Source organism: Paenibacillus ilasis (genome assembly GCF_043195395.1).
Classification (GTDB): Bacteria; Bacillota; Bacilli; order Paenibacillales; family Paenibacillaceae; genus Paenibacillus_AQ; species Paenibacillus_AQ lautus.
Genome location: NZ_JBHDJG010000003.1, coordinates 1 through 230,686 on the forward strand (window position 1 = coordinate 1; position 230,686 = coordinate 230,686).

Genomic DNA, 230,686 nt, shown 5'->3' on the forward strand with positions numbered 1-230,686 from the left:
CGTCAGGCTTTCGCCCATTGCGGAAGATTCCCTACTGCTGCCTCCCGTAGGAGTCTGGGCCGTGTCTCAGTCCCAGTGTGGCCGTTCACCCTCTCAGGTCGGCTACGCATCGTCGCCTTGGTGAGCCATTACCCCACCAACTAGCTAATGCGCCGCAGGCCCATCCCCAAGTGACAGATTGCTCCGTCTTTCATTATTCCACAATGCTGTGAAATAAATTATCCGGTATTAGCTACCGTTTCCGGTAGTTATCCCAGTCTTGAGGGCAGGTTGCCTACGTGTTACTCACCCGTCCGCCGCTAACCTTCAGGAGTGCAAGCACTCCATTAAGTCCGCTCGACTTGCATGTATTAGGCACGCCGCCAGCGTTCGTCCTGAGCCAGGATCAAACTCTCCAATAAAGTGTTTGATTTGCTCATTTCTTAACTGACGAGAATTTGTTCAATTCTCTATTTCAACGTCCCACCAAAGTGGTTCGTTTTACTCACTCGTTGTTCAGTTTTCAAAGATCAACTTCTCGTTACCGGCGAATCTCGTTCGCACCAGCAACTCTTATAATATATCATGTTTGTTTCGATAATGCAAGAGGTTTTTTTAGAAAGTTTTTTTAAGTTCTTCTTAAGTTCTCAGTACTTTCGGTTTACCTCTATCCCATCGCATCTTGCTTATCGCGGCTGGATTTATAATGTATCATATTTTTCGATTCGATAGCAATACATAATTTCTTCCAGATGGTATTTCTTTTATTAATGGCGGTTAGCAGTATTACATTACAGTACAGTAGATTCATAGACAGTATGTCAGGCGAGCATACAAAAGGGACCAAGATGAGGTCCCTTTTGTTTAGCTATAACCAGGCTTTTATTGTTGATGTCTTAACCCTTGATCCAGGGATTGTGGCGCTTACCTTTTGGTGAGGCTTGAGGCTTGCGTGATTTCTTGGCTGCGGTTCTTGTTTTATTAGCTTGCTGACGATGGACTTTGGCCCGCTCCTTGGCATTCTCTTCAATGGTGGTATCTCTGGATGCGGATGGTTCCGTATCGTTCTCAACTTCACTGCTGACCGACATATTGGATTGCTTCACTTCGAATGAAGCCGACGGATTGAATGCCGAATCGAACTGCTGGTCATTTTGCCGATCATTCCAGTTTTGTTCATATGGATTTACAAATGGAGGATATGCTCCTTGAGTTCCCATGTGTGCGGACGGATAGCCGTATGCCCCAGCATTGTATTCCATTCCACCCTGCCAAGGTTGATACGGTACCGCCATATCTGGTGCATACTGATAATGCCCGTGCTGCGGCATGTTATAGTGCGGGCTCACTTCTCCCCCGTGGCACCCGCAAGGAGATGGAACATAACCGTATGTCGCCGCTGTATGATGATGCTCAGGATATGGATGGTAATCGGAACCCATATTCCCTGTATAGGATTCCGTAATCGAGAACTGGGAATATTCCAAGCTCATGGGCTGTTCAGAAACACCCGGATATCCTGAAACTACATTTCCCCAGCCTTCATTGTAGGAAACAGGCATCGCTTCCTGCGGTATATGGTGGTACGGATGGACGGCTGTGCCGTAATCGGCACCATGCCAATGTTTAGGTTCATGGCAACCACATGGTCCTTCATGAAACCCGCCGTATGGAGGCATCATAAATGCAGGCGCTTCTTTAAAAGGAAATTCCGGACACGGATGCGGCATCATATGAAGTGGCATCTCCGCAAAAGGCGGACATGGTTCGGCCATGGGATGGATTGGGTGAGGTAACGGCATGGTTTTGACAGGGTACATAAACTCCGGCTCTATTGGTTTATATGGCGGGTTGTACTCTGGTTTGAATTCAGGTTTGAATTCAGGTTTGAATTCAGGTTTAAATTCCGGCTTGAAATCAGGCATGATTACGGGCTTTTTAAAATCCGGCATGACATCCGGTTTCTTTACTTCTGGCAGGATCTCTGGTTTCTTGACTTCCGGCAGAACGATCGGCTTCTTGATTTCAGGTAAAATCTCCGGTTTGTACTCCGGTTCGAATTTCTTAGGCTCCTCGGGAAAAGGCGAAATCTCAGGAAGTTTCGGCAAAATCGGCGGCTCGGGCTCCTTAACTTCGGGAACAACCGGAGGCTGCTCGATCGGCGCTGTGATTTCTTCCTTTACCCCGGTGTAATCCTTGCTGCCCGGCTTCTTCTTGCCCGGGGTAGAACCACTGCCACTACCACTGCTCATTGAAACTCCGTCATCTGCGCCAGACTCCGCATATACGCCTGATGAAGGGATGTTCACGACTTCTCCCACCAGCAGGGCATTCGGATTTTTAAGCTGCGGATTGGCATCGATGATTTCCTTCAATGTGACTCCCCATGCCTTCGACAATTTCCAGAGGGAGTCCCCCTGCTTTACCGCATGCTTATGGATAATGGGTTGGCTGCCGCCTGGTACCGGAACAGGCTCTGTCGGTACTTTGATTTTGGTACCGACATCGAGCTTATTCGGATCCACCAGCTGTGGATTGGCATCGATGATTTTCGCTAAAGGAACGTCGTATTTTTTGGACAGCTCATATAGGGTGTCGCCTTCCTTGACGATGTGTATCTTCACGCCGCTAAAACCTCCTACACTCTTCTAGGCGTCATGTAATTCGCCCGCTTTCGTTACTACATCCTATGCACGGAATAGGCGATTGACATCCCTCTGGGCAAAAAAAATCCTTTCATCGACATGAAAGGATTGTTTAAGTCGTTTATTTAGCTGTCCTAAAACATTAGGATTCCCACACCTTATAACCGTCTTGATCCACTATTCTGCGGAATTCCTCGAGCAATTGAAGCGTAATTGGACCAGCCTGCCCTTTTCCGATCATCCGTCCGTCAATTTCACGAGCGGCGATGACCTCAGCGGCGGTTCCTGTAAAAAAGACTTCGTCGGCAATATATACGTCATGCATGCTGAAAGGCTCTTCCTTCAATTTAATACCGAGTTTATCGCATAGATCAATAATCGCCTGACGGGTAATGCCTTCAAGCGCACCAAGGTAGCACGGTGGCGTGGTGACCACGCCGTTTTTCACGATAAAAATATTATCCCCGGAGCCTTCCGTCACATATCCTTGCGCATTCATCATGATCGCTTCATCCGCTCCCGCAAAGTTGGATTGGATCTTCACAAGAATATTGTTCAAATAGTTCAAAGACTTGATTTTCGGATTGAGCGCATCCGGAATGTTACGGCGCTGGGCTACGGATACGGCCTTCAAACCATTGAGATAAGCTTCTTCAGAGTAGATTGCCAGCTGTTCCACAATGATTAACACCGTTGGTTTAGGGCAGCGACGCGGATCCAGACCCAGATTGCCAACGCCTCGGGATACAACGATACGGATGTACCCGTTCCGCATATCGTTGCGTCGAATCGTTTCAGCCATAGCTTCCAGCAGCTCATCATATGCCAGGGGGATGACTAAATCGATGGACTTGGCGGAATCGTACAGCCGATCCAAGTGTTCCTTGCACTTAAAGATGTTGCCGTTATATATCCGAATGCCTTCGAATATGCCGTCCCCGTACAAAAATCCATGGTCAAAAACGGATACTTTCGCATTCTCTTTTGTGACGAATTCTCCATCCAGATAGATCCATTGCTCTGACATTTACTTAACCTCCATTTTCTCACTCTCGTACGCATAGCCCGGATAAGTACCCAGCACACGAACCAAACATCCCAGCGCCTCTATCTCTCCCATGGCAGCGAGCAATAGAACGGAATCCGCTGCGGCCATGACATCGATATAAAAATAGTAATTACCGAGCTTCTTCTTCGTCGGACGGGATTCGATGCGCGACAGGTTCAGGCGCCGCCATGCAAAAGCCGAAAGCACCTGATGCAGCGCTCCCGGCACATCCTCTGGGAGAGTCACAAGAATGCTGGTCTTGATATGCTCCGGCGAACGGTTGACTGAAATCGGCTCGCGTCCAATCAATACAAACCGGGTGTAATTGTTATCATGGTCGGTAATACGCTCGGCAAGCACGTTTAATCCGTGAGTGGCTGCGCCTAGTGAAGTGCCGATCGCCGCCCATCCCTGGCCGGGATTTTCCTTTACGATCTTAACCCCTTCCGAGGTGCTGCCTACTTGCTCCAACTCAGCCTGTGGCGCAGCCTTCGCGAGGAACTGACGGCACTGGGCCGTTGCTACTTGGTGAGACCAAATTTTTGTGATTTTACTGTAATCCATCGTACCGTCATTTGATTGGAACTCGGCAGCATTTCCGATCAGGTTTTGAATGGATGGATAGACCCACTCCACCTGCATCGGCAGATCCACCTCATTGACCAACCAATCCATATGAAGGCTCACGGAGCCTTCGATGGTATTCTCAATCGGGATCACGCTATAATCGCTTTTTCCTTCTACTGTAGACATAAATACATCAGAGATCAGTTTATGGTGGACAAACTCCACCGGCTCACCGTTAAGGAGATAAAGTATCGCTTCATGAGATACCGATCCTGAGGGCAACAAGGCTATTTTTTTCATGCGGTAACTTCCCCTCTAATCATATCCAAAAAGGATCTATTGTTTATATCATCCAAGAGCTGGACGCCTTCCGCAACTGGATTCAATTGGTAGCACGAAGACGAGATTCCTTCCGCCTTCATCGTCTCCATTAAATACGCGCTCAATTCTTCTACCCGCGAATCGTTCCGATCCACCAACGCAATCATCGTCGGGCCCGCTCCGCTTAGCGCAACGCCGAGCGCTCCGTGGCTTGTCGCTTCGGTCAAAATCTTGGTCATCCCTGGCACAAGCGGCACCCGATAGGGCTGGTGAATCCGGTCTTGCATAGCGGCACGAATCAAGTCCAGTCTGCCTGCAGAAAGAGCCGCGGTCATCAAGGAGGATCGACTAATATTATATACAGCATCCGCTAAACTGACCTGGGCGGGCAGCGCTTCCCTTGCTTTGGATGTAGCCAACTCGAAATCGGGAATAACCACGAGCGTTCCGAGGTCAGCTGGAGGTTCAATGCGGATATAATCCGCATGGGCTCCGTCCCATACAGCCGTAATAATCCCTCCAAATAAAGAAGCCCCTACATTATCCGGGTGCTTCTCAAGATCCGTCGCCATGTCAAAAAGCTTGGAATCGGGCAGCGGCGAACCGATCAGCGCATTAGCAGCCGCCAGCGCCCCTACAATCGCCGATGCACTGCTGCCGAGGCCGCGGGTAAGCGGAATTTCGGAATACATGGAAATCTCAAGATCAGGAACAGCCTGTCCCGCCTCTTCAAAAACCATCTGAGCCACCTTGTAGATCAGGTTGCTCTTATCGGTCGGCAGACCGCCCATCTCATCACCATGAAGATGGAATACGGTCTGCTCCGACGCCTTCATCTCGATCCAGGAATACAGAGACAATGCCATGCCGAGTGTATCGAATCCGGGTCCCAAATTAGCCGTACTGGCCGGAACCCTCACCCGGACACCTTGGGACAAACTCATACCCGTGCAGCTCCTTCAAGCTTAGCAATGGCATCCATTACAGCTGATTCCGTATCTGATACGACGAGCGGTTCGGCGTTCACGGTAGAAATGGCGATATTCGGATCCTTGAGCCCATGCCCTGTCAGCACACAGACAACGGACTCTCCACCTTTAAAGTATCCTTCGCGCTTCATTTTATAAACGCCTGCGATGGAGGCTGCCGATCCTGGCTCGGCAAAAATGCCCTCACGCGATGCGATTTTGCGGTATGCTTCCAAAATCTCTTCATCCGTCACGTAGTTAATCTGTCCACCGGATTCTTCTGCGGCGGCAACCGCGGTTTTCCAGCTGGCCGGGTTCCCGATACGGATGGCAGTCGCTACCGTTTCCGGATTCGCGATAGGCTCGCCCTTCACGATCGCCATAGCACCTTCCGCTTCAAATCCAAGCATTTTCGGAAGTGAAGATGATTTGCCCGCAGCATGGTACTCTTTAAATCCTTTCCAGTAAGCGGAGATGTTCCCCGCATTGCCGACCGGAATCGCCAGCACGTCCGGAGCTTTCCCCAACTGGTCAACGACTTCGAATGCAGCCGTCTTCTGGCCTTCGATTCGATAAGGATTCACGGAGTTCACAAGCGCAATCGGATGCTTCGCCGTAATCTCGCGTACAATTTCCAGCGCGCGGTCAAAATTGCCCTCGATCGCAATGACCTTCGCTCCATAGATCATCGCCTGGGCGAGCTTGCCGAGCGCAATATTATTGTTCGGAATGATAACGATACAATTTAACCCGCCACGAGCGGCATAAGCAGCAGCTGCTGCAGAAGTATTACCCGTGGAGGCGCACATAATGGTACGGCTTCCCTCTTCCATTGCTTTCGCTACGGCCATCACCATCCCGCGGTCTTTAAATGAACCCGTTGGATTAAGTCCTTCAAATTTGAAATGCAGATCAATTCCGAGCTCTTCGGATAGATTCACAGCTTTGATCAGGGGGGTGTTCCCTTCCTTAAGCGTTAGAAGCGGAGTACGCTCATTTACCGGCAAATATTCTCTGTAGGTTTGAAGCAATCCTTCATACGGCATCTCTCATGTTCTCCTTTTCTTATGAAAAAATTAGTTCTGGTCATTAAATGGATTCTAATTCAATTATCCTTCAACACGGTAAACACTTTTTATCCGGCGAATGACTTCCAGGCCTTCGAAATGATTCAACACTTCATCCATATTGGCTTTGCTCGCGTTGTGCGTGACGATGATAATCTCAGCATCCGGATTATGCTCGTTCGGCTGCTGAACAACGGATTCCAGGCTGACGTTGTATTCAGCGAACACCTGCGTAATCTGGGCAAGCACACCTGCTTTATCGTCCACATGCAGCAAAATGAAATTCTTGTACATGATCTGCTCATCGGTTTTGAGTTTCTTCGGTTTGTAAGGAACGATGGCTTTGAGGCCGTTGACGCCGAGCTTCAGATTCTTGATGACGGCAACCAGGTCGGCAACAACGGATGTAGCGGTTGGCATCTCGCCGGCGCCGGCGCCGTAAAACATCGTTTCGCCTACGGCTTCTCCGTATACATAAACCGCGTTAAATACCCCATTCACGGCGGCGATAGGATGTCCATTGCGAACCATCGTAGGCTGAACCGTGATGCTGAACTCATCGTCCTGACGCTCCGCTATACCCAGAAGCTTCATCTCGTAGCCCAAACGCTTCGCATAGGCGATATCTTCTTTGGTCACTTGCGAAATTCCCTTAACGGTTACATCCTGGAGCTCGACGTTCGTTCGGAAGCCGAGTGTGCCGAGAATCGCCATTTTTCGGGCCGCGTCCAATCCTTCCACATCGGAGGTCGGATCGGCTTCTGCATAACCCAGTTCCTGAGCTTCGGCCAGGACATCCTCATACGATGCGCCTTCTTGGCTCATCTTGGTCAGAATGAAGTTGGTTGTACCGTTCACGATCCCCATGATTTTCATGATACGATCCGAGGAGAAGCCTTCAATCAGCGTTCGGATAATGGGAATGCCGCCAGCAACGCTTGCCTCGTAAAACACGTCGCACTGCTTCTCTTGCGCCTTGGCTAATATTTCGGCACCGTGGAGAGCCATCAGATCCTTATTTGCGGTGACGATATGCTTGCCGCGCTCCAGCGCTTCGAGGATATAGGTTTTCGTCTGCTCGATCCCGCCCATCACTTCAACGATGACATCAATCTCCGGATCACGGATGACCGCCCATGGATCTTCCGTCAATTTATTCTGATCCACATTGACACTGCGGTACTTCTCCAAATGTTTGACAGCGATGCGTTCTATTGTAATCGGCGAACCGACCTGACTGCTCAAATCCTCCTGGTGTCCCTCTACGATGCGGACAACCCCTGTTCCTACGGTTCCTAATCCCAAAAGTCCTACTTTGACCGGTTTCATTAATACACTACCTCCTGTATCCCATCACATAGATATCTATTTATTCGTCATAACTTAACCTTGGCCTATCATCTGCACTCTTCTAACTCCAGCTATTCGCCTCAATCCGTCGAGTAGATCATCCAGCTCCTCATTCAACCTGGAAACTTCGACGGAAATCACGACATTGGCGATGCCCTGCAGCGGAATGCTCTGATGAATGGTTAACACATTCCCGCCTTCACCCGCTACCAACCCCAGAACTTCGGATAGCATCCCGGAGCGATGTTCCATATCGATAGAAATCGTTACGATTTCATCACGTTCCAATTGATTGATGGGGTGGATTCCATCCTTGTACTTATAAAAAGCGCTTCGGCTAAGCCCAACCTGCTCAACAGCTTCATGGACCGTCCTAACGTCTCCCGACGCCAGCAATTTTTTCACTTGCATCGTCTTAACCACAGCCTCGGGAAGGATGTCTTCCCGGACCAAATAGTAGCGTTCCTTCACAAACGTCCTCTCCTCAAAGACTACTGTATTCGTATAGTGGACATTATACTGGATATACCAAGTAAGGGCAATACATAAGTGTCCAGTTTTTTAGATATTCCGATATTTCCTATGTCAACGCTATAGCCTATACTATATCGCAATTCGAATCGGAACACATCGGTATAAACATCAAAATTGTAAATGATGCGCAAGAAAAAGCAGTCTCCGATATGTGGAGACTGCCCATGAAACAATCATGCTTTCGATTTGAATTCAAACGCTCCGCGGTAAATCTAAGCAACAATGATCGTGCCGCAGTACTCGCACTCTTTTTCCTCTTGGTGTGAGATCACGGTTCTTGCACCGCAGCCGGAACATTCCACAGACTTCGATCCAATATCCTGTTGAGTCTCAGCAGGTTCCACTGACTCTCTGTGCAATGAAGTGATCATCAGCACACCATTCTCAATCCTCCCAGAAGGAAGCATGCGCTCCTTGATCATAAAGTTCAAATCCCGGATCACGTGGGCCTGGGTTTGATTCGCTACAATCGCAATATGATCGATGTAAACCAGACGCCGCTGCAAAACGGCCTCTGCGTAAATTCTCAACAGCTTTCGGAATTTCTTGTCTGCTAGGTCAGCAGCAACAAGCAACAGCATGGCAGGGACTAATAGGCACAATGCCATCGCTAAATTGCCGTTTAAGAATTCCTCGCTGGTTTCGCTCCCCAGTGATATGATCAGTGAGGTCATAATGTACGTACCGAACAATACCCATCCGACCAGCCTTGCATTTCTTCCCCTGAAACTATGATGTTGTTGCGTAGGTAATATCCGAAACGCAGCAATGATCAAAGCTAATGGAAAAAACACATACGTCAGACCAATAATAAAATAATCGAATTTTGAAAATTTCGGTTTAAAAGGCTTCGCTAAAACGCTCATACCAAGATCTCCTCATTTGTTTCTTAATCGAACGCATGAATAAGGTTAAGCCACAATCACCGAACCGCAATACTCACATTCTTTTTTCTCCAAATGCGTTACGACCGATCTTGCCCCGCAGCCCGGACATTCCACAGATTTCGGACCAGGATCGGGCGCGGCTTCGTTTCGGGTTATTGGCGTTCTAACATCACCTAGTGAATACTGCACTCGCTGGCCACTGCGCGAAACAAATTCCCCTTGCAATGGGGACTGGGACCTCCTCTTCAAGGACGGGATGATGACAACACCGTTGTCCAGCTTTCCGCTTGGCAGCATACGCCGTTCAAACATGAACGTGATATCCCGGACGGCATGTGCCGGCGTTTGTCCTGCTTCTCGAGCGATATGTTCAATCTGGACGAGCCCTCTTTGCAGAATGGCATTCGAATAAAATTGCAGCAAACGGTTGAATTTTTTCTCTTCTTTTTTGGCTATCAACAGCATGATGATGGCTGGAATCAGTATAATAACGCCCCACACGATGGAAGCCGAATAGAGGCCGTCGACATCTTTATCATCCATCGTCGCGAGGATCATAAGCAATTCAAAGATTCCATAGGTTATGACCAGAACCCACCCGAAGAGCCGGTTGTTTCTTCCCTTACACTGATTATGGCGATGGGTGACAAGGACCCGAACAGCCGCCAGCACAATGGCCAGCGGAAAAAACAGAACCGCCAGCGCGATAATGGAATAATCCATGCCTGTGAATTTCTGTTTAAAGCGCTTCAGATCAGACGCTCTCATATTCCATCCCCTCTATCATCTGCATTAGGTTGATCCCGCTTTTGCTCTCAGAAGTTCCGTGTTGCGATCCTGTACCGTTCTAAGGATGTCGCGGATGATGTGAATCGTTTGCTCTGCCAGCTCATCGCGTTGTTCCGCTTGCGTCTCCCCGATCAGCGCCACTTGATCCTCCAACATCGCGATCTTTTGCTGGATCATATGCTCCACTTCGTATAAAGAGGTGTCTGTGATAGGATCACTATAACGAAGCGTTTCCTCAAGCTCGGCCATCTGCCGGTCTAACGAATGAATGTTCTCTCCCGGCATCTCACCTAGTTTTCTCCGGATTCCCTCGATCCAGGCCACCGTCTCTTTCTTAACCGCCAGATGATCACTTTCCTTCCGTTCATGAGCCCCTGCATATTTTCCCGCCAGAGCTACCAATCCCAAAACAACCGAAAACCCCAGAAAGGTTATAAGATGAATCATAAAATACGAAGATTCAGGCAGCTTAAATAAATATCCCAGCAGAATGACCTCCAGCAAAACGGAGACTGCATAGATTACTATAATGACGCCTGAAGCAATATAAAAAGGAGCTCCTGACAAAGCCGCTTTACGCCCGTAAATGATAAAACCGATAAAGACGAGAATGGCCGATTCGGCGCATCCGAGGGCAATGCCGGATATCCAAGAATTCAGCTGAACCATCCCACCGATCAATCCGAACAGAAGAATGGTTACGACCGGAAGCACAACGGCAGCCAGCCATAATCCGTTTCGACTTGTGGTTCTTGTATTCACTCTATTCCCTCACTTTCACTTCACATCAATTTATGTCCGCACTCCATGCAAAACTTCTGGCCCGGTTTGATCTCATGATGACATCCAGGACATGTAAGCGCATGGCTTGACCCGCAGTGCGGGCAAAACTTGGCTTCCGCATCCACCAGTTCACCGCATGCCCTGCAAGGCATAGGAAGCGCTGCACCGCAATCCGGACATTCGACGGCACCGGCCGGGTGGTCATGGCCACATTTAGGGCAGGCATGGTACGGGTCACCGCAGTGAAGGCAAAACTTGGCATTCGGAGGCAGTGGCTGCCCGCAATCGTTGCAATGAACGGTTCTCGCGAGTTCCTCCTCAGCCTGCACCTGAAGCGATTGTCCGCATCCCGAACAGAATCGGGCTTCTTCCCCGTTCCGTGTTCCGCACTTAGTACATGCCTTCTGTTTGATTTGCATATCGTTCTTCTCTTGAGCCTCCGAATTTTCAAACATATGCCGGGCGGTCTCATACATCGGACCTACCATACCAAGTCCCATGCCCAGACCGGTTCCCATGACCGCTGCCGGGCTGCCGGGATTCTTTGCCGCTCCCTCAAGCGTATTAAAGGTTCTTTCCTGATGATAGGTATATCCGATGATGTCCATCTCCGCTTTCTTTGCCAACGCTTCCTTGATTCGAACAGCTGCGGGGTCATTCTCCGGTATGTTGATGGAATCCACATAGAAATTCAGCAGGGTGATCCCCATCTCATCAAATGAAGGCGCAATCGCTTCCATGATATGCTTCGATATTTCCGCTATGTAAGCATTGATCTCCACAACGCTGATTTTTTTGCGAACGATATAGGAGGATATGATTTCCGTAATATTGGACATCAGTACGCCGCGATAATATTTAATCAGTGTGCTCTGGTCAAAAGTCGGCAGCGTACCGACCATGGTTGCCAGAAATTTTCGCGGATCGCTGATCTGTACGCCAAATTGGCCAAAAGCCCGGACCGATACGATGATATTGTATTTCGGATCTTGCAGCTGGATCGGCGAGCTCGTCCCCCATTTCACGTCCAGTGAACGAAGCTTGTTCACAAACCAGACTTCTGCCGTAAAGGGAGACTTCCCGCCGAAGGGAAGATTGATCACATTGGATAAAATCGGTATATTCGCCGTACTCAGTGTATGTCGCCCAGCCGAGAAGGAGTCCAGGCCCTGACCGCCCTTATACAGGATTGCCTCCTGTGTCTCATGAACAATAAGCTGAGTCCAAGTGCCTAACTCCTGATTCGGATAACGCCAAGCAAACACATCCGGCGGCCCTTCATATTTTACTACTTCAATAATAGCCATAGTTCTACACTCCTTTTTACGCCGTTCCTTCCATCCTGATGGTCTAGGGAAAAGGACTATTGTACTACTATTGTATACGATTTACCCGATATGTGGATGCAAAATTTGGAAACCTAAATGGAAAAAGGGTATAGGAACAATTTTACAACAGCTTCCATAAACCACTGCGCATATTTACGTGATATCGATTCACGGGGATGCAGCTGCATTCACGAAAAAAAATACCGCCAAGCCTGCTGTTATACAGACCTTGCGGTATTTTTCTTCAAAATGTATTTCTTTTGCGCATCAATAGTAGCTGCTGCCTTCAACAAATTCAAATTCGAAATCGCCAATCCGTACAATGGTGCCTTCTGTCGCGCCCCGTTTCCGAAGCTCTTCATCGATGCCCATATGACGCATCGTTCTTGCAAGCTTCAGAATGGCATCATGCGAATTCATCTGCATCCGTTTCAGCATCCGCTCAATTCGCTCGCTATGCACCACATACATCTCATTATCCCTAGTGACGGTGAAGGAGTTGTCGTTTTGTGCTTTGAATTTATAAACCTTACGCTCGGAAACCTCGGATACTTCTTCAATGGCCGGCTCATCCGGAATGCTTTCGAGCACATCGATCGTGCGGTAAAGAAGTTCCTGGATACCCTGTCGGGTCAGCGAGGAAATCGGCATCACCTCGATGTCCGGACGAATCTCTTTCACCTTCTCTTTGAAGGCCGCTAAATACTCTTCGGCCTCCGGCATGTCCATTTTATTGGCGGCTACGATTTGCGGCCGTTCGACTAGAACCGGGTTGTAAAGCCTGATTTCATCATTGATTTTTTCCCAGTCCTCAAACGGATCCCTTCCTTCCGTGCCTGCCATATCCACAACATGGACAATGACGCGTGTTCTTTCCACGTGCCGGAGGAATTCGTGACCAAGTCCCACGCCTTCATGAGCACCCTCAATCAGACCAGGCAAGTCAGCCATGACGAAACTGCGCCCGTCTCCAACCTCAACCACTCCCAAATTCGGCGTTATGGTCGTAAAGTGGTACGCGCCGATCTTCGGTTGAGCCGCAGATACAACGGACAACAAGGTTGATTTGCCTACGCTTGGGAACCCGACGAGACCTACATCCGCCATCACTTTAAGTTCCATGGTTACGTAACGCTCTTCGCCTTCCTCGCCGTTCTCGGCAAGTTCAGGCGCCGGATTGTTCGGCGTAGCAAAGCGGATATTTCCGCGTCCTCCACGGCCTCCTCTGGCAACAACAACCTGTTGACCGTGCCGGGTCAAATCACCAATCACCTCACCGGTATCATCATCCGTTAAGACGGTACCCGGCGGGATACGGACAATCATGCTATCCGCATTGGCGCCATGCTGACTTTTATTGCGGCCTTTTTCCCCGCGCTTGGCCTTAAAATGCTTCTGGTAACGGAAATCCATCAACGTGCGCAGTCCTTCGTCCACCCGGAAAATCACGTCGCCGCCCTTACCGCCGTCACCGCCGGCAGGTCCGCCTTCAGGAACGTATTTCTCTCGACGGAACGCAATGAGACCATCGCCGCCGTCTCCGCCTTTTACATATACTTTTGCCTTATCTACAAACATGAAATCACCTTCCTCAAGTCACAAACGGCAAATACAAACGATACGAGGTCTCCCCCGGCTCCGTCTGCTCCACCCGAATGCCTTCGCCTTTTACGGATTGTTCAATCTGAAGCTTCAAGCTGTCCGGGTCTCCAAAGGATCCTTCTCCTTGTGCCCATACCATCAGCTCTTGTTCTTGCTGCATAAATGTTAATGTTAATTGCCGGGTATCCCCCCAGGACGCTTTTCCGCTCAATTGAAAGGCTCTCACCATTTGAATGATGGCTTCGGTAAAAGACTCCGCCGTTTGTGGCGATACTTTGTCTTCCAGTTGCACCTGGTCCACAACTTCAACGTCGAGCTGCAGATTGTTGCTGTACGTGCGGTATGAATGTAAATAAAAAACCAGCGAAGGAATGCCCAGCTTCGAGATTCTGCTCTCCGTCGCCATCCTGTCCTTTATTCTTTCCACAGAACCCACTGTTTTATCAAGCTTTCCAAGTTGAATGTAGCCGTACAAAATTTGAAGCTCATTCATCCAATCATGACGATGGTGATTCAGCATCTGAATCGCCCTCTGCTCCACATTCCGAATGATGGCTTGCTGCCTGCGCTCCTCCGATTTTCGGACAAGCCATGCACCGCAGGCAGACGCAGCGACAGCCCAAACCGTTAACACTGCTCCTGCAGCCAAAGTCGGTTTCCATACCATCCATGCTACGGGTATTACGGAGGTTAACCCCGCCCCAGCTGCTATCCATTTCCAGGATTTCATCGCTTCTCCTCGTCTTTCAACAGCAATTGGTTACATTCACCAAATCCCAGTATATCATAGACTTTCAGGACGGTTCATCCCCTGGATGATGATCTTTGCGCATTTTACAAAAAAAGAAGCCCCGGCAACGATGCCGAAAGGCTTCTTCTGTATGCAGCATAAGAAACGATTAAGCTTCTACTGCAGCCGCTACTGGAGCGACATCAACCGGGTAGACGCTCACTTTCTTGCGATCACGACCCCAACGTTCAAATTTCACAACGCCGTCAACTTTCGCAAACAAAGTATCGTCTTTACCGATACCTACGTTCGTGCCTGGATGAATTTTCGTTCCGCGTTGGCGAACCAAGATGCTGCCGCCAGTCACTGCTTGACCGTCTGCACGTTTCACACCAAGACGTTTCGATTGGCTATCGCGACCGTTCTTTGTGGAACCTACACCTTTTTTCGATGCGAATAACTGAAGATCCAATTTCAACATGTTGTCTACCTCCTTCTTCAAGTAGTCAATTCTTGTATTCTTATATACTTGCCGTATGAATCGGCAATTCCCTGTAACATAACAACCATGGATTCGAGAAGCAGTTGAACTTGTCCCGAGACGGAATCGTCTGCCGTAGGCGGAAGATTCGCGCTAAGAAAGCCGCCCTTCATCCGGGTCTCCATAACGGTTCCGGTTAACGCTTCAATGGAATTGACCGTTCCCACTGTAATGCTGGAAACTCCAGCACATACAATATCTTCTCCAGGATTGGCATATCCCGCGTGTCCCGTTACCTTGAAGCTATGGATTCGTCCATCTCTCCCGCGCAGAACTTGTACAGTAATCAATTACCGCACCTTCTTACGCTTGGATTTTCTCGATGGTTACTTTAGTGTAAGGTTGACGATGACCTTGCTTCTTGTGGTAGTTCTTCTTCGGCTTGTATTTGTATACAACGACCTTACGGCCTTTACCGTGCTTCTCTACCTTTGCAGTTACAGTTGCACCGGAAACAACCGGCGTACCTGCTACCAACCCGTCCTCTTTGGATACGGCCAGTACACGGTCGAAAGTCACGCTCTCGCCGTCACCTGCAGTCAGCTTCTCGATGAACAATACGTCGCCCTCTTGAACTTTGTATTGTTTACCACCTGTTTCGATAATAGCGTACATTTGCTTGCACCTCCCTATGTCTCAGACTCGCCTAGTTCAAGGTGTCCGTCCCGAACAGGAACGTCCTTGCTAACCCAACCGGAGCGGTTACAGCATGTGCAGCAAACCATCACTAGACACATACCCAATGATAATATCATATTGCATGTTCATCGTCAACATTATTGTTCGATAACAACGCCTCTGCCCCCGCAAGCTCCGCAAGGCTTGGCAAATGGGAGCGAAGAGCTCTCTCTGGCTTTTTTGCGGGTCATTTCCAGCAGTCCCAGCTTGGTCCAACCCACCACAAAGCTCTTGGTGCGGTCCTTGCGCATCACAGTCTCCATGGCAGAAACAACCTGCTCCCGGTGCTCTTCACGATCCATATCGATGAAATCCACGATGATAATGCCTCCGATATCCCAGAGCCGCAGGATTCTCGCAATCTGCTGCGCCGCCAGAAGGTTTGTCCTCAGTACCGTTTCCTCGAAATTATCCCCACCGATATATTTGGCTGTGTTCACATCCATGACGGTCATGGCTTCCGTCTGATCTACAACGATGGTTACACCCTCGGGAAGCGTGATTTTCCTTGCAAAGCCGGCTCTCATCTGCTCGTCCAACCCGTAAGCTTGAAAAATCGGACTTCCTTCCGAGTAATATGTAACCTTTGGCTCCATGCCAGGAACGGTTTCCTTCAGATAGCTCTTGGTTTCCTCGCCTTTAAGCTTGCTGTCGATCACAAGTTCGTCATGAAGCGGATCAAAGGCATCGCGGAGAAATCGCTGCAGCAGACCTAAATCGCGATGAAGAAGCGTCGGAGCAGGAGAAGATTCGGCTTTGTCGAGAATTCGTGCCCACTCTTTTCGCAGATACTCAAGATCTCCCTTAAGGAATTCTAGAGGCTCGTCCTCCGACACGGTTCGGATAATAATTCCCTCTTCGTCTGTGCGGAGCTGCTCGCCGATACTCTTCAGCCTTGCTCTTTCCGCATCACGTCCGATTTTCTTGGAGACGGCAACATAATCCGCAGTCGGCATGTACACCATGCATCTGCCAGGAAGCGAAAAATGGGTAGTGACCCGTGCCCCCTTGCCACCTCTCGGTTCCTTCATTACTTGCACGATCAGTTCCTGGCCTACCGTTAGCAGCATCGAGATGGACGGCTTCTGCTTAGGCTGCTTCTCTAAATGAGGATGGAGCACATCATCAATATATAAAAATGCATTCTTTTTCAGCCCGATATCTACAAAAGCCGCCTGCATCCCCGGCAGCACATTAACGACCCTGCCCTTATAAAAACTACCGACTACACTTTGCTCACGACTACGCTCGACGGCGAATTCTGCTAACCTCCCATCTTCGATGAGGGCCATCTGAATGGTCTCATGCTCACAATGAACTATCATTTGCCTCATGGCTTCACCCCTCAAATGGAAGACGATATTCTATTTTTTTATCCTAACACAATCTCAGATGATATGAATGGATAAAGAATCATGGCCCGCCCTGCGTCTTCCTCATGGTGTCTACGATTTACGCATACCAGGGCGGACCATTTGATGCAAAATAAGAAGAAATCACATGCTGCTCCGGAACGACGGCAAGCAGGCTGCCTCGTCCGCTCATGACATAAATCAGATGATACTTCTCTCGTTTAAATAGACGCATGATATCATCCAAAGGTTTCGAAGAATCTGCAACGATTGGCTGGGCAGGACCAAGTCCATCCAAATTCCGTTCATATATCTCGCTCCGATTGACCAGAAATCTTAAGAACCGGTAATGCACATTCCGGTAGTCTTCAAAATTGGAATACGCTAAAAAGAGGCCGATCATCAGCACATTTAAACGAATACCGCCGCCGGAGAATAACGGCTGCAAGCCATACCCGATCATGATCAAACTGCACAAAATGCCTGCACGGGAAGCCCACAGCAAGGTCGCATGATAAGGGGCGAGCAGGCTGATGACGGCCTGCAGCACTTTGCCGCCGTCCAGCGGCAGAATCGGAAGCAGGTTAAACAGTGCAATGACGAGATTCCCCTGAATGATATAGGATAGCAGCTGCTCGTCTCCCCACCCCGCCCATCTGCACGCCAGAGTAATGCCTATCATGATGACATTTTGCAGCGGACCCGCAAGCGCAATGATGATTTCCTTCATTGCGGTCATCCTGCCGTCATCTTCAATGACAGCAACGCCGCCGAACGGCAGCATCTGAATGGCTCGTACCTTGAACCCCATCGCTGCCGCTGCGGCGGCGTGTCCCAATTCATGAATAAACACGATAATAAACAGGGTCAGCAATTCTAAAAAGCGACCGGTGAATACAGAGGCCAGCATGACAATAACAAAGAGAGGATGCAGCGACAATACCGTTCCCTTAAACTTAATCAAACGGAATCACTTCCGCCGGATCGACACCTCGATCCCCCTCTTTCAGTTCGAAATAAAGAGAAGGCGGGCTGCCTGTGCCTGAAGATGCCAATGTGCCGATAATATCTCCGCCTTGAACCCAATCGTTTACCTTAAGTCCCGTTTCTGCCAGCCTGCTGTATATCCCCGTTCTCTCTCCTGTATGCTGTATGAGAATGGTGATCCCATTCTCAGGATGCTCTTTAACCTCGAGCACGCGTCCGGTCTCTATACTCTTAACCGCTCGGTCTGCTAAAGAACCCCCTCCGGCTTCCAAAACGATGCCTTTAAGATCCACGGCAAAGGATTGGACCACCTTTCCGGAAAGCGGAGGCACTAAAGAAGTCCCGGCATTCACCTTCGTTGAGTGCTCGTCAGTTTGTCCAAAAATCGGAATAAAGGAAGGCGCGCTTCCAAAATGCTCCTCGTACCATACCTGGGCTGCCTGGAAATCCATCTCGTGGCTCAACCCTTCAACAATAAAAGCTTGCGTACGAAGAGCCCACGGCTGCTGAAACGAAAATACTCCCCATGCCAATCCAAACACCAGCGCGCTGACGATGATGCGGCGCACTAAGCCCGACAGGAACGAGGCTTTTCTTGGTGGCGGTTCTCCTGGATCACCTGGATCACCTGGATCCAGCGTGCCATACCAACCGCGGTGGCCTTGCTTCCAAAGCCGCTCGGGATCCGGTTCACTCTCTGCAAGACGCGGGGATGGGTTCGTTCTGTGATCCTGTATGAAGCCTGTCTGTTGAAGATTAAGATGGGCAGCCTTTCTCTCGGGAACGGGGGCCCATGACGACTTATCATGCGGCGTCGGTGACTGTTCCCCTTCCAGCAGCTCGCGAATACGGGCTTCTCTTCGGTTCTTGACTGAAGTTTTGATGTCCATTGTTCTTTCCCCCTTGGGGCTTGTTTTCTTACTCTATCCTATGAAGAGATGAGAGATATTTAGAACAAGCCCTATTGAAGAGGTGAACAGAATGTATGCAGATCAGAACCGCGTTGAGTAAGTGTACAAAAAAACCGCTGCCTACCGGCACCGGTTCTTTGTTAAAAGCCTTTAACCCATTCCAAAAAACTTTTTGAATTTGGTGAACATTCCTTTTTTCTGATGGATTTGCATCAGAGGAACGGTATCACCCAGGATACGACGGGCGATGTTTCTATAGGCGATGGCTGCCTGAGAGTCTGGATTCATCACTGTAGGCTCCCCAATGTTGGCCGCTTTAATGACCATTTCATCATCTGGCACGATACCGATCAGATCAATATTCAGCACCTGCAGCACATCTTCAATCTCCAGCATGTCGCCGGATTTCACCATGTTCGGGCGAATCCGGTTTACTACGAGCTTCGGAGACTCTACATGAGAGCTTTCCAGCAAGCCAATAATCCGATCCGCATCCCGCACGGCCGCATTCTCGGGCGTTGTAACCACAATCGCTTTATCTGCACCGGCAATGGCATTCTTAAATCCTTGCTCGATTCCAGCCGGACAATCGATAATGACGTATTCGAATTCCTTTTTCAATTCAAGCACGATATCTTTTACCTGCTCTGGAGAAACGGCATTCTTGTCTTTGGTCTGGGCTGCAGGAAGCATATACAGCTCATCGAAGCGCTTGTCCTTGATCAGCGCCTGGTTAAGTCGGCATCGCCCTTCTGCAACGTCGCACAAATCGTATATAATCCGGTTTTCCAGGCCCATCACGACATCCAAATTACGAAGACCGATGTCCGTATCAACCAGACACACTTTTTTTCCGAGCAGTGCCAAAGCTGTGCCGATGTTCGCCGATGTCGTCGTTTTACCGACTCCGCCTTTACCTGAAGTTACGACGATTGCCTCTCCCATGTTCTACACCCCTTTAAACACATTAAAATCCCGACCCAAACGCGAGATGTTGCTGATCTTATCGATCTCCATGCTTCCGTCCTTCAAATACGCAAACTCCATGACCGTTTCCCGCGTCTCCCATTCATCCGGCGGCCTGCTGATCATCTGGGAGATACGGAGCTGGGTAGGGGCAAAATACGAAGCCGCTATAATCGCTTCCTCGTTGCCCTCTACACCGGCGTGCGCGGTTCCGCGCAGAGCTCCCAATATGTAGATATCGCCGGTGCACGTTATGGTTCCGCCGGGATTCACATCGCCGAGGAACAAGAGATCGCCGTCATGATGCAGCACCTGTCCGGAACGCACCATCCCTGTCTTAAGCGTAAGCTTCTCCTCTGGTATGAGCTCGGACTCAAGCGGCGGCGATTCCACATTACGTATCAGCAGGTTGCCCTTTTGCTTCAATATGTCAAGAATCGTCTGCTTCTCTTCTTCGGAAATTTTCCGGGAACCCAGCTTCACATCCACATGAATGATGGGGCCGGTCAAAATATTCTGATGACTGTGCTCCAGCTTATAGCGCAGCTCGCTGAGCAGCTCCTCCAGCTCACACTGGTCATCAAGCAGGAATACCAGGCCATCTTTGATGCCCTTAATCGTCACATGATTGGATTTTACAGCCATAAGCCTGTCCCTCCCATCCCTATACATTTCGCGCTCAAACCTTCAAGTTCCTGCTAGTCTAGTAAAATGTCATATTGGAGGGTTCAGGATGCCTTCCTTCTCTGATTCTTCGTAACCAACTCAATCTGCTTGCGAAGAGGAACGTAAATCGCCAGAGCAAAGGCAAAATGAACAAGGAGATTGGGTAGCATATGATGAAGCAGTGACCAATTATAAGAAGTCGGATTGAGTCGAAACACCTTATATATGCCAAAAAGCGTACTGTCAAACAACAAGCTCCCCAGAATGACAATGGTCATCATCATGGGCAGCGGCGCCCGCGGGGACTTGAAGACAAGCCCCACCAAATATGCGGATACGCCCATAGCAAACGAATAAGTGCCAATCATCTCGCCGTAATACACGATATCGTGAAGCATGCCGAATAGGAGTCCGAGCACCAGCCCCGTATGGCGATGATAATAAATCGATACAAAAAACAAGCACACCAATACAAAATTAGGGTAAATCTGAAGCTGCAGCGAGCTTGGCGTTAACCAGAAAACAACCGTGCCCTGCAGGATAAACAGCACGAACAGCAATAGGACCAGAATCTGTTTACGTGCCATCATTTCGGCTCCTCAGGGGTAACCACGATAATGACGTATCTCCAGTCCTCGAATTTGGCGGCAGGGATGATCGTAGCCGTTCTGCTCTGACCGTATTGGCTTACCTGAACACTTTTCACCTTACCAATGATCAAGCCCTGTGGTATAACGCCTCCTGCACCGGATGAAATGATTTTGTCGTCTTTCTTGATCGGATCATCTTCCGAAATCCGCGTCATGAGCAGCGTGTTGGTCTTCTCATCGTAGCTCTCGACGACGCCAAACGTTTTATCCTCTTTGCCGATGGCCGTTACCGAAATCGGCTGCGGATTCGGATCCTGAGCGTCCATCGTGGTCAACAGCTTCACCGTTGAGGTGAAATTGCTGACGTTGCTAATGATGCCGACCATGCCGTCCACTGTCGTGACCGACATATTAGGGCGAACCCCATCGCGCTCGCCCAGATCGATAACAAGCGTCCGGTTATTCGGATCCGAGTTGACGCTAAGCACCTGGGCAGTTCGATATTCGTATTTGTCGCGGTTCTTCTGACTCTCTGTAAACTTGAGATCATCCTTGAGTTTTTCGTAATTAGCTTTCATCGTGTTGTAATTCGCACTCTCTCGAGAGTATTGGGCCACGGCTCTTCGCAGCTCCTCATTCTCTTCATAGATTGCCTTCATGTTTCGCACATCTTCAAAGAAACCCGCTATATAGGCAGCGGGCTTATAAAACACACTTTGCACAAAACCGACCGTATCTTTGACAAATTTTTCAGGCCAAGATAAAGAAGCTCTCGGGCCGAGCGTAAACCCCATAATAGCGATAAACGCTACCAGCCCGATGAGCATAATAAACAAACGCTTATTGCCTAGCAGCTTAAACAGTTGCAACACCCTCTAACTTACTGTTTTCTCTCCCAACATTAGGGGTTTACACTTCTATTTTGGTTTCTACCGTTTGGAACGGACGGCAGAGCTGCTCCGGGATTTAAACAAGTGAATGTTCTCGAGCGCCTTACCTGTGCCAATGGCCACGCAATCCAGCGGATTCTCTGCAACGATCACCGGCATGCCGGTCTCTTCGGCAAGCAGCTTGTCCAGGTTGCGAAGCAATGCGCCGCCTCCCGTAAGCACGATGCCCCGGTCCATAATATCCGCAGCAAGCTCCGGAGGACATTTCTCAAGGGTAACCTTAACAGCTTCAACAATAGCGTTAATGGTATCTGCCAACGCTTCGCTAATCTCATCCGAAGTAATGGTAATCGTCTTCGGCAGACCCGTCACCAAATCACGGCCGCGAATTTCCATCGTTTCCACGGTCTCCAGCGGCATGGCGGAACCGACTTCCATCTTGAGCAGCTCGGATGTGCGCTCACCGATCATCAGGTTATACTGGCGTTTGATATAGGAAATGATAGACTCATCCATCTCATCGCCCGCAACGCGTACAGAGCGGCTGGTTACAATACCGCCAAGCGAAATGACAGCTACTTCAGTGGTACCTCCACCGATATCCACTACCATACTGCCTGTAGGTTCCCACACGGGTAAATCGGCACCGATCGCAGCTGCAAAAGGTTCCTCGATCGTATAAGCTTCGCGTGCACCGGCTTGCTTGGTAGCATCCTCAACCGCACGCTGCTCTACCGCCGTAATGCCGGATGGTACACATACCATCACGTTCGGATGGCGCGGGAATATGGAGCGTTGCTTCTGCGCTTGACGAATAAAGTATTTAATCATCGTAGCTGTTGTATCAAAATCAGCGATGACGCCGTCTTTCATCGGACGAATGGCACGAATATTGCCTGGTGTACGTCCAATCATTTTCTTAGCCGATTCTCCGACGGCTTCAATGCTCTTCGTATCTGTACGCAGAGCAACCACGGATGGCTCTCTTACGACAATTCCTTTCCCACGAACATAAACCAGCGTATTTGCCGTCCCCAAATCGATTCCCAAATCTTTCGTAAAACCACCTAACATGATGTATCTCCCTTTCTTCGTCAATCTGAACTATTATATTACATCAAGCCCCGTTCCTTCAAACTTACAAACGATCCGTCCCCGATGATCAGATGATCCAGCACGTCGATCCCGACAATCTGTCCTGCCTCCACTAAACGTGCAGTCAGCGATATGTCTTCCGGGCTGGGCGTCGGATCTCCGCTAGGATGGTTATGCGCGCACACCAGAGATGCACTGCTGCATTTGATGGCCGCTCTGAACACCTCGCGGGGATGAACGATAGAAGCATTAAGGCTTCCCATCGATAACGTTTCCTGGGCAATGACATGATTTTTCGTATTTAAAAATACACAGACAAAATGCTCTTTCTGTAAATAGCGCATCTGTTCACTGAGCAGTTCTGCCGCGTCATGCGGACTGCGAATAATAACCGGCTCTACATGTCTCGATGCGGCTAAGCGCCGTCCAAGCTCGATGCCAGCCTTCAGCTGAACAGCCTTAGCGGTTCCAATTCCTTTGATTTTCGTAATTTCCTCAATGCTAAGATCAACGAGCTGCCGGATGCCGCCTGCTTCCCCCAGCAGACGCTGGGCTATATGTACGGCAGATTCCTGGCGGGTTCCGGTCCGAAGCAATATCGCCAGCAATTCTGCATGGCTTAAAGCGCTCGCCCCATATTGCATCATGCGCTCTCTTGGTCGTTCATCATGGGGGATGTCGCGCAGCAATAGCGTTGGCGACTCCATATATTCCCCTCTTTTCTAAGATTTAAATCAGCAGGTCACCGAAACTTCAGGATACTCCTACATTTCGCATGCCGTTGTTCTATATCTATGAATCGGTGAGTACATCCATCCCCATTTCAGACAGCATGTCCGACAGCAGAGAAAGCGGCAGGCCGACAACGTTAAAATAGTCGCCTTCGATTCCTTCCACGATGGTTGCACCCAAGCCTTGAATCGCATACGAGCCTGCTTTGTCAGCAGGTTCCCCGCTCTTTACATAAGCCGCGATCGCATCATCACTTAACGATTTCATCTTTACGGTTGTCACACGGTGAGCGACCTTGGTACGACCAGATTCCCGGTCGACACAAGCCACGCCCGTGTACACGAGGTGAGCCCGTCCTTGAAGCATGGACAACATCCTTGCCGCGTCAGCATGATCCTCCGGTTTCCCGAGGACATGATCGTCTACAACTACAATCGTGTCGCTTCCCACAATGATACCATCTCCCGGATCATCCGTCAGCTTTCGGAGAACCGCTTCCGCTTTACGTAGTGCCAGTGACTCCACAATTCGCTCTGGCGACCACCCTTGCGGGGTGTCCTCGTCAGCTTCACTAGGCATAATCTCGAATGGGATACGAAGGGAGGCAATCAATTCCTGACGCCGAGGAGAGGTGGAGGCCAATATGATACGGCGGTTTCTCTTCTCATTCAAGGGGGATAATCTCCTTTGTCATGTCTTAGAGCCTGCGGTATAACCAAAGCGCTGCTATAATGCCAAGCAGACTGAGCAGGCAAAAGTTAAGTTCAAGGTTAATGTCATAACGAATAATGTCAAAATCAGCTCGAGGCGACCACTTAATCGGTGTAGTAGACGTTAAAAACGACAAAGCCTTAACAGGTTGAAGCGCCTTGGCCAGCCATGTTCCCGTCAGCCACCCCAGCAGCAAAAACAAGATGAGCATTCCTTTGTTTTTCTTCATGCATCCTCTTCCCTCGCCATATTTTGACACCCTAATTATTATACGGTGAATCGATAAGCAATACAAACAGAAATCCGGCAGGGGGAACTATTTCCAGTTCCGAGCCGGATTTGACGTAAATTTGAATTTATAGGCCATCCAGGAGTTTCTTTTGGCCCATGACATAGTTCATCATGCCCGTTTGAATCTCCCACAAATGCCCCTTGGATTGATTTTTGTTATATTCGGAGAGCGCTGTGATTGAACTGTTCATGGATTGCTCCATCGCCGGCAGTACAGCCCCGGTCTCCGGACCCAAGCCGGCGGACAGCAGCTTCATCGATTGGATCCACTGCTGGTGCAAATTTGTGATCGTAGCCATGTTCTCTGACGCCACCGCGCCCGCCTCCTGCTTCCCCAGCAGCGATGCCGACAGCGTACTCAACTCTGATACGAGCTGCCCGCTTATCGTAAAATAGTCCGTCAGCGTCTGCTCCTCGCCCGCAAAGGCAGCTGACTCTATACCAGGCAGCGCGATTTCTCTCACGTATAATTCGACGCCTTCGGCCTTTAACTGATTGCTGAGCAGCTTGGCCTGCTCGCGATCCGGTGATATGCCCGCATACACCCGGTTCTCCTCATCCAAATCTCCGCCGGCGGCAATACCGGACTGCAACAGCTCCCCTTTGGCCTGATCTGCCCGTTCCGGCGTGCTGAACACACCGTACTGAAGCATATAAAAGACTTGGCCCGGAATGCGTACCGTCGATTCCGTTAAATCGGGTGCGAGTGAAACTCCCTTTCCCCCGGATGAATCAGCCGGTGCTTGATTAACTGCATCATGGCTTTCAAGCTGCCCCGACGCAGGATCCTCACCTGCATTACCGCCGTTAAACATAGACAGCACCATATACCCAAACAGCAACCCCGTAACAACAGCCGCTGTCACGGACACAGCCATTTTCCAAAAGGAGGTAGGTTTGCGAGAGCGATAATAACTGTAATCATCAGCAGATGATTCATATAGATCCGACCCGGGACCGAGATTCCAGTTGGAGTCATTCGCTTCGGGGTCCATTTTTCCGGAATACGCGTCATCATGAAGATCGTAGAGATCCTCACGCTCACGCAAATCGTCATATGTATCGGTATGATCAAGCCCGTCACCGAACGCCCCATCATTGTGGACATGATCCAGACGCCGTCTTTCCTCAGCTAATCGCCCCCTGGACCGGTTTTGACGCGATGTTCCCCACTCATGACCGTTCACATCCCGGGTGTCCCCCTCATCCCGGAGCGGAGGAACGACGCGCAGATGATCATGTTGCATGCTGCTCCTATGCTCGAACGAAGTGCCCGCATCGGTAAACCGATCTGCCGTTGTGTCCAACTCGTCGAATACGAGATTGCGGTCATCGACTAGACCATTGTGCTTTGCTGGAACTTTTTGATACGAATCCCGTTCCTCACGCAGATGATCCTTGCGACTGTCTTTCGGCGGATCATGATCGAAACGAATCGTCATCCTTGCTTTATTCATATCCACACACACCTCACTTGTCCTTCTACACCTAGCTATATGATCAAGCTTGGCAACTTATGAGTGTGCGAACAACAAAACAAACAGGCTGATCAAGAAAGCATCTTGATCAGCCTGTTTTATACTTATCGATTCCGCTTGCTTTTCCTCCGTCCGAAAGACAAAAGCCCATGCGATCCCCTGCTGCAGCGAAGCAGCAAAGCATGCGCGCAATCCGGTTACTTCTTGCCTTTAATAGACTCTGCTAAAGCAGCACCGACTTTCCAAATATCGCCCGCCCCCATCGTGAGGACCAGATCGCCTTCGTTTACACGACCCTTGAGATCGTTCAGGACATCTTCTTTGGTAGGCAAATAGCGGGCACCGGCATTACTGTTCTGGACAATCAGCTCCACCAGCTTACCGGAACTGATACCCTCGATCTGCTTCTCGCCGGCAGGCGAATAAATATCGGTGATGATCACCTCATCGGCTTCCCCGAACGCGCGGCTAAACGCATCCAGAAGGAAAAAGGTTCTCGAATACCGCTGCGGCTGGAATACGGCGATAATCCGTTTGCCTGTAGCTTTAGCGGCACTGATCGTAGCCTCGATCTCCGTCGGATGATGCGCATAGTCGTCAATGACCAGAATACCTTCTGCTTCGCCCAGCACCTGGAAGCGGCGCTTAGCTCCGTTGAACTTGACAATGGCCTCGACAATCGCTTCAAACGAGATTCCGCCTTTCAAGCAGCATATCACCGTAGCCATTGCGTTGTAGACATTGTGTTTCCCCGGTACGGATAGTTCCACGGTACCCAGCTCCATGCCGTTATGAAGCATCTTGAAGCTGACATGACGGTCGCCGAGCACCAGATTCGTTGCCGTATACTCCGCATCCGCATGAATGCCGTATGTGGTCACACTGCATTTTAGGTCAGGCAAAATAGCCTGGATGTTGTTATCGTCCGCGCAAACCACGGCCGTACCGTCTGCCTTGATCTGGCTGAGGAATTGTACGTAGGCCGCCTTAAGACGATTGAAATCCCCATCGTAATTCTCCAAGTGATCGGCTTCGATATTCAGAACAACGCCCAGCCATGGATGGTATTGCAGGAATGAGCCGTCGCTCTCGTCAGCTTCGGCCACCACATGCTCACCTTCACCGGCTTTGGCATTCGTGCCAACGTTCATAATTTCCCCGCCGATGATAAATGTTGGATCGACGCCGCATTCTTCCATCACGAGCGCAATCATGGATGAAGTGGTTGTCTTGCCATGCGCACCCGCTACGGCGACGCCTTTGCGTTCGTTCAAAAGACGTGCCAGCATCTGCGCACGGTGAAGGACAGGAATGTTCAGCTTCTCTGCTTCGACCCGTTCCACGTTGTCTCTGGACAATGCCGTGGAGTAAACCACAAGGTCAGCGCCCTGGACTTGCTCGGCAGTATGTCCGATGTATATTTTGGCGCCCTTGGCCGCCAGCTTTTCTGTCAATTCTTGCGATGCCACGTCAGAACCCGTGACTTTATAACCCATCTCCAGCATAACTCTTGCAATGGCGCTCATCCCGTAGCCGCCAATTCCTATAAAATGAACATGTTCCGATGTATTCAACAGATATCACCAACCTTTTTCAGAATCGGAAAGGCCCAGGAGGTTGGAACGCACGTCGGCAATCAGGTACAACGTGCCCGACACCACCCCAAGATCCTCCGCTTCCGTCCGTGACTTCAACTCTTCAAGTGCGTTTTTCCAATTTGGTTCTATGATGATTTGCAGTGTATGTTTGGCGTATTTCTCCCTTACCTGCTCTACGATGTCACCAAGCGCCTTGGCGTCCAGTTTCTTCCGGAAATCCGGTTCAGTCAGGATAAGCGTATCCACTATTGGCAGTATATGCTGCAAATACGATTCATGATGCTTATTTGCCAGCATTCCCATCATTAAGTTCAGTTTCCGATACTTATAGATCTGCGGCAAGCTTTTGGCCAAGGTTTCAGCCCCTTCGGGGTTGTGCGCACCATCGAGAACAATCCGAGGGGAGGACTGCACTTGTTCCAGTCTTCCCGCCCAGAAAGTATCCTTAAACCCTGTGCGCAATTCTTCTTCATCCACGATAAAAGCCATGTACTGGCGAAGCACTTCCAGCGTCATCATGGCAAGCGCGGCATTGGCACATTGGTGCTCGCCCTGCATTGAGATGTCCAGATCCATGTCCCGGAAAGGACCCTTAAAACGGAAAGTCTGGCTTTCTTCGTCCCCACGCAACCGCTCATAGGAGAATTGTTCATCTACGAGATACAAACTTGTACGGTTTTTTTCTACCGTTTGTTTCAGAATTTCGACAGCCTCAGGCTGAGTTACCGTGCTCACCACAGGGACTCCGGGCTTGATAATGCCGGCCTTCTCCGTCGCGATCTCCTGAATGGTATCACCCAGAACGTCGGTATGGTCCATTCCGATATTCGTGATCACCGAAATGATGGGATGAACGATATTGGTCACGTCAAGGCGACCGCCAAGTCCCGTCTCCCACACCACCACGTCCGGATAAGATACCTCGCCATAATACAGGATCGCTAGGGCGGTGGACACCTCAAACATCGTTGGTGATCCGAGCCCGGAGCTCGCAACTTCGGCAACAAGCGGTTCTAAGCGATTCGCGAGCGCCAGCAGCGTCTCTTCCGGTATGTCTTCGCCGTTATACTGAAACCGATTGGTAAACTTCGTAATATAGGGGGACGTATAGGTGCCAACCGTGAATCCCCCTTGAAGCAGAACCTTTGTTAAAAAAGCGCATGTGGAGCCTTTTCCATTCGTTCCGGCCACGTGAATAAATTTCAACCGCCGTTCCGGATGGCCCAGCAGCTCCATCAATCGCTGAATTCTATCCATGCCGGGGCGGATTCCAAACGGAATCAGCCCGTTGATCCAAGCTACCGCTTCTTCATAGGTATGGAACGGAGCTGCAGCTGCTGCTGCCGAATGATCAACCATCGTTCTCACCTTCTGGTCCAGATTCATCTTGCCCTCAGCCTCTCAATTCTTCGATGCGCGCGATCACTTTACTGCGTTTGTCCGAGTAATCCGCAAGCTTCGCCCGTTCTTCTTCAATCACCTTTTCCGGTGCTTTCGATACGAAACCAGGATTGTTCAGCTTCTTCTCCACACGCTCGACTTCGCTGTTCAAGTGCTGAATTTCCTTCTCCAGACGTGTGATCTCCTGAGCGATATCGATCAACCCGGCAAGCGGCAGATACATTTCAACACCTGTAACCACAGCGGTCATCGCCTTATCCGGCGCCTCAAGGGCAAGGGAGGACTGATATTCCGACGTGTTGCAGAAGCGGCGAATATAATCCGCATTGCGATCGATAATGCTGGCAATTTGCCCGCTTACCGGCTTCAATTGCAGTTCCACTTTTTTGCTCATCGGTACGTTTACTTCCGCCCGGATGTTTCGTACAGCTCGGATGACATCCATCAGCAGGTTCATTTCGGTAACGGCTTCCGTATTCTCAAATGCCTCGTCATAGGTCGGCCATGAAGCCAACATTACCGTCTCGCCTTCATGCGGCAAATGCTGCCAGATCTCTTCGGAGATGAACGGCATGAACGGATGGATCAAACGCATCGTGCGGTCCAGTACATAGGCAAGCACCGACTGCGTCTTTTTCTTGGCCGCTTGATCCTCGCCATACAGGGACAGCTTGGCAAACTCAATATACCAGTCGCACAGATCATCCCAGATGAAATTGTAGAGCAGTCGACCGGTTTCGCCAAATTCGTAGGCATCAATTAGACGCGTAATGTCGCGGGAAGTTTCGTTCAGACGGTGTAAAATCCACCGGTCGGCCGTCCCCAGCTCTCCGGAAATGTCGATATCCGCCGCCGTGAAGCCCTCCAGGTTCATGAGCGCAAAGCGTGATGCATTCCAGATCTTGTTCGCGAAGTTACGCGCTTGCTCCACGCGTTCCCAGCGGAAACGAAGATCCTGGCCCGGCGTACTGCCGGTCGATATCATATAACGCATGGCATCTGCGCCATACTGTTCAATAACCTCGAGCGGGTCGATACCGTTGCCGAGCGACTTGGACATCTTGCGGCCTTCGCTATCCCGGACCAGACCATGGATAAGCGTATCTTTGAACGGCATTTGATCCGTAAATTCAAGCCCTTGGAAAATCATCCGCGATACCCAGAACGGAATAATATCATAACCCGTTACGAGAACGCTGGTCGGATAATAACGTTTGAAATCCTCGCTGTCCAGATTCGGCCAGCCCATGGTCGAGAACGGCCATAATGCGGAGCTGAACCAGGTATCCAGCACATCCTCATCTTGTCTCAGATCGTCCTTGCCCAGCTTCGCGCGCGCTTCCTCTTCATTCATGGCAACAACCACTTCGCCCGTGGATTCTGAATACCAAGCCGGAATCCGGTGGCCCCACCACAATTGACGAGAAATACACCAATCGCGAACATTCTCCATCCAGTGCAGGTAGGTTCTCTCGAACCGGTCAGGCACGAAGTTAACGCCCTTGCCGGATTTCTGCGCATCCACGGCTGCTTCCGCAAGCGGCTGCATCTTAACGAACCATTGCGTGGACAGATAAGGCTCGACCACTGCGCCGGATCTTTCGCTATGGCCAACCTGATGGACATGATCTTCGATGCGGAGCAGTACGCCAGATTCCTTCATATCGTTTACGATCTGCTTGCGGCATTCGCTCCGGTCAAGACCTTGGTACTTGCCGGCAAACTCATTCATCGTCCCGGATTCATCCATTACGGTGATTTGCGGCAGGTCATGTCTCAAACCCATCTCGAAGTCATTCGGATCATGCGCCGGCGTAATTTTAACCGCTCCGCTGCCGAAATCCTTCTCCACATACTCATCGGCAATAACCGGAATCTCGCGGCCTACGATAGGCAGCACCAATGTCTTGCCGATCATGTCTTTATAGCGCTCGTCTTCCGGATGAACGGCGACGGCCGTATCGCCGAGCATGGTCTCCGGACGGGTCGTTGCTACGGTAATGGAGCCGCTGCCGTCCTTCAGCGGATATTGCAGGTGATACAAATGGCCGTTGACCTCTTTGTACTCCACTTCAATATCGGACAAAGCCGTGCGGGCAGCCGGGTCCCAGTTGATGATGCGTTTTCCGCGGTAGATGAGCCCTTTATCGTAGAGCTTGACGAATACTTCCCGAACCGCTTCCGATAACCCCTCGTCGAGCGTGAAACGTTCTCTGGAGTAATCAAGGGACAGGCCGATCTTGGACCATTGGTTACGAATCGTATTCGCATATAGATCTTTCCATTCCCACACTTTCTCTAGGAATTGTTCACGTCCCAGATCGTATCGGGTAACGCCTTCTTCGCGCAGCTTCTGTTCGACCTTGGTTTGCGTGGCGATGCCCGCATGGTCGGAGCCGGGGAGCCACAGCGCATCGTAGCCCTGCATCCGCTTCACGCGAATCAGGATGTCCTGCAGCGTAAAGTCAAGCGCATGGCCGATATGGAGCATGCCCGTAACGTTAGGAGGAGGAATAACAATCGTGTAAGGCTCCGCGTCCCGTCGTTTGCCGGCTTCAAAAAAGCCGCCTTCCTTCCAATACGGATACCATTTTTGTTCGGCTGCCTTCGGATCATACGTCGTCGGCATTTCTAACTGGGATTGGTTTTGTTTTTGATCCATATTTTCGTACCTCCGATACTGTTAATCAGTTTTGCCAACCCGAAATGTTTTAGCCTCCGGGCGTGGCATGGATATCATAGTTGGCGTGAAACAAAAAAAGCCCTTCGTCCTCAAAGGACGAAAGACTGTTCTCTCGCGGTACCACCTTTGTTTCGTGCTTACATGATTCATCCATCGTGTCCTCCCATGAAGAACATGAAAGGCTTACGATCAAGCACGACACTTTACACAGATAACGGCTGCGGCCGGCGAACTCTAACCAGGGTAGCAATCAATCCCTACTCTATCTCAAGTCCGCAACTCCGGGGCGACTTCGGCAAGCTGGTTCCTGCGGAATCTCACAGCGCTTGATAGCAATTCCGCTCTCTGAAGGCCATACCTTCCTACTCTTCCCGTTCAACGTTGTTCTAGCTTATGAAATACCTGTACATATTCTATTCAAATATACCGTGGTTGTTGCATATAGTCAATATTTCGAGTGTTTCCGAACGATCTAGACATCATACCTGTCGATCCTAATAAATCTTATACGTTGTAAAAAGACGCCCCAGCTCGTCCCATCCCTCTCTTCTCCTAACCAAATCCCCGCCAAACAAAAAGCAGGCCAAGGATTTCCTACCTTGACCTGCTGGTTCTTACGCGATGGCTCTCCCCGCCGATTACTGGGGAATGTATAATACCTGGCCTTCTTCCACATTCTGCTCGGACATGCGGTTGTATAACAAAAGCTCTCGTGGCGTCAGTTGATAACGCTCGGCTATCACGTCGAGTGTCTCCTCACGCTGAACAATGCACATCCGTACCTTGCGGAACGGCGTTTCCTCGCGGCGGTTGCCCAGGAACAGACTCTTCCATTCCACATCCTCGGCCGATGCGGAATCCACCGATTCTTCGATTGCCTCTTCCTCGTCTCGAGCAGCTTGCTCCTGATCCTGGACCGTTCTGCTCGATTGAAGCAAAGAAGAGAAGCCTACACCCGATGTGCTGTTTGTGCTGCTGTTCTTCGTGTTGAAGGCCACCTTTAACTCCGGCTTGGTCGGAACCTCTTCGGCTTTAACGGAAACCTCCTCCGTTATATCATCCATATTCTCCGAAGGCACTGCTTCCTCAGCAAAAACAGACTGGATCTCCTCCGTTTCCGATGATTCCAGTACCGGTACGGCTTCAACTTCTTCGCCCTTACGCTCAACGACACCCGGGAAACCGGCTGCTGGATCTTCCGGTTCCGGATCCGGCTGGGCGGCAGCCCGTTCGAATTGCCATACACTTGGAATCGACGGCTCAGCTGCCTGAGCTTCCGTCTCGTTATGTAAGGCATATTCGACCGTATCCCGGGCTTCAGGAGCACTGGAGATGCTTACGCTGCTGTCAGAGTCCTGTGAATCCCGTGTTTGGTTCTCATACTGTGCCCAGGATGCCAGATACTGCTGTGTGCGCGCATCCGTCTCTAACTCTTGGGCTTTGGGCTGAGTCTCGTTGAAGAAAGAAGGTGAACCCGAGTTAGCATCTGCATTAGCACCACCGCCATGAAGCTGGTCATACGGGTTGGCTGCGAACTGCTGCTCTCCGTTCGAATAAAAATCATTCGCTTCAGGAGCATGTACCACTGTGAATTCCTCATTGGCCCATACTTGGTCACGGGCTCCCGGAGCTGCCGCCTGAATTCCTTTGAGCGACAGAACCCCCGTAATGTTCAAGCTGCGCTTGGATAACAAATCCACGTCAAAATTCTCGATCTCGACGGCGATGTCATCCAATGATGATACCCGGTTCAGCGGGACCGTGATTTCGACCGGAATCCAGTGTTCGAGCGGCTCCGTCTCTCCTGCTTCGGTGTCACCTTTATACAGGCCTGCAAGAAGCAGATGACCCCGAAGCGTGGCCTGGTCCTGCTGGCTGATCACCTGAATATGCGGGATCAACTCCGCCTCTTCCAATTCTTCGATTCCCGGCAAATCTTCCGTTAAATTAATACGCTCGTAAATATCGAACCGCAATCCGTAGGACTGGTCAAACACGGGAATGTCCTCCTTTTTGGCATATACTATCCGTGATCTGTTATCACGGCATGAGCCTAAGTTTTGCCACTCAATTTATCTATATGCCGAAAATAGGAGAGCATGACTTTTTTGCGATTTGTGCGTGAAAGTTACAGGTTCATTCAGGATTTTGCAAGTATTTCTTATCGGTCAGATGCCTCTATGATCCGCTCTCTTAACTCCATCATATCCTGAGGCCAAGGCGCATTCACCTCAATCCTCTCACCCGAGAGAGGATGAGTAAACAACAGACGCTCGCCATGCAGCGCTTGGCGCGGAAACACCCCTGGTCCTCCGTACAAGGAATCTCCCAGAAGAGGATGTCCCATATGACTTAAATGCACCCGGATCTGATGCGTACGGCCGGTTTCCAGGCGAATTTGCAGCAGGCTGGCTTTGGGATACACATCAGATGAGAGAATATGCGTGATCGCAGCCTGCCCGGTTAATGACACCCTCCGGCGGCTTGCATGATAGCGGTCTTTGCCTATCGGCAGATCAATTCTCCTCAGATCCTGCGAGACCCTTCCCTGAACGATAGCCGCGTACATCCGGACGATCTTCTTCTCCCGCATGTCCTCGTCAAGCTTGAGCTGCGCATATTCATTCTTGGCGTACAGTACGGGACCGGTTGTATCCTTATCCAGCCGATGAATATGCCGGACTGCCGTATGAATTCCTTCGGCTTCGTAATATGCGGCTACCACATGATTCAGTGTCGTCTCCCGGCTCTCGTTGTCCGGATGGACCGCCATGCCGGCCGGTTTGTTCACGACCAGGCAGAAATCGTCCTCGTACAATACATCAAGCTCCTGCCATCTCGGTTCAATGCCGTAATCCCGATAAGGAAAAAGGACCAGCCGAAGCCGGTCCCCTCTCCATTGTATCCCCTGTTCATGTTGAAGCTTGCGATACAGCTTCTCGGGCATACCGACCGTTTCCATAAGCCACTTGGCAGCGGCCTCGTTCCGATCCGGCTGACTAAGCAGCGCCTTGCCCGGCGTCATCTCCAGCCATTCGCCGCGTTTGCTCCAATTGCCCCCGTAGCTCATAGGCTCTTGAAGGCGTTGTAGTTGGCTTCGATGGTAGCATCGATATCTTCCACCGTATGAGCTCCCGAGATGAACATGCCCTCGAACTGGGAAGGAGGTACGCTGACTCCCTCTTGCACCATCGCTGCAAAATATCGACGGAAACGATCCAGATCACTAGTCTTGGCCGTATCGAAATTGACGACCGGCGTATTCGTGAAGAAAGGACATACCATGGACCCGATCCGATTGATCGTAAGCGGGATACCGAATTCTTGAGCGTTACGCTCAAATCCTGCCTGAAGGCGGGCTCCCCGTTCCTCCAGCTGTTCATAAACAGCAGGCGTCAACAGCTTCAGGGTGGTGTAGCCGGCCGCCATGGCGAGCGGATTTCCGCTTAACGTTCCTGCTTGATAGATCGGCCCTGCCGGAGCAATCTGATCCATCAGCTCACGCTTGCCTCCATAAGCACCGACCGGCAGACCGCCGCCGATTACCTTGCCAAGGCATGTCAAATCCGGCGTAACGCCATAACGTCCTTGCGCGCAGTTCAGATCAACGCGGAATCCGGTCATCACCTCGTCGAAAATAAGCACGCTGCCATAATCGGAAGTGACCTTGCGGAGACCTTCCAGGAATCCTGGCTGCGGAGGGACCACCCCCATATTGCCGGCCACGGGCTCTACAATCACCGCTGCAATTTCTTCGCCGAACCGCTCAAAGGCAAGCTGTACCGACTCCAGGTCGTTATAAGGAACCGCAATGGTGTTGGAAGCCACGCTTTCAGGGACACCCGGACTATCGGGAAGCCCAAGCGTTGCGATCCCCGATCCCGCCTTGATCAGAAGGCTGTCGGCGTGACCGTGATAGGAGCCCTCGAATTTGATGATTTTGCTGCGTCCGGTATAACCGCGCGCGAGGCGGATAGCGCTCATGGTAGCTTCCGTACCGGAATTCACCATCCGCACGACCTCGATCGACGGCACGCGCTCGCAGACGAGTTTCGCCATCTTCGTTTCCAATAGGGTTGGCGCACCGAAGCTGGTTCCCTTGGCAGCCGTCTCCTGAAGCGCTTCAACGACCTCAGGGTGTGCGTGGCCCATAATCAGCGGTCCCCAGGAACCTACGTAATCGATAAAGCTGTTGCCATCGATATCATATACGCGGCTGCCTTCTCCGCGATCGATATAAATCGGCGTTAATCCCACAGACTTAAACGCACGTACCGGACTGTTGACACCGCCGGGAATATATAACTTCGCTTCTTCGAAAGCAGAACGCGATAATTCTTCTTTCCGCAACTCTTGGCTCATACTATGCACTCCTAACTCTTTCGTCGTTAATGGTTACTTGCTGCGCATCCACCCTGCTGCATCCTTCGAGAAATACGTAATGATAATGTCCGCACCGGCACGCTTCATCCCGGTCAGCAGTTCCATCACAATCGCCTGCTCACTGATCCATCCCTGCTGGGCAGCCGCCTTAATCATGGAATACTCACCACTCACGTTGTAAGCGACAATCGGCAGATCAAACTGGTCTCTCAGCAATCTGACAACGTCCAGGTAGGCCATCGCCGGCTTCACCATCAGCATATCGGCGCCTTCCAGCACGTCCGTCTCCGCCTCGCGAAGCGCCTCTCTCACATTGGCTGGATCCATCTGATAGGTTTTACGGTCGCCGAACTGCGGAGCAGAATCGGCGGCTTCACGGAAGGGTCCGTAAAAGGCCGAAGCGTACTTGACCGAGTAAGACATAATCGGCACGTTATAAAATCCGGCTTCATCAAGTCCGGAACGAATGGCTTGGACAAAACCGTCCATCATATTGGAAGGTGCGATGATATCGGCTCCCGCTTTCGCCTGGGATACCGCTGTGCGAACGAGCAGCTCCAGCGACTCGTCGTTCAAGACGTCGCCGCAGGTGTGACCGTCGCGCTCGAAGGTATGCACCATGCCGCAGTGGCCGTGGTCGGTAAATTCGCACAGGCACGTATCAGCAATCACCAGAAGGTCGGGATGCCACGACTTGATGAGACGGGTAGCCTCCTGGACAATCCCGTCATCCGCAAAACCGGATGTGCCCACGCTGTCTTTCGTCTCGGGAATTCCGAACAGGAGCACAGCAGGAATGCCTAGACTTACGATTTCGTCTACTTCCTCTTTCAAGGTGTCGAGCGAAAAATGATAGACGCCCGGCATGGAGGAAATTTCGGATTTCACACCACTGCCATAGGTAACGAAGATCGGCTGAACCAGATCCTCCGTTTGAAGCACGGTCTCGCGGACCATGCTGCGAATGCCGGCATTTTGACGCAGCCGACGATGGCGTACGATTGGAAAACTCATGACGTGTACCTCCAGATGATGTCATTTTTGATCATGTATTTAAAATAAGGATATTATGGCTCAACACGGCGTGGATCGTTCTCATTCCAAATGCACAAGGCCTTCACCAGACTGTCGACCGTCGCTTCCTCGGCGAGGAGGGATACGTGCAGACCGGCTTCCTCAGCCGTCTGCGCGGTCAAAGGTCCGATGCAAGCAATCGTCGATCCCTTCAACAGTTCGGCAGGATCTGCCACGCCCATCCCCTTCAGCACCTTCAGCAGATTCGTAACGGTAGAGGAACTGGTAAACGTAACCGCGTGAATGCCGCCATCTTGAAGCAGCTTCAGCAGCTCATCATCCTCCTCGCCGCACAGCACGTTTTCATAGATCACGGCTTCCGTCACGTGCAGTCCCATTTCCGTCAGCTTCTCCGGCAGCCACCTGCGTGCCAGATCGCCGCGAGGCAGCAGCACGCGCTGGCCCGGCTGGAGCTCTGAACCGTAAGCATCGATAAGGCCTTCCGCCTGGTAACGCTCCTTGATAACCTCGGCGGATATACCGTAATTACCAAGAGCATCGGCTGTTGCGGGGCCGACCGCGACGATGCGGGCCGAGGCCAAGGAGCGAATATCGCGCCCATTCTCCTTCAGGTGGCGGAAAAAGAATTCGACTCCGTTCACGCTGGTGAAGAACACCCAGTCATACGTATTCAGCTTGTCCAGCGCTTGTTGAATTCCGGCAAGCATCTCCTCCTTCGAAGGCATGACGGTTTCGATGACAGGAAACTCATATGGCTCTCCGCCCAGATCCTCGATTTGGGATACCAATGCACTGGCCTGGCTTCGGGCCCTCGTGACCAGAATCCGTTTACCGAACAGAGGTAGCCGTTCTGCCCACTTCAGATGCTCCCGCTGAAGCACCACCTGTCCGACTACGATAACTGCAGGCGGCTGAAAATCAGCTGCCTTGACTCTGTCCTCGATATCCTCCAGCGTTCCCGTCAGCGTATCCTGCTCCGCCCGGGTTCCCCATCGAATAAGAGCCACAGGGGTTTCCGGCGGTCTGCCATGCTTGATCAGCTGACGACTGATATAGCCGATCTTGGCCACACCCATCATAAAAATCAAAGTTCCCGTTGCATTGGTCACCTTATCCCATTGAATCATCCGATCCAGCTTTTCAGGACTTTCATGGCCGGTAATGATAGATAAAGACGAAGCATGGTCACGATGCGTCACCGGAATCCCGGCATAAGCGGGAACACTGATCGCCGAGGTGATCCCCGGCACAATCTCGTACATGATGCCATGACGATACAACAGCTCCGCTTCTTCGCCCACTCTACCGAAGATGGTTGGATCGCCGCCCTTTAAACGGACGACCGTCTTGCCTTCCAAAGCATAATCAACCAGCAGCTGATTGATCTGCTCCTGTTTCATCGTATGCCGATCCGGGAGCTTGCCTACATAGACCTTCTCGGCTCCGGGCTTCATCCACCGCAGCAGCCGAGGGCTGGCTAATCGGTCATACACCACGACATCCGCTTTTTCAATGCATTCCTTGCCTTTCATCGTAATCAGGCGTGCATCGCCCGGTCCTGCTCCCACCAAATAAACCTTGCCTGCCATCCCCTCAACCCCTAACTTGTGCCAGTATCTTCTCCGCTCCTTTAGCTTTCAGCTTTGCAGCCACTTCCACTCCGAGCGATTCAGGGTCGGTTCCTTCGGCGCTTTCCTTCAATACGATTTCGCCATCAGGAGAGCCTACCATTCCTGTTAATTGTATAACGTTTTGTTCTCCGCGGGAATCTCCGGCATCCACATTCTTCAGGACAGCGTAAGCCCCGATCGGCACCTGGCATCCTCCGTTCAGCTCGCTCAAAAACTTGCGTTCAGCCGCAACGGTTCGTGCAGTAACCTCATCATTATAAAGAGAGAGCAAATGCAGCAGCTCTGCATCGTTTTCGCGGCATTCAATACCGAGTGCACCTTGGCCAACGGCAGGAAGGCTAATTTCAATCGGCAAGTACGACGTGATCCGGTCTTCCCAGCCCATGCGCTGAAGACCGGCGGTCGCCAGAATGATGGCCTGAAATTCACCGTCTTCCATTTTGCGAATGCGTGAATCGATGTTCCCCCTAATCCACTCGATCTGCAGATCCGGCCGGTAGGCCTTGAGCTGACTGGACCGGCGCAGACTGCTTGTCCCCACCTTGGCACCTGCAGGAAGGTCATCGAGCGTTGTCCCTTCTTTGGAGATCAGGCAATCCCGAGGATCCTTTCTTGCCGGCACCGCGCCGGAAACCAAACCTTCGGGCAGAACAGAAGGCATGTCCTTCATGCTATGAACCGCCATATCAATCTCCCCGTCCATCATTGACTGCTCGATTTCTTTGACAAACAATCCTTTGCCGCCTACTTTGGAGAGCGTCACATCCAATATACGGTCGCCCTTGGTGACGATTTTTTTGACGGTGAAGTCATAGTCCAGACCGTGCTCCTTGGCTAAACGCTTTAAATCATCGATAACCTGTCCTGTCTGTGTCAGTGCCAGTGCACTTTGTCTACTGCCAACTACGATTGTGCGCATCTTTCATTCCTCCTGATTATTCGCAATCCACTGCTTGATTTTGTCCTCACTCCAGGGCACATAGCCTCCGCGGCGAATCTCTCCTAGCATATCCATGCGGTATGCCTTATGCAAAAGCCGCCTGCGTGCGTCAGCGGACTCCACCTCTTCCCTGATCATCGAACGCATTCTATATAAAAAATCCAAGTAGTCCTCATACTCAGGCCCGAACTGTTCTTCGAGCTCGTCGCGTATATCGCGTGCGGCCATCGGCCCTGCTCCTGATGTGGATACAGCCAGCGTAAGCCTCCCTCGTCGGAGAACCGTCGGGTTGATAAACGTCCCGGCCTCGCCGTTACTGGCCACGTTAACCAACACGCCAAGACGATCGGCATCCTCCGCTATCTTCAGATTCAGCTTGCTGTCATCCGTTGCCGCGTGGACCATAAACGCGCCTGTCAGATCGTCTGATTGATACTTCCGCTTCGTCCAGCGAAGAGCATTCTCATTCGCCAAACGTTGAAGCATTTCGCTTCGTAATACGGGACTAACAATATGTACGCTTGCCCCGGCATTCAGCAGAGTGACGGCTTTACGTTCCGCCACCTTGCCACCGCCGACAATCAAGCATATACGTCCCCTGCAATTCAGCAGGACAGGCACATAATGATCATCATACGCCATCAGCCATCACACTCCTGACCAACTATGGAAAGCGGACCACGTATTGAGAAAGAAATTCAAAATGATGAATCCATACCCGATTAAGGCCCATATGGCTGCTTCCCTGCCTGATCTTCTCCACAAGCGGCGTTTGATAAAATAGACCATATACATCGCAAGCGCCGTCAGGGTGGACAATACTTTGATGTCCAAAAACAGGGTCCACCGTCCAGCCATAGCCACCGACATCACGGCCAATATGAGTGACATGACCAGAATAATCGTTCCGGCCATCAGCGCTTTATAAGAATAAACATCAAGCTTCTCCAGACTTGGCAGCCTGCGGATCGTATCATTCCATTGCTTGTGCTTCAGTTTCCTGTGCAGGAACATATAAATCGCCGCAAATACAGCCCCGACGGTCAATGCGGCGAAACTGACACTCGCCAGGGCAATATGGATGAGCAAGAGACGATGTTCCGTCTCCCAGCTGTACAATGCATTGTCTCCGGCTGTGAACCATAACCGATTGACCAGCATGACGCTAAACCCGACGAGGTTCATCAACAAGACGGCAAATTCCGACCGCTTCATATACGCCAGGGCAATCGAAGTGATCGATATGCAGAACGCCAGCAGGAACAGGAAATCAAACAGCGTAAATACCGGAAAGTGGAAATGTCCGCCCTCCATCGCTCTGATGCCGATTCCGGTAAATTGTAACAGCGCAGTAATAACAAGAAGCCCTGTGCCTATCCGCTTCGCCACCGAATTGCGTGAAATGCAATCCGAGATATAAAACAGAAGGCTCAGGGCATAGATACAAATGCCGGTGATATAAATTAAGTTTAACAGCATGGGTTGTACTCACCCTCCTCAAAGGGTGGCTGGGGCCAGAGACACCTTAAGCGGCTTCTCTTCTGCCTGCTGATCTACAGCATTCTTCGTCCGTTCAGCTTTAACGGGTGCAGTTGCTTTCTTGTTGCGGCTGCGGGCTTCCTGCTCATTCTCATGGATCAAGCTTTCCAGCGCAAAGATTTGTGAAAAATAATCCAGTGCTTCATTGCCCTGCTTGCCGCCCGTCATTTCCTTAATCCGGTTAATGGGATCGTGCATCATCTGGTTAACGATGCTCTTGGTCAAACGACGAATGACTTTTCGCTGGCGTTCATCCAGTTCAGGAAGCTTGTTGAACAAGCTTTCCATCGTTTCTTCATGAATGGCATTCGACTTCTCCTGCAAGGCACGAATCGCCGGTCTGACACCAAGCGTCTTCAGCCATGTGTGGAATGCATCCATCTCTTCTTGAATCATCACTTCAATCTTCGCTGCTTCCACCCGGCGCATTTCCATATTGGTCTCTACAATGCCTTCCAGATCATCAATATCGTACAGGAACACGTTGGAGAGTTCCCCAACCGCCGGATCAATGTCCCGTGGCACAGCAATATCAATCATGAACAACGGGCGGGACTGACGTTTCTTCATGTTCTCTTTAACCCGCTCCGCATTCAGAACATATTCATTCGAGCCTGTGGAGCTAATAATGATATCGACTTCATTCAGCAAGTTCTTGGCTTCGGCAATGGTGCACGGCGTTCCTTTAAACTTGCGCGCAAGTTCCTCCGCACGGCCAAGGGTACGGTTAGCCACTATCACTTCCGCAGCACCGTTGGCATAAAGGTGCTTCACGGTAAGTTCACTCATCTTGCCTGCACCGAGAATCATTACTTTTTTGTCGTTAAACGTACCGAAAATCCGTTTACCCAGTTCCACCGCAGCATAGCTGACGGAAACGGCACTCTCCCCGATCGATGTCTCGGAATGAGCCCGCTTGCCGAGCGTAACGGCTTGCTTAAACAACATATTAAACCAAGTACCGGTCGCATTCTGCTGCTGCGACGTCAAAAAAGCATTGCGCACCTGTCCAAGGATCTGCGTCTCTCCAATGACCATGGAATCCAAACCGCAGGTAACCTTAAACAAATGGGAAATGGCTTGTTCATCTTCATATATATAGAGGTGCTGTGTAAATTCTTCACGATTAATGCCGAACCACTGTTCCATAAAACTGCGGATAAAGTAGCCGCACATATGAAGGCGGTCTACCACAACATAAATCTCAGTTCGGTTGCAGGTAGCGACAATGACGCCCTCCAATACGCTCTTGGTCGAATGAAGCTGCTCTAACGCCTTGGGCATGTCTTCTTCCGAGAAGGTAAAGCGTTCTCTGACTTCCACAGGCGCCGTGCGATAGTTCAACCCAACAACGACGATGTGCATTGCATGTTCACCTGCCTATTTCTCCGAGTAGTTTTGCCGTTCACAACGGACTTCCTTGACCTTGTTCATTATATCACAGTATGCTGAACAGCCTTGTCTATTTTATGAAATGTTTATGAAATCCCCATACTTCTTCATTCCATTCATGAAGATTTCTACCTGTAGATCGCACCTTACTATTGTGGTTATAGAACACTGTAGATATACGTGCAATTTACTACGAAATCTCATTTCAGAGAACGAATGCCTGGAATTTCGCCGATCTTCTCATGTCCTCAAAATAAATAACCATGGAAAAATCCATGGTTATCAGTATAAGCATTTTTTTAGAAGGCTGGATTAAACGAGTTCAGCCTGTTTCATCTCAGGCGTCTCCACGGTCATTTCACCGAGTCCGCGCACGAGTTTCTTGGCATAGCATTTTTCAGGTTTCAAAGCGGATACCAGATAGTCAATAGCCAACTGCGGATCTACTGTCTCCCCGCAGGTATAACAGTCAATCGCAGCAAAACCTCTCTCAGGGTAAGTGTGAATCGAGAGATGGCTTTCCGACAGCAACACCAGCACAGTCGCACCTTGTGGTTCAAACTGCTTGGATTGGACGGACAATACCGTTGCTCCACATGCTTCAGCGGCTTCCACCATCTGAGCTTGTAAAAATTCTGCACTGTTCAATAGTTCAAAATCGACTCCCCAAGTATCAACAGCAACGTGTCTTCCGAAAGTTGAGTATTCCATCTTCCGGTTTCCCCCTTCCTAGGAATAAAATGTTTGAAAATTTCATCCGCTAGGACCTACGTCATTCACTTCCCGAGGGAATAATCTCTCGCAACATTACATGTCCTGAGTGAATCCTGGTTCCTATATTCTTTTCAACGAGATTAAAAATAACATCTATGACGCTTAAATGCAACACCTTTTTCGAAAATAACCCATAAATATTTTACAGCTCAATATATGTTCGTCTGAACTGCTTGGTGTCATGGATCCATGAATAAAAAAAGCCGCCCTTTTACAGGGCAGCCTCCTTAGGCTTCTAGCACGAATAGGCGTTGATTAAACCGTCGCAGCCGCTCATCTATTGTCTTCGTAATAAGTTTATCATTCCCTGCTGCAATCCGCTGGTCCAGAAGCACGTTAATATGATGCTGGATGGATTCGATCTCTTTCTCCGCCTCATTGCTGTTGAAGAGTCGCTGCAGCTCTCCTGCCGTATTCTTGTACTCATAAATGACAATGCTGTCGTTCCCGGCGACTTGCGTAATTCTGTGCACCGTTCCCGCATGGTAGTCGTAGCTCATCGTAAAGCCGCGATATATCCGATTCACTTTACCTGATCCCTTAAAAGCCGCAAACAGTTTACGTACGGCATTTGTCAGATGGGGAGTAACCAATCGGCACGACAGCTCACAGACGTACAAGCCATTCTTGCGTTCAAAGGGCAAATGAACTTCTTCCCCGCTCTCATCTTCGAGCACGAACTCCTGCTCTCCGCTATCCATGACTTTTACCCGGTTAGTAACCCGGAAAGCTTGGGTATATTGCAGAAATTGATCCATTTGAATATCCGTCATTTGCATTGTGGCATTAACATATTCTGTGGCTAACCGCTGAGCCATACAAATCTCCCTCAATTCTTTTAACTTACTACCATTATACAGCAGATCCAAGCGGTCTTTCCTGCCGTTCGAATGAGAATATCCATCATATTTCATAAAAAAACGGAATTAGCCGGAATCAGAGCGATATTTCCCGCAAGATGCTCACTTTCCTATAAAGAATACACCGATTCCCTATATTACCCTTGAAAAAAATATCACCAAATCAACCGGATCAAGCTTGATCATAGCCATCCGTTTCCGAATCCAGATATGTCTCTCCCTCATCATCCTTAGTCCCCATGTGGGACTCCATGATTGCCCATAACTCATCTTTACCCAGACCGAGCTCGGATGAAAACATGACAAAAGAATGATAGGGTTTGAAGCCGAGTGTTTCCTTCACGATCTTTACATGCTTCTGGCGGCGTGTTTTCGGAATTTTGTCCGCCTTGGTCGCGACCACGCATACCGGCCGGTTATAATGCTGCAGCCATTCATACATGCTGATATCGTCTTTTGAAGGCGGGTGACGCATGTCCACAATTAGTAATACAAGCTTCAGTTCTTCCCGGCTGAGCAAATATCTCTCAATCATTTCGCCAAATGCCGCACGCTGGGTCTTGGATACCTTTGCATAACCATAGCCGGGAAAATCGACCAGATACAGGTCGTCGTTCACCCGATAATAGTTGAGCTGCTGGGTTTTTCCCGGTGTTGCACTGGTACGGGCCAGGTTCTTACGGGATATCATACGGTTAATCAGTGATGACTTGCCCACATTGGAACGCCCTGCCAGAGCAATTTCCGGCAAGGCGTCTTCAGGATATTGAGCAGGTACGACAGCACTGATGACAAACTCGGCTTTCGTAACTTTCATAATTTAGACTTTCCTCTCTAGTGCACTCCCGCTTGTTCAACGAGCGCATGCTCCAGAACCTGATCCATATGGGATACCGGAACGAACTCAACGTCGTTCTTCACGCTGTCAGGAATATCACGCAGGTCACGTTCGTTATCCTTAGGGAGTAATATTTTTTTGTAGCCGGCACGGTGGGCTGCCAGGGATTTCTCTTTCAAGCCACCAATCGGAAGAACGCGTCCCCGAAGTGTAATTTCCCCCGTCATGGCCACATCACGGGCTACATGCCGTTTGGTTAAAGATGAAATAAGAGCCGTCGCAATCGTAATGCCGGCTGAAGGGCCGTCCTTCGGAATGGCTCCCTCCGGGATATGGATATGGACATCAAGCTTCTCGTGGAAATCCGGATCAATACCCAGTTCTACCGCTTTCGAGCGGGTAAAACTGAAGGCGGCTTGAGCCGATTCCTTCATCACATCACCCAGTTTACCTGTCAAGGTCAGCTTGCCCGTACCAGGCACCACGGTAACCTCAATGGTCAGCGTCTCGCCGCCCACTTCCGTCCATGCAAGTCCTGTTACCGTGCCCACTTGATCTTCAAGCTCGGCCATGCCATAGCGAAACTTCGGAATCCCGAGATATTCCTTAATATCGTCAGCCTTAATCTCAATGGATTCCGATTGATTGGTGACGATCTGTTTGGCGGCTTTGCGGCACAGCGCAGCCACTTGCTGCTCCAGATTCCGCACCCCGGATTCACGGGTATACTCCCGGATCACCTTCATGAGCGCTTCCTCGTCCAGAATCAACTGCTCCGGCGTAAGCCCATGCTCACTCTTCTGCTTGGGCAGCAAATAACGATTGGCGATCTGCAGTTTCTCCAGCTCCGTATAGCCTGGAATGTACAGCACTTCCATCCGGTCCAGGAGCGGTCTTGGAATGTTGTGAAGCACGTTCGCCGTCGTTACAAACATGACGTTGGACAGATCAAAAGGAATTTCCACGAAATGATCGCTGAACGTATTGTTTTGCTCAGGGTCAAGTACCTCAAGCAGTGCCGAAGACGGGTCGCCGCGGAAGTCGGATGCCATCTTATCGATTTCATCCAGCAGGAACACAGGATTCATCGAACCCGCCGTTTTCATGCCTTGAATGATCCGTCCCGGCATAGCCCCAACATAAGTGCGTCGGTGACCGCGGATTTCCGCCTCGTCTCTTACCCCGCCTAATGAAACACGAACGAACTTGCGTTCCAAAGATCGGGCAATGGACCGGGCCAGTGATGTTTTACCGACCCCTGGAGGACCAACCAAACATAGAATAGGCCCCTTCATCTTCTTCACCAGCTTTTGGACCGCCAGATATTCCAGCACGCGTTCCTTCGGCTTCTCAAGACCGTAATGATCCTCGTCCAGCACTTGCTCCGCTTTGACGATGTCCAGATCATCCTCGGTCTTGTTAGTCCACGGCAGCGCCAACAGCCAATCGACATAGTTTCGAATCACGCCGCCCTCCGCAGAGCTCGCCGGCATTTTCTCCAGTCGGTCGATTTCCTTCTCTACCTTCTCATGTACGCGCTCCGGCAGTTCAAGCTCCTGAAGCTGACTTCGGAGTTCCTCTACTTCCCCGGCACGGCCTTCCTTGTCGCCAAGCTCTTTCTGGATGGCCTTCATCTGTTCGCGCAAATAATATTCCTTCTGGGTCTTCTCCATTTGCTTCTTGACCCGCTGGTTGATCTTGCGCTCCAGCTCCAGCACTTCACGCTCGTTATTCAGTATATCTAGAAGTTTCTCGAGCCGTTTGCGAACATCAATTGTTTCGAGAATTTCTTGCTTATCCTTGATCTTCAGTGACAAGTGACTCGTGATGACGTCTGCCAGTCGGCCCGGCTCATCAATATCGGAAACGGCCGCTAGTGTCTCTGGTGTCACCTTCTTCGACAGATTGATATAATTCTCAAACTGAGACAGTACGGTTCGCATTAATGCGGAAACTTCAGGGTCATGATTCTCTTCTTCGGGAAGTTCCCGAGCGATGACCTCATAGTATTCCTCTTGATCCGTATATTCAATAACCTCCGCCCGTTCCATACCCTCCACTAGCACACGTATGGTACCGTTTGGAAGCTTAAGCATCTGGCGTACATTCGCTACTGTGCCAATCCGAAAAATATCATCCTGCGTCGGTTCTTCAATGTTCACTTCCGATTGAGAACATAGGAGAATCAAATTGTCTTCAACCATCGCCTTTTCTAAAGCCTTTACCGATTTCTCCCGGCCTACATCCAAGTGAAGCACCATGCTTGGATAAACCAAAAGACCTCTCAAAGGCAGTAAAGGAAAACGACGACCTTTAGATTTACTGGGTCCCATCGCTTTCGCACCTCCAATGGCTCTCAATGTTGACACTATTCCTATTTTATCAAATCTGCGTATAAAAAACCAACCAAACGAAGCTTAACATCCTCCGGCGTCCGTTATTTTACCATTTCGCGGTGGCGTCGCCTGCAGCAATGAAGCGGAAGAGGATGGAAATACCTCGTTTGCAGGGAGCTGTACAACCTCCGGAGCGAATGATCCGCCAAAAATATGGCCGAATACTTCATCCACTGATTCTACCGGAATTACTCGCAAACCGCCGCTCAAATCCTGGAACAGCGTCTGCCAGTTGTCTTTAGGGATGATCACGCGGGTAGCACCTGCTTGAAATGCCGCCTCCACTTTAGCGATGACCCCGCCTATCGGTTTTACTTTTCCATGAATGCTCATCTCGCCGGTCATGGCGACCTTGTTATCGACTTCAATCCCTTTCATGGCGGACACGATCGCCGTGGCCATTGCAATACCGGCGGAAGGACCGTCAATCGGTGTTCCTCCGGGGAAATTGATATGCAGTTCATAGTTTTTAGGCGTAAAGCCCATCGACGCCAGCACGGTTAGGACATTCTCGATCGAGCCTTTAGCCATGCTCTTGCGGCGCAGCTTGCGCGAGCCTCCGCCAAATTCCTCTTCATCGACAACCCCGGTGATATTGTAGGTACCCCGGCCCTTCTCGACAGGAACCGCAGATACTTCAATTTCAAGCAGTGCCCCCATATTCGGGCCATATACGGCCAATCCGTTGACTACGCCAATCTGAGGCTTCTCCGGTATTTTCCGGTCGGGCCTTGGCTGAAGCTGGCTGCTGCTGGCTACCCATTCCACATCCGCCGCTCGCAGCGAATCTCGCTTCTCCGTCAATGCAAGACCAGCTGCCAATTGAATCATATTGACCGCTTCCCGTCCGTTAGAGCAGTACTGCTTCACAACTTCAACCGCTTCAGGCGCTGCATTCAAACCAATTTTCTGAATGGCATCCTCTGCAATCCTTCCAATTTCTTCAGGCAAAAGCGGACGGAAAAAAATCTCCATGCAGCGTGAACGAAGCGCAGGAGCAATCTCTTCTGGCGAACGTGTCGTAGCACCCACCAGACGAAAGTCTGCTGGAAGGCCATTTTGAAAAATATCGTGTATATAGGCAGGTGTATTGGCATCCTCCGAATTATAATATGCACTTTCGAGCAGCACCTTGCGGTCCTCCAGCACTTTTAAAAGCTTATTCATCTGAATCGGATGCAATTCCCCAATTTCATCAATAAACAGGATCCCCCCATGGGCCTTGGTCACCGCTCCCGGCTTCGGCTGAGGAATGCCTGCCACCCCCATGGCACCGGCACCTTGATAAATCGGATCATGAACAGACCCGATGAGCGGATCGGCAATCCCGCGCTCGTCGAAGCGGGCCGTCGTGGCGTCAATCTCCGTGAATTTTGCGTCATATTTAAAAGGTGATTGCGGGTTCTTCTTGGCTTCCTCCATCACCACGCGGGCAGCAGCCGTCTTACCGACTCCCGGCGGGCCATATACAATCACGTGCTGGGGATTTGCGCTGCATAACGCTGCCTTTAAGGCGCGTAAGCCGTCCTTTTGCCCCACGATGTCATCCATCGTTTGCGGCCTTGTTTTCTCAGCGAGCGGTTTCGTTAGCGATATCGACCGGAGTTTGCGGAGTTTATCGAGCTCCTTGCGCGATTCCCGATCCACCGCCGTTTTGCTTGTCTTCTGCCCGCGCAATAAATTCCAAAAATAAATGCCGATGATGACCGCAAAAAACAGCTGCACCAGCATAATCACGATACTTAAATTCACAAGTCATTCCTCCTGTACTCCATTATGTCTTCATCCAAACGTTAATACATGGTAGTATTGCCGATTCCTCGGATGGTAAAACGCTGGAGGGGGAACAAATTGTAAAAGAGGGGATGATTGAATCAGGATGCGTTGACGAAGCCGGTAAAAGTATCAAAAAGTAGACGAAAGACGCTATGAGACGCTTCAGTTAGACGCTCCGCGTACGTATCGTTCCTCCGATCGCTGTTGTTTCCGAATTTCATGAATGACGTTACCAATGTAGAAATTCGGAAACAAAGGCGACCGCTTCGCTTCTCCGGAATCAATTCGTCCGCTCCGCTGGTGCGGCCCATGGCATCCTTCTTTATCGTGGGGTGGGAGTGAGGGAAGGGCTGAGCTTCATAAAAAAAGAAGCTCGTTCAAGGGCAAGGTATAGTTACTGCAAAATACATTGAAACGGATTCCTGCAAGTCTTACCGGTGTCTGAACTAAAGGGGTTACTTGTCCTGATTTGCATTGCTACATTATAGAACGTCAAAGAAATTTTAAGGATATACTCCTGCCCCCCTTTAAACCCTTATAAAACAACAAAACGGCAGTCTCTTGTAGCCAGAGACTGCCGTTTTTATATAAGCCGAGATATTCTTACAACTTAGTTATCCAGCTCAGACCGTGGATTTGTGCTTGCGGCCCGGGATTTCGCCGGTTTCCTCGTACACCTTCACGATATGATCGATTTCTTTCTTGAGCTCTTCAACCATGATCTCTTCCGGCACCTTACGGATCATCTCTCCGTATCGGAAGAGCAAACCTTCACCCCGAGCGCCGGCAATACCGATGTCGGCTTCTCTGGCCTCTCCGGGACCGTTTACGGCACAGCCCAGAACGGAAACCTTGATCGGGACTTTAATCTTCGAGATGTACTCCTCTACCTCATTGGCAATGGAGAACAAATCGATATCCAGCCGTCCGCACGTCGGGCAAGATACCAAGGTTGCCGCATCCGAGATCAGACCGAAGGATTTTAGCAGTTCCCGGCCGACCTTGATCTCTTCCACAGGATCGGCACTCAAGGAAATACGCATCGTGCTGCCGATTCCGAGAGACAACAGCGCGCCAAGTCCGGCGGCACTCTTGACGGTACCCGAGAACAGGGTACCTGCTTCGGTAATGCCCAGGTGAAGCGGGTACGGAATCACTTCTGCAGCCTTAGTGTAAGCTGCAATCGCCATCGGTACATCAGAAGCTTTAAGCGAAACGATGATATCATGGAAATCCAGTTCTTCCAGAATTCCGATATGATACAAAGCGCTTTCGACCATGGCTTCCGGAGTCGGGTATCCGTATTTTTCAAGGAGATGATTCTCCAGGGAACCGGCGTTAACCCCGATCCGAATCGGAATCCCCTTCTCTTTGCATGCTTTCACGACAGCTTCGACCTTTTCACGCTTACCGATGTTACCCGGATTGATCCGGACTTTATCGATACCGTTCTCGATCGCCATCAGGGCAAGCTTGTAGTTGAAATGAATGTCCGCCACTAGCGGAATATGAATGCGTTTCTTGATTTCCTTAATGGCCGCAGCTGCTTCCTCATTGTTCACCGTTACCCGAACGATCTGACATCCCGCTTCTTCCAGACGGAGTATCTCGGCAACGGTCGCCTCTACATCTGCTGTTTTGGTGGTGCACATGCTTTGAATAATGACTTCGTTCTTTCCCCCAATGGTAAGATTCCCCACCTTGACGGGCCGTGTGTCTTGTCTCAAAAACATGGTACGATCTCTCCCATATAACGCCAAAGCTCCACTCCAATCAACCCGACTGGGTATAATTGGAAGTGGAGAATCAACGTAGATTTATTCCACGTCTAATGCGCTAGAGCACATTAGGCGCTTTCTTCTTGTTTCTTGTCGTCTTCGTTACTTTTGGCTTGCAGTTCAGGAATCACTTTATCACGAACAACCTGCTCCGTAATGACGCAATCCTTAATGTCATCTCTGGACGGCACTTCGTACATCACGTCCAGCATGATGCTTTCAATGATGGAACGCAGTCCGCGCGCACCGGTATTGCGCTTAATAGCTTCGCGGGCAATCTCTTCTAACGCGCCTGGCTCAAATTTGAGGTTTACGTTGTCAAATTCAAGCAGCTTTTGGTACTGCTTCGTGAGTGCGTTTTTCGGCTCGGACAGAATTCGTACCAATGTTGCCTCATCCAGCGGTTCGAGCGTAGACACAACAGGCAGACGACCGACGAACTCCGGAATCAAGCCGAATTTCAGCAGATCTTCCGGCAGAACCATCGTCAGGTATTCACCTGGCTTAAGATCCTTCTGGTTTTCTCCGGATGCATTAAAGCCGATGACCTTTTTACCGATCCGGCGTTTAATGTACTGCTCCAGTCCGTCAAATGCTCCGCCGCAAATAAACAGAATGTTTGTAGTATCGATTTGGATGAATTCCTGATGCGGATGCTTGCGTCCACCTTGCGGAGGCACGGAAGCAACGGTGCCTTCAAGAATTTTCAGCAGGGCCTGCTGAACCCCTTCACCGGAAACGTCACGAGTAATGGACGGATTCTCCGATTTACGAGCCACTTTATCGATCTCATCAATATAGATAATGCCGCGTTCCGCTTTTTCCACATCATAATCCGCTGCTTGAATCAGCTTCAGCAGAATGTTCTCAACATCCTCACCTACGTAACCAGCTTCGGTCAGTGAAGTTGCATCGGCGATAGCAAACGGCACGTTGAGAATTTTGGCCATGGTTTGCGCGAGCAATGTTTTACCGGAACCTGTAGGTCCGAGCAGCAAAATATTACTCTTTTGCAATTCAACATCCTCAATTTTGCTCTGGGTGTTGATACGTTTATAGTGGTTATAAACGGCAACGGAAAGGGATTTCTTCGCTTGATCCTGACCGATTACATATTGATCCAGAATGTCACGAATATCACGTGGTTTCGGAATATCCTTCAGATCCACTTCTTCCTCATGGCCGAGTTCTTCCTCAACGATCTCTGAACACAAGTCAATACACTCGTCACATATATAAACACCGGGCCCCGCAACCAGCTTGCGGACCTGCTCCTGCGATTTTCCGCAGAAGGAGCACTTCAGCTGCCCTTTGTCATCGTTAAATTTAAACATGCTTTTACCACCCCTTAAGATTTGGTCGGTGAAGACAGAACATCATCAATTATACCGTACGCCTTCGCTTCCTCCGCGCTCATGAAAAAGTCGCGGTCCGTATCGCGTTCGATTTTTTCAAGGGGCTGACCCGTGCGCTCCACATAGATTTGATTCAGCTTATGTCTGGTCTTGATGATCCAATCTGCATGGATTTGGATATCGGATGCCTGGCCTTGAATACCTCCGAGCGGCTGATGAATCATCACTTCACTGTTCTCGAGAGCATAGCGTTTGCCAGGCGCTCCTGCAGTAAGCAACAGTGATCCCATGCTGGCAGCCATACCAACGCAAATCGTGGACACATCAGGCTTGATCAACTGCATCGTATCATATATACCCATCCCGGCTGTAACCGAACCGCCAGGGGAATTGATGTACAAAGAGATGTCTTTTTCCGGATCTTCCGCAGCTAGAAACAGAAGCTGGGCAATGACAAGATTGGCAACATCGTCATCGATCGCACTGCTGAGGAATATTATGCGATCCTTCAGTAATCTTGAGTAGATATCGTAAGATCTTTCGCCTCGACTGGTTTGTTCCACAACCATAGGTACAAGACTCATGCGACCAACCTCTTTTCCTTGAAAAATATACTACAGCGTTACAAAAGTTATTCTAACATGTTCACAGCACGATGTCATTTTTTAACCCTGCTTACATTCTATGAACTTGCCAAGAATTATATCCTGCCAACTTGTCTCATTATGTATGTCGAAATTAATAACCAATTCATGTCACAATTAGTAGTAAATTGGCTATTCTTAGTTAAAAATAAGGCACGCATGAAATGTACGTGCCTTATCTAATGTGAGGGCAGCTTTTCGCAGCTGCCTATTTATTATTCTTCAGTTGCTTCTTTCTTCTCAACAGGAGCGCCTTCTACGCTGTTTTCCAGCAAGAAGTCGATTGTTTTGCGAAGAAGCAGTTCTTCACGAAGGCTGTCAAGGGAACCGTTAGCACCCAGGATGCTGCGGATTTCATCAGCAGGACGTTTGTACGTGTCAGCCATGTTTTCCAGCTCTTTGTTGATTTCCTCTTCAGATACTTCGAGTTTTTCTTCTTTTGCGATTTGCTCAAGCACGAGGTTGTTGCGAACGCGTTTTGCAGCATCGTCTTTCATTTGACCTTCCAGATCGGCATTCGTTTGCCCGGAGAAGCTAAGGAACATTTCCAGGTTCATGCCTTGCTGGCGAAGACGGTTGTCGAAATCGCGCATCATGTTTTGAACTTCGGATTGAATCATAGCGTCAGGAATTTCAACTTCAGCGTTAGCTGCTGCTTTTTCAACGGCTTCGTTCTCACGAACGCCTTGTGCTTCTTGCTCTTTGCGAGTCAGCAATTGTTTCTTCAGATCTTCCTTGTACTCGTCAAGCGTGTCGAATTCACTTACGTCTTTAGCGAATTCATCATCCAGCTCAGGAAGCTGTTTGCGTTTGATTTCGTGAACTTTCACTTTGAAGATCGCTTGTTTGTTAGCCAATTCTTCAGCATGGTAAGTTTCAGGGAATGTCACTTCCACGTCTTTGAAGTCTCCAGTAGCCATTCCGATCACTTGGTCTTCAAAGCCTGGAATGAATGTATTGCTTCCAAGCTCAAGGGAATAACGCTCAGCTTGTCCACCTTCGAAAGGAACGCCGTCAACGGAACCGTCAAAATCAATCACAACGATATCGCCAGACTGGGAAGCACCTTCGTCGATAACAGTAAGCTCAGCATGACGTTGTTGCAGACGCACGAGCTCTTCGCTCAGCTCCTCGTCGGAAACTTCAGCAGCTACTGCTGCAACTTCGACACCTTTGTATTCGCCAAGTTTAACTTCTGGTTTCACAGTTACTCTTGCTTTGAACTTGAAAGTTTCGCCTTTAGCGAATTGCTCGATGTCCACTTCCGGACGATCCACAGGGAAGATATCCGCTTGTTCTACAGCTTCACTGTATACTTCCGGAAGAAGGATGTCGATTGCATCCTGGTACAAACTCTCAACACCAAAGCGAGCTTCGAAGATTGAGCGAGGTACTTTACCTTTACGGAATCCAGGTACATTTGCTTTTTTAGCTACTTTATTAAAAGCTTTGTCGAGGGCGGATGCAACGCGCTCCGCATCAACCTCAACGTCAAGAACGCCAAGGTTCTTCTCTATTTTTTCCCAAGTTGCTTTCATTTATGCTTTCCCCTCCAAAATAATTCACGTGGTCGACGCAATAATGTATCACGTACCGAATAACCACTATAGTATAAACAACATTAAATTCTTTTTCAAGGGCGAACCCTTATGCTGCGATACCGTAAACGTTTTCCAACTCTGGCTAATCTTCCACGCCAGCAGCAACAAATTGCTTGAGAGATCGATAGGCTCCCTCATAACGGAACCGCATGGTGTCCGTTATGCCGTAGAGCGGGCGGATTTCCTCCTCATTGCGAAACCCTTTCAAACTCTCCGACACAATGTCATGCAGCGCAGCTGCCCATATGTCAAGCGTGGATTCTTCTTCATCCAGCATGGAATGGTAATCTTCGGTGCCGTAAATCGCCATGATGAACTGGGACCATAATTCCTGTGCAAAATAAAAAAGTGTCGGCTCATGAACCTCAGTCTGATCGGCAACACGCTCCAAAATTTTCGTAATGGCGTCCGGAAAACCTCCCGGGTCCAGAGGAACCGTATCGATCTCAATCTCGACGGCTTCCTGCCCGCGATGAAGGCTCACTTGCCCTTCCATCCCTCTTCTCCGGAGCGTTTGCAGCACCCGAAATTGCAGGAGCGGATGAAGCGGCGTATCATGCAGCCACTCGACCAAAATAGCGTCGATCTCCGGACGGTCCAAATAAGCAAGCTGTTCCAGCGCCAAAATGGTCTGCTCCGTCAGCGGTCCGTTCATGACCGAAGCCAGCAGCTTGTCGGCATATCCGGCATCCTGGGCAACTTTGTCCCTAACCATCTGCCTCGCCATTTCCGCTTCGTCCGGGTCATCCTCCTCGGGCTCTGCTTCGGAATCAACCGAACGGGGTACAGCCTGTTCCGGAAATGCAGCTTCAAGCCAGTCGAGGAGCGAATTCCACTCCTCATAATGCCGTTCATTCTGTCCGCCGCATTTCAGCAGAAAACGCAGAACCTCCATCGCTTCACCGTAACGTTCATTCTCGAGCATAACCGTAAGCTGAATCTGGTAATAATCCAGCGTCTTCGGAAACAGGATGATGTTCTTGTCCTCTTGTTCTTGGGAGTAAGAGTCCTTGATAAGGACACCTCCTTTCTAGTCCTGTTTTTCGTATTCGTTGATTATAGCATATGTACTGCCAAGTTTAAAAAAGGGCGCACGGCCTGCGTCTTTCATGCACCTGGCAACATAAAGACGACGATTCCCATTCATTTTTTGTCGTATATTTTATCAATATAACCCGATATGATACTCGAATAATCTCGTTAATCCAAAAATCTTTGCATCTTAAAATAATGATTGAATTTCTCCGACGTATGTGATAATATATTCTTTGCTCGAAAAAATTCTATGTCCCAGTAGCTCAGCTGGATAGAGCAACGGCCTTCTAAGCCGTCGGTCAGGGGTTCGAATCCCTTCTGGGACGTAAAAAACGCACCGCCTCTTAGGGGCGGTGTTTTTGCGTCCACGGGGATGAGAATCCCTGGTAGGGGGGCGTCGGAGCCTACGCTTCGTTAGGACTACTTCGCAGTCGGCCTGGAAGGCCGTAATCCGACTGGGACGTAAAAAAGGCACCGCCTTTTAAGGGCGGTGCCTTTGCGTCCACGGGGATGAGAATCCCTGGTAGGGGTTCGTCGGAGCCTATGCTTCGGTAGCATTACTTCGCAGTCGGCCTGTAAGGCCGTATCCCTTCTGGGGTACAGTCGGGCATATGACTCCATAGCAGTGCCCCAACATCCCACCACAAACTCTACCGGACCATAGGATCGTTATTTCAGAAAAAACGGTCCAATTTAGAATTTAACGGACACCAAAGCCGTTATTTAGCTAATTTACAGGCAAATCACCCTTTTTTTCCGTAAATAACGGCCTTCAGGTCCGCTACCATATCTGTAAGAACGTTTTTTCCTCAATTAACGGCTCCTTAGTCCGTTAAGGCAACGCAGCCCTCACCACTTGCTCTACATCTTCTGCAAACAGTCGGTGTACTACCGCCAAGCACTAACCCGATCCGATTTCTTCACGAAAATAGAGGACAACGCTTTCCCTCGCGCGGTCAGAAGTATTTTCCTTCCTTCGGGGGTACGGGTGTATACCAGTTCGGCCGGACCGATATGCTTACGCCACAATTGGGCAAACTGCTCGGCATGCTCTTTTCGACGACCAATTTCCTCCGGCACGGCATGGTAATCCCGTTTGATCACAAACCAGCGGCGCGATTCACGGTATAGAAGGTAACGCGGGTTCTCGATCGGGTCCAGCACCTGCTGCAGCGAATTCAGAAAGAGTGTTTTCTCCTGCGTGGTTCCGTCTTTCAGCCAACACACAACGGTTCCCCCCTCTTCCTCCGCTTTCAACCGGTGAATGCTGGGCTCGGATTCGACCAGCTTCATATCAAACAGAGTCGTATAAACGACAAGAGCAACCTCCCGGATACTCCGCTCCAGCGACTGATGCCGTACCAGCATTTTGATGGCTTTATATATCCAAGGGCTTGATACGAGCAAAGCAACGGCAACTGGGATTAGCACGTTGAACCAGACCGGCGCGTCCGATTGAAGCAAACGCGGTGACGTCATCGCCTCGGTGAAGGTACCAAGCCCCAAACCAACGGCAAAAATGAGGACGGCTTTCACCGTATGAGCAAACACTACAGGCCTAGGGATACTCTCTCGATCCGCCGTCAGTTCTTCCGTCATGGAGCTGTGAAGGGCAATCGCCGAATCCCAACGCTCCTTCAGAAGATGCCGCTGCCTCGCTCGCTCCCATGTGTCGCGGTTATAGTCGTTAATGCTTCCTGCGGTTTGCCCTTTCCGAAGGTCAAGCCCCATGCGCTCCATGCCCGACTCTATGGTCTGGTGCGAGATCGATAAACCGACAAGAGAACGAAATCTTCGCCCAAGCGAGCTCAAATCTTCGCCGCCATCGATCCTGGCTGTATCTACGCATGCCAGATGCCAAATCGCTCCGGTCTTATCCGGGTTCCCGCGCTGGGCGCGAATCGCCCGTCCCCTCATCTGATTAGATAGCATGAACGAGCCTACATACGATGCCATGATCAAGGAATTGATTCCGGGAGCATCCCAACCCTCACCCAGAAGAGCCGCTGTACCGATCAGCACTTGGATTTCTCCCTCGGAAAACACTTCCGTTATGATTGCGACAATGGCCGAGCGATTCGTATCACGAACATCAATCGTTACATAGCGGCTGTCGTGTTCAAGGGGTCGCTCCGATAAGCGATGCCCTCGCCGTTCGGCGCAAGCCCTAGCCAAAGGTATAGCCGCTACCGGCAGCACAACAAAGGAGCCTGTCAGAATGCCTATGGGCAGCTCGTGCTCGCGCTGTGAACCGCTTTTCTGAGCTAGCTGCCTTCGGATCAACTCAAAAATAGGGACAACGCCGAGCCGATTCAGCGGCTTCTCGTCATCTGCATCCTTCGGCAGGTCCTCCTTGCGGATATAATCGGTCAAGATGACCATCCGCAAGCTATCTTCCAGAATGGAACGCTCGAATTCAAGAATACGGCTGATCCCATGCAATTTAGAGACACTTTGGACCAGCATTTTGTCAAAGGCAGGTGTAGAACGCATATATACCCTACGACGTTCAATCATGCCCAACCGACTGAGCCTCTTCTGCAAAGTCTTTAACTCCGGCAGCTCGCCATTTATATGTGTATCTTTATACAGGATGCCGCCAAGGAGCTCCTCCAGCCACTCCTCAGAAAAGTCGGGCGTTTCCTTCTCTTTCATGCCGAGCAGCTTCACTGCGTCCTTCCAGATCGGCTGATTGGCGGCACGCAGATAAAACACCATGCTGGAGTAATATCCCGGCGAGGACAAAATTTCCTCCATGTACGTTTCGGATTGTGCAATCCAGGGATGATTGGCGATTTGGTCTGCCAGAAACTGATCCCGCACCAGCTCGTCTCTGACCTGCGCTGCCTGCAGCCGAAACTCCTTTAGTTTAGCTGCCTCCTCTTGAGTAGGCATCGTCAAGCTTATGTAATCCTGATGCGGGCAAAGCTCCCCATGGCGGACTAGCTCGGGGACGCTGATTTCTTCGTCTATGGGACCGCAAAGGTCGATATATCGCTGCCATTCCCTCGGATTGACGTCGTATGGCGGCGTCGCCGTAAGCGCGATTTTCGTTGGCTGATCCAACATTTCGCATAGCTGCATGGCACTTTGCCACCAAGACATCCGAAGATGATGCGCCTCGTCAAAAATGACGGTATGATATCCCCGTTCCTTCAACAGTTCCAGAGCTGCTTGTGCCTCGGTACCGTCCGTGATATCATCCTCGCGGTCACTGTCACTCCCTACCCGCTCCGCCTCAGAGCCTTCCATGCCCGTATCTGAAAACTCGCGGTTCTCATCTCCGGCTTGAACCACATACTCCATCTCCGCCGTGTTTTTCTTCCTCGCAGACGTCTGCTGGCCTGCCGCACTTAGCAGACTGTGAAGGGCTTGATAGGTCGTAATCGTTACCAAGGCCGGTCGTTTGAGTGAAGTAGAGATCCATTCGGGCTGGTCCTGCTCATCAAGGAACAGTTCCACGAGGCGGCTTGCCCATTGCTGCTTAATGGTGAGCGTGGGAGCTAATATAATGGTGGGCCGATTTATTCGCAGCATGACTTCCAGTCCCAGAACGGTTTTTCCCGAACCTGGGGGCGCTACCAGATGCAGATGGCGATTCTTCAGATGATGCTCAAGCCCGTCCAATACCCTCTTCTGATAGGAGCGCCAAGGATATCGAAACGACAAGTTACTCGGAAAAAACTTTGATTCCTCCAGTTTAGCTGCACCTCCCTTTTTCATCGGATGGATAAGGCAGCTGCATGTGAATAAGCGGAAACGGCTTCCCGGAGCCGTCCAGCTCGGAGCGGCCGATTTGCACAAATCCGTATTTTTTATAAAAGGCATGGGCCTTGGGGTTCTGTTCATTCACATCGACTTGCAGCCTCCGCCCCTTCAGCTGTTCGGCGTGCCTTATCAGTGTCGTTCCCGTACCTTGACCGTGATGGCGGGGATCCACAAACAGCATTTCAATTTTGGAGCCATCCAGCCCCATAAATCCAATCGGTTCCTGTTCCGTATTCAAGCAGACCCAGATCTCCATGGATCTCAGCGCTCCGTTTTGCATCATATCATAGTAAAACCCGATATCTTCCTCCGTCAGGAAATCGTGCGTTTGGGATACGGCATGAAGCCATAATTCCACCAGCCGATCATGAAACTCTTCTGCGTAAGGCGCTATATAATGCGTCATTTTTCATCCAGTCCCTTCCAAATCGTTTATCCCTTGAGAATTCATGATATCGTAAAAATTGCTCTATACTATTATAAAGGAATCCGGTACATTAATCAGAGACTTTATCTTTGTCAGGAAGGAGAGATCAGCATTGCCATTATGGCTTGTATACGCATTGCTGTCTGCGGTCACGGCGGCACTTGTCGCCATTTTCGGAAAAATCGGCCTGCAAAACATCGATGCCAACTCGGCAACGGCCATTCGCTCTGTCATCATGGCACTATTTCTGCTGGGGGTCGTGGGGGTTCAGGGCAAATTCTCGGAACTCGGTGACATTCTGGTTCAGAAGAAAGCATTAAGCTTCATTGTGCTCAGCGGCATCGCGGGGGCATTGTCCTGGCTGTTTTATTTTCTCGCGCTAAAATACGGCAAAGTATCGCAGGTAGGTCCGATCGATAAGTTGAGCGTTGTCATCGCGGTCATTCTTGCCTTTGTGTTTCTTGGAGAAAAGATATCCTGGATTAACGCAGCTGGCGTTGCACTCATTGCCGTTGGCGCTCTTCTGGTTGCCGTCAAATAAGGTTCTACATAAAACCGCTGCTCAGCGGCTTTTTGTCTGTTCGTTTATTGATAAAACCTATCAATATTATCACATCTATATATTTCTAATTATAAGATAAACATGTCACAATGAGGATAATTCATGGGTGAAGGGGTGTTGTTATGTCAGAGCAAGTATGGAAAGCTTACGATTATGATCGGCAGTTATCGTTTGTCTCGGCTTATGGAAAAGGAGTCGTAGAGCTTCTTGCGCCTCAACCCGGAGAACGGATTCTCGACCTGGGCTGCGGGACCGGTGATTTGGCTTATGAAATATCCGTTTCGGGTGCATACGTAACCGGCATGGATTATTCGGCAGAAATGATTGAACGCGCAAAAAGCAAATACCCCGGGCTTTCGTTTCTGACCGGAGACGGAGAGAACTTCGAAACCGAAACGCCGTATGATGCCGTCTTCTCCAATGCTGCCCTGCACTGGATGAAGGATGCTGCAGGCGTGGTACGCTCCGTCCATGGAGCCCTCAAACCCGGCGGCCGATTCGTCGCGGAATTTGGAGGCAAGGGGAATATCGACGGAATCTATCAAGCCTTGAAAACGGTGTTCGCCGATCATTATGGAATCGATGCCGACACCAGGAATCCGTGGTATTTTCCTAGTCTTGGCCAGTATGCCAGCCTGCTTGAATCCCAAGGGTTCCGGGTGCATGTCGCCCATCACTTCGACCGTCCCACGAAGCTGCCTGAGGGCAAGGACGGTATGAAGTATTGGCTGCAACATTTTGGCGATCTCTTCTTCGCTGGATTCTCGGCCGGCGAGAAGGACAAAGCAATTGCCCGCATCAGCCAAGCTGCCCAAACGACGCTCTGGCATGAGGATGCATTTTACGCAGATTACAGGCGCCTGCGAATCTTTGCAGAGAAGGTTTAGTCATTTGGGGGTTGCTTTTCTAAATAGAATGGTTATAATATGAAAAAAACTTGAAGATATTATTTTCGTTGATTGGGAGAGTAACTGCACTTGACTTTAGTCCAAGCGAGCCGGGAGGGTGGAAACCGGTACAAAGTCGGCCGTGAAGCGGACCCAGGAGATGGCCTTCCGAAGTGAAATGCTGTAGGGAGCCCCGGCTTACACCGTTATCGTATAAAGGTGGTTAAACCCTATCGGTTTAACAACAAGAGTGGTACCGCGAGCACAAGTCCTCGTCTCTTTAGGAGATGAGGGCTTTTTTTGATTTTTCCGACGTGTTTTTTTATTTTGAAAGGGGGATTTAACGTGTTAAGTCATTTGATTACTTCGAGCCTTCAACAAGCAGTAAACCAGGTGTGTGAAGCTTCGGGCGCCAAACTGCCGGATTCCACTCCAGTCCGGGTTGAGCAGCCTGCCAGCATGGAGCATGGGGATTACGCCACCAACATTGCGATGCAGCTAGCAAAGCTGCTTCGTAAGCCTCCGCTGCACATTGCCGAGCTGATTCAAGCCGAGCTTGAGCAGGATACGTCCTACAATCAGCTTGTCTATGCTACGGAGATTGTTGCCCCAGGTTTTATGAATCTGCGTATCGATTGGGAATATTGGGCTGGGCATCGCTTTGAATTGCCTCCGGCAACAAACGAGAAGATTGTCATTGAGCATACTTCCATCAATCCGAACAAATCCGCCCATATCGGCCATCTAAGAAACTCCTGTATCGGGGATACGTTGGTCAGGCTGATGAGGAAGCTTGGTTACGAGGTGGAGGTTCATAATTATATCGACGACCTTGGCAATCAACTGGCAGATACGGTGGTCGGGATGCTCCATACGCCGCTGTCCAAGGAACATGCCCGGTTCGGCGATTACTGCTGGGACGTCTATTCAAGCACCAATAAGGCCTATGAAAGAGAACCTGGGCTGGTTCAGCATCGGACCGAGGTTCTGCACGCACTGGAAGAGGGCAACCAGAATCTATCCTGGATCGGACTGCTCGTGGCCGAGCGAATCGTTAAAGAGCATCTTGAAGAAATGAAGCAGTTCGGCATTGACTATGATCTGCTTGTGTGGGAGAGCAGCATTGTCAGAGAGGGATTCTGGGCGTCGGCGTTCGAGCTGTTGAAGAACACGCCCCTCTTCCATCAGGAAACCGAGGGTAAACTTGCTGGCTGTTGGGTGCTCAAGCAAACAGGAGCGGAAGCCGGGGACGATCCCGAGTCAGACCACAGCATGGATAAAGTGCTGGTACGCTCGAATGGCATACTGACCTACACTGCCAAAGACATCGCCTATCATTTGTGGAAATACGGTGTGCTCTCCAACGATTTTGTATATAAAAAATTCACAGACGAGGTTTGGACGACGAGCACCCATGGCGAGCAGCTCACTTTTGGCAAAGCAGACATAGTCATCAACGTCATTGACTACAGACAGCAGTACCCGCAGGCAATGGTAAAGCAGGCGCTGGAAAGCCTAGGATTCCAAAAAGAGGCCGACAAGCTCCGTCATGTCAGCTACGGCGTCGTTTCGTTAAGCCCTTCTGCGGCTGCGGATCTCGGAATCGATACTTCCGATGGGAAAGCGTCCTATGCGATGTCCGGGCGTCAGGGAATCGGAATTAAAATCACCGAGCTTATCCACCAAGTAGCCAAGTTCATCGAAGACACCCGTTCCGATAAAAACGGTTTATCCAGTCATACGATCGCAGCCGCCTCCATCCGTTACTATCTGCTTCGCTTTGCACTGCAAACCGAGGTGGTGTTCGATCTGAAGCAGGCGACTGAAATATCAGGAAATACGGGGGTATACCTGCTCTACTCCTATGCGCGTGCACTCAGCGTGCTCAATAAAGCTCAAGAAGCCGGTGTTACGCCGTCGGTGCCTGCCCGGTTCCCTGCGATGGAAAAAGCGGAGCATGCGCTGCTTCGCCATATCAGCACCTGGCATGATACCCTATACGCCGCCGGACGGGAACTATCTCCAAGCGCCATCTGTAACTTTACTTATGAGCTGTGCTCCTTGTTTAACAATTTTTATTCGGCATGCCCGATTCTGAAATCGGCGGATGAAGTGCTCCAGTTCCGTGTATGGCTCACTTCCTTATTCAAGAACACGCTTGGCGAAGCGTTGGAGGTCCTGGGACTGCCTACACCGAGCCGGATGTAAATTCCCTCTGAAGAATTAGCGGATCATATTTTATAAAAAAAGCCACCATACTATTCCTGCGAATACGTACGGTGGCTATCTTATATTATTGCAACCCTCTGACGGCCAGTCTGACCTGGACGCCATCTGCTGCCGGCTCTTCCTGCAGGGTCCAATTGACAGCCAACGCTTCTTTCAAGCGAGCGACCTGCTCCTCTTGGAGCTTCAGCCCCTCAATAATGCCTTCACCTACACTAAAATCGGATTCCGAGCTGATGCGGAAGGCTTCCTCCAGCCAGATCTTCAACCCGTTGCGGGTATTAAACGTAATTTTGTATCCCTCGCTGACGGCCTTCTCCAAATCTTCCCCATGTTCGTTTGCATAAGAAAACAGTTCCTCGTAGTGAAAATGACCATTGTTCGCAACTTGGAATCTGTCTACCTCACCCAAGCGCACAGCCTCCAGCAGTTCGGAGGAAGTCAGCCCCGATTTTCGGGCATGCTCCAATAAAATGGCGGTATTCTGTGATATTTTAGTAAGCTGCAAGCTCGATGCCTCCTCAATATAGTTCGTAAAATACTTTTTTCTTCTATTATAAGACGAAAACGCTAGGATGTCAGACACTTCTCCAACATCAGCTATATCAGGACGCTCCCGTCCCAGTCGGGGTACGGCCTTTTAGGCCGACTGCGATGTAATCCTTACGAAGCTTAGCGCAGGCGAACCCTAATTGGGATTCTCATCCTCACGGGACGTTTTGTCCCAGTCGGGGGACGGCCTTCCAGGCCGACTGCGAAGTATTCCTCCCGAAGCCTATGCTCCGACGAACCCCAAAGTTGGGGTTCATTACCCTTCTGGAATACGCAAAGAAGCTGCCAGGATTGGCAGCTTCTTTCTTTTACGTCCCAGAAGGGATTCGAACCCCTGACCGACGGCTTAGAAGGCCGTTGCTCTATCCAGCTGAGCTACTGGGACATATATGTATGAAAATCTTTTAAACAGTAACGAAGTATATTATATCGCATCTTTTGTATTTTTCAAAGAACTTTTTTTCGGAATGGTTCAGAACAGAATCAGGAGCGGGCTTACTGGGTAATATGTATATCATGAAAATGACTTCAGGAGCGTGATAACATGAGACAGCTTTTATCCTCTTTATCGTATTTCAGCATCTTCTTTGCACCCTTCATCCTTCCTGTCATCGTATGGATTTTTTCCCCGGACGCCTATGTTGCCAAGCACGCCCGTCGCGCCCTGTTCTCCCACATATTCCCCGTCATAGCAGCGATACCTCTGATTTACATGGCCGTAACCTCAGGGTCCTTCGGTTCCGTCATCGGATACCTTATCCTGTTCGGCATTATCTACTTCGGGGCATTTGTTTATAACGTGATCATGGGTATTCAAGTGCTGAGGGAGTATGCTTATTGAGCATTTTTCATTTTAAAAGGACCATGCGCTTAACCGCATGGTCCTTGTTGTGTTATTTCGTTGTAATCAGTACCATTTTTTCATTGCCGTCCCACTTCACTTCACAGCCGAGCGCGGATGCCACAAAACGAAGCGGTACCATCGCGGTGCCTTTCACCATCCGTGGCGCCGAATCCAGTGCGACATTTTTCCCGTTAACAACCGCTTGCTTGGAGCCCATCTTCAGCTTGATCTGGGTAGATCCTTTGCTGGAAGAAACGCTTTGCGTCTTTTGATCCCATTTGACCGAGGCATCGAGGGATTCGAAGATCGGGCGCATAGGGACAAGAACGCTTCCCCCTACCATGACCGGTGACTGTGCATAGGATTGGAGTTGGCCGTTGATTTTGATGCGGATCGGCGCCTCTCCGATTTCTTTGCCGGACTGGTCATAATATTTAAGCTTCACACTTTTGACACGCGTATCATAATCGATCCGCAGAGTCGTCGTTTCATTGGCTGTCATGAACATGGAATCCGTATCCGTCCCCAAGGAGCGCCCCTTCGCATCATACGCCGTTGATTTCACGGTCATTCGTTGGGACACATCCCCGTTCTCCACACCGATCGTAACGACAAGTTTATTGTTGATGGTCGTTCTGCCCTCGGCTATGATTTTCGGAGTCTGGCTGTTTCCTGTCAGGAACACCTTGAGATCGCTGATGGCTTTGCCTACTTCCAGCTCAGCCTGAAAATTCGCGATTTCGTTAGATGAAAGGTATCCCGAGGTCGTATTGACTTCCAAAACCTTGCCGCTGCCGTTGCTGCCGACAACAATCACGCCGGCTTGTCCGCCTTTATTCCGGTTCTGAATCGAGCCGGTAACGACAAGCTTTCCGTTCTCCAGGCGGCTGCCTGTTTGAAGCAGCTTCACGGCATCTTCAACCGGATCGATAACGGATACCTTTACGCTTTTGATCAGTTTCGCTGCTTTCAGCTGTACGACGAAGGTGCCGACATCACTGCCGCCAAAATAGCTGTCCGCTGATGTCACTTCAACCGCCTTACCGGAAGCATCATAACCTATCGCGAGCATGCCTACATTGTGCCCGACCGTTGAATTCTGCACGACGCCCGATACGTTGATCACGTTGGTATTCGTATAGTAACCTGAAGCCAGCAGCTGTGCTTGATCGCCGGCGGGTCCTGCAGGAACGACTTCCACCCGCTTAACACGGCTGCCGCTGTCCAGATCCACTTCATATGTACCGATTTCGTCACTCATCATATATTCGGAATCACCGACAACCTCAAGCGCTTTGCCGCTTTCATCATAACCCACGACATAGAATCCCGCTTCCGCACCGGTTCCTCCGTTGCGAATATCCGCAGTTACGCGCATCTTGCCGTTCACCAGCTCATGCGTGGACTCCAGAACCGTGACGCTCTGTACGGGTTCCGCGCTTACCGGCATTTGGACGGAGCCCAATGTAAGCGACAACGCCAGGACACCCGCTCCCCACAGCTTGACCATATGTTTATTCAATCTACCCAATTTCAATCTCCCCTTGTCTAGTATGTTAGAAGTTGACGCTAATCCAACATTATAGGGATGATTCTCCAGTAATCATATAGAGGGAAAGCCCTATTTGTATCTCTTTCATAATCAAGAGTTCCGGGTGGTCCATACTCCCTACCGAAGCGAAATCGGAATCGACAAGACTCCTATCTTTTTTCGACATATTTTGCAGAACTACGTAAACACACTATTGTTTATATAGGATTATTATCATTTATTAGATCACAATAATAGGTCCGCTGCTGGCAGATTAGCATTTAGATCCAAAAGAAAAAGCTTGGTGAAAACACCAAGCTTTACTTTTTCATACCTTTTTTTATCGGCTGCGGTTCGTCATACACGATCCGAAAATCCACGATATTCCCGTATGCGTCCGATTCAATATGGCAGCAGCCTGTAAGCAGCTCTTCCATCATCTCTCTCCCACGCTGCACTCTTGATTTGGCACCGGAGTAGGATATCCCCAAATGTTCACTCAATTCCTTTTGCGACATGCCTTTATATTCGGTCAATTCAAGAGCTTCTCGATATTTATCCGGCAGGCACGGCAGCACGGACTGAAAGCAGGCAATCACTTCTTGATCATAATCCATCTCTGTATATTCATCGACAACAGATAACTGTTCCGGCAGTTCTTCTCCAGGCCGAATTTTCCTGTAATGATCCACGATGCTGTTGCGGGCAATCTGAAATATCCAGGGACCCCGTTTCTCCTCATCCTTTAAATCAGAGACATGGGTGTGGACCTTCATAAACACATTCTGCACAATATCATCCACATCAGCCCGCTCCCGAATCCTAGTCATGACAAATCGTTTGACAGGCTCATGGTACTCCGTCCAAATGGCTGCTGCATCCATCAGAAAGCTCACCTCCGGCATATTCAAAAAAATAATTCGCGTGATTTTTGCGTCCATTCCAACAGACCGACGTCTCCCTTAGTGTAAAACAAATGATAGGAGGCTGAAAAGAGATGAAATACAATTTACTTGGTAATACAGGTGTGCTGGTATCAGAGATTGGACTCGGCACGATGACGTTTGGCGGAGGGGCCAAGTGGGGAATGTTCGGCACACTGGACGAGAAGGAAGCAGGATATCTCGTAGATCTGGCGCTGGATGCAGGTGTCAATTTTTTTGATACCGCCAATGCTTACGCTGAGGGCCGCGCTGAAGAGATTTTCGGCAAAACACTAAAATCCAAACGGCATCAAGCATTGATTGCAACGAAAGTTCGTGCGCGAACAGGTCCGGGCCCCAATGATATCGGACTTTCACGGCTGCATATCATTCGTCAGGTAGAAGAAAGCCTTAAGCGCCTAAATACCGATTATATTGACTTATATCAAATTCATAATCCGGATCAATTAACCGATTGGGAGGAAACACTCCGTGCGCTGGATGACCTGGTCCGCAGCGGAAAAATCCGGTACATCGGCAATTCCAACATGACCGGTTGGGAAATCATGAAAACCCGCGGCATCTCTAACTTACACGGTTTGCATCATTTCAAAAGCAGCCAATCGTATTATTCACTCGCCGCAAGGGAGATCGAAAGGGAGATTATCCCTGCCTTAAGGGATCAGCAAATGGGGCTAATCGTCTGGAGCCCGTTAGCGGGCGGGTTTTTGACCGGTAAATATACGCGTGAGCATCAAGGAAGCTCCGAGGACCGCCACACTAAATTGGCTTTTCCACCGATTGATACGGAGCAGGTATACCCGATTCTCGATGTGCTTCAAGATATTGCGCGAGCCCATGAGGCCACTGTCGCCCAAATTTCACTTGCGTGGCTCCTTCATCAACAAGCGGTCACCACCGTTATCGTAGGAGCTAAGCGTACAGACCAGCTGCAAGATAGTTTGGGAGCGAGCGGGTTAATGCTGGATGAAGCCGAGCTTTCTCGACTGGATGAAGTAAGCCGTTTGCCGGTGGAATATCCTGCATGGCCTCTTATGGAACTAGACGAGGATATCATTCGAAAGCACAGACATAACTGAAGTTCTTTTATATATGAAAGGATGGTATTGCGGCATTAACCAGAGCATACAAAATAGAGATCTGCCGACGGGAATCGGACAGATCTCTTCGCTCTTTGTATATCTCTAAAAATATTGGGGGCCTTCGCTGAGCCGCTGGTTCAGCTGCTCATATAGCTGGCCTGTAGAAAGCAGCTGCTGCTTGAATGCATCCCGGTCTTCCTCCGCGGTGGATTGAACAGTGTTCTCGAACGCCTCGTCCGTGGCATCAACAAAGGCATCATGCATGCTGTTGTCGAACCAATCCACCTCCATGCTGGCGTTGCTGCGCACGATTTTCACCAGCTCATAGCCTCCCAGCGGGGAAGATGGCGTCAGATAAGCCAGCAATGCACTTTCTCCTTCCGCTGCTGGATAGACCTCAACCTCAGCGCAAGGGGCGCCATTTACTTCCGTAATCCGGCGGATTTTTGCATCTCTGATTGCATACATCATACATTCTCCTTCATCAAGATGTGCAGGGACTGCACGATCCTTATTGTTTTCATGTCAAATCGGAGAGCAATCGGAGCTCTTCCATTTGCTGGCGAGTGGCCGGTGTTCCTAATTCGTAGATGGTCCGGTACACCTTGTCCATGGAGGATTGAAACAGGGCATTGGAGTTTTGTTGCGGTGTATCCGGCCAAGGAAACAAGTACCCTGTCATTTCTTCGTCCTTCTCCTGCATCATATCCAGCTCAATCCGAACTTGATCCGCCTCTTCGGGCGTTGCTTCGATCTCCCATTCATAAGCGCTCGCTCCCTGTTCGGTCAACACAGAGCGGCTCTGCACGGAAACATAGTAGGTCGACTTATTCATGGACGCATCTCTCCTTCGCTTTGATATTCGTCCTCTTTCTTAGTTTTCGTAAAAGGACAGACATTTTATGCCTTCCTTCGGCATATATCTGTATCACTTTGGCGACGTAGGATTAAAAAGATGGGACAGCGTATGACAAAGACAAAGAGAGGATGAACCGTCATGTGCGGAATAACCGGTTTTATACAATGGAGCGGCGATTTGACGCAGGATTCGCAGCTGCTGGTAAAAATGACAGAAAGTTTGGCTCACCGCGGACCTGACGGATCCGGCACCTGGATTTCCAACCCGTGCGCATTCGGTCACCGAAGACTCAGCGTGATCGACCCCGAAAATGGCGCTCAGCCGATGATCATTCATCAGGAAGAGGAAGTCTATGCCATTGTATATAACGGGGAATTATATAATGCTGCGGAGCTTAAAGACGAATTGGTACGACGCGGTCATCGTTTCAATACCAAATGCGACACGGAAGTTTTGTTAGTCTCCTATATCGAATGGGGCCCCGATTGTCTGGAACGCCTCAATGGAATATTTGCATTCGCGATTTGGGACAGCGTGCGGGAACAGGTATTTTTGGCTCGGGACCGGGTGGGGGTAAAACCCCTGTTCTACAGCTACATTGACGGAACGCTTGTATTCGGATCGGAACCGAAAGCATTGCTTCAGCATCCGAAAGTGGAGCCTGTGGTTGGGGCCGAGGGACTTGCGGAAGTGTTTATTATCGGCCCTGCGCGAACTCCGGGACACGGTGTCTACAAGGATATCGCAGAGCTTCGTCCAGGTATGGCCATGATCTTTAACCGGGAAGGATTGCGCAAGTATACCTACTGGAAGCTGGAAAGCAAGCCCCATGAGGATGATGCGGATCAGACGGCAAGCTTCTTGGGCGATCTTCTGCGCGACACCGTTGAACGTCAGCTGGTATCCGATGTACCCGTCTGCTCCCTGTTATCCGGCGGGCTTGATTCCAGCGCGCTATCCTCGCTTGCCGTCGATTACTACAAGCGGACGGGCCAAGGACAAGTGCACACCTACTCCGTCGATTATGTGGACAACAACAAACATTTTAAATCCCATTCCTTCCAGCCGGGTGCGGATGCGCCATGGATCAAACGGATGCACGAGGAGCTGGGCACGAACCACCATTGGATCGAATTCGACACGCCCGAACTGGTCGAAGCGCTGGATGTCTCTACGCAGAAGCGGGACCTCCCGGGAATGGCTGACGTTGATGCTTCCTTGCTCCTCTTCTGCCGTGAGATTAAAAAAGGCGCGACCGTCGCCATATCCGGTGAAGCCGCTGATGAAATATTCGGCGGTTACCCTTGGTTCCACCGGGAAGAAATGCTGAATTCCGGTACTTTCCCATGGTCTGTCGCCCCGGATATGAGAGCCGGACTGCTGTCTGCCGAGATTCGGGACTGGATCAAGCCGCTGGAATACCTCGGAGACCGCTATGCCGATGCAGTGGCCGAAGTGCCGAAGCTGGACGGGGAGACCGGGCAGCAGGCCAAAATGCGGGTCATGTCCTACCTCAATATCACCCGCTTCATGCCAACGCTCCTCGACCGCAAGGACCGGATGAGCATGGGCGTTGGGCTGGAGGTCCGCGTACCTTATACCGATCATCGCCTGATCGACTATGTGTGGAATATTCCTTGGAGCATCAAAACGACAGGCGACCGTGAAAAAGGCATTCTCCGCAAAGCTCTTGAAGGTGTGCTTCCGGAAGATGTCCTGTACCGCAAAAAAAGCCCGTATCCAAAAACTCACAATCCGAACTATCTGGCAGCCGTTAAAGCGCAGGTGCTGTCCATTCTGGACGATCCTTCTTCGCCGCTGCTTCCGCTCATCGATACGGCACGGATCCGGGAGCTGGCTTCTTCGCCGGATGCTTCCTCCAATCTTCCTTGGTTCGGTCAATTGATGTCCGGTCCGCAGCTGTTTGCCTACCTGGCCCAGGTTCATTTCTGGCTCAAAGAGTATAACGTATCCATACGTTAAGTCCTTATGGTTTACGAAAAATCAAAGAAACCATACCAGCAGTAGGCCGGTATGGTTTCTTTTTATAGCATCCCTATTCGGTTATCGCTCCTGCAAGTCCGCTACAAGCTTGCGCAGGGCATTTCCCCGATGGCTGATCTCCTGCTTCTCCTCCATGGAAAGCTCGGCCATCGTCTTCTCATGGCTTGGCAGGTAGAACAGTGGGTCATAGCCAAAACCGCCCTTTCCGGACGGATCCGACGTAATCCAGCCTTCAACGCTCCCCTCGGCCTCAAGCTTTTCTCCGGAGACCGGATCATACAGCACCAGCACACAGACAAATCGGGCCGGACTTAACAAAGGCTGCTCCGTATCCTCACCGAGCCTTAATTGTTCCAGTTCACCGAGCAGCTTCTCGTTATTGTCCTCGTCCGCGCCGTGCTCGCCGGCATATCGTGCGGAATAAACGCCGGGCGCGCCATTCAGCGCATCCACGCATAATCCGGAATCATCAGCCAGGACAGGCAATCCCAGTGCGTCGCCAACCGCCTTGGCTTTTTTAAATGCATTGGCTGCAAACGTTGCTCCATCCTCAACGACATCCGGCAGATCAGGGTAATCGTACATGCTCTTGACCTCCGTACCGAAAGCAGCAAAGGCATGCGCAAATTCCTTGACTTTCCCTTGATTGCGGGTAGCTACAATTAGCGTGTCTCCAAGTGTCAATGTCATGGGACTATACTCCAGTACCCGCATTCACGGAACCGATTTTAGCTGCGATTGGGCCAAGTGCTTCCTGCTGACGCTCGATGAGCTCGCGGATTCCCTGTTCACCAAGCTCCAGGATCTGATCCAGCTCTTCGCGAGAAAACGGGCTCTCTTCGCCAGTTCCCTGGACCTCAACGAAGTTGCCGCTTCCGGTCATGACCAGATTCATGTCCACCTTCGCTTTGGAATCCTCTTCATAGTTCAGATCCAGCAGCGCCTGTCCGCCTGCAATGCCCACGCTAATGGAGGCCAGGTAGTCCGTAATCGGAAATACCGCCAGTTTATGTTGTTCTGCAATTTTATTTACCGCTATGGCTAAAGCTACAAATGCTCCTGTAATGGAGGTGGTCCGCGTTCCGCCATCCGCCTGGATTACATCGCAGTCCAGCGTAATTGTCCGCTCGCCAAGAGCATGCAGATTCACAACAGACCTAAGCGCTCTGCCGATCAGCCGCTGAATTTCCATCGTCCGGCCACTGAGTTTACCGCGATTGGCTTCCCGTTGGTTGCGGGATTGTGTTGCGCGCGGCAGCATGGAGTACTCAGCCGTCACCCAGCCCTTTCCTTGTCCTTTCAGAAACGGGGGAACCTTCTCATCCACGGTCGCCGTAATCAGCACCTTGGTGTCTCCCATCTCGATGTACACGGAGCCTTCCGCATATTTATTCACATGGGTCGATAAATTCATCGGTCGAAGCTCATCGCTCTTACGTCCGTTAGATCTCATGTTTTCTGCCTCCTACTTCTTATCGCAATCCTGATTAGCATTCCCTATTCTACCAAAGTGCAGGCACAAAAGCACCTTTTCCGACGCATATTTCAAAGATAGTCGTGAAGCATCAAATCGAAATTTCGTTAATGAACTCCGGACGGCTGACAGCCTCGCTATAATTGCGGCTATCCGTTCCAACCACCTCAGAGAGATCGTTCATCCGAATTTTGACCTTCGCATCGTCCGAATTCTCGGCTACGGTTAACACGACGGCCTGCAGCAGTTCGGTTGGAACCTGCTCTCCCTGCTCAAACATGCTGTCCTGAAGCGATACGGTGACAGCGCCGTCCTCTCCTTTTTCGACCGATGCAACGGTGGTATCATCCGGGATGACCTCGACAAGTCCATCCCCGTACTGCGGTCCCCGGATCAGCTCGTTCAAGGCAGCCTTAACCGCATCCTGTCCGGTTGGAACAAGTCTCGTAACAGGTACATAATACTGAATGCCCTCAGGCGTCACTGCAGAGAAATAGACGGTGACCGGCGAAGAGGAAGTGTACAATGCGTCATCCGCCTTTTGAAGGTTGATCCCCATCGCACGTGAAAGCGGACGGTCCAGCGGCGTGTGATTGACCGGCATTTCGGTCAGTTTGACTCCGTCCACCCATACCTGCATCGACTCAATGCCTTCGTGTCCCGTCAGCGTCCACGTCAACGCCTCCAAGATTCTTCGTTCATCTGCCGCTTGATACTCCGTAAAGGATTTATTGAATTCAACGACGGCCAATTTGCTCTCCGGATCGACCGTCACATTATGGATCTGCGTACCGGCAGGCAATACCGCCTGGAATCCCTGTGGAACATAGCCCGCATAGCGTCCTCCGTTCACCAGCACTTCAAGAGATTCTTTCACGGCGCTTGCGCCTTCTACCTTCGGAATACCTAAGGTTACAGGTGCCAGCATTCCCCGCGCATCCGAAAGATAAACCGTTGTCTGCGTGCCAATGTCTCCTTGTGCCGCTGTGGATCCGGCCGTGTTCAGCATCTGCTTCTCCACTTGCGCAGGCGGCGGGTCAATCGCCTCCGATTGCTTCCCGGAAAACACGCCGCAGCCGGACAACACGATCGGAACAGCAAGCAGCCCGGCGGCGGAAAGCCTGCGAAGATTACGTTTACTACGTTTCATGTATTGTTCCTCCCTAACATTTTTTTGTACAGGTTGTACTCCTATGTATACGAGCCCTTTCCAAAAAAATAACTCTCAGTTTTGCCCTTTCTGGACAAAGGGGGGGTGAAAAAAGTACAATCGTCGTAAGCATCTTCATCAACCACGAAAATGAGGTGAGTTCCATCATGGCAGAAAACGATTTAAACATTCCATACAGTCTGAACAGCAAAAAGGTAGCGGAAGCGACACGGAACCTGCTGCATCAGCGTGGAATCAAGCTGGAGGAAATCGCAGAACTGGTGATGATCCTTCAAAATAAATACTACCCGAACTTGACCATGGAAGAGTGCATGGAGAACGTGGATGCCGTACTCAGCAAACGCGAAGTCCAAAACGCGGTGTTAACCGGAATTCAATTAGATATTTTGGCGGAGGAAGGCAATCTCATATCCCCGCTTCAAGAAATGCTGGCCAATGACGAAGGGTTATACGGCGTGGATGAAGTCCTGGCATTTTCCATCGTTAACGTCTATGGAAGCATCGGCTTCACCAACTACGGGTATATCGATAAGCTCAAGCCCGGCATTCTTGAGCAGTTGAATGATAAATCAAGCGGTCGTGTACATACCTTCCTCGACGATATCGTCGGCGCGGTTGCCGCGGCCGCCAGCAGCCGTATCGCCCATCGCAAGCAAGCGGAGCGGGAGATCGAGCTGTTCGGCACAACCGAAGAGCTTCCAAAAGAATAAACCACTCCAAAAAAGGAGATTCGCGCAGAATGCGAATCTCCTTTTTGCCTGCCTATCAGAAGGAAGGAACTCACCGAAACCTATTCCAAGCCGAACTGGGTGATTTCAAAGAATCATAGACGATTGCAGTTAGAAAGCGTCCATCTTTACGGGCCGGAATGATGAGTTTCTTCTATAATAAGCAGGCTCCTCTCACCTATGAAAAAACGGGCTGTCCATTCACGTAAATCGGTAAATCTATCTAGTCATTTTTGCAAGCATCCATCATATGCTATGATGAAGAACATTCCAATAGAGCACCTATGGAAACCCCGCCAAACCTTTGGCGGGGTTCTTTTTTTAGAGTTTGTAATAGAGATAGATTACCTGTTCACACCAACCTTAACAGGAGTAACATTCCAGATGTCGGATGCATAACGGTGAATCGTGTTATCGCTGGAGAAATGTCCCGCGTGCGCCATATTCATAATCGATTTCTCGGTCCAGGCTCCAGTATTCAAATAAGCACGATCGATCTCCGACTGGGTTGCCACATAACTGGAAAAGTCCGCCAATACAAAAAACTCATCGTTATGATCCAGCAGGGACTGGAGAATTTGGCCAAACTCCAACTCGTGACAGCAGAACGGTCCTGAGGATATTAACTGATTCAGCACGTGGGCGATTCTGGGATCCTGCTCATACCGCTCCCTGGATACATAAGCTCCCGTACTGTAATACTCGAGCACTTCCTCCAGCTTCAAACCGAACAGGAACATATTCTCATTGCCGAGCAGCTCGAACATCTCCACGTTAGCCCCATCCAGCGTGCCGATGGTCAACGCGCCGTTCATCATGAACTTCATGTTTCCCGTACCGGATGCCTCCTTGCCAGCCGTGGAAATCTGCTCGCTCACATCGGCTGCGGGAATAATCTTCTCCGCCAGAGACACCGAGTAATTTTCCAGGAACAGCACCTGGAGTTTGTCATGGACCTGCGGATCCTTATTCACGACTTCGGCAACGACATTAATGAGTTTGATGATGCTTTTTGCCAGATAGTAACCCGGCGCTGCCTTCGCCCCAAAAATGACGGTACGGGGAACGCGATCCGCGCTTGGCTGATCCTTAATCTCGTTATACACGTGCATCACTCGTAAAATATTCAGCAATTGCCGCTTGTAACCGTGCAGCCGCTTCACGTGGACATCGAATATGGAATCGGGATTGATCACGATCCCTTGCTTATTCGCAATGTATTCGGCAAGCCGTTCTTTATTGTTCCGTTTGATCCGCTGAATCCCCTGCTGAAAGGCGAGGTCGGTCTTGAGTGACTGGAGCTGGATCAATTGATGAGGATCCGTGATCCATGAAGTGCCAATACCATCGCTGATGAATTGACTTAAGCCGGGGTTGCTATGCATCAGCCAGCGCCGGTGGGTAATCCCGTTGGTTTTATTGCTGAATCGCTCAGGATACAGCTCATAATGCAGTTTCATGACCTGGGTCTTTAGCAGCTCCGTATGCAGTGCCGCGACGCCATTCACGTGATAACTTCCCACAATCGCCAGATTGGCCATTCGAATCTGGTCACTCTCAATGATGGCGAGCTGAGATATGCGCTCATGGTCGCCTGGATAACGCTCCAGCAGCATCCCGCAAAATCGTTTATTGATCTCTTCGATCATCATATAGATACGCGGCAGCAGCTCCCTGACCATGCCGGCAGGCCATTTTTCCAGTGCTTCGCTAAGCAGGGTATGGTTCGTGTAGGACACGGTCCGGCTTGTGATGTCCCAAGCCTCATCCCAGCCCAGACCCTTCTCGTCAATCAGAATCCGCATGAGCTCCGGAATCACCAGCGTCGGATGCGTATCATTGATATGGATGGCGACATGCTCGGGAAGCTCATGATAGGTCCGGCCATGCTTGTCGAACGTTCTGAGAATGCTCTGAACGCCTGCGGAACAGAGGAAGTACTGCTGCTTCAGTCGAAGAAGCTTGCCTTCGTATGCCGAATCATCCGGGTACAAAAATTCCGATATCGATTCGACCGAACGGTTATATTCCAAAAATTTATAATAACTGTTGTGATGATTGGCCGAACGGATTCTGGATATATCCGAAGCGGACTCGGCGCTCCACAGCCGCAGCGTGTTAACCTGACCCTCACCGTACCCGATCACCGGAACGTCGTAGGGTACGGCCAGAACCCGTTCGTAGTCCGCCGTGTGAAACACGGTCCGCCCCTCCTGCACATCCACCTCCACGCGGCCCCAGAAGTGCACTTCCACCGCCTTGTCAGCCCGTCGTTCTTCCCAGACGTTGCCCCGCTGGAGCCAGTTGTCCGGCAGCTCGACTTGATGGCCGTCGATGATCTTCTGTTCAAACAATCCGTACTTATACCGGATGCCGCATCCATGGCCTGCATAGCTAAGCGATGCCAACGAATCGAGAAAACATGCCGCAAGGCGTCCGAGTCCCCCGTTGCCGAGGCCCGCATCCGGTTCCTGCTCCTCAATCTCTTCCAAATTCCATCCGAGGTCCAGGAGGCCGCTGCGAACCATATCCAGCACACCCAGGTTCAGCAGATTGTTCCCCATCAGCCGGCCAATCAAAAATTCGAGCGAGAAATAATATACCTGCTTCTGCCCGGTATCCCGGTATATCTGGTTGGCTGCCGCCCATTCCCGCCCGACGTATTCCCGGATCATCCCTCCGAGTGTTTTGTATACATCCTCAGCCGTCGCTTCCTCCAGCCCTTTTCCCAACCGACTCACCAACTGCTCCGTAAAGACCTGCTTGAATGTTTCCTTGTTGTTAAACAAAAGAAAGTTCCTCCTGACGGATTCGTATTATTTTGCGATCAAATCGAGATGTCCTTGGCTATGACAAATGGTTTGCGAAAATCCCCTTGAAGTTTATGATCCCGCGAAATGATCACATCTTTATCGAGTATGACGTTCTCCAGCCTCACGTTCTCGCCAATGATGCATTTTTGCATGATGATGGAGTTATGGATGCTTGCGCCTTGTTTTACCTGTACTCCTCGAAACAGAATACTGTTCTTTACTTCCCCGTCAATCTGGCAGCCGTTGGCTACCAGTGCGTTGCTCACATCGGCCGAATTTAAATATTTGGCAGGAACCTCGTACTTGATCTTGGTGTGAACCGCCTGCTTGCGGAACAGGCTGTCGTAAGTCTTCGGGTTCAGCAGATTCATGCTGGTACGGTAATAGCTTTCGAGCGAGTTGATCACCGCATGATACCCAAGGTATTCATATCCCGCAATGTTCAGCTTGTGCCGGTTACGCATGATCGCGTCCCGGAAGAAATGGTTGCCCCCATGGGCGATGCAATGATCGGCCATCTCGAGAAACCGCGCTTTCTCCATCACGAACATTTCCATATATACCGCATCATGCTTGTGTTCATAATGAATATCCGTGACCATACCGTCCTCATCGATATCCAGGCGGGTGCAGGAACGGTGCTCTTCCCGTGGTTCATTCACTCTTGTATAAACAAGCGTCACGTCGGCCCCCTGTTCCAGATGGTACTCGTACACTTCATTCAAATCGACCGTGCTGATATGCTGGCTGCCGGAATGCACGATAAACTTCGCAGCTCCCCGCTCAAAAAAATCGAGATTGTTATAAATATGCCGCAGTTCGCCGGCGGACACATCCGCTTCATCATTCCAATCCGGCGGAAGTATGAACAGGCCGCCCCGCTTGCGGTGCATATCCCATGGCCTGCCTTCGCCCAGATGATCCATCAGGGACCGGTATTTCCTGCGAACGAACAGCGCGATATCCTCAATGCCCGCATGCATCATATTGGACATCACGAAGTCGATCAGGCGGTACCTCCCCGCAAATGGCACAGCGGCCCCGCACCGGTAATACGTCAATTCACTCAGCACATCCCGTTCATGCTCCAAATTAATGATACCCATGAGTTCTCTCATCTGCGAATCCCGTCCTAACCTTGATTATTATGGGACGAAGACGACGACTGAAGCAGCTTCAGGACGTCTTCATCATGACCGCTTACCAGCACAATCCGGGATGGATCTTCCTCAGGGGGACCGATGACGGCATGATCTTGAATGACCATGTCCTCCGTGACGATCGCCCGGTGTATGCGTACATGGCTGCCAATACGGACCTTGGGCATGATGACGGAATCGGTAATGACACTGCCTTCCCCTACCTCCACGCCATAAAAGAGTACCGAATGCTCTACCTCGCCGCACACGGTGCAGCCCTCGTTAATCATGCTGTTCCGAACGACGCCGGTCGGTGAAATATACTCTGCCGGCTGATTGGGGTTCCGGGTGTAAATGCGCCACAGGGGATCGTTTAAATCCAGCTTGGGCTGCTCGCAGAGCAGATCCATGTTAGCTTCCCATAGGCTCTCGATGGTGCCGACGTCCTTCCAGTACCCATCAAAAGGATAAGCGTACAGCGTTTTGCCGTCCGCCAACATGCTTGGCAGTATGTCTTTGCCAAAGTCATGGCTCGTATCCGGAAGCTCCGCATTCCGCAGTAAATAGGATCGCAGTAGCTTCCAGCGAAACAGATAAACGCCCATGGATGCCGTCGTGCTCTTCGGGTGCGCAGGCTTCTCCTCGAACTCGAAAATCCGGTAGTTCTCATCCGTATTCACCATGCCGAACCGCTTCGCTTCATCCAGGCTCACCTCGATGACGGAGATGGTGCAATCGGCATCCTTCTCCTTGTGATAAGTCAGCATGCGGTCGTAATCCATTTTATAAATGTGATCTCCCGACAAAATCAAAACGTGCTCGGGATCGTACTGATCAATAAACTTGAGGTTCCGATAAATCGCATCCGCCGTCCCGCGGTACCAGGTCGTCCCGTCCTCGCGTTCATGGGGCGGGAGCACGAATACGCCCCCATTCAACCGGTCCATATCCCAATCGCTTCCTACGCCAATGTAAGAATGCAGAACCAGAGGTTCATACTGGGTTAGCACCCCGACCGTGTCGATTCCCGAATGGGAGCAGTTGCTCAGCGGAAAATCAATAATCCGGTATGTACCCCCAAAATAAACAGCCGGCTTGGCCAGCGTCTTCGTCAGGCCTTTCAGCCGTTTGCCTTGACCTCCTGCGAGCAGCATGGCGACCACATCTTTTTTCTTCATGACAGATTCTCCTTTAGGGGCTTTATGAGATACGAATCCTATAACATGAAAATTGCGGATTGAACCAAGGGAACGCTTCGATACGAATATGGTGGAGTCGATCATGGTGATGAGTGATTAAGAAAAAAGCACTTGAGGGAATGCCTTACTTAAACAGCAAGGTACATCAACTATATGCGGGGGAGAGAGAAACTCTGACTCGAATGAGGAAAACGCACCCGACTCAGGTATGAACGCGCCTTTTCTCTATTGAGAAAGCGTGCCGTGGAACCACTTGCCAAGCATTCTGATTGCGGCGGTTATGCGGATAATGAGCTGGCCGATATCAGACAACGGATGCTCCACAATGTAACCCTCTGAATCTATTAAACAAAAAACCGCCCTTTCTACGCATGATGGAAGTCAACGTACAAGCAGACGGTTTTATTCATGTCTAGATTATATCAGGAATGCGGCGGTTTCCGTACAGAAAAATAACACATGCCGTCCTCGTTTTCGATCGCCTCGGCTTCCCCGCGGCGGGTCAGCTCGGCGAGATGGGCCAGCGCTTCGCACATGGCGAAGCGCAGCTGGTGGATGCCGAGCTTCTCGCCGAAGAGGGCGGTGCAGACCTCGAAGGCGGTTAGGCGACCGGCAGCGCTCAGCATGCCGGCGATGGAGGCCAGGCGCTCCTCGTGATGGAGGAGGAGCGCATCGATCCGTTCACGGAAATGCGTGAACGGGTGGCGGTGTCCGGGGTACGCCGTCCGGACATGCAGTTCGCGCAGGCGGCGCAGCCCTGCAAGGAAAAGCGCCAGCGGCTCGGCGTCGCTGCCGGGCAGCAGGCTCACGTTGGGCGAAATTTGCGGCAGCACGGCATCGCCGCATAACAGGATGCCGCTCTCCGCATGGAAGAACGACAGATGTCCCGGAGCATGACCGGCCGTTTGCACCGGCACCCATATCCGGTTGCCCATCCGGAACGGCAGGTCCTCGCCGATAAACGATATGTCCGGCTGCGGCGTGACTTGGGGGAAGAAGCCGTTCAGATGCTCCGGCAGCAGGGCAAGCTTGGCTTCCGGCTTGCCATGCTGTCGGAAGAACGCCGGGAGCGCGTGATCCATCGTGGAATCCGTTCCCCACATGAGCATCGCTTCCCGATGCGCCCGCTCTGACATCCACACCTTGGCGCCTGACCGCTCCTGAAACCACCCGGCAAGCCCATAGTGGTCCGGATGATGATGGGTCAGCACGATCGAGGCGATGTCGCTGAACCCGAAGCCGAGCTGCTCCATCACCGCCAGCCATTCCCGCTCCGAGGCAGCCGTACGCGGCCCCGGATCGATGATAGTAATACCGTCATCTCCGCGCAGCACATAGCTGTTCACCCATCTTAAGGGATTGGACAATGGAATCTTCACCTGACTGAGCTGGTGTTCTTCTATATGATGAATGTCCGGGCTTGGTCCCTTCTCTTCCTGATTCATCGTAGATGCAACCTCCATCCGCATTATGACTTCAATTCCGACTCCTTCATCATAAGCCTGTATTCGGGATATGTATACAAGACTGCGCTGCGTATTGGTGAGAGGATTGAAATGAGAGTACTACTATGTTTCATTAGAGGACGCTGCACGTACGTATCGTTCCTCCAATCGCTGTTGCCCTCGGATTTTCATTACTGTATTGATCCATTGTAAAAATCCGAGGGCAAAGGCGACCGCTGCCGCTTTTCCGGAATCGATTCGTCCGCTCCGCTGCTTCGTGCTCGTTCATCATAAAGCATAGATCGGCTGCATGAACAGCCGCTCCAAACTGAATGGCTCCATAGCATTCACTTCAGCTGCCGGGCTACCTCCTCGCGTGAGCGCTGGATGGCTTCCTCAGCAGACAGGTTGAACTTGATTCCGTCCTCGCCCATCCATTCGACCTCTCCGTTAGCCGCTCCGCGGCCAACGATCAGACGCAGCGGAGCGCCGGCAAGGTCGGCATCCTTGAACTTGACGCCGGCCCGTTCGTCCCGATCATCCAACAACGGCTCCAGACCAGCCTTGTTCAGTTCGCTGTAGATATGTTCAGCCAATTTCATCTGGGCCTCATCCTTAACCGCAACCGGGATAATGTGCACCTTGAACGGAGCGACGGACATCGGCCAGATCAGGCGTTCATTTGAGATGCGCTGCTCGGCGATGGCGGCCATAACGCGGGAGACGCCAATCCCGTAACAGCCCATAATCAGCGGTTTCTCCCGCCCGTCGGAATCCAGGTACATGCCGTTCATGGCGTCACTGTATTTCGTACCCAGCTTGAACACATGTCCAAGCTCAATTCCGCGATGAAACTGGAGCGGCGCTCCGCAGCGCGGACAAGGCTCTCCTTCGGTTACATTCCGGAAGTCGCCGGTGTGCTCCAGCGAGAAATCATGTCCTGGGCGAACTCCCTTCAGATGGGTATCTCCCTGGTTGGCACCGGTGATCCCCTCTGCCATAGCTGCTACTTCGTAGTCGACCCATATTTTTAGGGCTAGACCTACCGGTCCCGCAAACCCGACTGGGGCGCCCGTCGCCAGCATCACCTCTTCAGCACTCGCCAATTCCGCGAGTTCCGCTTCTAGGTAAGACTTCACCTTGGCCTCGTTCACTTCGCGGTCTCCGCGGACAAGCACCGCAACCCGTTCTCCGTCTACATGGTAAATCAGCGTCTTGATCAATTCTTGCGGATCAACCTGAAGAAAGTCTGTCAGTTCCTGAATGCTCTTCACATTCGGCGTAAATATCTGCTCTATGGCAGAATGACCGTCAGCCGCCACGAACTTCATATCAGCCTGCTCAGCCGGGACCGCAGACTCCGCACGCTCCAGATTTGCCGCATAACTGCAATCGCTGCACGAAACTACGGTATCCTCGCCGATATCCGCCAGTGCCATAAACTCATGGGTTTCCCCTTGCCCGCCAATGGCACCCGCATCCGCTTCCACCGCCCGGAACGTCAGACCGCAGCGCTTAAAGATTCGTTCATACGTTTCATACATGTTCCGGTAAGACACATCCAGGCCCTCCCAGTCCCGGTCAAAGGAATACGCATCCTTCATCAGGAATTCACGACCCCGCAGCAGACCGAAACGCGGACGCCGCTCATCCCGGTATTTGCTCTGAATTTGGTACAGGTTGACCGGCAGCTTCCGGTACGAAGAAATCTCTTGGCGAACGATGGACGTCATCACTTCTTCATGGGTAGGTCCAAGCACGAACTCCCGGTTATGGCGGTCATGCAGCCTGATGAGTTCCGAACCGTAAACATCGTACCTGCCCGATTCCTTCCACAGCTCGGCGGGCTGGACAGCCGGCATGAGCATCTCCTGCCCGCCTGCGGCATCCATTTCCTGCCGAATAATGGCTTCGATCTTGCGCAGGACCCTCCATCCCAGCGGCAGATACGAATAGATTCCTGCCGCCGTTTGACGGATATAGCCGCCGCGGAGCATCCATTGATGGCTCAGTGCCTCCGCCTCGGAAGGCACATCCCGCATCGTTGTCATCAATAATTGGCTTTGCCGCATCTTCCTCATACTCCTTCTCATATCCATGAATGAACCTGCCTGAGCGCAAAAAGAGCACATTCGCTCCTAGGGACGAATGTGCTCGTGGTACCACCCTGATTCCATCGTGCCGGACGCAAAAGATGCTCCTTGCAAGATGCTTCATAAGGCGGTAACGGGCCGAACCGGCGCCGCTTGTTCACAGCGGGCAACTACAAGGTAGGAAGGACGCAGCCTAGCGGGTGGAAGCCTTTCAGCCAGGGGCTTCTTTTCTGTCTCGCTGAATCTTGCATCCTCATGTCCTTGATGATCGTTATTCACGGGAATTTCATTTTCCAATACATTTCAGCCGGACGATCGGAATGTCAAGCATGAATAGGTCAGGCATTTCTAATGTGCGATATGGTCCAGCACCTGCCGCAAGATCCCGATGACATGCTCATCTTCATACGTGTAAAAATATGTATTTCCGTCCCTGCGGTATTTGACCAGTCTTAAACTGCGCAGATAGCCAAGCTGGTGGGATACCGCCGACTGACTCATGCCAAGCACCTCGGCAATATGGCCGACCGGGCATTCTTCCTGCGAGAGCAAATGAAGAATCCGGATCCGCGTCGGATCTGAAATGGCCTTCAGCAGTCGTGACGCTTCCATGGCCTGGTCTTCGTGCAGCAGCTCATGGTGCTCTTTTTCCATAAACTAATCCCCTCTTCTCCATAATGGCTTGAACGATTTCGCGGGCATCCCGTGAAACTCCTGCCAAGAGTGCGGAGCCCCGATGCGTCTGCCAAGGCAAACCTACATAATAGAGCCCTTTCACCGGACTAATTCCGCGTGTATGAATAACAGCCATCTTATGATCCAGCGCTTGATCCACATGAAGCCAATCATAGCTGGGAACAAAGCCGGTCGCCCAGATTATATTCCGAACCTTAAGCTCCGTTCCATCCTCGAATCCCATGCCGGAAGCGCCGGCATCAACGACTCTCTTTTTCAACACCACTTTACCGCACTTGACCGCTTGTTTCAATTCATATCCAAAAATCGGGTCTCCCCGGCGCTTCAGCTTACGTCCCACCCAGGAGGACCCGCTGGCTGATAAAATGCCGAGTTTGTCCAACCACCAGAACATCCCTTTTCCCCCAACCGTCACGGGTAAATACCGCGGCTGCTGACCAAGAGCCAAATACGTTTCCCGATCACCAGACAGTTCAACCGCAATCTGCGCCCCGCTGTTCCCGCCGCCAACGACTAGAACGCCGCCCTCTTGAAGCTGGGAGGGTCTCCTGTAATCGGATGAGTGCAGCTGGAGAATATCATCTGGAACCGATGCTGCAAACGTCGGAATTCGCGGCTCCCGGAACGGTCCGGTCGCGATAATCAACGCCTTCGCATGAAATTCCCCCTGATGGGTATCGATGTTAAACAGGTCTTCTTCCTTGCGAACGCGCTTCACATCCGTCTCAAACTGAATGGGCAGCTCAAACCGTGCTGCGTAGGATTTCAGATAGGAAGCCACCTCATCTTTATCCGGGAACCCGTCCGGATCCCCCTCTATCCTCATTCCATGCAATGCACTATGAGTCCGCGGCGTAAACAACTTCAGGGAATCATATCTCGTCTTCCATGCATCTCCCGCCTCCGTCCCCCGATCCAACAACAGAAACTTCATTCCTGCCTGCTGCAGCCAATAGCCGGCTGCCAGTCCTGCCTGCCCCGCGCCGATAACGATTACGTCCCATATCATATAGGTATCACTCCAAGTTATATGAATAATTGTTCATATACAGATATAACATGTATCTTGTTCTCTCTTCAAGCATAAAATGGTGATTGATCGTCAAACGCCCGCATGAAAATGGCATAAATATCTAATGAATCCAGTTGACAATACACGCATTCGGTCATACTATAGGCATAAAGTTGCTTCGAGGAAACAATATATGCTCGGCCCAATTTAGTAGGGAGAGGTTAAACTTTATGGATGAGACAAAATATAGGCAGCATTTGCATCAGGCAGCGCTCGGCGAGCGGTTTCTGATTGAACAGGTGGATATCCGCGGAGAGCATAAACGGCGCCTTCTGGACCTTGGATTCGTTCCGGGCTCCGTTATCGAAGTGCTGAAAGCCAGCCCGCTCGGAGACCCCACCTCTTATAGAGTAGCAGGTACCGTCATTGCGTTAAGGAAAGAAGAAAGTCAGTTAATCTGGGGTAAGGTGATGTCATCATGAGAACTTTTACCGTCGCGCTGGCCGGCAACCCGAACACGGGCAAAAGCACGCTTTTTAATGCCCTCACCGGCCTGAAGCAGCACACCGGCAACTGGTCCGGCAAAACGGTCAGTCTCGCAAGCGGCTTTTACGAATACAAAGACGCCCGCTTCCAATTTATTGATCTGCCCGGGACGTACTCTTTGTTCTCCAATTCGGCCGATGAAGAAGTGGCGCGCGATTATATTATTTTTGAGAAACCGGACGTTACCCTTCTGGTTCTGGATTCTACGGCGCTGGAAAGAAGCCTTAACCTTGCGCTTCAAGTGCTGGAAATGACCGACCAGGTCATCGTCTGCCTGAATCTGATGGACGAAGCGAAGAAAAAAGGAATCAAGATTAACGCACGCAAGCTGGCGGATCAGCTCGGTGTTCCCGTTATTCCGATTTCGGCCAGAAACAACGAAGGCCTGGATACCCTGTCCGAGCAGTTGCTTCTGATGTGCACAGGGAAGACTCCGACTACGCCTTACCGGATGAAATATAACGAACAGCTGGAATCACAAATTTTAAGCCTGGAGTCCGAATTAAGAGACATTTTCGGCGACGAATATCCAGCCAGATGGCTGGCCATCCGCTTTCTCGATGGAGACCAAAAGCTGATCGCGACGCTGAAAGACCGGTTAAAGGCTTCGGATAAAGGGGGGATCTCACTTGGAACAGCTAAAGCGCTTGGAAGCTCTAACAGCCGCCATTCCTGCTGAGCAGGTAGAGGATGTTCGGGAAGATATCGTGGGCGAGTTATTCAAAAAATCCCGCGAGCTGTGCAGTGACGCCGTCACCGTGACCAACCGGGAGCTTCTGTACCGTTCCGAGCGTTTGGACCGCATCTTCACCTCTAAGCTGTGGGGATTTCCGATCATGCTGGCCATGCTCGGCGTTATTTTTTACTTAACGATAGCAGGGGCTAACGTGCCTTCTTCCCTGCTGGCGAGTTTCTTTGGCTGGATCGAAGGCTACCTGACGATGGCCTTTCAGGCCCTCCATGCCCCCGATTGGCTTCATGGCGTGCTGATACTCGGATTGTTCCGGGGTACCGCCTGGGTCGTCAGTGTGATGCTGCCTCCCATGGCCATCTTCTTTCCGGCGTTTGCGCTGCTCGAGAACTATGGCTATTTGCCGCGGGTAGCCTTTAACCTGGATCGCCTGTTCAAAAAAACGGGCGCGCACGGCAAGCAGTCCCTCACCATGGCGATGGGATTCGGCTGCAATGCGGCGGCCATTATGTCGACCCGGATCATCGAGTCGCCGCGGGAGCGGATGCTCGCCATTCTGACCAACAACTTCGTGCCCTGCAACGGTCGCTGGCCGACCCTGATCCTGCTGGCCTCCTTGTTCATGGCTGCAGGTTTTTCGGGAGGAACCCAGACGCTCGTGACGGCTTCCGTGGTTATGGGCATGGTGCTGATCGGTGTCGTTGTAACGCTCACAGTATCATGGGGATTATCCAAAACGGCCTTGAAAGGCGTTCCTTCCCACTACACGCTGGAGCTGCCGCCATACCGTAAACCGAAAATTCTGAATACGATTCTCCGGTCGACCCTGGATAAAACCATCTATGTACTTCGCAGAGCCATTATCGTAGCGGCGCCTGCAGGCGTGCTCACCTGGGTACTTGCCAACATCTATATTGGCGATTCCAGCATTCTGATTCATTTCGTTGAATTCCTTGATCCGTTTGCGCGCGCACTCGGACTCGACGGCTTCATTCTAATGGCCTTTATCATCGGCCTTCCCGCAAATGAAATTGTGCTGCCAATCCTGCTGATGGGATATTTGGCTACAGGCTCCCTGACCGAGGTTACCGATATGTTTGCCCTCAAGCAAATCTTCCTGGACCAAGGCTGGACCTGGCTGACTGCGCTGAACATGATGCTGTTCTCGCTGCTCCACTATCCTTGCGGAACCACGCTCGTCAACATCTGGAAGGAGACTAAAAGCGCGAAGTGGACGTTCCTGTCCTTTGCCATCCCAACGGCAATCGCGATCGGCGTTACCTTCCTGGTCGCTCAGGTGGCCCGGGCATTGGGATGGGTTTAACGACAGGGGCTTGGATCTGTCACATGCAGAGCTAAATCTTACATTCTATGAGGCATCCCAAAAGGTTGGTCCAACCTTGGGATGCTTCTTCTTCTGATAGCCGTGCTGCAGATGGAGATGTATAAAGCAAACGAGCCGCTCCAAGAAATCTCCTTGAAGCGGCTCGATATTTTTTTATCCGGAAATGGATGAGTTCTATGAAACTTAACCTTTCACCGAACCTGCAGCGATGCCTTCCACGATACGATCACTGAGGAACAGGAACATCAGCAGAATTGGCAAAATACTGATCATCAAGGTTGCGCCGATTGCACCCCAATCGGTTGTATATTGTCCGATAAAGTTTTGCACGCCGACGGTAAGCGTCTTGAACATATCCGAGCTGATGAACGTATTCACGAAAATAAACTCGTTCCAGTTGTAGATCATGTTAATGATCGCTGTCGTCGCCAGGACTGAGCCCGTCATCGGCAGCACGATCCGGAAGAAGACCCGGTGAACCGAGCAGCCGTCCATCACCGCCGCTTCTTCCACTTCCTTCGGCAGCGTGTAATAGAACCCGAGCAGAATCATAATCGTAATCGGCATATTGAATGCCACATACGACAATATCAAAGATATTGGATGATCGGTCAAGCCCACCTTGTTGAACATGCTGAACAGCGGGATCAAGGTGGAATGAACCGGAATCATCATGGCGACCATGAACAAGCCAAGGACAAAGGAACTGCCCTTCCATTTCATTCTCGTAATCGCAAAGGTAACGAGACTTCCCAATATGACCGTTAGCGCTGTTGCTGCGACGGTGATCCAGACGCTATTCAGAAAATAGACGCTGATGTTGCCGGCACTCCAAACCTTCTCGTAATTCTCCCAACGCGGATTCATCGGAAGGGACAGCGGAGGAAGATCGAATACTTCCTGATTGTTTTTTAATGAGAACAGCAGCAGCCATACGAGCGGGAACAGCTGGAATACGGCCACGCCGATCAGCACGACATACAGCAGTGTGTAACCCAGTTTGCCTCCCACTCCGTTGCCGGACCGGGCGCGCCCGTCTTGGAGCTGTCCTGTGGCTCCGGATATCATGAAGCATCCCTCCTTATGAATATTGGATCGTTTCTTTTGATGCCGTTAATTTCCGTATGATCCACGTTACGATCAGACAGATCACCAGCAGGAAGAACCCGATCGCGCTGCCGTAACCGAAATCATAAGCGCGGAAAGCCGTATGATACATATAGGACGCCATTACTTCGCTCGCGCCGTTAGGCCCCCCGTCCGTCATGACAAAGATGAGGTCGAAATATTTCAAGGAACCTACCACCGCCAGCACGATCGTAACCTTAATTACTTCCATGATGAGCGGAAGCTTGATCCGGAACGCAATTTGCAGAGAGGTTGCCCCGTCGATCTTGGCGGCTTCCACCAGCGATGCCGGGATGTTCTTCAGAGCTGCATAATAGATCAAGATATAAAAACCGGCATACTGCCACAGAATCGGAATGAACAATGCGAATAATACAAGCGACGGCTCAGCGAGCCATGCTGGCGGGTTCGTGATCCCGATGGATTCCAGAAAGCTGTTTACAATCCCGTTCGTCGGGTGATAAATGCGGAGCCACAGCTGCGCGATCGCAACGGAGGACAGCAGCATGGGTATGAGATAAATTTTACGGAACAGGTTGGCGCCTTTAATCTTGGAGGCCAGCACCATCGCCACGGCCAGATAGATAATCAGGCTTGCAGCCGAGAATACGGCTAATAGCAGGGAGTGCCATGCACTATCCCAGAACTTTCCGTCCTTAAGCAATGCCTGGTAGTTATCGAGTCCGATAAAGCTCATTGCACCGATACCGTTCCATTCGTTCAGTCCGTAATAGGCCGTCAATAGGATTGGAATATAGACGACGGCCATAATCACAAGCAGTGCAGGCAGTACATACAGCGCGATGATTTTTTTGTTGGACATCACTTTATCCAAAGTGTCCGACTCCTTTCTCCATATGGTCTAGAGGAAAGATTTATCCGGCATTGCTGCCGGATAAACCAGGATCCCGTTTCTTTGTTGTCCTAAAGAGTCTTAGTTACCTTTGGAGATCGCTGCATCATGCTCTTCGGAGAATTTGTCCGGGGTCACGGCTTTGCCGAAGAGCGCCTGGATCATGTTCAGATGTGTCTCGGCGGCATTCGCCTCCATCTGTACATCCGCGAACAGGGTGATACTGCTTGCTTGGTTCATTTCATCAAACAGATCGATGTACAGCTGCGGAAGCTCAAGCGTCGAGGTATCCACCTTCGTTGCCGGGATGACGCCGGCGCCTGTCACGGACTGCTCGCCCCACTTGGTTACGAAATACTCAACGAACTTCTTGGATTCTTCTTTCACCTTGGAGTTCTCTCCGATGAACAAGCCGACACCCGGCCCGCCTACCCAGCTGTTTATATCGCCTTTGCCGCCTTCAACCGTCGGGAATTTGAAGAACCCGACGCTGTCGCGGAATTCCTGCGGAATCTCTTCATTGGTCGTAAAGTTCGGCAGTTCCCAGGTACCCATCATGTACATGGCCGCTTTGCCGTTCAGGAATTCGGATTTCGCTTCCTCGTTGGACAAGCCGTTGAACCCTTTGACAAACGCATTGCCATCCACCAGCGATTGAACCTCGGCAGCTGCCTTTACAAGCGATTCATCCTTGAAGGAACTCGAACCGCTGATTGCGCTGGCCAGCGTTTCTTGTCCGCCGATTCGGTCTGCCAGGTACATATACCAGAGTGACCCGGTCCAGCGATCCTTGTTACCCAGTGCGATCGGAGCAATCCCTTTATCGGACAGCGTTTTCACGACATTCTTGAATTCTTCGTAGGTTTGCGGCACCTCCAGGTTATGCTGTTCGAATATCGCTTTGTTATAGTATACCGGCGCGATATTAAATTCGAGTGGAAGCGCATACGTTTTGCCGTCAATCGCATAAGCTTCGGTCGTGCCGGCTACGAACTTGCCATTAAGCTGACCGCCCAGCAAATCATCTACTGGTGCAAACAGGCTGCCTTCCACGTATGGTTTCAGGAATCCGGCTGCCCAGGTCACCCCTACGTCCGGAAGCTCGTTCGAGGCGGAAAGCACTTTCAATTTATTTTTGTATTGCTCATTATCCAGAACTTCCTGTTTGATCGTCACGTTCGGATTCTCTTTTTGATATTCTTCGATGATCTGATTCACGATTTTGTTCTGTCCTGCAGAAACACCTGCCGGCCATAAGTGCATGAAGTTCACCGTAACTTTATCGCCTTCGCTGCCGCTGTTGCCTGCATCTCCCGTGCTACTGTTGCTCGATCCACAACCAGCCGCAACCAGAGCGAGACACAATGTTAGAAGCAGAACCGTCCATTTTTTGTTGAACACGTTTACAACCCCTTTTCTAGTATGTTGTTCGCGTATTGAAACCGCTTTAATCAAATTTTATCAGTGAGGGGATGATAGTATAAGGTCATAATGATTGGGACTAATTCCACTTTTATTAGATTTCTTCTCCGCTATCGGATACGCTATGGCGATATTGACTCGGGCTTACTTCCTCAAGGTCACGGAACACTTTCACGAAATATTTTGCCGTTTGGTATCCTACCTTCTCCGCAATATCCGCGACAGGCAGCGATGTGCCCGCCAGCAGCTCCTTGGCCCGCTGCACCCTGCGGCGCGTCAGATATTCGCTGAAGGTGAGCCCGGTCTGCTCTTTGAACAGCACGCTGAAATAACTGGAGTTCAAATGAAGCACTTCGGCCACTTCCTTAAGCGATACCGGCTCCTGAAGATGCTGATCCACGTACTTCAGCGCTTCCTGCACCTGGATGCTGTAGCCTTTATCCTGCTGTGCCGCCTCCAGCAGCTTGGGATCCACCAGTTTCTCCATCCGCTCAATCCGATCTATTTTTTCCCGGCGTTCCAGGGCCGATTCGACCGCGGTTACCAGCTTCCGCTTATCCAGCGGCTTCAGAAGGTAATCCACGACGCCGTATTGCAGCGCTTTGCGGGCATAATCGAATTCCGAATAGCCGGATATGACGATAATGACAGGCGGGTGCTCCAGTTCATGCAATCGTTCAATCAGCTCCAGCCCCCCAATTTCCGGCATGCGGATATCTGTCACCACCAGATGCGCCACCTGCTGCCGCAGCCACTCCAGCGCCTCTACGCCGCTTGAAGCCGTCACGATTCTACAGCGACCCGACGACCACGCCTCCAGGGTCTTTCTTACCCCTTCCCTCGTTCTCGGTTCATCGTCCACGATCAGTATCGTTTTCATGTTTTTCTCCCTCCCCATCGTTCGCCGGAAAATCATTCGGAATTTGAAATGAGATCGTCGTTCCCTGACCCACCACGCTGTGAATACGCAGGCCGGCTTGCCCGGAAGCGTAATACAGCCGGATTCTTTGCTCTACATTGGCAATGCCGACACCGCTTTTTTTAGAAGATTCCGCGTATCCTTTTTCCATGGAGGAATATAGGGCTGCCACCGTCTGCTCGTCCATTCCGGGACCGTCGTCGGTAATCGAAATGACCGTATATCCCGGGTGATCGGAGGCGGTTGCCCTTACAATGACGGTGCCTGGCCCCAAACGCTGCTCAACCCCGTGCAGGATCGCATTTTCCACGATCGGCTGAATCAGCAGCTTCGGAATCGGCACGCTTTTGCTGGCTTCATCCGCCTCGATTTTCCAGGATAATCGGTCTAGCATCCGCATTTTCATAATCATCAAATAACGTTCGGCATGATCCAGCTCGTCCCTGACCGATACCCACTCATCCTCGTCTTTGCGGTTAATGACATAACGGAATAAGCCGGACATCGCGACCACGATTTGGGCCAGCTCTTCTTCGCCTTGATCATCCAGCGCCCAGTAAAACGCTTCCAATGTGTTAAAAAGAAAGTGCGGATTGATCTGCGCCTGCAGCGCTTTAAGTTCTGTACGGCTCTGAATGATCTCCTTCTGATACACGACCTCGATTAATTCGTTCAACGAATCCACCATCTGGTTGTACGAATTGTTAAGCTCGTTGATCTCCATCGTCTTCGAGGTGACGGCAATGGGCTTCAGCGTCCCCAGCCTTACGCCGCGCATGGCTTTAATCAGATTCAAAATCGGTCGGATGATCATCGTGGTCAGAATAAAGCTTAAGATCAGAAACAGCAGCGCGCCAACGCCCCCGGATACGATAATCGCGGTTCGCAGCACCGATATTCCCTCAGTCGTATAATCGACAGGCGTCAAGATGACCAAGTTCCAGCCCGTTGCCTCGGACTGTTTCTGTACGGCAATGTAGTCTTCATGGCCGACCGTAACCGTCTCCCCTTCGCGGTGCAAAACCTCTTTCGAATCCACCGGGGTAGCAAAATCCGACGAGATTTCATTCCCCGCCTGATCAAACAGTCCCATCGTTTCACGCGAATCGCTGCCCATGCCGCCAGTTGAATCCGCCAGCGCAAAATAGTCCTTCTCCAGCTTCACAAGCAAGTACCCGCCGTGGGCAAAGGAATGATCAATCAGCCGGATTCTCCGCACCGCTACCACCACATCCGGATCCCGGGGATCCTGACCGAACCATACCAGCTTCCCCATGCCTTGGTCTGCCGAAGCGATCCAATCGCCCCTAACCCGGCTGGTCAGACTTCCTTCATCCAGCGGAAACAGCCGCCGATAATCCTTCGTATATAACTCCAGCGACCGGATGCCCGTAGCGTAGGCTTCATATTTACGAACCTCCTGCTGCAAGGACTGCCGTTCGCCGAATGTAATCGGCTTACCTGCGGTCTCCTGCGCCAGAAAGCGCTGAACCGTTGCGTTCGTGGAGACTTGGGCCGTCAGCGTATCCACCTGCTTGAGCAGCGCATCCAGCTTACCGGTGGCCTGAACGGCCGTCTGCTGAATATGCTTCTCCGCACTGTTGCGCAGCAAAGCCGACACCTGATCATATACAAAAACCCCGACCAATGCCAATACGATAACCATCACCAGCATAAATCCAAGGAAGATTTGATTCCGCAGTGTATTCAGCCTGCCAAACCTGTTCAAGTTCTGCACTCCCTTTCGATTTGGAACTGTTATTCACTATACACAATCTTGTTGAAGTTAGGGAGTCCTCGCCGTTTTCGGAGAGCTTCAAAGCATATGTACTTTATGACTCAAAAAAAGAGGAGATGCGCAGATTAGTTTCCCCTCGCACTTCCTCTTGTATACCGCCGTGCATCTCACTATACGGGATATAATTCCTGGTGCCGTTCAAGCTCTTTTTTACAATCGGTGCACAGCCCTCTTACCGCACCGGAATCATCCGCATAAAAGATTAATTGGCGCTTGCGGTGGCATTTACTGCACGCTTGTCCATGCTGACCGCTGCGGGTTCGCGTTTTTGTTTTCAGATGGATAACATTACGATCACTTCCGCTTTTCTTGCGCCTGAACCGTACCAATACAAGAAGGACAACAACGGCTCCGCCCACCATCCCGATCATCCACTCCACGTTTATTTCACCTCCGACATGTGCAGGCTATTTGTACAAAATAGCTACAGAACGAACAGCAGATTTGTACTCCATGATCACGTATAAACGACGTGGCTACATTCAATTCCAACTACAAACATTTTAACATATCTCTATTTTTAATGGCGGCGCCTGCCCTTTCCCGATCTCAAATATAACCGGATTCCCGGAAGGAAAACACAAAAAAGCCTTCTCACTCCCGTTGCTACGGGAAGGAAGGCTTTCGCTGTGCTTTCGTTCATGCAACCGGCATGGTGTCAGATCTTCAACTCACCGAGTTTTATCAACTCAACGACAGCTTGCGAACGGCCCTTGACGTTTAATTTTTGCATGACATTGGAGATGTGGTTACGCACCGTCTTTTCGCTAATAAACAACTGCCCGGCGATATCGCGAGTCGTTTTGTCCTGCACTAGCAATTCAAAAACTTCGCGTTCACGGTGGGTTAACAAGAACTTACTGTTGTGGTCGGTCCCCTTCAATGGTGTCACCCCTCCTTGCCCGGGTATGTGTGGTCTAACAAGGGTAAGGGATACAGTCAACTCATCTTATGTAAGATCAAGGGGGAAGGTGCGAAAGAGTCGAACAATTTGGGCGATTGGCCTGTATTGGCGATTTTTGTCCTTGCTTCCTCTCGAAGGTTGGTCTATGATGAGGGTGTAAAAATTATTTTCTTTATTTTTTCATAATTTTAAAAATAATTTTCAGACTTGGAATCCCATTCGTTATGCCCAGGCAATAAGCTCACCGGGAACCTTGAAGGAGGCTTGTGATGACACCAATCTTGCATATTATTTCTGTCGAAAAGGAAAGTCTGCCCCGTCAGGAACGACGGCTTGCAGAGTTTATTTTGACAGCTCCATCCGAGATTGTGCATATGGGCATTAAAGATCTGGCAGAGCAGTGTGAGGTTAGCGCTGCCACCGTAACCCGTTTTTGTAAGAACTTTCAGTGTAAGGGGTATCCTGATTTTAAGCTCAAGCTCGCTGCCGAGATTGCTCATGCCGAAATGGCTTCACGCACGGGAAATACGCGCTATCAGGATATCGTTGCCGGCAACCCGCTTGCCGGCATCGTCGAGGCGATTGAATCCAATCATCTGACTTCGATACGGGATACGACAGAGCTGCTCGATCTGGGTCAGCTGGAGCGTGCCGTAGATGCCCTATGCCGCGCGAAGCGGATTGATCTGTACGGCGTGGCTACCTCTTCCATTGTGGCGCAGGATTTTTACCAGAAGCTGATCCGGATCGGCAAAAACTGCACGGCTTTCGCAGATTCCCATATGCAGATCACATCCGCCTCCACACTGACTTCAAGCGACGTTGCCGTGGCTGTTTCATACTCCGGCGAAACACCGGAGACCATCGATGCGTTAACTTGTGCCAAAGACGCCGGCGCCTTCACGATCAGTATCACATCGTACCGAAGCAGTGCCATCTCTGCGCTGGCAGACATTACACTGTATTCATCCTCGTTAGAGGAAGGAATGCGCCGGGGAGACATGGCTTCGCGTATCGCCCAGCTTCACATTATTGACATCCTGTTCATGGGTATGGCCAGTCGGGACTTCTCTACGTATGTTCCCCGTCTGGAGCAATCATATCTTAATGTTCAAAACTATCGCAAAAGCCGAGGAGGACAATAACCAATGAATATTTACACATTCCGCGATGAAGAACAATTTGTGCAAACAGGCGCTAATCTGATCTCGAGCCTGCTTCACACCAATCCGCGCGCCAAGCTGGGACTGGCAACAGGAAGCACGCCGGTCGGGCTCTATGCCAAGCTGATTGAAATGAACCGTCAAGGACTGGTCAGCTTCGCCCAGACCACAACGTATAATCTGGATGAATATGTTGGCCTTCCGGAGAACCATCCGGAGAGCTACCGCACCTTCATGAACGAGAAGTTCTTCAATCATGTGGACATCCAGATCGAACGGACCCATGTGCCGAACGGAAATGCTGCCAATCCGGAAGAAGAATGCCTGAACTACGATAAAATGCTGGAAGAATTCGGCCCTGTTGATCTCCAGCTTCTCGGACTTGGACATAACGGACATATCGGTTTCAATGAACCTGGTGAATCCTTAAGCGGCGGTACGCATGTGGTTGAGCTGCAAGAGAAAACACGTAACGCCAATGCAAGATTCTTCCCTACCCTGGATGATGTGCCAACCCATGCGATTACGATGGGCGTTGCCACCATCCTGAAAGCACGTCAAATCCTTCTCCTCGTCCGCGGTGAGGATAAGGCGGAAATTGTTCATCGCGCATTGAAAGGACCTATTACAACAGCGTGTCCGGCATCGCTGCTTCAATGTCATCCGAACGTGGTGGTCCTTCTGGATCAAGGCGCAGGGAGACTGCTGGTATGAGCGGCGAACGAAAAGATTCTGTCCAATTGCTGTATGGTCAAGTCCTGACGCCAAACGGCATCTGCGAAGACGGCGTGCTGGCAATTCAAGGAGAGGGCATTTCATACGCCGGTGATGCATCAGGACTCCCTGCCGATCTGAAGCAGGCGGCAACGGAAGTGATCCATCAACCGGATGGCTACATTATTCCCGGTTTTGTCGATATCCACGTACACGGGGGTAACGGCGAAGATTTCATGGATGCCACCAAGGATGTCCTGGATAAAATCACGTCGTTCCACAGCTCCCAGGGCACCACGGCCATGCTTGCTACCACGATGACGGCCCCTAAGGCAGCCATCGACCATGTGCTGCAAGAGGTTAACGACTACCGCAAGCAAGACATGCCTTACACAAGACTGGTAGGCGTACATTTGGAAGGCCCTTTTATCAGTCCAAAATGGCCTGGCGCACAAAATCCGGAGCATATCGTCCACGCTAATATTGATTGGCTGGAAGAGTGGGTATCCACTTACCCTGACCTGGTTCGCCAGGTGACACTTGCACCGGAGCGTGAGGGAGCCCTAGAAGCCATCGCTTGGCTGAACAATCACGGGATCGTGGCTGCTCTGGGGCATACGGATGCCACCTATGAGGAAGTCGAGGCTGCCGTGGAAGCAGGTCTTAGCCATGGCGTGCATACGTTCAATGCGATGACAGGATTGCATCACCGCAAGCCTGGCGTGGTCGGCGCGATGCTGAGTGACGATCGCTTAAGCTGCGAGATAATCGCTGACGGTATTCATGTTCACCCCGCAGCCATTCGGATTCTAGCCCGCATGAAGCAAGACGGAAATCTGATTCTGATTACCGATGCGATGTCCGCTACCGGTATGGCTGACGGCGAATATACGATTGGTGACCTGCCGGTTGTTGTCGAGAACGGCATCGCCACACTCAAGAGCAATAGAGACAGTCTGGCTGGCAGTACGCTGACGATGATTAAAGGCTTCCAGCTGTTGGTCCGAGAGGTTGGATTAAGCATTGAGCAGGCTTCCCGCGTCGGAAGCATAAATCCCGCTACAAAAATCGGCATCGCTGATCTTACAGGCTCTCTTGAAGCCGGCAAGCTTGCTGACGTTCTGTTGCTTTCAAGTGATCTAGAGCTTCAAGGGGTTTGGATTCAAGGACAACGCAAGCATTAATTTGATTGATTATTGCTTATATGGCAAACAAAGCAAAGGAGCTGCCTTTTTAGGGATAATTTCATTCCTAAAGGGCAGCTCCTTTTGGTGTAGAGGTTTTACCGGCTGTTCCGATTACCGCCAAACCAACCGTCATCCGTATCGTTTTTCATCAGGTTGCCGCGGGTATCGTTCATGCCGTCACGACCGCCAAGGTTCAGCGGAAATAAACGGTTAATCCATGTACCGAAATCGCGCGAAAGCGTTCCAACCGTGTTCGCTGCATTCCCGTCCGTTCCAAATCGATTAGCATGCTGATAAAAACCCTCATCCGTGGAAACATATACTTGACTGATATGTGGAGCGGTCTTGCGAATTTTGCTCGTAATCTCCTGACGTACATGTTGAGGTACCTCTTCACGATTGTTGCTCATCATGCCCATGTTATTATTGTTGGTTCCATAAGGAACGCCGTTGATGCCTGTTCCCATATAAGTGTTATTTGTCGTACCATTGGTTCCGTTAAGGTTATTGGTACCTGTGCCGTTAGTACCCATGAGTCCATTGGTGCGTGTTCCGTTCAACGTATTATAATTGCTGCCGCCAAATCCGCCATTGGTAGTGGTTCCGTTTACACCAAAGCCGCGGTTATCGGCATTACGGCCCAGGCCTGTTCCAAGACCCGTTGTATTGTCCACTGCACGTCTTGTATCATTTGCCATTCCTCGCAGAAGCCCCACGCTGCCTGTACCTGAAGTGCCAAAGGTACGGTTTCTGACATTCGTTGTGTTCGTGCCCGTCATCGTTCCGTCAGTGGCACGATTTGCTCCAGTGCTCATACCTGTCACATGACCGTTGATGTTGTTGGTGTTCATCCCATCCCTGGACAGCGATACATACGCATTGCGGTTCGTCACGAATACATGGGCTGTGCCTAAACCACTGATATCCGAAACTTTTCTCGACAGCGTTTTGCTGTATTTCAGGTTGGTCAGGTCATGCTGCTGCGTACTGCGGACATTCTGATTGTTACGTACGGAATTCACACCGATACGGCCACTGTCCACATTGTTCGTACGTGTCGTGTTGCCGTCATTGGCGTTACCGCATCCTGCTACTGCAGCCATACTGAGCAGCAATGCCGTGGAGACGGTCAGGTTGAGGGCCTTGGATTTAATCATGATTCATCCTCCATCTCTATAATGAGTGTATTAACATCGTATAGGATGACCTTGTGGCAGAGGTGGTATGCTGAAAGGTTTTAACATGGAAGATTACTGATGATCAAACCTAATTTTATGGACAAAAAAACACCGATTGGATCATTCGCATCCATCGGCGTTTTAATTCATTTTCTTATGAAGAGGATCACTGTACCTGTATTCTGGCATCATCCATAATATCGGCAAGCGATCGCTCCAGAAGGTATTGCGGACGCCATCCCAGCGCTTTGAGAAGCTCGGCGCCTTGCTGCCCACCTGTTCCCTTATTTAATGAATCCAATGAAAGAGAGGCGGATTCAGGGCCCCAATCCATGGGCACCGCCGTCTGGGTCTCCTTAAGCAAGCGCTCAGCCAGCTCTCCAAGCGTATGCTCTTCCCCCGATCCAATCGGATACGTCATGCCGGAAGAGCCGCTCTTCAGAAGTACGCCGTATGCAGCTACCGCATCCCGAACGTCCAGAAAGTCCCTTGATTCAAAACGGGAGCTGATACGGAACAGCGGTAGGGGCCTGCCCGCTTCACAACCGGCAATATACCGGGCAAGCAGCGTGCAGAACCCTGTCGATTCTCCAGGACCAATCAAATTGGATGGCTCTGCCAAGACGATGTGTTGGTTGAACATGCTATGCCAGGCCGCTGCCGACCAACTGGCAAAGGTTTTGCTAAGGCTGTACGGGTGAGGAACGGAGGCCGCGCCTTTTGCAGGATCCACGCTCAGTCTGGAACCAACCATCACCATCCGGCTGTCCGGACAGTGCTGCCGGACGGCCTCCAGCAGATAGATGGTGCCCATAACGTTACTCTCCATATAAGAGGCAGGATGCTTCCATGACTCCGAAGCTGAATTTTTTCCGGCTAAATGCAAAATATAATCAGGAAGGCTTCTTTTGATCAGGTCATTCACCTGCTCACGATCCTCCAGATGACACTCGGCGGATATGACACCTTGTATCGAATCCAGCGTTTTCTTATTCCTACCGGCAGCAACGACCGTGCAGCCCTGCCGAACGAAATAAGCGCAAGCATGTAAGCCTGTAAAACCTGTGGCTCCTGTGATCAGCAGTTTTTTGTTTTTTAATGTTTCTGCTGCCATTCGTACATCTCCTTTAACATTTGAACATAGCTCGGGAATGGATATGTTGCATCAAGTCGCGTGCTGCGCAGTGTCCGATCCTGAACAAAATCGTCGGTCGGGACCACAACCACATCGTGTTTCCCCCATATGTCCTTGAACAACAACAGCAATTCATATTTGCTTACCGGGTTCGGATGCCCTAGATGGATGAGACCTCCCACGTCCTTGTTCATGAAGAATTCGATCGCTTTGGCAAGCTCCAGCGTGGTAACGCCGTTCCATTGTACGGCCCGGTAGCCGGAAACCTCGCCCCGCTGCTTCATAAACCAGTTAAACAGGCCAATTCCGCTCTGCCGGATTTCAGGTCCGATGATTGAGGTTCGAATGGTCAAGTGATCCGGGTCTTGGACCTCGCCCAGCGCTTTGGTTACCGCATAGGAAGTTGCACCATCGGGAAGATCATCTTCCCGATAGCCTCCCTTGGTACCCAGAAACACGCAATCCGTGCTGATATGAATAAGTCTCGCTGAAATGCTACCCGCTAAATTTCGCAGACGATGAGGCAAAAATCCATTGATATGATATGCGTTTATTTTGTCTTCTTCAGCTCGTTGATTCAAGACGCCTACGGCGTTGATGATGATATCCGGCCAAACCGCCTTAACCATATGCTCCACAGCACTCATATCGGTTACATCCAGCACCAGCCCTTGTGAATCACTTCTGTCCCGGGTCGTATAAAAGACATGATGCTTGCCGGATAACTGAAAGTACTGTACAAGCATATGTCCCGCCATGCCATTTCCCCCGAGAATGAGCATCTTCATGGCAAGAATCCTCCGCGGCGCAGAATATCCCGTATTTCGTCCTTGGTCATCAATTGATGCTCCGAGCTGAAGCTGTTGAAAGACACTTTGGACAGGTGTTGATAACGCTCATTCAGACCAGGAATCTCGAGAGTCGGTAATATGACCAAATATTCATCATCGTAAACAACGGTAGTCAGGCTTTCAAAATCACTCATGAGGATTTCATGGATCTTCTCTCCCGGACGAATTCCGGTTTCAACCACGGAGACGTCGCTGCGACCCGAAGCTTCTATAAGCACTTCCGCCAAATCCACGATGCGGCAGGTCGGCATCGTCATAACAAAGATTTCACCGCCGATGCTTTCAATCGACGCTTTGAACAGCAAGGAGATCGCGTCCTTCAAGGTCAGGAAGAAACGGGTCATGTTGTGATCGGTAATGCTGATCTGTCCCTTTTGCCGAATCTGATTCTTGAATACATGAACGACGCTCCCGTTCGTTCCGAGAACATTGCCGCCCCGCACGCAGACGAATTTAGTGTGCGTACTCAACAGATTAGCATACACGATCAGTTTTTCGCCAATCGCCTTGGTCATGCCGTAAAAGTTGGATGGATTTGCAGCTTTATCCGTTGAAATATATATCACTTTTTTCACTTGATTTTCAATAGCCGCCTCAATGACATGCTGGGTGCCTACCACATTGGTTTTCAAAGCTTCATAGGGATGCTCTTCACATACAGGAACATGTTTTAGCGCCGCAAGATGAAATACGTAATCAACATCCTGGCAGGCTGCCGTAAGAGCTTCCTTGTCGCGGATGTCTCCAATTCGGAAAGTGAGTCGCGGATCTTCAAACTCACGGTCCATAGCCACCTGCGTGGCTTCGCTTCTGGAATAGACGATGACCTGCTTAGGATTTAGCGGCAGAAGCTGGCTGATCAGTTCATGTCCCCAAGAGCCTGTGCCGCCAGTCACCAAAATCCGTTGATTAGTGAACATTCACTTTCCCTCCAAGCACATATTTTACGACGGTACGCGACACATTGTCCGCTAAATAGCCCTCCGGGCACTTCCAGTCGCGACTCAATTGAGTCATCAATTGGACCGCTCCATGGATCCGGTCCGCGCTCAGGCCGGAAACGATGTTGCTTCCGCAATCCACAGTCTCCGGTCGCTCCGTCGTCCGCCGAACCGTCACTGTGGGTACGTGCATGATGCAGCATTCCTCTTGTACCGTGCCGCTGTCGGTGATGGCACAAAGAGCGTCCTTCTCGAGCCTCACAAAATCAAAAAAGCCAAAAGGCTCGTGGAATTCAATAAGCGGATGAAGACTGACCTCCTTCGCCCCTTCAAGGCGCGAAGCCGTCCGGGGATGCAGGCTGCATATGAGCCGGTGTCCGAACGTTTCCGCAACCGCGTTTAACCCATTTAAAATTTCCTTCAAATTCTCAGGTCGGTCCACATTCTCGGAGCGGTGTACCGTAACCAGAAAATATTGCTGAGGCGACAATGACAGCTGCTCCATGATCCGGCTTTGATTGACCTGAGCTTCATAATGCTTCATTACTTCATAGATCGGGTTCCCTGTCAGAACGATGCGTTGACTCGGTACGCCCTCGCGAAGCAGATGATTCTTACTGTAGTTCGTGTAAGGCATATTGATGGAGGATACCGCATCAATGACTTTACGGTTCTTCTCTTCAGGCACATCAAGATCAAAGCAGCGGTTCCCCGCTTCCATATGGACCACGGGGTATCCCAGACGCTCAGCCAGCACGGCGCAAAGCGCGCTGTTTGTATCGCCCAGCAGCAGTACGGTATCGGGCTGCTCCTGCTCCAATATTTCTTCCATGCGGCTGAACATCACGGACAGCTGGCCACCGAGCGTCGCCTGGCGGTCCTGAAGGACGTAATCCGGACTGCGGAGTCCCATTTCCGAGAAGAATACCCCGCTCAAAGTATTCGTAAAATTTTGCCCCGTGTGCACGAGTACATGCCGCGTTGCATACTGGTCTAGAAGAGGAATGATCAAGCTTAATCGGATAATTTCGGGCCTCGTACCCAAGATTGTCATGACTTTCATATCGGATTCTCCCTTGCCAAGTTAATCACAGATCCGAAGGCGATCTTTCCGCAGCACGACCATTCTTCCCTTATTCTTGAGATGGCAGAGCGGAGGCGTGTCTGCTTTCAAATATGTCAAACGCCTGATCCGACTCTACCATTCCCTCGTCTTATGCCTTCCGTCGCCTTGCGGACGTTCTGCGTTGTCTAAGCTTTGATGCCCGTCGCCTGGTCGGTTTTCCTTCCGTTCTTCTGGTTCTCGTGCGAGGTAATTTCCGGCGCAGTCCCGCTCCGCTGCGTTTCTTCCGGGTTCGCCTTCCCTGGTTGTGCCGTCTCGTCGGAGCAGCCTGATGCTTCGCCGTCCTTGCCGTCGCCTGGAACCACCCCGGATGCTCATTCATCCACCGGGAAACCATCTCGTTCACCCGCACCTGATACATCACAGGACCATAAACAGCCTGCGCTTTCATTCGGTTCTGCATCCCCAAGGAAACTCCCTGATCCGGTTGATCCAGTATGAACCTTACTTTCTCCGCCAAAGAGTCCGTGCTTCCTGGGTCAGCTAGCAGATGCGCACAGCCGACAGCTGTCAACACTTCCTGGAGTCCCCCTGATGCATAGGCAACGACCGGCTTCCCGTACATCAGGCCCTCCAGTGCCGTCAATCCGAATCCCTCCGGTACCACGCTCGGAACGACAACAACATCAAGCGCACAGTACACCTGAGAGATGTCATCCTGGGGACCGGCGAATATGAATCGGTGCTGAGCCCCTGACCAAGCAATCCGATCGCGGCACAATCTCTCATAGTCCAGGTCCAACACGCTGCCTACAATGAGAAAGACAGCGTCCGGATAGGCATCCTTGAGCGAAAGCGCCATGTCGATGAAATGATGAACCCCTTTGCTCTCGATCAGAAACGACGAGATCATCCCTATTAAGGGTCTGTTCGATGTGATCCCAAGCTTCTCCCGGTAGGCGGCCCTCCATCCCGGCCATGCTTCCTGCTGAATGTCAGACTCGCTCCAGGATGGAGGAAGAACCGTCATCTTCGACTGCCTCACTTCCGGCGGGAAGCTCTCGGCTACCGACTCGGAAATACTGATGATCCAACTGCTGTACTGATGGATTAACGAAGTGGACAAATGGGCATACCCGTTATTCGTAATTTTCTCTGTCAGCTGCCACATCACGGGAATCCCGAGTCGTTTTCCGGCAGCCGCCGGCATAACATGAACGCAGGTATTGGTAAGGATCACCTGAGGTCCTTCACTTGCTATCCATTTCGTCAAGGCCCGGAATACAGGTGTTGTCATTAACTTATCCGCTTCGTTCATAAGATGGGCACCAGGTGTATATACACTGTAGAGCAATGGGATTTTGTAGATTTTCACCAAAATCCCGGATTGTCTGGCCAGCATGGTCAGTCGGCCTTCATTCGGTGCAACCAGAACACATTCGAAGAATGGAGACAACTGCCCGCAGAAGAACAAAAGCAGCTTCTCCGCTCCCGTAATGCTTGACGGATTGGATACGTGTGAAAAAATCAACATTTTCGGTTTAAAGGCCATCGGTATCGCCCGCATCTTCAGTAACCGTGATTCTCGCAGTACCGGATGCGATCCACCTCCTTTTCACCCAGTTGGTACAATATATTAGGGAGACAAAGATACCGCAACGACGCTTGTTCCCCCAACATTCATCTATTTCTGTGTACCGATTAAGGGAAGATGACCGAGAACAACGTATTCAGCCGATGTGCATAGGTATGCTCCTGATAAGTTCTCTCCAGCGCGCGATGGGCGATATCTTTACGAAGCTGATCGTTAGTCAGGTAATACTCGATTTTCTCCAGCAGTTCGCCTTGCGATCGGTACGTATCGATCTCAACCCCCGGTGTGTAAAAACGCGCCAGATCTGCACGCTCATCACAGAGTTGAAGCGTTCCGCAGGCACTAATCTCAAACGTACGGGGGTTCGGGGAAGCCGCTGGAATATGACCGCTATTTTGATTAATATCATCGTCATCTACCGCACGATGCAGATTGATGATGATCTTGGCGCTGTTGTATACGTCTGCCGTTTCCGCAGGCCCCATCCACTTGTTGATCTCGATTCGGTTGTTATATCGCCCATATCCCGGGAATCGTTCCCACCAATTGCCGTTAATAAATGTGCGGCGCGCCATCAGTTGATCCATAATGGGTTCAAAGAACTGAATCCGTTTCGGATAGGCTGTACCGACGAAACCGATATCGCGTGTTGCCGCTCCAGGCTTGGCGATCGGACGGTAATGGCCGGGGAATGCAGCGAACGGCAAATAATGAACCTGAGCACAGCCCAAGTTCTGATAATGGGCTACACAGTTCAACTCCAGCGTAAATACATAATCATAGTGATGAATCCAGCCTAATGTCATATCGGTATAATACGGATCGTCGGTCATCCAGACGGCCGTCCGAATTCCCATGGCCCGGACGGCATCCATCTGCTCCACTGGCAGATACATGCCGTCCAGTACCAGCACTAGATCCGGTCTGGTGCGACTTGCTTCCGCTGCTACATCCTGCTTCGCATCTGTCAGCGTAAGCTGACGTACCATGCCATGCAGCGTGCCAATGATCGCCTCGTCAATCGGCGAATAGGGAAATCCTTTTCCCGAGCTGACAAACAAAACATGGATCTCCCGCACAGGCGGGGTGAATACAATCCGGTTGACAATGCCTTGTGATTTCCCCCGGAAATACCCTTCATCGTATCCCGCTTGAAGACCGGCACTCCTGCCTCGTCCATATGCATCGGATACGGCGGACCGACGTGGTCCTGTAACTAAACTTTTAGGCATCCGCTTTGCTCCTCCCTGATATTTGCTTGAACGAAAACAAGTTCATCCTATCGATTGGCCTCAATCAATGTCAGAAGTTCAGGCAGTCGGTGAACATACGTATGTCTTGTCATCGTCGTCTGAAGCGCCCGCTGCGCTATACTTCTACGCTGATCCTCTTGAGAAAGATAATAGGAAATCTTATGTTTCAATTCCGGAACGGAGCCAAAGGTCTCGATATCGATTCCTGGCGTATAATACTGGCTCAGATCCTCACGGATATCCGTGATCTGAAGCGTACCGCAAGCATTGATCTCAAAGGTGCGCGGATTGATCGAACGTCCCGGAAAATTCAGGCTGTTGCGGTTGTCGTCACCGCTTTGGGTCGGCCGGTGCAGGTTGATCACAATTTTGGCGCCGTTGTAGAATTTCACGGTTTCTGCAGGCGGAATGAAGCCGCTGTACACAAACGGAGAGAGCTCTTTATAACGGGCAAGTCGCTCCCAGAAGCCTCCGATAATACGAACCTGCTTCCCTTTCAAGAACGGGGCCAATTCATCAAACAGTGCCGCACGGTTGCGAAACGCGTTGCCAATGAAGCAAATGTCAGAACGATAAGCCGGCCCTGCCATCGTAGGGGTAAACAGTTCCGGATGAACGCCAAGCGGAAGATAAAACACTTCTTTCACTCCGACGCTCTGATACAATGGAACACAGCTCAGCTCGTGCGTGAACACAACATCAAAATGCTGTGCCAACCCCGGTGTCTCCTCCGTGAAATAAGGGTCATCCACAAACCAAATGGCCGTCCGGAAGCCGAGGTTCCGAAGCTGATTCATCGAATGGCGAAAATCCTCCGGAAATACGTGCAAGCCGTTCATGACCAGAATGATATCCGGCATTTGCTGCAGGGCCACCTCCACCACTTGTTCCGGCGGCACCACGATACATTCCCGAACGATTCGGCCAAGTCCCTTGACCACCCCTTCATCAATGGACTCAAAGCCTTGGGGGACATACAGAATTTTCAGATCGAAATATGGTGAGGGCTCGACTGGAATACGTTCCATCAGCGCACGGCACCCCCCCAAACGGTACCCTTCACTGTAACCTGCCTGGTAGCCCTCCTTCTGACCTGTACGAAACGATAAGCTCACCATCTTCACCCTGTCTCTTATGGGATTTACAAAGGTTCATATAACTATATGCCGAGAGGACGAATGCATCATGGACGACTGTCCCTTGGACCGGGAATTTGGCGTATGCCCTTACGTATCGCCCCCTTGAAAACGGCAAGGAAAAAATAAAAAAGAGCGGTCTTTCACGGATCCGAAGCCTTCCGTGAGAGCCGCCCTGTCCGCCTTCATACGGGTGCAGGAGGGGTTTGCCCGTCTTCATAACCTTTTGCAAATCCCGATTTAAATCCTTCGTCATATGCCTGATTATAACCTTGGTTAAACGCTTGGGATGAGGCGGGATAGAACACGCGCCCTCCTCTTCGTAACCGATAGCGACTTCGAATCCCGCGGCGTTTACGCAAACTCAAGCTGCCGCCACGACGCTGTCTGGCACCTTTAACAACCTTCAAGCGTCTTACAGCCAAGGATCGTCTCTTGCTGCTGGCAGGACGTGCACGTCCACTCTTTCGTAAACCCGTTAGTTTTACTTTCATCCTATCATTAACCTCCCGAGTGCGTGGTTTGTTCCTGGTCTACTATACCGTTGCATGCAATCCTTCCGGCTGCAAGCCATGGGGAAGAAGGAGATCCCCGTTTCGTTCGGTTCAGCGGTATGCCTGTCAGCATCTCCGTCATGACCGACTGGTAACCGGTTAAAAGCCGGATATTCTCAGCAAGCTTTCGCGAAGTCACGTCGGAATGGGCCGAGACCTCGGCGATATTCTCCAATATGCCGGCCAATGCCTCTTGGCTTCTGGCGATGGATGAAATCATGGCTACCCTTGCTTCATGTTCCCGGTGGGTGCGTGTAATCATTAGTCCGAATCTCCAAACTCAAATTCATCAAAACCTCCGCTTGCAGCCTGTTCATCGGTACCTAAAGCCACACGCAGATTCCGGCAGAGCCCTGATCCGATTCGGGTCAGTCCTTCAATCTGCTCCACGATTTGCTCATGCATCACCAGCGAGTCCTTCAATCCGCCGGTAGAGGGATCCTGCGACAGTACCCATTCGCGAACCTTTTCAGCTTCGACAGCCTTCCCCTCCAGGATCAGAGAGGTCTCGCGCTGAATGGTAACGGCTGCTTCCAGCATTCGCATCAAAGACTCTTCTTTGCTCACCTGCATTCCCGCCTCTGTCATCCGGTAAGATTACCGGGTTATTCTTCCTCTTGGTCTCTCAGTTCCTTTAACACGATCTCCAGGCTATCCGCTGCGGTTTGCTGCAGATCCGCCATGGCGTTCAAATAAGAAACGATACTGCGATTGATTTGTACCGTCTGTCCTCCTGATGATTTCGGTCCTTCTGCGAGCTGAAATTCATATTCAGGAAGTGAATGTATAATTTGAGCCATGCGAACAGCAGCATGGCGCTGAGCTTCCAAAATCCGGGCCAGCTGCTGTTGAGAATGCGAAAGATGGGCTATCATATCATCGATTTTGCTCTCCACGTCGGTACTCCCCTTCACTCTTCTATCGGTTCAGCATATGCGGAGAACGGATTCTCCGTGCAAAATTCAAATCATAACTTTCCGCTTGCAAATAGGAATGACGCCTCGATCTGTAACCTCTGTTCCGCGGGTATCCGTTCAAGCCATTTGTGCATATGGTCTTCCGCGGAAAGGATCTCTTCATCCCACATACCGATCTCTGCCGGGAGCGAACGCCTGAAGAGCAGACAGCTTAATGGATTGGACAAGGAACCCGACGGAGCGGACTTCTCCTCATCCGCCCATGCTGCTCCTAACCCCGCTGCGTCCGAACTGGCATAGACCATTTTTAAAGCAGGCTCACGCTCAAGCTCGCTCACCAGAACCCCAAGCCAGTTATCCATGTGTGGTAAAACATTGGCCAATATGGCGATGTACTCGCCAAGTGACGCTGAAATCGCCTTGTTCACTACACAGGCAAGATGATCTCCGCTATTCCCTTTGATGTGACGCACGACTCCTCTACGATCATGAATATACAGCCTCGTATTTGCTGTGGCCCCGGCATCGGCAACAAGCACCTCATAGAGATGGGGAGTCATCGTCTCAATATGCTGTATAACTTGAGCCACTGTATCATGGTGAGAATCCGCAGGGATAATAATGCTTGTTCCTTCGAACACAATGCCCCGGTCCTCCTGCCCAAGCTTTAGCCCGAGAGCATAACCGGCCTGATAACCGGCTCGGTAATGCTCGCCCGAAACTCCCCCCTCTCGCCGCTCTCCAGTATAGACTGTAACCCGTACGGCACGCCGTTTTTTCATGGCAATTCATCCTTCATATGCACAGCCGCCTCCTGCAACGATTCAAAGGTGCCGGCATCGCACCACCACTGCTGCAGGATGTCATAGATTAATGTGCCGTTGGCTGCATAAAGATTGTTGACATCGGTAATCTCCAATTCCCCTCGTTCTGACGGACTGATTCGGCTGATGATATCAAATACGCTATGATCATACATATATATTCCCGTCACCGCATGACGGCTCCGGGGATTTACAGGTTTCTCCTCAATGAAGAGCAATTTTCCGCTTCCATCCTCCGCAAATACGGGTACGCCATACCGATGCGGGCTATCTGTAGGACTGAGCAGTACCATAGCCGTACCGGAAGGCTGCTGTACATAATGCTGAATGAACGGCTTTAAATCGTCCTGAAAGAGGTTATCGCCCAGCAGAACAACGAATTTTTCCCCGTGAGGAATAAACCCTTTCGCAAGCTCCAACGCCTCCGCAATTCCGCCTGCCTGCTCCTGCACCTTATAGGTCAAATTGACACCGAAGCTCCGTCCGTTCTCCAAATATTCGGCGTACAGGCCAACCGATTTGGAGCCGGTAATCAATAAAATATCATCGATGCCCGCCTGATGCAGCTTGTGTATTCCATATGCAATCATCGGATGCTTTCCTACCGGAAGCAGGTGCTTATTCATATATTTCGTCAGCGGAAGCAGTCGGGTGCCGTTCCCCCCTGCCAGCAATACGCCCTTCATGATGCGTCACCTCTCTCCTCGATGAATTGTAATGGATCAACATTCCACTTCTCTACAAACCGTCTCCGGTTCCGTTCAATCAACTCCTGGAAACCACTCGGGAACCGGGTTCGGAAGCTTGCACTCCCTTCATGATGCACCAGCACATTGCCTGCCACCAGCAGCTTGAACCCAGCAAGGCGAGCGCGATAGCAATAATCATCATCCTCATAGTGTCCGGGCGAGAACATCTCATCCAGGTATCCCACCCGATCCATGACCGCGCGCTTGAACAAATAGCATAATCCCACGATGCGATTCACTTCGTGCCACAGTCCCGGATTCGGTACATTCCAGCGTTCTGCCTCCTGGATGTAGCCTGTTCTGTCCGTATACTCTACCTTCACCTGCTGGATACCGCTTGCGTAATTCGTTACAGGCCCCACGACCCCGATCTCTTCCTTGCTGTATAACGCTTCTTGCAATAACGTCAGCCACCGCGGCGAGACAAATACATCATTGTTCAGCAGCAATAGCTGATCTCCCAAAGCCAACCGGAGACCATGGTTACACGCGATGGGGAAGCCGGTGTTTTCCGGCAGCGAGACAAGCAAAAGCCCTTCCCGTACACAATATTCACCGGTTCCATCCCGCGAGCCGTTGTCCACAACGATAATCTCGTAGGGGACATCGGTGTATGCACGGATATGGTCCACACAGGTGCGGAGCAGATGCAGTCCGTTATACGTGGGAATAATAATACTCGTTAGTCCGCTCATAGGCTGTTCCTCCGTAAGGATAATTCCGCCCGTGACACCTGTCCCCATTGAAGGCGCCCGCCAAGGTCTTTCATCGTTTCTCCTAGGGCTTCGATATGATCGCCAATGATCAGCTTTGCCACTGGATTGTCCTTACCCCGATTCGTCTTTCTTCGCCGGTTTACGCTCAAAACATCCACGGTTTGTACCGCTTCAATCCGAAGTCCATGTCTTATGGCCAACGTCTGGGCTCTGGGTGGGACAGAAAGATTCGCATAACCGATGCGCTCCAGCGCCTGCCTTGTCATCGCATGGGGAATAGCTGTTAGCGAATTGGCCTCCAGATCGTCACGTCCCAGCATGCGGTTGAGAAATGTTTTACAGCGGGTAACCTCATCTTGGCGGCTAAATTCCGGCAGCAATGGCATGATATCGTTCAATGCCACATCCACTCCTCGATCTGCCGCAAGCAGATAGGAACTCAGTTTTTCCGCAGGCACCGGCATATCCCCGTCCATGAACAGAACGACGTCCCCGGTGCTCATCTTGGCCCCTAAGGCACGGGCCACATCATGTCCCAGCCGTTCGGGAATGTGGATCACCGTAACTCCTTCAAATGCACGCGCTGCCGAGTACGTATGATCATGGCTCCCATTCTCGACGACGATGATTTCATGAAATGGAAGTCGTTTTAGCTCTCGCAGCACCATCGGAATGGAACCCGCTTCGTTGCAGGCGGATACGATTACGGAAGCTCGCCCTTTCAGAGGCGGCAGCAGCGGTGCCGGGATCGACTGCCTGGAACCTCTGGCGTATCCGCGTCGGAACGATTCCGCCACGCCGGGCAGAACGTGATAGAGTTGACGTTGGGGAATTCCGCTGGAAGCCAGCCATTGACCAAAAGCCATGGATGCTTCCCTTTTGGATGCTCCCCGTCTTCTCCCGGACAGACCTCCCGCACTCAGTGCGAGCCGTTCCCAACGACTGTTCCGTATTAAACGGTACGCTACCACCCGTGAGGAACCTTTTCTTAAACGTCTTCGGCTTTTAGATCCTGATCGACTTATCTTTTTATGAACCCATCTTTGCACGTGCTCACCTCACCACGCTCCGTCTTCGTCCACCATCGTGATATCCGCCTCGGACACCACGCTCTGCCATCACGGCTTCCAGTGCTTCCAAATGATCGCCAAGCACCAGCATTTCCAGCGGATCTCCGCCCGCGATTCGACCGGGATTCAAGCGTCCGACTTCTACGCGATAAACCGCCTCCACACGCAGCCCCCGGTTCACTGCAGCCGCTTGCGCTTTCGGCGGAATGGACAGCTCACTTGCACCGATCGTCTCCAGCGCCCGACGGCTTAAGGCATGCGGTACGGCTGTCATGGACGCACCCCGCAAATCAGACCTTCCAAGCATCGAATTTAATGTATATTTCGCAAGAATAACCCGGTGAACCGGCTGCCGATCGATAGGACCGGTATAATCGTTCAAGGCCACATCAACGCCGGATTGAACCGCCTGGACGAAAGGCCTTAACTCACCGGAGGGAATAACCATATCGCTGTCTGTAAAAAGAAGAATTCGTCCTTTAGCTGCTTGAGCGCCTACACTTCGTCCCACATCGTGTCCAAGCGGCTCCGGAAAAGACAACACCTTGGCTCCCATCCGTTCTGCGACAACAGCGGTCTGATCCTTACACCCGTTCGCAACAACGATAACCTCCGTTTCGGGATGAACCGCCCGTGCTTCTGCTATGACCGCGGAAATCTTACCGGCTTCATTCATAGCGGGAATAATGACAGACACGTAAGGATGGGGATGATTCTCCCGTGGGATCTGTGGTTCCATAGGACGGTAGGTGGTAGGATTAGCGGGTGGCTGCAACGATTCCCTGGAAGGACGCCGAGAAACCGACCTTCTTCGGGGCCTTAACCGCTGCACATTGCGCATACTTGCACTCCTCCTCCCTCGTAACGGTCACTTGCTCCTTGGCAATCTATCCTATTGTATGTTTGCTCTCCTTCACCGTAACGGCATATGTACGGTTATACCCCAACGCTTATCCCCATCCGCTATCTGTACATACAAAAAGGGCGGGGAGTAAGCTCCCTGCCCTTTTTGTACGATCCTATTGCCCGCCTATCGCTATCCATGATAACCATCCGGCTGCAAGCGGATTGCCTGCGGACCTTGTGATGCCGACCATCGCCTGAAGCTCATTCCGTGACCTGACCCCCGCTTGAAACCCGGGGTCGCTGCATGATACCACCATGACATAATTTTCATCGGCATAAGGGGACGGGAGCGAGACGGCAACATCGATGGTGTCCACGCCTTCAGGAAACATGAAGGGCATATCGCCAAACTGCTGCATTAACGGCCTGTCAGGCATCCCTTGTACCGGATTAAAGCTCAAATGCGCCAAGTCCACCGAATGGCTTGCAATTTTAGAGGAAGTAATCGATTCAGGGGATAGATGAATGCTATATACAGAATAGTCTTCAATCGCCTCGCTTCTTACACTGCGATGTCGAAGATGAGCCGAGTCAATCGTATCATCGGCCAACTCATATTCGGCCGTACCACCACGATCAATACCCGTTCTGTTCGCGGATGTCTTGAGACGGCCAGGATATCGCCGGTACGGTCTCTTCCCTCTTCCCCTGGTGATCATCCTTCTGGCTTTGTTCACTGTCGGCTCTCTCCTCTGCTTCTAATCGTTACTTCATCCTATTCGGCAAGGGGGGCGCCTGCCACTGTTCCATCGGATACCCTCAGATGGTTTGCATCAAATGAACCCAGCGCTCGGCCGTATGATCCCATCTGAAGCGCTGCCGCACCGTTTCGCGACCGGCCATTCCGATCTGTCTTCGAAGATTTTCGTCCTGTAGCAGAGTGTTAATCCGCTGCGCAAGTCCGGCTGGAAAATCATCGCTCTGGACCAAATACCCCGTCACTCCGTTTTCCACAATTTCCGGAATTCCTCCGGCACTTGAAGCGATTACCGGCACGCCTGCAGCCATGGCTTCGACATTTACAAGCCCAAACGCCTCTCTGGGTGCAGATGGAACCACTACGATGTCTGCAAGCGAATACCAATCCGCAATGGCCGGGTATGGTACAAAGGGGCGGAAGTTTACCCAATGTTGGTATGGTCTTGCAGTTCTTTTCAATTCCCGTACATAAGCGGTTTCCCGATCCGATCCGTATCCGGCGCTCCCGATAATGAGCAGCAGCACATCCGGATGCTTCTCCATGATCTGCGGCAGTGCTTCCAGCAAATGGTGAACGCCTTTATCCGGAATCAGTCGTCCGGCAAACAGGATGATGCGCCGCCCGCTCCATCCGTAATGAGCAAGTCTGGCTTCCCGCAATGCCTTGGCTGCCGGGCTGAAGGGCGGAGTAAAATGCTCCAGACTGACTCCGAGATGATTAATCGTAATTTTATCCGACAGCTCTGGATGTCTTATCGTGATATCTTCCAGCAAAAAACGGCTGTTCACCACGATGCCGTCCATCCACCTGGCAATGTTCCCAAAGCGCTGCTCGCTCATATACGGAGGCGATATAAAGGTATTGGAGTGGAGATTAAGTACAGTCTTTACATCCGGGAGATGCATCTTCAGACGCTGTGCTAACAGCGGGCGATTGTGTACTTCGATAATATCCGGTCTCCATTTCTGAAGCCTCCGCAGCAGGGAAGGATAATAATTCGCTCCCGATGGCAGGCGGTAACACGGAACGCCGTTGATCGTGTCTTTTGAAGGGAGTCCTTTTCCAAGCACTCCGAATATGCGCACATCCATGGCTCCCTGTGCCAATGGAATCGTCTGCTCCACTACACGCTCGACCGAGCTGCTCCTCCCCGAAGGAATAACAAACGACCCCGGCGTCACAACTGCCACCTTCCGCAAACCCATAACTCCACACCCTTCTCACAACTTATCTATATGAAAAACCACTACTGATATATCATAGGTACCCATCCCCTTGATACCAGCAGTGTTTCATTGCCCTAATTCAAAATAACGCATACCTGACATGTGTATGGCCTGATACCTTAACATATACCGAATCAGGGTCAATTGGTGACTAATCTCCGGTAAAGATTAGGCCAACCACGGGCGACACCCGTCCATCCAGGACAAACTTCCTCCTGCATAGGATGTGGTACAAAGACTCCATGATCTATGGTAACAAGGAGGATGACCATGCATCCGGAATTTGTCGGCATTCTGCTCAACAACAACACGTATCGCAGAATTTCCAGCGGGAGAATCGGCACTGAATCACTGGCTAACTATGAAGAAGCCGCTGCCATGTACGGACTGGTTCCTTGTTTTTTTACCATTCATCATATTTCATTGGATACCGGAATGGTGACAGGATATATACCCATTCCATCCGGGTATCGCCGTGTCTATATTCCCATTCCGCGGGCTATCCATATGCGCGCCATCTACCACAACCGACGCGAACTCAAGCGGATCGAGGATCTGATCAAACAAGGAATCTTTGTGTTTAACGGCCGTACGCGCTACGGCAAGGATACGATACACCATATGCTGGAACAGGATTCGGGATTATCGAATGCCTTGCCGCATACGGTAAAGGCAACGCCCGTCTCCATTCGCTCCATGCTAAGCCAGCATGGTGACCTCGTCTTAAAACCATGCAGCGGCAGCATCGGCATCGGTATTATGCGGCTGAAAAGAAGCACCGGGCACAGTCAGCTGACGTATTCCCGCTCCTCCCCATCGGCTAAAGGATGGAGAACCGTAACGTTAGCCGAGGGCAAGCTTCATCCTCTTATCTACCAGAGAATCAAGCGTGCGCCCTTTCTGGCGCAGGAGCGGATCCCGCTGGCAGAATACAGGGGACGTCCCTTTGACATCAGGGTCACGGTACAGCGGGGAGGCAGCGGCAGCTGGGAAATCGCGGGCATGTTTGCCAAAACCTCGCCGCCTCAAACCTTCGTCTCCAACATCGCGCAGGGGGGCTCCGCCTATCAGGTACCTGACATTCTAACCCGCTGTATGCCGAATGCCCCTGTTGGAGAAACCCTCGAGCGCATTGCGGAATTCTCCCTGCATATCGCCCGGATCCTGTCCCTGTTTATTCCGTATGCTGCCGATTTTGGACTGGACATTGGGATCACCGAAGATGGAAGGCTCTATTTCATTGAGTGCAACGGCTGTGATCAACGGTATGGTTTCCTGGAGGCCGGCATGGGAGAAGCGTGGAAGAACTCGTATCGGAATCCAATGGCTTTTGTCCGCTATCTCTACGATAACGATACCTGGCCCCCGCATTGAGATAAACCGAATGCGTTGGCGTTGATGCTTACGGTTTGATACCATATGCGGGATACACAGGCCATTGTCTGTAACTAACCTCATGCCATAGAGTAAACAGCGTAGCCTTGGATCAACAGAGCTTTTTCATTGCGAGTACAGCGAGCACAACCAAAACAGCCACTGCCTTTAAGAATAATCAGGCGTGGCTGTTTTGGTGTTAAGTGAAAACTTTAATGAGGTACCTGGGATCTAAAATCCCCTTTGCTGGACTGATCGGCATGATAGAATATGACATCCCCGTCCATCAGAGAGAACCGCTTACCATATGGATCATTATACGTGCGGCTGTATCCTTCAAGCTGCCATTGATTCATGAGTGGGCCATGAATGTATTGCAGATGGGGTTTGGCCGTATTGCCCTCCCGGGTCGTCTCGATGTTGAAATTGACCACGATATACCCTTTTTTCAGAAAAACCGAGGATTTCTCGTCCAGTCGGTTCGTCCGTCCATAAGCGGCCAGGTCGGTCCCTTTCTTCACTACGTACACGTCGGCAGGAAGACTGTATTCACCGTACCAGCGCTGAATAGCCGCGTTAGCCCGCTCCGTGTCAACGGAGGCTGGCAACCCTGACTTCGGGCCGATCAGTGTTCGTATTTCGGATGGCAGCAGCATCCAGTCGAGCCGCCCTATCCAGGTCTTATTCTTGCTGGTCTTCTCCAAATACTGCCTCAAGTAAGCTGCCGCGGACATTCCCGCCGGGGCTCCGCCGCGGTTGTACAAATATGAAGCGTTATCCTGCAGCTCGCCTTGCGGAACATTGCGCAGCCTTTCATTCAGAACGACATAGCGCTTCTCCGTGTCCTGCGGGGAACCGATCCGAATGAACTTTCGATTTCCGCTATGGTAATACAGATCAACGGGCTGCCGTCCGCTGCCATCTGGATGAACGAAATAAAAACTCGGTGTAATGGAAATGCCGTCTTGTACACCAAACATATTGCCCTTTGTCTTCAAATCAAATTTGAAGTGGTAGCCTGTCTTTACGGCCGCATTCTTATATCCCTGTGCTGGATGCTTGCCCGGTGCGATGGGAAGTGTGTACGGCAGCGAGTTCCCGCGTGCTCCACCGTCAATATCGCGAAGTCCTGTCCAATAGGACGCGCCGCTTGGTGCCGCACTCCCTTTTTGTTTGCGGAAGACCGTCTCCCAGTTATAATCGGCTATATCCGTGATATGGAAATCATATACGCGTCCGATCACTTCGACCGGTTCTATATCCGTAGCCACATGGTGAGCCAAATCCAGATTTGCGCTGGGCTGTGTCGTAAAGTCGGAAGGAGCGTTCTCCGCGATCGTACGGAAGTATACCTGATAATTGCCTTCATCCACCCATACCGGCAGGAAAAACTCCGTGTCCAGCTGATCCGTCGGAATTGTGATCCAGGTGTCTTTTGGATAAAAGGTGCTCCTGTCGCTGCTGTAGACATCGAACGGAAAATACACCTGCTTCGATCTTACATACTTCGCATAGTCCCGGTCTCCGTACCCCTGGATGTTCCGATGCTGACCCGAGGTAGGGATGCGTACCGTAAACGGCCGATCCAAGATGAAAGCAGACCGCTTCGGGTTCGGGGTTGTCTTCTGATTGTGGGCCTGATCATCCGTCACCGACGAATAATTGACTACCGGCGTATGGACGGTGACGGTGTTAATGGCATGAATCGGAAATTCCTTATTACTTCCACCATTAATATTCCCTGGTAATAAACCATATTGAATAGTACCTGCGCTCGTTGTATTGGCCCTGTTAATCTTATCAATGCTAATCATATTATTGGGCTTGTACAGCACATTGTCACTAATATGTGTGGGAGCAGGGATGCTGCCAGGAGTGGGTCCTTTTTCGAGTGTTCGATTCGAATTCATAATGGTAGACCCGTTAAAAACCAGAGAGTCATTCGTGACCTCAACTTTTTCTACAGCATTCTCAGCTACGCTCTGCAGATTCTCATTTGGCGGGGAAGGCTTTGTTTTATATGAATTTCCCCCGTAAACTCCTGATGGGGCTACAATGGGATCAGGTGGGGATGGTGGATAAAACGCTCCAGATGCACTGGTTGTAAACTGCGGTGGCTGATACCCTTGTGGATAAATTGTGATTTGCTCACCTGGTAGTGCGTAATTCCTTAGAGTCCCCTGATCGATCTTATAGACTTCAAGGTTATCGATCACCCAATAAGAATATGGCCGTTCCACGGTGTATCGTTCTGTGACCTTCTCTTCGGCTTGTTGTGGATCAGGTACTGTTGTAGGATTACCGCTCGGATCATTTGGTCCTGGTTTTCCTGGATCCCAATGCAACGTCCATGTTTTTTCTACATTCACTTTAAAGGAACAGATACCTGTCATGTTTACAAATGTATTCTGATACAGGTAATTACGAGTCAAAATATTACCATATAGACTTTCAGACGTCGGTATTCCTTGCAAAACATCAAAACGTTCACTTCCACGCAGGTCAGCGAGAATCTTCGCTGTGACCACCGGATCCATGAAACGACCATTCATTTTCGTCCCTGGAGAAGGTCTCGTGCAGGAGGCCTCAGGTGGGTCAGGGTCAGGAGGGCGCGGTGTATCGGTCTCATAGTAAAAAAACAGATAATATGTCGGAAATGAGCCATCATACGTAAAACGGCCAGGGTCACCAGGTGTTATTGATCCGCCACTCGGGGCTGAGACAGTACTTTTCTTATGTCCAACATATGTATAGTCTAGATTCCCAGGTGTATGAGTAAAAGAGTAAGGACTGTTCTTCTCTAATACTTCTTCACGATCAGTAAAACCCGGGATGCCGTTCAGTGAACGACCTGTAGTCGTATAGTGTTTTATAATGGCATTACCTACTTCGGGCTCAAGTTCGATTGTGAAAAGGATTGGGAAGTAATACCGAAGTCCTTTGACATTCATATTTTGTTCTTCTTTAGTTGTCTCGAGAGGATCATCTGCTTTTAAGTCTCCTATGACATGTACATTAAAAGACACGCTTTCCGTTCCTAATCCCCGAATATTCCCTTTGATAGTAGGAGTATATTTTTTACTGACGTTTGGGGCCCTCTGATCCCATGTTTCTTGTTGATAACGAGAACGAAAATATAGATCCCTACCATCTGGATCAGTCATATCAGGGTTGAATTTCTCTACCCATACACTTTTAATCTTTCGGTCAGGAATATCGAATGAATACGGAAAATCCATAGATTTATTTGGTTGGTTCTCATATCCTTCCGGCGTCCAAGTTTGTCCATCTGAATAACGCCAAATCTCGTAAGTAAACATTCCAACAAAATAATGTACATTTCGATTGCTTGGCTTTGGTGTTGTAGGTAGAGCAGCAAAGACACTTTGAATAATAAGGGCATTTATAGTCAACATAATTATTAGCACATAAAGAATTCTCTTTTTTTTTCATATGGTTACCATTCACTTAAAGGGATTCTTAAGTAAAGTTAATGATTCCGTACCCATCTGAAAACCAATATATTCAGCTTTATTTAGTTTGAAATGCTTATAGTTCACATCATTATTGACTATTTGATCATACTCGCTCGTAGTTTTGTAAGTTCGGGTAATCGTTTTATCTGATTGCTTAATCGGATCCGCAGAATTTCGATAACGAGGAAGTTCTCCTTTTTGTAGGTAGTAGATTGGGCCAAGTCCTGCATCAAATCGGATTCTAATTGATTGGTAATCTCCGAACATCACTGGCCATACATCGTAAACTATAAAACGATCTATTCTTAATGGCAGATCATCAATAGTAAATATTCGAACATCCTTTTTCCCATCTATCAGGTGCGTCTTTGTTCCAAACATTTTAACAAAATCATTGTTCAGACTCGTTTTTTCCACACTTGCTACTTCCGTTATATCTGGAACTTCCCTCGAACCAATCCAAACCCAATTGCCGACTCCATCCCAATTTACGGGAACTCCAAGATTCTCGCTTACAAATCTTAATGGCACATAAGTTCGCCCTTTAACAGCTTTAGCAGCCGTATCCATAGTGACACTTTTACCGTTTACAACGGCCTCTTTACTCCCTAAGGTAAGAGCAATCGATTTTCCATCTTTCTTATAAGTAACAGTTTTACCGCTAAAACCGATTTCAGCCTTTAAAGCTTCTCCAATACCTCTGAGTGGCACTTGCACCCGGCCATTTTCAAAGACAGGATCTCCGCCATGAAACTTTACCTTTCTTCCGTCTACCAAAACTGCTAATTTAGGACCTCCAACAGCACTATCTGCCTCAACAGGAATAGGATCGTAAAAACCGATCCATGCCGTACTAATCAAAGCCATAACCAATAGCTTAACATTCCATTTTCTTACCTTGCTAGTTAACTCTTTTTTCATGAATATCCTCCTATACAAGTTGTGGAATCAACCTATGCCCTTGCTCCATATCTCCTTCCTACGCCCTTGCTTAGGGACATCTACCGCCGTCTCTCACAATTACACATCCATTACATTTTTGGATGGATAAGAGAATTTATAGTTATATTATCATATAATCTTCTATTTTGGTATAATATCCCTATCCTGATTCTAATTTACTAGTACATTCGCATCTCCACAGGAGAATGGTTATTTCCCTATAAACTGATAAAAACCTCGACGATAGTCACATGAATATGTGTGCTTTCGTTCGAGGTTTAATTGTTACACGTAGTGGAACCGTTATAAACCGGTGGAGGATTCATCCCGGTCCCCGGCCTGAATTTCAGCTTTTTCCGCGCTTTGCTTATATACAGCAGCCAACACTTTCTCATAAGCGCTTTCAAATTCATCGGGCAGCATCGGCTTGACTTTTTCCAATATGGTCAACAGTTTAAATAACGCCTGTACCTCCTCTTCCGTTAAACCAAGCGGGTACATTGCAAAATGCCCGATAAATGTGTAACCGCGGCCTCGTCCTTGGTGAGTGATGGGAATATGCATGGCGCTGAGGGCATCCATATCCCGATAAATGGTTCTTTCGCTGGTTCCACAACGTTCGGCAAGCTCTCGAGCCAGTATACCTGGTCTTGCTTGTACAAGGGTAATGATTCTCATTAGTCGGATCAGTCGGTCTGTCATATGGCATTCTCCCTATCTTTCTAGTAAATTAGACATATTTTGTTTGACTGCTAAGTAGTACATTCGACCCTGAAATCATTTTTCCTTTTTTATATACAGATTCTTGATTCCTAGTTAATTTTTAAGCCTAAAGTCCCTTTTTCTGTTCGCATTTTCAGAAGATAATTGCCGATATGTATCCAGATACAAACCAATTAGTTGATAAAGGGTTTCTGCTTCCTTCAAATAATCCCTATCCCGAAATCGTATTGCGTATAAAAGCATCTCATCTGCCTGTCTGCGAATCATTTCTTCTCCTCGAGCCAACTTCCCCCGTTCCAGCTCTCTTCTTGCTTGCTCCAGAATGGAAGCATTCTGGTATAACTTCAGCACCTTCTCAACGCGATAATCTGCCCTTCGGTATTTCAATGCCGTATGATTGCTGAATTGAAGCGGTATCGTGCGGGACGGCTGCAAAACCACCTTCTGCTTCTGAACATCCATATATGTCCATAGGGCGGTAATAATGGGATACACCCCCGATTGCCTAGCTCCGACACTCAGCTCAAGAACCAGCTGTTTGGATCTCCCTTCCAGCAAAGAGCCTAAAGACAACGACATGTTGCGATCATTCAGCATCTCACCATGGCATCCATACATATGTTCCACTTGAACGCGTTCCCCTAATTGAAGGTGTAGTTGGACATCTTCAGCCATGCGCTGATTAAAGCCATGAGACTGCGTTTTTTGCTTTGACGTACCAACCCTCCACTCGATCAGCAGAAAGACTTGACTAGTCCCCCCAGCGAATACATGGCTGTGGCTCCATGTAAAATCCGAAAACAAGCCAGACTGCAATACATCCACCTCTTTCCTCTTCTTCTAATAATGTACCAATACAGATGGACATCTTACTGTCACGGAACATATGTTCTCATTGTGAATTCGACAAAAAAAGACCACAGCCCTATCAGCTGCGGTCTTTTAGTTATGCAGATTTTTGTCACAATTCGGACAAGGGAATCTTTTACTGCCTCAAATTTCCTTATCCCTACAATAAAACGGTCTGTACAACGGCTAGAAATAGAACATAAATGCCTAAAGCAACCCCTAAAAATTTAATCCATTGGCTTGATCCCATGCGGTACAATTCGATAACGGCTGCGCTGTTCGCTGCCAATCCGGTCATTAAAGCCAATACAAGGATGAGGAATGCCAGCTTTAACGACATGAAACTGATCAATCCGCTTAAGATAAGCGCCGCTCCGAACGGCAGCTGGAAAGAGCCCATCTTCGCAATGAATTCCTTCATGTCAAGCTTCTGCTTCGTAACCATATTGCCCGTAAACCAGAAAGAACCTAATAAAATAACGGTTGAGAACAATCCCAGCAAAAGCGCCCGGCTCCCCATGCCGAAATCGCTTATCAAGGCCGACATCATGCCCAGCCCGGAATAGAACATCTGCTTGATCCCAAGACCAAACAACCAAAAACCGATGATGCTGGAAGCCATCCCGATGATGCCGTAGAGCATGCCTGTCTGATCCCCTCGCATGTTCAATGCACTCATCGGATTTTTCAATAGATTCAGCAGCACCTGTCCATCGACTTGAACGGCGGATGAGGTTTTGGCATGCGGAGCACCGGCAGATTCGGAATCTGGACGCCCTTGTTCCGGCTCCGCCGCTGCAGCCGTGTATTTCATAGGATTCCCTGAGGTGTCGTTAACACATTGATGTGTGACGCCATCCCTTAATTCGTTACCGCAATGTATACAATAGGCCATTTCTTCAAAACTCCTTTTCTCAAATTATGGTTTATGTATATTGGATCATCTTACAACCTAGTATAAAAGAAAATTGTATAAATTTGTAATGATATCTTCCCTAAACCGTCATATTCAGACGAATTCTCTGTTTTATCCCAAGCCCATGCACAAAAGAATGAAGTTCCATTATGAATCAAACGCAAAAAAACCGGAGGTGTTCTCCGGGTTTTAAAGGCTTTTGATTTCATACACAGCGTCTATTAACCTATTTCTGCTGCCGAAACGGGTTTGGTATCCCCCATATGTCTTGATGTGCGTTGAATGGGAGCGTACGTTACTTTATCAATTAACAATCCGTTACCCACGGGCTTTCCATTCACTGTAATCATAATTTTCTTCACGTTGTTATCTTTCATCATGGTCGAAATCTCCTTTTTATCTGCTAGTTCATTTTATGTTCATTTCGTATGGGATGGCTTCTATGCGCTTGCTTGATTACATTACCCTCCACATGAGCAAGTTAAACAACTTAGCTTCTAATAGATTCACTTCCCATGCGAATGTGGGTAATATATATTAATAGAAACCTGTCGAAATTTGATTCGTATTTACTATAAATAATCGAATGGTGGTGATCCCACATGCATAAGCCGACAAAATCCAGACTCATCCAACTTTCTCTCATACTGCTGGTGGCGGGGATCGCGCTGCCGGCCGGTGGACGGACCGCCAGCGCCAATTACTTTAACAATTTGTACGATAATATCCAGCAGTTCTCCGAACTGCCCGATGAAATAAACCAGCTCAAGAGCAACTATAACCAAGCCCTGCAGGAGCTCGATAAAGCCAGAATCGCTTCCGAACGGCTTCAGCAGCAAAATCTGACCCTGGCGGAGCAGAACTCCAATCTCGCGGAGCAAAACCAGCAATTAACCCAAATGGTAAGCCAGCTTCAAGAGGCTGAAGCCACCCGAAAACGTGGGGCGGAGCGTTTAAAGACCGTGGCGATCACCGCCGTGGCATTGGCTGCCGGATACTTTGTCATCATTCGCGTCCTGCGATTCGGCATGCGCCGAACGAACCGTTCTAAATAGGACAAGCTTTTATCAGATCCCCACCATCCAACCAGGCAAAAGGAGGCGCGGCCATGATTATCCGAATGGAAGATGCAGCGGGCAGCGGAGCGGGACAAGCGGTTACGTTCTCCCTGACTGAAGGGGACACGGCCCATGTCCTTCATCCTGAGCAAATCGTTGCCTATCGGGGTCCCTCCTCCGGACGCAGCGACCGTCTCATGAACGTAAAGGGCATATACCGCAAGAAAAAATGGATTCGTGCCGATATTACAGGACCCAGCCAATTTACGGCTGCGCTCCCCCCAGGCTTCAACATGCATGAAATTCAGCTGGAAGGCGAACAGGACATGCTCTATGATTTTCGTCATGTTTTCTTTTACACCCAGTTTGTTACGATGCAGACAAGAATACTGAAAATCAAAAACATGCTGGTCACGCGAGATGCCATTAAGATGAAGTTTTCCGGGAATGGCAGCATCGGCATTCTGACCCAAGGTCCGGTATGCAAAGTCAAGCTGCATCCTACCGAGCCATTGTATGTGGACGCCGGAAGCATCATCGCCTATCCCGAAGCGGCTAAACTGGACCTGACCGTATATGGCAATCATCTCGCCAGCCAGCACATGAACTATCACTGGAAGCTGACCGGTGACGGGTATGTGTTGTTTCAAGCGGGACGCCAGAATCAGCGGCTCGTAGACGAATTAAATGATGAAGGCATCATCAAGCGTTTTCTGCGGGAAGCAATTCCCTTTGGCGGAGTGTTTATCAAATAATCGAGCCGTGTTATAATGGAGGGCATAATCAGACTGCATGCTGGATCTTAACACCCATGCGGTCACAAGGACAACAGAAGACAATCCATGCGCCTATCGCGGTGTATGGGAGAGGTTCGTGAACTCCCTCTATAAAAAACTATCGTGTCTTATTCGGTGCTGCACCCTAAGAATAAGGCTTGTTTTTTTACGGATTCAGTTCAATGAACTTCTCTTTCTTCTACAGGTTCAGCCCTTTTCGGCTGCTCTTAAATTATGAAGGATGAGAGGTTTTTTTATGCTTAAAAATGAAAAAGCGGTCGTTGTTTTCAGCGGTGGTCAAGACAGCACCACCTGCCTGTTCTGGGCGAAGGAACGCTTCGCCGAAGTCGAAACCGTAACCTTCGATTATGGCCAACGCCATAAGCTTGAAATAGAATGCGCGGCACAGATCGCCAAGGAACAAGGCGTGAAGCAAACGGTGCTCGATATGAGCCTGCTTAATCAGCTGGCGCCGAATGCGTTAACGCGCAGCGATATCGAAATTGCCGAAGGCGACGGCTTGCCTACTACATTTGTGGAGGGACGAAACCTGCTGTTCCTCAGCTTTGCCGCTGTGCTGGCCAAGGGCATCGGTGCAAAACATCTGATCACGGGCGTATGCGAGACGGATTTCAGCGGTTATCCCGATTGCCGGGACAGCTTCATCAAATCGCTCAACGTTACGCTAAATCTAGCAATGGATTACCCGTTCGTCATTCACACGCCGCTTATGTGGCTCGACAAGTCGGAAACCTGGGAGCTCGCCGACCAGATGAATGCACTCGAATACGTTCGTGACCATACGTTAACCTGCTATAACGGCATCAAGGGCGACGGCTGCGGAGAATGTCCTGCATGCAAGCTGAGAAAAGCGGGGCTCGATAACTACATGCAGCGCCGTAACCGTGTATCTGAAGGGGGGCGCCTGGTATGAGCCGCGAGCCAGGGGCTTTCCGCATCGTAGAGCATCTGCAGAAGCTTGGCGAAGACATCGATGCCGGAAGCCTGCGTTACCACCGGAAGCGGGTGCTGGTCTCCAAAGAGTTTACCTTTGATGCTGCCCATCATCTGCATTGCTATGAGGGAAAATGCAAGAACTTGCACGGCCACACGTACAAAGTAGTCTTTGGCATCAGCGGTATTCCCAATGAAGTGGGCATTACCGTGGATTTCGGGGACATTAAGGATTGCTGGAAAACGAGTATCGAACCGTATCTGGATCACCGTTACCTGAACGAGACTTTGCCGCCGATGAACACGACAGCAGAGAACATGGTTGTATGGCTGTTTGAAAAAATGGAGGAAGCCCTCCGCAGCAGAGAGTCGTACGAGCAGCAAGGCACACGAACCGAATTCGTCCGCCTGTTCGAGACGCCGACCAGCTACGCTGAGGTCAGACGGGAGTGGATGATCGATGAATAATGTGCATGTTAAACCTGAGAACGATTCAAATGCCTCCTCCCCTGTCATAGCAGTGGACCGTCCGATTCCCGTGATGGAGATTTTCGGTCCTACCGTTCAAGGTGAAGGCATGGTCGTTGGACGCAAGACCATGTTCGTTCGTACGGCGGGCTGCGACTATCGCTGTTCCTGGTGCGACTCCGCGTTTACGTGGGACGGTTCCGCCAAGGACACCATATCGCGCATGAGTGCAGACGAGATCTGGCAAGAGCTGTACCGGCTGGGCGGCGAACGCTTCGATCATGTCACCCTGTCGGGTGGCAATCCCGCTCTTCTCTCCCAGCTCGGCACGCTTGTGGATGAGCTGCATCGACACGGAATTACCGTTGCCGTGGAGACCCAAGGCTCACGCTGGCAGGATTGGCTGAATGATATCGATGAAGTGACCATCTCTCCCAAGCCGCCAAGCTCAGGTATGGATACGGACTGGGGCAAGCTCGATGATATCGTCTCCCGGCTGTCCGCACGGGCGCCCGGTAGAACCTTCAGCCTCAAGGTTGTCGTATTTGACGATAAAGACTTAAGTTATGCGGAAACGGTCCATGAACGATACCCGAACGTGCCGTTTTATTTGCAGACCGGTAATCCCGATGTAGGTACAGGCGATACCGCTTCGCTGGTCTCCCATCTGCTGGATCGGTACGAGTGGCTTGTCGATGCCGTCATGCAATCCGACCGGTTGAACGATGTGCGTGTCCTGCCGCAATTGCACACGCTCGTCTGGGGCAATAAACGCGGAGTGTGACGTTGTAATAAAAAAATCGCTACACTTGATTGTGCATTTATTAATATGAATAAAGGAGCTATCCCATATGGCTGGAAGACAAAAAGAAGAAATGGAAGACGTTACCCTGCTCGGCAACCAAGGCACAAAATACACGTTCGAATATGATCCCGGCATTCTGGAGAGCTTTGACAACAAGCATCCCTACCGGGATTACTTCGTCAAATTCAACTGTCCCGAATTTACAAGCTTGTGCCCGATTACAGGCCAGCCGGACTTTGCAACCATCTACATCAGCTACATTCCGGATATTAAAATGGTGGAGAGCAAATCCTTGAAGCTGTACCTCTTCAGCTTCCGCAATCACGGGGACTTTCATGAGGACTGCGTCAATATCATCATGAATGACCTCATCAAACTGATGGATCCGAGATATATCGAAGTGTGGGGGAAATTCACCCCGCGGGGCGGTATTTCCATCGATCCGTATTGCAATTACGGTCGTCCGGGGACCAAATACGAGGAGATCGCCGCGAACCGTCTGATGAATCATGACCTGTATCCGGAAAAAGTGGATAACCGATAGGAAGCCTTTTGCGTGAAATACGTCCGTTCTAATTACCGTAATGATGATAAAAAGGGTTGCCCGCCTATGGTGGGACAACCCTTTTTTTATTAATTTATCAGGAGGAATAAACGGTTACAGGGGATGTTCCATATTCCTAAGCCGGTAATTTAGACGCCGCTTCTTGTAGAGCATTTTCCCTGCCTCAGCCACATCGCTAATCGTCCCTTTGTTGCTGATCGAACCGAATACAATGCCGGCAATCGGAATCAGCTGAAACAGCTTCTTCATCCCGAAGTTATCGGTATACGACTGAACGACCTCACGCCAGCCCTGCAGCTGTGAGAATACCTGCTCCGTCACTTGTTCATCATCAAAACTGGCGAGCTCCTCAAGCACCGCTTTTTTTCCCACGATATCGGCAGATGCAAACTGCAAGCACTTCACGATAAACACCCGCTCCCGGGGATCGTTCGGATCATACCCGTAACAAAGCGCCATCTCCTGCAGCACCTTGAGCGATTGACCAAGCACCATCGGCAGATCGGCCGCAATCGTAAAGATGCCCCCGATTCCCGTTGCTGCTCCTTGCGCTGCGGCAAATTTGACGCGTTTTACCGTCAGCGTATCCGCTGCGGTATCCATGACTTGGAGCGGCAGCTTCGCTGCAGATGCCAAAGTAAGCCCGGAAGCCGCTGCCACCCCTCCGTCCTCATCTTCCACTTCCATGTATTCCTCCTGAGCGGACTTTTCGGAAGGGCCGGCACCCACATTCGGACCGTTCAATCCTGCTGTCTGCGCCAAAACATTCAGTACCGACTTCTCGCGAACCAGATGTTTCCCGCCGCTCTGAATAAATCCGCCTACCTCATTCAAGGCGCTTCCGATTTTCTCTTGAACAGCCTTGGGCGTGAGGCGATCCAGCAGCATAAAGGGAATTCTTCCGAGCTTCTCCCAGAACATGACGTCCTTCTGCTCTTTCTCCCATTTCAAAATCTCTTGAAGCTGCGATTCCAGCTGTTGTCGTGATTCCATCTCTGTCATCCTCACTACTCCTATCCGCAATTAAAAATAACTATAAACTGTATACGTTGCGCATTGAAGAAAGACGCAATAAATTTCAAATTTAATCTTACAACATCACTCGCAAGGTGAACAAAAAAAAAGAGATCGACCCCTATCCGTCGATCTCCCTCCCTATATTCGCAATCCGTCATGAGACGGCAAGCATACAAATGTGAAATTTATTTACCCAAGAAGGCATTCAGCATCCAGGAATGCTTCTGTACATCGCTGACCATACCGGTCAACAGATCGGATGTAGCGTCGTCCCCTTCTTGATCCGCGGCTGCGATCCCCGCCTTCAGTTCACCGGCAAGCTGCTCAAAATCCGCAACCAGTTGTCCGACCATCTGTTCAGCCGTATTCTCATTGGAAACCTCTTGCAGCGTAGCCAGCTTCAAATATTGCGCCATGCTGGCTGCCGGTTTACCGCCAATGGCCAGCATCCGCTCGGCCAGCTCATCCACATAACCTGCTGCTGTGTTGTACAGCTCCTCGAATTTCTCGTGCAGCACGTAGAACTGAGGACCTTTTACATACCAGTGATAGTGGTGAAGCTTTACGCCAAGCAAACTCCAGTTGGCTACCTGCGTGTTCAAAATTTGTTGAAGTTCATCGGTTGTCGTTCCTTGTGTTTGTTGGGTTAAATTACTCATCTATATCGTCTCCTTTGTTATTGTATTTAGACTTATTCTAAATCCTTGTATTAATCATAACAGATTCTTGTCTCTTTTGCAAAGGGAATTGAAACTTATCAGATGAAGATAGGATGAAGAAATTACCTCCTATTTATACCTATCCTAATTTATTTTTAAGATCGATAGCTATGATAGGCATCATATTTCTCCGGCCGCTAAGAACCCTAAGACAACCCCAGGATCGTTTTCATTTCCTTCCGCTTTTGTTTCGGATTCATCACATATAAAGTATCCCCTGCCTCAATAACCGTACTCCCCCTAGGCGTAATGATACGCTTCTCCCGAATAATAGCCGTAAAGAGGATATCGTCCGGCAGATTCAGCTGCTGAATCTCCTTGCCGATAATGGGCATATCCCCATCCACCAGAATGTGGTTGATCTCGGAATCCGCTTTTCCAAGAGCCATTAACTCTAATAAAGTCGGCGCTTTGGCTTTATCCTTCTCCACCAGCGAAAGCTTTTGCGTGAGCGGGGAGATCGTGGTGCCTTGGATCACCGCTGAGGTCAACACAACAAAGAACACGACATTAAAAAACAATTCTCCATGCCTGATTCCCGCCAGAACGGGATATGTAGCCAGGACGATCGGTACGGCCCCGCGAAGGCCCGCCCATGAAATTAATATTTTCTCCCGCACGGCAAATTTGGTAAACAACAGGCTGCTGAACACGCCGATCGGCCTGGCAATAAAGATGAGAATCAAGGACAACAACAGTCCTTGCCATACGACTTCCGACAGCTCGTTCGGGAAGACAAGGAGCCCGAGCAGCACAAACATGACGATCTGCATCATCCATGCAAAACCTTGGTTAAATGCTTGAATCGTCTTGCGGTACGTCAGCTCGGTATTGCCGAGCAGCAAAGCCATAACGTATACGGCCAGCAAACCGCTGGCTCCAAGCCATGCGGCAGCGGCATACGTCAGCACCGCGAACCCCAATGCCGTCACCGGATATAAACCCGAGGAATCAAAATTGATGCGATTGATCACATATACGGCCAGCATCCCGATAAGAACACCGATAACCAGGCCCAGTCCCATCTCCATCACGAAGGAAAAAATAAGACCGATCAAATTTAGTTTCGGGTGTTCGATCCATTCGATTAAGGACACGGTTAAAAACACCGCCATCGGATCATTGCTTCCGGATTCAGCCTCCAGCGTCATTCGAATCCGTTTCTTGAGATTCGTTGCGCCGAGAACCGAGAAGACGGCCGCTGCGTCCGTCGAACCAACAATCGCACCAATTAACAGCCCCTCTTGTAACGAAATATCCAGAATGAATGCAGCGCATATTCCAACGACAACCGTTGTCAGCAAGACACCTATCGTGGCAAGTGAAATGGCCGTCCCCATAACCGGCTTGATTTCTTTGAAATCGGTCTGCATCCCGCCTTGAAACAATATGACAATCAGCGCAAATATCCCGACCAGCTGTGTGAGCTCCGCATTATCGTAATATATGAAGCGACTGAGAATCATCCCGATGGCGATAAACAGTACTAGGGCGGGCATGCCGAAGCGAGAAGAAAACTTGGTGGTCAGTACGCCTGTCAGAAGCAAAGCGCCGCATAATAAAATCATGGAATCAACAAAACTTGGCAAGCTCATCCCTCCGGTGTCAGTTTCGTAAGTTATATTACCCGAAAATCATCCCTTCCTCGCACACAACAAGTGCCTCTTCAAGAATCGATTCGACGGAGCCGGACGGACAAAGAAGTTGCAAACGTTTACTGGATATTCCACACCCAATGACTTTATACTGGTAACAAGTGACATACATAGGGGAGGCGTCAACGAATGAACATTTCTATTATGAAAAGCGATCAACTACATCAAGCTGTCGAGCTGTCCGACCGTATTTTTCTGAAGCAGCCGGAACAGCCTTCGATGGGGGTATCCTTTCCTCCGATATTTTCGCCGGGAATCAGCCATTCCTACGGTGCCTGGGATCAAGACAAACTCGTCTCATTCATGGGATTCGTACCATTTTCCATCCAGACTCGCGGTGCCCGATTAAATATCTATTCCATCGGCTCCGTCTGTACGGATCCGGATTACCGGGGTCAGCGCCTTGCAGGCAGTCTCCTGGAACAGTGCATCCGTCATGGCGAAGCTTCCGGGGCATCCTTAATCCTCATTTCCGGCGGCAGATCCCTGTATACCCGGGCAGGCAGCCGTTTGTTCGGCCGTGCATTCCGCTTCCGTCTTGACCCGGGCTCCATTGAGCCCTTGCGGGCGGTGACGGGAAAACAAGTGCGCATTCGGGCAATGCAGCCGCAGGATCTGTTCCACCTTCAAAAGCTGATGGAGCAGCGGGAAGCCGGTTATGTTACTACGGCTTCGGAGCTTAACAAACTGCTGGGTGCAAGCGCCTACTCCAACGTGATCCGCCTTGAGCAGCAGGTGCTTGTCGCCGAAGAAGACGGCGTGTTGACCGCATTTGCCATCATAGCCGTGCCTGGGACCGTGATGACTCCTTCGAGAGAGTCTACCCTTGTAGAATGGGGAGGAAGTCCTGAAGCGGCTGCACTGGTCATCGCCGAGGCGATCTCTTCCTTCAACCTTTCAGCGCTAACGATTCCGCTGCCTTGGCAGGATAAAGAGCTGGCAGCATTAATCCAATCAGCCGGCATTACGCCTGAATATATTCAAAATGAGGGAACCGTTTATGTAGTTAGCGGCCCACAACTGCTACGCCAGCTGGCTCCTGTGCTGCCTGAGGGGTTGATTCAGGCAGATGGCGAGCATGGTCCTTACCGACTTACCCTGAATAATGAAGCATTGGAACTGGATGATGAGGGTTTACTCTCGATCCTGTTTGATCCGGAATCATCTTATCGGGCTAACGGCAGCGTAACCTTTGAAGCCATCCCTCTTCCGTACACAGCGGGTCTTCAATATATTTGAATATAGTAGGTAGACACTGAAGGTGCATTTGATCCTTACCCTTAACGGGGAGGTCATTTGCACCTTTTTATTCACCAGGTGTTATACCTGAATTATTCTGCCCTGACAGCACAGCACTGATATTCATACCGACGATGGACGTCCGCCTAATTTTAACTGGATATGTGCCCTTCTTCTCCGCTTCCACATAGGATGAGATAACGATCTGGCAGAAAGAGGTGCATGGCTTGAGTCATCATCATCCTAAAAGAGGCCTTCAATCCCAAACAAGCCTTGGTATTCCAGGGCTCTTCCCCGGATACCCGTTCTATCCTTATCCATACTATCCACCTTATTATCCATTCTATCCTTACCCTCCGTTTTATCCGGGATATCCTGGTGGCCACGGATATCCCGGACACGGACACGGGCATGGACATGGTCCATGGCATCCTGGGGGTCCTGGACATGGACCCGGCGGTCCTGGTGGTCCTGGACACGGACCTGGCGGTCCCGGTTACGGGCCGAGGGGAGCGCAGAGACAGCGCAGTAAGCGGTAAACACTCGTTAAACGCAATAATAAACCGCCCGGATTTATCCCGGGCGGTTTGTTATTGCCAATTCATATTTTTAACATTAACCCTTATCGTCTCTTCGAGATCTCATCCCGATCCGGACTAATGGCACCGCCATTACCATCACCATAACCTTGATACAGATTAGGGTCCGGGACCGCATCCTCGGTCGCAGCCGCTGCTTCAGAGCGTGAATCTACTGGCGCACCGGTACCGCTATAGGTGCCTTCCTCACGGTAATGATGTTCATTGAGGGCGCTATTGCTGCGGAATATATCATATACCCGGCCACCATTCGTTTCATCTGCATCCACCATGACCAGAATATGGCCTTCGTCCACATATCCCCCGTACTCCTCCGCTTGCTCTTCCGGAATTCCCAGGCCAATCAAACCACCTACCAATCCGCCCGCACCAGCGCCTACGGCTGCTCCCGTAAGTGTTGCCGCGATCGGACCAGCCGCGATGATCGGACCAATGCCTGGAATGGCCAATGCACCTAAGCCGGCCAGCAATCCGGTTACACCGCCTAACACACCGCCTGTGGCGGCACCGGATGCCAAGCCCTCAGGGGCCTTGGTGCCGGTCTCGTCCTGAATATGAGAAGATTCTCCGCGATCCTTGGCAATGACAGAGATTTCATCGGCTCTGAAACCTTGCTGCTTTAGATCCTCAATGGCCCGGGTTGCTTCCTGCTCCGTCCGAAAAGCTCCTACAATTTTCTGAGTCATATGAATTCCTCCTAAATGGTCATTTTCGATTTATCGCTGTACATCCCTAACTTAAACGCCAGTCGCCATAATCAAACAATAAAACCGATGTACCGCCTGTAAAAGAACCCGTCGCAGCATCAAAAAACCCATATTTAGCCATTTTATGGACTGGTAATATTTAACTTTATAAATATTCATGTTAATATAGCAAGTAAGCACTTGTTCCTTATATATAGAATAGGTTGGTGATTCCATGAACTGGTTCAAGCCTTTCGAGGACGATCTTGCGGCCGCATTCTCAGTCTGCGAAGCAAGGCTATCCGAGCTCCCTGCTCCCTTGAATGAAATTGGTCTTTCATACTTGAGAAAGTTTGACGTGTTCGAGCAGGACAGTTCCAAAAATTACATTTGTTATCTGCTTCCCTTCTGGATGAAAGAACTGACCGCTCTGCCCGCCGATGTATACCGTCACCTCTCAGCGGCCAACATTATCGGCATGTTATACTACTTCATTCAAGATGACATTATGGACTCGCCCCATGACAGTCAGTCTCCCATAAATCCGAAACACCATCTCGCACTTGCCAACCTGCTGTATTACGAATTTCTCACATCCTATCAACCCTACTTTTCAGCGAATTCCGACTTCTGGTCTTATTTCAAAAACTACACACATGAATGGTCCGAAGGCGTCCTCCACGAAACCCGGGACGATTACTTCAAGCACAACCGAGCCATGATCGCAAAAAAAGCGGCTCCCGTAAAGCTGGGAAGCACTGCCGCATTGCTTTTATCTGATCAAGCAGGTCTCATTCCACGAACGAATGATGTGATGAACCATGTTCTGCTTACCTTGCAGATGATGGACGATTGGACCGATTGGAAGCAGGATCTTGCAGATGGCAGCTACAACTGCCTGCTGTCTCTCATTAAATCGGAATTGGGTCGACCACGCGAAGCGAACCTGACGCTGCCCGAAGTTCAAGAAGCCATCTATGTTAACAACATGTTGAAGCCCTATGCAGACATTGCTGCAGCGACCCACGCCCAGCTCTTATCGGTAGATATAGACGCCCCCCATCTCATCTCCTTTCATCAAACGATGGTGGATGAGCTTCAAGCCGAAGCGAATCATATCGAAAACAGTAAAGAAACCCTTTCTTTTGGCGGGTTAAACTATTATTTGTCTATTCTCAGCAAAAAATAATAGATTTTATATTTGTTCCATGGTATTCTTTAAGAGTAAAAAATAACCAATTTATTTGAAAGGGTGATTCTTATGACGACAGAAGCCATCTTTCAAACACAATTGATTCAAAAAGCTTGGGAGGATCCTAGCTTTAAGGCAAAATTGCTCAGCGATCCGAAATCCGCCATCAAGGAAGTTCTTGGGGTACGGATTCCCGACCACATCGAGATTCGAACACTTGAAGAGAACCCTAACGAGCTGTATCTGGTCATTCCTCCGAATCCATCAGGCGTGATCAAGTCAGAAGCCAAAGAAAGAGCCATCTGGTAAAGACTACATAACAGCTTGGACATTTCATAAATAGATGTAATCCGTACAAAGAGTGGGGACGATCACCGTCATCGCTGCCGCAGCTTAGCGAATTATTCGCCAGCTGCGGGAAGCGTAATGACGGCATCCGTCCCCACTCCTTTTTTACTCGTAAAATAAACGTTTCCATCCATGGCCTCGATAATTCGAAAGGTCACCATCAGGCCAAGCCCTGTCCCCTTGGTTTTGTTGGAGAAATAAGGCTCTCCCAGCCGTGCCAACACATCCGGCCCCATCCCTTCGCCATTATCCACAACATGAATAAAAACCTGGTCCTGCTGGCGATAGCAGCGGATATGAACCCATCCCTCTTCGCCCAGCGCCTCGATGCTATTCTTAACAATGTTGATGAAAGCCTGCTTGAATTTCGAGGAATTCCCCCGAATCGTAATATCCTCCGGAATATCCACGGTGATCTTGCCTCCTTGGAGGTGGGCAAGCGGGCCGAGTATGCCTTCGATATGCTTGAACTCCTCCGAAACCCGAAGCACGGTGTCTTTGCCGAACTCCGGTTTAGCAAAGGTTAAGAAATCCGTAATAATGCCGGAAGCACGGTCCAGCTCCACCAGAGCCAAATCCAAATATTCGCGTTCCGTGGCTTGGGCTTTTCCGGTGAGAAGCTGCAGGAATCCCCGCGTTACTTGCAGCGGATTACGAACCTCATGGGCAACCGATGCTGCAAGCTCACTGATAATCTCCATTTTCTCCGAACGCTGCAGTTCATTGTTGAACATCTCAAGCTCCTTGGAGTATTGAAGAATCCGTTCGTGATTTTTGGCAAAATGCCGCCCGAGAATGACGATCAGGGCAATGATGAAGCTGACAATCCCCCATTTCCATAGAAAGAGATTGTAGCTGCCCCGGGTAAGGAAAAATTGCAGCAGCTCGCTTAAGCCCACAACAGCGAATACCGCAAAGCCTGCATTGAAAATAACAGCGTCCTTATTCCCCTTAACGGCATAATACATGGAGCTCCCGACCAGCAATACAAATTGAACGATCATCACAACACCCATGACCTGAACGGAGAAGAAATAATACAGGTCGAACCATTGATTCGAACCCCATTGATTGACAATCAGAAACAGCCCGCAAAACAGCGAGTAGCATATCTGGAACTTGCGGAGTTTGCGCAGCGTGCCCTTCCAGCCGGGCCCGAAGATTTTTTCAAAAAAGAGACTGAACGAAGGAAGTAAGATAAATAATGAGATGTCATATAAATGAGTGTAAAGATTTCCATATTGATTAAAAATCGTATAAAGAAACGGGGAGTATGTAAACACCAGTATGCCTACAGATAAAATAATTAAAGATAGGGATAACACCGTGACCAAATATTTTCTGTTCAGAAAAATAGCGCAGATCAACATCACCAATGCGATAAATATAAAGGCGCTTCCGAGAATGATGTCCATCAAATTCGACTTAACAAACCGATTAAACATGTCCTGATAATCGCCGACAAGGATTTTCCCTTCAATCATCACATGATCCCTAGCGGTCTCCAGCCAGATGTGAAGATCCTTGCCGAGCATGTCCTGGTGCAAAGGAAGCAAGATGTAATTAAGCTCATAATTGTACGTTCGGGTAGATTCGTAAATCTTCTGGTGGTCCGCATAAACCGCAATCTGCTGTCCGTGGAGCTTATCAATCAAAATGCCAGGGGATGCGGATGCGATCTCGGGAATCCTCATATGAATCCACGCGGATGCCTTGGTATGCGGCTTATAAGGCTTCGAATCACCGGGCGAAGTTTCCATCCAATCATGGATGTGGACGGGCACATTCTCCGGTATCCCCCGGGATTCCGACCAGAGGATTCTCCACTCCTTAATCGCTGCACGAGCTGCCGTTTCTTCGGTGGCAAAGACAAGCCTGGGGAACCCCTGGCTTAAAATAAAAACGATGATCAGGAACACAGCGATCTTCCATCCAGACCTCATTGACGCACCTCAAACATTATAATGAGTAAAACTCTTATTGTGTTATTCGATGCAACAAAACCTTCCACCTTCTAATATTCGGAAAAATGATAAAATTTTCTATTAAAGATAGAACAAAGAGAGATACCGTTATGGCATCTCTCTCGAATTTATACTTCCCCTTCCTGCGAAGCAGGTATGGACGGAAAGCGGATAATAGCCTCGGTCCCGCTTCCTTTTTCACTAACAAAATGAATGGTGCCACGCATTGCTTCGATGATTCGAAAGGTAACCATCAGGCCGAGCCCCGTCCCTTTGGACTTATTGGAGAAGTAAGCCTCGCCCAGTCTCTCAAGATCCCCGGCGTCCATCCCGATGCCGTCATCTTTGATGTGAATGACCACTTCTTCACCCTTGGCATAGGCCCATATGCGAATAACCCCTTCTCCATCCAGTGCTTCTATACTGTTCTTGACGATATTAATCATCGCTTGTTTGAGTTTGGAAGAATTACCGGTCATGTATAATTCCTTCGCGTTATCCAGCTCGATCGAGCCCCCGCTGAGATTGGCAAGCGGCAGCAGGATGCCTTTCACATGCTTGAGCTCCTCATACACATTCAGCTTGACCTCATTCTCCAATTCTGGCTTAGCAAACGTGAGGAAATCCGTGATGATCCCCGAAGCCCGGTCCAGCTCCTTCAGCGCCAGGCCAAAATACTCCTTTTCCGCCTGCTTGGAATTCTGTGCCAGAAGCTGCATGAAGCCGCGTGTCACTTGCAGCGGGTTTCGAACCTCGTGTGCAACCGAGGCGGCCAGCTCGCTGATGATCTCCATCTTCTCCGATCGCTGAAGTTCGTTATTAAACATCTCCAGCTTTCTGGAATACTGCAGCACTTGCTCATGGCTGCGGACGAATTTACGGCCCAGCATGACAATCAGGGAGACAATCAGTCCGATGATGCCCCATTTCCATAGAACGAAATGATATTGCCCGTCATGGTAATAAAAAGCCGCAAGATCTCCGAGCGTCGCTAACGCCATTATCCCGAAGCCAACAGAAAAGATATAAGCGTCCTTGTTCCGCTTGGAAGCATACAGAATCGTGGTACCGACCAGCAGCAGCATTTGCAGGATAACCAAAATGCCCAGGATCTTTACCGAAACAAAATAGTAGATCTCGTAAAATGAATGATGGCTGACAACATGGGCAACTAGAAATATCAGGCACATTCCGGAGTAAGCTATTTGAAATCTTCGGCAGTAGCGAATGACTCGATAGGGCCCGGGACCATATATTTTCTCAAAATAGTAATACAGCGCCGGCAGCACGGCGAAGAGTGAAATATCAAACACCGAGACCCACACGCTGCCTAAGTCTCCATAGAACGTGTATAGGAATGGCGAATACGTAATAAGCATAGCCCCGCTTGCCAGAATGACGACACTAAGAGACAACCAGCTGGATACCGTATGCTTTGGCAGGAATAAGCAGCAGAAGAACATGACCACCGCGATAAACATAAACGAGCTGCCCAATATGAAATCTTCCAGGTCATTCTTGATAAAATTTCCACGCAGATGCTCATATTCGCCAAGTATAATATCGCCATCGATACCTAACGTCATATCCCTGACGCCGTTTGTCCATAAATAAACGGTCTTACCAGCATCATCCGGATGGACCGGAAGCAGAAGAGAATGATCCGTATACATATAGTCTCGTTTGGCTTCATACACCTGTTCGTCATCCAAAAAAGCCAAAACATCCTGTCCCTTGAAGCGGTCAATCATGATGGCCGAATGTTTCCAAGGGAGAGCGGGCAAAGTAAAACGATTCCATGCTGAATACACCCCATCTGACTTTGGGGGTTCCTTCTTGCCTGATATTCCCGCCAACCAACTTCCCTGCAGGTTGACCGGCGAAACAACATCCCGTTGTTCGTCATCCCACATAAACTGCCAATCAGGTATCACGGTTTGAGAATTCTTTGCGTCCGATTTTCCCGGTGATATGATCGATATAAGCAGCAGCAGCGGCACCATCAGCAGAAGCAGGAATATGTATTTGGGCATATCCTTCATCTTGTCAGCACCTCTAACCGTCTATAGTCAATAAAAGTACGCATCTTCTCCATCCAGATGATTCGACAAACTTCGTGTTCATTTACAATCAATATAACATGAAACGTCTGTTCCGTTTGTAAAATTTTTATTACATAAAGGCAAAATGAAAAGGGATTGCCCTTAACCCTAAGGTTAAAAGCAATCCCTTACGTTTCTAGTGTGTGGAGCTTGAAGCAAGGCCGACTTTATCAACCATCCGCTGACTTTCGTCGTTCAACCCCACGAGCGTGACGGCTTTACCCGCTTCCTTGTACTTATTCAATACCTTGGAAATGGCATTTGTGGCTGACTGATCCCATACATGGGATTTGGAAAAATCAATCACGACATGCTCAGGGTCCTCATTCACGTCAAACAGGTTTATAAAATACATCATCGTTCCGAAAAATAACTGCCCCCGGATTTCGTATATCTTCGTACCGTTTGGCTGAACATGCGGTACCGCATGGATTTTTGCCATTTTCCAGCCGAAATTCAGCGCGCTTAAAATAATACCAATCATGACCCCGATGGCCAGATTATGCGTTGCCACCACGATGATTACCGTTGCCAGCATGACAATGGCATCACCTAGCGGAACACGGTGAAGCGTGCGAAGCGATCCCCATTCAAACGTACCGATCGAAACCATAAACATAACCCCGACAAGCGCTGCCATCGGAATTTGTTTCACGACATCGCCGAGCACAATGATGAGAAACAGCAGGAACACACCGGACACCAGCGTTGATAACCGGGTGCGCCCCCCCGATTTCACATTAATCACCGTCTGTCCGATCATGGCGCAGCCGGCCATGCCGCCGAAGAACCCAGTGATCACGTTGGAAACACCCTGACCGCGGATTTCGCGGTTCTTGTCGCTTCCGGTCTCCGTCATCTCATCCACGAGCGACGCCGTCAGCAGCGATTCTGTCATCCCGACGACGGCAAGAGCCAGCGATATGGGCAATATCGTCATGATCATATCCAAGCTGATGGTTACATTCGGAAGGTGGAAGAACGGAAGAGCCTGCGTAATGTTGCCCATATCCCCCACCGTTTGCACAGGAGCTTTGAACCACACCGCGATGATCGTCATCACGATGATGGCAACAAGCGCCGAGGGAACCGCTTTGGTAACGAGCGGCAGCAAATAGATGATAAGCAGTGTTCCGACGACCATCAAGTACATGGGCCACGATTCGCCCTTGAAATTCGGAAGCTGGGCCAGAAAAATAATGATGGCCAGGGAATTCACGAACCCGGTGATGACCGGCTGGGGAACAAACGTAATAAACCGCCCAAATTTGAGCGCCCCCATCAACAATTGCAAGATTCCTGTAAGAATGGTTGCCGCATACAAATACTCGATGCCGTGCATCGCCACGAGCGGTCCCATTAAAGATGCCATAGCCCCTGTCGCTGCGGAGATCATGCCGGGACGTCCGCCGAAGAATGAAATACTGACAGCAATCACGAAAGAGGCATAGAGTCCTACCATGGGATCGACGCCAGCCATGATGGAGAATGCGATTGCTTCCGGTATGAGAGCGAACGCTACCGTCAATCCTGACAAAATATCCCTGCGTGTGTTGCCAAAGAAGCCTTGTTTAATCCATTGAAACAAAGTCCTGATCACTTCCTGTTCTATTGTAGTTGTTTGACAATCCACTCTCAGGATTGTCCCGGTCCGATAGTCACTTTTTCGATTATAACGGGATCATTTCAAAATATCATTATCTAATTTAGCGGATCTATTCCACGAAATCATTCATTTTCTCCAGTTTGTGTTGGATTTCGTCCCTTTTTCTAATTTGAAAATTTTCATAATACGGCAAATGACAGGGAAAGATAGAACTTGTTTGGTTTTATCATAACCTGAAGGTACCCACGATTCATTCTTGATTCAGCGGGTAAAGTCGATGTATAGAAACCTATTGTGTTTGAACTCAAGGAAGGAGATGGACCCTATGCGAGACGAAAACAATCGGAATACGCTGGCAGACTTGACATATTTGGAATTCGAGGCCAAACGGAAAGTCGAGGATACGGATATGATTCCGCAAGATGATCTGAGAGACGTCAACACCTACACGGAGCAAAGCCTTAGCAGCGAAGACGCGGATCATATCGCGTACGATCAGAATGAAGCGGCACCTGCGGATGCGAAACCGGAGGAACGTTTGAACCCGGATCACAGCGCCATCGATGCATGGGAAGCTACCGGCGCCGATCCCGATCAGCGGACCATTGCCGATGAGAGAAACTTTTCCTTATCACCCTCAGGGCAGGCTGAAGCAGACCGGATAGAAAGGGATCGACCCGTCGATGAAACCTACATGCGCGATGTCGCAGATGATGTAACGGATCGGGAATGGCGGGCCATCGAAGGTGAACCCCCTTCTCGCCCCGGAGACGAAATAATAGGCCAATATTCCGGCGACACGGAGCGGCGCCTTGCAGCTGACGCTTCATTAACCGGCAGCGGGACTGCGTTTTTAAACCAGGACATTTTCAAAGATTACCCGTCCGGAGAAGATGAGTACCAGCCGCTGGAGGATGTACCGGATGCGGACGCTATTGCGGCTAATAGCCCGGTGGACCCCGCCGCCCCGCCAACGGAACAGATGCACGGTACCGATCTACTGAACGGCAGCCATGGTGAGGACGACTAAACCTGCACAAAACCCGCCTCTCCTAATAGGAAGGCGGGTCTTTTCCTTATATGGGTCCGATCCTCTATTTTCAAAATAGGATATCCAGCCAGCCGAGAAGTGACATCCACAGCAGGATGCCGATCAAGGTACCCCATATGAGTGCTGTTAATATGTTTCCCTTTCTTTCCATGCCTACGCCTCCCATACAACATCTTTTATAGTAAAACAGTATGGGTCGAGCTATCAGTTCTTATACTAGCCCTACATTTCAAAGACTAGATTTAATAGGAGGAACAGCCAATGAAGAAGCATTCTGACGAGAACCCACGTTTAGTGACCGAACGCGACATTGATGAGGATTTCGGTCTGTTTGTTGAGGATTCATATCCGGACAGTATTCCGATTCCCGACAGCATCAAACACGAGAAGCCGGATGGCAGTGAAACGAGCAACCGCGGAAACTCTTCATCTTCCTGATCCTTCACGCCGGATATGCGAACCTCTACGTTCACCCATGTCATACCTTCCAACATACACTACACCATACGACCCTGGAAGGATGATGCTGAATATGAAAGGATTGCCGATCCATCCCTGCGGCCATAAAATCACGCTGCAGCAGCGACTGGCCTCTTTAACCGGTCATCTGGTAGAAATCAACGCACCGAACACGGGTTTGGAACCCGGACGTTTGCAGCGGGTATTCCCCAAAAATTTCATTAAGGTTCAAGGCGAGCTTTTTGTGCCGTCCAGTCTCAACTCGGTTCGGGTATTTGATGTCAAGCCGCCGGTCAAAACGATGCTGGTCGGTGTGCGGACCACCTTCCCTACCCGCGGTGCCTTTAACCGGATTCGTCTGATCAGAATCGGAGCCGATTTTATTGAATTACTCGCCAAGGATAAGAACCGTTCCCGGATTCTGCTCCCTTTAAACAAAGTGGAGGGCATATTTCCGGTGAAGTAGAGACAGTTAAAAGTCCCTTTCCCTTAAGCTTCCAGACTTGCGACAAGTCCGGAGGCTTATTTTTTGATTATAGATGCGGGCTGAACCCAACTCGATCATCGTTTTCAGCGAAGCTGAATCGATTCTATAATCGCAAGGAAAACATCCTCCAAACGCAGTCTCGCCTCTGTGACATTTTTTCGATAACGTTTTCTTAATGTATACTCCGCTTTTTCGATTTTCAGTACTTGTCCAACCTGTGATAAAATATGAAACAGATGAAACACTTAAGGCTTGATAAGGAATTACACAGGAGGAATCAATGATGTTGAAACGCAGAACACGCTGGATGCCCGCCCTATTCGTCATCCTTGCGCTGCTGCTCGTCATGACGGCATGCGGTCAGAATGACAAGGGAGCCGAAAGCGGCGCAGGCGGCGGAACGGGCTCGACGAACGGGGCCACAGCACCCGAAGCGGAACCCCCGAAGGAGACCGAGGTTAAGCAGAATGTGCCGGACCCGAACGCCAGCCACCCCATTGTCACGATTGAAATGGAGAACGGCAAAACGATAAAGCTTGAGCTTTATCCGGAGGTCGCGCCGAATACGGTGAACAATTTCATCTCCCTAGTGGAACAAGGATTCTACGATGGGACGGGCTTTCACCGCGTCATCCCCGGCTTCATGATTCAGGGAGGCGACCCTGACGGTAACGGAACGGGGGGACCCGGCTATGCGATTCCCGGCGAATTTACGTCCAACGGCTTTCAGAATGACCTGAAGCATACAACAGGCGTATTATCGATGGCCCGGGCACAGGATCCAAACTCCGCCGGATCGCAATTCTTCATCATGGTGGCGGATGCGCCTTCCCTGGATGCTCAGTACGCATCCTTCGGAAAGGTAATCGAGGGGATGGAAACGGCTGAGGAGATCGTGGGTTTGGAGCGGGATCAGATGGATAAACCGCTTGAGGTTCCCGTCATGAAGAAAGTGACGGTCGATACGCTTGGCAAGGATTATCCGGACCCCGAGAAGCAGGAATAGCATCTTTCGGATAATCACCGCATCGGAAGTTTTGGCAATGGTGCGCATCCCGGATCACTTGTGAACACAGTGACATCGGCAGGTTTAACGACACAAACAAAACAAGGACCTGTACGCGGAAACGAGCGTACGGGTCCTCTTTTTTTAAGATACAGCCTATTATTGTCCCTTTTAGGAATGTGCCGGCTTCTCGATAACATACAAGCAAGTGCTGTCAGGCAGCGTCACCTGCTTCCCTTCTTCATCCATGAATTCAATGCGATCAGCCAATGCCTCGGCATATCCTTCCTGCAGATAGTGCTGCTGCACGCGGATGATCGCCTCGGGACCTAGCGTCCTGCGTATACACTCTGCATACTGCGTAGGCGTGAAGTAGCCGAACTGCTCCTGCACCTCATGAACATAGGCTTCAGCCCCCCAAGTATAGGTATACAGGAACTCCATGGCATCGTTTACGGGCATGCGCACTTCCGTCTCGGCCAGCTGCTCGTATGTTATGACCCGGCCCTTGAAATCCGAGGCATACCGGGTCAGCCATTCCAGCCCGTCCGCCTCCCGGAAGCGAATCCTTCTCCAAATGTTCCCGGGCTCGGTCATAATCCCGTCACGGATAATGATACGGCCGCCGGGTGCAAGCACCTCGTAGGCACTGGTCAGCGCGGCCTCCACAGTGGCGGTATTGAAGCGGGATCCGTCCATCTCAATATACGAATACAACTCATGCAAGATCGAGGAGAAGATGACCGTATCGACACTTCCCGGCTTCACGTAGTCCCTGAGATTCAGCGCGTCCCCCTTCATCACTTCCCATGTTTTATGCTCCAGGCGTTTGCGTTTTTCCAGCGCTTCAATCACGTTCGAGGAGATATCGATCCCGACGGGACGCACATGCGGCAGTCGTTCCTCGATCAGGTCAAGCAGCACCCCGCCCCCGGGACCGATATCCAGCACCGCCGTTCCCGTGATATAATCCAGAATCACTTTTTTGTAATCTCCCGTGCTGTTCATATCGCTCAAGTAACTCTCTTCGTTATGAAAGCGGTCGTAAGCATCTCGGCGCAGGCCGAACAGGTCAAACAGGAGCAGAACCGCTTTCTCATAGAGCGGCGACTTCTCCGCCTCGATGCAAAATTCAATTAATTTCTCCGCCGCTTGCGAGAATTCGAAGGTAAAGAATACCGTATCCGGCAGCTCCGGCTTCCATTCGATCCGGTGGCTCAGATGCGGATTGGTCATCACCGGCCCATGAAGGCAAGCCTCCCAATCCGTTTGGCGCAAATATTGCTCAATCATTCTCTTCTTGTATACGTTCAGCTTCTTGACGCCTTTGTAATCGTAATACATATCGTTCATCAGCGGCTCAAAGCTTAAGTGGCTCACCGAACCCGGCAGCAGCTGATCTCGTGGCGCCTCCGCAACTTGCCGATCCGGATCCCTCTTCTCCGTATGGAGAGCAAGCAGAAGAACCTTCACGAACTCATTCAACGAGAAATCCTGCAGGGCAGCTTCCACATACCAGAGTGTCATATCCTGAAATCCATGCAGGGCAGCTGACAGATCACTCTGCTCACGAATGCTTTGCAGCTGCTTATCGAAGTCTTCTCCCCGGGCAATCGAAGCGGACCGAAGACGGCGCAGCCGTTCCTCGTAAGTCCACCGATCCGGTACGGTCCCTTGGGCAAGATTGCGGATAAGCTGAGTTATTTCTTCCTGAACGGAATGCCAAAGCTCCTCCGATACGCCACCGATGATGCAGTGATTCAAAGGGATTAGCAGCCGGATCAACTCCTCTGAGGTCAGCCGTCCTTCCTCCGTAAGCTTATGCAGCGGCAAGTTTTCTTTGAAGGCGACTTCCCCCCGAATGTGTTGCCCGAGCAGTCCATGGGTAAGTATGAGTGTGTGTACCATCTCTTCATGCGGAGACATGGTTCCATTACGGTCCCGGACATGTCTCTCGTATAGCTGGGCGGACCCGATATTATGAAGGAACAAGTTGATACCCGACTGCTGCCAGCGGAGACGTTCCCGCATGGTTCCGCCCTTGGCCGTTTCCGCCCACACCAGTACTTCTTCCAGCAGTTCTTTGATCCAATAGGAAACAGGCAGCGAATCCAGTATCTTCAATGTCCGTTCTACATAATCCAGCACGGGATTTGCATGGGCCAATTGACCGATGGACGTAATCCGTTCCAGATTCACGATTCGTTCTTCGGCCGATACCAGTTTCATTAACCATGGATGCCCCTTGGCAGCCGCTTCATCCCCCTGCCGAAAAGCGGTTATGATGTCCAGTGCGTGCAGCATAGGTTGTTCCTCCACTTCCTGAAATAATGATGAACACGTTTATGTATGTTTTTTCGCTGCTACGATTATAACAAATTCCTGTCGATGGATCGCAAGCATTTGGTAGCAGCCGATGTTACAGGGTATACTGGTCAACGAAGCCATATTTTTTATTGATGTGAAGGAGTGAGTGTACATGAGCCTGAAAAATAAAACAGCCCTCATCACGGGTGCAGGTAAAGGGATTGGACGTGCTCTGGCGATTGCTCTTGCCAAGGAAGGCGTGCACGTTGGGCTTGTCGCCCGTACGGCAGCCGATCTCGAGCCGCTGAGCGCCCTGATTGTTGAACAATATGGTGTCCGAGCCGTGGCCGCAGTTGCCGACGTTTCCGTGCAAAGCGAGGCTGAGGCTGCTTTTGCAGCGGTAAACATGGAGCTGGGCTCGGTGGACATTCTGATTAACAATGCAGGCATTGCCCAGTTCGGCAATCTGCTGGAGATGGAGCCTGAAGCCTGGAAACGTATCGTCGACGTGAATCTGATGGGGACTTACTACATGACGCGCGCAGCACTGCCCGGCATGATCGAGCACAACAAGGGAGATATCATCAATATCTCTTCTACGGCCGGAGAACGCGGATTCGCCACGGGCTCTGCCTATAACGCATCTAAATTTGCCGTTATGGGACTGACCGAAGCCGTGCTGCAGGAGGTGCGCAAACACAACATTCGCGTGACCGCGCTGACCCCAAGCACCGTTAATACGGATCTTGCCGTCAATGCCGGCTTAAAAATCGGCGACGAGGATCGGATGATGCAGCCGGAAGACGTGGCTGAGCTTGTGCTTGCTGCGCTGAAGCTGCCGCAGCGGGTATTTGTCAAATCCGCCGGGATTTGGACGACCAACCCGCAATAATGACGCGTCGACAGACGTTCCTATTGCTGTAGCCATTCAAGGGTGTTCCCTGGTCATCGACCAAGGGAGCACCCTTTTTGCGTACAGCCCGGGTATAAAGCGTGCCAGCAACAATTGTTCTTTTTTCCATACGGAATCAAGTGTCAACCATCCTTTGTCATGATATAATGACATGGCGTCATACGACAGCCAGATATATACCTTAAGCTACACTCATGGAAAGAAGATGACAACAGCATGATCGCCGATATTTTACTTGAAGTGGTACTTCCCATCTTTGTCCTGATAGGCTTTGGCATTATTATGCAATATGCTTTTAAACTCGATTTGTACACACTCGCCAAAATCAACTTTTACTACATTACGCCCGCAGCCGTATTTATGAGTATGTACGAGTCCAAGATGTCACCGCAGCTCCTGGGCATGGTGGCCTTATTCTATGCGCTCTATATCGGCGTCCTCTATCTGATCAGCATGCTGGTTGCCAAACAGCGCAAGTTCAATCGGGGGATGAGAGCTGCTTTTACCAACAGCCTTCTGCTCGATAATTCGGGAAACTACGGCCTTCCGATCAATGACCTCGCCTTCAAGGGAGATCCGATGGCCGGCTCGGTACAAGCGCTCATCATGTCTTTTCAGAGCCTCCTTACGTTCACGTACGGAGTTATTTCCATTCAGGGAGCCAAGACGGAAGGATTATACAAACAGGCCATCATCGGATTCCTAAAAATGCCCGTTCCCTATGCCCTAATCATCGGCATTGTGCTGAATGCCCTGGCACTGCCGCTTCCGGTCTTTATTTCGCAGCCGTTGATGTATGCGGACCAGTCCATGGTAGCGATTGCTCTGCTGACGCTTGGCGCACAGATCATTAAATATCCGCTCCGCCTGCGTCGACTCGATGTTTACCTCAGCGTACTGCTGCGTCTCCTGGTCGCGCCAGCCATCGGCATTCTGATTGTGCTGCTGCTCGGCTTAAAAGGTATCCCGGCTCAAGCGCTCATCATCGCTTCAGGCATGCCGGTTGGCGTAAATTCATCCATTTTGGCGGAAGAATATCAGAATGAGCCTGATTTTGCTGCACAAACTGTCCTTATATCGACCATACTAAACGTAATTACGATTACCGGCTTAATCACATTAGCCAAATTTGTAGCTTAACGCTAACTCATCTTTGCTAGGAGGAATTTACATATGAATTTTGATCTTGCGATAAACCGAACCTGTACCGACTGTCATAAGTGGGATAATGTTCCCACCGTCTTCGGCGTGCCGGATGCGCTTCCGATGTGGGTGGCTGACATGGATTTTGCCGCGCCACCCGCCGTTATCAAGGCGCTCCATCAACGGGTGGAACATGGCGTATTCGGATATACGTTCCCGTCCGACTCTTACCGTGAAGCGATTAGCGACTGGATGAAGAAACGCCACAGCTGGAGCATTCAGCAAGAGTGGATTCAATTCTGTCCGGGTGTCGTTCCGGCACTCAGCCTTATCGTGGATGCGTTCACCGAGCCGGGCGATCAAGTTGTCATCCAGACGCCGGTCTATCCGCCGTTCTATAGCGTCGTTCAGGACCATGGCCGTGAGCTGGTGCATAACCCGCTTCTTCTAAGCGAAGAGGGGGATTACTCGATGGATTTCGAAGACCTGGAGAAGAGTTTTTCTACGGGCAAAGTCAAAATGATCATTCTGTGCAGTCCGCACAACCCGGTGGGCCGGGTGTGGACCAGAGCAGAATTGGATCGTCTGGCCTCCCTCTGCCAGCAATACGATGTGCTTGTTGTATCCGATGAAATCCATGCGGATCTGTTGTTTGAACCCGGTGCGCATACGCCATTCGCCGCGCTGTCCGAGGATGCCGCCGAGCGTTCCGTCATCTGTACCGCACCTAGCAAGACGTTTAATATCGCCGGTCTGAACACGGCAAACATCATCATCCCGAATGAGCAGCTGCGCAGCAAGTTCCGCAAAATATTGAACCGATACGCCATCGGCTCCATTACACCGATGGGTGCCGCCGCTACCGAGGCCGCTTACCGCGAAGGCGGACCATGGCTGGATGAGCTTCTGGTTTACATCCGCGGGAATATGGAGCTGGTTTCGAATTACGCACAGGAGCATCTGCCCGAGCTGAAGGTGGTTATTCCGGAAGCTACTTATCTGCTGTGGATTGATTTCCGGGGAATGGGCATGTCCCACGAAGAGTTAAACCGCTTCCTGGTTCAAGAGGCGAAGCTTGGATTAAACAGCGGCGCCGCCTTCGGCAAGGAAGGCGAAGGTTTCATGCGCATGAACTTGGCCTGCACGCGCGCCACCGTTCAGGAGGCGTTGTCCCGCTTGCACAAAGCCATCGAGGTATGGCGGAAAGCGTAAGACATAAGCTCAATCATAAAAGGAGCCGCGCTATATGCGCAGCTCCTTTTGTATTGCTTCTTATATGACGACAGAGACCTGTCGGGATGACATCTGTATGTAATCCAGGTACGACTGTAAATCGGATCTGCAGCTTCGGTCATTGTTCGTTAAACTGTTATCCTGTTCCGTACCTCCGATCAGGCAGTCTTACATCATACTTCCGCTGTCGTCCGCACCTGAAGTCAGCCCCTCCGTCGTTACGGCTCCATTCAGACTGTCACCAGTCGCCTGTCCCCGCTCCATCTGATAACCTGCGTCCAGCATCGAGCCATCCAGCTGATGAAGCTGTTGGCTGACTTGGTCCATCTGCTGGAACAGCTGACGATGTTGATAAGCTTCGGCGTACTCACTCTGCTGCATGGTCTCGTCCATTTGCTCGAATGCCGTTTTGTTATCGCCCAGCACTTGGCGGTACTGATCCGCCGTAGCTGTTCGGATATCCTGCACTGCGTTCATCATCCCATGCAGGACCATCCGACAATTCACCAATTCCTGCCGGACGGCAGAAGAAGTTTCAGGCGTAACCGCAGCCTGGGCGCTTTGAAGCTCGGCTTGGATCTGGCTGAGCTGGCTTACGATCATCCCGACTTCGTTCATTCCCCCGTTTTGCGCTGCAGTAGTCAATTGGCCCGATAGCTGGTTGAGTCTCGTCGACATATTTTGAATATTGCTCATTGCAATTCCCCCTTTACCGGATAACGTCCATTTTATGAATAGGATGTGATAAACCATGGATTGCTATTCATGTCGTTATCTGGTCAGAAGATCACGTCTGTTGGAATACGGGGCGGGATGCCGATATAATAGAGTAAGCCATCATATGAAAGTAGGTAGATTAAAGAGTCCGCATGATCAAACGCAAAAAAACGACACTTTTCCTAATTGCTGCCTTATTACTCGCTATATTTTACATGCAGCTGCAAACCGCCATACCGGGATTCATCAATGATCTCGATTTTGATTTTAATAGCAAAGAAACCCCTGAAATCTCCCAGCTCCACCCGTATGTATTACAGCAAAAGAATGAGCTTGTCCGTCTCACCAAGAAAAAAGGGATCACCATCATTATAACGGACGGTTACCGCAGCCATGAAGAGCAGACCCGCATCTACAATCAGGGCCGTAGCACCGAGGGCGACATTGTGACGAATGCCAAGGCTGGAGAATCCCTCCACAACTATGGGCTTGCGATTGATTTTGCGCTAAGACTAAAGGATGGCAGCGTCATCTGGGATATGGAATATGACGGGAACGGAAACGGAAAGGCCGATTGGATGGAAGTTGTGGAGATTGCCAAAGGCTTAGGCTTCCAGTGGGGCGGCGATTGGGCCAACTTCCCGGATTATCCGCATCTGCAGATCGATTTCGGACTGTCGATTCGTGATTTGAAACGAGGAAAGCTCCCTCCCATGGACGCTTCCGAGTATTCGGAAGCAAAGTGAGATGCTATAGCAATTTGCAGAACTCGATAGGTATGGTATGTCCAGTTAAACGCAGCCTGAACCCATAATAGAACATTAACGGACACCATCGACGTTATTTACGACTTTATGCCATATTCTCAGAATTTAACGGACACCAAAGTCGCTATTCTAATAAAAATATAGTATATATCCGCTTATAGCCGTAAATAAGAGATCCCCTGTCCGTTACGGAGAGAAGAGCGCCTGTTTTTAACGAACTAACGTATACTGAGTCCGTAAGAATTACTGGAATTTTGGTATTACGCATCGTCACGTTTTATTGGAAATCGAGGTTCGCATACGTTAGTTATATTCAAAAATATGACTTATACGCATCCGCGTGTAGATGAGGTCAACCAGATCATGCCTGGTTGGCCTTTTTTATCGTTGTTCTCTGCAAAAGCGTCTTGATGGATTCGTGACAAACAACCAAATGCTTGACATTCCATTCACCTTTTGGTTATATAGTCATATATATAAGCATATAACCTTAGCAGGACAATGAAGGTAAGGCGGTGATTCTTATTGAGCGGTACCGTGCATCCAGATAATAAGCCCCTGTTCATCCAGATCAAGGAGAAGATCGAGGACCAGATCGTCAATGATCTACTGCTTGAAGGTGAACAGGTTCCTTCCACGACGCAGCTGTCCCAATTTTACAAAATCAATCACATCACGGTGTTAAAGGGCATCAACCTGCTGGTGGATGCCGGACTCATCTATAAAAAGCGAGGTGTCGGCATGTTTGTTGCTGAGGGGGCCAAGGAAATGCTGCTCCGGACCCGAAAGAGCGCATTTGCGGAACATTATGTGGTGCCTATGGTACAGGAAGCGGACAAACTCGGTTTGTCCACGGATGAGCTTTTTCAAATCATAACCCAGTTAAAAGGAAGTGATCCCCATGAATCTTGATGTACAGTTTGACCGCATATCGGTGACATACGACAGCGTCGAAGCCGTCCGCGATATTTCCTTACGTCTCCCGGCCGGCAAAATTTACGGTCTCCTCGGGCGCAACGGCGCAGGTAAAACCTCGCTTCTCTCTGTTCTTGCTTCATTTCGTGAAGCCTCCTCGGGGTCGGTTACGATTGGCGGCGAGCAGCCCTTCGAAAATGCCAACATCATGAGGGAAGTCTCCTTCATCTACGATGTCGACTATAAAGAGGAGACCGACAAGGTCAAGGCAGCAATTGAATCCGTAGCCAGGTACCGGCCTCATTTTGATACGGGTTATGCTCTTGAGCTCGCCCGCAAATTCAATTTGCCCCTGGATAAACAGCTGAAGGAGCTCTCCAAAGGTATGCAGTCCGCTTATAACGTATGTATCGGTCTCGCCAGCCGGTCGCCGGTTACCATTCTGGATGAAGTTTATCTCGGCATGGATGCGCCGTCACGCGAGATTTTTTACCGGGAGCTGCTGGAGGACCAGGAGCGCCATCCCCGTACGTTCATTCTTTCCACCCACCTGGTATCGGAGATGGATTATCTGTTTGAAGAAGTCATTATCATTCACAAGGGTCGGTTCGTGCTGCAAGACGATTATGAAAGCCTCACGTCCCGGGGAGTATCCATTACAGGCCCCGCGGCAAAGGTAGACGAATTCATCCGAGGCATGAAGGTGCTCAACGTGCAGCAGCTCGGTTCCACCAAGGCCGTCATGGTCTACGGAGAATTAAGCGAGGAAGCTCAGCTGGCCGCACATCGGGCGGGACTTGAGATCGGGCCGATCTCGCTCCAGGACTTGTTTATCCATCTGACGGGGGAGGAATATTCAGCATGAAGAAGACGTCATCTGCCGTAACCAGAGTATCGACGGACATGTTTATTCATCAAGGCAGCTGGGCCTTGGGATTTCTATTTGTTGTGCTGCTGATCAATATTGGAGTCGGCATCGGTACCAGCATGGGTGTCAATGTTCGCGCAGGAATCGCAGAGGAGGATTTCTTCTCTATCACTTACCGCTCAACCAAAGGATTTATGCTCGTCATCGGCATCATTTCGGCCTACGGCTTTCTGAGCTATTATGTGAGACACGGGATTACGCGCAGGGATTTCTTTAAGGGAGCCGCATTGGCGGCCGTCTATCTATCATTGGCCTTTCCAGTCGTGGTGGGTCTGGTCAATTGGATCATCGGGATGGTTACCCCCCATGATGCCAGCAGCACCTTGCTGCTGCAGAAGTTCGATAACAACTGGCTGCTGATACTTGTCTCCTATGGCGTCCAAATCTTTATCTACTATTTGATGGGATGGATGATTGGATCCGGATTTTACCGGTTTGGCTGGATCCGCGGCTTGGGATGGATCGCCGTAGCCCTCGTGTTGATCGGTTTCATGGATGCATTATGGCAATTCGAGCTGGCTTCCATATGGGAACAGTGGCTGCCGGTCACGACAACCCTTTCCGTCACGCTGCCGATCTCTCTTGCAGGCTCCGCGGCCGTCATTCTGATTGCACTTTTTCTGATTCGGCTGATCACCCGAAAAGTCACGATCAAAATGTAATATATACGCAAAATAAATGGCTGATCCATGGGTAACAGCATCTACCCCGGAATCAGCCATTTTATTATCTAACGCCATCGTTTATATTAAGCGGCGCTGCTCTTCTTCTTATTATAAATGTCGAAGGCTACTGCAGCGAGGAGAACCAAACCCTTGATGCCTTGCTGCCAGTCGATGCCGAGACCTACGAGCGACATCCCGTTATTGAGGACGCCCATGACGAGACCGCCGATGATCGCGCCGAAGACCGTCCCGATCCCGCCGGTAGCCGAAGCGCCGCCGATGAAGCTCGCCGCGATGGCATCCAGCTCGAAGTTCGTACCGGCTCTCGGCGTCGCCGCGTTCAAGCGGGCAGCAAAAATCAAACCGGAGATCGCGGCCATAACGCCCATATTGACGAATACCCAGAACGTGACCTTCTTGGTTTTCACGCCGGACAGCGCCGCCGCTTTCTCGTTGCCGCCAAGCGCATAAATATGACGGCCCATCACGGTTTTGTTCATCACGAAGGAATAGATGATAATGAGCACCAGCAGCAGAATCAGAATGTTCGGCAGACCGGCGTAACTGGCCAGCATGAACGTAAAGGCATTGATCACCGCCGCGATGAGCACCAGCTTCAGGAGGAACAAGCCGCTTGGCAGAACGTCGAAATTGTATTTTTTATGCGACTTTCGCTCCCGCAGCTCATTGATCAGGAAAATAACCGTAAAGACGATGCCGGCCAGAATCGCGATCAGATTAGTGCCGGTGTTACCGAAGTCCGGAATGAAGCCGGAGCTCAGCTTCTGGAAGCCTGAAGGAAAAGGCGCAATCGATTGACCTTCCAGCACAATCATGGTTAGACCGCGGAACAGCAGCATTCCCGCAAGGGTTACGATAAAGGCCGGTATCCTCACATAAGCAACCCAGAAACCCTGCCAAGCACCGATCAGACCGCCGACAATCAAGGATACGATAACGGCAATGACCGGATGCAGCTGCATATCGACCATCATGATCGCTGCCACAGCGCCGACGAAGGCGGCCACCGAACCGACCGACAAATCAATATGACCCGTAATGATGACAAGCACCATGCCGATGGCCAGTACGAGGATGTAGCTGTTCTGGAGAATCAGATTCGTGATGTTGATCGGCTCCAGCAGCAGCCCTCCCGTAATGATCTGGAAAAATATCATAATGACAACAAGGGCGATGATCATCCCGTATTGGCGGATGTTGTTTTTAAACATTTTTTTGAGTGTCTCCATGCTTAAGCCCCTCCATTCTTGGTCATGTATCTCATCAAGGTTTCCTGCGAAGCCTGCTCTCTGCTAACTTCTCCGGTCATCCGTCCCGCGCTCATGACATAAATCCGGTCGCAGATCCCTATAATCTCCGGCAGCTCCGAGGAAATGACAAGCACAGCCTTCCCCTCATCCGCCAGCTGGTTAATGATCGCGTATATCTCATATTTGGCCCCCACGTCAATCCCCCGCGTCGGTTCATCCAGAATCAGAATGTCCGGCTCGGCGTAAATCCATTTACTCAGGACAACCTTCTGCTGATTCCCCCCGCTGAGGTTCCCCGTCTTCTGGAGAATGTTCGGCGTTTTGATCTTAAGCTTCTTCCGCATATCCTCCGCCACGAGAATTTCTTCCCGATCATTGATGACCATGTTCTTCGCCAGCTTGGACAGTCCGGTAAGCGAGATGTTGCGCTTGATATCGTCCATGAGGATCAGCCCGTATTCCTTGCGGTCCTCGGTCACGTAAGCAAAGCCGTTATCAATGGCCTCGGTGATGGATTGATTCTGGATTTCCTTCCCGTCTTTCCGGAGCGTTCCGGTAATATTCCGGCCGTAAGCCCTGCCGAACATACTCATCGCCAGCTCGGTCCGACCGGAACCCATCAGTCCGGCAATGCCCACAACTTCCCCCCGGCGGATATTCATGCTCACGTTGTCAATGACTTTTCGGCCTGCTTGCAGCTCGTGATACACCGTCCAATCCTTAACCTCCAGGATGACCTCCCCGATCTTCGGGGTCCGCTCCGGGTAGCGGTTCGTCAAATCCCGGCCGACCATGCCGCGGATGATCCGGTCCTCGTTCACCTCGCCGCCTCTCATATCCAGCGTTTCAATGGTCTGGCCGTCGCGCAGAATCGTAATGGAATCCGATACCTTCGACACCTCGTTCAATTTATGGGAGATCAGGATGCAGGAAATTCCCTGCTTCTTGAACTCCAGCATCAGCTCCAGCAAATTCTCGCTGTCGTCCTCATTGAGCGCCGCCGTCGGTTCGTCCAGAATAAGCAGCTTCACCTTCTTGGATAAGGCCTTCGCAATTTCGACCAACTGCTGCTTGCCGACGCCGATGCTGCCGACCTGCGTGTTAGGGTTCTCGCTGAGCCCCACCTTATCCAGCAGCTCTTTGGCTCCCAGCATTGTCTCATTCCAATTCATGATGCCCTTCACGGCACGCTCGTTCCCCAAATAAATGTTCTCGGCAATCGACAGATAAGGGATCAACGCAAGCTCCTGATGGATGATAACGATGCCCAGATCTTCGCTTTGCTTGATATTTTTAAATTCGCAGACGCTGCCTTTAAACAAAATATCTCCCTCATACGAGCCGTGTGGATACACGCCGCTCAGTACTTTCATCAGCGTGGATTTGCCCGCTCCGTTCTCCCCGCACAGGGAGTGGATTTCGCCTTCGCGAACCTTCAGATTCACATGGTCCAGCGCCTTCACCCCGGGAAACGCTTTCGTAATGTTTCGCATTTCAAGAATGTACTCTGACATCTGGCTTCACCTTCCTATCGTTTCGTGTTCGCTGCTTAAGACTATTTCAATCCGATTTCTTCCTTGGAATAATAGCCCGTCTCCACAACCTCTTTCTCCACGTTGGAAGCATCAACGGATACGGGAGGAAGCAGATAGGCTGGCACGACCTTGATGCCGTTATCGTACGATTCGGTATCGTTGACCTCGGCCTCTTCTCCCTGCAGCACGCTCTCCGCCATCTTGACCGCTTGTTCGGCGAGCTGGCGCGTATCCTTGAACACCGTCTGCGTTTGCTCACCGGCCACGATCGATTTAATGGAAGCTAGCTCCGCATCCTGACCCGTGATAATCGGCAGCGGCTTGGCCGCCGTCCCGTAGCCTACGCCCTTAAGCGAAGAGATAATGCCGATGCTGATCCCGTCGTAGGGCGACAGCACTGCATCCAAATTTTCGCTCGAATAGTTGGCACTGATCAGGTTATCCATCCGCGACTGGGCCAAAGCCCCATCCCAGCGCAGGGTTGCAATCTGGGCCATCGTGGTCTGCTTGCTCCGAACCACAAGCTTGCCTGAATCCATGTAAGGCTTCAGCACGGACATCGCGCCGTCATAGAAGAAGTAAGCATTGTTATCGTCCGGCGATCCGCCGAACAGCTCAATATTGAACGGCCCCTTCCCTTCCTTCAGGCCAAGCTTCTCTTCAATATAGGAGGCTTGTTGAACGCCGACCTGGAAGTTGTCGAAGGTGGCATAATAACTCAAATGCTCGGTGTTTCGAATCAACCGGTCGTAAGCGATAACCTTAATTCCCTGATCATGAGCCTTCTTGATCACGTCTGTCAGCGTGTTACCGTCAATGGAAGCAATGACGATGACGTCGACCCCTTTCGTAATCATGTTCTCGATTTGGGAAATCTGGTTTTCAATCACGTCCTCGGCGAATTGAAGATCGGTTTTATATCCTTTTTCCTGAAACAGCCGCTCCATGTTCTTTCCGTCAGCCACCCAGCGTTCAGATGATTTCGTTGGCATCGCAAGGCCGACGTATCCCTTCTCAGCATCGCCGGTTTGGCTTTCGGCGAGGTTGCAGGCCGTCAGGGCCAAGAGCAGCACCGCGATCAGCAATCCTGGCAATCCTCTCTTCATCGGTAGTTCCCCTTTCCGAAAAATGGAATCGAGAGCGCTTACAACCCAAGGTTCGAAAAGCCTCTCTGTACTACAAAGGATACCTCCCAACGGGTGGAGGGGTCTTTCCACGAAAACAACCTTTTTTATAATTTTCATACTTTTGTTGTTCTGGGATTCACGCGGTATGTACAGGGCTGCATAACTTTCCGGCTCCGTTCACACCATGCCCCAAGCGGTTGCCGACATCCAAAAGGGGGAGTCCCAAAAGATCTTAGATCTTGCGAGAGGCCCCCTTGGTTGCTGTTAGAAGACGCTCCATGTACGAATCGTTCCTACCATCGCTGTTGCCCCCACATTTCTTGGAATGGTTCTGAGCAAGGACGAAATATGGAGGCAAAGGCGAGCGCTGACGCTTGTCCGGAATCGATTCGTCCTCTCCGCTACGCCGTGCAGATTGCTTACTTTTTTAGACGCAAAGAAACCGTTCCTTGGTAAATGGAGGTGTCACCCAAACCACCATTTACGTAAAGAACGGTTTCTTTTGTACAATCAATATACCATGGACCAATTCACCAGACGACCGAATCTTTGTAAGTGCCTATCCCGGCGGCGGTCGAGACTGCTACCATCCCAAGATGCTGACCAAAGTTTATCGTCTACGCTTACACACAACGAATTTACTCTTCTTGCCAGATCGCCAATGCCGTCCGCGTGCGCGAGAATGTCATGTTCATATGGATTGCCGGGAGACAGCGTCCAGATTTCCGCACCATCAATCGCTTTCGTTCCGAGCGTATGAAAGACGTACTGAGAAGAATCTTCACGAGCGTGCTTCAGTTTCTCGCCCAGGAGAATTACGTCAATTGGAACATTATTTTGTGGACGGCACCGAGATCAAAGCGAATGCCAACCGCTATACGTTCGTCTGGGGCAAAGCGGTCGTCAAGCACAAAGCGAAGCTCCAGGAGAAGGTCCAGACATTGTTTTCACCATCGCCCCCACTTCAAGATCCTCGCTCAACCACCTATTCTTCCTGAACCGTCGCCCCTTTGCGGTACCGGTTCGGCGATACCCCCATCACCTTCTTAAAAGCCGTGCTGAAATAATGCTGGCTGTCATATCCCACCCGCTCCGCGATGTCCAGGATACTCAGATCGGTGGAATTAAGCAGCTGGATCGCCTTTTGAATCCGCGTCTGGGTCATAAGTGTAATAAAGGACGTGCCCAGTTCTTTCTTTAGCGTTCGGCTCAGATAGACTGGCGAAACCTGCAGCGCCTGGGCAAACGATTCCAGCGTCAGCTCCCGAACGGCATACTGCTCCTGGATGAGCTGCCGGGCCCGCCGTACTAACGGAGACAGCTGCGCATCCTTGAACACCCCATCCCGGCAGGCCTCATAGGCTGCCGCAACCGCTCCCACTCCTTCCGATACAAGCTCCATATGAACGTTGACAGTCAGCTTCAAGTACTTCTGAATGGATTGCTCGGCATCGGCTGCGATTTCCACATCCGTCTCTCCCCATAAACAGATGCCGATCCATCCTGTATGATCACGGAACAAAACACAAGGAGCGGGATGGATCAGCTCGGAAATGATATTCTCCATCGCGAACAGATACAGCTGCCGGTCGCTTTCCTTCATCAACGGCTGCGGAGCCGTCATCTCCGGCCATCTGGCGATGCCGACCTGAGTAGGCTTACTAGGAGGAAGCCCGAGAAACTCCAGCTGCTCCAGCGCCTCCTCCTCATCCAGCAGGCCATGCATCCATTCCAGGCAGAATCGTTCCCGCAGCAGCGGAATATTCTTCTCGATTTGCTCGGAGGCCTTCTTCAGATAAATCTCCTGGATTTGCCGGTCATTCAGTTCATCCCTTACGCTTCCAAGCACTCGAATCAGGTGATCCGCATTCACCGGCTTTAATATATAATCCTTAACCCCGAGCCGGATCGCTTCCTGCGCATAAGCAAATTCGTCATGGCCAGTAATAATGACGAACCGGCATTCGGGACGTTCTTCCTTCATCCGCTTCATGAGCCCGATGCCATCCAGGAACGGCATATTCATATCGACCAGCATAATGTCGATCGGCCGGCTGAGCGCAAGCTCCAGCGCTTCCTCGCCATCCTCCGCTTCGGCAGCCACCTCCATGCCAAGTGCCTCCCAATCCACCGCATCCCGAATACCTTCGCGGATAATCGGTTCATCGTCAGCAATCAGGACTTGATACGCTTTATTCATAGCCTGTCTCTCCTATCATCATTGGAGGACGAAGGGCCGGTATGCAGCAGCGGATGCGTAATCATTACCGTGGTTCCCTCGTTCTCTATACTGTCAATTGCGATTCCGTACTCATCGCCAAACGTTAGCTTGATACGAGCCTGTACATTCAGCATGCCGTAGCTGCGGCTTTCGCCTACCCTTTCTCCCGGAGTCGTCTCCATGGCCGCTACCGGGTCGGCAAGCTGTTTGCGAAGCGCTTCCAGCCGCTCAGTAGACATGCCGGCCCCATTATCCTGGACGCCTAGGAGAAGAACATCTCCGTTCACCTGGGCTTTGATGACAATGCGCCCAGGCCCCCTGCGAGCCTTAATGCCGTGGTATATCGCGTTTTCCACCACCGGCTGCAGAAGGAGCTTCAGCACGTACAATTTCTCAGCCTCAGGCGAAAGCTCCATCTCAACCTGCAGCCTGTCCCGGTAACGCGTCTTCTGTATCTGCAGGTAACTGCTGATATGCATCCATTCGTCGGACATGGGAATGATATCATCCCCTTTGCTGAGCCCGATCCGAAACAGCCGCGACAAGGATTCCACCAGATCCGAAACATCGTCCGCCCCTTTCTTGCGGGCCATCCAATGGATTGTATCCAGCGTGTTGTATAGAAAATGCGGCTTAATATGCGCCTGCAGGCTGCGCAGCTCCGCTTCGCGCTTCTGCTTCTCCCGCAGCTCGCTCAGCTTCATCAACTTGCGAATCTGCAGAAGCATGCGGTTAAAGCTGCGTCCAAGCATGCCCACCTCATCCTGCCGGTTTCCCCAATAACGGGTCGTCAAATCCCCGGATTCGGCTTTTTGCATGAAGGACATGAGCTGCCAGATCGGTCTGGATATCGACTGTGAAAGCGTGTAGGATGCAGCTACCCCAAACAAGCACACCACAAACAAGAAACAAATCATATAAAACCGGATCTCCCGAACCTCATACACCGATTCGCTGGTTGGAAACACGCCGATCGTCCGCCAGCCGGTAAAGGAGGAGGTGCCGTATATCAATTGCAGCCGCTCTCCATTCACCTCACGGATCAAGGCTCCGCTGTCCTCGTCCGGAAACCACGAAGGGGGAATGGACGGGATGATGGCATCCTCCGGCGTGTAAATGCTCGAGCCGCCGGCCTCGGCCACCATCAAATACCCGCTTTTTCCAAGCGTGACATCCCGGACCGCTCTCGCGACTGCCCGCAGCTTCAAATCGATCAATACCGCTCCGGTTACTTCCCTCGTGTCCGGATCCACAAACGAGCGAACGACCGACACCAGCTCTTCGTTGCCGTAATGAACATGGGTGGTGACCTTACGGTCTGCCGGATGGCCCAGCACTGTAAAGATACCTTCATTTAAAACAGCCTCATGGTACCAAGCTTCCTCCGTCAAGGTGGCAGGACCGCGTGCATACATTTCGTTACTGATGTATTCCCCATCACGATTGACCAGAAGAATGGAGGCGATTTCCGGGTACAGCGTCGTGAAGCCTTGAAGATATCGCTTAATTTCGTAATTTTCCTCATTGTCCTGCTTCACCGAGAACGACTGCGGGCCGGAATTCCCCGTATCTTCGGTCCCTGCGGCCGGCTTATCCCCTTGGATTTCCCCCTGCAGAAACCGCTCCGTGCGTGGGTCAAATCCGATCAAATACGTAATATTCTGGAGATTCTCCATATCATTGTCCAAGGTCTGATTGACCTTACCGATTAATTGAATGGTGTTTGAGGTTACCTGCTGATCCACAATGCGGTTAACCGTCCAATTAACGAGGACGCCCAGTGCGATCGAGGGCAGGATGCCAACCATGAGGAACAAGATGACCAGCTTGTATCTCAGCGGCAAATCCCCGAACCGCAGCCACCGCCAGATGCCTTCGCGCCAGGATTCCGCTCTGTTTCTATTTTGCATAATAATCATTCACATTCTCTCGGGTCACGATCGAGATCCCGGTGTCCACCCTAACAGGAAGCGGAGACACATCGTTGCCGAGCGTCGGGGCCGGTACGGTAAGACCATGATGCAGATGAAATAAATACTGCAGCGACCAATAGCCCATATTCCACGTTCCCTGGGCGATCGTTGCCGCGATGGTTCCATCAGAGATCCGGTCCAGCGTCCCTTTATTCGTATCGAATCCGATAATGGTAATCCGGTTCGCTTTATTTGCGCCGATAACGGCATCTGCCACGCCCATTCCGCCACTGGCCTCCGTTACGAAGATCCCTTTGAGATCCGGGTGTTTGTCCAGCATGTCGGCAGCAGCCTCTTTGGCAACAAGGGTATCCCCTTTGCCTTCCCTGATCTCCACCACGGACATGCCCGGATATCGCTGCGCTAAGGTGTCTCTGAAGCCTTCGGAACGGTCATCATGATTCTGCTGCCCAGGCTGGGTAACAATCCCGATCTCCCCTTCCCGGCCGAGAAGCTGCGCCATTTTATCCGCGGCCGCAACGCCAGCGTTGTAATTGTTGGTCGCCAGGAAAGAATAAGCCTTACTGTCAGGTGCATCCGCATCGAACAGCACAACGGGGATCCCGGCTTCCACGGCTTTATTAATCGTTGACGTCAGCGCTTTGGAATCGATGGCCGATAAGGCGATACCGGCGGGCTTTTTGGCAATCACTTGTTCCAGAACGGTGATCTGTTCCTCCACGTCATATTGTGTAGAGCCGCGGTAATCAACCGATACGCCCAGAGCATCCCCTCCATCCTCGAAGCCCTTTAAAATATTCTTCCAATATTCCATGCCGGATTGAAAAGTCACCATGACATAATTCTCCCCAATGCTGCCGTGCAGGCCGCCCTCCTCCCAAGCCGAAGAACGCTTGTCCTCCAGCCTGTACATGAACACATAGGTGAGAAAAGCCAATAGAAGCGCACCGTATACCAGCATCATCTTCTTCATGAATAAGTCCCCCGATCCTTGATCCTTCGTTCGTCATCTGCAGTTGCAATCGGTTACATAAACGTATAATGAATATACTGCAATTCTTTGAAAAAGATCAAACGCTTGCTGGGATTGGGCTCTGGTCAGCAGTAAAAACAGGCCGTCCACGATTATCCCTACCCGTGTCACAGCCTGTTTTCCGATACTTTAATGATCTTACTTTTTATACAATAAATTTCACAGCCTTATGTAGTCCGCTTAGCCGGATAAATGCTGATGCCGTGCATAAATAAACTCACCACATGACGCGCGAGATCCTCAGGAGTACGCTTGCCTGTCAGAAGCTGCTGGGAGGTCAGTCTTTCAATGACACCGACTAAGCACTCCGCAACAATGTGCATATCGGAATCACCGTCAAAGTACCCGTCCCGCTGCTCAGCTTTCAGATTTTGCTCAATCATGGCTGCCATTTCAGATTTTATGATGACAGAGTCATCCCCAATGAAAAAACCGATTTGCGTCAGATCCGGGTCTTTGCCAAGAAACGCGAACAATCCCGTCAGCACACTCTGCAAACGACCGGTCACATGATCCTCATCGATTCCGCTTTCCAATCTGCTACCCTCGAGCAGAATCTTGAGCTCAGAACGAAATTTCTCCACCAGCTCCTTGAAAACAGCTTCTTTGCTCTCAAAATACAAATAGAATGACGGCTGCGTCAATCCAGCCCGGGAAACGATGGTGCTGATCTTTGTCTGATGGTATCCTGACTTTGCAAATTCATTGGCAGCGACAATCAGTAGTCTAGCCCGGCTTTCTTGTCCATTCGCACCCTTCTTACGCAAAGCTATCCAACCTCCGAATCTAGTCATGATGTAGGTAAGTTACCGTCCATTATACTCTATATCGGAAAGATGCTGCTACACATAAAGTCCAAGCTTAACATGCACGAGACTTTACATCGCCACAAGAACGTTATAACGTAAAAGGATAGCGATGTTTATCGTTACAGCCAAGAAGGAGATTAATACCATGCAGAAACAAACCCAATCCAACTCGGTGGATATGACCGAGTCACATAACTCGCCAGACCCGTCTTCCAAGCGCGTGCTTATTGTTACGGCAGTCGATGCCGAAAAAGAAGCCGTACTACGCGGGCTTAAGGGTGCACACGGATTTGATGTGATCGCGGGTGGAGTTGGTCCCGCGGCTACCGCTGCTGCGACTGCCCGCCAGCTGATTCAAGGCACCTATGACTTTGTTGTCAGCGCAGGTATCGCCGGAGGATTTGCCGGCCAGGCTGAGGTTAGTTCCATCGTCATTGCGGACACCATCATTGCCGCTGATCTCGGTTCGGAAACCGAAGACGGCTTCAGCAGCGTCCAGGAGCTCGGCTTCGGAATGGATCGGGTACAGGCAGATCCAGCCTCTGCCAGAAAATTTGCGGAGGCCTTAAAGATTGCCGGCGCGTCCGTAACCCTCGGGCCTGTGCTGACGGTCTCCACCACGACGGGAACAGCAGCTACGGCTGCACGTCTCCTCCATCGGGTGCCGGACGCCGCAGCCGAGGCGATGGAGGGATTCGGCGTGGCCACCGCTGCCGCTGCAGCCGGTGTGCCCGTGCTCGAAATCCGTTCCATATCCAATCAGGTTGGACCGCGAGACCGCAGCGCATGGAAGATTAAGGAGGCGCTGCTGGCGCTTGAGACCGCAAGTTCATTACTACCGGAGGTGCTACGATGAAAATCGCTTTTTCCCCTTGCCCTAACGACACATTTGTATTTCATGCCTGGGTTCACGGACGGATTCCGGGCGCCCCCGAGCTTGATGTATCCTACGCGGATATCGATATCACCAATCACTGGGCGGCCGAGGATCGAGAACATGATATCTTAAAAATATCCTACGCCGCGCTGCCCTGGGTGCTGGATGAATATGCCCTCCTGCCCTGCGGAGGAGCACTTGGCCGCGGATGCGGGCCTCTCGTTCTGACGGCGGACAAGCTGACAGACGGGAAGGCCCCGGACAGTCCGGCTGCGCTGTCCGGCCGGCGGGTAGCCGTTCCGAGTGAGCGCTCCACGGCTTATCTGTTGTTCCGTCTGTGGGCTGCACAGAACGTACCTGGAGGACTCGGCGAAATCGTGGTGATGCCGTTCGATCAAATAATGCCGGCTGTCCGGGATGGAGCGATCGATGCCGGGCTTGTCATCCACGAGGCACGATTTACCTATCCGTCCTATGGATTGAAACTGATGACGGATCTGGGCAGTTGGTGGGAATCCGATACGAATCTGCCTATTCCTCTGGGTGCGATTGTGGCCCGCAGGTCGCTGGATTTGGCAAGCATCTCAAACTGGATCCGCTCCTCTGTCGAATATGCCTGGGAACATCCCGAGGACTCTCGGGCCTATGTCCTCCAGCACGCTCAGGAAATGGACCCGGATGTCGCCGATGCCCACATCGACCTGTACGTCAATCCGTTTACCGCAGAGCTGGGCGAAGACGGCTATGCCGCGATTTCAGCCCTGCTGAACCGTGCAGCCGATGAAGGACTTGTGCCGCGAATCGATCCCGAGCTGCTGAAGCGTCCATGATACGGCAACCTACCTCTTATGAAAAATCTCAATGGAGGTACGATCTCATAAAACAAACCGCGTATAGTGTTTTCTTGCGTGATCGGAAGATTTAGCTTCACGGAAAGCTTATATATTTTATGTTCAAAAGAGGAGCACCAAGAATCCGACAAACCGGGTCTTCTGGATGTTCCTCTTTTTCATTATCCCTATGAATGCTTCTCGTCCAGCTTCCTTGTTTAGAATTCATTCTTCGATATAAAATCATTCAATCGCCGATAAATTCCGATAATCTCATCCATTGGCATTCGTACCAATCCACTGGAAGAAGGAGCTACAAACTCGTGGACGCCGTCCACGACGGAGTCCGGCTGAATTCCCCAACCCACCTTGGCTTTACCGCTGAATTCGGTATACACGCCCTTGCCGACAAAACAAGCAACCTCCGGTCTGTACTCCGCCAGCTTCTCACGCAGCGTCTCTCTTCCGAGTCTGTACTCTTCGCGGGTAATGTCTTCGGCCCCCCGTGTAGGTCTGGCCACAATATTGGTAAACCCATACCCCAGTTTAAGCAATTCCCCATCCTCCGAGGCATCATATAAGCGAGGGGTCAAACCGGATCTATGCAGAATCCTCCAAAAATTGTTGCGAGGGTTCGCATAATGATGTCCGACTTCCCCCGACCGCAAACTGGGATTAAATCCGATAAATACAAGAGTCAATCCATAATCGAGATGATCGCTGACTTCGTTCATTCTGACTCCTCCTATCATCGTCTTATTCTGGGTTATCCTGAATTTAGTGAGAGCTCGATGCGGCAGCGCTGTTGTTGCGTTTGCGTATTTGGTGAATGCCCATCACCACGGTAACGAGCTCCCAGTCTCCGAGAACGTTGCTCTCATTCTGCAGCAGATAGGCCCCGGCCTGAAGCCAGCCGCTAATGCGGGAAAAATGGGCGATTCCCCTTCCAGCATCATCCGTTATTTCATATTCATTGGAAAAGGCAGGCGAAGTGATCTCATATACGCCCCGCGATCCCGCGTTGTATTCGAATTTTTTCGTGAAGAAGCTCATACGCATACGCAGCACGCCCAGCTCTTCCCCGCTGCCGCTCGCGATATGCCACTTGTTGGAGAAGAAACGAAACGAACCGCTGCATACCGGATCTCCCGAAGCGTTATACACGTCCAGCGAGGAGCCGAAAGCGCTCTTCAAATCCAGGCTTCCTATTACACTGCCTTCCCTATCCATAATATCTGTTATACCCGAGCTAAAAAAGTTATCCTTGAAATATAAATGCATACGCCTTCTCCCCTTCCTCGATTCCCTGCATACCTGTTATTCATTACAACGATTTGCACGTTAAATTGTTTCAAATTTTCGGGGGAATCCGGGAACCGATCCTTTGTTCAATTGTCTAATATTCGAGGTGATGCGATTGGAGTACCTGAAACAAATGGTGGCCGTAAATGAAGCAAGCACGGTGCTGAGCGATTTAATGGAGTCCTTCGGCCAGGACGTGTGGAACTATGCGTTCTTCCTAACAAAACGCAAAGATGCGGCTGATGATATCAGTCAGGACGTGTTCTTGAGAGCATTTAAGCACTGGAATGATTTTCAGGGCCGGAGCTCTGTCAAAACATGGCTGTTCACCATCACCCGCAACCTGTCCCTGAACTATCTCAAATCTCCCTTTATGACGAGGGTGTCTCTAACCGGCTGGATCACCTCCAAACAGACTGAGCCCTCCGCCGAAACAGAGTTTATGGATGCTGCTGCCGTCTCGCAGATTTGGAAGTACGTGATGGAGCTGCCGCCCAAATACCGGGAGGTGCTTATCCTGGAATCCCATTATCAGCTGCCGCGAAAAGAAATGGCGGAACTGCTCGGCATATCCGAAGGAACAATCAAATCCAGACTGCACCGGGCTCGCGCCCGAATGGAAAAGATGTTGAAAGGAGAGGATGTCCAGTGAAGACCGAACAAGAGCCGCAGCCGGATTGGATACAGGAACTCGCTTCTTCTCCATTCAATGAGCCGATGTTTACCGAGAAGATGAAATCCCGTGTATTGAACAGTGCCGCTAACGGCTCTGTAAAGAAGGGCCGAAACAAACGGAGGTCTCCAACGCGTCTGCGTGTTATAAGCGCATGTGCATTCATGATTCTTCTTCTAGTAGCGGTATGGGGATGGCGTGAGTCTCCTGCGCTTCAACGGATGATCCCCATCCAGGGCTGGGGATACGCAGCCAAGTGGACTCCCCGGAGCGTATATACGGATGATGGCGTGGATAAACTTCAGGCATTTCCGGGCGGGGATGCTGCCGCGGGCTCTCCGGTCGGTGCCTGGTGGAATCTGTTAACCCCAATTCAAGCGCTTGAAGGGAAAACGATCCGCATAACCGCCGTACACCGGGATACGGGAACTACCCTTGAAGAGCTTGCCGAGACGGTGATTACCTCCGATATGGCTTACGATAACTTCACCCGGGTCTCTTCCCGCTTTGCCCTGCCGCTCTCCGGGTTATGGCGATTCGACGTGATGGTGGACCAGGAGAAATACGGCGATATCGTGATCGATGTGCCGGACAGCAGCTGGGAGCCGAGCCCGAGCTTCGTTTCGGCTGCTTCTGAAGACCCGGTGGAGGCGATGCTGTCCTCCCAGTTTCCTCCCACTGAAATGACCGGCATTAAGGGACATCTCGGCTTTATTGATCCTGGGTTTATCGCAGGTCACCCCAATAAATATATGTGGCACTTTTGGGGAAGCAAAGAGGAATTAACGGGGGATCTGGTCATCACTGCCTTGAAACAAAATACGTCAAAGCTCATCGATGTATTTAAATCTCGCGTCACTCCTTATCCTCATAATGGTGCCGATGCCTCATTGCCGACAACGATGTCACTTCCTTCGCCTGGACTGTGGCGCATTATGGTCTCGATCAACGGTCAATTGTTCGGCAGCGTCATTGTCGAAGTTGCTAAACCATAAATTTGGCGATGCCCAAAGATCCATGAGCCGCTGGCCGTTAACACAAGCACGCCTCACGGCAAGCCTCCTAGTCAAACAACGGAGGAAGCCGTTGCCTTGACCCTACCGTTGAAATGAAATGGATTCCATCAAATAAGGCTGCCTCGGTCTGTAGAACATCTACAGAACCGAGGCAGCCTCTTCATGAGGAATATCAATCATTTCATATTCCGCTTATTTCATCAGCCAAACAGCATTACTCCGCGTTCAAAGCTTCCTTCGGCACTTCAATCTTGCTGATTTCGTTATGCTTGGAGTAAGCGCTCTTCATTTTCATATCCAAGGATACCTTCTGACCTTCGGCATCCATTGCCATTACCATGTCCAAATCGGTTGTTACCGGCAGGTAAGACTCCTTCTGTACGCCATAGATAATATGAATGCTCTTGATATCCATTTGATCCATCATGGCTTCCATCTGCGGATCGTTGCCCGCTTGGCTCATCATGGACTTGGCAAGCTCCTTCAGGTTGTCGCCGGAAACATCCGCCGTCAGGACGTATGTGTCTCCGTCCTCCGTTACTTTGAAGTCCTTAGCGAGGGACTTGAACTGCTCTACCTGCTGCTCTGGACTCGCACTGCTCATATCCAGGCTGTCGCGGATCTCCTGCTCCGATTCCTTCGGAACCTGCATCCATTGACCATCCATAAGCATGTAAATGCCGTCTTCCGTTATATACTGCTTCATCTCGACCTTGCCTTCCGGAGAATCCATCACAACGTTCTGCATCATCTCCACCGGCTCGAGCGTAAGTTCCGAATCAAGCGACATATTGACGTCTTGCTCCTGCTTCTCTTCGCCTTCAACCACGATATGCTGTTTAACATCGGCTTTCATCGCAAAGCTCTTCAAATTCTGGGAAGCTTCAGCCGATTTCTGAAGAAGCTCGTCAGCAGTTGGAAGAGCATCCTCCTTCGGTTCTTCTTTAGCTGGCGGCGTCTCTGTCGAAGGAGTCGTCCCTTGTTCCGTTGCCGGCGGCGTTGCGGCGTCCTCCGCTGCTTTGTTGTCCTTGCCGCATGCTGTCATGCTCATAACCAAAATTGCCCCTAGTAATACTGCTGTCCACTTCTTCAATCGAATTTCCTCCTAAAATATGTATTCCGGTTTACTTACCCATTCTATACGATTTGTAACATCGATTGATCAAAATTTCCGAAAAAGGTACACTAGACCTAATTCTTGTCAGGGAGCGTGCTCGATTGGAAAATCTTCTGATTACCGGATATCGGGCCCACGAGCTCGGTATTTACAACAACAAACACCAAGGCATACCTTATATACGCAAAGCAATTGCCAACCGCTTGGTTCCGCTGCTTGAGGAAGGCCTTCAGTGGGTCATCACTCCCGGCCAATATGGCGTGGACCTGTGGGCCATTGAAGCGGCTATCGAACTAAAGTCCCAATACCCCGACCTAAAATGCTCCATTCTGACGGCCTACCAGAATCCCGAGGAGCAATGGAATGAGGATAAAAAGGCTTATTTTCAGGAAGTGATGAAGGGGGTAGACTTCTATGCGCCGGTCAGCAAGAGCCCTTATCAGGGGCCGTGGCAATTTACGGCCAGAGACGATTTGCTTCTCCGCAAAACCGATGGCATTCTGCTGGTGTATGACGAAGACGGCGGCGAAGCCAGCCCCAAGTTCATCAAAGAACGAGCGCTGAAGAAGCAGGCAGCGGACGGCTACCGCTTCATCAGCATCGGTTCGGAGGAGATACAGGCTGTTGCAGACGAAGAGAACATGTCGCAGGATTTTTACTAGGCTCGCTTGCTCCCCGGTTACCACTTCGATCCGCCAGAGGAGGAAATGAGGAGAGGAGCTAACTAAATGAACCTGTGGCATTATTACACATGAGAAGCGGTGGAGCATGCGAATTAACAAATATATAAGTGAAACGGGATTTTGCTCGCGCAGAGAAACCAACCGATTGATTGCGGCCGGACGGATTACGATCAATGGCAAGGTGTGTGAAAAAGGGGCGGATGTTGAACTGCACGATCTCGTATTGATAGATGGGAAGGAAATTCCTCATAATGATAGCGAGGCGGTTTACCTGGCTCTCAATAAACCCATCGGTATTGTCTGTACGGCAGCAGAACATGTGGCGGGAAACATTATTCAGTTTGTTAACTATCCATCGCGCATATTTGCCATTGGGAGGCTGGATAAAGCCTCTGAAGGTTTGATTTTGCTTACGAATGACGGAGATATTGTGAACAAAATGATGCGTTCGGAACATAATCATGAGAAAGAATATGTGGTGACCGTGGACAAACCCGTTACGGACGCATTTATTCAAGCGATGTCTCAAGGTGTTGAAATCCTGAACGTAGTAACCAAACCATGCACGGTTTACAGGCAAAGCGAAGATGTTTTTCGTATCATTTTGACACAGGGCCTTAATCTGCAAATCCGCAGAATGTGCAAAGCCTTGGGGTACAGCGTGCTGAAGCTGGAGCGCGTCCGAATTATGAATATTACGCTGGATCAACTGGAACGGGGTGAGTGGAGGCATTTGGAGGAAACGGAACTGCATAAGCTCCTGTTTATGTTGACCTAGGCGAAGATGACCTCGTTGCAAGATGCCATCCAACATGGCAGGAACATAAAAAAGCCATTTTTCAACTTTGTCCACACTGGCCAACGAAAGCCCCCAAGGTTTACGTCATAACCCCCGGTATCATGTCAAATTTTTGAAAAATGGCTCTACATGCTTTAAACTTGTTATCTCTATGCCAGCAAATAATCGTCAATGCTGGTGTACGCATAACCATGAGCCGCCGCAACCGCTTCATAGGTTACCTTGCCGTCGATGACATTAATGCCCTTGGCAAGCGCTTTATCATGACGTGCGGCAGTCCGTAGTCCTTTACTTGCTATTCTCAACCCATAGGGTGCCGTTACATTGGTCAGTGCCATGGTGGAGGTTCTGGCTACGGCGCCCGGCATGTTGGCTACAGCATAATGGATAACACCATGCTTTTCATAGGTCGGGTTGTCATGCGTGGTGATCCGGTCGATCGTCTCAATGGAGCCTCCTTGATCAATCGCCACATCCACGATGACCGATCCCGGACTCATCTCTTTTACCATCTCTTCCGTTACGAGGCGCGGGGCTCGTGCACCGGGGATCAATACCGCACCCACAACAAGGTCGGCGGCCTTCACCGTTTCCGCAATGTGATACGGATCGGACATGATCGTTTTGACCCGTCCCTGGAAAAGATCATCCAGTTGACGAAGTCGGCCGGGATTAATATCGAGGATGCTGACGTCCGCACCGAGCCCCAGCGCAATCCTTGCCGCATTGGTGCCAACGATGCCGCCGCCGATAACGGCAACCTTACCCGGTGCGACGCCCGGTACGCCGCTTAGAAGGACACCCTTGCCGCCGTGCGCTTTTTCCAGGAAATGCGCCCCGATTTGAATGGACATTCTACCTGCCACTTCACTCATCGGTGTCAGCAGCGGCAAGCTGCCATCCGTCAATTGTATCGTTTCATAAGCAACGGCACTCACCTTACGTTCAACAAGCGCTTTGGTCAGTTCCGGCTCGGGGGCCAGGTGCAGATACGTGTATAGGATCATTTCCTCTTGAAAGTATTCATATTCCTCTTGCAGGGGTTCTTTCACTTTCACAACCATCTCGGCTTTCCACGCTTCGGCAGCCGTTGCAACCACTTTGGCTCCAGCCGCTCTATATGCTTCATCCGTAAAACCGATCCCAAGGCCGGCCCCGGATTGTACGAGAACTTCGTGCCCGGCATTTCTGAAGCTGACGACCGTACCCGGCGTCATGCCTACGCGACTTTCGTTATTTTTGATTTCTTTGGGAACCCCAATAATCATCCCCATGCCTCCTTAATGGTGAACTTTGCCTATCTAATTGAATTGTAACCATTTTTACCCAAACTGTGTACCTGTCTAAGGTCAGGGATTGTCCATCCGAATTTGTATCTAGGTATTCGTAGTATATGCAGGTAAAAGATGAACGGCTTGCAGAAAAAAACACTTCTGGCAGAGGGATTATAGCGGATTTTTGTCCGTTATACCATCCAAGCCCAAAGTGTTTGTTTAATTCGCATTTATGAAACTCTAAGTATTTCTATTGTTGATACCTTCGTTAATGTGCAACCGGATTACCTTTTTCGCGATCCTTCCCTTTGTCGGATTCACCTGCGTTTTTGTTTGCCTTCTCCCGATCGAGCTGCATCTCCTCCACCGTCTTCACCTTGAGTCTGGCGGCTCCTTCATACGGACGGGTAGGGATCAGATTGCCCGCTGTTAGACGTGCCTTCGCTTCGGCGATCGAAGCCGCATACTGAGGAAGCCATGCTTCACCGGCTACCAGCATTTCATCGACCAGCTGCCAGATTTCCTTCGGATTACATACCGCTCCGACCAGCGGATCCATCATAAATGCCTGACGAAGCAGCTTGTCATCTCCATGAACCGCCGCTTCAACCGCCAGCCGTTGAACGGATATGCTTACACTACACACCGCAGCCGGCCCTAACGGCAAACTCCCTACATGCGGCATGGATATGCCGTTCCGGTCGACGTAACCCGGCGCCTCAATGATGGCATCTTCCGGCAGATTTGCAATAATGCCTTCATTCACGACATTAAAATGTCCCCGGTATACCCGGCCGGTCTCCAAACCTTCAATAATGTAGGAGCCGTGCTCCTCTCCCCGTTGCTCCGGCGTGTACTCCATAGCCGGATCTTTCATCCAGTTCGGGAAATCGGTCTCGAACCAGTTGCGTCCCTCGGTACAGACTCGCAAATATCCGCCCGTCTCTCCGTTGATCCAGCTGCTGAGGTCAATCCACTCCGTAATTTCCTCCGGCCGTTTACGGTACCAAGGAACATATTCGCTTAGATGGCCGTTGGATTCGGTGCTGTAATATCCGAAACGCCTCAGCATATCGATGCGAACCTTCTCTGTCCTGCTGTACTCCGGATGTCGTTCAAATGCCTCCAGCAGCCCAGCCGTCAAGTCCTTGCCTTGATGTGAGGCTCGAATATACCAAGTCTGATGATTAATCCCGGCACAGACAATATCGACCTCTTGTTTTTTCAAGCCATACACCTCGGCGATCTGGTGATGCCCATGCTGCACGCCATGGCATAAACCAATCGTCCGCACGCCGCCATACTGATTGCATGCCCATGTCAGCATGGCCATCGGATTCGAATAGTTCAATAGCAGAACGTCAGGTGCGCACACCTCGCGAATATCCCGGCAAATGCTCAGCATCTCGGGGATTCCCCGCTGGCCATACATAATGCCGCCTGCACAGAGCGTGTCGCCCACGCATTGATCGATGCCATATTTCAGCGGAATGTCCACATCCGTACGGAATGCCTCCAGTCCGCCCACGCGAATGGTGCAGATGACATATTTGGCATCCTGCAGGGCTTGTCTTCGATCCGTGGTGGACTGGATGGCAATCGACAGTCCATTCTCGGTAATGTCCCGCTGACACAATTCCGTGACCATATCCAGGTTATGCTGGCTGATGTCGGTGAAAGCAACCTCGATATCCCTGAACTCCGGTACAGTCAACAAGTCACGTAGAATTCCCCGGGTAAAGCCGATGCTTCCCGCTCCGATAAAAGCAACCTTAAATGACATTCTATCCACTCCCTAGCTGCAAATTAGATTGTAGTTATTGTAGCAATCGAGCGGTAGAAAGCGTTATCAAAATCATGACCTCTTGAACTCTTCCGAGTCAAAAATCCTCACTTCTTATCTGCTGCGGCATCCGGATCACCATATTTCCAGGCATTCCGGTCCTTCCGCAGCCGATATTCCACCGGCGTGGTTCCCGTATACTTCTTGAATAACATATGGAAATACTGCCGGCTGCCAACACCTACATAATCCGATATTTCATGTATGGGGATATCGGTCTGCTCCAGCAGCATTTTGGCCTTTTCCATGCGAATCATGGTCAGATACTCGGTGATTGTCCTGCCCGTTCCTCTGCGAAATACCCGATGCAAGTAGCCGGGATGCAGATTCACCTCGGCGGCAACGTCCTTCACCTGAATATTGCGGTCATAGTTCTGATGCAAGAAATCGACACTTCGTTTAATATAGAACTCGCTCTGCTGCACTTCGCTGCGTTCCCTTTCTTCATACAGACGGGCAATGCATACAAGGAGCTGAATAAACAGCATATGCGTCATCATTCTGCCCTCGGTCCCTCTCTGATCGAGTTCAAGCACGAGGCTCTTGAGCACCGGATATACCTCCTCCTGATCCGCTAGCACCAAGTAGGGAAACGGCCGATTCAGGAGAAAGGACACCTCTTCCTCCTCACCGGCAATCTGCCTAAGAGAAAGCGTCCTCCCTTCACATTCCATAAACCCGAACTCCACATTCAGCATTCGGCAGGAGACCGCCTGCTCAACGATTAACCGATGCGGGACATCGGCATCCAGCACCATAAACTCCCCTTTTTTGAGCGTGACGCTCTTTTCCGTATCGCCTACCTTCACGTCAATCCGGCATACCCCTGAAATCATATACATAATCTCGGTTGAATCATGCTGGTGGTAAGGCATTTCATAATCCATCCACTGCTTATAGTAATAGGCGTAAAAGCGGGGGACATAATCTCCCTCTTCTAATATCTGCTGAAACAAGCTGCCATTCACAACACGTGTTCCTCCCTTCGTCCGAGCAGTCCACCATGATTTATGGACAAAAACTTCTATCGACGTAATTCACAGAAGACAGACCGCGTTTAAGAGTAGTTATAGGTGTATTAAAATCTCACAGCGTACATAAATCGTCACTTTATATATAAAAAAAGCCCGGCCCTTAGGCCAAGCTTATCATCAATATGCCAGTGGTGCTACGAGATTTTGAAGGCCGATACGGTATGGTTCAACTCTTCGGCAAGCTCGGCAAGCGATTGTGCTGTTGCAGCCGATTCCTCGCTTGTAGCCGCCGTTTCCTCCGTCGACGAAGATATCGTTTCAATCGCGGTTGCCACCTCGGCAGCCTGGGCTGCCTGCTCCTCGCTGGCGGCTGCAATATCCATCACCTTACCCGCCGATTCGTTCACCATGCTTGTAATGTAGGCAAAGGCTTCACCGGCTTTTTCCGTGTGGATGACGCCTTGATTCACCGCCTCCACGCTATCGGTCGTATTCTTCTGCATGCCCTTGATGATATCGGCGATCTGCTTTGTGGCACCTCCGCTACGTTCGGCTAGCTTACGCACTTCATCCGCCACCACAGCGAAACCTCTTCCTTGATCGCCGGCACGGGCAGCCTCGATCGTGGCATTGAGGGCAAGCAGATTGGTCTGCTTGGCGATGTCGTCGATGACCTCGATGATCTCGCCGATCCGCTGGGAGTCAGCTTCGAGTTTGGCAACCTGCTCCCGTACCCGATTCATGCCTTCCACCGACTGCTGGACGATGCCGCTGCCTTCCGCTGCAATGCCGGAGGTTTGATTTACAAGCTCGGATGCAGCCGAGGCATCGCTCGCCACGGAATTGATGGCATTCGACCATTCATGGAACAATTCGCTAACGGTTTGCACGGATTCAGCCTGACTGCTGCTTCCAACGGCCAGTTCCTCGGCACCAGCCGACAGCTGCTGTGAAGCCGCGGCTACCGATGATGCGTTTATGTTCACTTTGCCGATCATTTCCTTCATGCTCTCCAGCAGCTGAGCGAATACTCTGGACAACGTGCCGATCTCGTCGGCTCTGCGAAGATAAACCGCAGGAACCTTCTGCGTGAAGTCTCCCTTCGACATGAACTCGCCGATAGCAACGGAAACGCCCAGCGGCTTCACAATGGATCTCGTTAACAGGACCACTACAGCCGCCATGGCCACCAAGGTGGCTGCACCGGCAACGATAATGGAGATGATCAGTGCATCCGACTTCGCCGTAATCTCATCCATCGGGATAATGATAGCGGCAGACCATGGCGTTTCGGTTAATCCGGTCTTGATCGGCGTATACAGCTTGTACAGCTCTGAATCTTCCTCGGCATAGACATCTCCTTCCCGAATCGCATCCAGTATGAGAGGAACCGTCTTGCCGGGATAGGCCTTTTCCAGCGTCTGCCCCATCAATCCGTCCTCCGGCGACGTTACGATCACGCCGGTATTCGAATAAATATGCGCATACCCCGTATCGAACAATCGGAATTGCTCCATTACGCTTTGCAAATGTGCCAGGGAAATATCGACGCCAACCACGCCGACGGTCTTTCCGTTATCGATAATCGGAACAACGAGCGATGTCATCATGACATCTTCGTTGCCTACTTTGAAGACGTACGGATCCATAATGATTTCTTTGCCGCTGTTCTTCGCCAGGAGATAGAAATCACCTTCCCCTTCGTGCTCATAATCCTCGATTACGGAATGTTCCAGGCCGGACTCCGTTCTTGCCCAGTAGGACATCATTCGTCCCGATTGGTCACTGCCGAGTTTGTTTTTATATTCGCTATCCTGTCCGTCAAAAGCATCCGGCTCCCACAACGTCCAGATCCCTTTCCAGGACGGATTGTCTTCCAGATTTCTTCTCAGTATCTCAGTAACGGCTGCACGATTCGTGGTATCGCTCTCTTTCATTCCAACAAAGCTTACAGCCAATGTACGCGCGGAGTTCATTACATCGTCGAGCTCTGCTTGTACAATCGCGCCGATCTTCTCACTCGTTGTCACCGCAAGCGTCTTGGCCGAATCCAGCGCTTCCTCCGTTGTAGTCATACTGATATAAGCCATCATGACAGCTAGAAAAATCGTGATCGACCCCAAAATGATAAGCAGCATACGGCTCTGGAGTTTCATAGCAAACAGAGCTTTCAAAGATTTCCATCGTTTCATTATAAGTCACCCTCGCTTCTTCCGGCTGTTAAATTCATTCCACTCTTCTTCGAGCTGCGCCAACACTTCCTCAATCTCTTCCAGTGACAAGAGGTCATCGACACCATATTCAAATAGGTCCTTTGTCATGCCGCAAGCAACCATCCTTCCTACTTACAGACTATATCCATCCAGTAACATAAGCATATACACTTACATACCTTTCGTAACCGAAATTCTCTTGCGTGCTCACGCAAGAATTTTGCGGGCTTCCCTGCGATTGTTGTCGAAGGGTAGCGAAATCATCTTTGAACATGTCAAGGGATGCAATGCTTCATGATCTGAATCGGAAGGAGAGCTAGCCTATCAGCCCATCTGGACAAAATCCGAATCCGAGAGGATTCCCATTTGCTTTGCCTTCAGTGCAGCTTCTATGCGTGACTTTACATTCAACTTTTGAAAGAGATTGGTTAAGCAGTACTCGAGTGAACGCTGGCTCATGATCACCGTTCCCGCAATCTCTTTGTTGCTCTTTCCGCGAGCGATTTCCTTGAGAATACTATATTCTTTATCGGTTATAGACGGGGCTGCCGGCGCCCCTGCCGTCCGTTCCGGACCATTTGCGGTCACACGACGAAGCTGCTTCACGAGTGTCAACGGCAGAACGACTTCTCCTCGCAGCGCACACCGAACAGCCGTTACCAACTGCTCTTTGCCCGACGTTTTCGAGACAAAACCAGCCAGTCCGGCCTCCATAATCAAATTAAAATGATTGCTGACTTCAAAGCCCGTATAAATCAGCATCACCGCGTCCGGAGCAATCCGGAGGATCTGCTTGGCCAAATCAATTCCGTTCATGCCCGGCATGTGCATATCAATCAGCATCACGTCAAAATGCAGCCTGCTCACCAGCTCCAGCGCCCGCTCCGGCGTATTCGCCAGCTTCACGAACATATCCTTTTCCTGCTCAAGCAGCACCTTGGTTCCCTCCATCACCGAGGGATGGTCATCCACCAATAAAATTTCGATCATCGTCACTCATGACTCCTTCAGTCTGATATCTTGCTTGCTTTGCTGCCGGCGGAATTTACCTTGCCGTTATGGATATATAGACAGCCAACCCCCCGCTATCCGATGAGTCGAACTGGATTTTGCCGTTCATGCTTCTCACCCGTTCCTTCATGCCGCCGATCCCCATGCTGTTGAATTGGTCCGATTGCTGGCTGGGGTCGATTCCAATCCCGTTGTCTTCATAACTCAGATTGACTTCATCCGACTGGGTGGACAAACGGAGCTTTACCTCCGTCGCGTTCGAATGCTTCGTTGCATTGGCCAGCAGCTCCTGGACAATTCTGTACAGTCCAATCAAATGATCGTCACTGATATCATCATCGAAGTTCGAACAGTCGAACTGTATCGAATAATTGGTGCGCAGCTGGGTAAATTCAAACAATGCCTCGAGCGAACGTTCCAACCCCTCCTCCTTCAGCAGTGGGGGACGAAGCTCGTTGCACGTAATTCGAATCTGATAAATCACATCCAGAAGCCCCTGCTCGATTTCCTCCAGCTGTGGACGCAGATGCTCTGGCAGCTCATGATCCGATGTAATCTGATTTAATTTCCTGTACCATATAATCTGTTCCTGGAGCGCGGCATCATGAAGATCCTGGGACAATCGCTTTCGTTCATTCTCGGATAAATGCAGCATCAGTCGCAGCAGCCATAGGGGCATGATCTGCTGGGATGAACCCAGCTTCTCCAGTTCCCTCGTCAAATCCTCAATGACGCGGAAGTTATCGTACAGAACACTTGCATAGCGCGTAATGGTCTCCAGCCATATTTTTTGGGCCTGTATCATAGGCTGAGGAACCACCTCTCCGCCAATGCAAACAATACTGCTGTCCCCATTCATTTCTCCAATCTTGACAAAATATCCGTCAGACATCTCAAACAGTTTACAGAATGGAATATGCTCGGGACCGCATGTATGGATCGCATGCAGCACCCCTTGTGGCGGATCTTTATGGCCCCCTTGGATCTTGATATGCAGGCTGTGGTGGTTGATCTGTATGAGGCTCACCCGATCCGTCCCCAGCACCTTTTTGATTTCCCGCACAATACGGGCATTCAATTCGCTTATCTTCACCATCCCGAAAAGATCGGAGGAGAATTGATCCAGACTCATCTGCAGCCTGAAATACAGGTCCTCGCTCTCCCGGACAAGCCTTTCGGCCGCAATCCGTTCCCGTTCCGCCCTCTTCTGCTCTGTGACATCCCGAATAATGGTCAGTGCTGTATTGCGTCCTATATATGGGATCGGCGTGGTAATGGCTTCAATATCAATAATCGTTCCATCCAGCCGGACCAGTTTGTTCCCGGCGAGCTCCGAGGTGTTCCCGCTTTCGTACACATGCTCAACCTCCGAAATCACGAACTCAACCTGATCCGAGGGAATGATGTCCTGGAGCGAAGTACTCGCCAATTGTTCGATATCCGTAATGCCCAATAAGGAAAAGCCCGCGGGATTCGCATAAATATAAGAAAAATCGGAGTGCAGGAACATCGCGACCGGAGCGATATCGAGGATATGGCGGTTGATTCGATCACTCTCCATAAGGGCTCGTTCCGCTGATTTACGGGCGGTTATATCCTCAAAAAAAACTTCAATCGTGTCCGATTCCGCATCATACAGTGCCGTTGCCACGACATCGACCCGCTCTCCGTCTACTCGTTTTATGGCTAATTCCTCTGGCACAACCTCCCCTGTTCGAATAAGCCGTGTGAGCCGTCTGCGTGCCCACTCCTCATAGGGATCAAGCACCCAGTCCCAAGGATCTGTATCCAGGATGTTCTCAGGACCCGGCGCTCCAAGGATCCGAAGTCCGGCGGGATTCACGTACATGAGCTTGCGGTCCTTGCAGACTGCAATGGCAATAGGAGATACCTCCACCAGCCTGCGATACCGGTTCATGCTTTCCTTGAGCGCCTGTTCCATCTTCTTGCATTCCGTAATATCATACAGCGCCTCTTCCATGCGAAAGCGGGTGGTAATGTCAATGGCAATGCCATCGGTCCGAACGATTTGACCGGTTTCATTCATCGTCGGAATCATCTTCACCTGAACCCAGCGTACTTCGCCCTCCGCATGGATGATGCGGTATTCGGTATGAACGGCGTCGCCTTGTCGAAGTTTGTCTATCAACGATCGGAACAGCGTCATATCCTCTGGGTGGATCAGCGTTTCCCAGGGAAGACCGTCCGCGAAATCACGTTGTGAATAACCTGTGATTTTATGAAAAGCCAAAGAAGTATTTTGGATCCTCCTTATGCCGAAATCGTACGACCAAATGCCAACATCAAGTGTAAGCAGCATATCATCTAGCAGGCGGAATCTGTCCTCGGCCATGTCCAAGGCCTGATGGCTTAACTTCCGCTGATAACCGCTCCTGTACAAGAAAATCCAGAAAATGATGGTGAGGGCGACTAATGCCAAGATCGTTGCCCCCAAGATGTAAGTACACATGATGTTTGATGGTCTCCTTATGAAGCATACACGCAGTCACGTCTGATGCTTTGCGGTATACCGAATGCGAGCTGCGGGATAACTCAAATGGCAGCCATATCATTTATCGGCAGATCCTTCACAAATGCGAAGATCAAGAATAGAGAAATTTTACCGTAACCACTCGGAGTGTCATATTCACGAAAATAAACGAAGCGAATAGGGACTCTATTCTGTGCGCGCTATAACAAAAATGTCTATCGACGTACTTTCTCAGAGGACAGATCGCCTATAGTTGAATTTTTTAACAAAATAAAGCCCGAAGCGGCATTACGCTTCGGGCTTTTCCATCATGAGATTTCCACCATTCACGTCGCTCATGCCAAATCCCACTCGGAGTGGATCTTGGGCACATCTGAAATCAACTGCTGGGTATAAGGATGCTGCGGATTTAAGATAACCTCTTCCGCCGGTCCCCGCTCCACGACTTTCCCCTGCTCCATAATATACAGCGTATCGCTTACATAATAAGCGAGCCCTACGTCATGGGTAATGAAAATAATCGTCATGTTGTTCTCATCCCGCAGCTTCAAGAGCATATCCAGTATCGTAGACCTTGAGCATGCGTCGACCATGGAGGTCGGTTCATCCGCAATCAGCAGTTTCGGATGAAGCATGAAGATCCGGGCGATCATCAGGCGCTGCATTTGCCCGCCGGACAGTTCGAACGGGTATTTATTGTGCAGCTCTTCAAACTTCAGATTGACGAAGGAGCACGCTTCCTTCATTTTGCGGAATTGCTCCTCCTTCGTCAGTTTATCACCCTGCAGCTTGATGCAATCGAGCAGCAGTTTCTCGACTTTGTAGAACAGATTGAACGAAGAGAACGGGTCCTGGAAGATCGCCTGAATGTTTTTCCAATAGCGCTTCCGGTCTCTGTGCCGCTTCAACTGCCTTGGCTTGCCCATATATTCAATCGTACCGCTGCTCTCCTTCAGCAGGCCCATGATCATTTTGGCCAGTGTCGTTTTGCCGCTTCCGCTCTCGCCGACAATCGATATGATTTCGCCTTCATGGAAGGTAAAGCTAACATCCTCTACGGCGGTTGTCTTCTGTTTCCCGTAACCGAATACCTTTGTAAGATGCTCTCCCCGAATCAGGACATCATTCCTCTTCATTCGCATACCACTCCTTAAGCACACCCGGTTCCACGATGCAGCGATAGATTCGATCCTCCACGGTCTGGCTCGTAATCTTTCCCTTCCGACAGGCGTCCTGCACATAGGAACAGCGATCCGCGAACCGGCACCCCTCCGGCACGTTCTTCAGATTAGGCGGGGTTCCCGGGATGGCGGCCAGCTTATGTCCTTTCATACCTTCCTCCGGCACAATGATGGAACCCATCAGTTTTTTCGTATACGGGTGTATCGGGTCAAAAATCATTTGCTCTGCGGTTCCGCGCTCCACGATCTCCCCTGCATACATGACAATGATGTCATCCGTTACGTGATAAAGCAGCGGCAGCTCGTGCGTGATGAATACCAGAGACTGAATATAGCCCCGATCCAGCAGACTCTTCAGCAGCTTGATCACCGCTTTCTGCGAGGTTACGTCCAGCGCCGAGGTCGGTTCGTCCGCTATCAGCACTTTGGGATTCAGAATGGTGGAGATTGCGATAACCGTCCGCTGCTTCATGCCGCCTGACAGCTCGTTCGGATAGGAGTTCAGTACCTTGGTCGACAAATTCAAGGTTTCGAACCGTTCCGCCGCCATATCCCACACCTGCTTCTTGTTCAGCTCAGGGCGATGCTCCTTCATAATATCCTCGACAAAATGAATGATTTTGAGCGTAGGATTCAGGGCATTCATAGCTGCTTGCGGGATATACGATATCTCTCTTCCCGACACCTGGGAACGGAGCTGTTCCTTGCCAAGCTTCATAATGTCCGTACCGTTGATGACAATGGAGCCGCTGCCAAAATGCAGCGGTGGAAAATAGAATCCCATCAGGCTGAGCGCAAGGGTCGATTTACCGCAGCCGGATTCACCGGCAATGCCAAGCGTCTTCCCCTTCTCGAGTGAGAAGCTCACGCCGTCTACGGCATATACATGCTCCTTCAACCGGGTACGGTAATAGGTTTTCAATTCGTTAACTTCCAGTATATTTGTGCTCAAGGCCCCATCAGCTCCTAATCTTCGGATTGAATATTTCATCCATGCCGGTGTTCATCATGTACAAGGAGAAGGTGATGATGGCGATGGAGATCGCCGCCGGGATGAAGGCCCACCACGCGCCGGCAACGGGTGCTTCAAATACGAGTGCCCAGTTCATGATAATGCCAAGGGAAATCGTGTTGTACGGTCCCAGCCCCAGCATCGAGATGGAAGCCTCGGACAGAATGCCCGATGCCGTCTGCAGCACGAAAGCCATGACAACGTAGGAAGCGATGTACGGCAAAATTTCCGAGATGATAATGCGCGGCGTGCTGTATCCGGATATTTTCGCGATATTCACATGATCCCGGTTGCGGAGCGAGGATGTCTGTGCACGTACGGCCCTGGCCGTCCAGGGCCAGCTGGTAATGCCGATAATGACGGCCGTAACAAACGAGCTGCGCGAATCGATACTGACCGAGATCAGAATCAGGATGACAAAGGAAGGTATCACGATGAAGATGTTGGTGATCGCGGTCAGCAGATTATCGATCATGCCTCCGATGTACCCTGAGGCTAAACCGATCACAAGACCGATCACGGTAGCAAATACGCCGGCAATCAGCCCGACCTGCAAGGAGGTCCGGATACCATAGATCAATTCAAGGAATAAATCCCTGCCGAAGTTATCCGACCCCAGCAGCAGCTTCGAATCCGGCGGCTGGTACGCCAGTGCGATCATCTCCAGCGGGTCATTGCGGTTAAAGAGCGGGTAGATCAGCACCATGCCGATCATAGCCAGCAGCATGCAGGCTCCGAACATAAACTTTGGCGATTTGATCAATATGCGAAAGGAACTATTCATATTATTGATCCTCCATCTGAGCGGCCTTGATTCTTGGATCGATCCAGCCGTAGATTAGGTCAATCGTAAAGTTGGCCAGCAGCACAGCCAGGGCGATCAAGAGAGTGCAACCCGAAATTAACGGATAATCCAGCTGACGGATCGCCGTGAACATCCAGGTTCCGATTCCCGGATAACTGAATACGATCTCACAGATCAGCGAACCGCCCACCATCGTACCGATGGATAATGCCAAGCCCGTGATCTGGGGCAGCATCGCATTCCGGAATACATACCTCGCGATCTTGGAATCCCGTATCCCGAGAAGTTTGCTGTACAGCACATAATCCGAATTCAGTTCATAGATGGACATCTCCCGCATGCCAATGGCTTGGCCGCCAATCGTAACCAGCACGATCGATAGAAATGGAAGCGTGTGATGCCTAAGTACGGAAGCGAAAAATTCAAAGCTGAGTGACGGCACCATTTGATAATCGTAGCCCCCGTGCAGCGGAAACCAGTTCAGGGACAGGGCGAACACATACAGCATAATAATGGCCAGGGTGAAGAACGGAATGGAATTCACGAACAAGGCCACCGGGAATATCACTTTATCAAACACGCCTTTGCGGTAAGCCGCAACGGCGCCCAGCACGTTCCCGATCAGCCAGCCAACCAGAATGGCCGGAAGCTGAAGCCCGATCGTCCAGGGAACCGCCGAGGCCAGAATTTCCGTTACCGGTTTCGGATACAGCCCGAATGAAGTGCCCAGGTTGCCTGTCGCCAAATTTTTCAGATAGATGAAGAACTGCTCCCATAAAGGCTTGTCGATTCCGAACTCAACGAGAAACGTCTCATAGACCCGTTTGATCGTATCGCTGTCGGTCATCCCCTGCGTCATCTCGGACACAATCATGCTTACCGGATTCCCCTCAATCATCCGGGGCAACAGGAAATTCAGCGTGACGGCAATCACCAGCGTTAGAAAGTACCAGAAGAACTTCTTGACGATATATTTTCCGTAAACGCTCAAGCAGCTCACCCCCATGGATCACACCTTCGAATTTGGTGGAAAAGAGACCTATATCAGGGGTGTAAATCCGCTAATATAGGTCTTGGTTCATTGAGTTATATGCATCAGTTATGAATCTGATACAGCGACTTGATGCCGGCTCCATCCATCGAAATTTGAGGCGGGATGTTGCTGCCGTCTCCTTCGGTCGGGAACCCTTTCCACACCGACTCATTGACGGTGTCGAATACCCATGGACGATACATGAGCGGAATCGATGGAATCTCCTTCAACCAGATTTGGGTCAATTCGGTGTAGAGCGCTTTCAATTCAGCTTCGTCCGTGATTGTAGGAATCTTCTCGATGATGGCATCTGCTTGATCGTTCTTATACCGGCCCCAGTTGTAGAATGCCATTTCGCCCATCGGCGCAACGCCCTTGGAGTACATGATGGTCATGGCACGGTTCCACGGCTGGCTCGGGCTGACCCCGCCGGCAGGCGTGTTCATGATGATATCGAACTTGCCGGTCTGTAAATCATTGGTCCATACGGGCGCTTCCGGGAATTTGGTTCGAATCTCGATACCGATGGCCTTCGCGTTCTGAGCGACAATCTCAAGCGCCGCATTCCAATCCGACCAGCCGTATGGACATTCGATTTCGAACGGGCCGAGGCGGGTTCCGTTCAAAACGCGAATTCCGTCTTTTCCCTTCGCGGCGCCGATCGAATCAAGGAGTGCATTGGCCGCATCTACGTCCGTTGTCCACTGTAGCGGTTTGATGGCCGCCTGGTCTACATATTTCGCTTCGGCCTCCGTATTCAGCGTCAACGACGGCTCCATTGGAGCCGAGTAGCCGCTGATGGCCAGCTCCGAAATTTTGCCGTAATCAATCGCCATGGCAATCGCTCTTCTGACATCCGGATGGTTGAGACCTTCCTTCGACATGTTGAAGAAGATCGATGGCATGGAGCCGGGCACATAGTATGGAGCGTCTTTGATATAGGTTTTAACCGGAGCCCCGCCCTCCCACATTTTCCATACCTGCGGAATAAACTGCTGCGATACGTCGACCTGACCGCTCTTGAATGCCAGGTCACCCGCTGCATTGTCTTTATAGATGACATGGGTAATGTATTTGGGAGCCGGCAGCTTGCCAAAGAGCGCCTGACCCCAATAGTTATCGTCCCGGACAATCGTGATCTTCTGATCATTGTAAAAATACATTTTGTAAGGCCCTGTTCCGATCGGGTCCTCGTTGACTTCTTTACGAATGGTGGCAAGGTCGTTATTAGCTTTCTTCTCGACCTCTTCCCATACATGCTTGGGCAGCATCGGCATAACCTCGATGCTGTCGAGCACCGTCAATTTGTTCGGATTGTCTTTATTCAGCTTGATGTTCACCGTTTGCGGTCCATCTGCCGTTACGTCCTCGATGTAGGTCCAGAAGCTGCTCCAGTTGATGTCATACTTTTTGCCGAGCTGGTAGGTATAGACGACGTCATCGGAAGTGAACGGCTTGCCGTCGCTCCATTTGGCATCCTTGTTCAATTCGATCTTCAAGGTCAGATCGTCGGTCCATTCATACTTGGTACCCAGCAGCGGCTCTAACTCGCCTGTCAGCTGATTGACCATAAACAAGGTTTCATAGACGAGTTCCCTGGAGTTTCCGTAGTTAATCGGAAACGCCGGGTTTCCGCTAAGCAGGTTAAAATTCGTAGGTGCCCCCCATTGCAAACCGTTCACGTAAAGCGTTTCATTTCTCGGCGTCGCTTTCGCATCGCCCTGCGGTGCAGGCTCATCACTGCCTCCGGGTGTCTTTACCTCTTCTTTAGGCGGCGGATCTGATGCTGTCGGTGGCGTTACACTCTGGCATCCGGCAGCAAAAAAAGACGCGACCAACAAAAGAATGAACATGGGTCTCAGAACGGTTTTCAGCTTCACTTGTGAACCCTCCATTCATGGAAATGTGTTCGTCTCTTAAATGCTGAGTGTCTGGATCATGTGTGCATCGATTGTCTGCAAGCGTTTTCTTGATGGATTTATATGTTCCTCGTTTCAATCTGAGTACGAATAAATTTTGTTATTTTTATTCAACGTTCAAGGATTTTTCGTTTTTGACGTCGAACTTGAATGGACATGGTTAATCTAGCGGACGATTCGATATCCTTTAAAGGGGTGGGCCTACTGCCTGTGATTAAAGATGTTTTACTGCAGCTTTTGTTTGCGTTGATGCCTTTTGTCGCATACAACATCTATTACAGAAAACTGACAGTCAACTATTCCCGTAATTTCATTATTGTTATTTGTTCGCTGTGCATGCTGTTGTCCATGACCTTTGCTTCGAGTGTTCAAAGCGGGGTGATTTTTGACGTACGGTATGTCATTATGTTCTTCGGCATGTTATTTGGAGGGTTCACGACAGGAGTAATTCTGCTTGTGGAATTTCTAATTTATCGGCTGTACATTGGCGGAGCCGGCATGATCGACGCCATCATTATATTGATCTTCACTTTTCCGCTGTCTATTCTGCTGTCATTCCTGTATCACCGAAGCAAACACAAATTTTGGATCATTTTTATAGCCGGTATCAGCTTCTCTTTCCTTCCGCTACTGGTACTCTATATAACCAAACCCGACTACATCACGAATTACATCATATTTAATATTTTAGCTATGCCTGTTCATAACTCGCTCGGGATATGGCTTCTCGTGACCCTGTTTAACAAATCCGTATCCGACAAAGAACTTTATCTGCGGTATATCCAAAATGAGAAAGCCGAAGCCGTCAATCATGTCGCCGCATCCCTTGCCCATGAGGTCCGCAATCCGCTGACCACCGTGCTTGGATTCCTGCAATTGATTAAGAGCGGTACGTTCCCTCAGGAAAAAACCGAACGTTTTCTGGAAATCAGCATGGAGGAAATTCGCCGGACCGAGCAAATCTTGTCCGAATACCTTTCGATCAGCAAACCTCACTTGCCGTTTCAGCAAAGAATCGAGCTCTCCGCCCAGATCAAGTCTGTCGTTGAGCTCATGACGTCATATGCTAATATGAGCAACGTGACCCTCAGCGCTGACTACCCTCAGCTCCCCATCTACATTTTAGGCAGTCCGGCGGAGCTCAAGCAGCTGTTGGTCAACTTTATTAAGAATGCGATTGAGGCCAGTAAAGACGTTGACAGAGGTACGGTCCACATCACCATCTATGAAGAAGCGGAGCAGGTGGCCATCGAAATCAAGGATAACGGGGTCGGTATGACCCCTGAGCAATTGAGCCGTCTCGGTTCGATCTACTATTCCACCAAAATGAGCGGCACCGGGCTTGGACTCACCTTCTCCTATCAAGCCATCCGTGCCATGAATGGAAGCGTATCGGTACGGAGTTCGCCAAGATCAGGGACCGAGTTTCTCATCACACTCCCGCATGCCAATATAAATCCATAGATGATTTCCGCATGCCATCCGTTAACGAAAAAGAGAGACGCTTCTGTAGTTACCAGAGCGTCTCTCTTTTATTGATGCAGTAATACAATTTCTTTTGCTGCAAAACTTCTGTTGTTTTTGCTTATATTCAACGGCTTTTTTAATGTGATCCGGATAAGATCGCCGTTCTTTAGTTCTTCCAGCTTGATAGTTTCTCCCCCACTTTCCTTCAGGGAAGTGGCTTCGGTAACTAGCACCTCACAGTGATACCCCTCATCCGTGTGGTTCTTCCGGTTACGGTTCACTTCGTCGGAACAATCAACGTTGATCATGTCGTCTCCAAATGTATAAATTGTAGATTCAAACACGGACACATCCCGGGTACATCCTGCCGAGAACAGCAGCAACAGCAGACTGATGAGTAACCTCAGCTTCATTCCGGGCCCCCTTACGGCTAGTTTCATATGGGATCCAGGAACTCCGATCCCATGCCTTTGTCGTTAAAACATAAGGCTAATCCTCGAATTTTTATTTATTATATCATGGCGACCAACGATAGAATAAATCGAACAAAAAACTCAAGGAGCGAGAATCTACTCGCACCTTGAGTTTGCGTTTATTCCATCTATTTAACTTATTGGTATTTAGGGAGCCAATCACCATGTGCTTCGATCAGATCGTCGCACAGGCTCTTAATGTCATCGATGGACAACTCGGCAGCTGTATGCGGGTCGAGCATCGCTGCATGATAGATATGCTCCTTCTTGCCGGTTGCCGCCGCTTCCAGCGTCAGCAGCTGGGTATTAATGTTGGTGCGGTTCAGCGCAGCACATTGCGGTGGCAGATCGCCGACATAGGTCGGCGTTACGCCGCTGGCATCGACCAGGCACGGAACCTCGACGCAGGCTTCCTTCGGAAGGTTCGTGATCAGTCCCGTATTCATCACGTTGCCGCCGATTTTGAACGGAACATTGGTCTCGATCGCTTCTAAAATGTAGGATGCGTATTCATGGGAGCGGTTGTGCGTCAGATCCTGGTTGTTTACCAGATCCTCGCGCATTGCCTTCCATCCCTCGATTTGGTTCACGCAGCGACGTGGATATTCATCCAGCGGGATGTTAAAGCGCTCAATCAGCTCCGGATAGTTACGCTTGATGAAATACGGATGGTATTCGGCGTTATGCTCGGACGACTCCGTGATGTAGTAACCGAAGTTTAGCATCATCTCGAGACGGACCATATCATGATGCTTCTCCTTCTGCTTCTCGGCCGCACGCTTCTTAATTTCCGGATAGAGGTCCACGCCGTCCTTCGTTACCTCAAGCAGCCATGCCATATGGTTGATGCCGGCGATTTTGGCCTGCACGCCTTCCTTTTCCATTCCCAAATTATCGAACAAATGCGGAATGCATGCTTGGACGCTGTGGCACAAACCTACGGTTTGCACGCCGCCCAGCGTGTTCATGGCATTGGTCAGCACGGCCATTGGATTCGTATAGTTCAGGAACAATGCGTTCGGACAAACCTCCCGCATATCAGCTGCGAAATCCAGCATGACCGGGATGGTACGGAGGTTACGGAAAATCCCGCCGATCCCCACGGTGTCGGCAATCGTCTGTCTGAGTCCATACTTCTTCGGAATCTCGAAGTCCGTGATCGTACACGGATCGTAGCCCCCAACCTGAATCGCGTTAATGACATATTGTGCTCCGCGAAGAGCCTCCTTGCGGTCACTGTATGATTTGACGACACAGGTGCTGCCGCTGGTTTTCTTTATATTATTCAGCATGTTCTCCGAGTCTTTCAAACGGATCGGGTCAATATCATACAAAGCAAGTTCAAACCCCTGCAAAGCCGGTGTCTGCATGCAATCCCCCAGAACGTTCTTGGCAAACACGGTACTTCCTGCTCCGATAAATGTAATCTTAGACATCAATAAATTCCCTCCCTAAACTCCATGAATTAATACGCTTTCACAAGACTAACTATATGATAATCGGTCTTTTTTGAATATGGAGCAAAACAAGTGTGATATGGACATTTGTTGTTTCATTAGGTAAGCTAACCCTAACACAGCATCCACTTCATCAATTGATATCGCACACGTTTAAGGGGGGGCCAAACGCATGTCCATTTTGCCGGACCATACACTCTACACGATTGGTATGAATCCTTCGCCGGGCGGTCACGACCTGAACATCCTGTTCAGCGGGGAGGGAACTCCCATACCGCGCCACAAAATCGGGCCCATCATCCATGATTACTGCCTCATTCACACCGTCTTGACAGGTCAAGGCATATTTGAGTGTGCCGGCATCGTACATCATTGCCAGGCAGGCGATACCTTCGTGATCCTTCCCGGCGTTCTTTTCAGCTATGAAGCGGACGACCGGAATCCCTGGCATTACAACTGGGTAGCTCTACAGGAGAAGGGGACCAACTTGCTGCTGGCTGATATGGGCGTCACACCCGCTAGACCGATTATCCGCTGCACGGATGAAGCCGAGCTACGCTCCCTGGCCGAGATGTATCGTCATCTGCGCATCGGCTTTAACCAATCGGATCACCCCTGGCTTGAGGATCTTCAGGCATCCGGGTGGCTCCGATTGCTGCTCCATAAGCTGGCGATGTTAAACCGCGACCATCTTCCGTCGAACTCCAATGACGTGCCTGATATCGAGCGGGGTGTAAGGCAGACCGAGAGATGGATCTCGACCCAGTATCACCAACAGCTCTCCATCGATCAGATGGCGAAGGCGCTTGGCTATCACCGGGCGCACTTATCCAAGATGTTCAAACAGCATACGGGCCTCTCCCCCATGCAGTACCTCATGAAGGTACGCATCGAAAAGGCCAAATCGCTCATGAAATCGTCCTTCTCCATCCATGAAATTGCCTCCTCCGTCGGTTTCAATGATGCCCTCTATTTCTCCAAGCAGTTCCGCAAATGGACGGGCATGACCCCAAGCGAATATAAATACAGCCTGGAGAAAAGCTCTCCTAAAGCATCATCTATATAGGCCTAGGTACTAATGCGGGTCAAACAAGAGCAGACGAAAAAGCCGCCGGCACTCCTGCCGGCAGCTCTTTTTGAAACGATATAACTTATGCCTGCGCCTCATACAGCTGCACGATCTCAACAATCGTTTGAACGGCCAATACCATATTGTCGGCCGATACATACTCATACCGCCCGTGGTAGTTCTCCCCGCCCGTGAAAATATTGGGTGTCGGCAGGCCCATGTACGACAGTTGAGAACCGTCGGTGCCACCGCGGATCGGTTCGATGATCGGGTTGATTCCCAGCTTCTCCATTGCTGTCTGGGCGATGTCGACCACTTCCTTGACCGGCTCGATTTTTTCGCGCATATTGTAGTATTGATCTTTCATCTGAAGGATGATTCGCTCGGCTCCATATTTGTTTTGAAGCTCCTCTACGATGGAGGCCAGCTTGGCCTTTCTTCCTTCAAACAGCTCCCGGTCATGATCGCGGATAATATAACGGAGCTCGGTCAGCTCCACATCGCCCTCGATGGAAGTAAGATGATAGAAGCCTTCATAACCTTCGGTATGTTCAGGCGCTTCTTCCACAGGGAGCATACCGTTCAGCTCCATGGCGATTTTCGCCGCGTTGACCATTTTGCCTTTGGCCGTTCCGGGATGGACATTCTTGCCTTTGCAAGTTACAAGCGCCGCTGCCGCATTAAAGCTTTCGTACTGCAGCTCTCCCAGCGGCCCCCCGTCCATCGTATACGCGTATTTAGCCCCAAAGGCCTCCACGTCGAACTTGTGCGGTCCTCTTCCGATCTCCTCGTCCGGCGTAAAAGCAACCCGGATTTTACCGTGCTTCAGCTCCGGATGCTGGATCAGGTAATTCATAGCTGTCATAATCTCGGCAATTCCTGCTTTGTCATCAGCTCCAAGCAAGGTGGTGCCGTCCGTTGTAATGAGTGTATGTCCCTTGTAGCCGTTCAGTTCCGGAAAATCCCGCGGGGAGAGCACCACATTCTGTGCTCTGTTCAAAATGATGTCTTGTCCGTCATATTGTTCGACAATCTGCGGCTTGACACCGGCACCCGTAAAATCGGTCGCCGTATCGATATGTGCCAAAAAGCCGATGGTCGGGATTGGTTTATCCGAGTTTGCCGGAAGTGTAGCCATCACATAACCGTTCTCATCCATCGTTACGTCCTGCATGCCGATTTCCTTCAGCTCGTCCACCAGCAGCTGACCCAGCGTCAGCTGTCCCGGTGTCGAAGGGCAGGTATTACTATTCTCGTCTGACTGCGTATCCACTTGTGCATAGGTAATGAGTCTGTCGATTACTTCTTTTTTCATAAATTCTCAACTCCAATACGTATGGGTATGTAAGATGCACCTCTCAAATCCATCAAGAGTATACCATATTTGGCCGCGCTCAAAAAAAACCGTTCCCCCAAAACCTCGGAGAACGGTTTATGCGAACCCTAAAATTCGCGCTTTATTCAAAAGCCGGCAGCGCAATCTCGGAATAGTTATCCTCGAAGAACTTCTTCACTTCCGGGCTGGTCATCGCCTTGGCAAGCTTCTGAATCGGCTCGGAATCCACATTATCTTTACGGGCCACCAGCGTAATCGTGAAATCGGAGTCGTTGCCTTCGGTTACCAGGGCATCTTTCTTAGGGGTAAGTCCCAGCGGTTTCGCATACGCCGGCGTCATGGCAACCATATCGACGTCGTCGAGGGTACGGGCCAGCATCAGCAGATCGACCTCGGTGAACTTGTATTGGTGCGGATTCTCCACAATATCGGCCTGCGTTGCATGGATGCCGACCCCTTCCTTCAGCTTGAGCAGACCGTTCTTCTCGAACATCACCAGGGAACGACCGATGTTGGAAGGGTCGTTAGGAATCGCTATCGTCGCACCATCCGGAAGCTCTTCAATGTTTTTATATTTTTTGGAGTAAGCCCCAAAAACGGCATTATAGATCGGCGTGACCGGAACCAGCTCCGACCCGTTGTTCGCATTGTATTCTTCCATGTACGGCACATGCTGGAAGAAGTTTGCATCCACCTCTTTATGGGCCAGCGCATTGTTTGGCTGCACATTATCGGACAGAATCTGGATATCCAGATTGATGCCTTCTTCCTTCAACATCGGCTTCACCAGGTCAAGCACCTCGGTCATTGGCGGAATGAGCGTTGCGACTTTTAATGTAACTTCTTTCGTGGTATCGGATGCAGCGCTCTCCGGAGCTTTGTCCTTGGCAGGTTGCTGTCCGCAGCCTGCCAGCACCAGCAAGAGGGTCAGCATCAGCAGCATTAATTTCTTATTCATCGTTGGTTACCTCCCGGTAAAATATAATTTGTGTAAATACGTTTCAGAAGAATAATTAAACTTTTCTCTTATCCAGCAGCCTGGATGCCAGGTTCCCGCCGAACTGGATGGACTGTACCAGAATGATCATAATGATGATCGTAAATGACATAAGCTCTCCCTCAAATCGCTGGTACCCATAGCGGATTGCGAAATCCCCAACGCCGCCGCCACCCACGATGCCCATTACCGTGGAGTACGAGATAAAGCTGATCGTGGATGTTGTCAGCCCAAGCACAAGACCCGAACGGGCCTCCACATACAGGAATTTGTATATCATCTGGAGTGTGGATGCCCCCATGGAAGCGGCAGCCTCCATCACTTCCTTCGGCACCTCCAGCAAGGATTGCTCTACCAATCTTGAATAGTAAGCCACCGCAACGACGGATAAAGGTACGGCAGCTGCCAGCGTCCCAAGGGATGTGCCGACGATCCACCTCGTGACCGGAATCATCATGACAACCAGAAGCAGGAACGGGAAGGACCGTATGACGTTAACCAAGGCATTCAGAATGGAGAATAACAAGCGATTCTCATACTGCTGGCCTTTTCGGCACAAAAAGAGAAGTGTTCCGACCGGAAGACCCAGTATTATAGCGGCAGCAATCGATATGCCCACCATGATGAATGTCTCGCCAATCGCCCGCCATATTTCATTCTGATACTGCAGGACATAGGCGAAATAATCGCTCAAATATGGAATGATATCATTCATGGAATCAAAAATCCCCCACTTTCCCTGCACCGTCCGTTGAAGATCCAGAACCCCGAGAAGCTTCTCCATCGCTTAGCTGATTACGGTACGTTCTGTTCAGACGCCCGTTCTCCATCACGGACACATGGTCGCAAATGCCGTTCACCACGTCCATCTCGTGGGAAACGATCACGATGGTTACCCCCAGCGTCCGGTTGATATGCCGGAGCACCTCCAGAATATCTGCAGTTGTCTGCGGATCCAAAGAAGAGGTCGGCTCATCGCACAACAAGACGGTCGGCGAATTGGCTAACGCTCTGGCAATCGCTACCCGCTGCTTCTGCCCGCCGCTTAGCTGAGCCGGATACGACTTCGCTTTATCCTCAAGCCCGACAAATCGCAGAACCTTCTGGACACGATTCGCCCGCTGGGCCTTCGGTACCTTCGCCAGCTCAAGCGGCATGGACACATTGCCCCATACCGTCCGGTTGCTGACCAGCTGGAACAGCTGAAAGATCATGCCAATCGATCTTCTGGCCTCCCGAAGCTCCCTGCCTCCAAGTGAAGTCAGCTCCTGACCATTCACCACGACTCGGCCGGAATCCGGTCTCTCCAGTACGTTCATGAGGCGCAGCAGCGTCGATTTCCCGGCTCCGCTCGTGCCGATGATGCCGTGTATGCTTCCCTCCTCAATATCGAGAGAGACAGCGTCTATCGCCTGATAACGGTCACTGCCGCTGCCAAAGCTTTTACTGACCTCTTGCAGTGAGATCATCATAATCCCCTCCTTGCACATGAAGAAAGCCCGCTTGGCTATACAGCCTGCGAGCATGTTATGCTGCAACAACTATTGAATCATACCATAATTTTAAACAAAATGTGACACCACTTCATCGCTGCCAGAAAGTGCAAGTCCTCAGGACAAATAAAGCTGATGCCCATACATGCCCGTTAACCGTTCTACCGCCTTATCCAGCACACCTTCCTCAAAGCCCTCCAAACCTTCGATGGCTTGGATTTTGTCCGCCGGGGACATCTCCTTCTGAAGATGCAAGCTCCAGTTCACGATCGCCTGTATGGCATCCTCATGCTCGAACTGGCCGTAATAGATATGGGCTTTGTACAGATAGCTGTCGGCATGCTCGGGAACCAGCTTCAGTACCTCGTCAAAAGCAGCCAATGCCGCATCCTCGTCCTGATCCTTGTAATAAATCTGTCCCAGTCTGAAATAAGCGCCCGGATGTCCCGGCGAAAGCTCCAGCACTTGCAGCGTATCTTCCTTCGCCTGCGCGTAATCCGCCATCGTATAATAGATTCCGCTTCGCAGGCTGTACAGGCTTCCTTGTCCCGGGTTCAAGCTGAGACCTTGAGCGCAGTCCGCTAATCCACGTTCAAGCTGTCCGGTCTCCACAAAGCAAACGGCACGAAACTCATAAAATCTCGGATTCGACGGATGCGCCTGAATCGCCTGGGAATAAGCATCGATGGCGAGATCCCACATGCCCATCTCCTTGTAAATATGACCGCTGGCCGCCAGGTATGTCGGATGCTCGGAGAAGGACTCCTCCTGCTTAACCGCTTCCTGCAGCTCAAGCAGCGCTTCCTCATTGCGCCCTTGAAGATAGAGCACGTAACTGAGCTTGTTGCGGATCTCGGTCCCGTCCTGGAGCGCAGCCGCTTCCTTCAGAGCCTGCTCCGCAGACGGCAGATCATTCATCTCCATATAAATATCGGCGCGCTGCACATAGTTGGGGGCATCATCATTTTCAAGCTTAAGCAGCTTGTCATTGATCGCCAGCGCCTCCTCCTGACGCCCCAGCCGGTAGTAGCAGTCGGCCATCCAATAGCAGGCCAGCGGGGATTCCGGCTGTCTTGCATACAATTTCGAAATCAGCTCGTAGGCTTGCTCTTCCAAACCATCCTCGCGATAGATCCGGGCCAAATCGAAATACGCCCGGTAATCGTCCGGCGCCGTTTCAATCGCCCACTCCAAATCCGTTTTGGCCGCATTTTTGTTTCCGGACCGGTTGAAGACCTCCGCTCTCTTTAAGTAAAGCTCGTATGAATCCGGATACCGCTCAATGGCCTCCGACAGATAGTGCTCGGCCTGTCCCATGTCCCCAAGCTGCACGTACAGGTCCGCCATGGCTTTCCGAAAGGAATACGCCTCCCGCACTTGCCGCTGAAACGTCTGGAATGCCCCATAACTGTAATTGGTGCTGCCTGCGAACAGCGCATATCCGCCATCCGCTTCCGCCTCATACCGATCGGCCAGCTGGATTCCCTCCTGCAGAACACCCACGGCTTCCTGCACATGATCCATCAGATCCAGCGATACGGACAGCATGTAATAATACATCGGGATGGCGCGTTCCGACCGCCGGATGCTTAGGCGAAAATAATGCGCCGCTTCCGCGGGGTTGCCGCTCTCGTAAAAGGTCATGCCCAGCTCATAGTATGTCGAAATAACCGTGCTGTCGTCCTCTCTTTTAATGCTTTCCTTCAAATCCCGGATCGCCTCATCATATTGGTTCAAATCTTTGTGGGCAATCCCCCGGGTATACCAATTCATATAATTGTCGGCATTCAACCGAATCGCTTCATTCAGATCCTCAATGGCCTCGCGCTCCCGGTTCAGCTCACGCAAAATATGAGCGCGCCGCTCATAAGCGCGATGACTTCCGCTCGTATCGATCACGCGCCCCAAATAAGCTACGGCCTCTTCCGAATGGCCGCTGTTGTGCAGCAGTTCCGCATAGTGCAGCTTATCATTGAAACTGGTAATGGCACTTTCGCCTTTTCTCATATATTTAAGGGCTTGTGCAAAATCCCGCTTCTTCCTGTAATGGTTACCGATACGGAACCAGATCCGCTTCATCAACTTCATGGTGGCTCATCCTTTGTATGTAGATGTTATTCTTGGGCTCGTATGATTAGAGCAGAGGACTCTGTCCTCTCATCTCTATATTACACTTCCTCTATGTCCATTAGCACCCAAATTAAAGAGGAACCCTGCTGGCTCCTCTTTAGGTGTGTATCCTATTATATTGTACAAGGTTACCAAAAATGTCCAATCAAAAAGTTTACATGCGTTATTTAGTGAAATCATTTGATTTATTCTGCTTACGTACTTTTCCAGCATCGTATGCTGCAATCCCCAGTGAAATTCCCCAGATCAGAAAGAGTGCGTACCAGAAGTACCCCCACACCGCCATAGGACTTGCATCTTGAGTGGCATACATGGGGGCAGACTGAACGCGGCCAACCGCTAACAAATACTGCAGAACGAAGTAGATAAATCCCCATAATGACAACAAAACAGAGCCAATTGCAGCTGGAATCGTTAACATCCATTTCGGTAAGCGTAACCCCCACGGCCTGGCGAACGCAAGCGCGAATACAGCTGCCAATAAGGCCAGGGTACCCATCCCCCAGTAACCGATCACATGCGTCCAAAATTCATCAGGTGCTTCCTGGAAATCCCCAGGGAATGCAAACCCGATGCCAAGTCCCCACCAGTAATGGGGGAGGCCATACAGAACGGCGGCAATGCAAGCCGCATACCCGGCTTTCTTCATTCTTGAATTATTCATATCATTCACCTCAAGCTCATCATACTTAACGAAAAGAGCATTAAGCTGACTTGAAGTTTAAGTTTAGATTAAATATGCGAAACTCACTTTTGACCCTGTTCAATAGACCTTATGAATCACATCCTCAAAATCGGGATCTTCCATATCGATATCATCCAGCTCGCCCCAGCGGCCCAGCTCTTTAAAAATATCAAGCGTGTTCATCTCGCGGCGGTTCACCTCTATAGTGACGGTGTTGTCCAGCGCGCTTGTCACCCGGATCGGGACGGAAAGACCGTCTTCGCGTAAAGATTGATCGGGAATGACAAAAGGACCGCGGAAAGTGACCGTGATTACGGTGGGCAGCCCGATGGTGTCCCGTAAAGACTTTACCGTTCCATCATAAGACAGCTCGCCGTTGTTAATGACCATCACGCGATTGCACAGCTGTTCGATATCATCCATGTCATGCGTCGTGAGCAGTATGGTCTTGCCGAATTGCTCATTGATTAGCTTGAGAAAATGACGGATGTTCCGTTTGGCGTTCACGTCCAGGCCGATCGTCGGCTCATCCAGGAACAGCACGTCCGGGTCATGCAGCATCGCGGCCGCGAGGTCGGCGCGCATGCGCTGTCCGAGCGACAGCTTGCGCACAGGCGTTTCCCAGAACGCCTGTAAATCCAGCAATTCGGCAAACTGTTCGAGTCTGCGCTCCTTGTCCGCCTGATCCACACAGTACATTTTAGCCAAAATATCGTAGGAATCCTTCACCGGCAAATCCCACCACAGCTGGCTCCGTTGACCGAATACGACGCCCAGGTTGTTCACGACGCTGCGCCGTTCCTTGTGCGGATTCATGCCTCCGATCGATACGTGACCCGAGGTCGGGTGGAGAATGCCGGTCAGCATTTTGATGGTGGTGGATTTGCCCGCCCCGTTCGGTCCGATGTAACCGACAAATTCCCCTTGCCCCACTTCAAAGCTGATTCCCTTCACGGCTTCCTTTGTCCGGTATTCTCGCGTAAACAGGGTTCGCAGCCCGGAGAAGCGCCCCTCCTTCACAACCGGCGTTTTGAACTCCTTGCGAATGTTGTGGACTTCAATCATTGACGCGTTCCTCCTTTAGCTCCCTGTACTTTGATACTTGGTTAAACCAAATTGCCAGAATTTCAGACTTAAGAAAAGGCATAACAGAGCCGCTCCAGCCAATGCAGGCAGCACCCAGGCTCCGAGCTCGCCCCGCAGTATGTATAATGACGGGATGTAATTGACTAAACCGACCGGGACCACGATCAGCAGGATCGATGACATCCATTTGGGATAGAGCGTGAGCGGGTACTGGGCTGCCGTCCGGGCCGCGTCCTCCGTAATGTTTTGAAGCTCGGTGATCCGGGTCGTCCAAAAACCGAACGTTGCCGTCGCGAGGCCGATCGAGAACAGGATGACCGCCCCCGTGACGATAATGTACAGCGATTGCGGTATCGCGCTCCATCCCACCTGACCTGCCGCCATCATGCCATGCAGCGACCATCCGAGCAGAAAACCGCCCTGCAGCACTTCCCCCAGCATAATCCGGAATTTCTGCGGCATGAGTGCCAGCAGTACCGGCATGGGACGGGTCAGCAGTTGATCAAGCTCACCGTTAACCAGGTAGTGTTCAAGATGATGCACTTCATCCGCAAACGTCCGGTAGAGCGTCTTCGATAAGGTCATAACGGCAAACAAATACCCGATTTCATGCATGGACCATCCCTGTATGGCCCCAAACTTGTAGAGCACGATAGCAACCATCAGAAATTCGGAAATTTGAATCAATGCGGCGAGAAACGAAGCCAATATGAAATTGAATTTGTACTGCATGCGGCTTTTGATGCTGGTGCGGATCAGCAGCGCGTACAGAGATAGCCAGGATCTTGTGGTCATCCTCCCTGCACCTCCACTTTCCGTCTTAGGAAGCCTGTAGCCAGCAGGCTGGCCAGCGTGAGCAGCACGCACCATAGGAGTGTGCCCCATAGATAGGAAATGTCATCAAAACCCAGATAGATTCGGGTCGGCACATAGAGCAGATAAGGATACGGCGACCACCAAGCCATCGTCTGAAGCCAACCCGGCAGCCATTCTATCGGAATAAAGAAGCCGGCAAGAAGATTGATCATCGCGTGGTTGCCCCAATACAACCAAGACGATTCCGTTGTCCATAATGCGGATGCGCCGATGAGATAGTTGATGCAGATCGATAAATAGGCGGCACCTGCGAGCGCCATGGCAACATAGAGGAAGGTAGATGCTTTTCCGGGTACATTCAGCGAGAAGGCAAAGTAATACACCAAGTAGATCGGGATCGATTTGTAAACGAATTGGTAGGCGATTTGCCCCCATTCCTTGGCCATCAAATGACTGAACAAGTGAACGGGGCGCATCAAATCCAGAGAGATATGGCCGGTTCGCACGGCTTGGGGAATGCCGAGGCCATTCGTGACGAAACTGGAAACCCAGAGCGCAGCTTGCGTAAAGGCGATATAACCGACCATTCCCTGCGTTCCGTATTCTCCGAGCGCGTAGTCTGCACCGAGACCGATCCAGATACAGGCATACATGAAGCCGAACATCGCGCTGGCGATATTGTGCACCATGTGGGCGCCGCGGTACTGCAAATTGCGGGCATAGGCTTTGGAAGCCAGTGTGAAATAAAGCATGAAGCACCTCCGATAAGCATTTTAGATGGCGGACCCATCCACTTCAGACAAGGCGAAAATGAGAGAAGGACAATAGCATACCAGAACGTTCCATTTCAGGCAAGGATTTTTTCGGAAGGTAAATCGTGCGGGCCATCCGGCATACAAAAAGAAGTCTTCTCTACCCGGGCCGGTTTCGAAACAAACCGCCTAGGAGTTTGAAGACTTCGTTGTCGCGAAATGAAATTCTCAGACATCATCATGGCTTTGTTGCTCAGCGTCAAAATCCAGTGAAACCGGCTCTTCGAAAGAATCGATACCTATCCCGGCTTCAGCTTGTAGGTCATCAGTTTCTGCGTGAAGGAATTATCGTAAATCTGTATGTATGGGAGGCTCGGCTTATGTAAAAGGGGATGGGCCCGGACAGGAAAAAGACGTGACTTGTCAGATCACGTCCCTATGCTTCATCGGCTCCTGAAACTCGCCGAAATACTCTATCAGGAAGGACTGGAATTCCTTCGCGGCCCTGGACAAATATCGCCGCTCCAGCCAAGCTACGGTAAAGGTGCGGTAACAGGAAGGCTTCTCGATGCGCACCATCGCGTAGGGCGGCTTTTCGTCCCCTTTGCACCCGGGTACAAATGCGGCTCCAAGTCCGGCCGATACGAGACTCCCCAAAGCTGCCGGTTCATCCACTTCACAGACGACGTCACGGTTAATTCCCGCCAATCGGCAGAACTCCTCGTTCATTTTTCGAAAGGGATGGCCTGCTTTGTATTCGATGAACGCTTCTCCCGCCACTTCTTGAAGGGATATGCTGGTCCGTCCCGCCAATGGATGTTCGTGAGGCACCGCCAGGAACACCTCGGCCTGGAGAACCGGGATCTCCTGAATGTTGTCTTCGTCCAATGCCGCTGCGGTAAAGCATAGATCGACCTCACCGTTTTCCAACATTTGAACCATCTCCATCATCGAGTCGGGCGCAATCTGGACAATGCGGAAATTCACATCAGGATACCGTGTGCGGAAGGCACCCAGCGCCTTGGACAACCGGCTTAGCGCCGTCGTTGCAACGCGAATGCTCCCCCGCTCCATCCCTGCCAGATCCGACACCTCTCTCTTGCCTTCCTCAATGGCCGATAATGCCGTATCTACGCTTTTCAAAAAAGCTCTCCCGAAAGAATTGAGTTTGATTTGCCGATTCTGCCGATCAAACAGCTGGACGCCCAAATCTTCCTCCAGCCGAGCAATCGTCTTGCTGAGCGCAGGCTGAGCGATTCGAAGCTCCTTTGCAGCTTTGGTCATGTGCTCCATTCTGGCCACCGTCTGAAAATAATGCAGCTGAAGCAGTTCCACGGTAACTTCCTCCTTTATTGATAACCTAAAGTATATGAATGCATGTCATAATATATATTTTTATTTATTAACTATCGATTGTAGAATAAATCGTAACCAAAGGAAAGGGGGAAATATCATGAACGAACATCAGCAACAACCGCCATCGGCTGAAAAATTAATACGCATTCTGGCTTTTACGATGATTCTCTCATCGATGAGCGCAACGATGTTTAATATCGTGCTTCCGGAAATCAGCAGGCAATTCCAGCTTTCCTTTGCCCAGGTCAGTTGGGTATCTTCGGTCTACATGCTGATATATGCCATAGGCTCTGTCATATACGGAAAATTGGCTGACACCTATAAGCTCAAAAATCTGCTCACTTTCGGTTTGCTTCTCTTCTTTGTCGGTTCCATTACAGGGTTATCGGCACAAACCTACTGGATGGTCCTGCTGGGCCGGATCCTCCAGGCTGCGGGGGCTGCCGTCATTCCGGCAACCGCCATGATCATTCCGGTCCGTTACTTCCCTGCGGAAAGCCGGGGCCGCGCGCTCGGCATAACCGCAACCGGACTCGCTATCGGAAGCGCCATTGGACCGGTGGTCTCGGCTTTGATCGTCAGCGTGTTCCACTGGAGATGGCTCTTCTGCATCCCGCTGTTGATCCTCGTCACCTTGCCTCTGTACCGTAAATATTTGGGCAATGAGCAAGGCCAGGGCGGACGGATCGATTGGCTCGGCGGCGGTCTTCTGGCAGGGACGGTCGCGCTGCTGCTCCTTGCGGTGACGCAGGGAGGCTGGATATATGGCTTAGGCAGCTTCATACTGTTCCTATTATTCCTCCTGCGCATTCGATCGGCTAAAGAACCTTTTGTTCAGCCTCGTATATTCAGCAACAAAAGCTACTCGGTCGGACTTGTGCTCGGCATATTCATCGTGAGTGTCGGTTACGCCTTGCCCTTTCTGACTCCGCAGCTGTTGGCGGATATTAACGGTTTAGCTCCGGGATGGATCGGATTTGTTATGGTGCCGGGAGCCGTCGTTACGGCCATGCTTGGCGGTAGAGGCGGCAAGCTTGCGGATACCAAGGGAACCCGTTATCTATTCTATATGGCTTCTACCCTGCTTCTGCTCTGTTTCGCCCTGTTGTCCACCTTCGCGGGCATATCGCCATTCTTCATTGCACTGTTTCTGATCTTCGGCAATGTTGGGCAAATGTTTATGCAAATCTCACTCTCCAAAACGATTTCCTTGTCGCTGCCCAAAGAGCAAACCGGCGTCGGCATGGGATTATTCTCTCTCCTTAACTTCCTGTCCGGCGCGATCGCGACAGGGGTATACGGCAAAGCCGTCGATCTCGGCACCGGCAGCTCCTGGAATCCGCTGAACTTGTTCCAGGGAGCCTCCACCTACAGCAACATTTATATCATCCTGTGTGCCTTACAAGGTGGAGTTCTTCTGCTGTTCATGCTGCAATTTGGCAGAGCAGGGCAGCGTAAGCTGCAGGTTCAAACAACAGGCTCGAAGTGAGGTGTAAACAACAGGTTGTCACACAAAATCTAATGTTAACAACATCAATAGAAAAACCACCGGAGTAACAATCGGCTTCTTCAAGCCTCTCCGGTGGTTTTGATTCTATTTTAATGCATAATCCTATTCCAATGACATGTTACATAGCCGCCCGTTTCAGCTGGCTGTTATACAAGTCGCTATAGAATCCTCCCTGCTTCAGCAGTTCATCATGGGAGCCTTGCTCCAGCAGGCGCCCATCCTTCAGCACAAGGATGCGGTCCGCCGAGCGGATCGTGTTTAGACGGTGGGCAATGACGAAGCTCGTCCGCCCTTTCATCAACCGCTGCAATCCTTCCTGGATTTTGATTTCCGTTACGGTATCGATGCTGCTTGTCGCTTCATCCAGCACCAGCATGGAAGGGTTCGCCAGAATCGCCCTCGCGATCGCAAGCAGCTGTTTCTGGCCTTGGCTAATGCCGCTGCCGTCAGGCTTGAGCAGCTTGTCGTAACCGTCCTTCATCCGCACGATGAACGAGTGGGCATTAGCCAGTTTTGCGGCTTCTTCCACTTCTTCATCGGTGGCATCCAGCCGTCCGAAGCGGATATTCTCACGGATCGTGCCCTGGAAGAGGAAGGAATCCTGCAGCACGAAAGCCATCTGTGAGCGAAGGCTCTCCCTGCGAATCGAAGAAATATCCCGCCCGTCGAGGGTAATGCTTCCACTGTCCGGATCGTAAAACCGGGAGAGCAGCTGAATTAAGGTGGTCTTCCCTGCACCGGTCGGACCGACCAGCGCAATCATCTCGCCGGGTTTCGCTTCAAAGCTGATTCCTTCCAGCGTGTCCCCGTCTTTCTCATAAGAAAACGAGACGTTGTCGAACTTCACAGCACCCTCCACGCTGTTCAGCGTGACGGCGGCTCCTTCATCCTTCGCTTCAACCTCTTCATCCAGCACTTCGAATACGCGTTCCGCACCCGCAATGGCAGACAGCAGCGTATTCCACTGGTTGGCCAGATCGTTCAGCGGCCTCGTAAACTGTCGTGCATAACTCTCGAAGATAATGATGACGCCGATCGTAATATGTCCCTGGATCGCCATAATGCCGCCAATGCCCGCTACGATCGCAAAGCTCAAATTATTGAGCCCGTTCATCAGCTTCGGAATGAAGCCCGATATGCTCTGCGCCCAGAAGCCTGACAGACGAATCCGTTGATTGCGCTCATCGAATTCGCGGACCACCCGTTCCTCCTGGGAAAAAGCCTTAATAATCCGCTGCCCCGACAGCGTTTCTTCAATATAACCGTTCAGATCCCCAAGGTTGCGTTGCCGCTCTTTGAACAAAGGACCGGTCCGCCGGGTAATCCAGCGCATTCCCATCATCATTAGAGGCACGACCAGGAACGTCAGCAGCGTAAGCAGCGGACTAAGCCATAACATGACGGTTAACGTGCCGATTAAGGTCAGCACGCTCGAGAAGATTTGGATAGCCGAGCTGTTCAGCGTTGAGCTCACGTTCTCGATATCATTCGTCAGGCGGCTCATGATTTCGCCCTGCTGGCGCTTGCCGTAGAACGGAATCGGGAGCCGGTGCAGATGCGTGAACAGATCCATCCGCATCCGGTACACGGTCTCTTGCGCGATGCCGATCATCCAGACGTTGTGCAGCCAGGTGGTCACGGCCTGAAGGACATAGACGACGGCCAGTCCAACCAGAAAGTACAGCCAGGCCGAGTCGATGGAGCTGTCGGGATTTCTTACATCATCCAGAAATCTGTCCACCCCGACGCCGAGCAGATAGGGACCGAGCAGCGCCAGGCCCGAGCTAATCATCACCATCAGCAGCACGAGTGCGAGCTTCCCTTTGCGGCGGGCGAGATAAGTCCATATTCTGGAGAGGGTGCCCGACCAGTTTTTGGCCTTGGCTTTCGGCTTGCCGCCACGGCCGCCGCTATCCTTGTTCTTGTCAAGATCGAGCTTCGGTCTTGGGTGACGAAACGGTTCAGTGAATGCCTTGAGCATGCTGCTGCGCCTCCTCTCCGTACTGGGATTCATAGATGCGTCGATACAGAGCGGAGCTTTCCATCAAAGCATCATGATTCCCTTTTCCTATCAAACGCCCATCGTCCAGCAGCAGAATCAAATCGGCCGAAGTGGTCGAGCTGATCTTCTGCGTGATCAAAAACGTCGTGCAGGACAAATCCTTCAGGGCATCCAGCAGAGCGCCCTCCGTTCGGACGTCAAGAGCACTGGTGCTGTCGTCCAGAATGAGGATGGCGGGCTTTCGCACGAGCGCCCTTGCAATGGACAAGCGCTGCTTCTGTCCACCGGATAAGTTGACCCCGCGCTGACCCAGCATCGTGTCATAGCCGTTAGGCAAATGCTCGATGGTATCATGGATTTGGGCTCTTCGCGCCGCATCTTTAATTTCTTCCATGGAAGCATCCTCGCGTCCCCAGGCAATGTTCTCACGGACCGTACCGGAGAAGAGCAGCACTTCCTGAGGCACATAGCCGATGCTGCTGCGCAGATTCACCTCATCAATCGATCCGGCATCCATTCCGTCTATGCGTACTGTCCCCTTCTCTTCCACGTAAAGCCGTGGAATCAGCTGTACTAACGAAGATTTGCCGGAACCTGTCGCTCCCATAATCGCGATCCGCTCTCCGGGCCTCGCTTCAAAGGAAATATCCGTCAGCACGTCGATGTCGCTGCCCGGGTAACTGAAGCTTACTTGCTCGAACTTCACGCCCCCTTGAATGTCAACCTTTTTATTTTTATCCTTGCCCGCGCTTGCTGCCTCCTCTTCGGTCTTTAGCACCTCCTGCGTCCGCTGGGCGGAAGCGCGTCCCCGGGAGAAGGCAACGACAACCCAGGACAGGGCGGACATGGCACCAATACAGCGCAGGGAATAATTGACTACGGCAACCACTTCGCCGACGCTGGCACTGCCGGACGCGATGTCTTTGCGGCCAAACCACAGGACCGCCATGATCCCGGCATTCATGATGAGGAGAATAAACGGCATCGTTGTCTCCGTTAATCGCAAGGTCGAGACGGTGGTGCTCATCAGCTTGCCCGAGGTACGGCCAAAGCGCTCAATCTCGTGACCCATGCGAACGAATACGCGAATCAACCGGATCCCGGTCAAATTCTCCTGAATGACGCCGTTCACCGCATCCAATCGCTGCTGTACATGGCGGAATGCATCCGCTGCCCGCTTCATAATCCAAGCGATAAAAATAAACAATAACGGCACGGTAAGGACAAGCAGCAAGCCCAGCTTCACATTCACTACCAATGCCATGATAATGCTTCCTAGCACGACTAGCGGAACGCGCGTCATAAACCGCAAGCCCATGAACACCGTATCCTGAATCTGGGTGACGTCACCCGTAAGTCTAGTAATCAATGATGAGGTAGCAAACCGGTTAAATATCGAATAGGAGAAGGACTGCACCTTTTCATACAGCTGATCACGCAGATCATAGCCGAGTCCCTGACTCGTATGCGCCGCAAAAAAAGAGCTGGATATCCCGGCTATAAAGGCAATAATAGCGCTTCCAGTTAAAACGGCGCCCCACATCCATACGACGGACAAATCCTGTTTCTGAATGCCGTCATCAATGATTTTAGAGATGAGCAGCGGCTGAATCAGCTCGACAGTGAGCTCAATCAGCATCATGACCAGTGCCGCAATCGCTGCCACGCGGTACTTTTTCAAAATCGAGAAGACCATTCCCATATGCATTCCTCCGAGGCTGAAGACCTTTTTCATGTTCTAAACATCAATTACCCACTGGTCTTCATGTAGTAGCAATATTGGTTCGTACAAGAGCTGGATATGTCTATTATAATATATTTTCTCCTAGAACTTACCGGCTGATTAAAAAATATCACGGGAAATCACATTCCAAACCGCAGCTTCTGGCCTGTATCGGGAGCTGTACAACGGAAATGACAAAGAGAGCCTACTCTTCAGGATCGTCTCCTCTCGAATAGGGCTCTCTCGTTGAAACATATAGCTATTCTACCGATTTCAGCGCTTCAATCATATCAATCCGCTTCAGTTTGTAATGCATGGAGGTCATGACAATGGCCGAGAACAGCAGCGTCAGCAGTGCCGCATAGCCGTAACTGATTCCATGGATGGTGGGACTGAACATCATCGCATCCACTTCCGCGGTCAGGAGCACGAACCGGTGCAGGAACACGCCTCCCAGACAGCCCGCTATGATCCCCAGCACGGTCAGAATCATATTTTCGCGATAAATGTACATGGTTACTTCTTTATCATAGAAGCCAAGCACCTTGATCGTTGACAGCTCCCGTATCCGCTCGGATACGTTAATATTCGTCAGATTGTACAGCACGACAAACGCAAGTGCCGCAGCAGATATAATCAGGACAACGACCACGACGTTCATGCTGTCCATCGTATCACTGAAGGCATCGCTTACTCCGCTCGTGAAGCTGACCATCGCCACCCGTTCGCTTGCGGTTAACGATTCTCCAAGCCGGTCCTCCCACTCCGGATCGTGACCGTTGTGGTCATACGCCAGCAATTGGCTGTTCACTTCCGGCGCTGCATCAAAAATCTCTTCGTAATATACCGGCGTCATATAGACGTAGTGCATGGCGTAGTTCTCCGTTATCCCGGCTACGCGCATTTCAAAGGGTTCATTGTCGCTGTTCTGAACGGTGAATGTGCTGCCAATCTCGAGATCAAACAGCTTGGCCAGCTTCTCGGTAATGATCGCGCCGTCATCCGTCAGTGACAGCTTCTGCTCCTGCTCACGGGATTTCAGGACAATGAACGAATCGATCTCCTTCGGTGATCGGGGCACGAACAAACTTACATCCTGGGCGTTCACCCCTGGGGCGGCCGCAGTCATTGCCTCTTGGGTCACATTCATAATCCCCGTAATCTCCGGCGTATCCGCAATGCGCTTGTTATAATCCTCCAGCATGCCGCTATCGCCGTTATCATCTTGAAATACAACCGTCGCCTGATGCTGCATAATCTTTCCGTATTGCAGCGGCGCGATATCCCCGATGGAATCCTTGAGACCGAAACCGGTCAGAATCAGGGCCGTGCAACCGGCAACGCCGCAGACGGTCATAAACATCCGCTGCTTGTAGCGGAACAGATTGCGGGCGGTTACTTTTCCAATAAAGCCGAGCCGGTTCCACACCCAAGGAACCCGCTCCAGCCATATGCGCGATCCGTTCTTGGGCGCCCTGGGACGCATCAGGACCGAAGCATTGCTTCGAAGCTCCACCCGCGTGGCCACATAAGCCGTCATGGTCGTACAGAGCACAGCCACAACAATCGAGATGATGCTGTAGCTGAGATAAAAGCGGGTTCTCACATCCGGCAGATTATATAAAGCGCCGTAAGCATCATAGATAATGGCGGGAAACAAGGTGAAGCCGATAGCCAGCCCGGCTGCCGAAGCCGCAACACTGGCCAGCGTCGAATAGACCAGGAATTTTTTCATCACATCCCGGTTGCTGTATCCGAGGGCTTTCAAGGTTCCGATCTGCAGCCGCTGCTCCTCGACCATCCGGGTCATCGTTGTCAGGCTGACGAGGGCGGCGATCAGGAAAAAGAATACCGGGAATGCCGTTGCAATGGAAGATAAGCGGTCGGCATTATCGCTGTACTCGGTATACCCTGGATTGACGCTGCGGTCCATGACGTAGACTTTGGGCAGCTCAAGCTGATCCAGCTCCTTCTGTCCCTCTGCCACTTCCTTCTCGCCATCGGCGATCTCCCGCTCAGCCTTTACTTTTTCTTCATTAAATTTCTTTAGACCTTCCTGGTATTCCTCCCGCCCTTGGATAAGTTCCGCTTTGGCATCCGCGAGCTTGGCTTCCCCTGCCTGTATGGCAGTTGCAAGCTCTTCTGTTCCTTGCTTCAACGAAGCTTCCCCCTGCACAAGCTGACGCTCGGCTTCCCGAAGCTTGGCCCGTCCTTCTTTCAGCTCTGCTCGGCTTGCATCCAGCTTCTGCTGAGCGTTATCCAGCTGCAGCGAAGCTTCGTTTATACCGCTTTGGAACGCAGAAGCAGCCTGTTGCAGAGCCGTGCCGTCCAGTGCGCCTTCCATGAAACCCGCAGTGGCTGCTCCTAGTTTCGGATCTGCCGCCTGAGCTGCCGAGAGCAGCTCTTGCCTCTGCTCTTCCGGTATGCTCTCCGGATCTAAACCGGAGATTTGCTGCAGTGCCTTCGCCAATTGCTGCCCTTGTGCCAGCTTTGGCGCAAGCTCCGACTTCTGTTGATCCAGTTGACTTTGACCCGTCTTAAGCTGGGACTGTCCTTGCTCCAACTGCTGCTGATTCCGCTTCAGCTCCGCTCTGCCTTGCGCAAGTTTTTTTGCCGCGGAATCCAGCTTGGCTTGTCCCTGTGCCAGTTCGGTTTGAAGTTTATTCACGCCATCGCGGTAGGATTGCTCGCCTTCATTCAGCTTGATCTTCGCTTCCATTAACTCTTGCTCCGCATCGGCCAGCTGTTTCTTGGCATCCTCGATCTTGTCCACGGCCTCATCCAGCTTCTTCTGACCGTTGGCACGAATCTCTGCCAGCCGCTCCTGCGGCATAGTCTCCAGTGCCAGTTCTAACGCTTCCTTATGCCGTTGGATCTTCTCGTCATACTCAGGCGTATAAGGAGCTAATCCAGCGGTGTCTTGGAAGGTCAGGTACGCTTCCGTATATACAGATAGTTTAAAATCCTTCTCCGGTATAACGGCGAACACATCCGCCGTCCCTTTGCCGATGCCGCTCGTTCCCCGACTCATGCTGCTGATGAACAGCGGGCTCTTCGCCCTCCCCACGACCGTGTATGTGAGGTGATCAAATGTTGTCTTGAGGTTGACTCCGTGGTCCGGATTGGTGAAGGTAATCTGATCCCCCAGTTTAAATTCGTTTCCGCGGTCTCCCGCGTCGATGACGATTTCACCCGCGGCTTCCGGCATTCGGCCTTCTGTGAGCACATATTGATTCAGATTATTTCCTGGGTCATAGGAGAGTATCTTCGCGATCCGGCCGCTGTCACCGAGGAAAACGTCCGAGCTGTAGCCGGGCTGGACCACATCCACGTCGGCAACCTGCTTCAGCTTTTCTATATCGCTTTGTTCGAGACCCAAGGTGGACTGAACCTTAAGATCCATCAGCTTTAAGTCGCTATAGTAATGATCCGCTGTATCCAGCATATCAGGACCTGTGGCTTTGATCCCCGCAAAAAAACCGACGCCGAGCATAATGATGGCAAAAATGGACAGAAACCGCGCTTTTGTCCGCGATATTTCCCGGAAAATATCAGTCCACAACGCTCTTTTCTTCATGATATGTATCTCCCTACCACTCGATGTTGTCCACAGAAACGGGGTTCGGATTCAAAACCGTGTTCCGAACCTTGGCATTGTTGATCTCAATGACCCGATCCGCCATCGGCGTCAGGGCAGAATTATGCGTAATGACGATAACCGTCGTTCCGGTATGGCGGCAGGTGTCTTGGAGCAGCTTCAGCACCTGTTTCCCCGTATGGTAATCAAGCGCACCCGTAGGTTCATCGCAGAGAAGCAGCTTCGGCTGCTTGGCGAGCGCTCTGGCAATCGCTACCCGCTGCTGTTCCCCGCCGGAGAGCTGTGCAGGAAAATTGTTCAGACGATTACCCAGGCCGACATCCCGCAACACTTGCTCCGCGTCCAAAGCCCGGGGAGAAATCTGCGAAGCCAGTTCCACATTCTCTTTTGTCGTCAGATTGGGAACCAGATTATAGAATTGAAACACAAAGCCGACGTCATTGCGCCGATAGCCGGTCAACTCCTTGCTGTTAAACCTGGCAATATCCGTTCCATCCACCAGCACTTGTCCCTCATCCGCGGTATCCATGCCGCCCAATATATTCAGCACCGTGGATTTGCCTGCGCCGCTAGGACCGACAATGATCGCAAACTCGCCTTGTTCGATCTCCAGGTTGATTCCATCATTGGCTACAATGGTGGTCTCTCCCATCCGGTAGCGCTTATATTCATCCTTCATGCTCACAAAAGCCATGTTTACTCCACTCCCAACTCATGGTTGCAATTTCGGCTTGAATCGGTTTGTAATCTTTTTGTAGCCCCAAAGCGGCTTATCCTGCGCTATAGCCGTAGGGCTGTTCACCGCTTATATGGATACCCTTCGGCATCTGTCGTAGCCATGAGGCTATGTCTCGCATGCATTTGTGCATTCTCCGTTGTTAGACTCCTTATTTTCTTACGTTCATTCAACGAAATCGTCCTGTGAACAAGTGTAGCATAAACAAATCGGCTAAAGAAAACGTTGCATTCCCAGCGATGACGATGTCACAGAATGTTCCAAATTCGAAATAGCCAAGCAGCACAAAAAAAGCACTTCTTCATCTGGGAAGAAGCGCTTCACTGATGGTTTTATTCAAATTGTCGAGCAGCTTACGAAGTCCAGAAGGCTGCCCGGTCCTCCGCACGCAACTTGGATACAAATCCCGAAGGGTCCTGGTCCATGTACTGGATCGAATCCACGATCCATCTGTCTCTCGACTTCTTGTATTGAATCGTGGCTAATCCGGAATCCCGGAGACGATGTTCGCTTGTTGCTGTTTCTTGAGTCTGATCGGTCATAAGCTTAAAATAGGGGTCAATCCGTTTGACGTCAAGAGCATGCGTTTCTCCTGGAACCAATGCTTCAAACTCGCTCCGTTCCGGCAGGCGGCTAAGCCGCCACTGATCCAGGAGATAACCTCCTTGGGGATGAAAGAACGAAACCAGTTTGCTGCCATCCGCCATTTCGCGTATTTCATACGTATAATCCTGTTCTTTTCTTACGATGTCCGGTTTGCCGAATTGGCTGTCAACATCGTCTTTGGACATGCCAAATGACATGATGATCCGGTACAAAAAAGGGGAATTGATCTCGTTATGGAGCGTTATTTCCTCATGGACTTTCCCTGCGCCAGGCAGCATGATACATAACAATAACGCGACTACGCCCATCGTTAGCCCTGCTTTACGGGCTTTAAATACCCCGTTCATCCTCAATCGATATGCCCTGTCAACGCCGCTTCCTGGATATCATGGCCCCGGGCCCAATCCCTGAACGAGAAATCAAGCACGCTGCCTTGAGCAAGCGAAGTCATGACTCTTCCTTCTTCGAAGGAGTACGAAAAGGTATGCAGCGTTCCGAACAAATCGTCGTAATCCGTAAAAAATAACGGGGACTTATGCTCCTTAAATAAACCGAAAGCCTCGGTTTGGGTTAACTGTTCAGCATCCAGGCTATCGATGTAACGTTTACGCCGAAGGGAATGCTCGATGGAAGGCCTGTTTTTACCCGTCAACGCTTCATAATGGTTAACGCAGGCGATTGCCGCCTCCTCACCAGCACGGGTGATCACTTGATCCGGGCTTGCTTCCACAACGCCCGTGTTCCCCCCTGCATCCCCGATTGAAAAGTTATAACAAGCCGCATGGGGTATATGGCGCAGCATGTAAGACGCTTCTTCTACGGTAGCACATGATTCCAATATCATCCGAACGCTGATCCATGGTGACAGACCCGTCTGGTATCCGTCAAAGCTAACAAAATGCAGCCCGGCAGCGAGCCCTTTTTCATTTACCCCGTCGTGCCGGCCCAGCGCCTGCAAATTATAGCCTGCGCTCGCTAAGCCTTGATCGGCTTGAGCCATAGTAAAATAACCATCGTAAAACGCAGGCGAAAAATCGTAATTTCTTACGTAATACGAAGGGGTAATCATCGCCGAACAGCCCATGGCCGCAATCTTCGGAACGTCGTATCCCCCTAGGAGAGCCGCCGCTTTGGGAAGCGGCATTTCCAAGCCTTCCGCCAGTCCTTCAAGCTCCGATAGCAGCTGCGGGGCAAACTCATTATAAATGCTCTTCAATTGTTCCGTGTCGATCTCCGACTTGGTGATCGCTTCGAATGCTTTTAATATCGGTTGATTTCGCAGACGGCGACCCAGTTTTAGCCCGTTATGATAGTTATCTTCCCTAAGCTGCAAGATGTGTACCGTGTAATCCGGCATTTTAACCCCTCCACCCAAGCGGTTTCCATATGGGAATATATCCCTAACCCGATTATAGATGCATTTCATCCATCTTCCAATAAAAAAGCTCCGATCCGGCATGTTTACATACTGGGTCGAAGCAGATTGTTATGCGCGGGGCAAGTGTTCAAATACTTGCACGTATTGCTCGTATTTTTCGGACCAGGCATCCTTGCGCGATTCCAGCGTCCTGCCCTCCAGCAGTGCTTCAATGACGTCCAGACATACGTCCCAACCGGCAATATCCTTCGGTGTATGATCCGTAATGTTGGTTATCGTCTCGATCAGCACAAGACGACACCCTTCGGCCTCTGGATGCAGCTCAAAACGCACCCGGTCCTCTCCCCACGTGTATTCCAATACCGATAACTCTCGATAATCCGTAATTTCAAATTCTTCGAACGTTCCGTCCTGCATGTCAAATGTCATTCTCCCGCCTTGGCGCAAATCTTCCACCTTAAGCTCCGAGAACCACTGCGTCAGCTTGTCGTTATCCGTCAGATAGGACCATACCTTCTCAACCGAATGCTTCAGACGGCGTTCAAATCGAACGGTCGTTCCAAACTCGTCTTGCTGTACAACAGCCAGCATTTTTCCCACTCCTTAGAATTGTTTTACTCAATGGATCTTCCAAATCAAACTACAAAACGATGCTTAAGGAGTTTCATCCTCATCCAGCTGCCTCTCCAGATGATCCAGCTTGTTCGTCCAGAACTGCCGGTAGGGCATCAGCCAGTCGTGGATCTCCTCCAGAGGCTTGGCATTCAGGCTGTACACATGCCTTTGTGCTTCTTTCCGCAGCGAGACCAGACCAGCCTCCCTCAAGATGCGTAAATGTTTGGACACGCCTGGTTGACTGAGTTGCATGAGATCCACCATCTCGCCCACCGTGCATTCTTTCACGCGCAGGTAGTCCAATATCGTCCTGCGGTTCGGTTCTGCCAATACTTCAAAAAGGTTATCGTTCAACATGTTTATTATATTACTGTACAGTTATATTTCTGTAAAGTTATATACAAAGGCAGACGCGATCTTTGAACAAACATAACGCCTTCCTTATAATGAATCTATGGATGGTTGAAGGAAAGGAATGACGGAAATGACCGGTATTATTTTTTTGCGTGACCATGACCTACCGTTTCTCGAAATCAAACGATGCGATACTGTAGACAATCTTTCATATAAAAGGCATTTTCACGAAGAAATTTCCATTGGCCTCATTGAAAAGGGAGCCACCCGCATATGGTCGGCTGGGAAACGGTTCGAGGCTGCACAGGGGCAAATGGTTTATTTTCCGCCGCTGCTCCCTCACGCTTGCCATCCCGTGAATCCCGCCGACTGGAAGTATACGATGATTTTTATCCATCCCCGTTGGCTTGGTCAAACCCCTTCGGATCATGATTCCCATCAACCCCATATGCCCATCCTGCATCCGAAATATCAAAACGAACGGTCCCGGCATCTGATCCGTTCCTGCAGGACACTGCTTCAGCAAAATGCCACTCCCCTGGAAGTGGAGTCCATGCTTATGGCATTAATGAGGGAGACGGGCCTCCTTCAAGAGGAAGCCGCTTGGGCATCAAGTGGCAACGTTCATACATCCCCGGCTATTCTGCGAGTGAAGCAGTATTTGGACGATCATTTCAAAGATCGCATTACACTAAATATTCTGCAGGACATCTCCGGAATCAGCAAATTCCATCTGATCCGTTTGTTTGCGGAAACCTATCATCTTGCACCCCACGCCTACCAGAATTTATTGCGCATCAATTACGCGAAAGAGCAGCTGCTACAAGGAAAAGCCATCGCCGACGTTGCTTCGGATTCCGGGTTTTACGATCAAAGCCATTTCACTAGAGCTTTTTCCGGCTGCGTTGGCACAACGCCTCTTCGGTATGCAAAAGCCGCGTCATCGTAAACAAACCGCAATTTTATACAAGACCGCCTCGCTTAAACGTTGATAGAATCACGGAAGATCAAAATTATGCGAGGTGTTTTAAACATGAACGATTCATTATCGGAACTGGCTTTTGCCGATGCTTTAAAGTCTGTCGCACGTCATATCCAACTCAAACAATATGTCCAGCAATCCGCCGAATTGTACCCCATACTGCTGCGTGCAGCTCAGCGTTTTGTCACAGGCGACGTGCTGGAACAAGGTTTGTTATGCCGAGATTTACTAAATACAAAAGGTTACCGGACTTCGCTGGAATATATCGGGGAGAACACCTTGACCGAAACGGAATGTACACGGGCCTTCCTGGAGTTCTCCCGGTTAATTGAGGCCAGTTCGAATGGCAGGCCGGGAACCCGAGTTTCGCTCGATCTTTCCCATATCGGATTATCGGTAGACGAGGATTTGGCATATCGGCATCTTCATGGGCTGGCTGGCGAAGCCGAGAAAGCTGGATTGGAGCTGGTCATCAGCATGGAGGAATCGGCCAAAACGGATGCCATCCTTGCACTTCACAGAAAAATATCGGTCCGATTCACGAATGTCGGCATCACGCTGCAAGCCCAGCTTCCCCGGACCCTGGAAGATCTCGAAAGGATTCTTACCTACCGCTCCGGCACGATCCGCATCGTAAAAGGCGCCTATCAAGAACAAGAGGGGGACTATATTCCCCGTTCCGAGGCCCTGACTTCAAGGTATATTCAACTGGTCGATTTATGCATTCAAGCAGGCAGGCAAGTATCGGTCGCCACCCATGATGAAACGATCCTGCGGCATATCACAAGCAACGAAACGTATCGCGAATCGGCTGTCGAGATTGAAATGCTGTACGGCATACGTCCGGACCTGTCCAGACAATTAAAAGATGACGGCTTTCCTACTCGAATTTATCTAACTTATGGTGAAGAATGGTTCCTTTACTTATGCCACCGCATCGCCGAGTACCCGCCGAATATATATGATGCAGTGACCCGGTCGATCCTAGGCGGCACCGACACAATTAAACAATATTGATCAACATCAGTTAGGGAAGAGACGGCGAATACTCGCTGTTTCTTCCCTTATTTATGATCAGGTACTAAAAAATATTTTCGGATTGCCGATGTTATAGTTGAAACTTTATTCCATGCCAATGCGTCATATTGTAGAGGAAAATAATAACAAAGCTAAATTCCAGGAGGTTGAGTGTGTGAAAAGAATATGGACTGCCTTGCTAGCAGCTATACTGTTAATCCCCATGACATTCCAATCGCAGGCACAGGCGGCAGTGAACATCAGCGTCTTGATTGACGGCGTCAAGCTGTATACGCCTCAAGCACCTGTCATGATTCAAGGACGGGTCATGCTTCCGATGAGATCCATTTTCGAAGCCTTGGATGCATCGGTCAAATGGAATCAAAAAACGAAAACCGTCACAGCGACCAAGGATGGCACAACCGTCATTCTAAAAATCAACTCCAAGACGGCCACCATCAATAACAAGACGGTAGCGCTGGATGTTCCAGCGAAAAACCTAAAAGGCAATACCATGGTGCCGGTACGCTTTGTAAGTGAAGCCCTCGGCCAAAAAATCGGCTGGAATTCCAAAACGAAAACGGTCACCGTCAAAACAACGAACAATTCAGGCGGCGGCGGAAATAATACCGGCATCGTACCGGTGAATTATGTGACTCTTCGGGACATCGGCAATGCCGGCGACGGCCGCGATCTGCAGGTCAGCTTCTCCAAATCGTCGACCGAATCTTTAATTTCACATTACCGCGTGCTGATTGTGAAGCAGTCCAAGACGTTAAACCAATCAGAGGCACAGCGCGTGTCCTCCGCAGCTTACACATCGGTGTACCCGTCCGGCTCGGATCCGACGCTGACCCTCACGTCGGGCTCAAGAGATGTGGATAACGACCCGATCCGCGATAACCAGGCTTATAAAGCCTACGTATTGGCAGTCAGCAAAACAGGTGGCACATATGCCCTTTCCTCGGCTTCGCCGTCATTGACGCTGACCAACACCAATTCGGTGAACGGAGCAACCAACGTGAAAGCGAGCGATGTGAGCGACTACGGCGATGGCCGTGATCTGCAGGTCAGCTTCACGCGTGCTCAGAATGAGAGCAATGTAACCAACTATCGCGTGTTTGCGGTAAAAACGAAGGATGCTGCCAAGTTTAATCTGGCGGCTGCCAAATCTGTTCAAAGCCAAAATTACACGACGGTGAGCAAAACCAGTACGACGAATACAACGCTGTCCACGACGCTGAGTTCTTCCGCTCGCGATACGTCAGGCGAGCTCATCCGGAGCGGAGTCGCTTACACCGTGTTCGTCCAGTCTGTGAGCAGCAATGAGAGCGTGCTTGCAAGCAACCTGTCTTCAGGTTCGTCTTCCATCACCCTCAGCACGGGTAATTCAACGGTACCTTTCATTACGCAGGTGACGGATATCGGTGATGCTGGTGATGGCCGCGATCTTCGCGTAAGCTTTAACAAGGTTTCCAACGAATCCAACATCCACTCTTATCGTGTCTTTGTCGTAAAGGACAGCAATTATAACAGCTTCAACTTAAGCAAAGCCAATACAGCTTCCAGCTATAATTACTATACCCATGTCAACAAAACCGGCAACAACATCACTAACCTGACGCTGTCATCGGGCGCTAGAGACGTGGATGGAGCAACGATTCGCAACGGCGTATACTATCGCGTATTCGTCATGGCCGTGGACAGCAACAACTCCAATAACAACGTGCTGTCTGCTCCTTCGAGCTCCATTATCTTGAGTTCCAGCTACAATGTTGGCGCGGTTACCAGTCTGTCCGTTACCGACGTGAACAACTACAATGACGGACGTGACCTGCAGGTGTCATTCTATCGTCCGTCCGATCAATCGAATATTAGCCATTACCAGGTATTCGTCGTAAAATCATCCGATAGTTATTTTGACCTGTACAGAGCAACCAACTTAAACAGCTATTATTATACGCAAATCAGCAAAAACAACAGCAGCAGCAATTACATGACGCAAGTACTGAATTCCGGCAGCCGCGATATCGACGGACAGCTGATTCGCAATGGCGTCAGCTATCGCGTATATGTCCTATCGGTAGGATATTCGGGCAATAACAGTGCATTGTCCGATTATGCATCCATTACGCTTGGGAACAACAATCAGAACGTAAACCCTGTTTCTACGCCAACTTTGACACTGAACGGCAACAATGGAAACGGAAGCGATCTGAGAGTCGCCTTCAGTCCCGCTTATGGCGAAAGCTACATCGATCATTACCGGATTCTCGTCGTGAAATCAAACAAAAGCCTGAACGTGTCGCAAGCTTACAACAACGCGTATTACACCACGGTTAACAAAACCGGCGGCGCCATCACTCGGGATTTGGCCAACACAACCCGGGATAGCGATGGGGATCTCATTCAAAGAGGTTCAAGCTACCGCGTGTACGTCTTATCTAGAGGCAACAGCTATTCGAATTACAGCAATGCTCTTTCATCGGTTTCTAATGCCGTTACCATTCAAGGCGTGACCCAGGTAGAAGCGGTAAAGGGCGTTACGGCTGCTGATGCAGGCGACAATAATAACGCAAGCGACTTGAAAGTATCGTTTACCAAGGCTGCCAATGAAACCAACATTAGAGAGTATCGGATCATGGTCGTGAAACAAGGCAACGCTGCTAACTTTAATTTAAATCAAGCTAATAGTGTACGTTCTGGCAACTACGATAGTGTACCGGTCGGCAGCATTTTCGATAACGTTCTGAGATCTGGAATAAACGACGTCGAAGGTCAGCCGATTCGTAATTTGGTGGACTATCAAGTATTCGTATTGTCCGTAAGCAACAATGGTACAATAAACAGTGCCCTGTCGGCACCATCTGCGCCGATTAAGCTTACAGGTACCGCTGTAACGGTTCCTTCGGATGTGTATGCCGGGATTGAAAGCACCAACGGTAACAGCAGCGACATTGTTGTCAAATTCAATCCTTCATCAGGAAGTGTTAAAGAATACCGAATCATGGTGGTACCGGCTAACCAGAGTTTTGGATTAGACGATGCCAACAAAATCACCAAAGAACATTTGTATACGAAGGTAGGTCCATCTCCTAACAGAATCGAGCACAAATTGTCCGCAGGTTTAGCAGACGTGAACGGTGCAGCTATCGTAACTGGTACGAAATATAGAGTTTACATCCTTGCTGTAGCTGATGGCACAGTTTCTACCAACAACAACATCTCCAATTCTTCTTCGGAGTTCGAAATCCCGAACCCGACCCGAGCAACGGGCGTTACAGCCAAGCTGGATGCAAGCGGGAAGCTTCAAGTCGATTTCAAGAGGGCAATCGATGAGCGCAGCATTACGGCTTACCGCCTATTATTTGTAGAGAAAGATAACATCAAGACCTTCAATCTTAAAGCAGCAGCGGACGCCGCTGCCAAAGAGGATAAGAACGCAACAATAAAACCCGATGGCAAAGATATCTCGACCCTGATTGATATCCCTACTAAAGATGCCTTCGGTAAAGACATTAAAGACAATACGGATTACGCCGTATATGTCCTGTCCGTACTGTCCAAAGATAAGAAAATCGCTTCGAGTGCTCCATCCGCAACACCTTTATCCGAAGCATCCAAAACAATTGTTTTAATTAAAAAACCTTAGTCGAAGGTAACATATCAATCATCTCTAACATAAAGAGCTGTTCCTCCGGTCAAATTTGACCATGAGGCACAGCTCTTTTTTTATCCCTTCCTCCATCAAGCCCCATTCTGGAACTACCTGTATCTTATAACTAATTTTCACATGATTTTAGGATGAATTATCCGGGTAGTTATATATGGAAAAATATGATAATTTATAAATTAGAAAGCGCTTTCAATAAACGATTGGAGGTGAATGTTTACCCTTAAAATCCGCTCATGACAGCTAGAACCTCAACAACCGATAGATACCTCACACGGAGTCACTCTAGTTAAACCATCACTTTATAATTTCATGACAAAGGAGATGCTAATGATAAATCTGAATAAGCGATCCCTATGTTTCTTGGCCCTCATCGCTGCTGTGGTCATCTCGCTATTCCCATCTTCCGCATCCGCAGCAAAAAAAGAACATGCAAGACCTTTTAGCAGTGGTCCCCAAGCCTACGTCAATGATATGCAGCCCGGCTGGAACCTTGGCAATTCGCTGGATGCCGTTGGGGTTGACGAAACAGCATGGGGAAATCCGCGCATCACCAAAGCCCTGATCGAACAAATCGCGGCACAGGGTTATAAAAGCATCCGCATTCCGGTAACCTGGAGCAACCATATCGGAAGCGGGCCGAACTATACCATCGACGCTGCTTACATGGACCGGGTCGAGGAGGTTGTCGATTGGGCGCTGGACGCCGATCTGTACGTCATGATCAATGCCCATCACGATTCCTGGCTGTGGATCAGCCATATGGAGAACAACCGCAGCGAGGTCGTTGCCAAGTACAACGCCGTGTGGACTCAAGTTGCCCAACGCTTCCGGAAGCATTCCAACAAACTGATGTTTGAAAGCGTTAATGAACCCCGCTTCTCGGATGGCGGGACCACCGACGAGTCTAAAGCCTTTCAGATGCTGGATGAACTTCATACGTCGTTCCATCGGATCGTCCGCGGCTCTGGAGCGCGTAACGCCACTCGACCGTTGGTGCTATCTACCTTGGAAGCATCACCGACTCAGACCAGAATGAATGAGCTGTACAACACCATGACCAAGCTGAATGACACCAATCTTATTGCCACAGTCCACTATTATGGATTTTGGCCGTTCAGTGTGAACATCGCGGGTTATACCCGTTTTGAGACGGATACCCGGAACGATATCGATCAAACGTTTAACCATGTGTATAACACCTTTATCGCCAGAGGGATTCCTGTCATCCTGGGTGAATACGGACTTCTTGGCTTCGATCAGAGCACCGGAGTCATTGAGCAGGGGGAGAAACTGAAATTCTTCGAATATCTAACCTATTATCTGAAACAGAAGAACATTACCCATATGTTATGGGACAACGGTCAGCACTTTAAGCGAACCGCTTTTACCTGGTCCGACCCGGAGCTGTACAACATCATGAAGGCAGGCTGGAGCGGGCGCTCTTCCACGGCTGACACCGATCTGGTTTTTGTGAAGAAAGGAGCTGCCGTCCAGGATAAAAGCATCCCTTTGAACTTAAACGGCAACACGTTAACCGAAGTCCGGACAAATGGACAACGGCTAGTCGCCGGGCAGGATTATACGCTTAACGGAAATGCGATTACGTTTACATCCAGCCTGCTGTCCAGACTGACTTCTTCCGGCCAATTCGGCGTGAATGCTGTATTGACGGCCAAATTCAACCGCGGGGCAGACTGGAATTTCAGGGTCATCTTCAATGATAAACCTGTTCTGCGCAGCACGCAGGGTACAACGGATTCGTTCAGCATTCCCGCGACATTCAACGGAGACCAGTTAGCCACGATGGAGGCGGTATACGCGACGGGAGGCAATGCAGGACCGCAGGACTGGACCTCCTTCAAGGAGTTTGAGTATACGTTTTCCCCATCCTACGCGACAGGTGAAATCAAGCTCAAGCCTACCTTTTTTAATGAGGTCAGAGACGGGGAAGTGATCCTCAAGTTCCATTTCTGGAGCGGTGAGGTCATCACCTACAACCTGACGAAAAGCGGAAGCGCCGTAATCGGTAACGCCTCTTAGGACACCATATATAACATGAACGGCCTGCCGGAACCTTCCCGCAGGCCGTTTTGCATTCCCCTCCTACGACCTCCAGTCACGGTAACGGCAGATAAGCAGCTGCATGCTGTTTAGTTCCTATTTATTCAGCAGTGAAATGAACAAAAGCTCAAGTGACATCACTTGAGCTTTCATCTGTTTAGGCTTGAGACCTATCTCGCTCAGCCAGATACTTATCGATAATGGCCGAGATCACATTCATGCTGACAGGCTTGCTTACATACTCATCCATGCCCATCCCTAAATATTTCTCGCGATCGCCCTTGATCGCATGGGCCGTGACCGCCACGATATAGGGCTGTTTTTCGGACGATGCCGATTCTTTAATGAGCCGGGCCGCTTCCGTTCCATCCATGAAGGGCATCGAAATGTCCATGAACACGATGTCATACGAATTACGCTCGAAGGCTTCAACCGCCTCGAGTCCATTCTGGACGGTGGTCGAATTGTATCCCAGCTTCTCAATCATTTTCTTCAGGACTAACTGATTCACCTCATTATCCTCGGCAATCAAAATTTTCAGATCGTTCCCTGAGGAGTGAATCTCGTGAACGGCCCCATTCTCCTGTTGATTGCCATCATTCGACTTAAACGAAAAATCAACCGTAAACATAAAGACAGACCCCGGCTGGTTCTGATTCTTCTCATACCAGATATCTCCGCCCATCAACTGAACGAGTTTTTTGCAGATCGCCAGCCCCAGCCCCGTCCCTTCCACCTGGCGGGTCATATAGTGGTCCACTTGATAAAAAGGTTCAAATAGCTGCGCAACCTTCTCACTCGGCACGCCTATACCCGTATCCGTAACGGAGAATTGGATAAGGGCCGAGTTCTCCTCGTTCTCGACACACTGCACAGAGATGGAGACGGCACCATTAGGCGTAAATTTAATCGCATTACTAAGCAGGTTCATTAAGATCTGCCTCAGCTTCGTCACATCTCCGTAAACCTGATTCGGAACGTCCGAAGCAACGGATGTGGTTACCTCAATATTTTTCTCCAGCGCCTTCGGAAGAATCAGATTTAATGTCTCGGACAAAGCTGTCCTTAAGTTAAATGTTTCCTCCATCAGCTCCGTTCTGCCCGATTCGATTTTTGAAAAATCCAAAATATCATTGATGATGTTCAGAAGGGTTGTCCCGCTTTTCTTAATGATCTGTACATAGTCCCGCTGCTCCTCATCAAGCTCTGTCTCAAGTATCAGGTCCGTCATCCCGATCACACCATTCATCGGCGTACGGATCTCATGGCTCATCATCGCCAGAAACTCGCTTTTGGCATTATTCGTTTTCTCGGCTGCTTCCTTCTCGATGATGAGCCTCTTCTGCTCTGTCATGTCCTTGGCAATAATGTAGAAACCCACATTCTTGTTATGAATGACAATGGGTGCCAGTGTAGCGAGTACTTCAACCGTATGTCCGTCTTTGTGATGGATAACGTTTATAGCTTTCTCGACAGCAACGAAATCGGCTGTAGGAGAGAGTATACGGGCAAGATTACCTTTACCGATCAAATTCGAAATCTTGGTTCCAATTAACTCCGGAATTTTAAAACCAGTCAGCTGCTCTGCCATCTGGTTCCCGTTAATGATCCCTCCCTCCAGATTGAAGGAGATGATCGCATCATGGTTATACTTCTTCAGCGAAGTGTAGCGTTCAATGCTCTCTTGGAGCTTTTGCTCGGCTACCTTGCTTTTGGTAATATCAACAATTTGCGAAATGAAAAATAAAGGGGTTTGATCCTTTTCGTCACGAACTAGAGAAACATGCATCGATGCCCAGATGCCATGGCCGTCTCTATGTACGAATTGTTTTTCCACCGCAATGGTTGAGGACGTCCCGTCCAAAGACTGAAACAGCTTATCTTTATTGTGAATGCAATCAGAATAAATATAATCGGTTGCCGGCTGTGCCATCAATTCTTCTGCCGTGAAGCCAAACATTTTGCAAGCCGCAGGATTTACGCTGATCCAATTTCCATCTATCGTAACCAGGGCAATGCCAATTGGAGCACTTTTGTAGACATGTTCAAACAAAGCCTGATGGCCAAAAATGTTGATATCACTCATACTCTGCACCTCCTGATACCGATTATTATACATCAGCATCTTCGAAAAGGGGCTTTTTCAGAGTATTTTTATACTGCTAATCATTAGCAGCGTCATCATCGGTAAATCAAACAATAGACGCCATCCCATGCATGGCGAAAACTTCCCGACATCACCAAGCGATTCGCTGCCGCTCTCGAAAATACTCCCCGCTCGGTCCATCATCCTCCATCGTCGCCAGCCAAACAGCTGTATCAGCCCCTTCGGCAACGGTTAACGGAGCATCCGCCCCGCCCATATCGGTCTGAACCCGGCCCGGGCATACCGCGTTTACCTTTATGCCGGTACCGGCTGCATCCTGTGAAACGAGGCAGGTTAACGCATTCAGCATCGTTTTGGAGATGCGATAAGCCGAGGATGACCCTTTTAAACCGTAACCCGCCTGCATCAATTCGAAGGCTCCCAGACCGGAAGAGATGTTTACGATACGCCCGTAATGATTTAGCTTCATCAGAGGAATCGACGCCTGCGTCATTCGCAAAGCACCAAAAAAATTCGTCTCCAGCGTTGCGCGCACCACCGACTCCTCTACCTCCAGCACAGAAACCCCCCGGTCCAAAATAATCCCGGCATTGTTCACCAGAACATCAAGGCGGCCGTAGTCTGACTGTATTCGCTCCATCATCCGCGCCACATCGTTGATTTCATGGACATCCGCCACGTGCAACTTTACATGGAGCCCGTCCGCAAGCAATTCTTGGACAGCTAACCCCCCCTTCCCCTCGTCCCGGGATGTAATGATCACTTGAAGTCCTTTGGCAGCAAGCAGCCTTGCAATCTCTTTTCCAATTCCGCGGTTGCCCCCCGTCACGATAGCAACTCGCTTCACTTCCTGTCCGTCAGCCTTGTTCATGATCCCGATCCCCCTTGTCTAAAATAGCTTCCCATGCCGTAATGTTCTCCTGCAAATGGATTTCCGCCTGTTTCAGCAGCTCGATCTGCAGCTGGATTTCATCCAGCTTCCGCTTACCCACCTCAACCGCATTCGGGAGACATTCGATTTTGAGCTGCTCATCAAATGCGCACTGGAAAAAACTCATAATCTCCTTCACCGTCAATCCCAGGCTAAAATACATCTGGATCAGCCGAACCCGCTCAATATCCGTCTCCCTATATTCACGATAGCCGTTATCCTGACGAACCGGAGACAATAGTTCCTTCTCCTCGTAATAACGCAAGGAACGCAAACTTACGCCCGTTGTACGTGACAATTCACTAATATGCACACGAAGCAGCTCCTTTTTCACTCGGTTAACCGCATTGTAAACCATCACATCATGTGAAGGTCAATCCGGAATTCCACAAGCATATATTATTTCAAGTAGTCCATTGCATAAACATAATCTTTTGCCCATTCGGAAAAGGCAAGCTGCGGATCCCAAGTGACTGCACCCATCGCTTTGGCACATCCCCAATCCAATATACGCTGATGGAGCATATGCACCCTAAATCGATCAACAAAGCCTTCCTTAATTGCAGAGCCCTGTAAGTACATCTGTATAAAATGCCGAGCTACTTCCTGTTCCTCGAAATCCCAATACATAATCACCATCTTGGGCAAATCCGCTACTCCATCCCCAAAATATCCGGTCGTAAAATCAAAAATGCCGCTGATTCGCCACTCCTGACAAACCGTATCATACGCTACCAGCATATTGTCTGCCTTGAAATCCCCCATAACAAAAGTGGGTGAGCAAAGCTTATCGAACGCATCCGCCGAGTCACGCAGCACCCCTTCAACCCATTCCGTATCGGCTGGAGTGATCTGGGAATATTGTTTGGCATCCTGCAACCAAAACCGAATTCGATGGTAGAGCCACGCTTTATAAGATCCCTCAAACGGGCGAATCCTTTGCGTTTTCGGGTCGAGCTCGCCATACTGCTCCACTTTCCAGCCGTGCATTTCATTTAACATGTTGGCTGCTGAAGAGGCAATATCGATTCGATCCGCTGCACCAAGCCCTTTTCTAAATGGTGAATCATTCATATGTACGCCATGAAGACGGGGCATGATCGCGTAGCTCCAGCCGAAAATATCGCCGGATTCATCCAGCAGATATGGGGTCGATAAAGGCAGTGATGTATATTCCTGCAAAGAGTCCGTATAAAATTTCTCTTCTGCGAACTGCCCTTCATAAATGGGATTTCCCTTCAATACATAGCTTCCTTTGCTCGAGTGAATGAACAACGTCTGATTTCCTACTCCCTTAGACGTTTTCTCAGCAGAAACGAGGTTCCCTAGATGGTGCCTGTTCAGCATGGTTTGAAGCTGTTCATCCGTTACATGGCCGATGGGCTTGGTTGAGAAAAAGATCTCTGTTGTCAATTAAAACGCCTCCTTCAAAATTCCATCGCGTTGCCAAGCATATATTTATCCGCAAACAAATCCTATGATCAGATGATCCCGAACAGCATAAATCCGATCGTGTTGATAGCAAGATTAGCAAACATATGGACCATCCAGGACGCATAAATATTGCCGCTGCGCTCATTCAACCAGTTAAACAGCAGTCCCGCGACAACCAGACCCGCGATTAACAACAGGAATAGTCGTACGGAGAACCAGCTGGACATCATCGCTATATGGTACACTGCAAAGGCCCCGGCACTGAATAGATAAGCAAACCGTCGTCCGACCTGCTCTTTCAGCGTGAAAAAGGCAAAGCCACGGAAAAAGAACTCCTCCAGCAGTGAATTCGCAATCGATATGTAAAGGGCTACAAACACAAAATTGCCCGCATTCACTCCCATATTGTCCTGCAAAGCCCCTGTTACGTTGGTGAAATCCAATAAAGGACTCAACAAAAAATATCCGCCGAGTATGAGAATGAATACGCCGAATCCCAGCAGCAGGGACATCAGGAGGCCCTTTTTCTCGAAGGTGAACAGCCTGCGAAACGGTACCCCGCCGGCGATCAGGGCGTAGCCAATCGGCAATGTCAGAAAGAGAATGATTTTGATGGCGGATTTGACGGCATAATCCGGACGGATCACCGCGTCTACCAAGCTCATGGCAAGACAGCTTAGTACGATGATGGTCAGAAGAGAAACGATTTTCCTTCTTGATCTCATGAAAATATCTCCTTCGGCTGCTTATTACGGTTGCTGTATAAGAATTCGATATACGGCGCATAATGCCCTCTACATCAATAGAAAACGCCCCTGTGTCATGAAACATCAGAGGCGTTTTCGCTCATTCATCTATATTCAATTCTGTGATACATAACGGCCTAGCGCCGCTTGATACACACTCTTAGGCCGAAGTCCGATCAATTTGTCTGCCGGTTCTCCGTTATGAAACACGATCACCGTCGGCATGGACATAATACCAAATTGAGCGGCAAGCTCCGGGGATTCGTCACAATCCACCTGATAGACTTCCAGGCGACCCGCTTCTTCCTGACTCAGCTCTTCCAGAATGGGAAGCAGCACCTTGCACGGCGGGCACCATTTGGCTCCAAACTCAACCAGCGTGACTCCATTCTGTTTAATCGCGCTTTGAAAGCTGGCTGCATCTATTCGTGGTAAACTCATTTGCATTCCTCCGCTTCTTCCGATTCTCGTTCATCCAGAATCGATTGCATGCGTTCCTCCAGATTCATTTTGATATGATTCAGCTGGTGGATTTGTGCCTCAATCTCAGCAATTTTTTGGCGAAAAATCGGGAACACCTCCGCGCAAAACGCCTCTTTATTTTTCAAGACGCAATGCAGGAAACCGGCGATCTGCTCGGTGGACAATCCCAGATTCAAATATAACTGGATGGTGCGCACCTGTTCTTCTGCGAGCATCGAATACTCCCGGTATCCGTTCTCGTTGCGAACCGGCGTAAGCAATCCTTGCTGTTCGTAGTATCGAAGCGAACGGATGCTGACGCCGGTACGGGCTGCAAGTTCTCCGATTTTCATGCTTTTACGCCTCCTAGATGAACGATTCGATTTCATTGTAAACCCTGACACTAGTGTCAGGGTCAAGCGGATTTTTGCGAATATTTTAAAAGTGAACGTGTTGGAAACGATAGAGATCTCCATCAAGTGTTATTTTCTTTTCTTGAATTTGCCTTTGGAGCTTGCAGAACGTTTGGGCCAACGATTCGACGGCACATGCTGGAGCATCGTATGGAATACGGTTCCCCACTGCTCTTCGTTCAGCCTGCCGATAGGGAGCTCTCGATCCACCCCCAGCACTCGGACCAGCTTCGTAATCTGGGGAGGCGTGAACACGCCCAATAAAGCCGCGAATAACGGCAGCCGCGGGTCCCGCAATCCGTAGGCTGCCAGCGCTGTGAACTTCGACTGATGCTGCGTGGCAATGAGCGGCTTTTTCCTCCGGTTGATGGCTAGAATAGCGGAATCCACTTGGGGAGGCGGCGCAAAATGTTGAGGCGATACGGTCCGCACGAGCCGAATTTCATAATGCATCCTCCAGCTTAAGATACGCGAATCCTGAACAGGTGCTGCCGTAAAACGTTTGGCTGCGCCCTTTTCCACAAGCAGCACGGCTCGCTCCAGCGGCACGCCGGGATGCTCCAGCAGCTTCGCCATGATCGGCGTGGTGATCGAATACGGAATGTTCGCCACGACGGCAAAGGGACTTCTCGGAAGAGGAACCTCCAGGAAATCAGATTGCTTGACGCGAATGTTGCTTCCATCTTTCATCTTGCTGAACAGTTTATCCACAAACCCCGGATCTGTCTCGATCGCGAGCACATGTGCCGCTTTCTCTGCGAGCGGAAAGGTTAATGCCCCTGTCCCCGCTCCGATATCGAGAACGGTATCGGTGGAGCGGATTTGGGCCAAATCGATCATATCATGAATCAGCCTTTTGCTGATTAATAGATGCTGAGCGGAAAAGTTAGATACTTTCTTCCACTTTTCCCGATCATTTTTATTATATTTAAACACAAAAAAGCACCTCATTCATTCGTATAGTAATGAAAAAGGCACAGCCCAAATAATCCTTCGCATTTTTACGTGAAAATGGATGGATTTAGATGTTCTGTACCCTCATTAACGAATACGTATGAATGCGATGCAACACATGTTAAGACAATCCTCCCTTAAATGAAACGGATAAAATAACAACCACAGTATAACATGGGCGCCTGTCTGGTTCACGGGAGCGTTCTCGTTAAAGGGTTCTTTACCAAAAAAGGAACTTTAAAAGAAGGCAGTTAAAAACCGCCTTCTCTGCTCTTCCCTATCAGCGCCCCAATCGAAACATTCCGATCCTCTTCGGATGCAAGCTCGGATCGAACCAATTCGTCCACGTCTTCGTCGGGATGGGCTCGATAATTCAAACTAACGAATGGTTTAACACCTTACATACTTACGTTTGAAACCAAGCTTCCCTCTCTCGACTTCTTTTCTAATATTTTCGGAAGCGTTGAGGAACTTGCTCTTTTTGTCCCGTTTCATTTCTACCGGCCCTACGGCATTTGCGGTCTCAACCGCCTTATCATGGAGCGGTAAATAGGATACAGCTGCGGTGTACATGAAATTATTCATCGCGGATTTCGTTCGGTCCGGAGACTCGTGAATGGTCTTTTCCACCAGTTCGAGCATGGCCGAGATTTTGCTTTCCGGGAACTCCCGATCCGGTCTGCTGCCGAGCAGCCAGCAGTAACAGCTCCACCCCGCCGACATTCTAAGCTCCTCGCCGCTTGCGATCCATTGATCGGCAACCTGCTGCGCAATATCCGCCTCTGCCAAGGTTACGGCAACCACATAATCGGACAGCATATAAAAATAGGCCGCATCCATCCAACGATCAAAATCCGCTGCCGTCATCGCTTTAGGGTCTGCAATGATGCCGGCAAAGTACATGGCGTCGTAGTTCCCGGTGGCGTAAAGCTGCTCAGCCAGAGGCTGATTGATTTTAATTTTCTTGGCAATCGGCTTCATGGCGCCTGTCGCCACGCCAAAGAGCGGTTCATGCGCCCCATTGGACAGGTACATTTTCTTGAGCCGTTCCTTGCCGAGTACTTCAAGCTCCGACATAACGGATTCTAGATTCATGGTTCGACACTTCCTTCATTGGCTTAGTATATAACTGCCGGATAATCGGCAGGCCGCACTTCATATGACTTGAGTGTACAATAACAATGACGGCCAAGCCTAGTCTCTCTTGATGGAAAGTTCCGGATTCTGTTCAAGGTTATACGCAAAAAGCCGGCGATCGCGTCCCGATGAATATCGGGTAGGCAATCGCCGGCAGCAGAAGTTACATAGCCTCTGGTTGTTCCGACTGGACTTTCGGTGTCACCACCGACACGAGCAGTTCGTTTGCCGAAGAGATCGGCACGACCCCTTCTGGCAGTTTAAGATCCCCAACATGTAAAGAATTCCCGATCTCCAGTTCGCTGATTTCGACGGGAATGGTGGCGGGAATACGGTCCGGAAAGGACTCAATTTCGATGAACGTGCTTTGGATTTGGACGACGCCTCCAAGTTTGGCTCCCTTGGCGGTGCCGATGTAATCGAGATTCACTCTCGT

At 50.5% G+C, this 230,686-nt stretch carries 209 protein-coding genes, 2 tRNA genes, 1 rRNA gene, 1 pseudogene, 1 riboswitch and 2 other annotated features (1 of these 216 cut by a window edge); of the genes and pseudogenes, 49 read left to right on the forward strand and 164 right to left on the reverse strand.

Features of this window, described 5'->3' with window-relative positions; translation table 11 throughout:
• The 51 genes from ACETK5_RS24245 to ACETK5_RS24495 all read right to left on the reverse strand — a co-directional run.
• Window positions 1–401, reverse strand: a 16S ribosomal RNA gene (locus ACETK5_RS24245); the annotation flags it as partial.
• A 474-nt stretch (window positions 402–875) separates the two neighbouring features.
• Window positions 876–2,603, reverse strand: coding sequence for a LysM peptidoglycan-binding domain-containing protein (locus ACETK5_RS24250; RefSeq protein WP_394058355.1), 1,728 nt, complete (start codon window positions 2,601–2,603; stop codon window positions 876–878).
• A 163-nt stretch (window positions 2,604–2,766) separates the two neighbouring features.
• A complete protein-coding gene (gene ilvE, locus ACETK5_RS24255; protein ID WP_100540828.1) occupies window positions 2,767–3,651 on the reverse strand; it encodes a branched-chain-amino-acid transaminase in 885 nt (294 codons plus the stop codon).
• Complete coding sequence (gene pheA, locus ACETK5_RS24260; protein ID WP_100540827.1) at window positions 3,652–4,539, reverse strand: prephenate dehydratase; 888 nt, start codon at window positions 4,537–4,539, stop codon at window positions 3,652–3,654.
• Complete coding sequence (gene thrB, locus ACETK5_RS24265; RefSeq protein WP_326115301.1) at window positions 4,536–5,504, reverse strand: homoserine kinase; 969 nt, start codon at window positions 5,502–5,504, stop codon at window positions 4,536–4,538. The genes pheA and thrB overlap by 4 nt, the downstream gene beginning before the upstream one ends.
• The gene (gene thrC / locus ACETK5_RS24270) at window positions 5,501–6,574 is read right to left on the reverse strand and encodes a threonine synthase (protein ID WP_076323143.1); all 1,074 of its coding nucleotides are present in this window, start codon (window positions 6,572–6,574) and stop codon (window positions 5,501–5,503) included. Before thrC ends, thrB begins: the two co-directional genes overlap by 4 nt.
• 63 nt (window positions 6,575–6,637) lie before the next feature.
• On the reverse strand, window positions 6,638–7,924 hold the full coding sequence (locus ACETK5_RS24275) for a homoserine dehydrogenase (RefSeq protein ID WP_100540825.1): 1,287 nt from the start codon (window positions 7,922–7,924) through the stop codon (window positions 6,638–6,640).
• Between the two features lie 54 nt (window positions 7,925–7,978).
• Complete coding sequence (locus tag ACETK5_RS24280; RefSeq protein ID WP_009594028.1) at window positions 7,979–8,416, reverse strand: ACT domain-containing protein; 438 nt, start codon at window positions 8,414–8,416, stop codon at window positions 7,979–7,981.
• A 275-nt stretch (window positions 8,417–8,691) separates the two neighbouring features.
• Entirely contained in the window at window positions 8,692–9,345 is a 654-nt protein-coding gene (locus tag ACETK5_RS24285) for a hypothetical protein (protein ID WP_394058358.1), read from the reverse strand.
• 45 nt (window positions 9,346–9,390) lie between these two features.
• Window positions 9,391–10,134: a hypothetical protein gene (locus ACETK5_RS24290; protein ID WP_394058360.1), complete on the reverse strand. Its 744-nt coding sequence runs from the start codon at window positions 10,132–10,134 to the stop codon at window positions 9,391–9,393.
• A gap of 24 nt (window positions 10,135–10,158) precedes the next feature.
• Window positions 10,159–10,917, reverse strand: a complete 759-nt coding sequence (locus ACETK5_RS24295; protein ID WP_394058362.1) for a hypothetical protein — start codon at window positions 10,915–10,917, stop codon at window positions 10,159–10,161.
• Window positions 10,918–10,937: 20 nt separating this feature from the next.
• On the reverse strand, window positions 10,938–12,245 hold the full coding sequence (locus tag ACETK5_RS24300; protein WP_394058364.1) for an SPFH domain-containing protein: 1,308 nt from the start codon (window positions 12,243–12,245) through the stop codon (window positions 10,938–10,940).
• A 288-nt stretch (window positions 12,246–12,533) separates the two neighbouring features.
• On the reverse strand, window positions 12,534–13,844 hold the full coding sequence (obgE, locus tag ACETK5_RS24305) for a GTPase ObgE (protein WP_100540820.1): 1,311 nt from the start codon (window positions 13,842–13,844) through the stop codon (window positions 12,534–12,536).
• Between the two features lie 13 nt (window positions 13,845–13,857).
• A complete protein-coding gene (locus ACETK5_RS24310) occupies window positions 13,858–14,535 on the reverse strand; it encodes a Spo0B domain-containing protein (protein ID WP_394058366.1) in 678 nt (225 codons plus the stop codon).
• Window positions 14,536–14,767: 232 nt separating this feature from the next.
• On the reverse strand, window positions 14,768–15,079 hold the full coding sequence (gene rpmA, locus ACETK5_RS24315) for a 50S ribosomal protein L27 (RefSeq protein ID WP_071223405.1): 312 nt from the start codon (window positions 15,077–15,079) through the stop codon (window positions 14,768–14,770).
• Between the two features lie 17 nt (window positions 15,080–15,096).
• Window positions 15,097–15,429: a ribosomal-processing cysteine protease Prp gene (locus ACETK5_RS24320; RefSeq protein WP_100540819.1), complete on the reverse strand. Its 333-nt coding sequence runs from the start codon at window positions 15,427–15,429 to the stop codon at window positions 15,097–15,099.
• Window positions 15,430–15,442: 13 nt separating this feature from the next.
• A complete protein-coding gene (gene rplU, locus ACETK5_RS24325; RefSeq protein ID WP_006208810.1) occupies window positions 15,443–15,754 on the reverse strand; it encodes a 50S ribosomal protein L21 in 312 nt (103 codons plus the stop codon).
• Window positions 15,755–15,915: 161 nt separating this feature from the next.
• Entirely contained in the window at window positions 15,916–17,151 is a 1,236-nt protein-coding gene (locus ACETK5_RS24330; protein WP_100540818.1) for an Rne/Rng family ribonuclease, read from the reverse strand.
• A 118-nt stretch (window positions 17,152–17,269) separates the two neighbouring features.
• Entirely contained in the window at window positions 17,270–18,133 is an 864-nt protein-coding gene (locus ACETK5_RS24335; protein WP_100540817.1) for a M50 family metallopeptidase, read from the reverse strand.
• A complete protein-coding gene (locus tag ACETK5_RS24340; protein WP_394058370.1) occupies window positions 18,126–19,046 on the reverse strand; it encodes a peptidoglycan DD-metalloendopeptidase family protein in 921 nt (306 codons plus the stop codon). Before ACETK5_RS24340 ends, ACETK5_RS24335 begins: the two co-directional genes overlap by 8 nt.
• Before the next feature lie 171 nt (window positions 19,047–19,217).
• Window positions 19,218–20,012, reverse strand: coding sequence for a septum site-determining protein MinD (gene minD / locus ACETK5_RS24345; protein WP_009594006.1), 795 nt, complete (start codon window positions 20,010–20,012; stop codon window positions 19,218–19,220).
• A 3-nt stretch (window positions 20,013–20,015) separates the two neighbouring features.
• Window positions 20,016–20,678, reverse strand: a complete 663-nt coding sequence (locus ACETK5_RS24350) for a septum site-determining protein MinC (protein ID WP_100540815.1) — start codon at window positions 20,676–20,678, stop codon at window positions 20,016–20,018.
• An 83-nt stretch (window positions 20,679–20,761) separates the two neighbouring features.
• Window positions 20,762–21,289 (reverse strand): rod shape-determining protein MreD, encoded by a 528-nt coding sequence (gene mreD, locus ACETK5_RS24355; protein ID WP_394058372.1) that lies wholly within the window; start codon window positions 21,287–21,289, stop codon window positions 20,762–20,764.
• Complete coding sequence (mreC, locus tag ACETK5_RS24360; protein ID WP_394058374.1) at window positions 21,286–22,161, reverse strand: rod shape-determining protein MreC; 876 nt, start codon at window positions 22,159–22,161, stop codon at window positions 21,286–21,288. Before mreC ends, mreD begins: the two co-directional genes overlap by 4 nt.
• A 57-nt stretch (window positions 22,162–22,218) precedes the next feature.
• Window positions 22,219–23,253: a rod shape-determining protein gene (locus ACETK5_RS24365; RefSeq protein WP_009593998.1), complete on the reverse strand. Its 1,035-nt coding sequence runs from the start codon at window positions 23,251–23,253 to the stop codon at window positions 22,219–22,221.
• Window positions 23,254–23,291: 38 nt separating this feature from the next.
• A complete protein-coding gene (radC, locus tag ACETK5_RS24370) occupies window positions 23,292–23,981 on the reverse strand; it encodes a RadC family protein (protein ID WP_100540813.1) in 690 nt (229 codons plus the stop codon).
• 85 nt (window positions 23,982–24,066) lie between these two features.
• On the reverse strand, window positions 24,067–24,678 hold the full coding sequence (locus ACETK5_RS24375; protein ID WP_098742542.1) for a Maf family protein: 612 nt from the start codon (window positions 24,676–24,678) through the stop codon (window positions 24,067–24,069).
• Window positions 24,679–24,703: 25 nt separating this feature from the next.
• Window positions 24,704–24,946: a DUF4321 domain-containing protein gene (locus ACETK5_RS24380; RefSeq protein WP_076323127.1), complete on the reverse strand. Its 243-nt coding sequence runs from the start codon at window positions 24,944–24,946 to the stop codon at window positions 24,704–24,706.
• Window positions 24,947–25,073: 127 nt separating this feature from the next.
• Window positions 25,074–26,465: an SPOR domain-containing protein gene (locus ACETK5_RS24385; protein WP_394058377.1), complete on the reverse strand. Its 1,392-nt coding sequence runs from the start codon at window positions 26,463–26,465 to the stop codon at window positions 25,074–25,076.
• Between the two features lie 218 nt (window positions 26,466–26,683).
• Window positions 26,684–28,060: a UDP-N-acetylmuramate--L-alanine ligase gene (gene murC, locus ACETK5_RS24390; protein WP_394058379.1), complete on the reverse strand. Its 1,377-nt coding sequence runs from the start codon at window positions 28,058–28,060 to the stop codon at window positions 26,684–26,686.
• 6 nt (window positions 28,061–28,066) lie between these two features.
• Entirely contained in the window at window positions 28,067–29,470 is a 1,404-nt protein-coding gene (locus ACETK5_RS24395) for a bifunctional folylpolyglutamate synthase/dihydrofolate synthase (protein WP_394058381.1), read from the reverse strand.
• A gap of 7 nt (window positions 29,471–29,477) precedes the next feature.
• Window positions 29,478–32,147 carry a valine--tRNA ligase gene (locus ACETK5_RS24400; protein WP_394058383.1) on the reverse strand — a complete coding sequence of 890 codons (2,670 nt, stop codon included), beginning with the start codon at window positions 32,145–32,147 and terminating at the stop codon, window positions 29,478–29,480.
• A 110-nt stretch (window positions 32,148–32,257) separates the two neighbouring features.
• Window positions 32,258–32,556: a binding site (T-box leader), on the reverse strand.
• A gap of 250 nt (window positions 32,557–32,806) precedes the next feature.
• Entirely contained in the window at window positions 32,807–34,165 is a 1,359-nt protein-coding gene (locus ACETK5_RS24405; RefSeq protein ID WP_394058385.1) for a LysM peptidoglycan-binding domain-containing protein, read from the reverse strand.
• A 164-nt stretch (window positions 34,166–34,329) separates the two neighbouring features.
• Window positions 34,330–35,238, reverse strand: a complete 909-nt coding sequence (locus ACETK5_RS24410) for an RluA family pseudouridine synthase (protein ID WP_394058387.1) — start codon at window positions 35,236–35,238, stop codon at window positions 34,330–34,332.
• Window positions 35,235–36,530, reverse strand: coding sequence for a glutamate-1-semialdehyde 2,1-aminomutase (gene hemL / locus ACETK5_RS24415; RefSeq protein ID WP_326115327.1), 1,296 nt, complete (start codon window positions 36,528–36,530; stop codon window positions 35,235–35,237). Before hemL ends, ACETK5_RS24410 begins: the two co-directional genes overlap by 4 nt.
• Before the next feature lie 33 nt (window positions 36,531–36,563).
• On the reverse strand, window positions 36,564–37,565 hold the full coding sequence (gene hemB / locus ACETK5_RS24420) for a porphobilinogen synthase (protein ID WP_326115328.1): 1,002 nt from the start codon (window positions 37,563–37,565) through the stop codon (window positions 36,564–36,566).
• A 53-nt stretch (window positions 37,566–37,618) separates the two neighbouring features.
• Entirely contained in the window at window positions 37,619–39,175 is a 1,557-nt protein-coding gene (cobA, locus tag ACETK5_RS24425) for a uroporphyrinogen-III C-methyltransferase (RefSeq protein ID WP_394058390.1), read from the reverse strand.
• A gap of 4 nt (window positions 39,176–39,179) precedes the next feature.
• Window positions 39,180–40,136 (reverse strand): hydroxymethylbilane synthase, encoded by a 957-nt coding sequence (gene hemC / locus ACETK5_RS24430; RefSeq protein ID WP_394058392.1) that lies wholly within the window; start codon window positions 40,134–40,136, stop codon window positions 39,180–39,182.
• 3 nt (window positions 40,137–40,139) lie between these two features.
• Entirely contained in the window at window positions 40,140–40,799 is a 660-nt protein-coding gene (locus ACETK5_RS24435) for a precorrin-2 dehydrogenase/sirohydrochlorin ferrochelatase family protein (RefSeq protein ID WP_394058393.1), read from the reverse strand.
• A gap of 6 nt (window positions 40,800–40,805) precedes the next feature.
• Entirely contained in the window at window positions 40,806–41,636 is an 831-nt protein-coding gene (gene ccsA / locus ACETK5_RS24440; RefSeq protein ID WP_100540801.1) for a cytochrome c biogenesis protein CcsA, read from the reverse strand.
• A gap of 18 nt (window positions 41,637–41,654) precedes the next feature.
• Window positions 41,655–43,061, reverse strand: a complete 1,407-nt coding sequence (gene hemA / locus ACETK5_RS24445) for a glutamyl-tRNA reductase (protein ID WP_100540800.1) — start codon at window positions 43,059–43,061, stop codon at window positions 41,655–41,657.
• 339 nt (window positions 43,062–43,400) lie between these two features.
• Entirely contained in the window at window positions 43,401–43,799 is a 399-nt protein-coding gene (gene speD / locus ACETK5_RS24450; RefSeq protein WP_006208786.1) for an adenosylmethionine decarboxylase, read from the reverse strand.
• 290 nt (window positions 43,800–44,089) lie between these two features.
• Window positions 44,090–44,680 (reverse strand): hypothetical protein, encoded by a 591-nt coding sequence (locus ACETK5_RS24455; RefSeq protein WP_015734002.1) that lies wholly within the window; start codon window positions 44,678–44,680, stop codon window positions 44,090–44,092.
• Between the two features lie 214 nt (window positions 44,681–44,894).
• The gene (gene yihA, locus ACETK5_RS24460; RefSeq protein WP_326115336.1) at window positions 44,895–45,539 is read right to left on the reverse strand and encodes a ribosome biogenesis GTP-binding protein YihA/YsxC; all 645 of its coding nucleotides are present in this window, start codon (window positions 45,537–45,539) and stop codon (window positions 44,895–44,897) included.
• Between the two features lie 17 nt (window positions 45,540–45,556).
• The gene (gene lon, locus ACETK5_RS24465) at window positions 45,557–47,893 is read right to left on the reverse strand and encodes an endopeptidase La (RefSeq protein WP_100540798.1); all 2,337 of its coding nucleotides are present in this window, start codon (window positions 47,891–47,893) and stop codon (window positions 45,557–45,559) included.
• Between the two features lie 84 nt (window positions 47,894–47,977).
• Window positions 47,978–49,687 (reverse strand): ATP-dependent protease LonB, encoded by a 1,710-nt coding sequence (lonB, locus tag ACETK5_RS24470; RefSeq protein ID WP_394059082.1) that lies wholly within the window; start codon window positions 49,685–49,687, stop codon window positions 47,978–47,980.
• 668 nt (window positions 49,688–50,355) lie between these two features.
• Window positions 50,356–51,465, reverse strand: coding sequence for a flavodoxin-dependent (E)-4-hydroxy-3-methylbut-2-enyl-diphosphate synthase (ispG, locus tag ACETK5_RS24475; protein WP_100540796.1), 1,110 nt, complete (start codon window positions 51,463–51,465; stop codon window positions 50,356–50,358).
• Window positions 51,466–51,578: 113 nt separating this feature from the next.
• On the reverse strand, window positions 51,579–52,844 hold the full coding sequence (gene clpX / locus ACETK5_RS24480) for an ATP-dependent protease ATP-binding subunit ClpX (protein WP_100540795.1): 1,266 nt from the start codon (window positions 52,842–52,844) through the stop codon (window positions 51,579–51,581).
• Between the two features lie 14 nt (window positions 52,845–52,858).
• On the reverse strand, window positions 52,859–53,449 hold the full coding sequence (clpP, locus tag ACETK5_RS24485; RefSeq protein WP_006208779.1) for an ATP-dependent Clp endopeptidase proteolytic subunit ClpP: 591 nt from the start codon (window positions 53,447–53,449) through the stop codon (window positions 52,859–52,861).
• A 275-nt stretch (window positions 53,450–53,724) separates the two neighbouring features.
• Entirely contained in the window at window positions 53,725–55,047 is a 1,323-nt protein-coding gene (gene tig / locus ACETK5_RS24490) for a trigger factor (RefSeq protein ID WP_100540794.1), read from the reverse strand.
• 145 nt (window positions 55,048–55,192) lie between these two features.
• Complete coding sequence (locus ACETK5_RS24495; RefSeq protein WP_100540793.1) at window positions 55,193–56,035, reverse strand: hypothetical protein; 843 nt, start codon at window positions 56,033–56,035, stop codon at window positions 55,193–55,195.
• Between the two features lie 362 nt (window positions 56,036–56,397).
• Here ACETK5_RS24495 and ACETK5_RS24500 point away from each other — a divergent pair.
• A tRNA-Arg gene (locus ACETK5_RS24500) sits at window positions 56,398–56,471 on the forward strand.
• Between the two features lie 562 nt (window positions 56,472–57,033).
• Here ACETK5_RS24500 and ACETK5_RS24505 read toward each other — a convergent pair.
• Together ACETK5_RS24505 and ACETK5_RS24510 are read right to left on the reverse strand one after the other, a co-directional pair.
• Window positions 57,034–59,814 carry a DEAD/DEAH box helicase family protein gene (locus tag ACETK5_RS24505; protein WP_394058399.1) on the reverse strand — a complete coding sequence of 927 codons (2,781 nt, stop codon included), beginning with the start codon at window positions 59,812–59,814 and terminating at the stop codon, window positions 57,034–57,036.
• Between the two features lie 31 nt (window positions 59,815–59,845).
• Entirely contained in the window at window positions 59,846–60,319 is a 474-nt protein-coding gene (locus ACETK5_RS24510; RefSeq protein WP_326115342.1) for an acetyltransferase, read from the reverse strand.
• A 133-nt stretch (window positions 60,320–60,452) separates the two neighbouring features.
• Between ACETK5_RS24510 and ACETK5_RS24515 the strand changes: the two genes are divergently transcribed.
• From ACETK5_RS24515 to ACETK5_RS24525, 3 genes are all read left to right on the forward strand, one after another.
• Complete coding sequence (locus ACETK5_RS24515; RefSeq protein WP_054401265.1) at window positions 60,453–60,881, forward strand: EamA family transporter; 429 nt, start codon at window positions 60,453–60,455, stop codon at window positions 60,879–60,881.
• 143 nt (window positions 60,882–61,024) lie between these two features.
• Entirely contained in the window at window positions 61,025–61,789 is a 765-nt protein-coding gene (locus ACETK5_RS24520) for a class I SAM-dependent methyltransferase (protein WP_394058402.1), read from the forward strand.
• 59 nt (window positions 61,790–61,848) lie between these two features.
• Window positions 61,849–62,072 (forward strand) — a binding site (T-box leader).
• A gap of 62 nt (window positions 62,073–62,134) precedes the next feature.
• Entirely contained in the window at window positions 62,135–63,997 is a 1,863-nt protein-coding gene (locus tag ACETK5_RS24525) for an arginine--tRNA ligase (protein WP_100540864.1), read from the forward strand.
• Between the two features lie 85 nt (window positions 63,998–64,082).
• On the opposite strand, the gene ACETK5_RS24530 is transcribed toward ACETK5_RS24525, so the two are convergent.
• Window positions 64,083–64,523 carry a hypothetical protein gene (locus ACETK5_RS24530; RefSeq protein ID WP_394058404.1) on the reverse strand — a complete coding sequence of 147 codons (441 nt, stop codon included), beginning with the start codon at window positions 64,521–64,523 and terminating at the stop codon, window positions 64,083–64,085.
• A gap of 355 nt (window positions 64,524–64,878) precedes the next feature.
• A tRNA-Arg gene (locus ACETK5_RS24535) sits at window positions 64,879–64,952 on the reverse strand.
• Between the two features lie 159 nt (window positions 64,953–65,111).
• Here ACETK5_RS24535 and ACETK5_RS24540 point away from each other — a divergent pair.
• Window positions 65,112–65,408, forward strand: coding sequence for a magnetosome magnetite crystal formation protein family (locus ACETK5_RS24540; protein WP_100540788.1), 297 nt, complete (start codon window positions 65,112–65,114; stop codon window positions 65,406–65,408).
• A gap of 52 nt (window positions 65,409–65,460) precedes the next feature.
• Here ACETK5_RS24540 and ACETK5_RS24545 read toward each other — a convergent pair whose 3' ends face one another.
• Both ACETK5_RS24545 and sigZ read right to left on the reverse strand, forming a co-directional pair.
• Entirely contained in the window at window positions 65,461–66,942 is a 1,482-nt protein-coding gene (locus tag ACETK5_RS24545; RefSeq protein WP_394058407.1) for a copper amine oxidase N-terminal domain-containing protein, read from the reverse strand.
• Between the two features lie 320 nt (window positions 66,943–67,262).
• Window positions 67,263–67,847 (reverse strand): RNA polymerase sigma factor SigZ, encoded by a 585-nt coding sequence (sigZ, locus tag ACETK5_RS24550; protein WP_394058409.1) that lies wholly within the window; start codon window positions 67,845–67,847, stop codon window positions 67,263–67,265.
• Between the two features lie 92 nt (window positions 67,848–67,939).
• On the opposite strand from sigZ, the gene ACETK5_RS24555 reads away from it, so the two are divergent.
• Entirely contained in the window at window positions 67,940–68,965 is a 1,026-nt protein-coding gene (locus ACETK5_RS24555; RefSeq protein WP_394058411.1) for an aldo/keto reductase, read from the forward strand.
• Between the two features lie 105 nt (window positions 68,966–69,070).
• Here the strand turns inward: ACETK5_RS24555 and ACETK5_RS24560 are convergent, their stop codons facing one another.
• Window positions 69,071–69,436, reverse strand: a complete 366-nt coding sequence (locus ACETK5_RS24560; protein ID WP_326115350.1) for a hypothetical protein — start codon at window positions 69,434–69,436, stop codon at window positions 69,071–69,073.
• Between the two features lie 52 nt (window positions 69,437–69,488).
• A complete protein-coding gene (locus tag ACETK5_RS24565; RefSeq protein WP_394058413.1) occupies window positions 69,489–69,803 on the reverse strand; it encodes a hypothetical protein in 315 nt (104 codons plus the stop codon).
• Between the two features lie 162 nt (window positions 69,804–69,965).
• Between ACETK5_RS24565 and asnB the strand changes: the two genes are divergently transcribed.
• Window positions 69,966–71,810, forward strand: a complete 1,845-nt coding sequence (gene asnB / locus ACETK5_RS24570; RefSeq protein ID WP_100540784.1) for an asparagine synthase (glutamine-hydrolyzing) — start codon at window positions 69,966–69,968, stop codon at window positions 71,808–71,810.
• Between the two features lie 81 nt (window positions 71,811–71,891).
• On the opposite strand, the gene ACETK5_RS24575 is transcribed toward asnB, so the two are convergent.
• The 3 genes from ACETK5_RS24575 to ACETK5_RS24585 form a co-directional block, all read right to left on the reverse strand.
• Window positions 71,892–72,521, reverse strand: a complete 630-nt coding sequence (locus ACETK5_RS24575; RefSeq protein ID WP_394058415.1) for an XTP/dITP diphosphatase — start codon at window positions 72,519–72,521, stop codon at window positions 71,892–71,894.
• Window positions 72,522–72,525: 4 nt separating this feature from the next.
• Entirely contained in the window at window positions 72,526–73,284 is a 759-nt protein-coding gene (gene rph, locus ACETK5_RS24580; RefSeq protein WP_100540782.1) for a ribonuclease PH, read from the reverse strand.
• Window positions 73,285–73,396: 112 nt separating this feature from the next.
• On the reverse strand, window positions 73,397–74,455 hold the full coding sequence (locus ACETK5_RS24585; RefSeq protein ID WP_100540781.1) for a GerMN domain-containing protein: 1,059 nt from the start codon (window positions 74,453–74,455) through the stop codon (window positions 73,397–73,399).
• Window positions 74,456–74,622: 167 nt separating this feature from the next.
• Here ACETK5_RS24585 and ACETK5_RS24590 point away from each other — a divergent pair, with 167 nt between their 5' ends.
• Complete coding sequence (locus tag ACETK5_RS24590) at window positions 74,623–75,186, forward strand: phosphatidylglycerophosphatase A family protein (protein WP_100540780.1); 564 nt, start codon at window positions 74,623–74,625, stop codon at window positions 75,184–75,186.
• Between the two features lie 362 nt (window positions 75,187–75,548).
• Here the strand turns inward: ACETK5_RS24590 and ACETK5_RS24595 are convergent, their stop codons facing one another.
• The 7 genes from ACETK5_RS24595 to ACETK5_RS24625 all read right to left on the reverse strand — a co-directional run bounded on the left by ACETK5_RS24595 (window position 75,549) and on the right by ACETK5_RS24625 (window position 85,598).
• A complete protein-coding gene (locus tag ACETK5_RS24595) occupies window positions 75,549–77,993 on the reverse strand; it encodes a glycogen/starch/alpha-glucan phosphorylase (protein WP_394058417.1) in 2,445 nt (814 codons plus the stop codon).
• 38 nt (window positions 77,994–78,031) lie between these two features.
• Complete coding sequence (glgD, locus tag ACETK5_RS24600; protein ID WP_394058419.1) at window positions 78,032–79,135, reverse strand: glucose-1-phosphate adenylyltransferase subunit GlgD; 1,104 nt, start codon at window positions 79,133–79,135, stop codon at window positions 78,032–78,034.
• A gap of 14 nt (window positions 79,136–79,149) precedes the next feature.
• Window positions 79,150–80,334 carry a glucose-1-phosphate adenylyltransferase gene (locus ACETK5_RS24605; protein ID WP_394058421.1) on the reverse strand — a complete coding sequence of 395 codons (1,185 nt, stop codon included), beginning with the start codon at window positions 80,332–80,334 and terminating at the stop codon, window positions 79,150–79,152.
• A gap of 443 nt (window positions 80,335–80,777) precedes the next feature.
• Window positions 80,778–81,800, reverse strand: coding sequence for an MBL fold metallo-hydrolase (locus ACETK5_RS24610; RefSeq protein WP_394058423.1), 1,023 nt, complete (start codon window positions 81,798–81,800; stop codon window positions 80,778–80,780).
• Between the two features lie 347 nt (window positions 81,801–82,147).
• A complete protein-coding gene (locus tag ACETK5_RS24615) occupies window positions 82,148–83,872 on the reverse strand; it encodes a proline--tRNA ligase (RefSeq protein ID WP_394058425.1) in 1,725 nt (574 codons plus the stop codon).
• A gap of 369 nt (window positions 83,873–84,241) precedes the next feature.
• Complete coding sequence (locus ACETK5_RS24620; RefSeq protein WP_100540774.1) at window positions 84,242–84,547, reverse strand: ArsR/SmtB family transcription factor; 306 nt, start codon at window positions 84,545–84,547, stop codon at window positions 84,242–84,244.
• On the reverse strand, window positions 84,528–85,598 hold the full coding sequence (locus ACETK5_RS24625) for a flavin-containing monooxygenase (RefSeq protein ID WP_394058428.1): 1,071 nt from the start codon (window positions 85,596–85,598) through the stop codon (window positions 84,528–84,530). The genes ACETK5_RS24620 and ACETK5_RS24625 overlap by 20 nt, the downstream gene beginning before the upstream one ends.
• Before the next feature lie 233 nt (window positions 85,599–85,831).
• Here ACETK5_RS24625 and ACETK5_RS24630 point away from each other — a divergent pair, with 233 nt between their 5' ends.
• Genes ACETK5_RS24630 through ACETK5_RS24640 form a run of 3 tightly spaced genes read left to right on the forward strand, consistent with a single transcriptional unit; the run spans window position 85,832 to window position 88,162 of the window.
• Window positions 85,832–86,083 carry a FeoA family protein gene (locus ACETK5_RS24630; protein WP_127589552.1) on the forward strand — a complete coding sequence of 84 codons (252 nt, stop codon included), beginning with the start codon at window positions 85,832–85,834 and terminating at the stop codon, window positions 86,081–86,083.
• Complete coding sequence (locus ACETK5_RS24635) at window positions 86,080–86,826, forward strand: FeoB small GTPase domain-containing protein (RefSeq protein WP_394058430.1); 747 nt, start codon at window positions 86,080–86,082, stop codon at window positions 86,824–86,826. The genes ACETK5_RS24630 and ACETK5_RS24635 overlap by 4 nt, the downstream gene beginning before the upstream one ends.
• On the forward strand, window positions 86,777–88,162 hold the full coding sequence (locus ACETK5_RS24640) for a nucleoside recognition domain-containing protein (RefSeq protein ID WP_394058432.1): 1,386 nt from the start codon (window positions 86,777–86,779) through the stop codon (window positions 88,160–88,162). Before ACETK5_RS24635 ends, ACETK5_RS24640 begins: the two co-directional genes overlap by 50 nt.
• A gap of 204 nt (window positions 88,163–88,366) precedes the next feature.
• Here the strand turns inward: ACETK5_RS24640 and ACETK5_RS24645 are convergent, their stop codons facing one another.
• The 7 genes from ACETK5_RS24645 to ACETK5_RS24675 all read right to left on the reverse strand — a co-directional run bounded on the left by ACETK5_RS24645 (window position 88,367) and on the right by ACETK5_RS24675 (window position 95,186).
• Window positions 88,367–89,251, reverse strand: coding sequence for a carbohydrate ABC transporter permease (locus tag ACETK5_RS24645; protein WP_100540769.1), 885 nt, complete (start codon window positions 89,249–89,251; stop codon window positions 88,367–88,369).
• Window positions 89,252–89,264: 13 nt separating this feature from the next.
• A complete protein-coding gene (locus tag ACETK5_RS24650) occupies window positions 89,265–90,146 on the reverse strand; it encodes a carbohydrate ABC transporter permease (RefSeq protein WP_100540768.1) in 882 nt (293 codons plus the stop codon).
• A gap of 99 nt (window positions 90,147–90,245) precedes the next feature.
• Entirely contained in the window at window positions 90,246–91,565 is a 1,320-nt protein-coding gene (locus ACETK5_RS24655; protein ID WP_394058434.1) for an extracellular solute-binding protein, read from the reverse strand.
• A gap of 115 nt (window positions 91,566–91,680) precedes the next feature.
• Window positions 91,681–92,466, reverse strand: a complete 786-nt coding sequence (locus ACETK5_RS24660) for a response regulator transcription factor (protein WP_394058436.1) — start codon at window positions 92,464–92,466, stop codon at window positions 91,681–91,683.
• Window positions 92,438–94,234 (reverse strand): cache domain-containing sensor histidine kinase, encoded by a 1,797-nt coding sequence (locus tag ACETK5_RS24665; protein WP_326119835.1) that lies wholly within the window; start codon window positions 94,232–94,234, stop codon window positions 92,438–92,440. The genes ACETK5_RS24660 and ACETK5_RS24665 overlap by 29 nt, the downstream gene beginning before the upstream one ends.
• 179 nt (window positions 94,235–94,413) lie before the next feature.
• Window positions 94,414–94,674, reverse strand: a complete 261-nt coding sequence (locus ACETK5_RS24670; RefSeq protein ID WP_394059084.1) for a hypothetical protein — start codon at window positions 94,672–94,674, stop codon at window positions 94,414–94,416.
• Between the two features lie 287 nt (window positions 94,675–94,961).
• Complete coding sequence (locus tag ACETK5_RS24675; RefSeq protein WP_006208732.1) at window positions 94,962–95,186, reverse strand: helix-turn-helix domain-containing protein; 225 nt, start codon at window positions 95,184–95,186, stop codon at window positions 94,962–94,964.
• A gap of 290 nt (window positions 95,187–95,476) precedes the next feature.
• On the opposite strand from ACETK5_RS24675, the gene ACETK5_RS24680 reads away from it, so the two are divergent.
• Genes ACETK5_RS24680 through nagA form a run of 3 tightly spaced genes read left to right on the forward strand, consistent with a single transcriptional unit; the run spans window position 95,477 to window position 98,268 of the window.
• Entirely contained in the window at window positions 95,477–96,352 is an 876-nt protein-coding gene (locus tag ACETK5_RS24680) for a MurR/RpiR family transcriptional regulator (protein WP_127589561.1), read from the forward strand.
• A gap of 3 nt (window positions 96,353–96,355) precedes the next feature.
• Window positions 96,356–97,084 (forward strand): glucosamine-6-phosphate deaminase, encoded by a 729-nt coding sequence (gene nagB, locus ACETK5_RS24685; protein WP_100540762.1) that lies wholly within the window; start codon window positions 96,356–96,358, stop codon window positions 97,082–97,084.
• A complete protein-coding gene (gene nagA, locus ACETK5_RS24690; RefSeq protein WP_394058439.1) occupies window positions 97,081–98,268 on the forward strand; it encodes an N-acetylglucosamine-6-phosphate deacetylase in 1,188 nt (395 codons plus the stop codon). Before nagB ends, nagA begins: the two co-directional genes overlap by 4 nt.
• A 98-nt stretch (window positions 98,269–98,366) precedes the next feature.
• On the opposite strand, the gene ACETK5_RS24695 is transcribed toward nagA, so the two are convergent.
• From ACETK5_RS24695 to ACETK5_RS24785, 19 genes are all read right to left on the reverse strand, one after another.
• Window positions 98,367–99,428 carry a YhcN/YlaJ family sporulation lipoprotein gene (locus tag ACETK5_RS24695; protein WP_394058441.1) on the reverse strand — a complete coding sequence of 354 codons (1,062 nt, stop codon included), beginning with the start codon at window positions 99,426–99,428 and terminating at the stop codon, window positions 98,367–98,369.
• Between the two features lie 187 nt (window positions 99,429–99,615).
• Window positions 99,616–100,563, reverse strand: coding sequence for an NAD-dependent epimerase/dehydratase family protein (locus ACETK5_RS24700; protein ID WP_394058443.1), 948 nt, complete (start codon window positions 100,561–100,563; stop codon window positions 99,616–99,618).
• A complete protein-coding gene (locus ACETK5_RS24705; protein ID WP_394058445.1) occupies window positions 100,545–101,372 on the reverse strand; it encodes a dTDP-4-dehydrorhamnose reductase family protein in 828 nt (275 codons plus the stop codon). Before ACETK5_RS24705 ends, ACETK5_RS24700 begins: the two co-directional genes overlap by 19 nt.
• Window positions 101,369–102,355 carry a polysaccharide biosynthesis protein gene (locus ACETK5_RS24710; RefSeq protein ID WP_100540757.1) on the reverse strand — a complete coding sequence of 329 codons (987 nt, stop codon included), beginning with the start codon at window positions 102,353–102,355 and terminating at the stop codon, window positions 101,369–101,371. Before ACETK5_RS24710 ends, ACETK5_RS24705 begins: the two co-directional genes overlap by 4 nt.
• Window positions 102,345–103,439 carry a non-hydrolyzing UDP-N-acetylglucosamine 2-epimerase gene (wecB, locus tag ACETK5_RS24715; RefSeq protein ID WP_326115378.1) on the reverse strand — a complete coding sequence of 365 codons (1,095 nt, stop codon included), beginning with the start codon at window positions 103,437–103,439 and terminating at the stop codon, window positions 102,345–102,347. The genes ACETK5_RS24710 and wecB overlap by 11 nt, the downstream gene beginning before the upstream one ends.
• Before the next feature lie 151 nt (window positions 103,440–103,590).
• The gene (locus tag ACETK5_RS24720; protein WP_243390964.1) at window positions 103,591–104,973 is read right to left on the reverse strand and encodes a glycosyltransferase family 4 protein; all 1,383 of its coding nucleotides are present in this window, start codon (window positions 104,971–104,973) and stop codon (window positions 103,591–103,593) included.
• A gap of 167 nt (window positions 104,974–105,140) precedes the next feature.
• Window positions 105,141–106,265 (reverse strand): CgeB family protein, encoded by a 1,125-nt coding sequence (locus ACETK5_RS24725; protein ID WP_100540754.1) that lies wholly within the window; start codon window positions 106,263–106,265, stop codon window positions 105,141–105,143.
• Between the two features lie 47 nt (window positions 106,266–106,312).
• Window positions 106,313–107,404, reverse strand: coding sequence for a CgeB family protein (locus ACETK5_RS24730; RefSeq protein WP_326115382.1), 1,092 nt, complete (start codon window positions 107,402–107,404; stop codon window positions 106,313–106,315).
• A gap of 203 nt (window positions 107,405–107,607) precedes the next feature.
• On the reverse strand, window positions 107,608–107,916 hold the full coding sequence (locus ACETK5_RS24735; protein WP_394058448.1) for a hypothetical protein: 309 nt from the start codon (window positions 107,914–107,916) through the stop codon (window positions 107,608–107,610).
• A 7-nt stretch (window positions 107,917–107,923) separates the two neighbouring features.
• Window positions 107,924–108,238 carry a hypothetical protein gene (locus tag ACETK5_RS24740; protein ID WP_100540751.1) on the reverse strand — a complete coding sequence of 105 codons (315 nt, stop codon included), beginning with the start codon at window positions 108,236–108,238 and terminating at the stop codon, window positions 107,924–107,926.
• Window positions 108,238–108,564 (reverse strand): hypothetical protein, encoded by a 327-nt coding sequence (locus ACETK5_RS24745; protein ID WP_394058450.1) that lies wholly within the window; start codon window positions 108,562–108,564, stop codon window positions 108,238–108,240. Before ACETK5_RS24745 ends, ACETK5_RS24740 begins: the two co-directional genes overlap by 1 nt.
• Window positions 108,565–108,581: 17 nt before the next feature.
• On the reverse strand, window positions 108,582–108,872 hold the full coding sequence (locus tag ACETK5_RS24750) for a nucleoside-diphosphate sugar epimerase (protein WP_100540750.1): 291 nt from the start codon (window positions 108,870–108,872) through the stop codon (window positions 108,582–108,584).
• A gap of 71 nt (window positions 108,873–108,943) precedes the next feature.
• Complete coding sequence (locus tag ACETK5_RS24755) at window positions 108,944–109,675, reverse strand: glycosyltransferase family 2 protein (RefSeq protein WP_394058452.1); 732 nt, start codon at window positions 109,673–109,675, stop codon at window positions 108,944–108,946.
• Entirely contained in the window at window positions 109,672–110,403 is a 732-nt protein-coding gene (locus ACETK5_RS24760; protein WP_326119840.1) for a sugar phosphate nucleotidyltransferase, read from the reverse strand. The genes ACETK5_RS24755 and ACETK5_RS24760 overlap by 4 nt, the downstream gene beginning before the upstream one ends.
• Window positions 110,400–111,161, reverse strand: coding sequence for a glycosyltransferase family 2 protein (locus ACETK5_RS24765; RefSeq protein WP_100540747.1), 762 nt, complete (start codon window positions 111,159–111,161; stop codon window positions 110,400–110,402). Before ACETK5_RS24765 ends, ACETK5_RS24760 begins: the two co-directional genes overlap by 4 nt.
• Complete coding sequence (locus ACETK5_RS24770) at window positions 111,158–112,048, reverse strand: glycosyltransferase family 2 protein (RefSeq protein WP_394058454.1); 891 nt, start codon at window positions 112,046–112,048, stop codon at window positions 111,158–111,160. The genes ACETK5_RS24765 and ACETK5_RS24770 overlap by 4 nt, the downstream gene beginning before the upstream one ends.
• A 187-nt stretch (window positions 112,049–112,235) precedes the next feature.
• Window positions 112,236–112,991 (reverse strand): glycosyltransferase family 2 protein, encoded by a 756-nt coding sequence (locus ACETK5_RS24775; protein WP_326115390.1) that lies wholly within the window; start codon window positions 112,989–112,991, stop codon window positions 112,236–112,238.
• Between the two features lie 280 nt (window positions 112,992–113,271).
• Window positions 113,272–113,835, reverse strand: a complete 564-nt coding sequence (locus ACETK5_RS24780; RefSeq protein ID WP_394058456.1) for a WIAG-tail domain — start codon at window positions 113,833–113,835, stop codon at window positions 113,272–113,274.
• A gap of 82 nt (window positions 113,836–113,917) precedes the next feature.
• Window positions 113,918–115,063 carry a glycosyltransferase family 4 protein gene (locus ACETK5_RS24785; protein WP_100540744.1) on the reverse strand — a complete coding sequence of 382 codons (1,146 nt, stop codon included), beginning with the start codon at window positions 115,061–115,063 and terminating at the stop codon, window positions 113,918–113,920.
• Between the two features lie 291 nt (window positions 115,064–115,354).
• Here ACETK5_RS24785 and ACETK5_RS24790 point away from each other — a divergent pair, with 291 nt between their 5' ends.
• Entirely contained in the window at window positions 115,355–116,458 is a 1,104-nt protein-coding gene (locus ACETK5_RS24790) for a YheC/YheD family endospore coat-associated protein (protein ID WP_100540743.1), read from the forward strand.
• Between the two features lie 212 nt (window positions 116,459–116,670).
• Here ACETK5_RS24790 and ACETK5_RS24795 read toward each other — a convergent pair whose 3' ends face one another.
• The 6 genes from ACETK5_RS24795 to ACETK5_RS24820 form a co-directional block, all read right to left on the reverse strand.
• Window positions 116,671–119,409: a DUF5704 domain-containing protein gene (locus ACETK5_RS24795; RefSeq protein WP_463510133.1), complete on the reverse strand. Its 2,739-nt coding sequence runs from the start codon at window positions 119,407–119,409 to the stop codon at window positions 116,671–116,673.
• Between the two features lie 513 nt (window positions 119,410–119,922).
• A complete protein-coding gene (locus ACETK5_RS24800) occupies window positions 119,923–120,855 on the reverse strand; it encodes a copper amine oxidase N-terminal domain-containing protein (RefSeq protein WP_394058461.1) in 933 nt (310 codons plus the stop codon).
• A 324-nt stretch (window positions 120,856–121,179) separates the two neighbouring features.
• A complete protein-coding gene (locus ACETK5_RS24805; RefSeq protein ID WP_100540740.1) occupies window positions 121,180–121,578 on the reverse strand; it encodes a helix-turn-helix transcriptional regulator in 399 nt (132 codons plus the stop codon).
• Between the two features lie 114 nt (window positions 121,579–121,692).
• Window positions 121,693–122,424 (reverse strand): hypothetical protein, encoded by a 732-nt coding sequence (locus tag ACETK5_RS24810; RefSeq protein ID WP_394058463.1) that lies wholly within the window; start codon window positions 122,422–122,424, stop codon window positions 121,693–121,695.
• A 184-nt stretch (window positions 122,425–122,608) separates the two neighbouring features.
• Window positions 122,609–123,343, reverse strand: a complete 735-nt coding sequence (locus ACETK5_RS24815; RefSeq protein WP_394058465.1) for a hypothetical protein — start codon at window positions 123,341–123,343, stop codon at window positions 122,609–122,611.
• 242 nt (window positions 123,344–123,585) lie between these two features.
• The gene (locus ACETK5_RS24820) at window positions 123,586–123,744 is read right to left on the reverse strand and encodes a hypothetical protein (protein ID WP_164817240.1); all 159 of its coding nucleotides are present in this window, start codon (window positions 123,742–123,744) and stop codon (window positions 123,586–123,588) included.
• A gap of 222 nt (window positions 123,745–123,966) precedes the next feature.
• Here ACETK5_RS24820 and ACETK5_RS24825 point away from each other — a divergent pair, with 222 nt between their 5' ends.
• The 6 genes from ACETK5_RS24825 (at window position 123,967) to queF (ending at window position 127,969) form a co-directional block, all read left to right on the forward strand.
• The gene (locus ACETK5_RS24825) at window positions 123,967–124,419 is read left to right on the forward strand and encodes a cell division protein ZapB (protein WP_100540737.1); all 453 of its coding nucleotides are present in this window, start codon (window positions 123,967–123,969) and stop codon (window positions 124,417–124,419) included.
• Between the two features lie 53 nt (window positions 124,420–124,472).
• Window positions 124,473–125,177, forward strand: coding sequence for an AIM24 family protein (locus ACETK5_RS24830; RefSeq protein ID WP_326095303.1), 705 nt, complete (start codon window positions 124,473–124,475; stop codon window positions 125,175–125,177).
• 105 nt (window positions 125,178–125,282) lie between these two features.
• Window positions 125,283–125,320, forward strand: a riboswitch (PreQ1 riboswitch).
• Window positions 125,321–125,454: 134 nt separating this feature from the next.
• Window positions 125,455–126,132, forward strand: coding sequence for a 7-cyano-7-deazaguanine synthase QueC (queC, locus tag ACETK5_RS24835; RefSeq protein ID WP_326095304.1), 678 nt, complete (start codon window positions 125,455–125,457; stop codon window positions 126,130–126,132).
• The gene (queD, locus tag ACETK5_RS24840) at window positions 126,129–126,620 is read left to right on the forward strand and encodes a 6-carboxytetrahydropterin synthase QueD (RefSeq protein WP_394058468.1); all 492 of its coding nucleotides are present in this window, start codon (window positions 126,129–126,131) and stop codon (window positions 126,618–126,620) included. Before queC ends, queD begins: the two co-directional genes overlap by 4 nt.
• On the forward strand, window positions 126,613–127,404 hold the full coding sequence (gene queE, locus ACETK5_RS24845; protein ID WP_207797542.1) for a 7-carboxy-7-deazaguanine synthase QueE: 792 nt from the start codon (window positions 126,613–126,615) through the stop codon (window positions 127,402–127,404). Before queD ends, queE begins: the two co-directional genes overlap by 8 nt.
• Window positions 127,405–127,471: 67 nt before the next feature.
• Complete coding sequence (gene queF, locus ACETK5_RS24850; RefSeq protein WP_009591586.1) at window positions 127,472–127,969, forward strand: preQ(1) synthase; 498 nt, start codon at window positions 127,472–127,474, stop codon at window positions 127,967–127,969.
• A gap of 114 nt (window positions 127,970–128,083) precedes the next feature.
• On the opposite strand, the gene ACETK5_RS24855 is transcribed toward queF, so the two are convergent.
• The 3 genes from ACETK5_RS24855 to ACETK5_RS24865 all read right to left on the reverse strand — a co-directional run bounded on the left by ACETK5_RS24855 (window position 128,084) and on the right by ACETK5_RS24865 (window position 131,321).
• Complete coding sequence (locus ACETK5_RS24855) at window positions 128,084–128,992, reverse strand: EcsC family protein (protein ID WP_100540732.1); 909 nt, start codon at window positions 128,990–128,992, stop codon at window positions 128,084–128,086.
• 200 nt (window positions 128,993–129,192) lie between these two features.
• Complete coding sequence (locus tag ACETK5_RS24860; RefSeq protein WP_100540731.1) at window positions 129,193–129,666, reverse strand: Dps family protein; 474 nt, start codon at window positions 129,664–129,666, stop codon at window positions 129,193–129,195.
• Window positions 129,667–129,872: 206 nt separating this feature from the next.
• Window positions 129,873–131,321, reverse strand: coding sequence for a potassium/proton antiporter (locus tag ACETK5_RS24865; RefSeq protein WP_326117154.1), 1,449 nt, complete (start codon window positions 131,319–131,321; stop codon window positions 129,873–129,875).
• Window positions 131,322–131,510: 189 nt separating this feature from the next.
• Here ACETK5_RS24865 and ACETK5_RS24870 point away from each other — a divergent pair, with 189 nt between their 5' ends.
• The gene (locus ACETK5_RS24870) at window positions 131,511–132,620 is read left to right on the forward strand and encodes a GNAT family N-acetyltransferase (RefSeq protein ID WP_100540729.1); all 1,110 of its coding nucleotides are present in this window, start codon (window positions 131,511–131,513) and stop codon (window positions 132,618–132,620) included.
• A 243-nt stretch (window positions 132,621–132,863) separates the two neighbouring features.
• On the opposite strand, the gene ACETK5_RS24875 is transcribed toward ACETK5_RS24870, so the two are convergent.
• The gene (locus tag ACETK5_RS24875; RefSeq protein ID WP_165789768.1) at window positions 132,864–133,163 is read right to left on the reverse strand and encodes a hypothetical protein; all 300 of its coding nucleotides are present in this window, start codon (window positions 133,161–133,163) and stop codon (window positions 132,864–132,866) included.
• A gap of 79 nt (window positions 133,164–133,242) precedes the next feature.
• A complete protein-coding gene (locus ACETK5_RS24880) occupies window positions 133,243–133,905 on the reverse strand; it encodes a general stress protein (RefSeq protein ID WP_100540728.1) in 663 nt (220 codons plus the stop codon).
• 235 nt (window positions 133,906–134,140) lie between these two features.
• On the opposite strand from ACETK5_RS24880, the gene ACETK5_RS24885 reads away from it, so the two are divergent.
• On the forward strand, window positions 134,141–135,094 hold the full coding sequence (locus ACETK5_RS24885) for a class 1 isoprenoid biosynthesis enzyme (RefSeq protein WP_394058473.1): 954 nt from the start codon (window positions 134,141–134,143) through the stop codon (window positions 135,092–135,094).
• Between the two features lie 72 nt (window positions 135,095–135,166).
• Window positions 135,167–135,406, forward strand: a complete 240-nt coding sequence (locus tag ACETK5_RS24890; protein ID WP_098742453.1) for an NHLP leader peptide family RiPP precursor — start codon at window positions 135,167–135,169, stop codon at window positions 135,404–135,406.
• A 92-nt stretch (window positions 135,407–135,498) separates the two neighbouring features.
• Here the strand turns inward: ACETK5_RS24890 and ACETK5_RS24895 are convergent, their stop codons facing one another.
• The 3 genes from ACETK5_RS24895 to ACETK5_RS24905 form a co-directional block, all read right to left on the reverse strand.
• Window positions 135,499–137,388, reverse strand: a complete 1,890-nt coding sequence (locus tag ACETK5_RS24895) for an ATP-binding protein (RefSeq protein WP_394058475.1) — start codon at window positions 137,386–137,388, stop codon at window positions 135,499–135,501.
• A gap of 149 nt (window positions 137,389–137,537) precedes the next feature.
• Window positions 137,538–139,451, reverse strand: a complete 1,914-nt coding sequence (locus ACETK5_RS24900; protein WP_394058477.1) for an ATP-binding protein — start codon at window positions 139,449–139,451, stop codon at window positions 137,538–137,540.
• Window positions 139,452–139,647: 196 nt separating this feature from the next.
• A complete protein-coding gene (locus ACETK5_RS24905; protein WP_100540725.1) occupies window positions 139,648–141,099 on the reverse strand; it encodes a SulP family inorganic anion transporter in 1,452 nt (483 codons plus the stop codon).
• Window positions 141,100–141,442: 343 nt separating this feature from the next.
• On the opposite strand from ACETK5_RS24905, the gene ACETK5_RS24910 reads away from it, so the two are divergent.
• From ACETK5_RS24910 to ACETK5_RS24925, 4 genes are all read left to right on the forward strand, one after another.
• Entirely contained in the window at window positions 141,443–142,147 is a 705-nt protein-coding gene (locus ACETK5_RS24910; RefSeq protein ID WP_100540724.1) for a hypothetical protein, read from the forward strand.
• Between the two features lie 282 nt (window positions 142,148–142,429).
• The gene (locus tag ACETK5_RS24915; RefSeq protein WP_164817244.1) at window positions 142,430–142,606 is read left to right on the forward strand and encodes a hypothetical protein; all 177 of its coding nucleotides are present in this window, start codon (window positions 142,430–142,432) and stop codon (window positions 142,604–142,606) included.
• A 94-nt stretch (window positions 142,607–142,700) separates the two neighbouring features.
• A complete protein-coding gene (locus ACETK5_RS24920; RefSeq protein ID WP_100540723.1) occupies window positions 142,701–143,093 on the forward strand; it encodes a hypothetical protein in 393 nt (130 codons plus the stop codon).
• Between the two features lie 304 nt (window positions 143,094–143,397).
• Window positions 143,398–144,120, forward strand: coding sequence for a peptidylprolyl isomerase (locus tag ACETK5_RS24925; protein WP_100540722.1), 723 nt, complete (start codon window positions 143,398–143,400; stop codon window positions 144,118–144,120).
• A 171-nt stretch (window positions 144,121–144,291) separates the two neighbouring features.
• On the opposite strand, the gene ACETK5_RS24930 is transcribed toward ACETK5_RS24925, so the two are convergent.
• On the reverse strand, window positions 144,292–146,424 hold the full coding sequence (locus ACETK5_RS24930) for a class I SAM-dependent methyltransferase (RefSeq protein ID WP_394058480.1): 2,133 nt from the start codon (window positions 146,422–146,424) through the stop codon (window positions 144,292–144,294).
• Between the two features lie 175 nt (window positions 146,425–146,599).
• Between ACETK5_RS24930 and ACETK5_RS24935 the strand changes: the two genes are divergently transcribed.
• The 3 genes from ACETK5_RS24935 to ACETK5_RS24945 all read left to right on the forward strand — a co-directional run bounded on the left by ACETK5_RS24935 (window position 146,600) and on the right by ACETK5_RS24945 (window position 149,695).
• On the forward strand, window positions 146,600–147,319 hold the full coding sequence (locus ACETK5_RS24935; protein ID WP_100540720.1) for a 3-ketoacyl-ACP reductase: 720 nt from the start codon (window positions 146,600–146,602) through the stop codon (window positions 147,317–147,319).
• Window positions 147,320–147,556: 237 nt separating this feature from the next.
• The gene (locus tag ACETK5_RS24940) at window positions 147,557–148,480 is read left to right on the forward strand and encodes an AEC family transporter (protein ID WP_394058482.1); all 924 of its coding nucleotides are present in this window, start codon (window positions 147,557–147,559) and stop codon (window positions 148,478–148,480) included.
• Window positions 148,481–148,513: 33 nt separating this feature from the next.
• Window positions 148,514–149,695, forward strand: coding sequence for a MalY/PatB family protein (locus tag ACETK5_RS24945; protein WP_326117164.1), 1,182 nt, complete (start codon window positions 148,514–148,516; stop codon window positions 149,693–149,695).
• A 189-nt stretch (window positions 149,696–149,884) separates the two neighbouring features.
• Here ACETK5_RS24945 and ACETK5_RS24950 read toward each other — a convergent pair whose 3' ends face one another.
• Window positions 149,885–150,412, reverse strand: coding sequence for a hypothetical protein (locus ACETK5_RS24950; RefSeq protein WP_100540717.1), 528 nt, complete (start codon window positions 150,410–150,412; stop codon window positions 149,885–149,887).
• A 173-nt stretch (window positions 150,413–150,585) separates the two neighbouring features.
• Between ACETK5_RS24950 and ACETK5_RS24955 the strand changes: the two genes are divergently transcribed.
• The 4 genes from ACETK5_RS24955 (at window position 150,586) to ACETK5_RS24970 (ending at window position 153,705) form a co-directional block, all read left to right on the forward strand.
• Window positions 150,586–151,179, forward strand: a complete 594-nt coding sequence (locus tag ACETK5_RS24955) for a M15 family metallopeptidase (RefSeq protein ID WP_127589599.1) — start codon at window positions 150,586–150,588, stop codon at window positions 151,177–151,179.
• Window positions 151,180–151,725: 546 nt separating this feature from the next.
• The gene (locus ACETK5_RS24960; protein ID WP_100540715.1) at window positions 151,726–152,112 is read left to right on the forward strand and encodes a GntR family transcriptional regulator; all 387 of its coding nucleotides are present in this window, start codon (window positions 151,726–151,728) and stop codon (window positions 152,110–152,112) included.
• Window positions 152,102–152,980: an ATP-binding cassette domain-containing protein gene (locus tag ACETK5_RS24965; RefSeq protein ID WP_394058485.1), complete on the forward strand. Its 879-nt coding sequence runs from the start codon at window positions 152,102–152,104 to the stop codon at window positions 152,978–152,980. The genes ACETK5_RS24960 and ACETK5_RS24965 overlap by 11 nt, the downstream gene beginning before the upstream one ends.
• Window positions 152,977–153,705: a Tat pathway signal protein gene (locus ACETK5_RS24970; RefSeq protein WP_394058487.1), complete on the forward strand. Its 729-nt coding sequence runs from the start codon at window positions 152,977–152,979 to the stop codon at window positions 153,703–153,705. The genes ACETK5_RS24965 and ACETK5_RS24970 overlap by 4 nt, the downstream gene beginning before the upstream one ends.
• Window positions 153,706–153,791: 86 nt before the next feature.
• Here the strand turns inward: ACETK5_RS24970 and mmsB are convergent, their stop codons facing one another.
• Genes mmsB through chvE form a run of 3 tightly spaced genes read right to left on the reverse strand, consistent with a single transcriptional unit; the run spans window position 153,792 to window position 157,620 of the window.
• Window positions 153,792–154,958, reverse strand: a complete 1,167-nt coding sequence (gene mmsB / locus ACETK5_RS24975; protein ID WP_326115416.1) for a multiple monosaccharide ABC transporter permease — start codon at window positions 154,956–154,958, stop codon at window positions 153,792–153,794.
• Between the two features lie 2 nt (window positions 154,959–154,960).
• On the reverse strand, window positions 154,961–156,493 hold the full coding sequence (gene mmsA, locus ACETK5_RS24980; RefSeq protein WP_326115417.1) for a multiple monosaccharide ABC transporter ATP-binding protein: 1,533 nt from the start codon (window positions 156,491–156,493) through the stop codon (window positions 154,961–154,963).
• 41 nt (window positions 156,494–156,534) lie between these two features.
• Window positions 156,535–157,620, reverse strand: a complete 1,086-nt coding sequence (gene chvE, locus ACETK5_RS24985; RefSeq protein ID WP_394058489.1) for a multiple monosaccharide ABC transporter substrate-binding protein — start codon at window positions 157,618–157,620, stop codon at window positions 156,535–156,537.
• 557 nt (window positions 157,621–158,177) lie between these two features.
• On the opposite strand from chvE, the pseudogene ACETK5_RS32500 reads away from it, so the two are divergent.
• A pseudogene (locus ACETK5_RS32500) lies at window positions 158,178–158,591 on the forward strand (transposase); the annotation flags it as partial.
• A gap of 35 nt (window positions 158,592–158,626) precedes the next feature.
• On the opposite strand, the gene ACETK5_RS25000 reads toward ACETK5_RS32500, so the two are convergent.
• From ACETK5_RS25000 to ACETK5_RS25015, 4 genes are all read right to left on the reverse strand, one after another.
• Window positions 158,627–159,841: a response regulator transcription factor gene (locus tag ACETK5_RS25000; RefSeq protein ID WP_394058493.1), complete on the reverse strand. Its 1,215-nt coding sequence runs from the start codon at window positions 159,839–159,841 to the stop codon at window positions 158,627–158,629.
• A complete protein-coding gene (locus ACETK5_RS25005) occupies window positions 159,838–161,781 on the reverse strand; it encodes a cache domain-containing sensor histidine kinase (protein ID WP_394058495.1) in 1,944 nt (647 codons plus the stop codon). Before ACETK5_RS25005 ends, ACETK5_RS25000 begins: the two co-directional genes overlap by 4 nt.
• Window positions 161,762–162,769, reverse strand: coding sequence for a substrate-binding domain-containing protein (locus tag ACETK5_RS25010; protein ID WP_100540708.1), 1,008 nt, complete (start codon window positions 162,767–162,769; stop codon window positions 161,762–161,764). Before ACETK5_RS25010 ends, ACETK5_RS25005 begins: the two co-directional genes overlap by 20 nt.
• Window positions 162,770–162,996: 227 nt before the next feature.
• A complete protein-coding gene (locus ACETK5_RS25015; RefSeq protein WP_100540707.1) occupies window positions 162,997–163,596 on the reverse strand; it encodes a TetR/AcrR family transcriptional regulator in 600 nt (199 codons plus the stop codon).
• A gap of 187 nt (window positions 163,597–163,783) precedes the next feature.
• Here ACETK5_RS25015 and ACETK5_RS25020 point away from each other — a divergent pair, with 187 nt between their 5' ends.
• Entirely contained in the window at window positions 163,784–164,494 is a 711-nt protein-coding gene (locus ACETK5_RS25020) for a futalosine hydrolase (RefSeq protein ID WP_100540857.1), read from the forward strand.
• Window positions 164,491–165,345, forward strand: coding sequence for a 1,4-dihydroxy-6-naphthoate synthase (locus ACETK5_RS25025; protein ID WP_100540706.1), 855 nt, complete (start codon window positions 164,491–164,493; stop codon window positions 165,343–165,345). The genes ACETK5_RS25020 and ACETK5_RS25025 overlap by 4 nt, the downstream gene beginning before the upstream one ends.
• A 218-nt stretch (window positions 165,346–165,563) precedes the next feature.
• On the opposite strand, the gene ACETK5_RS25030 is transcribed toward ACETK5_RS25025, so the two are convergent.
• On the reverse strand, window positions 165,564–166,079 hold the full coding sequence (locus ACETK5_RS25030) for a mismatch-specific DNA-glycosylase (RefSeq protein ID WP_394058498.1): 516 nt from the start codon (window positions 166,077–166,079) through the stop codon (window positions 165,564–165,566).
• Between the two features lie 43 nt (window positions 166,080–166,122).
• Window positions 166,123–166,626 carry a hypothetical protein gene (locus ACETK5_RS25035; RefSeq protein WP_326115423.1) on the reverse strand — a complete coding sequence of 168 codons (504 nt, stop codon included), beginning with the start codon at window positions 166,624–166,626 and terminating at the stop codon, window positions 166,123–166,125.
• Between the two features lie 154 nt (window positions 166,627–166,780).
• On the opposite strand from ACETK5_RS25035, the gene ACETK5_RS25040 reads away from it, so the two are divergent.
• A complete protein-coding gene (locus ACETK5_RS25040; protein ID WP_100540703.1) occupies window positions 166,781–167,299 on the forward strand; it encodes an RNA polymerase sigma factor in 519 nt (172 codons plus the stop codon).
• Window positions 167,296–168,315 carry a DUF4871 domain-containing protein gene (locus tag ACETK5_RS25045; protein WP_394058500.1) on the forward strand — a complete coding sequence of 340 codons (1,020 nt, stop codon included), beginning with the start codon at window positions 167,296–167,298 and terminating at the stop codon, window positions 168,313–168,315. The genes ACETK5_RS25040 and ACETK5_RS25045 overlap by 4 nt, the downstream gene beginning before the upstream one ends.
• A gap of 235 nt (window positions 168,316–168,550) precedes the next feature.
• Here the strand turns inward: ACETK5_RS25045 and ACETK5_RS25050 are convergent, their stop codons facing one another.
• A complete protein-coding gene (locus ACETK5_RS25050) occupies window positions 168,551–169,429 on the reverse strand; it encodes a DUF6612 family protein (RefSeq protein ID WP_100540701.1) in 879 nt (292 codons plus the stop codon).
• A gap of 125 nt (window positions 169,430–169,554) precedes the next feature.
• Here ACETK5_RS25050 and ACETK5_RS25055 point away from each other — a divergent pair, with 125 nt between their 5' ends.
• Both ACETK5_RS25055 and ACETK5_RS25060 read left to right on the forward strand, forming a co-directional pair.
• A complete protein-coding gene (locus ACETK5_RS25055; protein WP_100540700.1) occupies window positions 169,555–170,115 on the forward strand; it encodes an SLOG family protein in 561 nt (186 codons plus the stop codon).
• 106 nt (window positions 170,116–170,221) lie between these two features.
• Window positions 170,222–170,914, forward strand: a complete 693-nt coding sequence (locus ACETK5_RS25060; RefSeq protein WP_100540699.1) for a pseudouridine synthase — start codon at window positions 170,222–170,224, stop codon at window positions 170,912–170,914.
• 170 nt (window positions 170,915–171,084) lie between these two features.
• Here the strand turns inward: ACETK5_RS25060 and ald are convergent, their stop codons facing one another.
• The 12 genes from ald to ACETK5_RS25120 form a co-directional block, all read right to left on the reverse strand.
• Window positions 171,085–172,203 carry an alanine dehydrogenase gene (gene ald / locus ACETK5_RS25065; protein WP_394058503.1) on the reverse strand — a complete coding sequence of 373 codons (1,119 nt, stop codon included), beginning with the start codon at window positions 172,201–172,203 and terminating at the stop codon, window positions 171,085–171,087.
• A gap of 274 nt (window positions 172,204–172,477) precedes the next feature.
• Entirely contained in the window at window positions 172,478–173,992 is a 1,515-nt protein-coding gene (gene melA, locus ACETK5_RS25070) for an alpha-glucosidase/alpha-galactosidase (protein ID WP_326115428.1), read from the reverse strand.
• 107 nt (window positions 173,993–174,099) lie between these two features.
• Window positions 174,100–175,020, reverse strand: a complete 921-nt coding sequence (locus ACETK5_RS25075) for an AraC family transcriptional regulator (protein ID WP_394058505.1) — start codon at window positions 175,018–175,020, stop codon at window positions 174,100–174,102.
• A 200-nt stretch (window positions 175,021–175,220) separates the two neighbouring features.
• Window positions 175,221–177,218 (reverse strand): methyl-accepting chemotaxis protein, encoded by a 1,998-nt coding sequence (locus tag ACETK5_RS25080; protein ID WP_394058507.1) that lies wholly within the window; start codon window positions 177,216–177,218, stop codon window positions 175,221–175,223.
• Between the two features lie 6 nt (window positions 177,219–177,224).
• Window positions 177,225–177,347 carry a hypothetical protein gene (locus tag ACETK5_RS25085; protein WP_279300485.1) on the reverse strand — a complete coding sequence of 41 codons (123 nt, stop codon included), beginning with the start codon at window positions 177,345–177,347 and terminating at the stop codon, window positions 177,225–177,227.
• 216 nt (window positions 177,348–177,563) lie between these two features.
• Complete coding sequence (locus ACETK5_RS25090; RefSeq protein ID WP_394058509.1) at window positions 177,564–178,229, reverse strand: response regulator transcription factor; 666 nt, start codon at window positions 178,227–178,229, stop codon at window positions 177,564–177,566.
• 55 nt (window positions 178,230–178,284) lie between these two features.
• Entirely contained in the window at window positions 178,285–180,720 is a 2,436-nt protein-coding gene (locus ACETK5_RS25095) for a sensor histidine kinase (protein WP_100540693.1), read from the reverse strand.
• 356 nt (window positions 180,721–181,076) lie between these two features.
• A complete protein-coding gene (locus tag ACETK5_RS25100) occupies window positions 181,077–181,877 on the reverse strand; it encodes an ABC transporter ATP-binding protein (RefSeq protein WP_100540692.1) in 801 nt (266 codons plus the stop codon).
• Entirely contained in the window at window positions 181,864–182,874 is a 1,011-nt protein-coding gene (locus tag ACETK5_RS25105) for an ABC transporter ATP-binding protein (protein WP_100540691.1), read from the reverse strand. Before ACETK5_RS25105 ends, ACETK5_RS25100 begins: the two co-directional genes overlap by 14 nt.
• A gap of 7 nt (window positions 182,875–182,881) precedes the next feature.
• On the reverse strand, window positions 182,882–183,718 hold the full coding sequence (locus ACETK5_RS25110) for an ABC transporter permease (protein ID WP_071223543.1): 837 nt from the start codon (window positions 183,716–183,718) through the stop codon (window positions 182,882–182,884).
• Between the two features lies 1 nt (window position 183,719).
• Window positions 183,720–184,730: an ABC transporter permease gene (locus tag ACETK5_RS25115; protein ID WP_113056503.1), complete on the reverse strand. Its 1,011-nt coding sequence runs from the start codon at window positions 184,728–184,730 to the stop codon at window positions 183,720–183,722.
• Window positions 184,731–184,834: 104 nt separating this feature from the next.
• Entirely contained in the window at window positions 184,835–186,652 is a 1,818-nt protein-coding gene (locus ACETK5_RS25120; RefSeq protein WP_394058513.1) for an ABC transporter substrate-binding protein, read from the reverse strand.
• A 195-nt stretch (window positions 186,653–186,847) separates the two neighbouring features.
• On the opposite strand from ACETK5_RS25120, the gene ACETK5_RS25125 reads away from it, so the two are divergent.
• The gene (locus tag ACETK5_RS25125; protein ID WP_100540856.1) at window positions 186,848–188,155 is read left to right on the forward strand and encodes a sensor histidine kinase; all 1,308 of its coding nucleotides are present in this window, start codon (window positions 186,848–186,850) and stop codon (window positions 188,153–188,155) included.
• A gap of 68 nt (window positions 188,156–188,223) precedes the next feature.
• Here ACETK5_RS25125 and ACETK5_RS25130 read toward each other — a convergent pair whose 3' ends face one another.
• Window positions 188,224–188,571, reverse strand: a complete 348-nt coding sequence (locus ACETK5_RS25130; RefSeq protein WP_394058515.1) for a hypothetical protein — start codon at window positions 188,569–188,571, stop codon at window positions 188,224–188,226.
• A gap of 197 nt (window positions 188,572–188,768) precedes the next feature.
• Window positions 188,769–190,067: an alpha-glucosidase/alpha-galactosidase gene (melA, locus tag ACETK5_RS25135; protein ID WP_100540687.1), complete on the reverse strand. Its 1,299-nt coding sequence runs from the start codon at window positions 190,065–190,067 to the stop codon at window positions 188,769–188,771.
• 193 nt (window positions 190,068–190,260) lie between these two features.
• On the opposite strand from melA (ACETK5_RS25135), the gene ACETK5_RS25140 reads away from it, so the two are divergent.
• Complete coding sequence (locus tag ACETK5_RS25140) at window positions 190,261–191,154, forward strand: helix-turn-helix transcriptional regulator (protein ID WP_326117180.1); 894 nt, start codon at window positions 190,261–190,263, stop codon at window positions 191,152–191,154.
• Between the two features lie 85 nt (window positions 191,155–191,239).
• Here the strand turns inward: ACETK5_RS25140 and pepT are convergent, their stop codons facing one another.
• The 10 genes from pepT to ACETK5_RS25190 form a co-directional block, all read right to left on the reverse strand.
• Complete coding sequence (gene pepT, locus ACETK5_RS25145; RefSeq protein ID WP_394058517.1) at window positions 191,240–192,472, reverse strand: peptidase T; 1,233 nt, start codon at window positions 192,470–192,472, stop codon at window positions 191,240–191,242.
• A gap of 142 nt (window positions 192,473–192,614) precedes the next feature.
• Window positions 192,615–193,451 carry a MetQ/NlpA family ABC transporter substrate-binding protein gene (locus ACETK5_RS25150; protein WP_326117182.1) on the reverse strand — a complete coding sequence of 279 codons (837 nt, stop codon included), beginning with the start codon at window positions 193,449–193,451 and terminating at the stop codon, window positions 192,615–192,617.
• 55 nt (window positions 193,452–193,506) lie between these two features.
• Window positions 193,507–194,205, reverse strand: coding sequence for a methionine ABC transporter permease (locus ACETK5_RS25155; protein ID WP_100540683.1), 699 nt, complete (start codon window positions 194,203–194,205; stop codon window positions 193,507–193,509).
• A 4-nt stretch (window positions 194,206–194,209) separates the two neighbouring features.
• Complete coding sequence (locus ACETK5_RS25160; protein ID WP_394058519.1) at window positions 194,210–194,959, reverse strand: methionine ABC transporter ATP-binding protein; 750 nt, start codon at window positions 194,957–194,959, stop codon at window positions 194,210–194,212.
• 141 nt (window positions 194,960–195,100) lie between these two features.
• Complete coding sequence (locus ACETK5_RS25165) at window positions 195,101–197,071, reverse strand: tetratricopeptide repeat protein (protein ID WP_394058521.1); 1,971 nt, start codon at window positions 197,069–197,071, stop codon at window positions 195,101–195,103.
• Between the two features lie 205 nt (window positions 197,072–197,276).
• Window positions 197,277–197,777 carry a DUF3995 domain-containing protein gene (locus ACETK5_RS25170; RefSeq protein WP_100540680.1) on the reverse strand — a complete coding sequence of 167 codons (501 nt, stop codon included), beginning with the start codon at window positions 197,775–197,777 and terminating at the stop codon, window positions 197,277–197,279.
• A gap of 99 nt (window positions 197,778–197,876) precedes the next feature.
• A complete protein-coding gene (locus ACETK5_RS25175) occupies window positions 197,877–198,863 on the reverse strand; it encodes an ABC transporter ATP-binding protein (RefSeq protein WP_394058523.1) in 987 nt (328 codons plus the stop codon).
• Window positions 198,864–198,878: 15 nt separating this feature from the next.
• The gene (locus ACETK5_RS25180; protein WP_100540678.1) at window positions 198,879–199,679 is read right to left on the reverse strand and encodes an ABC transporter permease; all 801 of its coding nucleotides are present in this window, start codon (window positions 199,677–199,679) and stop codon (window positions 198,879–198,881) included.
• A complete protein-coding gene (locus ACETK5_RS25185; protein WP_100540677.1) occupies window positions 199,676–200,452 on the reverse strand; it encodes an ABC transporter permease in 777 nt (258 codons plus the stop codon). Before ACETK5_RS25185 ends, ACETK5_RS25180 begins: the two co-directional genes overlap by 4 nt.
• Before the next feature lie 423 nt (window positions 200,453–200,875).
• Window positions 200,876–201,787: a LysR family transcriptional regulator gene (locus ACETK5_RS25190; protein WP_394058526.1), complete on the reverse strand. Its 912-nt coding sequence runs from the start codon at window positions 201,785–201,787 to the stop codon at window positions 200,876–200,878.
• 118 nt (window positions 201,788–201,905) lie between these two features.
• Here ACETK5_RS25190 and ACETK5_RS25195 point away from each other — a divergent pair, with 118 nt between their 5' ends.
• Entirely contained in the window at window positions 201,906–203,297 is a 1,392-nt protein-coding gene (locus tag ACETK5_RS25195) for an MFS transporter (protein ID WP_394058528.1), read from the forward strand.
• A gap of 139 nt (window positions 203,298–203,436) precedes the next feature.
• On the opposite strand, the gene ACETK5_RS25200 is transcribed toward ACETK5_RS25195, so the two are convergent.
• The 8 genes from ACETK5_RS25200 to ACETK5_RS25235 form a co-directional block, all read right to left on the reverse strand.
• The gene (locus tag ACETK5_RS25200; RefSeq protein WP_394058530.1) at window positions 203,437–205,299 is read right to left on the reverse strand and encodes an ABC transporter ATP-binding protein; all 1,863 of its coding nucleotides are present in this window, start codon (window positions 205,297–205,299) and stop codon (window positions 203,437–203,439) included.
• Window positions 205,280–207,022 (reverse strand): ABC transporter ATP-binding protein, encoded by a 1,743-nt coding sequence (locus ACETK5_RS25205; protein ID WP_394058532.1) that lies wholly within the window; start codon window positions 207,020–207,022, stop codon window positions 205,280–205,282. The genes ACETK5_RS25200 and ACETK5_RS25205 overlap by 20 nt, the downstream gene beginning before the upstream one ends.
• A 280-nt stretch (window positions 207,023–207,302) precedes the next feature.
• The gene (locus ACETK5_RS25210; RefSeq protein WP_394058534.1) at window positions 207,303–210,620 is read right to left on the reverse strand and encodes an FtsX-like permease family protein; all 3,318 of its coding nucleotides are present in this window, start codon (window positions 210,618–210,620) and stop codon (window positions 207,303–207,305) included.
• Between the two features lie 13 nt (window positions 210,621–210,633).
• Entirely contained in the window at window positions 210,634–211,335 is a 702-nt protein-coding gene (locus ACETK5_RS25215; protein WP_326115459.1) for an ABC transporter ATP-binding protein, read from the reverse strand.
• Window positions 211,336–211,730: 395 nt separating this feature from the next.
• Window positions 211,731–212,330 carry a hypothetical protein gene (locus tag ACETK5_RS25220; RefSeq protein ID WP_243390954.1) on the reverse strand — a complete coding sequence of 200 codons (600 nt, stop codon included), beginning with the start codon at window positions 212,328–212,330 and terminating at the stop codon, window positions 211,731–211,733.
• 2 nt (window positions 212,331–212,332) lie between these two features.
• On the reverse strand, window positions 212,333–213,340 hold the full coding sequence (locus tag ACETK5_RS25225) for a C45 family autoproteolytic acyltransferase/hydolase (protein ID WP_394058537.1): 1,008 nt from the start codon (window positions 213,338–213,340) through the stop codon (window positions 212,333–212,335).
• Window positions 213,341–213,469: 129 nt separating this feature from the next.
• Window positions 213,470–213,952 carry an SRPBCC family protein gene (locus tag ACETK5_RS25230; RefSeq protein ID WP_326115463.1) on the reverse strand — a complete coding sequence of 161 codons (483 nt, stop codon included), beginning with the start codon at window positions 213,950–213,952 and terminating at the stop codon, window positions 213,470–213,472.
• Between the two features lie 63 nt (window positions 213,953–214,015).
• Window positions 214,016–214,333 (reverse strand): ArsR/SmtB family transcription factor, encoded by a 318-nt coding sequence (locus ACETK5_RS25235; RefSeq protein ID WP_394058539.1) that lies wholly within the window; start codon window positions 214,331–214,333, stop codon window positions 214,016–214,018.
• A gap of 127 nt (window positions 214,334–214,460) precedes the next feature.
• Between ACETK5_RS25235 and ACETK5_RS25240 the strand changes: the two genes are divergently transcribed.
• From ACETK5_RS25240 to ACETK5_RS25255, 4 genes are all read left to right on the forward strand, one after another.
• A complete protein-coding gene (locus tag ACETK5_RS25240; RefSeq protein WP_394058541.1) occupies window positions 214,461–215,279 on the forward strand; it encodes an AraC family ligand binding domain-containing protein in 819 nt (272 codons plus the stop codon).
• Window positions 215,280–215,363: 84 nt separating this feature from the next.
• Entirely contained in the window at window positions 215,364–216,329 is a 966-nt protein-coding gene (locus tag ACETK5_RS25245; protein ID WP_100540667.1) for a proline dehydrogenase family protein, read from the forward strand.
• Window positions 216,330–216,504: 175 nt separating this feature from the next.
• The gene (locus ACETK5_RS25250; RefSeq protein ID WP_394058544.1) at window positions 216,505–219,981 is read left to right on the forward strand and encodes a stalk domain-containing protein; all 3,477 of its coding nucleotides are present in this window, start codon (window positions 216,505–216,507) and stop codon (window positions 219,979–219,981) included.
• A gap of 351 nt (window positions 219,982–220,332) precedes the next feature.
• Window positions 220,333–222,045, forward strand: a complete 1,713-nt coding sequence (locus tag ACETK5_RS25255) for a cellulase family glycosylhydrolase (protein WP_394058546.1) — start codon at window positions 220,333–220,335, stop codon at window positions 222,043–222,045.
• A gap of 178 nt (window positions 222,046–222,223) precedes the next feature.
• On the opposite strand, the gene ACETK5_RS25260 is transcribed toward ACETK5_RS25255, so the two are convergent.
• The 11 genes from ACETK5_RS25260 to ACETK5_RS25310 all read right to left on the reverse strand — a co-directional run.
• Complete coding sequence (locus tag ACETK5_RS25260; RefSeq protein WP_394058548.1) at window positions 222,224–224,152, reverse strand: PAS domain S-box protein; 1,929 nt, start codon at window positions 224,150–224,152, stop codon at window positions 222,224–222,226.
• 151 nt (window positions 224,153–224,303) lie between these two features.
• Window positions 224,304–225,044 carry an SDR family oxidoreductase gene (locus ACETK5_RS25265; protein ID WP_394058550.1) on the reverse strand — a complete coding sequence of 247 codons (741 nt, stop codon included), beginning with the start codon at window positions 225,042–225,044 and terminating at the stop codon, window positions 224,304–224,306.
• On the reverse strand, window positions 225,031–225,417 hold the full coding sequence (locus tag ACETK5_RS25270; RefSeq protein WP_100540663.1) for a MerR family transcriptional regulator: 387 nt from the start codon (window positions 225,415–225,417) through the stop codon (window positions 225,031–225,033). The genes ACETK5_RS25265 and ACETK5_RS25270 overlap by 14 nt, the downstream gene beginning before the upstream one ends.
• An 86-nt stretch (window positions 225,418–225,503) precedes the next feature.
• Entirely contained in the window at window positions 225,504–226,517 is a 1,014-nt protein-coding gene (locus tag ACETK5_RS25275) for a phosphotransferase family protein (protein ID WP_394058552.1), read from the reverse strand.
• A 68-nt stretch (window positions 226,518–226,585) separates the two neighbouring features.
• Window positions 226,586–227,263 (reverse strand): CPBP family intramembrane glutamic endopeptidase, encoded by a 678-nt coding sequence (locus tag ACETK5_RS25280; protein ID WP_394058554.1) that lies wholly within the window; start codon window positions 227,261–227,263, stop codon window positions 226,586–226,588.
• Window positions 227,264–227,398: 135 nt separating this feature from the next.
• Window positions 227,399–227,725, reverse strand: coding sequence for a thioredoxin family protein (locus ACETK5_RS25285; protein ID WP_100540660.1), 327 nt, complete (start codon window positions 227,723–227,725; stop codon window positions 227,399–227,401).
• Window positions 227,722–228,099 carry a MerR family transcriptional regulator gene (locus ACETK5_RS25290; protein WP_100540659.1) on the reverse strand — a complete coding sequence of 126 codons (378 nt, stop codon included), beginning with the start codon at window positions 228,097–228,099 and terminating at the stop codon, window positions 227,722–227,724. Before ACETK5_RS25290 ends, ACETK5_RS25285 begins: the two co-directional genes overlap by 4 nt.
• A 129-nt stretch (window positions 228,100–228,228) precedes the next feature.
• Entirely contained in the window at window positions 228,229–229,095 is an 867-nt protein-coding gene (erm, locus tag ACETK5_RS25295; protein ID WP_394058557.1) for a 23S ribosomal RNA methyltransferase Erm, read from the reverse strand.
• A gap of 269 nt (window positions 229,096–229,364) precedes the next feature.
• The gene (locus ACETK5_RS25300; protein WP_394058559.1) at window positions 229,365–229,490 is read right to left on the reverse strand and encodes a hypothetical protein; all 126 of its coding nucleotides are present in this window, start codon (window positions 229,488–229,490) and stop codon (window positions 229,365–229,367) included.
• Window positions 229,491–229,503: 13 nt separating this feature from the next.
• Complete coding sequence (locus ACETK5_RS25305) at window positions 229,504–230,208, reverse strand: DNA alkylation repair protein (RefSeq protein ID WP_394058560.1); 705 nt, start codon at window positions 230,206–230,208, stop codon at window positions 229,504–229,506.
• Window positions 230,209–230,413: 205 nt separating this feature from the next.
• Window positions 230,414–230,686: the end of a 50S ribosomal protein L25 gene (locus ACETK5_RS25310; protein ID WP_100540656.1), read on the reverse strand. It continues 303 nt past the right edge of the window; 273 of the gene's 576 nt are visible here — the last part of the coding sequence; the start codon falls outside the window, past its right edge; its stop codon occupies window positions 230,414–230,416.

Excerpts from the sequence above, each read along its gene's own strand:
- ilvE (WP_100540828.1), bottom strand. The coding sequence starts at position 3,651 with ATGTCAGAGCAATGGATCTATCTGGATGGAGAATTCGTCACAAAAGAG.
- pheA (WP_100540827.1), bottom strand. The coding sequence starts at position 4,539 with ATGAAAAAAATAGCCTTGTTGCCCTCAGGATCGGTATCTCATGAAGCG.
- thrB (WP_326115301.1), bottom strand. The coding sequence starts at position 5,504 with ATGAGTTTGTCCCAAGGTGTCCGGGTGAGGGTTCCGGCCAGTACGGCT.
- thrC (WP_076323143.1), bottom strand. The coding sequence starts at position 6,574 with ATGCCGTATGAAGGATTGCTTCAAACCTACAGAGAATATTTGCCGGTA.
- ACETK5_RS24275 (WP_100540825.1), bottom strand. The coding sequence starts at position 7,924 with ATGAAACCGGTCAAAGTAGGACTTTTGGGATTAGGAACCGTAGGAACA.
- ACETK5_RS24285 (WP_394058358.1), bottom strand. The coding sequence starts at position 9,345 with ATGAGCGTTTTAGCGAAGCCTTTTAAACCGAAATTTTCAAAATTCGAT.
- ACETK5_RS24290 (WP_394058360.1), bottom strand. The coding sequence starts at position 10,134 with ATGAGAGCGTCTGATCTGAAGCGCTTTAAACAGAAATTCACAGGCATG.
- ACETK5_RS24300 (WP_394058364.1), bottom strand. The coding sequence starts at position 12,245 with ATGGCTATTATTGAAGTAGTAAAATATGAAGGGCCGCCGGATGTGTTT.
- obgE (WP_100540820.1), bottom strand. The coding sequence starts at position 13,844 with ATGTTTGTAGATAAGGCAAAAGTATATGTAAAAGGCGGAGACGGCGGC.
- ACETK5_RS24310 (WP_394058366.1), bottom strand. The coding sequence starts at position 14,535 with ATGGTATGGAAACCGACTTTGGCTGCAGGAGCAGTGTTAACGGTTTGG.
- rpmA (WP_071223405.1), bottom strand. The coding sequence starts at position 15,079 with ATGTTGAAATTGGATCTTCAGTTATTCGCATCGAAAAAAGGTGTAGGT.
- rplU (WP_006208810.1), bottom strand. The coding sequence starts at position 15,754 with ATGTACGCTATTATCGAAACAGGTGGTAAACAATACAAAGTTCAAGAG.
- ACETK5_RS24330 (WP_100540818.1), bottom strand. The coding sequence starts at position 17,151 with ATGAGGCAAATGATAGTTCATTGTGAGCATGAGACCATTCAGATGGCC.
- ACETK5_RS24340 (WP_394058370.1), bottom strand. The coding sequence starts at position 19,046 with ATGGACATCAAAACTTCAGTCAAGAACCGAAGAGAAGCCCGTATTCGC.
- minD (WP_009594006.1), bottom strand. The coding sequence starts at position 20,012 with ATGGGAGAGGCAATCGTCGTAACTTCAGGTAAAGGCGGAGTCGGTAAA.
- ACETK5_RS24350 (WP_100540815.1), bottom strand. The coding sequence starts at position 20,678 with ATGGCTGTAAAATCCAATCATGTGACGATTAAGGGCATCAAAGATGGC.
- mreD (WP_394058372.1), bottom strand. The coding sequence starts at position 21,289 with ATGATGGCACGTAAACAGATTCTGGTCCTATTGCTGTTCGTGCTGTTT.
- ACETK5_RS24365 (WP_009593998.1), bottom strand. The coding sequence starts at position 23,253 with ATGTTAGGTGGTTTTACGAAAGATTTGGGAATCGATTTGGGGACGGCA.
- radC (WP_100540813.1), bottom strand. The coding sequence starts at position 23,981 with ATGGAGTCGCCAACGCTATTGCTGCGCGACATCCCCCATGATGAACGA.
- ACETK5_RS24380 (WP_076323127.1), bottom strand. The coding sequence starts at position 24,946 with ATGAAGAAAAACAAAGGAATGCTCATCTTGTTTTTGCTGCTGGGGTGG.
- ACETK5_RS24385 (WP_394058377.1), bottom strand. The coding sequence starts at position 26,465 with ATGAATAAAGCAAGGATGACGATTCGTTTCGATCATGATCCGCCGAAA.
- ACETK5_RS24395 (WP_394058381.1), bottom strand. The coding sequence starts at position 29,470 with ATGAATCTGGACCAGAAGGTGAGAACGATGGTTGATCATTCGGCAGCA.
- ACETK5_RS24400 (WP_394058383.1), bottom strand. The coding sequence starts at position 32,147 with ATGGATCAAAAACAAAACCAATCCCAGTTAGAAATGCCGACGACGTAT.
- ACETK5_RS24410 (WP_394058387.1), bottom strand. The coding sequence starts at position 35,238 with ATGAGCTACGGGGGCAATTGGAGCAAACGCGGCGAATGGCTGGAGATG.
- hemL (WP_326115327.1), bottom strand. The coding sequence starts at position 36,530 with ATGAGCCAAGAGTTGCGGAAAGAAGAATTATCGCGTTCTGCTTTCGAA.
- hemB (WP_326115328.1), bottom strand. The coding sequence starts at position 37,565 with ATGAGTTTTCCAATCGTACGCCATCGTCGGCTGCGTCAAAATGCCGGC.
- cobA (WP_394058390.1), bottom strand. The coding sequence starts at position 39,175 with ATGGCAGGCAAGGTTTATTTGGTGGGAGCAGGACCGGGCGATGCACGC.
- hemC (WP_394058392.1), bottom strand. The coding sequence starts at position 40,136 with ATGCGCACAATCGTAGTTGGCAGTAGACAAAGTGCACTGGCACTGACA.
- ACETK5_RS24435 (WP_394058393.1), bottom strand. The coding sequence starts at position 40,799 with ATGGCGTATGATGATCATTATGTGCCTGTCCTGCTGAATTGCAGGGGA.
- ccsA (WP_100540801.1), bottom strand. The coding sequence starts at position 41,636 with ATGCTGTTAAACTTAATTTATATCACCGGCATTTGTATCTATGCCCTG.
- hemA (WP_100540800.1), bottom strand. The coding sequence starts at position 43,061 with ATGCACATCGTCGTTGTTGGGTTGAACTATCGCACGGCGCCTGTGGAA.
- speD (WP_006208786.1), bottom strand. The coding sequence starts at position 43,799 with ATGGAATACTCAACTTTCGGAAGACACGTTGCTGTTGATACTTGGGGA.
- ACETK5_RS24455 (WP_015734002.1), bottom strand. The coding sequence starts at position 44,680 with ATGGCTCAGCGGTTAGCCACAGAATATGTTAATGCCACAATGCAAATG.
- yihA (WP_326115336.1), bottom strand. The coding sequence starts at position 45,539 with ATGAAAGTTACGAAAGCCGAGTTTGTCATCAGTGCTGTCGTACCTGCT.
- lon (WP_100540798.1), bottom strand. The coding sequence starts at position 47,893 with ATGGGACCCAGTAAATCTAAAGGTCGTCGTTTTCCTTTACTGCCTTTG.
- lonB (WP_394059082.1), bottom strand. The coding sequence starts at position 49,687 with ATGCTGGTGCAGCTGTTTTTTGCGGTCATCATCGGCATTTATTTTTGG.
- ispG (WP_100540796.1), bottom strand. The coding sequence starts at position 51,465 with ATGTTTTTGAGACAAGACACACGGCCCGTCAAGGTGGGGAATCTTACC.
- clpX (WP_100540795.1), bottom strand. The coding sequence starts at position 52,844 with ATGTTTAAATTTAACGATGACAAAGGGCAGCTGAAGTGCTCCTTCTGC.
- clpP (WP_006208779.1), bottom strand. The coding sequence starts at position 53,449 with ATGAGTCTTGTACCTATGGTTGTGGAACAAACCAGTCGAGGCGAAAGA.
- tig (WP_100540794.1), bottom strand. The coding sequence starts at position 55,047 with ATGAAAGCAACTTGGGAAAAAATAGAGAAGAACCTTGGCGTTCTTGAC.
- ACETK5_RS24495 (WP_100540793.1), bottom strand. The coding sequence starts at position 56,035 with ATGCTCGAGAATGAACGTTACGGTGAAGCGATGGAGGTTCTGCGTTTT.
- ACETK5_RS24510 (WP_326115342.1), bottom strand. The coding sequence starts at position 60,319 with ATGACGCATTATATAGCGCCTTACGCAGAAGAGTTTCATGATCGGCTG.
- ACETK5_RS24520 (WP_394058402.1), top strand. The coding sequence starts at position 61,025 with ATGTCAGAGCAAGTATGGAAAGCTTACGATTATGATCGGCAGTTATCG.
- ACETK5_RS24540 (WP_100540788.1), top strand. The coding sequence starts at position 65,112 with ATGAGACAGCTTTTATCCTCTTTATCGTATTTCAGCATCTTCTTTGCA.
- sigZ (WP_394058409.1), bottom strand. The coding sequence starts at position 67,847 with ATGCCGGAGGTGAGCTTTCTGATGGATGCAGCAGCCATTTGGACGGAG.
- ACETK5_RS24555 (WP_394058411.1), top strand. The coding sequence starts at position 67,940 with ATGAAATACAATTTACTTGGTAATACAGGTGTGCTGGTATCAGAGATT.
- ACETK5_RS24560 (WP_326115350.1), bottom strand. The coding sequence starts at position 69,436 with ATGTATGCAATCAGAGATGCAAAAATCCGCCGGATTACGGAAGTAAAT.
- ACETK5_RS24565 (WP_394058413.1), bottom strand. The coding sequence starts at position 69,803 with ATGAATAAGTCGACCTACTATGTTTCCGTGCAGAGCCGCTCTGTGTTG.
- asnB (WP_100540784.1), top strand. The coding sequence starts at position 69,966 with ATGTGCGGAATAACCGGTTTTATACAATGGAGCGGCGATTTGACGCAG.
- ACETK5_RS24575 (WP_394058415.1), bottom strand. The coding sequence starts at position 72,521 with ATGACATTGACACTTGGAGACACGCTAATTGTAGCTACCCGCAATCAA.
- rph (WP_100540782.1), bottom strand. The coding sequence starts at position 73,284 with ATGAGATCTAACGGACGTAAGAGCGATGAGCTTCGACCGATGAATTTA.
- ACETK5_RS24585 (WP_100540781.1), bottom strand. The coding sequence starts at position 74,455 with ATGAAACGTAGTAAACGTAATCTTCGCAGGCTTTCCGCCGCCGGGCTG.
- ACETK5_RS24590 (WP_100540780.1), top strand. The coding sequence starts at position 74,623 with ATGGCAGAAAACGATTTAAACATTCCATACAGTCTGAACAGCAAAAAG.
- glgD (WP_394058419.1), bottom strand. The coding sequence starts at position 79,135 with ATGAGAGAACTCATGGGTATCATTAATTTGGAGCATGAACGGGATGTG.
- ACETK5_RS24605 (WP_394058421.1), bottom strand. The coding sequence starts at position 80,334 with ATGAAGAAAAAAGATGTGGTCGCCATGCTGCTCGCAGGAGGTCAAGGC.
- ACETK5_RS24610 (WP_394058423.1), bottom strand. The coding sequence starts at position 81,800 with ATGAATCAGGAAGAGAAGGGACCAAGCCCGGACATTCATCATATAGAA.
- ACETK5_RS24615 (WP_394058425.1), bottom strand. The coding sequence starts at position 83,872 with ATGCGGCAAAGCCAATTATTGATGACAACGATGCGGGATGTGCCTTCC.
- ACETK5_RS24620 (WP_100540774.1), bottom strand. The coding sequence starts at position 84,547 with ATGGAAAAAGAGCACCATGAGCTGCTGCACGAAGACCAGGCCATGGAA.
- ACETK5_RS24625 (WP_394058428.1), bottom strand. The coding sequence starts at position 85,598 with ATGATATGGGACGTAATCGTTATCGGCGCGGGGCAGGCAGGACTGGCA.
- ACETK5_RS24630 (WP_127589552.1), top strand. The coding sequence starts at position 85,832 with ATGGATGAGACAAAATATAGGCAGCATTTGCATCAGGCAGCGCTCGGC.
- ACETK5_RS24635 (WP_394058430.1), top strand. The coding sequence starts at position 86,080 with ATGAGAACTTTTACCGTCGCGCTGGCCGGCAACCCGAACACGGGCAAA.
- ACETK5_RS24645 (WP_100540769.1), bottom strand. The coding sequence starts at position 89,251 with ATGATATCCGGAGCCACAGGACAGCTCCAAGACGGGCGCGCCCGGTCC.
- ACETK5_RS24660 (WP_394058436.1), bottom strand. The coding sequence starts at position 92,466 with ATGAAAACGATACTGATCGTGGACGATGAACCGAGAACGAGGGAAGGG.
- ACETK5_RS24670 (WP_394059084.1), bottom strand. The coding sequence starts at position 94,674 with ATGATCGGGATGGTGGGCGGAGCCGTTGTTGTCCTTCTTGTATTGGTA.
- ACETK5_RS24680 (WP_127589561.1), top strand. The coding sequence starts at position 95,477 with ATGACACCAATCTTGCATATTATTTCTGTCGAAAAGGAAAGTCTGCCC.
- nagB (WP_100540762.1), top strand. The coding sequence starts at position 96,356 with ATGAATATTTACACATTCCGCGATGAAGAACAATTTGTGCAAACAGGC.
- nagA (WP_394058439.1), top strand. The coding sequence starts at position 97,081 with ATGAGCGGCGAACGAAAAGATTCTGTCCAATTGCTGTATGGTCAAGTC.
- ACETK5_RS24695 (WP_394058441.1), bottom strand. The coding sequence starts at position 99,428 with ATGATTAAATCCAAGGCCCTCAACCTGACCGTCTCCACGGCATTGCTG.
- ACETK5_RS24700 (WP_394058443.1), bottom strand. The coding sequence starts at position 100,563 with ATGGCAGCAGAAACATTAAAAAACAAAAAACTGCTGATCACAGGAGCC.
- ACETK5_RS24705 (WP_394058445.1), bottom strand. The coding sequence starts at position 101,372 with ATGAAGATGCTCATTCTCGGGGGAAATGGCATGGCGGGACATATGCTT.
- ACETK5_RS24710 (WP_100540757.1), bottom strand. The coding sequence starts at position 102,355 with ATGTTCACTAATCAACGGATTTTGGTGACTGGCGGCACAGGCTCTTGG.
- wecB (WP_326115378.1), bottom strand. The coding sequence starts at position 103,439 with ATGAAAGTCATGACAATCTTGGGTACGAGGCCCGAAATTATCCGATTA.
- ACETK5_RS24720 (WP_243390964.1), bottom strand. The coding sequence starts at position 104,973 with ATGTTGATTTTTTCACACGTATCCAATCCGTCAAGCATTACGGGAGCG.
- ACETK5_RS24725 (WP_100540754.1), bottom strand. The coding sequence starts at position 106,265 with ATGCCTAAAAGTTTAGTTACAGGACCACGTCGGTCCGCCGTATCCGAT.
- ACETK5_RS24730 (WP_326115382.1), bottom strand. The coding sequence starts at position 107,404 with ATGGTGAGCTTATCGTTTCGTACAGGTCAGAAGGAGGGCTACCAGGCA.
- ACETK5_RS24735 (WP_394058448.1), bottom strand. The coding sequence starts at position 107,916 with ATGAAAGTAAAACTAACGGGTTTACGAAAGAGTGGACGTGCACGTCCT.
- ACETK5_RS24740 (WP_100540751.1), bottom strand. The coding sequence starts at position 108,238 with ATGATTACACGCACCCACCGGGAACATGAAGCAAGGGTAGCCATGATT.
- ACETK5_RS24745 (WP_394058450.1), bottom strand. The coding sequence starts at position 108,564 with ATGACAGAGGCGGGAATGCAGGTGAGCAAAGAAGAGTCTTTGATGCGA.
- ACETK5_RS24755 (WP_394058452.1), bottom strand. The coding sequence starts at position 109,675 with ATGAAAAAACGGCGTGCCGTACGGGTTACAGTCTATACTGGAGAGCGG.
- ACETK5_RS24760 (WP_326119840.1), bottom strand. The coding sequence starts at position 110,403 with ATGAAGGGCGTATTGCTGGCAGGGGGGAACGGCACCCGACTGCTTCCG.
- ACETK5_RS24765 (WP_100540747.1), bottom strand. The coding sequence starts at position 111,161 with ATGAGCGGACTAACGAGTATTATTATTCCCACGTATAACGGACTGCAT.
- ACETK5_RS24770 (WP_394058454.1), bottom strand. The coding sequence starts at position 112,048 with ATGGCTTTTGGTCAATGGCTGGCTTCCAGCGGAATTCCCCAACGTCAA.
- ACETK5_RS24775 (WP_326115390.1), bottom strand. The coding sequence starts at position 112,991 with ATGGAACCACAGATCCCACGGGAGAATCATCCCCATCCTTACGTGTCT.
- ACETK5_RS24785 (WP_100540744.1), bottom strand. The coding sequence starts at position 115,063 with ATGGGTTTGCGGAAGGTGGCAGTTGTGACGCCGGGGTCGTTTGTTATT.
- ACETK5_RS24790 (WP_100540743.1), top strand. The coding sequence starts at position 115,355 with ATGCATCCGGAATTTGTCGGCATTCTGCTCAACAACAACACGTATCGC.
- ACETK5_RS24795 (WP_463510133.1), bottom strand. The coding sequence starts at position 119,409 with ATGAATGTCAAAGGACTTCGGTATTACTTCCCAATCCTTTTCACAATC.
- ACETK5_RS24800 (WP_394058461.1), bottom strand. The coding sequence starts at position 120,855 with ATGAAAAAAGAGTTAACTAGCAAGGTAAGAAAATGGAATGTTAAGCTA.
- ACETK5_RS24805 (WP_100540740.1), bottom strand. The coding sequence starts at position 121,578 with ATGACAGACCGACTGATCCGACTAATGAGAATCATTACCCTTGTACAA.
- ACETK5_RS24815 (WP_394058465.1), bottom strand. The coding sequence starts at position 123,343 with ATGGCCTATTGTATACATTGCGGTAACGAATTAAGGGATGGCGTCACA.
- ACETK5_RS24820 (WP_164817240.1), bottom strand. The coding sequence starts at position 123,744 with ATGATGAAAGATAACAACGTGAAGAAAATTATGATTACAGTGAATGGA.
- ACETK5_RS24825 (WP_100540737.1), top strand. The coding sequence starts at position 123,967 with ATGCATAAGCCGACAAAATCCAGACTCATCCAACTTTCTCTCATACTG.
- ACETK5_RS24830 (WP_326095303.1), top strand. The coding sequence starts at position 124,473 with ATGATTATCCGAATGGAAGATGCAGCGGGCAGCGGAGCGGGACAAGCG.
- queC (WP_326095304.1), top strand. The coding sequence starts at position 125,455 with ATGCTTAAAAATGAAAAAGCGGTCGTTGTTTTCAGCGGTGGTCAAGAC.
- queD (WP_394058468.1), top strand. The coding sequence starts at position 126,129 with ATGAGCCGCGAGCCAGGGGCTTTCCGCATCGTAGAGCATCTGCAGAAG.
- queE (WP_207797542.1), top strand. The coding sequence starts at position 126,613 with ATGAATAATGTGCATGTTAAACCTGAGAACGATTCAAATGCCTCCTCC.
- queF (WP_009591586.1), top strand. The coding sequence starts at position 127,472 with ATGGCTGGAAGACAAAAAGAAGAAATGGAAGACGTTACCCTGCTCGGC.
- ACETK5_RS24855 (WP_100540732.1), bottom strand. The coding sequence starts at position 128,992 with ATGACAGAGATGGAATCACGACAACAGCTGGAATCGCAGCTTCAAGAG.
- ACETK5_RS24860 (WP_100540731.1), bottom strand. The coding sequence starts at position 129,666 with ATGAGTAATTTAACCCAACAAACACAAGGAACGACAACCGATGAACTT.
- ACETK5_RS24865 (WP_326117154.1), bottom strand. The coding sequence starts at position 131,321 with ATGAGCTTGCCAAGTTTTGTTGATTCCATGATTTTATTATGCGGCGCT.
- ACETK5_RS24870 (WP_100540729.1), top strand. The coding sequence starts at position 131,511 with ATGAACATTTCTATTATGAAAAGCGATCAACTACATCAAGCTGTCGAG.
- ACETK5_RS24880 (WP_100540728.1), bottom strand. The coding sequence starts at position 133,905 with ATGACTCAGAAAATTGTAGGAGCTTTTCGGACGGAGCAGGAAGCAACC.
- ACETK5_RS24885 (WP_394058473.1), top strand. The coding sequence starts at position 134,141 with ATGAACTGGTTCAAGCCTTTCGAGGACGATCTTGCGGCCGCATTCTCA.
- ACETK5_RS24890 (WP_098742453.1), top strand. The coding sequence starts at position 135,167 with ATGACGACAGAAGCCATCTTTCAAACACAATTGATTCAAAAAGCTTGG.
- ACETK5_RS24895 (WP_394058475.1), bottom strand. The coding sequence starts at position 137,388 with ATGAGGTCTGGATGGAAGATCGCTGTGTTCCTGATCATCGTTTTTATT.
- ACETK5_RS24900 (WP_394058477.1), bottom strand. The coding sequence starts at position 139,451 with ATGAAGGATATGCCCAAATACATATTCCTGCTTCTGCTGATGGTGCCG.
- ACETK5_RS24910 (WP_100540724.1), top strand. The coding sequence starts at position 141,443 with ATGCGAGACGAAAACAATCGGAATACGCTGGCAGACTTGACATATTTG.
- ACETK5_RS24915 (WP_164817244.1), top strand. The coding sequence starts at position 142,430 with ATGAAGAAGCATTCTGACGAGAACCCACGTTTAGTGACCGAACGCGAC.
- ACETK5_RS24920 (WP_100540723.1), top strand. The coding sequence starts at position 142,701 with ATGAAAGGATTGCCGATCCATCCCTGCGGCCATAAAATCACGCTGCAG.
- ACETK5_RS24925 (WP_100540722.1), top strand. The coding sequence starts at position 143,398 with ATGTTGAAACGCAGAACACGCTGGATGCCCGCCCTATTCGTCATCCTT.
- ACETK5_RS24930 (WP_394058480.1), bottom strand. The coding sequence starts at position 146,424 with ATGCTGCACGCACTGGACATCATAACCGCTTTTCGGCAGGGGGATGAA.
- ACETK5_RS24935 (WP_100540720.1), top strand. The coding sequence starts at position 146,600 with ATGAGCCTGAAAAATAAAACAGCCCTCATCACGGGTGCAGGTAAAGGG.
- ACETK5_RS24940 (WP_394058482.1), top strand. The coding sequence starts at position 147,557 with ATGATCGCCGATATTTTACTTGAAGTGGTACTTCCCATCTTTGTCCTG.
- ACETK5_RS24945 (WP_326117164.1), top strand. The coding sequence starts at position 148,514 with ATGAATTTTGATCTTGCGATAAACCGAACCTGTACCGACTGTCATAAG.
- ACETK5_RS24950 (WP_100540717.1), bottom strand. The coding sequence starts at position 150,412 with ATGAGCAATATTCAAAATATGTCGACGAGACTCAACCAGCTATCGGGC.
- ACETK5_RS24955 (WP_127589599.1), top strand. The coding sequence starts at position 150,586 with ATGATCAAACGCAAAAAAACGACACTTTTCCTAATTGCTGCCTTATTA.
- ACETK5_RS24965 (WP_394058485.1), top strand. The coding sequence starts at position 152,102 with ATGAATCTTGATGTACAGTTTGACCGCATATCGGTGACATACGACAGC.
- ACETK5_RS24970 (WP_394058487.1), top strand. The coding sequence starts at position 152,977 with ATGAAGAAGACGTCATCTGCCGTAACCAGAGTATCGACGGACATGTTT.
- mmsB (WP_326115416.1), bottom strand. The coding sequence starts at position 154,958 with ATGGAGACACTCAAAAAAATGTTTAAAAACAACATCCGCCAATACGGG.
- mmsA (WP_326115417.1), bottom strand. The coding sequence starts at position 156,493 with ATGTCAGAGTACATTCTTGAAATGCGAAACATTACGAAAGCGTTTCCC.
- chvE (WP_394058489.1), bottom strand. The coding sequence starts at position 157,620 with ATGAAGAGAGGATTGCCAGGATTGCTGATCGCGGTGCTGCTCTTGGCC.
- ACETK5_RS25000 (WP_394058493.1), bottom strand. The coding sequence starts at position 159,841 with ATGAATAAAGCGTATCAAGTCCTGATTGCTGACGATGAACCGATTATC.
- ACETK5_RS25005 (WP_394058495.1), bottom strand. The coding sequence starts at position 161,781 with ATGATTATTATGCAAAATAGAAACAGAGCGGAATCCTGGCGCGAAGGC.
- ACETK5_RS25010 (WP_100540708.1), bottom strand. The coding sequence starts at position 162,769 with ATGAAGAAGATGATGCTGGTATACGGTGCGCTTCTATTGGCTTTTCTC.
- ACETK5_RS25020 (WP_100540857.1), top strand. The coding sequence starts at position 163,784 with ATGCAGAAACAAACCCAATCCAACTCGGTGGATATGACCGAGTCACAT.
- ACETK5_RS25025 (WP_100540706.1), top strand. The coding sequence starts at position 164,491 with ATGAAAATCGCTTTTTCCCCTTGCCCTAACGACACATTTGTATTTCAT.
- ACETK5_RS25030 (WP_394058498.1), bottom strand. The coding sequence starts at position 166,079 with ATGAACGAAGTCAGCGATCATCTCGATTATGGATTGACTCTTGTATTT.
- ACETK5_RS25035 (WP_326115423.1), bottom strand. The coding sequence starts at position 166,626 with ATGCATTTATATTTCAAGGATAACTTTTTTAGCTCGGGTATAACAGAT.
- ACETK5_RS25040 (WP_100540703.1), top strand. The coding sequence starts at position 166,781 with ATGGTGGCCGTAAATGAAGCAAGCACGGTGCTGAGCGATTTAATGGAG.
- ACETK5_RS25060 (WP_100540699.1), top strand. The coding sequence starts at position 170,222 with ATGCGAATTAACAAATATATAAGTGAAACGGGATTTTGCTCGCGCAGA.
- ald (WP_394058503.1), bottom strand. The coding sequence starts at position 172,203 with ATGATTATTGGGGTTCCCAAAGAAATCAAAAATAACGAAAGTCGCGTA.
- melA (WP_326115428.1), bottom strand. The coding sequence starts at position 173,992 with ATGTCATTTAAGGTTGCTTTTATCGGAGCGGGAAGCATCGGCTTTACC.
- ACETK5_RS25080 (WP_394058507.1), bottom strand. The coding sequence starts at position 177,218 with ATGAAACGATGGAAATCTTTGAAAGCTCTGTTTGCTATGAAACTCCAG.
- ACETK5_RS25085 (WP_279300485.1), bottom strand. The coding sequence starts at position 177,347 with ATGACAAAGGACCTATTTGAATATGGTGTCGATGACCTCTTGTCACTG.
- ACETK5_RS25090 (WP_394058509.1), bottom strand. The coding sequence starts at position 178,229 with ATGATCGAAATTTTATTGGTGGATGACCATCCCTCGGTGATGGAGGGA.
- ACETK5_RS25095 (WP_100540693.1), bottom strand. The coding sequence starts at position 180,720 with ATGTGTACTTACATCTTGGGGGCAACGATCTTGGCATTAGTCGCCCTC.
- ACETK5_RS25100 (WP_100540692.1), bottom strand. The coding sequence starts at position 181,877 with ATGAAGAGGAATGATGTCCTGATTCGGGGAGAGCATCTTACAAAGGTA.
- ACETK5_RS25110 (WP_071223543.1), bottom strand. The coding sequence starts at position 183,718 with ATGAATAGTTCCTTTCGCATATTGATCAAATCGCCAAAGTTTATGTTC.
- ACETK5_RS25125 (WP_100540856.1), top strand. The coding sequence starts at position 186,848 with ATGGTTAATCTAGCGGACGATTCGATATCCTTTAAAGGGGTGGGCCTA.
- ACETK5_RS25130 (WP_394058515.1), bottom strand. The coding sequence starts at position 188,571 with ATGAAGCTGAGGTTACTCATCAGTCTGCTGTTGCTGCTGTTCTCGGCA.
- melA (WP_100540687.1), bottom strand. The coding sequence starts at position 190,067 with ATGTCTAAGATTACATTTATCGGAGCAGGAAGTACCGTGTTTGCCAAG.
- ACETK5_RS25140 (WP_326117180.1), top strand. The coding sequence starts at position 190,261 with ATGTCCATTTTGCCGGACCATACACTCTACACGATTGGTATGAATCCT.
- pepT (WP_394058517.1), bottom strand. The coding sequence starts at position 192,472 with ATGAAAAAAGAAGTAATCGACAGACTCATTACCTATGCACAAGTGGAT.
- ACETK5_RS25150 (WP_326117182.1), bottom strand. The coding sequence starts at position 193,451 with ATGAATAAGAAATTAATGCTGCTGATGCTGACCCTCTTGCTGGTGCTG.
- ACETK5_RS25155 (WP_100540683.1), bottom strand. The coding sequence starts at position 194,205 with ATGAATGATATCATTCCATATTTGAGCGATTATTTCGCCTATGTCCTG.
- ACETK5_RS25160 (WP_394058519.1), bottom strand. The coding sequence starts at position 194,959 with ATGATCTCACTGCAAGAGGTCAGTAAAAGCTTTGGCAGCGGCAGTGAC.
- ACETK5_RS25165 (WP_394058521.1), bottom strand. The coding sequence starts at position 197,071 with ATGAAGTTGATGAAGCGGATCTGGTTCCGTATCGGTAACCATTACAGG.
- ACETK5_RS25170 (WP_100540680.1), bottom strand. The coding sequence starts at position 197,777 with ATGAATAATTCAAGAATGAAGAAAGCCGGGTATGCGGCTTGCATTGCC.
- ACETK5_RS25175 (WP_394058523.1), bottom strand. The coding sequence starts at position 198,863 with ATGATTGAAGTCCACAACATTCGCAAGGAGTTCAAAACGCCGGTTGTG.
- ACETK5_RS25180 (WP_100540678.1), bottom strand. The coding sequence starts at position 199,679 with ATGACCACAAGATCCTGGCTATCTCTGTACGCGCTGCTGATCCGCACC.
- ACETK5_RS25185 (WP_100540677.1), bottom strand. The coding sequence starts at position 200,452 with ATGCTTTATTTCACACTGGCTTCCAAAGCCTATGCCCGCAATTTGCAG.
- ACETK5_RS25195 (WP_394058528.1), top strand. The coding sequence starts at position 201,906 with ATGAACGAACATCAGCAACAACCGCCATCGGCTGAAAAATTAATACGC.
- ACETK5_RS25200 (WP_394058530.1), bottom strand. The coding sequence starts at position 205,299 with ATGCTCAAGGCATTCACTGAACCGTTTCGTCACCCAAGACCGAAGCTC.
- ACETK5_RS25205 (WP_394058532.1), bottom strand. The coding sequence starts at position 207,022 with ATGGGAATGGTCTTCTCGATTTTGAAAAAGTACCGCGTGGCAGCGATT.
- ACETK5_RS25210 (WP_394058534.1), bottom strand. The coding sequence starts at position 210,620 with ATGAAGAAAAGAGCGTTGTGGACTGATATTTTCCGGGAAATATCGCGG.
- ACETK5_RS25215 (WP_326115459.1), bottom strand. The coding sequence starts at position 211,335 with ATGGCTTTTGTGAGCATGAAGGATGAATATAAGCGCTACCGGATGGGA.
- ACETK5_RS25220 (WP_243390954.1), bottom strand. The coding sequence starts at position 212,330 with ATGAACGGGGTATTTAAAGCCCGTAAAGCAGGGCTAACGATGGGCGTA.
- ACETK5_RS25225 (WP_394058537.1), bottom strand. The coding sequence starts at position 213,340 with ATGCCGGATTACACGGTACACATCTTGCAGCTTAGGGAAGATAACTAT.
- ACETK5_RS25230 (WP_326115463.1), bottom strand. The coding sequence starts at position 213,952 with ATGCTGGCTGTTGTACAGCAAGACGAGTTTGGAACGACCGTTCGATTT.
- ACETK5_RS25235 (WP_394058539.1), bottom strand. The coding sequence starts at position 214,333 with ATGTTGAACGATAACCTTTTTGAAGTATTGGCAGAACCGAACCGCAGG.
- ACETK5_RS25240 (WP_394058541.1), top strand. The coding sequence starts at position 214,461 with ATGACCGGTATTATTTTTTTGCGTGACCATGACCTACCGTTTCTCGAA.
- ACETK5_RS25245 (WP_100540667.1), top strand. The coding sequence starts at position 215,364 with ATGAACGATTCATTATCGGAACTGGCTTTTGCCGATGCTTTAAAGTCT.
- ACETK5_RS25255 (WP_394058546.1), top strand. The coding sequence starts at position 220,333 with ATGATAAATCTGAATAAGCGATCCCTATGTTTCTTGGCCCTCATCGCT.
- ACETK5_RS25260 (WP_394058548.1), bottom strand. The coding sequence starts at position 224,152 with ATGAGTGATATCAACATTTTTGGCCATCAGGCTTTGTTTGAACATGTC.
- ACETK5_RS25265 (WP_394058550.1), bottom strand. The coding sequence starts at position 225,044 with ATGAACAAGGCTGACGGACAGGAAGTGAAGCGAGTTGCTATCGTGACG.
- ACETK5_RS25280 (WP_394058554.1), bottom strand. The coding sequence starts at position 227,263 with ATGAGATCAAGAAGGAAAATCGTTTCTCTTCTGACCATCATCGTACTA.
- ACETK5_RS25285 (WP_100540660.1), bottom strand. The coding sequence starts at position 227,725 with ATGAGTTTACCACGAATAGATGCAGCCAGCTTTCAAAGCGCGATTAAA.
- ACETK5_RS25290 (WP_100540659.1), bottom strand. The coding sequence starts at position 228,099 with ATGAAAATCGGAGAACTTGCAGCCCGTACCGGCGTCAGCATCCGTTCG.
- ACETK5_RS25305 (WP_394058560.1), bottom strand. The coding sequence starts at position 230,208 with ATGAATCTAGAATCCGTTATGTCGGAGCTTGAAGTACTCGGCAAGGAA.